216 protein-coding genes, 1 tRNA gene, 1 other RNA gene, 5 pseudogenes and 1 riboswitch (2 of these 224 cut by a window edge) are annotated in these 222,197 nt (G+C 64.4%); of the genes and pseudogenes, 86 read left to right on the top strand and 137 right to left on the bottom strand.

Translation table 11 applies throughout. From position 1 onward, the window contains the following. A protein-coding gene (locus CK222_RS06935) for a YafY family protein (RefSeq protein ID WP_059189944.1) crosses the window boundary here: on the top strand, positions 1–342 show its end. The gene continues 378 nt to the left of window position 1, outside the view; the window shows 342 of its 720 coding nt (coding positions 379–720); its start codon lies beyond the left edge, outside the window; the stop codon is at positions 340–342. A gap of 65 nt (positions 343–407) precedes the next feature. Here the strand turns inward: CK222_RS06935 and CK222_RS06930 are convergent, their stop codons facing one another. The 3 genes from CK222_RS06930 to CK222_RS06920 form a co-directional block, all read right to left on the bottom strand. Beyond that, positions 408–1,109, bottom strand: a complete 702-nt coding sequence (locus tag CK222_RS06930; RefSeq protein WP_095799823.1) for a DUF1013 domain-containing protein — start codon at positions 1,107–1,109, stop codon at positions 408–410. Positions 1,110–1,364: 255 nt separating this feature from the next. Further along, a complete protein-coding gene (locus CK222_RS06925) occupies positions 1,365–1,505 on the bottom strand; it encodes a DUF1127 domain-containing protein (protein WP_067002031.1) in 141 nt (46 codons plus the stop codon). 281 nt (positions 1,506–1,786) lie between these two features. Continuing rightward, positions 1,787–2,797, bottom strand: a complete 1,011-nt coding sequence (locus CK222_RS06920) for an NAD(P)H-quinone oxidoreductase (protein WP_095799976.1) — start codon at positions 2,795–2,797, stop codon at positions 1,787–1,789. A gap of 109 nt (positions 2,798–2,906) precedes the next feature. On the opposite strand from CK222_RS06920, the gene CK222_RS06915 reads away from it, so the two are divergent. The 3 genes from CK222_RS06915 (at position 2,907) to CK222_RS06905 (ending at position 4,758) form a co-directional block, all read left to right on the top strand. Next, positions 2,907–3,101 carry a DUF1192 domain-containing protein gene (locus CK222_RS06915; protein ID WP_067002029.1) on the top strand — a complete coding sequence of 65 codons (195 nt, stop codon included), beginning with the start codon at positions 2,907–2,909 and terminating at the stop codon, positions 3,099–3,101. Between the two features lie 102 nt (positions 3,102–3,203). Then, positions 3,204–4,451 carry an MFS transporter gene (locus CK222_RS06910; protein WP_067002026.1) on the top strand — a complete coding sequence of 416 codons (1,248 nt, stop codon included), beginning with the start codon at positions 3,204–3,206 and terminating at the stop codon, positions 4,449–4,451. A 31-nt stretch (positions 4,452–4,482) separates the two neighbouring features. Then, positions 4,483–4,758 carry a metalloregulator ArsR/SmtB family transcription factor gene (locus tag CK222_RS06905; protein WP_095799822.1) on the top strand — a complete coding sequence of 92 codons (276 nt, stop codon included), beginning with the start codon at positions 4,483–4,485 and terminating at the stop codon, positions 4,756–4,758. A gap of 23 nt (positions 4,759–4,781) precedes the next feature. Here CK222_RS06905 and CK222_RS06900 read toward each other — a convergent pair whose 3' ends face one another. The 4 genes from CK222_RS06900 to CK222_RS06885 form a co-directional block, all read right to left on the bottom strand. Continuing rightward, on the bottom strand, positions 4,782–5,246 hold the full coding sequence (locus tag CK222_RS06900) for an SRPBCC family protein (protein ID WP_095799821.1): 465 nt from the start codon (positions 5,244–5,246) through the stop codon (positions 4,782–4,784). Positions 5,247–5,257: 11 nt separating this feature from the next. Further along, a complete protein-coding gene (locus CK222_RS06895) occupies positions 5,258–5,593 on the bottom strand; it encodes a metalloregulator ArsR/SmtB family transcription factor (RefSeq protein ID WP_095799820.1) in 336 nt (111 codons plus the stop codon). Between the two features lie 6 nt (positions 5,594–5,599). Beyond that, a complete protein-coding gene (locus CK222_RS06890; protein ID WP_095799819.1) occupies positions 5,600–6,256 on the bottom strand; it encodes a glutathione S-transferase family protein in 657 nt (218 codons plus the stop codon). 91 nt (positions 6,257–6,347) lie between these two features. Continuing rightward, complete coding sequence (locus CK222_RS06885) at positions 6,348–7,172, bottom strand: alpha/beta hydrolase (protein ID WP_095799975.1); 825 nt, start codon at positions 7,170–7,172, stop codon at positions 6,348–6,350. Between the two features lie 96 nt (positions 7,173–7,268). Between CK222_RS06885 and CK222_RS06880 the strand changes: the two genes are divergently transcribed. Then, the gene (locus tag CK222_RS06880) at positions 7,269–7,787 is read left to right on the top strand and encodes a helix-turn-helix domain-containing protein (RefSeq protein ID WP_095799818.1); all 519 of its coding nucleotides are present in this window, start codon (positions 7,269–7,271) and stop codon (positions 7,785–7,787) included. Positions 7,788–7,821: 34 nt separating this feature from the next. Here the strand turns inward: CK222_RS06880 and CK222_RS06875 are convergent, their stop codons facing one another. The 3 genes from CK222_RS06875 to CK222_RS06865 form a co-directional block, all read right to left on the bottom strand. Next, entirely contained in the window at positions 7,822–8,223 is a 402-nt protein-coding gene (locus CK222_RS06875; protein ID WP_095782517.1) for a hypothetical protein, read from the bottom strand. Between the two features lie 259 nt (positions 8,224–8,482). Then, positions 8,483–8,665, bottom strand: a complete 183-nt coding sequence (gene rpmF / locus CK222_RS06870; protein WP_006203806.1) for a 50S ribosomal protein L32 — start codon at positions 8,663–8,665, stop codon at positions 8,483–8,485. A 153-nt stretch (positions 8,666–8,818) separates the two neighbouring features. Then, the gene (locus CK222_RS06865; RefSeq protein ID WP_095799974.1) at positions 8,819–9,526 is read right to left on the bottom strand and encodes a transglycosylase domain-containing protein; all 708 of its coding nucleotides are present in this window, start codon (positions 9,524–9,526) and stop codon (positions 8,819–8,821) included. A 129-nt stretch (positions 9,527–9,655) separates the two neighbouring features. Here CK222_RS06865 and CK222_RS06860 point away from each other — a divergent pair, with 129 nt between their 5' ends. After that, positions 9,656–10,573 carry a polyprenyl synthetase family protein gene (locus CK222_RS06860; RefSeq protein ID WP_095799817.1) on the top strand — a complete coding sequence of 306 codons (918 nt, stop codon included), beginning with the start codon at positions 9,656–9,658 and terminating at the stop codon, positions 10,571–10,573. Positions 10,574–10,610: 37 nt separating this feature from the next. Here the strand turns inward: CK222_RS06860 and CK222_RS06855 are convergent, their stop codons facing one another. Further along, positions 10,611–11,534, bottom strand: coding sequence for an SMP-30/gluconolactonase/LRE family protein (locus CK222_RS06855; RefSeq protein ID WP_095799816.1), 924 nt, complete (start codon positions 11,532–11,534; stop codon positions 10,611–10,613). 133 nt (positions 11,535–11,667) lie between these two features. Between CK222_RS06855 and CK222_RS06850 the strand changes: the two genes are divergently transcribed. From CK222_RS06850 to CK222_RS06840, 3 genes are read left to right on the top strand one after another with little or no spacing between them, the layout of a single operon-like run. Next, positions 11,668–13,161 carry a sugar ABC transporter ATP-binding protein gene (locus tag CK222_RS06850; RefSeq protein WP_095799815.1) on the top strand — a complete coding sequence of 498 codons (1,494 nt, stop codon included), beginning with the start codon at positions 11,668–11,670 and terminating at the stop codon, positions 13,159–13,161. A 9-nt stretch (positions 13,162–13,170) separates the two neighbouring features. Further along, positions 13,171–14,253 carry an ABC transporter permease gene (locus CK222_RS06845; RefSeq protein ID WP_095799814.1) on the top strand — a complete coding sequence of 361 codons (1,083 nt, stop codon included), beginning with the start codon at positions 13,171–13,173 and terminating at the stop codon, positions 14,251–14,253. A 13-nt stretch (positions 14,254–14,266) separates the two neighbouring features. Next, complete coding sequence (locus CK222_RS06840; protein ID WP_067319345.1) at positions 14,267–15,364, top strand: substrate-binding domain-containing protein; 1,098 nt, start codon at positions 14,267–14,269, stop codon at positions 15,362–15,364. A gap of 68 nt (positions 15,365–15,432) precedes the next feature. Here the strand turns inward: CK222_RS06840 and CK222_RS06835 are convergent, their stop codons facing one another. From CK222_RS06835 to CK222_RS06825, 3 genes are read right to left on the bottom strand one after another with little or no spacing between them, the layout of a single operon-like run. Next, positions 15,433–16,452 carry a LacI family DNA-binding transcriptional regulator gene (locus tag CK222_RS06835; RefSeq protein ID WP_176477580.1) on the bottom strand — a complete coding sequence of 340 codons (1,020 nt, stop codon included), beginning with the start codon at positions 16,450–16,452 and terminating at the stop codon, positions 15,433–15,435. Positions 16,453–16,500: 48 nt separating this feature from the next. Then, entirely contained in the window at positions 16,501–17,535 is a 1,035-nt protein-coding gene (locus CK222_RS06830; protein WP_095799813.1) for an L-idonate 5-dehydrogenase, read from the bottom strand. Positions 17,536–17,584: 49 nt separating this feature from the next. Next, complete coding sequence (locus tag CK222_RS06825; RefSeq protein ID WP_095799972.1) at positions 17,585–18,532, bottom strand: 2-hydroxyacid dehydrogenase; 948 nt, start codon at positions 18,530–18,532, stop codon at positions 17,585–17,587. 78 nt (positions 18,533–18,610) lie between these two features. On the opposite strand from CK222_RS06825, the gene CK222_RS06820 reads away from it, so the two are divergent. The 5 genes from CK222_RS06820 to CK222_RS06800 all read left to right on the top strand — a co-directional run bounded on the left by CK222_RS06820 (position 18,611) and on the right by CK222_RS06800 (position 23,549). Then, positions 18,611–19,366: an SDR family oxidoreductase gene (locus tag CK222_RS06820; protein ID WP_095799812.1), complete on the top strand. Its 756-nt coding sequence runs from the start codon at positions 18,611–18,613 to the stop codon at positions 19,364–19,366. Next, complete coding sequence (locus tag CK222_RS06815; protein ID WP_095799811.1) at positions 19,335–19,871, top strand: gluconokinase; 537 nt, start codon at positions 19,335–19,337, stop codon at positions 19,869–19,871. Before CK222_RS06820 ends, CK222_RS06815 begins: the two co-directional genes overlap by 32 nt. Then, a complete protein-coding gene (locus CK222_RS06810) occupies positions 19,868–20,755 on the top strand; it encodes an NAD(P)-dependent oxidoreductase (protein ID WP_095799810.1) in 888 nt (295 codons plus the stop codon). Before CK222_RS06815 ends, CK222_RS06810 begins: the two co-directional genes overlap by 4 nt. Then, positions 20,752–21,093 (top strand): hypothetical protein, encoded by a 342-nt coding sequence (locus tag CK222_RS06805; protein ID WP_095799809.1) that lies wholly within the window; start codon positions 20,752–20,754, stop codon positions 21,091–21,093. The genes CK222_RS06810 and CK222_RS06805 overlap by 4 nt, the downstream gene beginning before the upstream one ends. 125 nt (positions 21,094–21,218) lie before the next feature. Then, the gene (locus CK222_RS06800) at positions 21,219–23,549 is read left to right on the top strand and encodes a response regulator (RefSeq protein ID WP_095799808.1); all 2,331 of its coding nucleotides are present in this window, start codon (positions 21,219–21,221) and stop codon (positions 23,547–23,549) included. A 1-nt stretch (position 23,550) separates the two neighbouring features. On the opposite strand, the gene CK222_RS06795 is transcribed toward CK222_RS06800, so the two are convergent. The 3 genes from CK222_RS06795 to CK222_RS06785 form a co-directional block, all read right to left on the bottom strand. Beyond that, positions 23,551–24,411, bottom strand: a complete 861-nt coding sequence (locus CK222_RS06795) for a lytic transglycosylase domain-containing protein (protein WP_095799807.1) — start codon at positions 24,409–24,411, stop codon at positions 23,551–23,553. A gap of 3 nt (positions 24,412–24,414) precedes the next feature. Continuing rightward, positions 24,415–25,665 (bottom strand): flavodoxin-dependent (E)-4-hydroxy-3-methylbut-2-enyl-diphosphate synthase, encoded by a 1,251-nt coding sequence (ispG, locus tag CK222_RS06790; RefSeq protein ID WP_095799971.1) that lies wholly within the window; start codon positions 25,663–25,665, stop codon positions 24,415–24,417. Positions 25,666–25,918: 253 nt separating this feature from the next. Then, the gene (locus tag CK222_RS06785; protein WP_095799806.1) at positions 25,919–26,098 is read right to left on the bottom strand and encodes a YdcH family protein; all 180 of its coding nucleotides are present in this window, start codon (positions 26,096–26,098) and stop codon (positions 25,919–25,921) included. A 235-nt stretch (positions 26,099–26,333) separates the two neighbouring features. Here CK222_RS06785 and CK222_RS06780 point away from each other — a divergent pair, with 235 nt between their 5' ends. Further along, positions 26,334–26,537: a DUF465 domain-containing protein gene (locus CK222_RS06780; RefSeq protein ID WP_067001951.1), complete on the top strand. Its 204-nt coding sequence runs from the start codon at positions 26,334–26,336 to the stop codon at positions 26,535–26,537. A gap of 24 nt (positions 26,538–26,561) precedes the next feature. On the opposite strand, the gene CK222_RS06775 is transcribed toward CK222_RS06780, so the two are convergent. Then, positions 26,562–27,362 (bottom strand): IclR family transcriptional regulator, encoded by an 801-nt coding sequence (locus tag CK222_RS06775; protein ID WP_067319364.1) that lies wholly within the window; start codon positions 27,360–27,362, stop codon positions 26,562–26,564. Positions 27,363–27,524: 162 nt separating this feature from the next. Between CK222_RS06775 and CK222_RS06770 the strand changes: the two genes are divergently transcribed. The 8 genes from CK222_RS06770 (at position 27,525) to CK222_RS06735 (ending at position 33,977) form a co-directional block, all read left to right on the top strand. Then, positions 27,525–28,355: a transporter substrate-binding domain-containing protein gene (locus CK222_RS06770; protein WP_197504271.1), complete on the top strand. Its 831-nt coding sequence runs from the start codon at positions 27,525–27,527 to the stop codon at positions 28,353–28,355. Positions 28,356–28,478: 123 nt separating this feature from the next. After that, entirely contained in the window at positions 28,479–29,144 is a 666-nt protein-coding gene (locus CK222_RS06765) for an amino acid ABC transporter permease (protein WP_095799805.1), read from the top strand. Beyond that, positions 29,144–29,794, top strand: coding sequence for an amino acid ABC transporter permease (locus CK222_RS06760; RefSeq protein ID WP_095799804.1), 651 nt, complete (start codon positions 29,144–29,146; stop codon positions 29,792–29,794). Before CK222_RS06765 ends, CK222_RS06760 begins: the two co-directional genes overlap by 1 nt. 4 nt (positions 29,795–29,798) lie before the next feature. Beyond that, positions 29,799–30,593: an amino acid ABC transporter ATP-binding protein gene (locus tag CK222_RS06755; protein WP_095799803.1), complete on the top strand. Its 795-nt coding sequence runs from the start codon at positions 29,799–29,801 to the stop codon at positions 30,591–30,593. A 37-nt stretch (positions 30,594–30,630) separates the two neighbouring features. After that, a complete protein-coding gene (locus tag CK222_RS06750; RefSeq protein WP_067001934.1) occupies positions 30,631–31,092 on the top strand; it encodes a RidA family protein in 462 nt (153 codons plus the stop codon). A 17-nt stretch (positions 31,093–31,109) separates the two neighbouring features. Further along, complete coding sequence (locus CK222_RS06745) at positions 31,110–32,315, top strand: aminotransferase class V-fold PLP-dependent enzyme (protein ID WP_095799802.1); 1,206 nt, start codon at positions 31,110–31,112, stop codon at positions 32,313–32,315. 91 nt (positions 32,316–32,406) lie between these two features. Continuing rightward, positions 32,407–32,904 (top strand): 5-(carboxyamino)imidazole ribonucleotide mutase, encoded by a 498-nt coding sequence (gene purE, locus CK222_RS06740; protein WP_095799801.1) that lies wholly within the window; start codon positions 32,407–32,409, stop codon positions 32,902–32,904. Continuing rightward, complete coding sequence (locus tag CK222_RS06735) at positions 32,901–33,977, top strand: 5-(carboxyamino)imidazole ribonucleotide synthase (protein WP_095799800.1); 1,077 nt, start codon at positions 32,901–32,903, stop codon at positions 33,975–33,977. The genes purE and CK222_RS06735 overlap by 4 nt, the downstream gene beginning before the upstream one ends. A 6-nt stretch (positions 33,978–33,983) precedes the next feature. Here CK222_RS06735 and CK222_RS06730 read toward each other — a convergent pair whose 3' ends face one another. Then, a complete protein-coding gene (locus CK222_RS06730; RefSeq protein WP_095799799.1) occupies positions 33,984–34,400 on the bottom strand; it encodes a lysozyme inhibitor LprI family protein in 417 nt (138 codons plus the stop codon). A gap of 336 nt (positions 34,401–34,736) precedes the next feature. On the opposite strand from CK222_RS06730, the gene ykgO reads away from it, so the two are divergent. The 3 genes from ykgO (at position 34,737) to CK222_RS06715 (ending at position 36,929) form a co-directional block, all read left to right on the top strand. After that, on the top strand, positions 34,737–34,862 hold the full coding sequence (ykgO, locus tag CK222_RS06725; RefSeq protein WP_040974291.1) for a type B 50S ribosomal protein L36: 126 nt from the start codon (positions 34,737–34,739) through the stop codon (positions 34,860–34,862). Between the two features lie 111 nt (positions 34,863–34,973). Continuing rightward, positions 34,974–35,573: a hypothetical protein gene (locus tag CK222_RS06720; RefSeq protein ID WP_095799798.1), complete on the top strand. Its 600-nt coding sequence runs from the start codon at positions 34,974–34,976 to the stop codon at positions 35,571–35,573. Positions 35,574–35,870: 297 nt separating this feature from the next. Then, on the top strand, positions 35,871–36,929 hold the full coding sequence (locus tag CK222_RS06715; RefSeq protein ID WP_095799797.1) for an alpha/beta hydrolase: 1,059 nt from the start codon (positions 35,871–35,873) through the stop codon (positions 36,927–36,929). A 152-nt stretch (positions 36,930–37,081) separates the two neighbouring features. On the opposite strand, the gene pyk is transcribed toward CK222_RS06715, so the two are convergent. Continuing rightward, positions 37,082–38,509: a pyruvate kinase gene (pyk, locus tag CK222_RS06710; RefSeq protein WP_067319379.1), complete on the bottom strand. Its 1,428-nt coding sequence runs from the start codon at positions 38,507–38,509 to the stop codon at positions 37,082–37,084. Further along, positions 38,506–38,994 carry a DUF1036 domain-containing protein gene (locus CK222_RS06705; RefSeq protein ID WP_095782793.1) on the bottom strand — a complete coding sequence of 163 codons (489 nt, stop codon included), beginning with the start codon at positions 38,992–38,994 and terminating at the stop codon, positions 38,506–38,508. The genes pyk and CK222_RS06705 overlap by 4 nt, the downstream gene beginning before the upstream one ends. A 244-nt stretch (positions 38,995–39,238) precedes the next feature. On the opposite strand from CK222_RS06705, the gene CK222_RS06700 reads away from it, so the two are divergent. From CK222_RS06700 to CK222_RS06690, 3 genes are all read left to right on the top strand, one after another. Beyond that, entirely contained in the window at positions 39,239–40,036 is a 798-nt protein-coding gene (locus tag CK222_RS06700; RefSeq protein ID WP_095799796.1) for an N-formylglutamate amidohydrolase, read from the top strand. Positions 40,037–40,065: 29 nt separating this feature from the next. Continuing rightward, complete coding sequence (locus CK222_RS06695) at positions 40,066–40,374, top strand: DUF1244 domain-containing protein (RefSeq protein ID WP_095799795.1); 309 nt, start codon at positions 40,066–40,068, stop codon at positions 40,372–40,374. 229 nt (positions 40,375–40,603) lie between these two features. Then, positions 40,604–41,785, top strand: coding sequence for an MFS transporter (locus CK222_RS06690; RefSeq protein WP_095799794.1), 1,182 nt, complete (start codon positions 40,604–40,606; stop codon positions 41,783–41,785). Here CK222_RS06690 and CK222_RS06685 read toward each other — a convergent pair. Continuing rightward, positions 41,743–42,657, bottom strand: coding sequence for a LysR family transcriptional regulator (locus CK222_RS06685; RefSeq protein ID WP_095799793.1), 915 nt, complete (start codon positions 42,655–42,657; stop codon positions 41,743–41,745). The genes CK222_RS06690 and CK222_RS06685 overlap by 43 nt on opposite strands. A 94-nt stretch (positions 42,658–42,751) precedes the next feature. Between CK222_RS06685 and CK222_RS06680 the strand changes: the two genes are divergently transcribed. Next, entirely contained in the window at positions 42,752–43,708 is a 957-nt protein-coding gene (locus tag CK222_RS06680) for an SDR family oxidoreductase (RefSeq protein WP_095799792.1), read from the top strand. 64 nt (positions 43,709–43,772) lie between these two features. On the opposite strand, the gene CK222_RS06675 is transcribed toward CK222_RS06680, so the two are convergent. The 3 genes from CK222_RS06675 to CK222_RS06665 form a co-directional block, all read right to left on the bottom strand. Then, positions 43,773–43,931: a DUF3309 family protein gene (locus CK222_RS06675; RefSeq protein WP_040991775.1), complete on the bottom strand. Its 159-nt coding sequence runs from the start codon at positions 43,929–43,931 to the stop codon at positions 43,773–43,775. Between the two features lie 99 nt (positions 43,932–44,030). Further along, positions 44,031–47,207, bottom strand: a complete 3,177-nt coding sequence (locus tag CK222_RS06670) for an efflux RND transporter permease subunit (RefSeq protein ID WP_095799791.1) — start codon at positions 47,205–47,207, stop codon at positions 44,031–44,033. Positions 47,208–47,281: 74 nt separating this feature from the next. Next, a complete protein-coding gene (locus CK222_RS06665) occupies positions 47,282–48,454 on the bottom strand; it encodes an efflux RND transporter periplasmic adaptor subunit (protein WP_095799970.1) in 1,173 nt (390 codons plus the stop codon). A gap of 22 nt (positions 48,455–48,476) precedes the next feature. On the opposite strand from CK222_RS06665, the gene CK222_RS33345 reads away from it, so the two are divergent. After that, a complete protein-coding gene (locus CK222_RS33345) occupies positions 48,477–48,611 on the top strand; it encodes a hypothetical protein (protein ID WP_275955525.1) in 135 nt (44 codons plus the stop codon). 211 nt (positions 48,612–48,822) lie between these two features. Here CK222_RS33345 and CK222_RS06660 read toward each other — a convergent pair. From CK222_RS06660 to CK222_RS06650, 3 genes and pseudogenes are all read right to left on the bottom strand, one after another. Further along, positions 48,823–50,145, bottom strand: a pseudogene (locus CK222_RS06660) (coniferyl aldehyde dehydrogenase); the annotation flags it as partial. Between the two features lie 217 nt (positions 50,146–50,362). Next, positions 50,363–51,492 (bottom strand): annotated as a pseudogene (locus CK222_RS06655) (patatin-like phospholipase family protein). A gap of 201 nt (positions 51,493–51,693) precedes the next feature. Further along, complete coding sequence (locus tag CK222_RS06650) at positions 51,694–52,779, bottom strand: citrate synthase/methylcitrate synthase (RefSeq protein ID WP_095799789.1); 1,086 nt, start codon at positions 52,777–52,779, stop codon at positions 51,694–51,696. A 93-nt stretch (positions 52,780–52,872) separates the two neighbouring features. Between CK222_RS06650 and CK222_RS06645 the strand changes: the two genes are divergently transcribed. Continuing rightward, the gene (locus CK222_RS06645; RefSeq protein ID WP_095799788.1) at positions 52,873–54,024 is read left to right on the top strand and encodes a citrate/2-methylcitrate synthase; all 1,152 of its coding nucleotides are present in this window, start codon (positions 52,873–52,875) and stop codon (positions 54,022–54,024) included. 3 nt (positions 54,025–54,027) lie between these two features. On the opposite strand, the gene phaR is transcribed toward CK222_RS06645, so the two are convergent. Beyond that, entirely contained in the window at positions 54,028–54,621 is a 594-nt protein-coding gene (phaR, locus tag CK222_RS06640; RefSeq protein WP_095799787.1) for a polyhydroxyalkanoate synthesis repressor PhaR, read from the bottom strand. A gap of 300 nt (positions 54,622–54,921) precedes the next feature. Between phaR and CK222_RS06635 the strand changes: the two genes are divergently transcribed. The 6 genes from CK222_RS06635 (at position 54,922) to CK222_RS06610 (ending at position 62,956) form a co-directional block, all read left to right on the top strand. After that, on the top strand, positions 54,922–56,109 hold the full coding sequence (locus CK222_RS06635; RefSeq protein WP_095799786.1) for an acetyl-CoA C-acetyltransferase: 1,188 nt from the start codon (positions 54,922–54,924) through the stop codon (positions 56,107–56,109). 134 nt (positions 56,110–56,243) lie between these two features. After that, entirely contained in the window at positions 56,244–56,966 is a 723-nt protein-coding gene (locus tag CK222_RS06630; RefSeq protein WP_095799785.1) for a beta-ketoacyl-ACP reductase, read from the top strand. Between the two features lie 723 nt (positions 56,967–57,689). Beyond that, a complete protein-coding gene (locus CK222_RS06625) occupies positions 57,690–61,109 on the top strand; it encodes a helicase-related protein (RefSeq protein WP_095799784.1) in 3,420 nt (1,139 codons plus the stop codon). A gap of 15 nt (positions 61,110–61,124) precedes the next feature. Continuing rightward, complete coding sequence (locus tag CK222_RS06620) at positions 61,125–61,511, top strand: RNA-binding S4 domain-containing protein (protein ID WP_095799783.1); 387 nt, start codon at positions 61,125–61,127, stop codon at positions 61,509–61,511. A 149-nt stretch (positions 61,512–61,660) separates the two neighbouring features. Continuing rightward, positions 61,661–61,999 carry a ferredoxin FdxA gene (gene fdxA / locus CK222_RS06615; RefSeq protein WP_067001876.1) on the top strand — a complete coding sequence of 113 codons (339 nt, stop codon included), beginning with the start codon at positions 61,661–61,663 and terminating at the stop codon, positions 61,997–61,999. A 375-nt stretch (positions 62,000–62,374) separates the two neighbouring features. Next, positions 62,375–62,956: a CarD family transcriptional regulator gene (locus CK222_RS06610; RefSeq protein ID WP_040974338.1), complete on the top strand. Its 582-nt coding sequence runs from the start codon at positions 62,375–62,377 to the stop codon at positions 62,954–62,956. A gap of 257 nt (positions 62,957–63,213) precedes the next feature. Here CK222_RS06610 and CK222_RS06605 read toward each other — a convergent pair whose 3' ends face one another. From CK222_RS06605 to CK222_RS06595, 3 genes are all read right to left on the bottom strand, one after another. Continuing rightward, positions 63,214–64,008, bottom strand: a complete 795-nt coding sequence (locus CK222_RS06605; protein ID WP_095799782.1) for an amino acid ABC transporter ATP-binding protein — start codon at positions 64,006–64,008, stop codon at positions 63,214–63,216. Next, the gene (locus CK222_RS06600; protein ID WP_095799781.1) at positions 64,005–64,685 is read right to left on the bottom strand and encodes an ABC transporter permease subunit; all 681 of its coding nucleotides are present in this window, start codon (positions 64,683–64,685) and stop codon (positions 64,005–64,007) included. Before CK222_RS06600 ends, CK222_RS06605 begins: the two co-directional genes overlap by 4 nt. A 120-nt stretch (positions 64,686–64,805) precedes the next feature. Next, positions 64,806–65,579, bottom strand: a complete 774-nt coding sequence (locus CK222_RS06595) for an amino acid ABC transporter substrate-binding protein (protein ID WP_095778113.1) — start codon at positions 65,577–65,579, stop codon at positions 64,806–64,808. A 306-nt stretch (positions 65,580–65,885) separates the two neighbouring features. Here CK222_RS06595 and CK222_RS06590 point away from each other — a divergent pair, with 306 nt between their 5' ends. Both CK222_RS06590 and CK222_RS06585 read left to right on the top strand, forming a co-directional pair. After that, positions 65,886–66,749 carry an RNA polymerase factor sigma-32 gene (locus CK222_RS06590; RefSeq protein WP_067001865.1) on the top strand — a complete coding sequence of 288 codons (864 nt, stop codon included), beginning with the start codon at positions 65,886–65,888 and terminating at the stop codon, positions 66,747–66,749. A gap of 240 nt (positions 66,750–66,989) precedes the next feature. Further along, on the top strand, positions 66,990–68,903 hold the full coding sequence (locus CK222_RS06585) for a caspase family protein (RefSeq protein ID WP_245432966.1): 1,914 nt from the start codon (positions 66,990–66,992) through the stop codon (positions 68,901–68,903). An 83-nt stretch (positions 68,904–68,986) separates the two neighbouring features. Here the strand turns inward: CK222_RS06585 and CK222_RS06580 are convergent, their stop codons facing one another. The 4 genes from CK222_RS06580 to thiB form a co-directional block, all read right to left on the bottom strand. After that, the gene (locus CK222_RS06580; RefSeq protein WP_095799779.1) at positions 68,987–70,429 is read right to left on the bottom strand and encodes a M48 family metalloprotease; all 1,443 of its coding nucleotides are present in this window, start codon (positions 70,427–70,429) and stop codon (positions 68,987–68,989) included. A gap of 207 nt (positions 70,430–70,636) precedes the next feature. Next, entirely contained in the window at positions 70,637–71,398 is a 762-nt protein-coding gene (gene thiQ, locus CK222_RS06575) for a thiamine ABC transporter ATP-binding protein (protein ID WP_095799778.1), read from the bottom strand. Continuing rightward, positions 71,395–73,017 carry a thiamine/thiamine pyrophosphate ABC transporter permease gene (thiP, locus tag CK222_RS06570; RefSeq protein WP_067319425.1) on the bottom strand — a complete coding sequence of 541 codons (1,623 nt, stop codon included), beginning with the start codon at positions 73,015–73,017 and terminating at the stop codon, positions 71,395–71,397. Before thiP ends, thiQ begins: the two co-directional genes overlap by 4 nt. A gap of 216 nt (positions 73,018–73,233) precedes the next feature. Beyond that, positions 73,234–74,241: a thiamine ABC transporter substrate binding subunit gene (gene thiB, locus CK222_RS06560; protein WP_067319427.1), complete on the bottom strand. Its 1,008-nt coding sequence runs from the start codon at positions 74,239–74,241 to the stop codon at positions 73,234–73,236. 42 nt (positions 74,242–74,283) lie between these two features. Continuing rightward, positions 74,284–74,397: riboswitch (TPP riboswitch) on the bottom strand. A gap of 141 nt (positions 74,398–74,538) precedes the next feature. Between thiB and CK222_RS06555 the strand changes: the two genes are divergently transcribed. Then, positions 74,539–75,183 (top strand): thiamine diphosphokinase, encoded by a 645-nt coding sequence (locus tag CK222_RS06555; RefSeq protein ID WP_095799776.1) that lies wholly within the window; start codon positions 74,539–74,541, stop codon positions 75,181–75,183. Between the two features lies 1 nt (position 75,184). Further along, the gene (locus CK222_RS06550; protein ID WP_067319431.1) at positions 75,185–76,999 is read left to right on the top strand and encodes an ABC-F family ATP-binding cassette domain-containing protein; all 1,815 of its coding nucleotides are present in this window, start codon (positions 75,185–75,187) and stop codon (positions 76,997–76,999) included. 16 nt (positions 77,000–77,015) lie between these two features. Here CK222_RS06550 and CK222_RS06545 read toward each other — a convergent pair whose 3' ends face one another. Then, positions 77,016–77,954, bottom strand: coding sequence for a homocysteine S-methyltransferase family protein (locus tag CK222_RS06545; RefSeq protein ID WP_095799775.1), 939 nt, complete (start codon positions 77,952–77,954; stop codon positions 77,016–77,018). A gap of 154 nt (positions 77,955–78,108) precedes the next feature. Here CK222_RS06545 and CK222_RS06540 point away from each other — a divergent pair, with 154 nt between their 5' ends. Both CK222_RS06540 and CK222_RS06535 read left to right on the top strand, forming a co-directional pair. Continuing rightward, positions 78,109–78,351, top strand: coding sequence for a type II toxin-antitoxin system CcdA family antitoxin (locus CK222_RS06540; RefSeq protein WP_067002201.1), 243 nt, complete (start codon positions 78,109–78,111; stop codon positions 78,349–78,351). Next, positions 78,351–78,653, top strand: coding sequence for a CcdB family protein (locus CK222_RS06535; protein WP_095799774.1), 303 nt, complete (start codon positions 78,351–78,353; stop codon positions 78,651–78,653). The genes CK222_RS06540 and CK222_RS06535 overlap by 1 nt, the downstream gene beginning before the upstream one ends. 11 nt (positions 78,654–78,664) lie before the next feature. On the opposite strand, the gene CK222_RS06530 is transcribed toward CK222_RS06535, so the two are convergent. After that, positions 78,665–80,509 (bottom strand): hypothetical protein, encoded by a 1,845-nt coding sequence (locus CK222_RS06530; RefSeq protein WP_095799773.1) that lies wholly within the window; start codon positions 80,507–80,509, stop codon positions 78,665–78,667. A gap of 71 nt (positions 80,510–80,580) precedes the next feature. Continuing rightward, positions 80,581–81,879: an adenylosuccinate synthase gene (locus tag CK222_RS06525; RefSeq protein WP_095782560.1), complete on the bottom strand. Its 1,299-nt coding sequence runs from the start codon at positions 81,877–81,879 to the stop codon at positions 80,581–80,583. 217 nt (positions 81,880–82,096) lie between these two features. Between CK222_RS06525 and CK222_RS06520 the strand changes: the two genes are divergently transcribed. Next, positions 82,097–82,987 (top strand): DMT family transporter, encoded by an 891-nt coding sequence (locus tag CK222_RS06520; RefSeq protein ID WP_067319440.1) that lies wholly within the window; start codon positions 82,097–82,099, stop codon positions 82,985–82,987. 41 nt (positions 82,988–83,028) lie between these two features. Here the strand turns inward: CK222_RS06520 and serA are convergent, their stop codons facing one another. The 5 genes from serA to glmM form a co-directional block, all read right to left on the bottom strand. After that, positions 83,029–84,630, bottom strand: coding sequence for a phosphoglycerate dehydrogenase (serA, locus tag CK222_RS06515; protein WP_067001828.1), 1,602 nt, complete (start codon positions 84,628–84,630; stop codon positions 83,029–83,031). Positions 84,631–84,697: 67 nt separating this feature from the next. Further along, entirely contained in the window at positions 84,698–85,873 is a 1,176-nt protein-coding gene (locus CK222_RS06510; protein ID WP_095799772.1) for a phosphoserine transaminase, read from the bottom strand. 197 nt (positions 85,874–86,070) lie between these two features. Continuing rightward, positions 86,071–86,931, bottom strand: a complete 861-nt coding sequence (locus CK222_RS06505; RefSeq protein ID WP_067319444.1) for an outer membrane protein — start codon at positions 86,929–86,931, stop codon at positions 86,071–86,073. A 206-nt stretch (positions 86,932–87,137) separates the two neighbouring features. Next, a complete protein-coding gene (locus CK222_RS06500) occupies positions 87,138–87,953 on the bottom strand; it encodes an outer membrane protein (RefSeq protein WP_067319446.1) in 816 nt (271 codons plus the stop codon). A 217-nt stretch (positions 87,954–88,170) separates the two neighbouring features. Next, positions 88,171–89,523: a phosphoglucosamine mutase gene (glmM, locus tag CK222_RS06495; protein ID WP_067001816.1), complete on the bottom strand. Its 1,353-nt coding sequence runs from the start codon at positions 89,521–89,523 to the stop codon at positions 88,171–88,173. Positions 89,524–89,887: 364 nt separating this feature from the next. Between glmM and CK222_RS06490 the strand changes: the two genes are divergently transcribed. Then, positions 89,888–90,754 (top strand): hypothetical protein, encoded by an 867-nt coding sequence (locus CK222_RS06490; RefSeq protein ID WP_095799771.1) that lies wholly within the window; start codon positions 89,888–89,890, stop codon positions 90,752–90,754. A 384-nt stretch (positions 90,755–91,138) separates the two neighbouring features. Here the strand turns inward: CK222_RS06490 and ftsH are convergent, their stop codons facing one another. The 16 genes from ftsH to CK222_RS06410 form a co-directional block, all read right to left on the bottom strand. Beyond that, the gene (gene ftsH, locus CK222_RS06485) at positions 91,139–93,073 is read right to left on the bottom strand and encodes an ATP-dependent zinc metalloprotease FtsH (RefSeq protein ID WP_067001810.1); all 1,935 of its coding nucleotides are present in this window, start codon (positions 93,071–93,073) and stop codon (positions 91,139–91,141) included. Positions 93,074–93,179: 106 nt separating this feature from the next. Then, entirely contained in the window at positions 93,180–94,571 is a 1,392-nt protein-coding gene (tilS, locus tag CK222_RS06480; protein ID WP_095799770.1) for a tRNA lysidine(34) synthetase TilS, read from the bottom strand. Between the two features lie 51 nt (positions 94,572–94,622). Further along, a complete protein-coding gene (gene ybgF, locus CK222_RS06475; RefSeq protein WP_095799769.1) occupies positions 94,623–95,768 on the bottom strand; it encodes a tol-pal system protein YbgF in 1,146 nt (381 codons plus the stop codon). 270 nt (positions 95,769–96,038) lie between these two features. Then, positions 96,039–96,545: a peptidoglycan-associated lipoprotein Pal gene (gene pal / locus CK222_RS06470; RefSeq protein ID WP_067001802.1), complete on the bottom strand. Its 507-nt coding sequence runs from the start codon at positions 96,543–96,545 to the stop codon at positions 96,039–96,041. Between the two features lie 316 nt (positions 96,546–96,861). Further along, on the bottom strand, positions 96,862–98,142 hold the full coding sequence (tolB, locus tag CK222_RS06465; protein WP_245307372.1) for a Tol-Pal system beta propeller repeat protein TolB: 1,281 nt from the start codon (positions 98,140–98,142) through the stop codon (positions 96,862–96,864). A gap of 79 nt (positions 98,143–98,221) precedes the next feature. Next, the gene (locus CK222_RS06460) at positions 98,222–99,376 is read right to left on the bottom strand and encodes a cell envelope integrity protein TolA (RefSeq protein WP_095782569.1); all 1,155 of its coding nucleotides are present in this window, start codon (positions 99,374–99,376) and stop codon (positions 98,222–98,224) included. Positions 99,377–99,383: 7 nt separating this feature from the next. Beyond that, positions 99,384–99,845, bottom strand: coding sequence for a protein TolR (tolR, locus tag CK222_RS06455; RefSeq protein WP_067001793.1), 462 nt, complete (start codon positions 99,843–99,845; stop codon positions 99,384–99,386). A 9-nt stretch (positions 99,846–99,854) separates the two neighbouring features. Beyond that, positions 99,855–100,565: a protein TolQ gene (gene tolQ / locus CK222_RS06450; protein WP_067001789.1), complete on the bottom strand. Its 711-nt coding sequence runs from the start codon at positions 100,563–100,565 to the stop codon at positions 99,855–99,857. A 394-nt stretch (positions 100,566–100,959) separates the two neighbouring features. Then, positions 100,960–101,433, bottom strand: coding sequence for a tol-pal system-associated acyl-CoA thioesterase (ybgC, locus tag CK222_RS06445; protein ID WP_095799768.1), 474 nt, complete (start codon positions 101,431–101,433; stop codon positions 100,960–100,962). A 146-nt stretch (positions 101,434–101,579) separates the two neighbouring features. Then, a complete protein-coding gene (locus tag CK222_RS06440; RefSeq protein ID WP_095799767.1) occupies positions 101,580–102,482 on the bottom strand; it encodes a metallophosphoesterase in 903 nt (300 codons plus the stop codon). Between the two features lie 128 nt (positions 102,483–102,610). Then, on the bottom strand, positions 102,611–103,648 hold the full coding sequence (gene ruvB / locus CK222_RS06435) for a Holliday junction branch migration DNA helicase RuvB (protein WP_067002199.1): 1,038 nt from the start codon (positions 103,646–103,648) through the stop codon (positions 102,611–102,613). A gap of 43 nt (positions 103,649–103,691) precedes the next feature. Next, positions 103,692–104,312 carry a Holliday junction branch migration protein RuvA gene (ruvA, locus tag CK222_RS06430; protein ID WP_095799766.1) on the bottom strand — a complete coding sequence of 207 codons (621 nt, stop codon included), beginning with the start codon at positions 104,310–104,312 and terminating at the stop codon, positions 103,692–103,694. Positions 104,313–104,322: 10 nt separating this feature from the next. After that, on the bottom strand, positions 104,323–104,742 hold the full coding sequence (locus CK222_RS06425) for a type II toxin-antitoxin system VapC family toxin (RefSeq protein WP_082980671.1): 420 nt from the start codon (positions 104,740–104,742) through the stop codon (positions 104,323–104,325). Continuing rightward, positions 104,720–104,989: an AbrB/MazE/SpoVT family DNA-binding domain-containing protein gene (locus tag CK222_RS06420; protein WP_067319466.1), complete on the bottom strand. Its 270-nt coding sequence runs from the start codon at positions 104,987–104,989 to the stop codon at positions 104,720–104,722. Before CK222_RS06420 ends, CK222_RS06425 begins: the two co-directional genes overlap by 23 nt. Positions 104,990–105,042: 53 nt before the next feature. Beyond that, positions 105,043–105,555, bottom strand: coding sequence for a crossover junction endodeoxyribonuclease RuvC (gene ruvC / locus CK222_RS06415; protein WP_067001770.1), 513 nt, complete (start codon positions 105,553–105,555; stop codon positions 105,043–105,045). 213 nt (positions 105,556–105,768) lie between these two features. After that, a complete protein-coding gene (locus CK222_RS06410; RefSeq protein ID WP_067001767.1) occupies positions 105,769–106,299 on the bottom strand; it encodes a DUF1465 family protein in 531 nt (176 codons plus the stop codon). A 519-nt stretch (positions 106,300–106,818) separates the two neighbouring features. Here CK222_RS06410 and CK222_RS06405 point away from each other — a divergent pair. Beyond that, positions 106,819–107,370, top strand: a complete 552-nt coding sequence (locus CK222_RS06405) for a DUF2269 family protein (protein WP_095799969.1) — start codon at positions 106,819–106,821, stop codon at positions 107,368–107,370. A gap of 40 nt (positions 107,371–107,410) precedes the next feature. Here the strand turns inward: CK222_RS06405 and CK222_RS06400 are convergent, their stop codons facing one another. Beyond that, positions 107,411–108,181: a sulfite exporter TauE/SafE family protein gene (locus tag CK222_RS06400; protein WP_095799968.1), complete on the bottom strand. Its 771-nt coding sequence runs from the start codon at positions 108,179–108,181 to the stop codon at positions 107,411–107,413. A 191-nt stretch (positions 108,182–108,372) separates the two neighbouring features. Here CK222_RS06400 and CK222_RS06395 point away from each other — a divergent pair, with 191 nt between their 5' ends. After that, on the top strand, positions 108,373–108,831 hold the full coding sequence (locus CK222_RS06395; protein WP_095799765.1) for a GNAT family N-acetyltransferase: 459 nt from the start codon (positions 108,373–108,375) through the stop codon (positions 108,829–108,831). A 30-nt stretch (positions 108,832–108,861) separates the two neighbouring features. On the opposite strand, the gene CK222_RS06390 is transcribed toward CK222_RS06395, so the two are convergent. Next, on the bottom strand, positions 108,862–109,590 hold the full coding sequence (locus CK222_RS06390; RefSeq protein WP_095799764.1) for a class I SAM-dependent methyltransferase: 729 nt from the start codon (positions 109,588–109,590) through the stop codon (positions 108,862–108,864). A 225-nt stretch (positions 109,591–109,815) separates the two neighbouring features. Between CK222_RS06390 and CK222_RS06385 the strand changes: the two genes are divergently transcribed. The 8 genes from CK222_RS06385 to CK222_RS06350 all read left to right on the top strand — a co-directional run bounded on the left by CK222_RS06385 (position 109,816) and on the right by CK222_RS06350 (position 116,865). Beyond that, positions 109,816–110,463 carry a thiamine phosphate synthase gene (locus CK222_RS06385; protein ID WP_095799967.1) on the top strand — a complete coding sequence of 216 codons (648 nt, stop codon included), beginning with the start codon at positions 109,816–109,818 and terminating at the stop codon, positions 110,461–110,463. A gap of 175 nt (positions 110,464–110,638) precedes the next feature. Next, positions 110,639–111,625: a tetratricopeptide repeat protein gene (locus CK222_RS06380; RefSeq protein WP_095799966.1), complete on the top strand. Its 987-nt coding sequence runs from the start codon at positions 110,639–110,641 to the stop codon at positions 111,623–111,625. Positions 111,626–111,756: 131 nt separating this feature from the next. Then, a complete protein-coding gene (efp, locus tag CK222_RS06375) occupies positions 111,757–112,323 on the top strand; it encodes an elongation factor P (protein ID WP_067001754.1) in 567 nt (188 codons plus the stop codon). Positions 112,324–112,348: 25 nt separating this feature from the next. Beyond that, a complete protein-coding gene (locus CK222_RS06370) occupies positions 112,349–113,149 on the top strand; it encodes an inositol monophosphatase family protein (RefSeq protein ID WP_067319472.1) in 801 nt (266 codons plus the stop codon). A gap of 194 nt (positions 113,150–113,343) precedes the next feature. Further along, positions 113,344–114,036, top strand: a complete 693-nt coding sequence (locus tag CK222_RS06365) for a hemolysin III family protein (RefSeq protein WP_176477579.1) — start codon at positions 113,344–113,346, stop codon at positions 114,034–114,036. A 105-nt stretch (positions 114,037–114,141) separates the two neighbouring features. Continuing rightward, on the top strand, positions 114,142–115,161 hold the full coding sequence (locus CK222_RS06360) for a MotA/TolQ/ExbB proton channel family protein (protein ID WP_067319476.1): 1,020 nt from the start codon (positions 114,142–114,144) through the stop codon (positions 115,159–115,161). Position 115,162: 1 nt separating this feature from the next. Continuing rightward, the gene (locus CK222_RS06355) at positions 115,163–116,191 is read left to right on the top strand and encodes a peptidoglycan -binding protein (protein ID WP_067319478.1); all 1,029 of its coding nucleotides are present in this window, start codon (positions 115,163–115,165) and stop codon (positions 116,189–116,191) included. A 248-nt stretch (positions 116,192–116,439) separates the two neighbouring features. Next, on the top strand, positions 116,440–116,865 hold the full coding sequence (locus tag CK222_RS06350) for a hypothetical protein (RefSeq protein WP_067319480.1): 426 nt from the start codon (positions 116,440–116,442) through the stop codon (positions 116,863–116,865). Positions 116,866–116,953: 88 nt separating this feature from the next. On the opposite strand, the gene CK222_RS06345 is transcribed toward CK222_RS06350, so the two are convergent. Beyond that, positions 116,954–117,307, bottom strand: a complete 354-nt coding sequence (locus tag CK222_RS06345; RefSeq protein WP_095799762.1) for a DUF1304 domain-containing protein — start codon at positions 117,305–117,307, stop codon at positions 116,954–116,956. Between the two features lie 147 nt (positions 117,308–117,454). On the opposite strand from CK222_RS06345, the gene CK222_RS06340 reads away from it, so the two are divergent. After that, a complete protein-coding gene (locus CK222_RS06340) occupies positions 117,455–118,939 on the top strand; it encodes a peptidase M32 (RefSeq protein WP_067319484.1) in 1,485 nt (494 codons plus the stop codon). A gap of 19 nt (positions 118,940–118,958) precedes the next feature. On the opposite strand, the gene CK222_RS06335 is transcribed toward CK222_RS06340, so the two are convergent. Continuing rightward, positions 118,959–120,761 (bottom strand): ABC transporter transmembrane domain-containing protein, encoded by a 1,803-nt coding sequence (locus tag CK222_RS06335; protein ID WP_067319702.1) that lies wholly within the window; start codon positions 120,759–120,761, stop codon positions 118,959–118,961. Between the two features lie 205 nt (positions 120,762–120,966). On the opposite strand from CK222_RS06335, the gene rpmE reads away from it, so the two are divergent. Continuing rightward, positions 120,967–121,188, top strand: a complete 222-nt coding sequence (gene rpmE, locus CK222_RS06330; protein ID WP_040974396.1) for a 50S ribosomal protein L31 — start codon at positions 120,967–120,969, stop codon at positions 121,186–121,188. Positions 121,189–121,280: 92 nt separating this feature from the next. On the opposite strand, the gene CK222_RS06325 is transcribed toward rpmE, so the two are convergent. Then, positions 121,281–121,919 carry a TetR/AcrR family transcriptional regulator gene (locus CK222_RS06325; protein ID WP_067319486.1) on the bottom strand — a complete coding sequence of 213 codons (639 nt, stop codon included), beginning with the start codon at positions 121,917–121,919 and terminating at the stop codon, positions 121,281–121,283. Positions 121,920–122,029: 110 nt separating this feature from the next. Here CK222_RS06325 and CK222_RS06320 point away from each other — a divergent pair. Both CK222_RS06320 and CK222_RS06315 read left to right on the top strand, forming a co-directional pair. Continuing rightward, positions 122,030–122,861: pseudogene (locus CK222_RS06320) on the top strand (NAD(P)H-binding protein). A 1-nt stretch (position 122,862) separates the two neighbouring features. After that, the gene (locus CK222_RS06315; RefSeq protein ID WP_095799761.1) at positions 122,863–123,339 is read left to right on the top strand and encodes a DUF1772 domain-containing protein; all 477 of its coding nucleotides are present in this window, start codon (positions 122,863–122,865) and stop codon (positions 123,337–123,339) included. Positions 123,340–123,368: 29 nt separating this feature from the next. Here CK222_RS06315 and CK222_RS06310 read toward each other — a convergent pair whose 3' ends face one another. From CK222_RS06310 to CK222_RS06300, 3 genes are all read right to left on the bottom strand, one after another. After that, a complete protein-coding gene (locus CK222_RS06310) occupies positions 123,369–123,680 on the bottom strand; it encodes a SelT/SelW/SelH family protein (protein ID WP_095799760.1) in 312 nt (103 codons plus the stop codon). Positions 123,681–123,712: 32 nt separating this feature from the next. Beyond that, complete coding sequence (locus tag CK222_RS06305) at positions 123,713–124,462, bottom strand: YebC/PmpR family DNA-binding transcriptional regulator (protein ID WP_095799759.1); 750 nt, start codon at positions 124,460–124,462, stop codon at positions 123,713–123,715. Positions 124,463–124,679: 217 nt separating this feature from the next. After that, positions 124,680–125,003 (bottom strand): helix-turn-helix domain-containing protein, encoded by a 324-nt coding sequence (locus CK222_RS06300; protein ID WP_067001718.1) that lies wholly within the window; start codon positions 125,001–125,003, stop codon positions 124,680–124,682. 51 nt (positions 125,004–125,054) lie between these two features. Here CK222_RS06300 and CK222_RS06295 point away from each other — a divergent pair, with 51 nt between their 5' ends. Together CK222_RS06295 and CK222_RS06290 are read left to right on the top strand one after the other, a co-directional pair. Next, entirely contained in the window at positions 125,055–125,537 is a 483-nt protein-coding gene (locus CK222_RS06295; RefSeq protein ID WP_067001716.1) for an SRPBCC domain-containing protein, read from the top strand. Positions 125,538–125,563: 26 nt separating this feature from the next. Next, positions 125,564–125,953 (top strand): VOC family protein, encoded by a 390-nt coding sequence (locus CK222_RS06290; RefSeq protein ID WP_280951750.1) that lies wholly within the window; start codon positions 125,564–125,566, stop codon positions 125,951–125,953. A 1-nt stretch (position 125,954) separates the two neighbouring features. On the opposite strand, the gene CK222_RS06285 is transcribed toward CK222_RS06290, so the two are convergent. The 5 genes from CK222_RS06285 to ssrS all read right to left on the bottom strand — a co-directional run bounded on the left by CK222_RS06285 (position 125,955) and on the right by ssrS (position 129,159). After that, positions 125,955–126,722: a TerC family protein gene (locus CK222_RS06285; protein ID WP_095799758.1), complete on the bottom strand. Its 768-nt coding sequence runs from the start codon at positions 126,720–126,722 to the stop codon at positions 125,955–125,957. An 80-nt stretch (positions 126,723–126,802) separates the two neighbouring features. Then, the gene (locus CK222_RS06280) at positions 126,803–127,627 is read right to left on the bottom strand and encodes a YmdB family metallophosphoesterase (RefSeq protein ID WP_095799964.1); all 825 of its coding nucleotides are present in this window, start codon (positions 127,625–127,627) and stop codon (positions 126,803–126,805) included. 190 nt (positions 127,628–127,817) lie between these two features. Next, on the bottom strand, positions 127,818–128,243 hold the full coding sequence (locus CK222_RS06275; protein WP_095799757.1) for a DUF3592 domain-containing protein: 426 nt from the start codon (positions 128,241–128,243) through the stop codon (positions 127,818–127,820). A gap of 93 nt (positions 128,244–128,336) precedes the next feature. Next, the gene (locus CK222_RS06270) at positions 128,337–128,921 is read right to left on the bottom strand and encodes a 5-formyltetrahydrofolate cyclo-ligase (RefSeq protein ID WP_095799756.1); all 585 of its coding nucleotides are present in this window, start codon (positions 128,919–128,921) and stop codon (positions 128,337–128,339) included. Positions 128,922–129,003: 82 nt separating this feature from the next. Beyond that, positions 129,004–129,159, bottom strand: a non-coding RNA gene (gene ssrS / locus CK222_RS06265) — 6S RNA. 150 nt (positions 129,160–129,309) lie between these two features. On the opposite strand from ssrS, the gene CK222_RS06260 reads away from it, so the two are divergent. From CK222_RS06260 to msrB, 5 genes are all read left to right on the top strand, one after another. Next, a complete protein-coding gene (locus tag CK222_RS06260; protein ID WP_095799755.1) occupies positions 129,310–130,149 on the top strand; it encodes a MoxR family ATPase in 840 nt (279 codons plus the stop codon). A gap of 87 nt (positions 130,150–130,236) precedes the next feature. After that, the gene (locus tag CK222_RS06255; RefSeq protein ID WP_095799754.1) at positions 130,237–130,683 is read left to right on the top strand and encodes a GNAT family N-acetyltransferase; all 447 of its coding nucleotides are present in this window, start codon (positions 130,237–130,239) and stop codon (positions 130,681–130,683) included. 257 nt (positions 130,684–130,940) lie between these two features. Next, positions 130,941–131,345, top strand: coding sequence for a type II toxin-antitoxin system HicB family antitoxin (locus tag CK222_RS06245; RefSeq protein ID WP_095799753.1), 405 nt, complete (start codon positions 130,941–130,943; stop codon positions 131,343–131,345). A 10-nt stretch (positions 131,346–131,355) separates the two neighbouring features. After that, positions 131,356–132,546, top strand: coding sequence for a VWA domain-containing protein (locus tag CK222_RS06240; RefSeq protein WP_095799752.1), 1,191 nt, complete (start codon positions 131,356–131,358; stop codon positions 132,544–132,546). Positions 132,547–132,682: 136 nt separating this feature from the next. Beyond that, positions 132,683–133,087, top strand: a complete 405-nt coding sequence (gene msrB, locus CK222_RS06235) for a peptide-methionine (R)-S-oxide reductase MsrB (protein WP_095799751.1) — start codon at positions 132,683–132,685, stop codon at positions 133,085–133,087. Between the two features lie 51 nt (positions 133,088–133,138). Here the strand turns inward: msrB and CK222_RS06230 are convergent, their stop codons facing one another. From CK222_RS06230 to CK222_RS06170, 13 genes and pseudogenes are all read right to left on the bottom strand, one after another. Further along, the gene (locus CK222_RS06230) at positions 133,139–133,438 is read right to left on the bottom strand and encodes a hypothetical protein (protein ID WP_082953654.1); all 300 of its coding nucleotides are present in this window, start codon (positions 133,436–133,438) and stop codon (positions 133,139–133,141) included. Positions 133,439–133,445: 7 nt separating this feature from the next. After that, entirely contained in the window at positions 133,446–133,886 is a 441-nt protein-coding gene (locus CK222_RS06225) for a hypothetical protein (RefSeq protein ID WP_067001692.1), read from the bottom strand. A 121-nt stretch (positions 133,887–134,007) separates the two neighbouring features. Then, entirely contained in the window at positions 134,008–134,268 is a 261-nt protein-coding gene (locus CK222_RS06220) for a DUF2312 domain-containing protein (protein WP_067001689.1), read from the bottom strand. Between the two features lie 355 nt (positions 134,269–134,623). Further along, entirely contained in the window at positions 134,624–138,082 is a 3,459-nt protein-coding gene (gene pyc, locus CK222_RS06215; RefSeq protein WP_095799750.1) for a pyruvate carboxylase, read from the bottom strand. Positions 138,083–138,345: 263 nt separating this feature from the next. After that, positions 138,346–139,464, bottom strand: coding sequence for a branched-chain amino acid ABC transporter substrate-binding protein (locus CK222_RS06210; RefSeq protein WP_067001684.1), 1,119 nt, complete (start codon positions 139,462–139,464; stop codon positions 138,346–138,348). Between the two features lie 139 nt (positions 139,465–139,603). After that, the gene (locus CK222_RS06205) at positions 139,604–139,951 is read right to left on the bottom strand and encodes a DUF6867 family protein (RefSeq protein WP_067001681.1); all 348 of its coding nucleotides are present in this window, start codon (positions 139,949–139,951) and stop codon (positions 139,604–139,606) included. A 17-nt stretch (positions 139,952–139,968) separates the two neighbouring features. Continuing rightward, the gene (locus CK222_RS06200; RefSeq protein ID WP_095799749.1) at positions 139,969–140,697 is read right to left on the bottom strand and encodes an ABC transporter ATP-binding protein; all 729 of its coding nucleotides are present in this window, start codon (positions 140,695–140,697) and stop codon (positions 139,969–139,971) included. Between the two features lie 32 nt (positions 140,698–140,729). Then, a pseudogene (locus CK222_RS06195) lies at positions 140,730–141,803 on the bottom strand (ABC transporter ATP-binding protein); the annotation flags it as partial. Beyond that, complete coding sequence (gene livM / locus CK222_RS06190; protein ID WP_067001672.1) at positions 141,803–143,194, bottom strand: high-affinity branched-chain amino acid ABC transporter permease LivM; 1,392 nt, start codon at positions 143,192–143,194, stop codon at positions 141,803–141,805. The pseudogene CK222_RS06195 and the gene livM, both read right to left, overlap by 1 nt. A 5-nt stretch (positions 143,195–143,199) precedes the next feature. Beyond that, the gene (locus tag CK222_RS06185) at positions 143,200–144,102 is read right to left on the bottom strand and encodes a branched-chain amino acid ABC transporter permease LivH (protein ID WP_067001669.1); all 903 of its coding nucleotides are present in this window, start codon (positions 144,100–144,102) and stop codon (positions 143,200–143,202) included. Positions 144,103–144,555: 453 nt separating this feature from the next. Beyond that, positions 144,556–145,557 carry a 4-hydroxyproline epimerase gene (locus tag CK222_RS06180; RefSeq protein ID WP_095799748.1) on the bottom strand — a complete coding sequence of 334 codons (1,002 nt, stop codon included), beginning with the start codon at positions 145,555–145,557 and terminating at the stop codon, positions 144,556–144,558. A 36-nt stretch (positions 145,558–145,593) separates the two neighbouring features. Beyond that, positions 145,594–146,910 (bottom strand): FAD-dependent oxidoreductase, encoded by a 1,317-nt coding sequence (locus tag CK222_RS06175; protein ID WP_067319517.1) that lies wholly within the window; start codon positions 146,908–146,910, stop codon positions 145,594–145,596. Positions 146,911–146,972: 62 nt separating this feature from the next. Next, complete coding sequence (locus CK222_RS06170) at positions 146,973–147,866, bottom strand: dihydrodipicolinate synthase family protein (protein WP_067319518.1); 894 nt, start codon at positions 147,864–147,866, stop codon at positions 146,973–146,975. A 115-nt stretch (positions 147,867–147,981) separates the two neighbouring features. On the opposite strand from CK222_RS06170, the gene CK222_RS06165 reads away from it, so the two are divergent. Further along, a complete protein-coding gene (locus CK222_RS06165) occupies positions 147,982–148,641 on the top strand; it encodes a GntR family transcriptional regulator (RefSeq protein ID WP_095799747.1) in 660 nt (219 codons plus the stop codon). A gap of 42 nt (positions 148,642–148,683) precedes the next feature. On the opposite strand, the gene CK222_RS06160 is transcribed toward CK222_RS06165, so the two are convergent. The 3 genes from CK222_RS06160 to CK222_RS06145 form a co-directional block, all read right to left on the bottom strand. After that, the gene (locus CK222_RS06160; RefSeq protein ID WP_067319522.1) at positions 148,684–149,001 is read right to left on the bottom strand and encodes a hypothetical protein; all 318 of its coding nucleotides are present in this window, start codon (positions 148,999–149,001) and stop codon (positions 148,684–148,686) included. Between the two features lie 241 nt (positions 149,002–149,242). After that, on the bottom strand, positions 149,243–149,542 hold the full coding sequence (locus tag CK222_RS06150; protein WP_095799746.1) for a hypothetical protein: 300 nt from the start codon (positions 149,540–149,542) through the stop codon (positions 149,243–149,245). Between the two features lie 330 nt (positions 149,543–149,872). Continuing rightward, complete coding sequence (locus CK222_RS06145; RefSeq protein ID WP_095799745.1) at positions 149,873–151,369, bottom strand: CoA-acylating methylmalonate-semialdehyde dehydrogenase; 1,497 nt, start codon at positions 151,367–151,369, stop codon at positions 149,873–149,875. 366 nt (positions 151,370–151,735) lie between these two features. Here CK222_RS06145 and CK222_RS06135 point away from each other — a divergent pair, with 366 nt between their 5' ends. Beyond that, positions 151,736–152,617: a LysR family transcriptional regulator gene (locus tag CK222_RS06135; protein ID WP_095799744.1), complete on the top strand. Its 882-nt coding sequence runs from the start codon at positions 151,736–151,738 to the stop codon at positions 152,615–152,617. 37 nt (positions 152,618–152,654) lie between these two features. Here CK222_RS06135 and CK222_RS31525 read toward each other — a convergent pair whose 3' ends face one another. Next, positions 152,655–152,852, bottom strand: coding sequence for a hypothetical protein (locus CK222_RS31525; RefSeq protein WP_127247237.1), 198 nt, complete (start codon positions 152,850–152,852; stop codon positions 152,655–152,657). Between the two features lie 178 nt (positions 152,853–153,030). Between CK222_RS31525 and CK222_RS06125 the strand changes: the two genes are divergently transcribed. Together CK222_RS06125 and CK222_RS06120 are read left to right on the top strand one after the other, a co-directional pair. Continuing rightward, a complete protein-coding gene (locus tag CK222_RS06125; RefSeq protein WP_095782605.1) occupies positions 153,031–153,471 on the top strand; it encodes a hypothetical protein in 441 nt (146 codons plus the stop codon). A 68-nt stretch (positions 153,472–153,539) separates the two neighbouring features. Then, the gene (locus CK222_RS06120) at positions 153,540–155,630 is read left to right on the top strand and encodes a phosphatidylserine/phosphatidylglycerophosphate/cardiolipin synthase family protein (protein WP_095799963.1); all 2,091 of its coding nucleotides are present in this window, start codon (positions 153,540–153,542) and stop codon (positions 155,628–155,630) included. 1 nt (position 155,631) lies between these two features. On the opposite strand, the gene CK222_RS06115 is transcribed toward CK222_RS06120, so the two are convergent. The 10 genes from CK222_RS06115 to rsfS all read right to left on the bottom strand — a co-directional run bounded on the left by CK222_RS06115 (position 155,632) and on the right by rsfS (position 165,188). Then, on the bottom strand, positions 155,632–156,891 hold the full coding sequence (locus CK222_RS06115) for a D-amino acid dehydrogenase (RefSeq protein ID WP_095799742.1): 1,260 nt from the start codon (positions 156,889–156,891) through the stop codon (positions 155,632–155,634). 20 nt (positions 156,892–156,911) lie between these two features. Further along, positions 156,912–157,442, bottom strand: coding sequence for a nucleoside-diphosphate kinase (locus CK222_RS06110; RefSeq protein ID WP_095799741.1), 531 nt, complete (start codon positions 157,440–157,442; stop codon positions 156,912–156,914). Beyond that, on the bottom strand, positions 157,439–157,858 hold the full coding sequence (gene rnk / locus CK222_RS06105; protein ID WP_095799740.1) for a nucleoside diphosphate kinase regulator: 420 nt from the start codon (positions 157,856–157,858) through the stop codon (positions 157,439–157,441). Before rnk ends, CK222_RS06110 begins: the two co-directional genes overlap by 4 nt. Positions 157,859–158,129: 271 nt before the next feature. Further along, on the bottom strand, positions 158,130–159,272 hold the full coding sequence (gene alr / locus CK222_RS06100) for an alanine racemase (RefSeq protein WP_245432965.1): 1,143 nt from the start codon (positions 159,270–159,272) through the stop codon (positions 158,130–158,132). Positions 159,273–159,472: 200 nt separating this feature from the next. Then, on the bottom strand, positions 159,473–159,988 hold the full coding sequence (locus CK222_RS06095) for an RNA pyrophosphohydrolase (protein WP_067319545.1): 516 nt from the start codon (positions 159,986–159,988) through the stop codon (positions 159,473–159,475). Between the two features lie 51 nt (positions 159,989–160,039). Continuing rightward, positions 160,040–161,239 (bottom strand): divergent polysaccharide deacetylase family protein, encoded by a 1,200-nt coding sequence (locus CK222_RS06090; RefSeq protein WP_095799739.1) that lies wholly within the window; start codon positions 161,237–161,239, stop codon positions 160,040–160,042. A 212-nt stretch (positions 161,240–161,451) separates the two neighbouring features. Then, on the bottom strand, positions 161,452–162,783 hold the full coding sequence (locus CK222_RS06085) for a S41 family peptidase (protein WP_067001610.1): 1,332 nt from the start codon (positions 162,781–162,783) through the stop codon (positions 161,452–161,454). 1 nt (position 162,784) lies between these two features. Beyond that, on the bottom strand, positions 162,785–164,119 hold the full coding sequence (locus CK222_RS06080) for a murein hydrolase activator EnvC (protein WP_095799738.1): 1,335 nt from the start codon (positions 164,117–164,119) through the stop codon (positions 162,785–162,787). A 147-nt stretch (positions 164,120–164,266) separates the two neighbouring features. Further along, on the bottom strand, positions 164,267–164,749 hold the full coding sequence (rlmH, locus tag CK222_RS06075) for a 23S rRNA (pseudouridine(1915)-N(3))-methyltransferase RlmH (protein ID WP_095799737.1): 483 nt from the start codon (positions 164,747–164,749) through the stop codon (positions 164,267–164,269). 61 nt (positions 164,750–164,810) lie between these two features. Next, on the bottom strand, positions 164,811–165,188 hold the full coding sequence (rsfS, locus tag CK222_RS06070) for a ribosome silencing factor (RefSeq protein WP_059189846.1): 378 nt from the start codon (positions 165,186–165,188) through the stop codon (positions 164,811–164,813). A 241-nt stretch (positions 165,189–165,429) separates the two neighbouring features. On the opposite strand from rsfS, the gene CK222_RS06065 reads away from it, so the two are divergent. Beyond that, positions 165,430–166,281 carry a mechanosensitive ion channel domain-containing protein gene (locus tag CK222_RS06065; protein WP_095799736.1) on the top strand — a complete coding sequence of 284 codons (852 nt, stop codon included), beginning with the start codon at positions 165,430–165,432 and terminating at the stop codon, positions 166,279–166,281. A gap of 5 nt (positions 166,282–166,286) precedes the next feature. On the opposite strand, the gene CK222_RS06060 is transcribed toward CK222_RS06065, so the two are convergent. From CK222_RS06060 to CK222_RS06045, 3 genes are all read right to left on the bottom strand, one after another. Next, entirely contained in the window at positions 166,287–167,564 is a 1,278-nt protein-coding gene (locus CK222_RS06060) for an MFS transporter (protein WP_095799735.1), read from the bottom strand. Positions 167,565–167,646: 82 nt separating this feature from the next. Further along, on the bottom strand, positions 167,647–168,234 hold the full coding sequence (locus tag CK222_RS06055; RefSeq protein ID WP_095799734.1) for a nicotinate-nucleotide adenylyltransferase: 588 nt from the start codon (positions 168,232–168,234) through the stop codon (positions 167,647–167,649). Positions 168,235–168,483: 249 nt separating this feature from the next. Next, positions 168,484–169,764 (bottom strand): glutamate-5-semialdehyde dehydrogenase, encoded by a 1,281-nt coding sequence (locus tag CK222_RS06045; protein WP_095799732.1) that lies wholly within the window; start codon positions 169,762–169,764, stop codon positions 168,484–168,486. A 78-nt stretch (positions 169,765–169,842) separates the two neighbouring features. On the opposite strand from CK222_RS06045, the gene CK222_RS06040 reads away from it, so the two are divergent. Further along, positions 169,843–170,328 carry a hypothetical protein gene (locus CK222_RS06040; RefSeq protein WP_095799731.1) on the top strand — a complete coding sequence of 162 codons (486 nt, stop codon included), beginning with the start codon at positions 169,843–169,845 and terminating at the stop codon, positions 170,326–170,328. 25 nt (positions 170,329–170,353) lie between these two features. On the opposite strand, the gene proB is transcribed toward CK222_RS06040, so the two are convergent. Then, positions 170,354–171,475: a glutamate 5-kinase gene (gene proB / locus CK222_RS06035; protein WP_095799730.1), complete on the bottom strand. Its 1,122-nt coding sequence runs from the start codon at positions 171,473–171,475 to the stop codon at positions 170,354–170,356. Then, positions 171,472–172,509: a GTPase ObgE gene (obgE, locus tag CK222_RS06030; RefSeq protein ID WP_095799729.1), complete on the bottom strand. Its 1,038-nt coding sequence runs from the start codon at positions 172,507–172,509 to the stop codon at positions 171,472–171,474. Before obgE ends, proB begins: the two co-directional genes overlap by 4 nt. 148 nt (positions 172,510–172,657) lie before the next feature. Here obgE and CK222_RS06025 point away from each other — a divergent pair, with 148 nt between their 5' ends. Next, a complete protein-coding gene (locus CK222_RS06025; protein WP_067319561.1) occupies positions 172,658–173,521 on the top strand; it encodes an endonuclease/exonuclease/phosphatase family protein in 864 nt (287 codons plus the stop codon). A 163-nt stretch (positions 173,522–173,684) separates the two neighbouring features. Here the strand turns inward: CK222_RS06025 and CK222_RS06020 are convergent, their stop codons facing one another. The 3 genes from CK222_RS06020 to rplU form a co-directional block, all read right to left on the bottom strand. Further along, entirely contained in the window at positions 173,685–174,272 is a 588-nt protein-coding gene (locus tag CK222_RS06020) for a GNAT family protein (RefSeq protein ID WP_067001577.1), read from the bottom strand. Positions 174,273–174,397: 125 nt separating this feature from the next. Then, complete coding sequence (gene rpmA / locus CK222_RS06015) at positions 174,398–174,667, bottom strand: 50S ribosomal protein L27 (protein WP_040991608.1); 270 nt, start codon at positions 174,665–174,667, stop codon at positions 174,398–174,400. Between the two features lie 100 nt (positions 174,668–174,767). Further along, the gene (gene rplU / locus CK222_RS06010) at positions 174,768–175,484 is read right to left on the bottom strand and encodes a 50S ribosomal protein L21 (protein WP_067001574.1); all 717 of its coding nucleotides are present in this window, start codon (positions 175,482–175,484) and stop codon (positions 174,768–174,770) included. A 316-nt stretch (positions 175,485–175,800) separates the two neighbouring features. Between rplU and CK222_RS06005 the strand changes: the two genes are divergently transcribed. Then, positions 175,801–175,890, top strand: a tRNA-Ser gene (locus tag CK222_RS06005). Positions 175,891–176,235: 345 nt separating this feature from the next. On the opposite strand, the gene CK222_RS06000 is transcribed toward CK222_RS06005, so the two are convergent. Beyond that, positions 176,236–177,477, bottom strand: a complete 1,242-nt coding sequence (locus tag CK222_RS06000; protein ID WP_176477578.1) for a site-specific integrase — start codon at positions 177,475–177,477, stop codon at positions 176,236–176,238. A gap of 350 nt (positions 177,478–177,827) precedes the next feature. Further along, a complete protein-coding gene (locus CK222_RS05995; protein WP_176477577.1) occupies positions 177,828–178,361 on the bottom strand; it encodes a sulfotransferase in 534 nt (177 codons plus the stop codon). Positions 178,362–178,610: 249 nt separating this feature from the next. Here CK222_RS05995 and CK222_RS05990 point away from each other — a divergent pair, with 249 nt between their 5' ends. Beyond that, on the top strand, positions 178,611–178,874 hold the full coding sequence (locus tag CK222_RS05990; RefSeq protein WP_095799726.1) for a hypothetical protein: 264 nt from the start codon (positions 178,611–178,613) through the stop codon (positions 178,872–178,874). Positions 178,875–178,976: 102 nt separating this feature from the next. On the opposite strand, the gene recQ is transcribed toward CK222_RS05990, so the two are convergent. From recQ to uxaC, 7 genes are all read right to left on the bottom strand, one after another. Continuing rightward, a complete protein-coding gene (gene recQ / locus CK222_RS05985) occupies positions 178,977–180,830 on the bottom strand; it encodes a DNA helicase RecQ (RefSeq protein WP_095799961.1) in 1,854 nt (617 codons plus the stop codon). Positions 180,831–181,061: 231 nt separating this feature from the next. Then, on the bottom strand, positions 181,062–182,021 hold the full coding sequence (locus CK222_RS05980) for a hypothetical protein (RefSeq protein ID WP_067324979.1): 960 nt from the start codon (positions 182,019–182,021) through the stop codon (positions 181,062–181,064). Then, positions 182,018–182,764 carry a sulfotransferase gene (locus CK222_RS05975; RefSeq protein WP_067324977.1) on the bottom strand — a complete coding sequence of 249 codons (747 nt, stop codon included), beginning with the start codon at positions 182,762–182,764 and terminating at the stop codon, positions 182,018–182,020. Before CK222_RS05975 ends, CK222_RS05980 begins: the two co-directional genes overlap by 4 nt. Before the next feature lie 237 nt (positions 182,765–183,001). After that, a complete protein-coding gene (locus tag CK222_RS05970; RefSeq protein ID WP_095799725.1) occupies positions 183,002–183,331 on the bottom strand; it encodes a cupin domain-containing protein in 330 nt (109 codons plus the stop codon). A gap of 32 nt (positions 183,332–183,363) precedes the next feature. After that, positions 183,364–184,131: a 2-dehydro-3-deoxy-D-gluconate 5-dehydrogenase KduD gene (gene kduD / locus CK222_RS05965; protein ID WP_095799724.1), complete on the bottom strand. Its 768-nt coding sequence runs from the start codon at positions 184,129–184,131 to the stop codon at positions 183,364–183,366. A 114-nt stretch (positions 184,132–184,245) separates the two neighbouring features. Further along, positions 184,246–185,019, bottom strand: coding sequence for a FadR/GntR family transcriptional regulator (locus CK222_RS05960; RefSeq protein ID WP_095799723.1), 774 nt, complete (start codon positions 185,017–185,019; stop codon positions 184,246–184,248). Positions 185,020–185,216: 197 nt separating this feature from the next. Further along, on the bottom strand, positions 185,217–186,620 hold the full coding sequence (gene uxaC, locus CK222_RS05955) for a glucuronate isomerase (RefSeq protein ID WP_095799722.1): 1,404 nt from the start codon (positions 186,618–186,620) through the stop codon (positions 185,217–185,219). 182 nt (positions 186,621–186,802) lie between these two features. On the opposite strand from uxaC, the gene CK222_RS05950 reads away from it, so the two are divergent. Next, entirely contained in the window at positions 186,803–188,368 is a 1,566-nt protein-coding gene (locus CK222_RS05950) for a mannitol dehydrogenase family protein (protein WP_095799721.1), read from the top strand. A 35-nt stretch (positions 188,369–188,403) separates the two neighbouring features. Here the strand turns inward: CK222_RS05950 and CK222_RS32185 are convergent. The 9 genes and pseudogenes from CK222_RS32185 to CK222_RS05905 form a co-directional block, all read right to left on the bottom strand. Further along, positions 188,404–188,587: pseudogene (locus CK222_RS32185) on the bottom strand (S26 family signal peptidase); the annotation flags it as partial. Between the two features lie 175 nt (positions 188,588–188,762). Beyond that, on the bottom strand, positions 188,763–189,170 hold the full coding sequence (locus CK222_RS05940) for a F0F1 ATP synthase subunit epsilon (RefSeq protein WP_067001534.1): 408 nt from the start codon (positions 189,168–189,170) through the stop codon (positions 188,763–188,765). Between the two features lie 98 nt (positions 189,171–189,268). Then, a complete protein-coding gene (atpD, locus tag CK222_RS05935) occupies positions 189,269–190,849 on the bottom strand; it encodes a F0F1 ATP synthase subunit beta (RefSeq protein WP_067002177.1) in 1,581 nt (526 codons plus the stop codon). A 75-nt stretch (positions 190,850–190,924) separates the two neighbouring features. Beyond that, on the bottom strand, positions 190,925–191,809 hold the full coding sequence (locus CK222_RS05930; RefSeq protein ID WP_095799719.1) for a F0F1 ATP synthase subunit gamma: 885 nt from the start codon (positions 191,807–191,809) through the stop codon (positions 190,925–190,927). Positions 191,810–191,843: 34 nt separating this feature from the next. Beyond that, entirely contained in the window at positions 191,844–193,373 is a 1,530-nt protein-coding gene (atpA, locus tag CK222_RS05925; protein ID WP_095799718.1) for a F0F1 ATP synthase subunit alpha, read from the bottom strand. Next, positions 193,373–193,933 (bottom strand): F0F1 ATP synthase subunit delta, encoded by a 561-nt coding sequence (locus CK222_RS05920; RefSeq protein ID WP_095799717.1) that lies wholly within the window; start codon positions 193,931–193,933, stop codon positions 193,373–193,375. The genes atpA and CK222_RS05920 overlap by 1 nt, the downstream gene beginning before the upstream one ends. Before the next feature lie 246 nt (positions 193,934–194,179). Beyond that, positions 194,180–194,575, bottom strand: coding sequence for a DUF4345 family protein (locus CK222_RS05915; RefSeq protein WP_095799716.1), 396 nt, complete (start codon positions 194,573–194,575; stop codon positions 194,180–194,182). A gap of 126 nt (positions 194,576–194,701) precedes the next feature. Beyond that, a complete protein-coding gene (locus tag CK222_RS05910; protein ID WP_095799715.1) occupies positions 194,702–195,397 on the bottom strand; it encodes an aspartate/glutamate racemase family protein in 696 nt (231 codons plus the stop codon). Positions 195,398–195,431: 34 nt separating this feature from the next. Continuing rightward, positions 195,432–197,615 carry a primosomal protein N' gene (locus CK222_RS05905; RefSeq protein ID WP_095799714.1) on the bottom strand — a complete coding sequence of 728 codons (2,184 nt, stop codon included), beginning with the start codon at positions 197,613–197,615 and terminating at the stop codon, positions 195,432–195,434. A 90-nt stretch (positions 197,616–197,705) separates the two neighbouring features. Here CK222_RS05905 and fsa point away from each other — a divergent pair, with 90 nt between their 5' ends. Further along, positions 197,706–198,362 (top strand): fructose-6-phosphate aldolase, encoded by a 657-nt coding sequence (fsa, locus tag CK222_RS05900; protein WP_095799713.1) that lies wholly within the window; start codon positions 197,706–197,708, stop codon positions 198,360–198,362. Between the two features lie 91 nt (positions 198,363–198,453). Here fsa and lptE read toward each other — a convergent pair whose 3' ends face one another. Together lptE and leuS are read right to left on the bottom strand one after the other, a co-directional pair. Further along, positions 198,454–199,035, bottom strand: a complete 582-nt coding sequence (lptE, locus tag CK222_RS05895) for an LPS assembly lipoprotein LptE (RefSeq protein WP_067324955.1) — start codon at positions 199,033–199,035, stop codon at positions 198,454–198,456. Continuing rightward, positions 199,022–201,664: a leucine--tRNA ligase gene (gene leuS / locus CK222_RS05890; protein WP_095799712.1), complete on the bottom strand. Its 2,643-nt coding sequence runs from the start codon at positions 201,662–201,664 to the stop codon at positions 199,022–199,024. The genes lptE and leuS overlap by 14 nt, the downstream gene beginning before the upstream one ends. Positions 201,665–201,811: 147 nt before the next feature. On the opposite strand from leuS, the gene CK222_RS05885 reads away from it, so the two are divergent. Then, positions 201,812–202,474: a YggS family pyridoxal phosphate-dependent enzyme gene (locus CK222_RS05885; RefSeq protein ID WP_095799960.1), complete on the top strand. Its 663-nt coding sequence runs from the start codon at positions 201,812–201,814 to the stop codon at positions 202,472–202,474. Between the two features lie 163 nt (positions 202,475–202,637). On the opposite strand, the gene CK222_RS05880 is transcribed toward CK222_RS05885, so the two are convergent. After that, positions 202,638–202,910 carry an aspartate-semialdehyde dehydrogenase gene (locus CK222_RS05880; RefSeq protein WP_067001506.1) on the bottom strand — a complete coding sequence of 91 codons (273 nt, stop codon included), beginning with the start codon at positions 202,908–202,910 and terminating at the stop codon, positions 202,638–202,640. A gap of 304 nt (positions 202,911–203,214) precedes the next feature. Between CK222_RS05880 and acs the strand changes: the two genes are divergently transcribed. Both acs and CK222_RS05870 read left to right on the top strand, forming a co-directional pair. Continuing rightward, entirely contained in the window at positions 203,215–205,170 is a 1,956-nt protein-coding gene (gene acs, locus CK222_RS05875) for an acetate--CoA ligase (protein WP_095799711.1), read from the top strand. Beyond that, complete coding sequence (locus tag CK222_RS05870) at positions 205,170–205,916, top strand: MOSC N-terminal beta barrel domain-containing protein (RefSeq protein WP_095799710.1); 747 nt, start codon at positions 205,170–205,172, stop codon at positions 205,914–205,916. Before acs ends, CK222_RS05870 begins: the two co-directional genes overlap by 1 nt. A gap of 13 nt (positions 205,917–205,929) precedes the next feature. Here CK222_RS05870 and CK222_RS05865 read toward each other — a convergent pair whose 3' ends face one another. The 5 genes from CK222_RS05865 to CK222_RS33340 all read right to left on the bottom strand — a co-directional run bounded on the left by CK222_RS05865 (position 205,930) and on the right by CK222_RS33340 (position 210,316). Continuing rightward, positions 205,930–207,198, bottom strand: coding sequence for a cyclopropane-fatty-acyl-phospholipid synthase family protein (locus CK222_RS05865; protein WP_095799709.1), 1,269 nt, complete (start codon positions 207,196–207,198; stop codon positions 205,930–205,932). A gap of 405 nt (positions 207,199–207,603) precedes the next feature. Next, positions 207,604–208,623, bottom strand: coding sequence for a hypothetical protein (locus CK222_RS05860; RefSeq protein ID WP_348628802.1), 1,020 nt, complete (start codon positions 208,621–208,623; stop codon positions 207,604–207,606). Continuing rightward, positions 208,508–209,020, bottom strand: coding sequence for a TadE/TadG family type IV pilus assembly protein (locus CK222_RS33515; RefSeq protein WP_348628801.1), 513 nt, complete (start codon positions 209,018–209,020; stop codon positions 208,508–208,510). Before CK222_RS33515 ends, CK222_RS05860 begins: the two co-directional genes overlap by 116 nt. Positions 209,021–209,321: 301 nt before the next feature. Beyond that, entirely contained in the window at positions 209,322–210,191 is an 870-nt protein-coding gene (locus CK222_RS05855; RefSeq protein WP_095799708.1) for a transglutaminase family protein, read from the bottom strand. Beyond that, the gene (locus tag CK222_RS33340; protein ID WP_278057108.1) at positions 210,191–210,316 is read right to left on the bottom strand and encodes a hypothetical protein; all 126 of its coding nucleotides are present in this window, start codon (positions 210,314–210,316) and stop codon (positions 210,191–210,193) included. Before CK222_RS33340 ends, CK222_RS05855 begins: the two co-directional genes overlap by 1 nt. An 81-nt stretch (positions 210,317–210,397) precedes the next feature. Between CK222_RS33340 and CK222_RS05850 the strand changes: the two genes are divergently transcribed. Continuing rightward, entirely contained in the window at positions 210,398–211,063 is a 666-nt protein-coding gene (locus CK222_RS05850; protein WP_067324943.1) for an HAD-IA family hydrolase, read from the top strand. Between the two features lie 101 nt (positions 211,064–211,164). Here the strand turns inward: CK222_RS05850 and CK222_RS05845 are convergent, their stop codons facing one another. Then, a complete protein-coding gene (locus tag CK222_RS05845) occupies positions 211,165–211,374 on the bottom strand; it encodes a DUF1674 domain-containing protein (RefSeq protein ID WP_067324941.1) in 210 nt (69 codons plus the stop codon). A gap of 105 nt (positions 211,375–211,479) precedes the next feature. Between CK222_RS05845 and htpX the strand changes: the two genes are divergently transcribed. The 4 genes from htpX (at position 211,480) to purH (ending at position 217,454) form a co-directional block, all read left to right on the top strand. Further along, positions 211,480–212,493, top strand: coding sequence for a zinc metalloprotease HtpX (htpX, locus tag CK222_RS05840; protein ID WP_095799707.1), 1,014 nt, complete (start codon positions 211,480–211,482; stop codon positions 212,491–212,493). Next, positions 212,484–213,869 (top strand): RsmB/NOP family class I SAM-dependent RNA methyltransferase, encoded by a 1,386-nt coding sequence (locus CK222_RS05835; protein ID WP_245432964.1) that lies wholly within the window; start codon positions 212,484–212,486, stop codon positions 213,867–213,869. Before htpX ends, CK222_RS05835 begins: the two co-directional genes overlap by 10 nt. A gap of 147 nt (positions 213,870–214,016) precedes the next feature. Beyond that, positions 214,017–215,741: a heparinase II/III family protein gene (locus CK222_RS05830; RefSeq protein ID WP_095799705.1), complete on the top strand. Its 1,725-nt coding sequence runs from the start codon at positions 214,017–214,019 to the stop codon at positions 215,739–215,741. Between the two features lie 96 nt (positions 215,742–215,837). Then, entirely contained in the window at positions 215,838–217,454 is a 1,617-nt protein-coding gene (gene purH / locus CK222_RS05825; protein WP_095799704.1) for a bifunctional phosphoribosylaminoimidazolecarboxamide formyltransferase/IMP cyclohydrolase, read from the top strand. Positions 217,455–217,585: 131 nt separating this feature from the next. Here the strand turns inward: purH and CK222_RS05820 are convergent, their stop codons facing one another. Then, a complete protein-coding gene (locus CK222_RS05820; protein ID WP_095799959.1) occupies positions 217,586–218,962 on the bottom strand; it encodes an MFS transporter in 1,377 nt (458 codons plus the stop codon). 250 nt (positions 218,963–219,212) lie between these two features. After that, positions 219,213–222,197, bottom strand: the 3' portion of a protein-coding gene (locus CK222_RS05815; RefSeq protein WP_095799703.1) for an NAD-glutamate dehydrogenase. The gene runs 1,812 nt beyond the window's last position; the window shows 2,985 of its 4,797 coding nt (coding positions 1,813–4,797); the start codon falls outside the window, past its right edge; the stop codon is at positions 219,213–219,215.

The following is a 222,197-nucleotide window of genomic DNA, read 5'->3' as shown; positions in this document are numbered from 1 at the left end:
TGGGTGGTGAGCGATGCCGCGCGCGAGGCGATCGACCTCATCGAGCGCGCCATCGAGAAGCGCCAGGTGCTCACCATCGACTACTCGGACGAAGCCGGGCGCGGCACGGCGCGCGACATCCGGCCCCTGGGCCTCTGGTTCTGGGGCAAGGTATGGACCCTGGTCGCCTGGTGCGAGATGCGCGACGATTTTCGCGCCTTCCGCATCGACCGCATCGCCTCGGTGGTGATTGCCGGGCGTATCTACAAGCCGGAGCGCGGCAAGCAGCTCGCCGACTTCTACCGCGCCGTGGAACGCAGCGAGGATTACGGCATGGCGCCCGATCGAGCGGCGCGGACCTGACCTCCCCAGGCACGGCCGACAAAAAAGCCCGCGCGAAGCGGGCTTTTTTGTCGGGCTGGGAGACCTTACTCCTCTTCCCCGTCTTCTTTCTTGTCCTTCGACTTCAGCGCCGAAAGCTTGGCGAACACGGCATTGGCGTCGAGCTCCTGATCCTCGTCCTTCGGCTTCTCCGGAGCCGGCGTCAGCCTTTCGGTCAGCGCCGCCGGCAGCAGCGTGTCGCCGGCAGCCGGCTGTGCCTGCTCGCGGCCGCGCGAGGCGCGGTTGACTTCCATGTCGAGGTCGATCTGCGAGGTCAGGCCCAGCGTCACCGGATCCATCGGCTGCAGATTGGCCGAGTTCCAATGCCGGCGCTCCCGAATCTGCTCGATCGTCGACTTGGTCGTGCCGACCAGCCGCGCGATCTGCGCATCCTTGAGTTCGGGATGGTTGCGTACCAGCCAGAGAATGGCGTTCGGCCGGTCCTGGCGTTTCGACAGCGGCGTGTAGCGCGGGCCTTTGCGCTTCGATTCCGGCACCCGCACCTTGGGGTCCGAGAGTTTCAGCCGATGGTTCGGATCCTTCTCGCCGCGCGCGATCTCGTCGCGGGTGAGCTGGCCGGTCATGATCGGGTCCATGCCCTTGATGCCCTGCGCCGACTCGCCGTCCGCGATCGCCTTGACCTCCAGCGGATGCAGCCCGCAGAACTGCGCGATCTGCTCGAAGGAGAGCGCGGTGTTGTCGACCAGCCAGACGGCGGTGGCCTTGGGCATCAGCAGCGTATTGGCCATGTCAAAAATCCTTCTCGTTCGCCCGCGTTCCCGCGCGGGCGGTGGTTTTAGAGCCACCAAAATGGGAAATTCGCGGCCTGTATAAACGCTCCGTCACGATTTCGCAATGTTTTTGGGAGGGGAGCAGCTGGGACCCAAAAAGACAAAACCCGCCGGACGGAGTCCAGCGGGTTCGGAACCGGAGACGAGCAAGCGTCTGAGACGGCTCTGGCTTCGAGACTACGGCCCAGCCTTGCGGCCGGGTCGTGCTTCAAATCAAAGAGCCTGGCGAGCGATACGCTCGATGTCGCCGCGGTTGATGCCGAGGTCGTTCAGCTGGCGGGCGTTCAGCTTGTTCAGCTCACGCACCGTCTCATTGTAGAGGCGCCAGTTGCGGAAAGCGCGGATCGGGTTCATTTCAGTCCTCCATTCACGGGATCAGTTGTTCGATGCCGCGTAAATAGGCACCCTTGCCTACGAATTGAACGGACTCTTTTGCATGGCGGCAATGCATTTTGTGCATTGCAGCATTAGGCCTTTGTTCAGTCTCTCGTCAGGGATCCGAACGCCCAGGATGCGTCGAGGATTCAGGTTAGGCCAAGCCCAAAACGGTTGGTCCGCAAACCGGAGCGGAACGTGAGCAGCGGAAGCGCAGGACACAATTGTTTGCAGGCCGGCCTCACCTATCGGGCGACATCCTAGCCGACGTCGAGGACGATCTTGCCGATATGCTCGCCCTCCTCCATCCGCTCATGCGCCCGCCAGGCCTCCGTCAGTGGGAAGATCATGTCCATGACCGGAGCGACCTTGCGGGTGCCGAGCAGCGGCCAGACCTGAGCCTCGAGCGCCGCCGCGATGGCTGCCTTGAATTCGACAGTGCGCGGCCGAAGCGTCGAGCCGGTATGGACAAGGCGCTTGACCATGAGCTTTGCGAAGTCGGTGCTGGCGACCGCACCGGCCTGTACGGCGATCTGGACGATGCGTCCTTCGACCGCCGCGGCGTCGTAGTTGCGCGCCACATAGTCGCCGCCCACCATGTCGAGGATGACGTCGGCGCCCCGGCCGCCGGTTGCGTCCTTGACCTCGGCAACGAAGTCCTGCTGGCGATAATTGATCGCCCGGTCGGCGCCGAGCCCAAGACAGGCGTCGCACTTCTCCTTGCTGCCGGCCGTGGTGACGACATAGGCACCGAATGCCGAGGCGAGCTGTATGGCCGTCGTGCCGATGCCGGACGAGCCGCCATGGACAAGCAGCGTCTCGCCTTTCTTCAGCCCGCCGCGCTCGAACACGTTGTGCCAGACGGTGAAGTAGTTCTCCGGCACGGCCGCGGCCTCGGAATAGGTAAAGCCCGCAGGGATCGGCAGCACGCTGCCGGCATGGACCTTGACATATTCGGCATAGCCGCCGCCCGGCGTCAGCGCGCAGACCCGGTCGCCGGTGCGCCAGCGCGATATCGCGTCGCCGAGCGCCGCGATCTCACCGGCCGCCTCGAGCCCGGGCAGGTCCGAGGCGCCGGGCGGCGGCGGATAGGCGCCTTTGCGCTGCTGCACGTCAGGCCTGTTGACGCCGGCCGCGTGCACGCGGATGAGGACCTCGCCGGGGCCGGGCGTGGGCACGTCGCGCGTCTCCGGCTTCAGCACCCTGGGACCGCCAGGCTGCGAGATTGCGATCGCCGTCATCTTTGCCGGAATATGCTGTCCGCTTGCCATGAATTGTCCCGTTTCCTCATGCCGCTGGCCGGCTGTTTGCATCGGCATCCCTGCCCTATGTATGCTCATTACCAAATCAGGCAAATGGTGAAATCAGGGAGAAGCGACGATGGCGATCTTCGACGACGAACCCAGGAAGAAGCCCCGCCCACACGAGATCGGACAGGATCTGTCGCTGCTGTCTGTCGATGATTTGTCCGAGCGCATTGACCTGCTGCGCGAAGAGATCGCGAGGCTGGAAGCTGAGCGGGCCGCCAGGGGCGCCACCAAATCCGCCGCCGAGGCACTGTTTCGCCGCGGATAATCCTGGCTGCATGGCCAGCCGCCCCGGAAAAGCCTGAAAGCGACTGCCAGAGCTGCACTCTCAAACAGACCTGCGCTTCGAAATTACCAGCCGGATCAGCCTATGTTCGCAACCTACCGACCGATCCTCTCGCTGCTGCGCGGCACCGCGTTCCTGCTGGCGGCCTCCGGCCTGCATGGCCTGCTTTTGCCGCTGCGCGGCCAGCTTGAGGGGTTCTCGACCGCCTCGCTCGGCCTGATGGGCACGGCATGGGCCGGCGGCTTCGTCACTGGCTGTTTCTTCGCGCCGCGGCTGGTGCGCCGTGCCGGTCATGTCAGGGCGTTCGGCGCCTTCGCCGCCTCCGGCGCAATCATTGCGCTCCTCACCGGCCTCATCATCGACGAGTATTTCTGGATCCTGCTGCGCGCCTTCACCGGCTTCACCATGGCCGGCGCCTTCATGGTCATCGAAAGCTGGCTGAATGAGAAGGCCACCAACGAGAATCGCGGCACCGTCTTCGGCCTCTATATGATGGTCACCTATGCTTCGATCATGGGCGGCCAGATGATCGTCGCCGGCGGCGATGTGAAATCGGCCTCGCTGTTCATGATCACCGGCATCCTGTTCTGCCTGTCGCTCCTTCCGACTGCGGTATCGACCCAGTCGCATCCGAAGCCGCTGCAGGATGTCAAGCTCGACGTCAAAGGCCTCTACGCCAATTCGCCGGTGTCGGCGGTTGCCTGCCTTCTGATTGGCATAGCCAATGGCGCTTGGGGCACGCTCGGCGCCGTCTATGGCGCCCGCATCGGCATCTCTACCGCCGAGATCGCGCTGATGATGAGCCTGGTGGTCATCGCCGGCGCGGCCATGCAGCTCCCCGCGGGCCGGCTATCCGACACCACGGACCGCCGTTTCGTGCTGGCGGGCGCAGCCTTCGGCGCGGCACTGTTTGCCGTGCTGGTCTTTCTGGTCGAGCCGCGTTCCGGCGTTTTCGTCATCTTGCTGACGGCCGCCTACGGCGCCTTCGCCTACACGCTCTATTCGATCGCCGTCGCGCATGCCAACGACCACGCGCGGGCGGAGGATTTCGTCAAGGTTTCCGGCGGCCTGCTGTTGCTCTATGGCTTCGGCACCATGATCGGACCGCTGCTGGCCGCCGCTTTGATGGGCTGGCTGCGCCCCGAAGCGCTCTTCCTTGCGACCGCGCTCGCGCATCTCTGCCTTGCCGGTTACACGCTGCTCCGCATCCGCGCCCGCGCGCCGGTTCCGATCGAGAACCGCGATGCCTTCAAGACGCAGCCGGCCGACCGCGCCGTCACGCCGGAAGCCTTGCGGCTCGACCCGCGCACAAAGGTTGAAACCGATGGTTGAGATTTGGGGAACTTTGCCCCACAAATGAAGCATGATGTTTTCCGACGCTTTCGTGGCGATAGCCGATCCCAACCGGCGCTATCTCTTGGAAGAGCTCCGGCGCGGTCCCAAGACGGTGAATGAGTTGGCGGCCGGTTTGCCGGTTTCGCGCCCGGCCGTTTCCCAGCATCTGAAAGTCCTGCTCGACGCCGGTCTGGTCAAAGCCAGGGCCGAGGGCACCAGACGCGTCTACGCCGTCAGCACCGCCGGCTTCCTCAGGCTGAATGTTTGGCTGGATCAATTTTGGGAACTCTCCCCTGGAGGGTGACCGCTGGCCACCAGCCGGAGGCCTCAGTTCGCTGCCTGCAGCGCCGCGCCAAGCGCGTCGAGCAGTTCGCCCGTTCCATGCTGGCGCGTGGCCGGCGAGTCGATGCCGTCGAAGAAGGCCCCTTGCTCCGTAAGAATCAGTCGCGTTCCCTTGCCTTCCGCGATGAGCTCGATCGTCGCCAGCGAAACCGAAACTCGGGTTTCGCCGAACAGCAGCTCATAGCTGTAGACGATGCGTTTGTTCGGCACGATGTCCTGGTAGACGGCGTTGAAGAAATGCGTCTGCCCGTCGCTCGGGCAGCCGGCATTCACCTCCTTGCCGCCGATGCGAAAGTCCATTTCATGCCGGCTCGGCATCGGGTTGTCGGGATCGAAGAACCAGCGCTTCTTGGCCGCCGGATCGCTGAGCGCGAAATAGACCTTTTCGGGCGGCGCCGGATAGTGGCGTTCGATGACGAAGGTGGAATGGACGACGGATCGTTCGGTCATGACGGGCCCCTTCAGGTTTGGTCGGTGATGTCCGTGAGAAAATCGCCGAGCCGGTCGAGCCGGCGTTCCCAGGCCAGTCGCCGCTCGTTGATCCAATGCTCGGCTGCCCGCAATGCGTTTGGCTCGATCCGGCAGGTTCGCACCCGGCCAAGCTTCTCGGTGCTCACCAACCCGCTCGTCTCGAGAACGGCGAGATGCTGGACGACGGCCGACAGCGACATCGCCAGCGGCTCGGCCAGCTGACTGACCGATGCCGGTCCGCGCGACAGACGTTCCACCATCTGGCGCCGGGCGGGATCGGCAAGCGCCTGGAACATCAGGTCGAGCTGGGCGGGATCATGCAGCATCGAGGCCTAGCCATTATTGTAGGGGAAGAACTTGAAATAGGGCTGCGCCTCCTCGATCACGCGGGCGAAGCTCGGCCGTTCGAGCAGACGGTCGTGATAGCGCTTCACGGCGGGGAATTTGTCGCCGAACGGCTCGACCTTGTTGGCGTAAAACAGCGCCGGCGAGGCGGCGCAGTCGGCCAAAGTGAAATGGTCGCCGACCGCCCACGTTTTTGACTGCATCTCCCGTTCGATGATGGCGTAGGAATTGCGCAGCTGCTCGCGCGCCTGCTCGACTCCGAACGGATCGGTCTTGTTTTGCGGCCGCAGCCGGTCGCCGACGATCTTCTGCATCGGCTCCTGCACGTAGAAGTCGTAGAAGCGGTCTGCCTGGCGCACCTTGATGGCGAGGTCGACGTCGGCGGGAATGAGCTCGACCGGCCCGGGATAGTAGGCGGTGAGATATTCGATTACGATGGTCGATTCCATAACCGTGCGGCCCCGCGCGTCATCGCGCAGGGCCGGCATCTTGCCCGTCGGCGAAACCTTCAGGAAAGCCGCGCGCGACGGCGCATCGCCGAGATCGACGATCTGCGGCGCAAACGGCGTGTTGTTTTCGTAGACCGCGATCAGCGGCTTCCAGCAGAAGGAAGCGAGCGGATGGAAATACAGCGTCAGGGACATTTTTTCTCCTGTCGGCGGAGGTCGAGGCAATACTGAAGTGATCACTTAACTATTTTCGCAGACCGCTGGTGTCAATCCTAATCCCGCCGGGCTAGCCAAATGCGGCGATTGCTTCGACGATGTGCGGCCAATCGTTGCGGTGCAGTTCGTGGCCGCCGCCTTCGATCCGCACCAGCCTGCCGCCGGCAACCGCGGCGGTGAGCGCCTCGCCGTGCTCGATCGGGAAGAGCGGATCGGTAGTGCCGTGGATGACGAGCAGCGGCACGGTCAAATCCCTTATTCGCCGCTCCGGGCCGCCGCTCTTCAGCAGGAAGTGGTTGGTGGCGCTGGCGAGACCGCCGGACCGATCGTAGTCCTCCTCGATCATCGCACGTGTCCGTTCGCTGTCGAACGAATGCAGGGTGCTGGCGATTGCGCGAGCGTCCCTGACCATGAAGTCGATCACCTGTTGCCGGTTCGACCAATCGACATCGGCACCTTCGGCGGAATGCTCTCGGTAGGCCTCGCTCGTCCCCGGCAAACCGGACGTATCGACACCGAGCGGTGAGCTGGAGACCACGGTCAGCGCGCTGACCCGTTCGGGATATTTCAGCGCCACGATCTGCGCGATCATGCCGCCCATCGACATGCCGACGACCTGCGCCTTGGCGATATTGTGATCGTCGAGCACACGGACGGCATCATCGACCATGTCCTCGAACCCGTAAGGCGGCGCGCCCGGCGTGTACTTGGTCGAGAGACCAGTGTCGCGATTGTCGTAGCGGATGACGAAACGGCCGCGCTCGGCAAGCGCCCGGCAAAAGGCTTCCGGCCACCAGAGCATCGAGGCCATGGCGCCCATGATCAGAAGGATCGCCGGGTCGGCCGGATCGCCGAAGCTTTCCGAATGGATCTCAGGGCGAGGCAAGATGGTCATCCTTCTCTCCTCCATCTCCCAATCTGCTTGCATATTGCAATCAGTTGCACGATAAGCAGGCTGATATCATATTGCAACCGGTTTTTGGAGACTGGCATGAACACCGAGCACCGCTCCGGCTGCCCGATCAATCTGTCGCTGGAAGTTTTCGGCGACCGCTGGAGCCTGATCATCCTGCGCGACATTATCTTCGGCGCCAGGCGACATTTTCGGGAATTGCTCAACGGCTCGATCGAAGGCATTGCCTCCAACATCCTGGCCGATCGCCTGAAGCGGCTGATGGAGCTCGGCCTCCTGACCAAGGCGGACGATCCCAGCCACAAGCAGAAGGCGATCTACAGCCTGACCGAGATGGCAATTACCCTTGTGCCGATCATGGCGCATCTCGGCGCCTGGGGCCGCGTCTGGCTGCCGGTCAGCGAGGAGCTGTCGATCCGAGCCGAGCTGCTCGAAAAAGGCGGCCCGCCGTTGTGGGATCGGTTCATGGACGAATTGCGCCACGAACATCTTGGAGCGCCGGTGAAGACGCCGCCCGGCACGCCGACCGTGCGCCGGCAGTTGCAGACCGCCTATGAGGCGGTTGTCGCCCGCAAGCCTCAGGCCGCCGCAGGTTGACGGCTTTTTGGACCGCGGGTCGCCGGGTGCAATCCTAGTTTAAGTTGATATCCCGGCTTGCCGACCGCATCGACACGGAGAAGCCGGCCAGCACATCGAACAGCGCGATGATCATCAGCGAAAAGAAGACCGAATGCGCGGCGCCCTTCACCAGCAGGAACTCGACCAGGAAGGCGATGAAGACCAGCGTCGACAACAGATGATCCAGGATCGACGCATTGGTGGTGCGCACCGATTTCGATATCTCGACGAAGAGGAAGATCAGCCCGATTAGCACCATCAGGTCGCCGAGCGTCATCGAGAAGACGCCGCCCGACATCATCCGGAACGAGAACATTTCGATCGTCCACGGATCGTCGCCGCCGCCGAACAGGCCGAGCAGTCCGAGGTTGTAGAGGACGAAGGGCACGATCAGCAGCGGGATGGCACCGAACATCTGGGCGTCTCCAATGAGGCACCCTTTTGTAAAAGGCGCGGCGGGCACGCCGTCAAGGCTTTTCGGCGATGGCGCCGAACACGCTCTAAATCCTAATGAAATAACGATGTCAGCCGTTTTTCCGCTGCCTTTTCGGCGGCTCGTGCCCAGCCAACGCGAGGACCTTCATCCGTCGCCAGAATCAAAAAGACCGGCCAGCGGCCGGTCCTCTGAAAACGTCACAACCATGGAAGCTTCTCAGCTTTCCCGTGCAAGCTTCTCAGCTTTCCTTCGGCTCCAGCACCTGGCGGCCGCGATACATGCCGGTCTTCAGGTCGATGTGGTGCGGCCGGCGCATTTCGCCGGAATTCTTGTCCTCGACATAGGTCGGGGCCTTGAGGGCGTCGGCCGAGCGGCGCATGCCGCGCTTCGACGGAGAGGTTTTTCTTTTTGGAACGGCCATGGATATGCTCCACTACATGGTCAAAATGCCCCGGCAACCCTCGCGAAAGGGCCGCATCGAGGCCATAATCTGAGAAAGTCGGGTGCCTATACACGCCTTGCGCCGTTTTGGCCAGCACTGGCGCGAATTTTTTTGAGCCGGCGTCGGGTCACCTTAATCGAGGCAACCGACATAAGCGCCCGAGCGCCCGGCGCGCCGCTCGATCAGATTGGCGAGGCGCCTCAACCCCGGGCCTGGCCTGGCCGGATTGCGTGCGATCGGGTTGGGCAGGCTGACGGCAAGCAACGCTGCCTGCCGGCGCGACAATTGCCTGGCCGAGACGCCGAAATGATGCTGCGCGGCCGCCTCGATGCCGTATATGCCTGGCCCCCATTCCGCGATGTTAAGATAGATCTCCATGATGCGGCGCTTCGACATCACCGCATCGAAATAGACGGCCAGTGGCAACTCGACCACCTTGCGCACGCTGCCCAGCGGCCGCGACCACAAAAACAGGTTCTTCACCGTCTGCATGGTGATGGTGGAGGCGCCGCGCGTCGCCTCGCCGGCAAGCGCATCGTCGACCACGCCGCGCAATTCGCCGAGGTCGACGCCGCGATGGAAGCAGAACTGCCCGTCTTCCGACATGATCACCGAATGCATGAGCACCGGCGCCACATCGTCGATCGAAACCCAGCGCCGGTCGTAGCCGGAGAAGGTGACAAGATCCTTCAGCATCAGCGTCGAAACCGGATGCACGACGGGCGGCAGATAGAGGAAGGTGAGCGCGACCGGCATCGCGGCCAGCACGATCGCCGCGACCAGGCAGCGCCGGCCAAGGCGCTTGAGACCGGCGCGGTTCAGGCGCCGCGGCCGTGCCATGTCCAGCCCTTCGCTTTCATGTTCGACGATCGGTTCCGTCAAGTCGCCCCACCCGTGCCACCCGCTACTTCGGCATAATGGCGCGAGGCTGCTTGCGCAACGTCTGAGTGTCGGCTACCGGTCCCGGCCATGTTGAAAGACGACCAGGTGGCCTTCGAATCCGCGCTTTTTACGCGCGCCGCAGCAGTCGAGGTCCTGCTGCGGCAGGTCTTCGACGCGCCTCTGCTCTCCGGCGAGATCGCACGGCCGGAACGCCTGATGGCGGCGATGCGCCACGGCGTGCTCAACGGCGGCAAGCGGCTCCGACCTTTTCTGGTGGTGGAAAGCGCGGCGCTGTTTTCGGCAAATGACGAGGCGGCGCTGCGCGTCGCCGCCGCGCTCGAATGCGTGCATTGCTATTCGCTGATCCATGACGATCTTCCTGCCATGGACGACGACGATCTGCGCCGCGGCCAGCCGACGGTGCACAAAGCTTTCGACGAGGCAACCGCGATCCTTGCCGGCGACGCGCTCTTGACTTTGGCCTTCGACATCATCGCCGACGAGGCGACCGCGTTGCCGGCCGAGCGGCGGGCGGCGCTGGTGCTGGCGCTCGCCCGCGCCGCCGGAACCGGCGGCATGGTCGGCGGCCAGACGCTCGACCTCGAGGCCGAGCGCAAGCGGCCGGACGAGGCCGGCATCATCCGTCTGCAGGCGATGAAGACAGGCGCGCTGATCCGTTTTGCCTGCGAAGCAGGCGCCATCATCGCCGGCGCATCCGCCGTCGACCGTGAAAGGCTGGCGGAGTTCGGCTCGGCGATCGGTCTTGCCTTCCAGCTAGCCGACGACCTGCTCGATCTCACCGCCGACGCAAAGCAGATGGGCAAGGCGACCAAGAAGGACGCCGCTGCCGGCAAGGCCACACTTGCCGCGCTGCACGGCGCCGATTGGGCACGCGAGCAGCTTCACGGCCTCATCGACCAGGCTCATGCACTGCTGGAGCCCTATGGCGAGCAGGCGGATTTGCTGAAGGCGGCGGCAACGTTTGTCGCCACGCGGAGCAGCTGAGACCGCAGCCGACGTCGCGGAGCTCAGGTCGCGGCTTTCACCCCCGCCCCGCGGCGTTCGCCACCACGAAAGCCGCGTAAAGCGACTGCCGCGCCGTGATGAACAAGCGATTGCGCTTGGGACCGCCGAAAGTCAGGTTGGCCACCGTCTCCGGGATGAGGATCTTGCCGATCAGCGTGCCGTCTGGATCGAAGCAGTGGACGCCGTCGCCGGCCCCTGCCCAGACGCGGCCGGTCGTGTCCACCCTGAACCCGTCGAACAGACCGGCCGTGCAGGTGGTGAAAACGCCGAGTTCGCGCAGATTGTTGCCCTCGACAGCGAACTTGCGGATGTGCCTTGGCCCGTCCTTCTGATGCGTGACGCCTGTGTCGCCGACATAGAGGATCGTCTCGTCTGGGGAGAAGGCGAGGCCGTTGGGTTTTGCCATGGTCGAGACAACTCGCGTTACCTCACCGGTTGCAGGATCGGCACGATAGACATGACATCCCTCGATCTCTTGCTCGGCGCGGTCGCCCTCGTAGTCGGTGGCGATACCGTAGGGCGGGTCGGAAAGCCACACCGTGCCATCCGAGCGCACCACCACATCGTTGGGCGAGTTCAAGCGCCTGCCTTCGAAGCGGTCGGCGATCACCGTGATCGAGCCGTCATGCTCGGTGCGGGTGACGCGCCGCGCTTGATGCTCGCAGGTGACCAGCCGCCCCTGCGTATCGACAGTGTTGCCGTTGGCGTTGTTTGAGGGCGAGCGGAAGACCGAGACCGCGCCGTTGGTGTCGTCGTAGCGCATGATGCGGTCATTCGGGATGTCGGAGAAAAGAAGATACCGGCCGGCGGCGAACCACGCCGGGCCCTCGAGCCAGCGCCCGCCGGTCCACAGCCGCTCGACCGCAACGTGACCGACGAAACACCGCTCGAACCGCTCGTCGAGAACTTCGAACCCGGCGCCTTCAATGTCTCCGAACATGGTACTTCTCCGCGAAAACCGCCTCATCGATAGCCGGCGCGTTGACCCATTTTCAAGACTTGACCTGCACAAATGTTAGCGATAACATCCGTCGCAATTCAGTCATTTGCTTGGCTTGGGAGGAGGCCAAAAAATGCGGCCCAGGCTCATCGAATTCATCGACATCTCCAAGCGCTTCGGCGGCACCCTGGCGCTGAAGTCGGTCTCGCTCGACATCCATGAGGGCGAGATCGTCGCGCTCCTCGGCGAGAACGGCGCCGGCAAATCCACGCTGATCAAGACGCTCGCCGGCATCCACAAGCGCGACCAGGGCACGATCCGCTTTCGCGGCGAGGATTATCACCATCGCCCGCCCCGCCCCAATCAGCCGCAGAAGGTCGCCTTCATCCATCAGGACCTCGGCTTGATCGAATGGATGACCGTGGCCGAGAATGTCGGCATGGCGCAGGGTTTTTCGCGCCGCATCAGCCTTATCGACTGGCAAGACACCGAGCGCCGCGCCGAGCGCGCGCTGGCGCTGGTCGGCTGTGCCTTCGATCCGGCGACGCGAGTGCAGGACCTCTCCCGCACCGAAAAGTCTCTGGTGGCGATTGCCCGGGCTTTGGCCACCGAGGCCGACGTCTTGGTTCTCGACGAGCCGACGGCGAGCCTGCCGGCGGACGAGGTCGAGCGCCTGTTCGAGGCGCTGCGGCCGCTGCGCGAGCGCGGCGTCGGCATGATCTATGTCTCGCACCGGCTGGACGAGGTGTTCCGCATCGCCGACCGCGTCGCCGTCATGCGCGACGGCCGCATGGTCGCGGTCAAGCCGGTGGCCGAGACCACGCCGCAGGAACTGGTCGATCTCATCGTCGGCCGGCCGGCGCACCAGATGTTTGCCAAGTCGCATTGGCAGGACGGTCCGGAGCGGCTCAGGGTGGAAAACCTCACCTGCGGCAGTGTCGGTCCGGTTCGCTTCGAGGCACGGTCCGGCGAGTTGCTTGGCCTGGTCGGCCTGCGCGGCGCCGGGCAGGAAGCCGTCGGCCGCGCGCTGTTTGGGGCCGAAGCTTTCGACGGCTCGGTCTGGCTCGATGGCAAGCGCCTCGACCTGTCCTCGGTCGGCGCCGCTCTTGCCGCCGGCGTCGGACTGATTGCGCGTGACCGCACCGAGGAATCCGTGGCGCTGTCGCTCTCAGTGCGCGAGAACATGTATCTCAACCCCTCGGCCGTCGGCCGCGGGCTCTTCTCCTTTATGAAGCCGGCCCGGGAAAGCGAGCTGACGCGGGAGCTCGGCGCACGGCTAGGGCTGCGGCCCAATGACCCGCACCTGCCGATCGAGGCGCTCTCTGGCGGCAACCAGCAGAAGGTGGTCGTCGGCCGCTGGCTGGCGACGGGCCGTAAGCTTCTGATCGCCGAGGATCCGACTGCGGGCGTCGATGTCGGCGCCAAGGCCGAGATCTATCGGCTGATCGCCGCCGCGGTCGAAGCCGGGCTGGCAGTGATCGTCGTCTCCACCGATTTCGAGGAAGTCGCCCACATCTGTCACCGCGCGCTCGTCTTCTCGCACAATCGCATCGTGCGCGAGCTCGCCGGCGATGCCTTGACGACGGCGGCGCTCATCAGCGCCGCTTCCGTGTCCGAAGCCGCCTGAGGAGGATCCATGAACTCGATCAAATCGACGGCGCTGGAGCCGACCCGTTCGGAGCTCGCCGGACTGAGCTACGGCCAGAAGGCGGCGCGCTATCTGCCGGTCTACGGCCTGCCGATCCTGACGCTGCTCCTGATCCTGCTCTTCTCGCTGCTCCTGCCGCGGACGTTCCCGACGCTGCTCAATTTGCGCTCGATCGTTTCCGACAAGGCGATCATCGCGCTCTTGTCGCTGGCGGCAATGATTCCGATGGCTTCGGGCCGCATCGACCTCACCGTCGGCTACGGCATCGTGCTCTGGCACATCCTTGCCATCAGCCTGCAAACCGCATTCGGCGTGCCCTGGCCGCTCGCGGTGCTCATCGTCATCCTGCTCGGCGTGCTCACCGGCTTCATCAACGGCCTGCTGGTCGAGGTGGCGCGCATCGATTCCTTCATCGCCACACTCGGCACCGGCACGGTGCTCTACGCTTTGGCAATGTGGTACACGGGCGGCCGCCAGGTCGTCGGCGTGCTTCCCGACGGTTTCCTTTCCCTCAACGGCACCATGCTGTTCGGCCTGCCGATCACCGGCTACTACGTGGTCGTGCTGGCGCTGGTGATGTGGCTGGTGCTCGAATATATGCCGCTTGGCCGCTACCTCTACGCCATCGGCGCCAATCCGAAGGCGGCCGCGCTCAACGGCATTCCGGTGCAGAAATTCGTCATGGGGGCCTTCGTCGCCTCCGGCGCGCTCACCGCCTTGGGCGGCGTGCTGCTGGCCTCGAAGCTCAGGATCGGCCAGGCCAGTGTTGGCCTCGAATACCTGCTGCCGGCCCTGGTCGGCGCATTCCTCGGATCGACCACCATCAAGCCGGGCCGCGTCAATGTCTGGGGCACGATCGTCGGCGTCGTTATCCTCGCCGTAGGCATTTCCGGCATCCAGCAGTTCGGCGGGTCGTTCTGGGTAGAGCCGTTGTTCAACGGCGTCACCCTGCTCGTCGCGATCGGCATTGCCGGCTACGCGCAGCGGCGCCGCGGCGCGGTGGTGCCGGCATCCGCGCCCACCAGCCGACCAGCCACCAGCCAATCAACAAATACAACCGACAATGCTTAATGGGAGAAACGATATGCAGCGCAGAACAGTCCTACAGCTCGGAATTGCCTGCCTGGCGCTTGGCATCGCCTCGCCGGCGCTGGCCGACCCGATGGCCGACGCCAAAGCGGTGGTGGATAAATATGCCAGCAAGGTCGAGAAGTGGGACGGACCGACCACGGGACCGAAAGGGGCTGCCGGCAAGACCATCGTCGTGCTCGGCGCCGACATGAAGAACGGCGGCATCCTCGGCGTCACCAAGGGTGTCGAGGAAGCCGCTGCCGCCCTGGGGTGGACGGTCAAGACGCTTGACGGGGCCGGCTCCATCGGCGGCCGCACCGCTGCCTTCGGCCAGGCGCTGGCGCTCAATCCCGATGGCATCATCATCAACGGCTTCGACGCCGTCGAGCAGAAGCCGGCGATGGAGCAGGCCAAGACGGCCAAGATCCCGATGGTGGCCTGGCACGCCGCGCCGACCGTCGGCCCGATCGACGATCTCGGCATCGTCGCCAACGTCTCGACCGATCCAATGCAAGTTTCGAAGGCGGCGGCCGACTGGGCCTTTGTCGACGCCAAGGGCAAGCCCGGCGTCATCATCTTCACCGATTCCACCTACCAGATCGCTATCGCCAAGGCGGACCGGATGAAGAAGGAGATCGAGGATCTCGGCGGGAAGGTGCTCGAATATGTCGACACGCCGATCGCCGAGACCTCGCAGCGCATGCCGCAGCTCACCACCTCGCTGCTGCAGAAATACGGCGATCAATGGACCCATTCGCTGGCGATCAACGACCTCTATTTCGACTTTATGGGGCCGTCGCTCGCGGCGGCCGGCAAGTCCGGCACCGATGCGCCGATCAACGTCGCGGCGGGCGACGGTTCGGAATCGGCCTACCAGCGCATCCGCTCCGGCCAGTTCCAGAAGGTGACGGTGGCCGAGCCGCTGAACCTGCAGGGCTGGCAGCTTGTCGACGAGCTCAACCGCGCCATGGCCGGCGAGAAATGGTCGGGCTACATCTCCCCGCTGCATGTGGTGACTTCCGACAATGTCGAGTTCGACGGCGGCCCGGACAACCGTTTCGACCCGGGCAACGGCTACCGCGACCAATACAAGAAGATCTGGGGCAAATAGACGCCCTCCAGAACGATCAGCGAGCGGCCGGCGATCATCCCGCCGGCCGTTTGTTTTTTTCCGACGCTTCAGGCCGTGTGCCGCACAACAACCTTGGGCGTCATACCGACTACGACGCGATCGTCGAGCGCTCGCCGCCCGTTGAGCAGGTCGAGCACCAGCTCGGCGACGCGGATGCCGATCTCATGCGCGCCGACGTCGATCGTGGTGATCGAAGGCACCGACTGCTCGGCGAGATCATAGGCGCCGAAGCCGGCAATCGCCACGTCGTCCGGCACGCGGATGCCGCGTCGAACGCATTCCATCAGGGCGCCGAAGGCGGAGAGGTCGGACACGCACATCACCGCCTGTGTGTCCGGCCAGCGCGAGATCATCTCGACCATGGCGGTCGCGCCCTCGCGCATCGAGATCGGCGGCACGCCGGAGGCAATCACGCGCGAAGCGTCGAGGCCGCGGTCCTCCAGCGCCGCGACGAAGCCGCGTCGGCGGTCCAGACCACGGGTGTCCCGCGAGGTGTCGCCGCCGATAAAGCCCAGCCTCGAATAGCCGCGCTGAACGAAATGATCGACCATCAGCCGCCCGGCATCGGCATTGGAAAAGCCGACGACGTGGCCGATGGGGTCGGCCGGCAAATCCCAGGTCTCCACGACCGGAACGCCGGCATTGACCAGCAACTTGCGGCAGCGCGACGTGTGCCGGCCGCCGGTGACGATGATCGCCTCCGGGCGACGCTGCAGCAATTGCCCGACCAGGCGTTCCTCCTCCTCGACATTATAGTCGGTGAAGCCGAGCAGGATCTCCAGCCCGCTGTCACGCAGGCCCTCGGTCATGCCGCGCACCGTGTCGGCGAAATTGGCGTTGTTGATCGAGGGGATCGTCGCGGCGACGAAGCCGGAGCGCCGCGACGACAGATTGGCGGCGATGCTGTCGAAGACATAGCCGAGCTCTTCAGCCGCCTTGAGGATGCGGTCGCGCGTATCGGCGCTGACCGAAGCGTCGCGCTTGAAAGCGCGCGACACGGTCATCGTCGAGACGTTGGCGCGATGCGCGACATCGGCCATGGTCGGCCGTTTGGGCGAAGATTGCATGGCCGTACGTTATCGATATCACGGCGGAAAGCAACGCGCCGTTGCGGCTCACGCAAACGCGATCTGGACCTTCATCGCCTGACTGCGGTCGTTGGCGAGCTCGAAGCCGGAAAGCGCCTCGTCGACCGGCACCGAGTGGGTGATCAGCGGCTTCACGTCGATCAGCCCCTTGCGCATCAGCTCGACGCCGACGGCGAATTCGGGATGGAAGCGGAACGAGCCGTTGATCGACAGTTCCTTGGCGGTCACCGTCGACATCGGCAGTGCCATCTCGGCGCCGCCGAGGCCGAGCTGGACGATGGTGCCGCGCGGACGCAGCGCAGCGATGCCTTGCGCCAGCGCCGACGCCGCGCCCGAACATTCGTAGAGGATGTCGAACGTTCCCTTGTCGGCAAGGTAGGGCGCCAAACCTTCCGGCTCGCTTCGGGTGTTGATGGTCTTGTCGGCGCCGGCGCGCATGGCCATCGACAGCGTGAAATCGGCGATGTCGACGGCGACGATCTCGGCCGCACCCGCGCGGCGCGCGCTGATGATCGACAGCAGGCCGATCGGCCCGCAGCCTGTGACCAGCACGCGCTTGCCCAGCATCTCTCCGGCCCGCCGCGTCGCGTGCAGACAGACGGCCAGCGGTTCGGCCATCGCCGCCTCGCCGGCGGTCAAGCCGTCGGCCGGGGCGCACTGAATCGCGTCCGCCACTAGCATTTCACGAAACGCGCCCTGGATATGCGGGAACGGCATGGCGCTGCCGTAGAAGCGCATGTTGAGGCACTGGTTGTGCATGCCCTCGCGGCAATAGCGGCAGCTATAGCAAGGCCGCGACGGAGACACGGCGACAAGCTGTCCCGTCTGCAGTCCACTCACTCCCGGCCCGAGGCTCTCGATCACGCCGGAGACTTCGTGGCCGAGGATCATCGGCTCCTTCAGGCGCACCGTTCCGAAGCCGCCGTGATTGTAGTAGTGCAGGTCGCTGCCGCAGATGCCGCCGGCGGCGGGACGCAACAGCACCTGGCCCGGCCCCGGCTCCTCGACCGGACGGTCCTCGATGCGCAGGTCTTTGGCGGCGTGGATGACGATCGACTTCATGGCAGGCGAACTCCTCGGACTGTGCAGGCAGGCTTTGCGTAAAACAATGTCACAGCACCGGCGTCAGCAACGGCTGGCCAGCAAAATGGGCGGCAAGGTTGTCGCGTACCAGCTTGCCCATCGCCTTGCGTGTCTCGATGGTGCCCGACGCATGGTGCGGCTGCAAAAGGACGTTGTCGAGCGCCAGGAACCGCGGATTGAGCTTCGGCTCGCCCTCGAAAACGTCGAGCGCGGCAGACCCGAGCGCCTTCTTCTCGAGCGCATCGAGCAGCGCCTCCTCGTCGATATTGGAGGCGCGCGAAATGTTGATCAGCATGCCGTCCTCGCCAAGCGCCGCGATCACCTCGCCATTGACGATGTGGCGCGTCGCGGCCGACGCCGCGAGCGTCACGAACAGGAAATCCGAACGGCCGGCCAGGGCGACGGGATCGGCGACGAACTCCCAGTCCGCGGCGAAATCCTTGGGCGCGACGTCGCTGTAGGCGATGTCCATGCCGAAGCCGGCCAGACGCTTGGCCACCTCATAGCCGATGCGGCCGAGGCCGAGCACGCCGGCCCGCCGGCCCCAGACTCGGCGCTTCAGCGGGTAAAGGCCCTTAGAGGCCCAGCTGCCGTCGCGCACCCAGCGCTCGGCGCCGATCATGCCGCGCGACAGGCACAGCATCATGGCGATGCCGAGATCGGCGACGTCGTTGGTCAACACATCAGGCGTATTGGTGACCCGCACGCCGCGCTCTCGGCATGCCGACAGATCGACCGCGTCGAAGCCGACGCCGTAGACCGAGACGACCTCGAGTGCCGGGCACGCCTCGATCATGGCGCGGTTCGCGCCGAGTTCGCCGCGGGTGGCGATGGCGCGGACCTGCGGCCCGACCTCGGCGAGGAAGGACGGCTTGTCCTCGGCCGCGAAATAACGATGCACCACGAAGGCTTCGTTGAGCGGCACCTCGTCCCATGCGGGATAAGGTCCAACCTGAAGGATATGGGGCCGCTGCATCGGTTTTCGCTCCACTGGACTTGACAGCTGATGTTATCGATAACATAAAGCGGATAGCGACGAGAGGCAATCGAGAAAATGTCGTCCACCTTGTTCGATCTCACCGGGCGCACCGCGCTCGTCACCGGCTCCTCGCAAGGCATCGGCCTTGCATTGGCAAAGGGGCTCGCCGGCGCGGGGGCCAAAGTGGTCCTCAACGGCCGCGACGAGGCAAAACTCGCCGTTGCGGCCGCGCAAATCCCCGGCGCTGCGACGCTCGCTTTCGATGCGACCGACCATGATGCGGTACGCGCCGCCATCGATGCGTTCGAGCAGGCTCAAGGAGCGATCGACGTCCTCGTCAACAATGCCGGCATGCAGTTCCGTACGCCGCTCGAGGACTTTCCCGCCGACGCGTTCGAGCGCCTGCTGCAGACCAATGTCGCCAGCGTCTTCCATGTCGGCCAGGCTGTGGCGCGCCACATGATCCGGCGCGGCCGCGGCAAGATCATCAACATCGCCAGCGTGCAGACCGCGCTCGCCCGGCCGGGGATCGCGCCCTACACGGCGACCAAGGGCGCGGTCGGCAATCTCACCAAGGGCATGGCGACCGACTGGGCCAGGCACGGCCTGCAATGCAACGCCATCGCGCCCGGTTATTTCGACACGCCGCTCAATGCGGCCCTTGTCGCCGACCCGGCCTTCAGCGCCTGGCTTGAAAAGCGCACGCCGGCTGGCCGCTGGGGCAAGGTCGAAGAACTGGTCGGCGCCTGCGTCTTCCTGGCGTCCGACGCCTCTTCCTTTGTCAACGGACATGTCCTCTATGTCGATGGCGGCATCACAGCTTCGATCTGACCTGCCGCCGCGCATGGTCGTCATGGGCGTCACCGGTTCGGGCAAGACGACGGTGGGCGAGGCGCTGGCCCGTGCGATCCACGCGACGTATGTGGATGGCGACAAGCTGCACCCTGAAGCCAACATCGCCAAGATGAGCGCAGGCATTCCGCTTGACGACGCTGACAGGTGGCCATGGCTTGCGAAAGTCGGCGGAACGCTGAGGCTGCAGCCCGCACCGGTCATCGTCGGTTGTTCGGCGCTGAAGCGCGCCTATCGCGATTTCATCACCGAGCAGGCCCGCGCGCCGGTGCTGTTCATCTATCTCGATGGTTCGCGTGAACTGATTTCCCGGCGCATGAGCGAGCGCACCGGCCATTTCATGCCGACCAGCCTGCTCGACAGCCAGTTCGCGACGTTGGAAGTGCCAGGCAAGGACGAGAATGCCATCGCGGTGGCGATCGACGCACCGCTCGAAAAGATTGTCGCGGACATAACGTCCAGATTTGAGGAGCGACCGTCATGACCAACACAGTCGCGCTAATCGGTGCCGGTGCCATGGGCGGAGCGATCGGCGATCGCCTGCTCGCTACCGGCAACCGGCTCTTCGTGTTTGATCTCGACACGACCAAGGTGGAAACGCTGGTTGCGAAGGGCGCCAGCGCCGCGGCCAGCGCGGCCGCGGCCGCCGCAGCGGCCGACTTCGTCATCCTCAGCCTCAATTCCGCGGCAATCGTGCGCCGCGCCGTGTTCGGAGATGGCGGCGTCGCCGCCGGCGCGAAGCCCGGCACGCTGATCATCGACATGTCGTCTATCGACCCCGACGCGACGCGCCAGCTGGCGGCGGACGCCGGCGAAAGGAGTCTGCGCTGGGTCGACTCCCCGCTCTCGGGCGGCGCGCCGAAGGCATTGGTCGGCGAATTGACGCTGATGGCGGGCGGCGCGGCACAGGATGTCGCCGACGCCCATAAGCTGCTGCGCGACGTCGCCAGCAACTATACGCATATGGGCCCGGCCGGTGCGGGGCAGACGACGAAGCTGATCAACCAGGTGCTCTGCGCCCTGAACTTCATGGCTGTGGCGGAAGCGACCCGGCTGGCGCTCGATGCCGGCGTGGACGCTCTCAAGATTCCGCAGGCGCTGAAGGGCGGCCGCGCTGACAGCGCCATCCTGCAGGAATACCTGCCGCGCTTCGCCACCCGCGACTACCGCCGCACCGGCCGCATCGACAATATGGTGAAGGACCTCAACGCTGCGCAGGACCTGGCGCGGCGCACGCATACGGCAATGCCGCTGACGGCGCTGTGCGCCGAGGTACATCGCCTGCTGACGGCCGCCGGACTGGGTGGCGAGGACCAGGCTGCACTGATGGAATTTTTCCGACGCAAGGACGAGGAGGACAACAAATGATCACGCGCTACGCATTGTTCGAGGGCAAGGTGAAGGACGGTCAGACGGAGGCGTTCCGCAGGGACGTGATCGAGACCGTGCTGCCCAAATGGAAGGCGTTCCCGGGCGCGCTCGACGTCCGCGTCTCCTTCGCCGAAAAGCGCGACGACGGCGCGCCGGAACTCCCGATGATCCTGGCGATCAATTACCGCGACATGGCGGCGGTCGACGCGGCCCTCGCTAGCCCAGCCCGCGCCGAATCGCGCGCCGCGACCGAAGCGGTGCTGTCCCGATATTTCGAGGGCCGCATTCACCACCACGTCACCATCGCCAACGAGTTTTCCCTGTCGACGGATTGACGTGCTTAAATCTGGCCCTGAGCCCTAAATGCGCAGGCAAGACAGGCAGCCGCACCAACGAAATCTTAATGTAAATCAAGCGTAATCCCGACCGTTAAAATTGTGCGTTTGGGTTGGGGTTACGCATGCCGGAGTATTCCTCCTTCATCCGGTCGATCCGGGTCCGCTATATTTCGGGATTGCTCGTCTTTGCCCTGGCCTCGGCGGCCGTCATGTTCGCGCTCAACCGCGTGAACTCATACCGCCACGAAGTCGATGCCTTGAGCGCCAATTTCGTCATCTTCTCGCGCGACCTGCGCAACGCCACCAATTTCGCCGAGACGACCGGAACCGTGTGGCGGGCTGAGACCCGCGATGGGCTGACCGCAGCCGCGCGCGGCCATTCCGAACGGCTGATGGGCGAGATCGAAATCCTGAACGCGCAGCTCGCGGCGATCAGGCCGCGGCTGTCGAAGAATACGCTCAATGCGCTCGAATCTGCTTCGGTGAACGACGATCTGTTCTGGTCGGCGCGCGACATGGTGCGCAATTTCAACCTGATGTCGGTGGCCCAGACAGTCGACGAATGGAGCTACCGCGAGATCCGCAACCAGAACGATCTTTTCGCCCAGCCGATGCTGGTGCGCGTGCGCACCGCACTCGATGACGAGCGGCGCCTCGCCGATGCCGCCAGCGACCGGCTGCTCCTATGGGCGAGCGGCCTGCTGATCGCCGTCATCGCCATCGCCGCGGGTCTGATCTTCCGGCCGATGGAGAACGCGATCCGCCGCGCCTTCGCCGAAACCGCAGCATCGTTGTTCAAGGCCGAGGCGGCCGACCGGGCCAAGTCGGAATTCCTCGCCAATATGAGCCATGAGATCCGCACGCCGATGAACGGCGTGCTCGGCATGGCCGAGCTTCTCGCCAAGACCGAGCTGACGCCGCGCCAGAAGACCTTCACCGACGTCATCGTCAAATCCGGCAACGCGCTGCTCACCATCATCAACGACATTCTCGATTTCTCGAAGATCAATGCCGGCCAGCTGACGCTCGACCCCGCCCCGTTCCGCCTGGCCGAAGCGGTCGAGGACGTGGCCACCCTGGTCTCGGCCCGCGTTGCCGAAAAGAACCTCGAGCTCATCGTGCGCGTCGACCCGCGCCTGCCTGGCTTCGTCGTCGGCGACGCCGGCCGTTTCCGCCAGATCGTTACCAACCTGCTCGGCAATGCGGTGAAGTTCACCGAGAAGGGGCATGTGCTGATCGATGTCGGCGGCGATGTGGTTGATGGGACCGTCCAGCTCAAGGTCCGCGTCGAGGACACCGGCATCGGAATCCCCGCCGAAAAGCTGCAGAGCGTGTTCGAGAAATTCGCCCAGGTCGACGGCTCGTCCACCCGTCGTCACGAAGGCACCGGGCTCGGCCTTGCCATCTCCGCCCGCCTCGTCGACCTGATGGGCGGCAAGATCGGCGTTGAAAGCGAGATCGGCCGCGGCTCGGTCTTCTGGTTCGCCGTACCGCTGCCGGCACACAAACAGCAAGCGCGCGACGAGATCGTGCCGGTCGACGTCACCGGCGCCCGCGTCCTGGTCATCGACGACAACCCGGTCAATCGCGAGATCCTGCTCGAGCAGCTGCGCAGCTGGAGCTTCGACTGCGCCGCGGCCGAAAGCGGCGCCGTCGGCCTCGCCTTCCTCGACCGCGCCTGCCAGCTCGGCGCTTCGGTCGACTGCATCATCCTTGACTATCAGATGCCCGGCATGAACGGCGCCGACGTCGCCAAGGCGATTGCCGCCGACAGCCGCCTGTCTTCCATTCCGGTCGTGCTGCTCACCTCGGTCGACCAGGTCGATTTCGGCCGATTGGTGATCGATTTCGGCATCGTCGCGCATCTTACCAAGCCGGCGCGTTCGGCGGTGCTGCTCGGCACCGTGATCTCCGCCATCCAGAAGGCGCGCACGCAAGGCGGCAAGGCGCATTTCGTGCGCGAGCCGGTCGTCGTCCAGTCAGCTCCGCCGCCCTTCACCGTCATCCGCGGTCCAGCCGTTCCGGTCCTCGCGCCCGAACCGGCGGCGGCGCCGGGCGGTCCGATCGATATCCTGATCGCCGAGGACAATGACGTGAACCAATTGGTCTTCGGACAGATCCTCAACGGCCTCGGCCTCAGCTATCGCATTGCCGGCAACGGCCGCACCGCGGTCGAGATGTACCGCTCGCTGCGGCCCCGGCTGGTGCTGATGGACGTCTCCATGCCGGAGATGAACGGTTACGAGGCGACGCGCGCCATCCGCGCCATCGAAGGGCAGAACGGCAGCCATACCCCGATCATCGGCGTCACCGCGCATGCGCTGAAGGGCGACCGCGAAAAATGCATGGAGGCCGGCATGGATGACTACCTGCCGAAGCCGGTCTCCCCGGACCGCCTCGGCGCCAAGATCGGCACCTGGCTCAGCGAGACGGTGGCGGCGAAGACGGCTTGAGCTACCGGTTTCGCATAACCAGGCACGCCCCGCCGACGCTTTGCAGCTTATTGCAGATGCCGTTGGCCTCGGCGCGCGAGTCGGCACCGATCCTGACCGCATAGATGCCGCGCCGGCCGATCGGCGTGCGCACGCGGCTGACCACAGGATCATGGCTGCCAAGCAGGGAAGGGAATCGGCCGCGAACCCGCAACCACTGGCTGATTGCGGCGGAGCGGCGGAAATTGCCGGCCACCTGAACGCCCCACGGCTTGACGTTGATCGAGGCCATGGCGACGGTCCGCGACATGATCACCGGCAGCCTGCGGCAGGCGACCGCGAAGCTCATCTTCGGATCGAGCGGCCGGATAGTGCCGGCATAGGCGGTGTCCGAGAACTTGTCGACCGGCTCGCCCATGATGTCGAAGACATAGCTTTCGGTTTCCATCGGCAGGAAGCCGCCGGAGGACAGCCAGCGCGATACGCGGTTCTCGCCCGCATTGTAGGCGGCAGCCGCGAGGCCGAGATTGCCGTAGCCCGCCTTCATCTCGGCAAGATACTTGGCCGAGGCGGGGATCGCCTGCCCGATGTCGAAGGGATCGGCAAGCCCGCGCAGCTTGGCCGTGCCCGGCATGAACTGCGCGATGCCTTCGGCGCCCACGGGGCTCACCGCATTGGGATCGAAGCGGCTCTCCTTCCAGATCAGCCGGGCGAAGAAATCCTTGGGCAGGCCATTTTGCTCGGCCTGAGTTTCGATCAGATCACAGACGCGGTTGATCAGCCGTTTTGCGGCCGATCGCGACTGCGGCGGATCGGCGAATGCCTGACCGGCAGGGATCAGCGCGCAAATCAGGATCAGTGCCGTCCTGAGCAAGCGCTGCATGGCTCATTCCGCGGCGGCTTTGCCGTGTCCGTACCGCTGCTCGATATAGTCGGCGACCATCTTTTCGAAATCCTGCGCGATCGAGGGGCCACGCAGCGTCGCCGCCTTCTTGCCGTCGATGAACACCGGCGCTGTCGGCGTCTCGCCGGTTCCGGGCAAAGATATGCCGATATCGGCATGCTTGGATTCGCCGGGGCCGTTGACGATGCAGCCCATCACCGCGACCTTGAGGTTCTCAACACCCGGATATTTCTCACGCCACACCGGCATGTTCTTGCGGATGTCGGCCTGGATGCTTTGGGCCAGCTCCTGGAAGACGGTGGAGGTCGTGCGGCCGCAGCCGGGGCAGGCCGCGACGATCGGCACGAACTGCCGGAAGCCCATCGTCTGCAAAAGTTCCTGCGACACCTGCACCTCGCGCGTGCGGTCGCCGTTCGGCTCCGGCGTCAGCGAGATGCGGATCGTGTCGCCGATGCCCTGCTGCAGAAGGATGCCCATGGCAGCCGAGGAAGCGACGATGCCCTTGGTGCCCATGCCGGCCTCGGTCAGCCCGAGATGCAGCGCATGGTTGGAGCGGGTCGCAAGCTCGGTATAGACGGCGATCAGATCCTGCACGCCGCTGACCTTGGCCGACAGGATGATCTTGTCGTGGCCGAGCCCGATCTCTTCCGCCATCTCCGCCGACAGGATCGCCGACTGCACGATCGCCTCGCGGGTGACTTCCTGGGCGGTGAGCGGCGAGCCCCGGCCCTGGTTGTCATCCATCAGCCGGGTCAAGAGCTCCTGGTCGAGCGAGCCCCAGTTGACGCCGATGCGCACCGGCTTGTCGTATCTGATCGCCATCTCGACGATCGCGGCGAACTGGCGGTCCTTCTTTTCCTTGAAGCCGACATTGCCGGGGTTGATGCGGTATTTCGCCAGCGCCTCGGCGCAGGCCGGGTGATCGGCGAGCAGCTTGTGACCGATATAGTGGAAGTCGCCGACCAGCGGCACGTTGACGCCGAGCCGGGCCAGCCGATCACGGATGCGCGGCACGGCAGCGGCGCTCTCGTCGCGGTCGACAGTGATGCGCACGATCTCCGAGCCGGCGCGATGCAGCGCCGCCACCTGGGCAACGGTTTGATCGATGTCGGCGGTATCGGTGTTGGTCATCGACTGCACGACGACCGGCGCGCCGCCGCCGACCATCACGCCGCCGACATCGACGCCGACCGATGCGCGCCGCGGGAAAGGAGAAGAAAAATATCCGGTCATGCCGGCCGCCTTCATCTGGAAGTTCCGGGCATGAGGTGGCGGAGCAAAGATGGCTTGTCAATGGCCGGTGACAGCCACGGTCCGCAAATCGGCTGTGCTTGGTTGGCGGCCGGGCGGTTCAGCAGCCCACATCGGGCTGCGGTTGCATTCCAGGAAGAGTCAGGAAATTCAGCGTAAACTCGCCAGACCGGCGGCATTCTTGCCACCGGTTGGGTTGCACCCGACGGGTGCGGTTATGTTGCCTAGAGGAGTTTCAGTGTGCCGTCGGTTTCGCCTTCAGCTTTTCAATCTCGTCCTTGATTGCCAGCTTGCGCCGCTTCAGAGTGGCGATCTCGAGGTCGTCTACCGAAGGATGATTCATCGCGTCGATAAGCTCGCGCTCGATGTCGCAGTGCTTCCGCTGCAGCTCATCAAGATGGGATGCAAGAGACATGATTGGTTCTCCCTTTCATGGATTCCTCGATTGCAGCCGTCTCAGGCACGTCCACCGCAGGTCGCAACTGTGACGGCACGATGACAGTTTGCCACCAACCAATCTCGATGTCGAATGCCGCGTGGTAGCATTCCACGACAATGTGAAATGTGATATCAGCGGCGCGCCGGTCACAAACCCCACCGGCCCCGCCCAAAGGCCCATCCCTGGGCGACGCATACGCAGACGGTAGATAATGTCCGAACAGGAACAGGCTGAGATACGCCTCGAATATTCCCGGCTCAAACAGGAACACGCCGATTTCGACGCCGCCATCAATGCGATGATCGCCATGGGTTGCGACCCGCTGCAGATCCAGCGCATGAAGAAGAAGAAGCTGATGCTGAAGGACCGGCTGATGGCGCTGGAAGACCGCATCATCCCCGACATCATCGCCTGACCGGCAGCTTCCTTCGCTCGACGGCTAGGGGATCGAAAGCCGCGCGGCGCGGTCACGCAGCAGCGCGACCAGCTCGCCTGTCCGATCTTCCGACGTGTCGATCGGAACCACCAGGCACATCGTCGCCTCGATCTTCCCGGGCGCTGAAAAGACCGGCGCCGCCAAGCATTTGGTATAGGCGTCGACAAGGCCCGACGTCACGCAATAGCCGGTGACGCGGGCTTTTGCGATGTCGTCGATGAAGTCGTCGAGCTCGATCTTGCGGCCATCCGGCAGCACGAGGTCGTCCTGGGAGATCATCGCCTCGATCCGGCTGCGTTCCAGGCCGGCGAGCAGCAGCCGGCCCGACGCGGTCCAAGGCAGCGGGATCTGCAGGCCGGTGGCCGAGCTGATGCGGAACGGCCTGGTGCCCGGGCTCGAATGGACGATCGTGTAGCGGCCGCTCTGCAGCATGCACAGCTCCGAGGTCTCGCCGGTCTCGCGCGACAGCGTGTCGACCTCCTGCCGTCCGCGCCTGAGGAGGTCGTTGCCGCGCATATAGGCCATTCCGTAGAGGTAAAGCTTCTTGCCGAAATAGACGCGGTTGCCGTCGCCGGCCATCTCCAGGAGACCGGCACCGACCAGCTCGCGAACGAGCGTGTAAGTCGTCGAGCGGGGGGCGTTGAGCCCCTTGGCCAGCTCGCCGATGCCGATCGCGCGCTGCGTGGCATGCAGGAACTCCAGAATGTGCAGCGCGCGGTTGAGACCCTTCTCGCGAGAGTTCGCGGGCCTGTCCTCGTCCGAACCTGCGGCCTGCCACTCGGTCAGCGCTTCGCCATCTTGCATTGTCGATTCCCGGTGTTAGTATCTGTCTTGTACAGGATACATACGTCTCTTGTAAGAGACAATCGTATATCGATTGCTGACGCGTGTATTCATGGGGAACACACACCAAAGGAGGTCGCCGTGAACGACACATCCGGAAGACGTGATTTTCTGAAATTGGGAATGGCCGGACTTGCCACCGCCGGCGCGCTCACCGCGGTCAGCGCCGAGAAGGCCGCCGCGCAAGCCGCGTCCGATAGCGTGCTGCGGACCGCGCTCGATCGCGGCAAGCTGATCGTCGGCACCGGCAGCACCAACGCGCCGTGGCATTTCGAGAACGATGCCGGCGAACTGGTCGGCATGGACATCACCATGGGGCGCATCCTCGCCAAGGGCCTTTTCGATGACCCGACCAAGGTCGAATTCGTCATGCAGGATCCGGCGCAGCGCATTCCGAACGTGACCACCAACAAGGTCGACATCACCATCCAGTTCATGACCATGACGGCGCAGCGCTCGCAGCTGATCCACTTCTCGCGCCCCTACTATGTCGAAGGCGTCGCGCTGCTGACGCTGCCCGGCTCCGAGAACAAGACTTTCGACAAGCTGCTGGCGAACGGCTCCGCCACGCGCATCTCGATCCTGCAGAATGTCGATGCCGAAAACTCGGTGCACTTTGCCCTGCCCCAAGCGCAGGTCATGCAGATCGACACCCAGGCCAACGTGCTGCAGGCGCTGGAATCCAAGCGTGTCGACGCCGCCGCGGTCGACCTCTCCACCGTGCGCTGGCTCGCCTCGCGCAACCCGGACAAATACTTCGACGCCGGCAAGAGCTGGTATTCGATGCTTTACGGCGCGGCCATCAGGCAGGGCGACCTCGACTGGCTGACCTACGTCAACCAGACCTTCACCATCGCCATGTTCGGCCACGAGACGGCGCTCTACGACGCTGCCTTCAAGGAATATTTCGGCCAGGAGCCGCCGCCGCGCCACCCGGGCTTCCCGGTCATCTGACGAAGCCTTCTGACTTTAGCCGGCGGAGGGACGCAACACGCGCCCTTCCGCCTGTTCTCCTCGACACGGGGTTCCTGCAGTGGCGATTTCTTTATCGTCACCACAGGCCATTGAGACGGACGCATGGGCTATACGCTCAATTTCAACCTGATCTGGCGCCATTTCGACAAGCTCTGGGGCGGACTGCTGCTCAGCCTCGAGCTTGCCGTGATCTCGATCGCCATCGGCATTGTCATCGGACTGGTACTGGCCATCTGGTATGTCTCGGCCGGGCGTGTCGTGCGCGGCATTATCGCCTCTTACGTCGAATTCATCCGCAACGTGCCGCTGATCCTGCTGGTCTATCTGGTGTTCTACGGTCTGCCGACCGTCATCGACCTGGCCTACAGCGCGCAGACGTCCTTCGTCGCCACGCTTGCCGTCTACAGCGGCGCCTATCTCGTCGAAGTGTTCCGATCCGGCCTCGAAGCCGTGCCGCGCGGCCAGATCGATGCCGGCAAGGCGATCGGCCTTACGCCATGGCAGCGGCTTGTCCATGTGCGGCTGCCGACGATGATGCGCATCACCCTGCCGGCGCTTTCGAACACGTTCATCTCGCTGTTCAAGGACACGTCTGTCGCTTCCGTCATCTCCGTGCCCGAACTGACCTACGGCGCGCAGTGGATCAACTTCAACACCTTCCGCATCGTCGAGGTCTATCTGGTGGTGACGGCGATGTATCTGGTGACGGGTTACGCCCTGCTCTTCGCGCTCCGGCTGGTCGAGCGCTGGTATAGGACGGCGCGCTGATGCTTCGCCAGATCGCTTACGCCCTGCCGTTCCTCGCCGAAGGCTTCGCGCTGACGCTGTGGGTATCGCTGCTGGTCGTGGTGCTGTCGCTGATCGCCGGCGTTGTCCTCGGCGTTGGCCTCGTCTACGGGCCCGCACCCTTGCGCTGGGCGGTGCGGATCTTCAGCGACACCGTCCGCGGCATCCCGATCCTGGTGCTGATCTTCTTCGTCTATTACGGCCTGCCGGCCGTCGGCGTGCATCTCCAGTCCTTCTGGGCGGCGGTGCTGGCGTTGACCTTGTTCAAGACCGCGCAGGTCGTCGAATATCTGCGCGGTGCCGTCGCCTCGATCCCGAAAGGCCAATCGGAAGCGGCGATGGCGATTGGCCTGACCTTTCGCCAGCGCCTTACCTACGTGATTTTCCCGCAGGCCTTCCGCCGCTTCCTGCCGCCTTGGATCAACGGCGTCACCGACGCGGTCAAGGGCAGCGCGCTGGTCTCGCTGCTCGGCATCACCGATCTGATGCAGGCCATCAACCAGGTCATTGGCCGCACCTATGAGGCGATGCCGCTCTATATCCTCGGCGCCCTTCTCTATTTCGGCGTCAACTACGCGCTTTCGCTTGCCAGCCGACGGCTGGAGCAGCGCTTTGCCTTCATCCGGGAATAGCACAATGGCCACCACTTCCGATAACAGCCCTGCGCTTCTCGATATCGCCGAGGTCTCGAAATCCTTTGGCTCGGTCGAGGTACTGCGCTCGGTCAGCCTCAAGGTGGCGAAGGGCGAGGTGGTCGCCATCATCGGACCGTCCGGCAGCGGCAAGACCACGCTGCTGCGCTGCGTCAACTTCCTCGAAAGCTACGACAGCGGCTCGATCCGCATCGACGGCAAGGAGGTCGGTTTTCGCGACGGCGGCGCGCGCCAGCGCCGCAGCGAGCGCGACTTGGCCGCCATGCGCGCCGAGACCGGCATGGTGTTCCAGGGCTTCAACCTGTTCCCGCATCTGACGGCGGCCGGCAACATCATGCTCGGCCTCACCAAGGTACGCGGCAAGAGCAGCGCCGAGGCGCGCTCGATCGCCGAGCAATGGTTGGGTCGTGTCGGTCTCGCCCACAAGGCCGACAGCCTGCCCGCCGAGCTTTCCGGCGGCCAGCAGCAGCGTGTCGGCATCGCCCGCGCCGTCGCCATGGAGCCGAAGATCCTGCTGCTCGACGAGATCACCTCGGCCCTCGATCCGGAACTCGTCGGCGAGGTTCTGGCCGTGGTGAAAAGCCTCGCTGAGGACGGCATGACCATGGTGATGGTGACGCATGAGATGGCTTTCGCCCGCGACGCCTCAAGCCGCATCGTCTTCATGGCCGACGGCGGCGTCAGTGCCGTCGGGCCGCCGAAGGAGGTGCTTGCCGCGGAGACCACGAACGAGCGCCTGCGGACTTTTTTGGCGCGCTTCCGTGCCTCGCAATTCTGACATCGGATGGCAAATGCCATCCAAGGAGCATTCTTCCATGACGCCTTACACCCGGCTCGCCGAACTCGGCCTGACGCTGCCCGAGCCGCCAACGCCCATCGCCAACTTCGTCACTCATGCCGAGAGCGGCCGGCTGATCTTCCTCTCGGGCCAGGGGCCGCTGCGCGCCGATGGCACGCTTTGCACCGGCAAGGTCGGCGAGGACGTCACCGTCGAACAGGCCTATGAGCATGCCCGGCTCACCGGCCTCAACCTGCTTGCCGTCATGCACGCGGCGGCGGGCGACCTCGGGCGCATCGTGCGCGTCGTCAAGCTGCTCGGCTTCGTCAATGCGACGCCGACCTTCAGCGATCACCCGAAGGTGGTCAACGGCTGCTCCGATCTCTTCGCCGATGTCTTTGACAAGATCGGCGGCCACGCGCGTTCGGCGATCGGCGTCGGCTCGCTGCCTGGAAACATCACCGTCGAAATCGAAGCGGTCGTCGAGATCGCCGCCTGACACTGGGATCTGCTGCCATGAAAACCTATTCCGAGACCGGCTCCAACACCACGATCCACGAGCGGCTGGGACTGCGTCCGATCATCAACGTCTCGGGCACGATGACGACACTCGGCGCTTCCATCATCGTCCCGGAAGCGATCAGCGCCATGGCCGAGATCGCCTCGCAATGGGTGGAGATGGACGATTTGCAGCGCGCCGCGAGCGCAGTCGTCGCCCGTCTCACCGGCGGCGAGGCCGGCTTCATCACCGCCTGCTGCGCCTCAGGCATCACCATGGCGATCGCCGGAGCGATGACCGGCACCAACCTGCTGGCCATCGAAAGGCTGCCCGACGACACCGAAGGGCTGAAATCGGAGGTCGTCATCCAGCTCGGCCATATCGTCAATTACGGCGCGCCGATCGACCAGTCGATCCGCGTGGCCGGCGCCAAGGTCATTCCGGCGGGCACCGTTAGCGTCACGCAGGATTACCACGTGCGCGAGGCGATCAACGAGCGCACCGCGGCCGCGCTTTACGTCGTCGCCCACCACACGGTGCAATACGGCATGCTTTCTCTAGAGGAGTTCTGCGAGATCTGCCACGCCAAGAATGTGCCGGTGATCGTCGATGCCGCTTCGGAATACGATCTGCGGACCTTCCTCGCGCGCGGCGCCGACATCGTCGTCTACAGCGGCCACAAATTCCTGAGTGGCCCGACCAGCGGCATCGTCACCGGCCGCAAGGACCTGGTGCGCGCCGCCTATCTGCAGAATCGCGGCGTCGCGCGGGCCATGAAGGTCGGCAAGGAAAGCATCGCCGGCACCATGGCGGCGCTCGACGCTTGGGAAAAGCGCGACCATGCCGGCATTCGCCGGCGCGAAGAGGCGGCGCTCGATCTGTGGAAGGATGCGCTGCAAGGCATTCCGGGCATCGGCGCTGAGATCGTGCCCGACCCAACCGCCAACCCGCTCGACCGCCTGCAGGTCTTCGTCCGTCCGGAGAGCCGCTTCACCGCCGCGGGCCTAGCCTCGGCTTTGGCCGCCGGCTCACCGCCCGTCATCGTGCGCAACCATGAGGTCGAGCGCGGACACTTCTTCCTCGACCCGTGCAACCTGCATCCCGGCGAGGCCGAGATCGTCGCCGAGCGGCTGCGCGCGGTTCTGACCGCGAAGGAGCGTCCCGCGGATGCGATGAAAGCGGCGCGCAAGGATTCATCCGGGGCGCTGCGCTGGCCGGACTAGACCTCGCCACCGTCGGCCCACAGCCGCGACAATCCTTGCGGCTGCCGGCGAATTCCGCTAAGGCGCGCCTTTGCCGCCGGGAGCGAAAACCTTGACCGATCAGCGTGCCGAAGTCGCCATCATCATGGGCAGCCAGTCCGACTGGGCGACGATGCGCCAGGCGGCGGAAACGCTGGATGCGCTGGGCATCCTGCACAAAAAACTGATCGTCTCGGCACACCGCACGCCGGACCGCCTCTATGAATTCGCCAAGGGCGCCAAGGCGGCCGGCTACAAGGTGATTATCGCCGGCGCCGGCGGCGCGGCGCACCTGCCCGGCATGACGGCGGCGATGACGCCGCTGCCCGTCTTCGGCGTGCCGGTGGAATCCAAGGCGTTGTCCGGCCAGGATTCGCTGCTCTCCATCGTGCAGATGCCGGCCGGCATTCCGGTCGGCACGTTAGCGATCGGCAAGGCCGGTGCCGCCAACGCCGCCCTTCTGGCCGCGGCCGTCCTGGCCCTGAGCGATGAAAAACTCGCCGCCCGCCTCGATGCCTGGCGCACCGCACAGACCGCCAAGGTCGCCACCGAGCCGGCGGATACCCCGTGAGCCTAGCCCCGGGATCGACCATCGGCATCATCGGCGGCGGCCAGCTCGGCCGCATGCTGGCGATGGCCGCCGCCCGCCTTGGCTATCGCACCATCGTCCTGGAGCCACAGGCCGACAGCCCGGCGACGCAGGTCGCCAACCTTCAGATCGTCGCCGCCTATGACGATCCGGCGGCCCTTGCCGAACTGGCCGGCGCCAGCGCTGTCGTCACTTACGAATTCGAGAACGTCCCGGTTCAAGCGGCGCAGACACTCGCGGCGCGCGTTCCCGTCTGTCCGCCGGCCCGCGCGCTGGAAATCGCGCAGGATCGCGTAACCGAAAAAAGCTTCCTGAACGGCATCGGCGTTCCCACAGCCGAATTCTGCCCAGTGGACAATGACGAGCAGCTGACGGCCGCGCTGAAGAAATTCAGCGGCAGCGGCGTGCTGAAGACGCGCCGCATGGGCTATGACGGCAAAGGCCAGCGCGTCTTCCGCAACATGGAGACCGGCGGCTTTGCCGGCACCTGCGAGGCGATGGGCAATGTGCCGCTGATCCTCGAATCGCTGGTCGCTTTCGAGCGCGAGATTTCGGTGATTGCCGCGCGCGGGCAGGACGGCTCGGTTGCAGCCTACGATCCGGCCGAGAATATCCATCGCGAAGGCATATTGCGAACGTCGACATTGCCGGCCGCCATCGCACCGGACACCGCATCGGCGGCGAAGCAAGCGGCAGCAAAAATCCTTGCGGCGCTAGACTATGTCGGCGTCATCGGCGTCGAGTTCTTCGTGCTTGCCGACGGTTCGCTTTTGGCTAACGAGCTGGCGCCGCGTGTCCACAATTCCGGCCACTGGACGGAAGCCGCCTGCATCGTTTCGCAGTTCGAACAGCATATCCGCGCCATCGCCGGCCTGCCGCTGGGCTCGCCTGCACGGCATTCCGACTGTGTCATGGAAAATCTGATCGGCGACGACATGCTGAAGGTTCCGGCGCTGCTCGCCAAGCCCGGCCTGATGCTGCATCTCTACGGCAAGGCCGAGTCGCGGCCCGGCCGCAAGATGGGCCATTTCACGCGCATTGAGCGTCGGCGCTAACGCCGACTACTGCACGTCTTCGTCCTCGTCCGGGCTGGCGCAGCTCGGATCGCCTTCCTGGCAGTTGGGGCCGGAGGTGAGTTGCTTGGTGCGCTCGGTGGTCAGCTCCGTCAGGCATTGCGAAACCTCCATCGGGTGGATGGAACCGCCCTCGCTGTCGGCGGTCGAATAGGCGCACTCGGCGTCGCGGAAGGTGATCCAGGCGCGCTGTGCGGTCTGCAGCAACTTGTTGGCCTTCTCGTCATTGCGGCCGACAATATCCTTGTAGGCGGCGTTGAGCTTGGCAACGGCCGCCTGATAATCGGCATTGGCGCAGATATTCATCATCGACTGGCTGTCGTCGCTGCGATCGCAGTCCTCGGCCCATGCAGCCGGAACCGTCGCGATGAGGAGAAGGCATGCGGGCAGAAAGAGACGGCGCATGATAAAGACTCCGTTTCGCTGAGAGCATCTGCAACCTAGAGGAATCGCTTGCCGTCGCAGAAATGCGGCTAAACAAATAGACATAACCGGAGGGGACCTATGTCCCGCTCTGGGGTGGCCCGCAACATTCCAGCCGCCTCTGAGTCGCGCAATGCCGCGCGTTACCTATGGCGAATATTTGATCAGCGCACCATTTGCGGCATAAGAGCCGCCCGCTTGCGGTTGACACGGGCAAGGCTCCTCGTTTATGAGCCACGCAAGTTCAAGGCGCGCTTTTTTCGGGCGCGCCTTTAAAATTCGGCCCGGGACCGGGCCCCCGACCGAACAGGCAAGACCATGAAGATCAAGAACTCGCTCAAGGCGCTCAAGGCGCGTCACCGCGACAACCGGCTGGTTCGCCGCAAGGGACGCATCTACATCATCAACAAGACCGCTCCGCGCTACAAGGCGCGCCAGGGCTGAGACTTGCGCGCGGCGCTAAGCGCCGCGCCCGCTGATGTCGACTGCCGGTTCGCCGGCCCTCTCACGCTAAAATCATTTTGACGATCCGCCGTCCGGGACTAGATTCCGGACATGCGGATTCTTTTTGCGTTCTTCATTGCCCTGGTCCTTTCCGGAACGACCTTGCCCGCTTCGGCGCAGCATGAGGCCACGCCGCCCGCCGCTTCGCAGCCGCCGGTCGCCTCGACCAGGCAGGGGCGGCTCGACCAGCTCTTTGCCGATCTCAGACGCGAGCGCAACGAGAAGGCCGCCGAACGCATCGCCGGCCGCATCTGGAATGAGTGGAACCAGTCCGGCAGCGCCTCGATCGACCTGATGATGCGATGGGCGCAAAGGGCGGCGGAAGACCAGAAATTCGACGTCGCGCTCGATTTCCTCGATCAGGTGGTGACCTTGCAGCCCGATTATGCCGAAGGCTGGAACCGCCGCGCTACCGTGCATTTCCTGATGAAGAACTATGGAAAGTCGATGTCGGACATCGACCACACGCTGCGGCTCGAACCGCGCCATTTCGGCGCGCTGTCGGGTCTCGCGCAGATCATGGCCGAGACCGGCCACAAGCAGTCGGCGCTGGAAGCCTGGCAGAAGGTGCTCACCATCTATCCGATGATGCGCAGCGCCCAGGGCCAGGTCTCGACGCTGTCGGAAGACCTGGCCGGCGAGGGCATTTGAGGGGCAGCTCTTCGTCATCCTCGGGCTTGACCCAACGACCATGCCGTGACTTCCCGCGCCGCGACGGTGGTGCAGACCTCTGCTCCCCTGCAGCCGTCGCGCAAGGTGACGGCGTGGATGCCAGCGGCTTCGCGACGGAGCTTCGCTCCTGCTTCGTCCTGACGTTGACAGGCCGGCCAAGCTGAACGTTTGCGATACTCCACCGAAGCGGGCAATAATTTGGGCTGGCAGCAGGCCGCCAGCTCGCCAAACTCACCGTGCTCTTAAACTAAATCCGCTCGCCCTCGTACTTTCCGCATGTACCTCATCTGCGTCGCGCTCCTCCTCCTCGTTGCCTTCCTCATCGCCCTTGCCGGCATTACCCGCGCCTGCGTCTGGCTGATCGAGCGTCGCAATCCGCCGATCGGCGCATTCGCCGACATCGATGGTGCCCGCATCCATTATGTCCACGTCCCGGCCGCCGGCGCCGGTCTGCCGCCTGTCGTCTTCATCCATGGCGCCAGTGCCAATCTCAAGGACCAGATGCTGCCGCTGAGGCCTCTGCTCGAGGGCCGCGCCGAGCTGCTGTTCCTCGACCGACCGGGCTTCGGCTGGTCCGAGCGCGGCGACAACGAAACGCTGGCGGCGCAGGCCGACACTGTCGCCGCGCTGATGGATCGGCTCGGCATCGCAAGGGCGATCATCGTCGGCCATTCCTTCGGCGGCGCGGTCACAACCGCCTTCGCCCGCCAGCATCCGCAAAAGACGCTCGGCCTCGTCTTCCTGGCGCCCGTGAGCCATCCGTGGCCGGGCGGCGCGACCGCCTGGTATTACAAATTGACGGCTGTTCCGGTGGTCGGCTGGCTGTTTTCCGAGACCATTGCTTACGCGGCGGGCATGCTGCGGATCGGCAATGCCACGGCCTGCGTGTTTTCACCGAACAATGTGCCGAAGGGCTATATCGGCAAGGCTTCCATTCCGCTTGTTCTGAGGCCGCCTGCCTTCCGCGCCAACGCCCGCGATGTGGCCCAACTTTACGATTATGTGCGCGCTGCCTCGCCTGGCTACCGTGAGATCAAGGCGCCGACCTTGGTCATCTCCGGCGATCGCGACAAGGTGGTCTATGCCACGGTCCATTCCGTCGGCCTCGAACGCGACATTCCCGGCGCCGAGCTGGTCTGGGTCGCGAATCTCGGCCACAAGCCCGACTGGATCGCCCCGGACCTCGTCGTCGGCGCCATCGAAAGGGCGGCCGGCGCGCCGGTCGACCTGCAGTCGATGGCGAGCGTTGTGGAAAGCCGCATCGCCGGCGACGCGCAAGGCGCTGACAGGTACCCGGAACTGAAGGTGCCGGACGCCGAGCTGGCGCCGGGCTAAGCTCGGGACCGGAAGGCTGTCGAGATTCGGATTAGGCCGAGCCGAGCAGAGCGGATTCCGAGAACCGGAGCGGACCGACTTAACCACATGAGCCCCGGAAGCGCAGGGAGGCGCGCTTCACAGGCCGGTCCCACCTGAATACGGGCAATAGCTTAGTGCGTCTCTGAGCCGACATAGGCGATGCGCAGCATGTTGGTCGAGCCGGGCGTCCTCAGCGGCACGCCCGCCGTGATGATGACGCGGTCGCCCGGCTTGCCAAAGCCTTCCTCGAGGGCAATGCGGCAGGCGCGGTCGACCATATCGTCGAGGTCGATAGCATCCTCCGAGACCACGCAATGCGTACCCCACAGAAGCGAGAGCCGGCGCGCCGTGTTGACGATCGGCGACAGCGCCACGATCGGCACTTGCGGCCGTTCGCGCGCGGCGCGCAGACCAGTTGTTCCAGAGGCGGTGTAGGAAATGATCGCCGACAGTTTCAGCGTCTCCGCGATCTCGCGCGCAGCGAGCGAAATGGCGTCGGCCCCGGTCGCTTCCGGTTCCGAGCGCTGGGCGTTGATGATGCCGGCATAAGTCGGGTCGGCTTCGACCTTGGTGGCGATGCGGTTCATCATCGCGACCGCCTCGACCGGGTAGGCGCCGGCGGCGGATTCGGCCGAAAGCATGATCGCGTCCGCGCCTTCGAAGACGGCGATCGACACATCCGAGACCTCCGCGCGGGTCGGCACGGGTGCGGTGATCATCGATTCCAGCATCTGGGTCGCGATTACCACCGGCTTGCCGGCGCGGCGGGCGGCGCGCGTGATCTGCTTCTGGATGCCGGGCACGGCCTCGAGCGGCATCTCGACGCCGAGATCGCCGCGCGCGACCATCAGCGCGTCGGAGAGTTCGATGATCTCGGCCAGGCGCGCCACCGCCTGCGGCTTTTCGATCTTGGCCATGATGAGGGCCCGGCCGCGCGCGATCTTGCGCGCTTCGGCCAGATCCTCCGGCCGCTGCACGAACGACAGCGCCACCCAGTCGACGCTTGCCGCCAGCACCGCGTCGAGATCGGCGCGGTCCTTCTCGGTCAGCGCGCCGACCGGCAGATCGGTGTCGGGCAGGCTGACGCCCTTCTTGTCGGAGATGCCGGTGCCGGCGACCACCGTGCAGGCGATCGACTTGCCGTCGCTCTTGACCGCCTTGAGCTCCAGCTTGCCGTCATCGATCAAAAGACGGTGACCGGCCTCGACCGAGTTCAGGATTTCCGGATGCGGCAGGTAGACGCGCTTCGACGTGCCGGGTTCCGGACTGTCATCCAGCGTGAAGGTCTGGCCGACGGTCAGTGCTTCCTTGCCATTGGCGAACTTGCCGACCCTGAGCTTTGGCCCCTGAAGATCGGCGAGAATGCCGATCGGCCGCCCGACCGCCGCCTCGACGGCCCGGATGCGGCCGACAAGCGTGCGCATCAGCTCGTGGTCGGTATGGCTCATATTGATGCGGAAGACGTCGGCGCCTGCCTCGAAGAGCTTTCGCAGCATCTCCTCGGAGGAGGAAGCCGGACCGATGGTGGCGAGGATCTTGACCTTGCGGTTACGTCTCATTGATTGTTCGTTCCCGGAGCGGGGGCCGCTGGCGCGCCGCCCGTTGCGGGCTCGTCAGTCAGCTGGACCATCCAGCTTGCCTGCTCGCCCGTGTCATATTCCTGAAATCCGGCGCGCTGAAAGCCCCGGGCGACGCAATCATTCACGCCGGCAATCTTGAACTCTTTTTCGGCGACGCACATGTTGATCGGGCCGTCCCAACGCCCGCCGCGCTCGGCGTCTTCTGCATAAAGATAGTAAAACCTTGATGACAGCGGCCCCTCGATCAGCGTCTTGCAGGTCGACCCCTCGATGTGCCACCAGCCCTCTGTGATCCAGCCGGCCTTCGCCCGATAGCCGATGCCGACGCCGACCAGGTTCTGCGTCGCGTTGCAGACGCGGAAGTCGGCGCGCGCCGGCGAGGTCGCGGCGAGCGCGCACAGGCCCGCGCCAAAGATCAGGAGCGGCAGGCTCAGGCGCTTGCGCAGCCTGCCGGCGCAACCCAATCCAAAACCCTTGGCGAACCACATCTGCATCGTCGAAGCACCTTTTCAGCAAACTCCGGGCGCATGTCAACGCGCCGTTTTATTCAATTCCAATCGATTTAGAAGGGTCCGGTGAACGATTTGGCGTCCCATCCGGGATTCTTTGCAGAAACCGTGGCCAAACAACGGCATTGCGCCTCAGTCCTCTTCGTGGAATGACGATACCACCCCGCCCGGACGCCAGCGAACAGACCGTTTTCAGCCGATGACCCGATCCACAGCTTTCGCGCCCTTCGACATCGTCGAGGGCGACCGCAAGAAGGGCATCGTGCTTCTGGCCGATCACGCCCGTCGCGACCTGCCGGAAGAGTATGGCAGCCTCGGCCTGCCGGCTGCCGAGTTCGAGCGCCACATCGCGTATGACATCGGCGTCGAGACGGTGACGCGCGAGTTGGCGGCGGCGCTCAATGCGCCGGCCGTGCTGGCCGGCTTCTCCCGCCTTCTGATCGACCCCAACCGGGGCGAGGACGACCCGACGCTGATCCGCCAGCTCTATGACGGTACCGTCGTGCCGGGAAACTATCCCATGGCCGCCGAGGAGCGGGAGAGACGGCTCGACCGCTTCTACCGCCCCTATCACGACGCGGTCGGGGCGATGATTTCCTCGGTGGCGCAGGCCTCCGGCAAAGCGCCGTTCATCTTCTCGGTGCATTCCTTCACCCCTCGCATGCAAGGCTTCATCCGCCCCTGGCATGTCGGCATCTTGTGGGACCGCGACGACCGCGTTGCGCGGCCGCTGATCGACATGCTGGCCGAAGACAAGGCGCTGATCGTCGGCGACAACGAGCCCTATGACGGCGCGCTGCGCGGCGACACCATGTTCCGCCATGCCATTGTCAACGGCTATGCCCATGCCCTGCTCGAGATCCGTCAGGACCTGATCGCCGACCGCGCTGGCGCTGTTCAATGGGCGGAGCGATTGGCTCCGATCGTTGACGCCGTCGACCGCCGTGCCGATATACACGAGGTGAAGATGTTCGGCTCGCGCACCGGGCCGGCCTAAAAAACGGCCGAGAGGCCGGGGACCACGAAATGACCGAACTCAGCGAAGAACGGAAACGCGATTTCGAGGCCGCCGCCTTCCGCCGGCTGGTCGAGCATCTGCGCGCACGCGGCGACGTCCAGAACATCGACCTGATGAACCTGGCCGGCTTCTGCCGCAACTGCCTGTCGAACTGGTATCGCGAGGCGGCCGAGGCTGACGGCATTGCCCTGACAAAGGACGAATCGCGCGAGATCATCTACGGCATGCCCTATGCCGAATGGCAGGCGCTCAACCAGACCGAAGCCTCCGAGGCCACGAAGGCTGAGTTCGAGGCCAGGCGGCCGAAGGATCATTGAACCGTCCTATTTGGCTCGCCGCTGCTGCTTTGTCATCCCAAGGTCTGCGCGCGTCGCTTCGCTCCTGCTTCGCCCATGGATGTCAAAGGAGGCGTTTCGGCCAAATCTCCAAAGTAGGGCCATTCCTCACAGGTCCGCGCCTCTTGGTCCAACGCTTCTGCCATAGCGCTTCTTGACTACAAATTGAATCGATCTAATTTGCCGCGCAAAGCCATTCGGACTTCAAACCATGAGCGTGCAAACCACAAGGCAAGCCGCGACGCGCGGCCGCTGGGCCGTTGCCGGCATTTTCCTGGCCAATGGCTTTCTCACCGGCAGCTGGGCGCCGCAGATCCCGGTGTTTCTGACCCGGCTGGACATCTCGAAATTCACCCTCGGCCTGCTGATCCTGTTGTTTGGTGTCGGCGCGGTGATGGCGATGACCTGGTGCGGCCATCTCATTTCCAGGCACGGCTCGCGCCCCGTGCTGCGCTGGTTCGGCATCTGCGGCAGTTTCGGCCTGCTGGTCGTGGCACTTGCGCCCAACGTGCCGCTCGCGGCCCTCGCGATGCTCGTCTTCGGCGGCTCGATCGGCGGCATGGACGTCGCCATGAATTCCAACGCGGTGATCGTCGAACGACGGCTCTCCCGCGCCATCATGTCGTCCTCGCATGGCTTCTGGAGCCTCGGCGGCTTCGGCGGCGGCGCGCTTGGTGGCTATTCCATTCAGAACTACGGCTATCTCGCGCATGCGATTGCGGTGACGGCGCTCGCCTTTTTGGTCATCGCCTTTGCTGTTCGCTACCTCATCGCCGACGACAGGCCGCAGGCCGCCGGGCATCAGAAATTTACGCTGCCGCGGCACACAATTGTCTATCTGGTCGGGTTGATGGCGCTGCTCACCATGGTCTCAGAGGGCGCCGTACTTGACTGGGCCGCGCTCTACCTCCAGCAGGAGCTCGGCGCCGACCTTGCGATTGCCGGCCTCGCCTATGCTGCCTTCTCCGGCGTCATGGCGCTTATGCGCTTTCTCGGCGACGGCGTGCGCAACCGCTTCGGCGCGGTGGCGACGCTGCGCGGCTCGGCGCTTGTCGCTGCCGCCGGCATGTTGGTGGCCGGCCTCTCCCCCTCGCCTTATCTTGCCATTGCCGCTTTCGCCTTCTGCGGTTTCGGCATCGCCAATATGGTGCCGATCCTGTTTTCGGCCGGCGGCAACCAGGAAGGCTTGTCTTCCGGCACCGGCATGAGCGTCGTGACCACGATGGGGTATTCAGGAATCCTGGTGGCGCCGTCGGCGATCGGCTTCGTCGCCGAGCATTCGAGCTTCGGCCCGATCTTCGTCGCGCTTTCCGGCCTGCTGGTCATCGTGCTGTTGATGGCAAACCTGGCTCACCGCGCCGAATTCGCCGCCGAGCCTGCGCCGGCGGAGTAGCGCTTCAGCTCTTCATGCAGGAAATCCGCCACGCGGCGGATGCGCATGCTGGTGCGCACGTCACGGTGCATTGCAAGCCACACCGGCAGCACGGGCAAGGGAACCTCCGGCAACAGCTTCTCCAGTCGAGGATCGCGGCTAGCGAGCGGCTCCTGGCCGATGCCGATGCCATTGCCGGCCCGCACCGCTTCCCACAGCACGATCTGGTTGTCGGTCCTGAATCGGAAGTTGCTGCGGCTGACCGGGATGCCAAACGCGGTGAGGCCGCGAACGATCTCATCGCTGCGGTCGAATCCGACCAAAGGATGGTCGGCGAGATCGCTCGGCTTCTGCGGGCGTCCATGCCGGTCGAGATAGGGTTTCGCGGCACATATGCAGAGAGCGATATCGGTGACCTTGCGCGCCATCAGCTCATTCTGCGCCGGCCTGACCATGCGGATGGCGATGTCGGCGTCGCGTCGCAGCAGGTTCTCGACCTGGTTGGAAGCGACGATCTCGACCTCGATGCCCGGCTCTTCCTCGCCAAGGCGCGCCGTGATCTGCGGCAGCACGCAGGCCGCAACCACCTCCGAGGCAGCGATGCGCACCGTGCCCTCGATCGCCTCGACCGAGCCCAGCGCAAGCAATGAGAACGCATTGGCCTGCTCGCTGACTGCCTTTCCGCGCTCGTAGAGTGCGCTGCCTGCCTCCGTGAGTTCGTAGCCGCGCCGCCCGCGCCGGAACAGCGTGACGCCGAGCGCCTGCTCCAGCTCGGCGATGTGGCGGCCGAGCGTCGGCTGGCTTGATGCGAGCTTGCGCGCGGCGGCCGAAAGGCTGCCGGTCTCGGCCACCGCGACGAAGCTCTTGATCAGATTCCAGTCGAATTCATTCATTCGTTTTTGAATAACAGGGTGCCGACCTTAGTCAATTCCATTCGGCTTTGAAGACGTCAGATAAGCGGGCAAACGCAAGCAACGGAGACGAACAATGACCAAGGTCGCAATTCTGGGCGCCAATGGCCGGCTCGGACGCGTGGTTGTCAAGGCCTTCATCGACGCCGGTTTCGACGTCCGCGCTGTCACCCGCGCCGGCAAGGTGCCGCCCGAGTTCAAGGGCGCTATTGCCGTCGCTGGCGACGCTTTGGACCGCCAGTCGCTGATCCGGGCCACGCAAGGCGTCGACATCATCTTCAATGGCTTGAACCCGATCTATACCGACTGGGGCAAATGCCTGCCGATGGCCGAGAACGTCATGGCAGCCTGTCGGGCGAACGGCGCGCTGCATCTTTTCCCGGGCACTGTCTATAATTACGGCTCGCCGATGCCGCAGGTGATCACCGAGGAAACGACTTTCCATCCTACCACCGACAAGGGCCGCATCCGCGTCGCCATGGAGGAGCTTTTCCGTCGCGAAGCCGATGCGGGCCGCGTGCGCACCATTCTGCTTAGGGCCGGCGACTTCTTTGGCGGCACCGGCAGCGGCGGCTGGTTCGATCTCGTCGTCGCCACCAAGATGGAAAAGGGGGTCTACACCGCCGCCGGCCCGGCCAAGCTCGTGAACGAATGGGCCTATCTGCCCGACTTCGCGGTGGCCTTTGTCGCACTGGCGCGCAATCTCGATAAGCTCGGCTTTTACGAGGCCATCAATTTCCCCGGCCACGCCGTCACCGATCTCGACATCAAGGCCGCCGCCGAAAAGGCGCTCGGCCGCAAGCTGAAACTCACGTTCATGCCCTGGTGGGTGCTGCGCGCCGGCAGCCCGTTCGTAACCATGTGGCGCGAGATCGTCTCGATGTCCTACCTGCGCTTCGAGCCGCACCGGCTGGCGTCAGCGCGCCTGGAAAAGGTCATCGGCGAAATCCCGCACACCCCGCTCGACCGAGCAGTGGCGGAAGCCATGCAAGACATCGGCATAGCCGTCGCGCCCATGCGTCAGGCCGCCTGAGCAAAGAACAACCTCAAGATGAAAACGGCCGGACTTCAAGGCCCGACCGCAAATCGTCGTCGGTTCAGATCCTGCCCATCAAAAGCAGGATCAGCAACACTACCAGAATGACTCCCACAATCCCCGAAGGCCCATAGCCCCAAGACCGCGAGTGCGGCCATGCCGGCACGGCGCCGATCAGGATCAGGATCAGGATTATTACGAGAATTGTACCGATCGTCATTGAAAACCCCTCGCCGTCTGGTTGAACTTCGAGGGAACAATGCAAAAAGCCGCCCGGTAGTTCCCGAGCGGCTTTATGTACCTGAGTTGCGAAGTCGCTCTACTCGGCGGCTTTCGGGAAGGCGACCGCCGGCTCGGCATTGGCTTCCGCTACCGGCTCGCCTGTCGAGTGCTCGCCCTTGCCGCGGCGGAACAGGCGGCTGAGCCAGCCACGCCGGGCGCCGGGCTTCACCTTGGCTCGGGTGAACACCATCAGCATCGAGGGCGTCACCACCAGCGTCAGCAAGGTGGCGAAGGACAGGCCGAAGACGATCGCCGACGACAGCGAAATCCACCACTGCGTCGATGGCGCGTTGATCGTCGTCTCGTGATGGAAGATTTCGAGACCGAGGCCGAAGGCGATCGGCAGCACGCCGAGGATGGCCGACACCGCGGTCAGGACCACCGGCCGCGCGCGCTCGCGGCAGGTCTGCAGCACGGCATCCATCTTGTCCCAGCCTTCCTCGCGCAGCCGGTCATAGGTGTCGATGAGCACGATGTTGTTGTTCACCACCACGCCGGCAAGCGCAATGACGCCGATGCCCGACATCACGATGCCGAAGGCCTCGCCTGTCAGAAGCAGCCCGAGGAACACGCCGATCGTCGCCATCACAACGCAGGACAGAACAAGCCACACGCTGGTGAACTTGTTGAACTGCGCGAGCAGCACCAGGAAGATCAGGAAGATCGCCGCGCCGAAGGCTTTGCTAAGGAAGGCGCTGGCTTCCGCGCTGTCCTCGTTGGAGCCAGCGAGCTTCCAGCGTATGCCGCTGCCGAGATCCATGTCGGCCACGGCCTTAGTGACTTCCGCCTGCACCGCTGCCACTTGCGCGCCGGCGCTGACATTGGCTTGCACCACCACGGTGCGCGCGCCGTCGATGCGGTTGAGGACGCCGACTGTCGGCTCGGGCTTCCTGACCACGAAGTTCGAGATCGGCACCGAGCCCTGCGAGGTCTGCACCCTGAGCTCGTCGAGCGTCGAGAGCGTGCGCCGGTCTTCCGGCAGACGCAGGCGAATGTCGACGGCGTCGTCGGCGCCGGCCGGCCGGTATTCCGACAGCTTGAGGCCGTTCGTTACCAGCTGCACCACAGTGCCCACCGAGGTCGGGCTGATGCCGTATTGCGCCGCCTTGGCGCGATCGACCTCAAGCGCCCAGTCGACGCCGGGCGGCGGCAGGCCGTCGGAAACATCGATCACGTTGGGGACCTTGGCGATGCGCGCGGCGACGGCGCGTGCCTTGTCGTCGAGCCCGGCCGGGTCGGCGGCCGAAAGCCTGATCTGGATCGGCTTGCCGGTCGGCGGGCCAGCCTCGGGCACGCGCACTTCGACGTCGACGCCGGGAATGCCGGCCATGACGCCACGCAAATCGTCGAGGATCTGGTTGGCGGACTTGCGCTCGCGCCAATCGACGAATTCGTACTGGATCACCCCGACCACGTCTTCCGGGATGTCCTGGCCGCCGCCTTGCGTCTTGCCGACGCGCGTGTAGACCGATTTCACGCCCGGCCAGCCGAGCAGGCGGCTTTCCGCCGTCTTGGTTGCGGCGTCCATTTCGGCCAGCGAAAGGTTGCCCCGGGCGTGCACATAGAGCAGGCCGTAATCCGGCTCGACGCTGGGGAAGAACTCGACGCCGGCGCCGTATTTCGAATAGGCGAAGCCGACGCCGACCAGCAGGCCGACGGTGAGCAGGATGACGGTGATCGGGAAACGCACCGCCTGCTTGACCAGAGCCATATACCAGCCGTCGCGATCGCTGTCCTCGTGATGCGCCGGCGCCTTGGCGAAGATGGCGCCGAGCGTCGGCGCGAAGACCAGCGCATAGAGCATCGAGGCCGACAGCGTCACGATCAGCGTGATCGGCATGTACTTCATGAAGTCGCCGATGATGCCGGGCCAGAAGAGCAGCGGCGAGAAGGCGGCGATGCGCGTCATCGTCGCTGCGATGACGGGGCCGGCCATGCGCTTGGCGGCTAGCGCGAAGGCATCGGCCTTCGGCATGCCCTCGCTCATGCGCCGCTCGGCGAATTCAGTGACGATGATGGCATCGTCGACCAGCATGCCGACCGCCAGGATGAGGCTGAACAGCACGATCATGTTGATCGTGTAGCCCATCATCGCAAGCAGCAGGATGCCGATCAGGAAGGATGACGGAATGGCGAGGCCGATGAGCAGCGAGGCGCGTCCCGACAGCGCGTAGAGGATCACGATGAACACCAGGATGACGGCGATCATCACATGGTTCTGCAGGTCGCCCAAAAGCTGGTTGACGAAGACCGACTTGTCCTGCGTGTAGGTGACGTGCATGCCTTCCGGCATCGTCTTGATGAAGGTGTCCGACACCTCCCGGACATGGTTCAGCGTGTCGATCAGGTTGGCGCCGATGCGCTTCTTCACCTCGATGGCGATCGCCGGCTTGCCGTCGAGGCGGGTCACCGTCTCGGCGTCCTTGAAGGTGGAGCGGATGGTGGCGACGTCCTTGGCCTGCACCACGGCATTGGGCGTGGCGACGACCGGCAGTTTGGCGACGTCCTCGGGCGTCTCGATCAGCGACGGCACCTTGACCGCGTATTTGCCCTCGGAGCCTTCGAGATTGCCGGCCGCGACCAGGCTGTTGGAGGCGCCGACGCCCTGGATCACCTGATCGAGCTGGAGTCCGTAGGAGGAGAGCTTCACCGGATCGATGACGACTTCGACTAGATCGTCGCGCGCGCCCTGCAGCGAGCCTTCGAGCACGCCTGGCACCTCCTCGATGCGGTCGCGCAATTCGCGCGCCGCCGACGTCAGCACGCGCTCCGGCACGTCGCCGGAAAGCGTGACGACGAGAACCGGGAACTCCGAGACGTTGACTTCAGTGACGGTCGGCTCCTCCGCCGCCTGCGGCAGGTCGGCCTTGGCGTCCTGCACCTTGCTGCGGGTGTCCTGCAGCGCGGTGGCCAGGTTGGTCTGCGGTTGGAACTCGACCAGCACGTAGCCGCCGCCCTGGAAGGCGGCCGAGCGCATCTCCTTGAGCCCCTTCAGGCTCTTGAGCTTGCTTTCCATCGGCCTGAGCAGCAGCCGTTCGGAGTCCTCCGGCGATATGCCCTGGTAGATCAGGCTGACATACATCATCGGAATCGGAACGTCCGGCTCCGCTTCCTTCGGCGTCGACTGATAGGCGACCCAGCCCGCGACGAGCAGGAACATCAGCGCCGATATTGTGAGGCGGGCGTTGTGAATGGCGAGTCTGACGATGTCCATGACTTATGCCTGCTGTTTCCCTGGAAGCCGCGACATTGGCCAGCGGCGCCGGCCGAGCCGGCGCTGCGGCCGCGCTATTGCGTGCCGGCGGAGGCTTCACTGATCAGCTTGTTGATGGTTGCCTGGTCGGCCTCGACCGGCTTCACCAGATCGCCTTCCTTCACCAGTTCCTGGCCGGCGACGATGATGCGCGCGTCCTGCGGGATGCCGCCAAGCACCAAGCCCTTCGGCGTGTCGTCGACGAGGTCGATCGGGAAGAACGCCACCTTGTCGTCCTTGCCGACGGCGCGGATGCCGAGGTCGCCCTTGTCGCCCAGCGTCACCACCGAGCGCGGCAGCATGACCGCATCGGTCGGCTGGGCGCTGAGCGTGATCTCGGCCGTCATGCCGGCGGGGATGGAGCCGTCGGCATTGGGGATCGCCACCTCGACACGGAAGGTGCGGGTCTGCGAGGAGGCGTCACGGCTGATGTAGCGCACCGTGCCGGTGACTTTCTGGTCGTTGACAAGGCGCACGTTGGCCTGGTCGCCGATCTTGATGTAGCGCAGGTCGCGCTCGCTGATCTCGCCGCGCGCGATCACCGGGTCGAGCTTGAGGATGGTGGCCACCTCGCCGCCCTGCATCACCGAGCTGCCGAGCTCGACCGGCACGCGGTCGATGACGCCGTCGAAGGGAGCCTTCACTTCGTTGCGGTCGAGTTCGGCCTGCGCCGTCTCCAGCATGGACTGCGCCGCCGTCAGGTTCGAGCGGGCAGTGTCGAGCTGCAGCTTGGGCAGGTTCCCGGTCTTGGCCAGCCGCTCGGCTGCGTCGAGCTCGGCCTTGCGCTGCGCCAGCAGCTGCCTGGCATTATCGACATTCGAGAGCTTCTCCTCGGCGGCAAGCATCAGCACGAGGTCGCCGGTCTTGACGTGATCGCCCTGCTTGACCGGGAGCTTGTCGATGACACCGGCGACGCGGACAGCAAGCACAGCGCGCTTGTCGGCTTCGGTCAGGCCCGAGATCCGTATCGCCCGCGCGAAGGTTTTGCGCGGCGGCGTCACCACCGCGACGGTGCGCAATGCTGCCTTCGGCTCGGCCTCCACCGTCTTCGGCTTTTCGGCGCCGGACTGCGCGGCTTTGCCTGCTCCTCCCTCCTTCTGGTGATCGGCGGCGCTGCCCACGGACGAGAACTCGCCCGTTGCCATCCAGGCAGCGGATCCGATGAGCACAGCAATGGCTGCAAGCTTGTGAAACCTGATTTTCGGCATCGTCATTTTTTCCGTTGCAGGCTTGGGCGAGGTCGACGGTTTCGATCCCCGGGCGCGCGGCCGATATGGGGGCGCGCAGAGCCATCTTCAATTTGCCGTGATCGGCGAAGCGCGCTTCTACCGCAAAGCCGTTGCGCAAAACAGTCAGAAACTTTGATGGATTATTGCGCCGCCGAGCTCGGGGCGCTGGTTTTTTCCGCGTTTTACATGCTGGACTGCTTGGCTTTTCTCAATCGGGGCCGGTTTTTCAGCCGATCGGACACTCAATGGCAGCAGGCGTCAGTATGATGAAGAAGTTTTTTGCGAAATGACCCGTTGCATTGGCATGCGACAATCAGAGGACGCGCCCAATCCGAAAATAAATCCGATCAGGTGATCAGGTTGAGCAAGCGGAACAGCCGCTCGAACGTCCGGCCATAAGGCGGCCTGAGCAGGGCCCCGGCACTCAGCCTGGATTGGACGAAGATCGGCTTTTCCTTGCTGAAGGTGCGGAAGCCCCATCCGCCGTGATAGGCGCCCATGCCGCTCTCGCCGACGCCGCCGAATGGCTGCCGTTCCTGCACCAGATGCATCATGCTGTCGTTGATCGTCACGCCGCCGGCAACGGTTTCTCGCATGATCCTTTGGCGATTGGCGCTGTTCTTGCCGAACCAATAGAGGGCGAGCGGACGCTCGCCGCGGTTCACGTGATCGATTGCCTCATCTACCGCGCCGTATTCAACGATCGGCAGCACCGGCCCGAAGATTTCCTCGCGCATCAGCCGCAAACTCTCGCCGGCGTTCCTGACCAGGACCGGCGCCATCTTGCGGTCGCTCACGCCAAGCCTTTCATTTGCCGGATTGACCTCGGTGACATCGGCGCCGCTTTCGCGCGCCTCGGCGACCATGTCGCTCAGGCGCCGCTGGTGCCGTTCGCTGACGATGGCCGTGTAGTCGGGATTGTCGCCCAGGCGCGGATAGAGCTGCGCCATCGCGCCGGCAAGTTTTGCGGCGATCGCCGCGCCTTGCCCTTGCGGGACCATCAGATAGTCTGGTGCGATGCAGGTCTGGCCGGCATTCAAGAGCTTGCCGTAGGCGACGCTCGCAACCGCAGCGTCGAGATCGCACGACGCATCGAAGATCGCCGGCGACTTGCCGCCAAGTTCGAGCGTCACCGGCGTCAGATTGGCGGCCGCGGCTAGCGCCACCTGCCGGCCGACCGCGGTGGAGCCGGTGAACAGGAGATGATCGAAAGGCATGGACACGAATGTCTTGCCGACTTCGGCATCGCCGACCACAACGCTCATCTCGTCGGAAGAAAAATGCTCTTCGACCAACCGGGCGAGCAGGTCCGAAAAGTTCGGCGTCAGCTCGGACGGCTTGAGCAGCACCCGGTTGCCGGCGGCTAGAGCGGCAGTTGCCGGCGCGATGGCAAGCTGGAACGGATAGTTCCAGGGCGAGACGATGCCGACGACCCCGAGCGGCTGCGGCAGAAGGCGGTTGCGCCCCGGCAGGAACGGCAGGCTGGTGGCGACGCGGCGCTCGCGCATCCAGCCGCGCAGATGCCGGATGGCGTGCTTGATGCCGGCGCGAACGACGAACAGTTCCGCAAGCCGCGTTTCCTGCGCCGCCCGTCCAGTGAAATCGCTGTCGATCGCCGTGCAGATCTCGGCTTCATGCTTTTCGGTCAGCGCCAGCAGCCGCTTCAGCCGGTCCTTGCGCACTGCGAGGCCAGGAAAGGGGTCCTTCTCGAAGGCCCTGCACTGCGCCTCAAACTTGACCCCGAGAGAGTTCTGTCTGGTCTGCAGCATCGCTACCTCCCGTTTACGTCGAGGTAAACTACTCGCGCGACGGAGGTGAATCCAGCATATCGCCGGTTCCGCAAGGGAAACCTCAGCGCCTGCTGAAACGTGCGACAGGGTTGGGCGACTAGGCTCGCCGGCGCGCTGACTCTGGCTTGATGCGCGCGGCGAGGAATTCCTTGACCCGCCGGCCCGGGGCCGGGCCGCGCATCGGCTTGAAGCCGTCGTCGAGCTCGCCCGAGAGGTCGAGCGTCGCTCGGCTGCCGACCGCGTCGTAGTTTTCCTCCAGCCAGTCGCTGGCCGCACTGCGGCCAAGGTCCCGCAGATAGGCGAGGAAGGCCCATTCGGCGTTGACCTTGGACGAGGCCGACAGATCCTTGAAAGCCTCGTCGGCATCGATGCGGTGCATGCGGATGTCGCGGTATTCGCCATGCGGCAGGCGTCCGCCGCGATCAGTTCCTTGACGAAGGCGATCGAGCGGAATTCGCGCAGCAGCCCGGCATTGAAGGTGATCTCGTCGATGCGGTTCTGGATCTCGTTGGCACTCTTCGGCGTGCCTTCGCGCACCACCGGGTTGATCTGCACGAGCAGCACGTCCTCGGTCGCCGCAGTCTTGAAGAACGGATAGAGCGCCGGATTGCCGCCATAGCCCCCATCCCAATAGGGCACGCCCTTGACCTCGACGGCGCGGAACAATTGCGGCAGGCAGGCCGACGCCATCACCGTGTCGATGTCGATCTCGCCATCCGAGAAGACGCGCAACTGCCCGGTCTCGACATTGGTCGCCGAAATGAAGAGCTCCATCGACTTGCAGGCGTGCACGTTGCCGAAGTCGATCTCCTTCTCGACCACATCGCGCAGCGGGTTGAGGCCGAGCGGATTGGCGACGTAGGGCGAGAAGACCCGCGACATGGTGTCGAAGAAGAAATAGCCGGGCGTGTTCTCGATCGACCAGTTCCCCCAGACCACGTCCCACGGCATCCGTTGCACCGGGCTGAACCGCCCCTTCGAGGCCACAGCACGCCAGAAATCATCGAGCTTTGTGCGCGCGCCCTCGACGCCGCCGCGCACGAAGCCGTCGGCCAGCGCCACCGCATTCATCGCGCCGGCGCTGGTGCCGGACACGGCAGCGATCTCAAGCCGCCCGTCTTCGAGCAGACGATCGAGCACGCCCCAGGAGAAGGCGCCGTGCGAACCGCCGCCCTGAAGCGCGATGTTGATCTTCTTCTTGTCCCCCGCCTTGCCGTTCTTCGCCATGGCGTTCCTTGTCTCGATGTGCCGGCCTGCCCCTGCGTCATTGGAGCGGGACCGCTGCCGTCAGCCTATGTTGCAGCGCAGCATATAAGGACGGACCAAGGCAAGAACACGAGCACACAAGCGTGATCGGGTGAAATTTCGCTCATGAAAAAACTGTCCGCTGCCGGACGCGGAGTATTGCATTGGGGTTTGCTCGCGGCGTCAGGCGACGAGATCGGGCACCGGCCCGACATAGCGCGACTGCGGCCGGATCAGGCGTCCGGTCGCCTGCTGCTCGCGCGCATGCGCAATCCAGCCGGCGACGCGGCCGGCGGCAAAGACGTTGGAGAACGCCTCCTTCGGGAAGCCCGCGGCTTCGAGCAGGAGCGCGGTATAGAATTCGACATTGGTCTGGATCGAGCGTTGCGGCTTGGCGACCCTGAGCACGTCGAGTGCCGCCTGTTCCACCGTCTCGGCGAAGGCCAGCCGGCTGCCGGTCTCATAACGTGTGCCCAGCCGCCGCACGACGGCTTTCAGCACGTCGGCACGTGGGTCGCGCACGCGGTAGATGCGATGGCCGAAGCCCATGATGCGCTCGCCGCGCGCGATCTCGTTTCGCAGCCAGGCGGCCGCGTCGCCGCTCGCCTCGATCGCGTCGAGCATCTCGATCACCGGCCCCGGCGCGCCGCCATGCAGCGGGCCTTTGAGCGCGCCGAGCCCGGCCAGGATCGCCGAGGTCAAGCCCGCCTGCGTCGACGCCACCACCCGCGTTGCGAAGGTCGAGGCATTGAGCCCATGGTCGCAGACCGTCACCAGATACGTATCGAGCGCCTTGGCAAGCGCCGGCGAGGCCGTACCGGAGAGCATTCGCAGCATGTCGGTCGCATGATCGGCGCGTGCGTCCGGAGGAACAGGCTTCTCGCCGCGTCCGAGCCGCAGCAGGGCCGGGGTTAGCGCCGCCGGCGCCGCGATCAGCCGGAGCGCGTCGGCGAGCGAGTCGCCGTCGGGCAGCAGGGCGATGCCGGCGCGCATGCCGCTGTAGACATCGAGCGCTGGAAGTTCAGCGAGCATCGGCTGCAGCCGCTCGAAAACCTCGACACGCGCATTGCCGATCGCCTTCTCCAGCTCGCTGTCGCCGGGAAGCTCGTCGAAGGACCCGTCGAACAACAGGCGGACCACCTGGCCGTAGCGCCAGTGCCCGGCGAGTTCCGTCAACGAATGGCCTCGGATGGTGAGATGGCCGCCCGCGCCGTCGACATCGGAAAGAACCGTCTCCGCCGCCACAACATCATCGAGCCCATTTGCCATGACTGTCTCCTTGACCCTTTGTGCACTGCAGTTAATGCTCTACAATCAACGCATCAATCTTGATCAACTGAATCAATATGAGGCGGTGCGAACTTGTCCGAATGGCTGACGCGGGAGGAAGCGCTGGCGCGGCTCAAGGTCCGGCCGCAGACGCTTTACGCCTATGTCAGCCGCGGCCGCATCGGCATGCGGCCCGACGGGGCAGATCCGCGCCGCAGCCAGTATCGAGCCGACGACATAGCCGCGCTCGCCACCCGCCGGGCGCGCGGGCGCAGCCCCCGGGCGATCGCCGAAAGCGCCATCGCCTGGGGCGAGCCAGCGATCACCACCGCCATCTCGACCGTGCTGCATGGCCGCCTCGTTTATCGCGGCAAGGATGCCGTTGCGCTTGCCGCGACAGCGACGCTGGAAGATGCAGCAAGCCTGCTTTGGGCATCCGGCACCGCGATATCCTTCGCGTCGCTGACCGCTTCGATCGTTCGCGAGAGCGGCACCCCGACGGCCTTTGCAAGATTGTCGGCGCTTGCCGCGGCTGGCCGGCCTTCGCTCGGCCGCAGGCCGGGCATGCTGCAGCAGGATGGCGCCAGCGCCACCAGCGTGCTCGCGACGTCACTCGGTGCAAGCCCGGGGGCGGAGCCGGTGCATGAAAGGCTGGCGCGCGGCTGGTCGGTCGACGCTGCCGGTGCCGATCTCATCCGCAAGGCGCTGGTGCTTTTGGCCGATCACGAGCTCAACGCCTCGACCTTCGCCGCACGCGTCGCCGCTTCGACCGGCGCGCCGATCGTGGCCTGCCTGCTTGCCGGGCTCGCTGCCCTTACCGGCCCGCGTCATGGCGGCGCCGGCGCCGCGGCCATCGCGCTGGTCGAGGATGCCGAGCGGCTCGGGCCGGACGAGACGATCGCGCGCTGGCTGGCCCACGACCGGCCGCTGCCCGGCTTCGGCCATCAGCTCTATCCCGAAGGCGATCCGCGCGCCGAGGCTCTGCTGCCCGACCTTGACATCGCTGACGATCTGCTTCATCTGCGCGACGCCGTCCTTGCCGCGACCGGCATGCGCCCGAATGTCGACTTCGCGCTGGCCGCGCTGACGCGCAGCCTCAATCTCCCCGCCGACGCGCCCTTTCGCCTGTTCGCGCTCGGTCGCAGCATCGGCTGGACGGCGCATGCCATCGAGCAGGTGACGAGCAACAGGCCGATCAGGCCGCGAGCCCGCTATGACGGCCCTGCAGGAACACCTGACGGCTAGCCGTCACGACATGGTGTCGAGCTTGCGCTGCATGGCGGCGATCTGCGCCTTCAATTCCTGCAGGTCGTCGGATTTCTCGTCCTTCTTCGGCGGCTCGGCGGGCGCCGCGGAATTGGGGCCGCCCGACGGGAACGGCGTGAACATGCGCATCGCGTTCTGAAACATCTCGACGTTGCGCCGCGTCTGTTCCTCCAGCGCCTTCATCGGCGTCTTCATCATGTCGATCGGTGCCTTGCCGAAGGCGCCCTTCAGCTGCTCGCGGAAGCGCTCCTGCTCCTTGGAGAAGGCGATCATCGACTGTTCGAGGAAGCTCGGCACGATCATCTGCATCTGGTCGCCGTAGAAGGAGATCAGCTGGCGCAGAAACGGGATCGGCAGCATGTTCTGCCCGTCCTTGTTCTCCAGCTCGAAGATGATCTGGGTCAGCACCGGATGCGTGATGTCGTCGCCGGTCTTGGCGTCCTGCACGGTGAATTCTTCGCCCTTCTTGACCATCTCGGCCAGATCTTCGAGCGTCACATAGGTGCTGGTGCCGGTGTTGTAGAGCCGGCGGTTGGCGTACTTCTTGATGACGATCGGGTCGTCTTTTGCGGCCATCCGTATCCTCCCCAGGATACCGGCGCGTTCACAGTAAGCGGCCGGTAACGATTGCGCCATTTGTCGAGGATATGCGCAAAAGCGTCACAATTCCAAGCGGTTTGTGCAGTGCGGCATCAATTAATGCCGAAAGGGCGGGCCAAATTGTGCTGCAGCGCGATGGCCACGCCGTCACGATAAGCGCTCGACTTGCTTGCCGCGCATGGCGGCCATGCCGATTTCCGGTTTGACTCAGGTGCTTGAACGGGCAAGAAAGTCTCCAAGGATAGCCTAACGACACCTCGAAGCCTGGAGAAGAAAATGTCCGCTTCCAATTCAATCGTCGTCGCCAGCGCAGCCCGCACAGCAGTCGGCTCCTTCAACGGCAGTTTCGCCACCACGCCCGCGCACGAGCTCGGCGCGGTCGTCATCAAGGAATTGCTCGCGCGTGCCAAGGTCGATCCGGCGGAGGTGGACGAAGTCATCCTCGGTCAGGTGCTGACCGCCGCTCAGGGCCAGAACCCGGCCCGCCAGGCTTCCGTCAATGCCGGTCTGCCCAAGGAGACGACTGCTTGGGGCCTCAACCAGGTTTGCGGCTCGGGCTTGAGGGCCATTGCGCTCGGCATGCAGCAGATCGCCACCGGCGACGCCAAGGTGATCGTCGCCGGCGGCCAGGAATCGATGTCGCTGTCGCCGCACGCCCAGCACCTGCGCGCTGGCGTCAAGATGGGCGACTACAAGATGATCGATACCATGATCAAGGACGGCCTATGGGATGCCTTCAACGGCTACCATATGGGCAACACCGCCGAGAACGTCGCTCGTCAGTTCCAGATCACCCGCGAAGTCCAGGACGAGTTCGCGCTGGCCTCGCAAAACAAGGCCGAGGCGGCACAGAAGGCCGGTAAGTTCAAGGACGAGATCGTCGCCGTCACCATCAAGGGCAAGAAGGGCGACACCATCGTCGACCAGGACGAATACATCCGCCACGGCGCTACGCTGGATGCCATGACCAAGCTGAAGCCGGCCTTCGACAAGGACGGCACCGTCACCGCCGCCAATGCTTCGGGCATCAATGACGGAGCCGCCGGCGCGCTGCTGATGAGCGAGGCCGAGGCTGCCAGGCGCGGCATCACCCCACTGGTCCGCATCGCCTCCTGGGCGACCGCCGGCGTCGATCCGGCGATCATGGGCACCGGCCCGATCCCGGCGTCGAAGCGGGCGCTGGAGAAGGCCGGCTGGTCGGCCAAGGACCTCGATCTCGTCGAGGCCAACGAGGCCTTCGCCGCGCAGGCCTGCGCCGTCAACAAGGGCATGGGCTGGGATCCCTCGATCGTCAACGTCAATGGCGGCGCCATCGCCATCGGCCATCCGATCGGCGCCTCGGGCGCCCGCGTGTTCAACACGCTGGTCTACGAGATGCGCCGCCGCGGCGCAAAGAAGGGCCTCGCGACGCTTTGCATCGGCGGCGGCATGGGCGTTGCGATGTGTGTGGAAGCCTTGAACTGAGCGAATGGCGAACTGAGCGAATAGCGAATGGGGGGTAGCGAATAGGGGGAAATGGCGTTGCACGACGGGCTATCGGATCCCTACTCGCTGTTCGCCACTCCCTATTCGCTCTCCCGACCAAAGGGAGGAAATGCATGAGCAAGGTAGCAATCGTCACGGGCGGATCGCGCGGCATCGGTGCGGCGATATCGGTGGCCCTGAAGAATGCCGGCTATTCGGTCGCCGCGAACTATGCCGGCAATGACGAGGCGGCCCAGAAATTCAAGGCCGAGACCGGCATCCCCGTCTACAAATGGTCGGTCGCCGATTATGACGCTTGCGCCGCCGGCATCGCCCAAGTCGAGGCTGATCTCGGTCCGGTCTCGGTGCTGGTCAACAATGCCGGCATCACCCGCGACACCATGTTCCACAAGATGACCCGCGAGCAGTGGAAGGAGGTCATCGACACCAACCTTTCCGGCGTCTTCAACATGACGCATCCGCTATGGAACGGCATGCGCGATAGGAAGTTCGGCCGCGTCATCACCATCTCCTCGATCAACGGCCAGAAAGGCCAGATGGGCCAGGTCAATTATTCGGCCTCGAAAGCCGGCGACATCGGCTTCACCAAGGCGCTTGCCCAGGAAGGCGCCCGCGCCGGCATCACCGTCAACGTTGTTTGCCCCGGCTACATCGCCACCGACATGGTCATGGCCGTGCCGGAAAAAGTGCGGGAATCGATCATCGCTCAGATCCCGGTCGGCCGTCTCGGCGAGCCGGAGGACATTGCGCGCTGCGTCGTCTTCCTCGCCTCGGAAGACGCAGGCTTCATCACCGGCTCGACGATAAGCGCCAATGGCGGCCAGTATTTCGCCTGAGATCTTATTCGGCTGAACTCTTCTGACACCGATGGCGGGCGGCCCGCCGCAAACGGGCCGCCTGTTTTTGTCTGCGCTCCGGCGGCACCGGGTGGGCATGCCTCAATTTGGCACGCAATACTTAACGGCCTCCCCGCGCCCTGTGGAAACCCGGTTCACATGCTGTGAATTTTTCGGTGCACAAGCTGTGGACAACACCATATCTAGGGGTGAACAAACCGGGAATTTTTGCAGATCGCTGATTCGTCGCCGATTCGTTCCGGCTTTGGCCGAAAAGTTAACGGGCCACGCCGGAAACAGCGCGAAAAAGGTTAACGACGATTAGGAAAGATCAACCATTTCACAATGTTGGCGGCCGCGCTCGAGTCCGTCGCGGTCGCTCCTCCGCAAAGGTTAACGACGCTCCGGAACCAGCGCGAGCCAAGCACGAAACGGGCCAGTTCACAGATTCAGCATGTGGTGAGACTCATGGCCAAAAAATCCACATATAGCCGTGAACAAAACCTGAATCAGAGTGAGTCAGTGATTCGTCGCCGATTCGTTCCAGACTCGTTCCAACGGTTAATCGACCGCGGATTTTGACCTTGCCTGTCGTCGCGCCATCTGTTGATGAGAACATTCCGCTTTCGCTTCGCGTCTGAAATCCCTATGTGTGCCCTGTCACACGCGGCGGCACCGCCGCGTCCCCGACAACAAGCGGCAGAAAGCCTCATTTCCGAGCCGATGAATATCCAGCCGAAACCCTCCCAGCCGCTGATCCTTTCCGGCCGCGACGTGACGGCCGTGCTCGGCCCCACCAACACCGGCAAGACCCATCTCGCCATCGAGCGCATGGTGGCGCACGACACCGGCATCATCGGTCTGCCGCTGAGGCTCCTTGCCCGCGAGGTCTATACACGCGTCTGCGAGAAGGTCGGCGCCAGCAAGGTGGCGCTGATCACCGGCGAAGAGAAGATCGTGCCGGCGAGCGCGAGATATTCCGTCTGCACCGTGGAGGCGATGCCGCGAGAGACCGATGCCGCCTTCGTCGCCATCGACGAGGTGCAGCTCGCCGGCGACCTCGAACGCGGCCACATCTTCACCGACCGCATCTTGCATCTGCGCGGCCGCCAGGAGACGCTGCTTCTGGGCGCCGCCACCATGCACGGCATCCTGCAACGCCTGCTGAAGGGCGTCTCGGTGGTGACGCGGCCGCGGCTGTCGCATCTTGCCTATGCCGGCTCGAAGAAGCTCACCCGCCTGCCGCGGCGCACGGCGATCGTCGCCTTCTCCGCCGACGAGGTCTATGCCATCGCCGAATTGATCCGCCGCCAGCAGGGCGGTGCTGCCGTCGTTCTCGGCGCGCTCAGTCCCCGCACCCGCAATGCCCAGGTGGAGATCTTCCAGTCGGGCGACGTCGACTATCTGGTCGCCACCGATGCCATCGGCATGGGCCTGAACCTCGACCTCGAGCACGTCGCCTTCGCCCAGAACCGCAAGTTCGACGGCTACCAATACCGCAACCTGACCGCCGCCGAGCTAGGCCAGATCGCGGGGCGTGCCGGCCGACACCTGCGCGACGGCACCTTCGGCGTCACCGGCCAGGTCGATCCGTTCGACGAGGATCTGGTCAAGAAGATCGAGGGGCACGATTTCGACCCGGTGAAGGTGCTGCAGTGGCGCACCGCCGATTTCGATTTTGCCAGCCTCGATGCCCTGAAACGCTCGATCGAGACCAACGCGCCGGTCGAAGGGCTGACCCGAGCATTGCCGGCGGTCGACGCCCAGGCGCTGGAACATTTGTCGCGCGACGCCGACATCAGGACGCTAGCCACCGGCAGGGAGCGCGTGGCGCTGCTGTGGGAGGCCTGCGCGCTGCCGGACTACCGCAAGATCGCGCCCGCCCAGCATGCCGACCTCATCGCCTCGATCTATATGGACCTTGCACGCCATGGCCATGTCGATGAGAATTACATGGCCGAGCAGGTGCGGCGGGCCGACACCACGGATGGTGATATCGACACGCTGTCGCACCGGATCGCCCAGATCCGCACCTGGACCTTCGTCTCCAACCGACCGGGCTGGCTGGCCGATCAGCTACACTGGCAGGAAAAGACGCGCGAAATCGAAGACAGATTGTCGGATGCGCTGCATGAGCGGTTGACGAAACGCTTCGTAGACCGCAGGACTTCCGTCCTCATGCGGCGCCTTAGAGAAAATACCATGCCTGAAGCTGAAATCAGCCCAACCGGAACCGTGCTCGTTGAAGGCCATCACGTCGGCGAGCTGCAGGGATTCCGCTTCACCGCCGACCAGAGCGCCGGCGGCGAGGACGCCAAGGCGGTGCGCACCGCTGCCCAGAAGGCGCTCGCGGCTGAGTTCGAGGCGCGCGCCGAGCGCTTCGCCGCCTGCGCCAACGGCGATCTGGCATTGGGCTCGGACGGTGTCCTGCGCTGGATCGGCGCGCCGATCGGCACCCTGGTTGCCGGCGACGAGGCCTTGAAGCCGCGCCTTGTGCTGCTTGCCGACGAGCAGCTCACCGGCCCTGCCCGCGACAAGGTCGCGGCGCGCGCCGAGCGTTTCGTCAATTTCCAGATCGAGTCGCTCTTGAAGCCGCTGGTCGATTTGAAGAATGCCGAGCAGCTCACCGGCATCGCGCGCGGCATCGCCTTCCAGCTCATCGAGCATTTCGGTCTCATCAACCGCCGCGACATCGCCGAGGAAATGAAGTCGCTCGACCAGGAAGGCCGCGCGGCGCTGCGGCGTATTGGCGTCCGCTTCGGTGCCTACCACGTCTTCGTGCCGGCGCTGATCAAGCCGGCGCCTGCCGGGCTGGTGACGCTGCTCTGGGCGCTTAAGAGCGACGGCAAGGACAAGCCAGGCTTCGGCGACGTGGTGCATGCGCTGGCATCGGGCCGCACCTCGGTGGTGATCGATCCTGCTTTCGACAAGACGTTCTACAAGCTCGCCGGCTATCGCAATCTCGGCCGCCGCGCCGTACGCGTCGATATCCTAGAGCGGCTGGCCGATCTCATTCGCCCCGCGACCAACTGGAAGCCCGGCCTCGGCCAGCGACCCGACGGCGCCTATGACGGCCACGCCTTCATGGTGACGCCGCCCATGATGTCGATCCTCGGCGCCACCGCCGACGACATGGAAGAGATCCTCAAAGGCCTTGGCTATCGCGCCGAACCGAAGCCGGCGGCGGAGGTGAAGGCCAAGCTCGACGCGCTGGACAATGCCGCCCGCGAGGCCGCGGCTGCGAAGCTTGCGGCGGAAGAGGCTGCGCGTGCTGCACAGGCGGCAGAGGCGCACGCCGTGGCAACAGACACGGTTGCAGAGGCAACGGTCGAGGGATCCGAGCCGGCTGCCGCTGTAGTTCCTGCCGAAGCCATCGCGGAAGCCGCGACGGAGCCTGACGCGAAAGACCCGGCGGAAGCGTCGGCTGCGGTCGCGGAAGAGACTCCGCCTATGGAGGCCGCCGCAGCGGTGGACGCGGCAGCAGTGCTTGGGTCGGCTGAAAGCGCCGACGCCTCCCCCTCCGCCTCGATGGCGGAGGTCATTGCGCGAAGCGACGCGGGTGGGGGTCACGGCGCCAACGATGCAGGCGGCACCAACACCGGCGACGCCGGCGCTCCCCACGAGGGCGAAAGTGGTGAAGGCGCAGAGCCCTCCGCCGAGCCGGAAGAGCAGAAGCCGATCCTGCTGTGGCGGCAGGCGCGCTTCGACCATTCGCGCCCGCGCCACCGCCATGACAATCGCCGCGACAATCGTCCGCGCAACGGCCAGGCGGCAGGCGATGGCCAGGCGGGTGCCACGGGTGGCCAGGCCGGCGATCGGCCAGCCCGTGAGGGCCGCCGCGACCAGCGCGACGGGGCCGGCAAGCCGCGCTTCGACCGCTCGAAGTTCAAGCCGAGACCGGAACGCGAAGGCGGCGAACGGCGCGAAGGCAGGCCTCAGGGCGAGCGTGCCGATCGCCACGAGGGGGGCCGCCGCGAGGGCCGGCCGGACTGGAAAGGCAACAGGCAGGACGGCAAGGGCAATGCCGCAGGCGGCAGCAAGCCGACCTTCCAGAGCAAGCCGCGCGAGGAGCGTCCGCAGCGCTTCGATCCGGATTCACCCTTTGCCAAGCTCGCCGCCTTGCGCGACCAGCTGAAGAAATAGCCTCGGCCGGTCGCGATGGTTGGAGAAGGCCGCCAGCGCATCGACAAATGGTTGTTCTTCTCGCGTGCGGTGAAATCCCGGTCGCTGGCGGCGAAGCTCGTCATTGCCGGGCGCGTCCGCATCAATCGCGACAAAGCAGCGCAGGCCTCCGATCTGGTCAAGGCCGGCGATGTTCTGACCATCACGCTCGACCGCCGAATCCTTGTCTGGAAGGTGCTTGGGCCTGGCGCCCGGCGTGGTCCTGCCGACGAGGCGCGGCTGCTTTACGAGGATATGTCGCCGTCGCCGACGGCCAAGGGCGAGGCGGTTCCTGACGCCATTCCGGCGCTGCGCGAGGCCGGCACCGGCCGTCCGACCAAGCGGCAGCGGCGGCAGACGGACCGGCTGCTCGGCGAGGACTAGAAGATACGACGGAACCTCGTCGCGGCAGGCGCGCGGAATTCCTTTCCGCGATGCCGGCTCAGGCGGGAAGTCCTGCCCTTGCAAGCGGCGGGCAAAGGCGTTACCTCACCAAAAAAGCCCAGCAAATACGGGACGTCCCGGAGCCTGCGATGACCTATGTCGTGACCGACAATTGCATAAAATGCAAATACATGGACTGCATCGAGGTCTGTCCGGTCGACTGTTTCTACGAAGGCGAGAACATGCTCGTCATCCATCCTGACGAGTGCATCGACTGCGGCGTGTGCGAGCCGGAATGCCCGGCCGACGCGATCAAGCCGGACACCGAGTCCGGGCTCGACAAATGGTTGCAGGTCAATTCCGAATACGCGGAGAAATGGCCCAACATCACTGCCAAGAAAGAGCCGCCGGCCGACGCCAAGAACTTCGACGGCGAGGCCGGGAAGTTCGAGAAGTATTTCTCGCCGGAGCCCGGCGAAGGCGACTGAAGGCCGGGCCGGGCAAGCCGGCATGACCCGACGTAAGCGAGCCGATACAATTGCTGTCTTGACAGCCAGCGATGGCCCATGGCGTTAGCGAATGCAGCAAAACCTTGATTCTTCCGACTTTTTGTGTTATATCCGCGAAACATGCCGGTGACACAACGTCGATTTATGGCGCTAACGCCCCAAATCACTGAAAGGTGAACTTTTCAAATCCGGACCAGAGCGATCTGGGGCAGGCAATCGCATTCGTGCGGTTTGTCGGTCCCGGCTTATTCCGGTGAGTTCACTTGTTGTGCGGCTAAAGATCGGCTTCCGCCGATCGTCTGAGTTCAGCCGGCGCCGCCATGCCGGCGCTACAACTAAGGAGTTCAGGGCGTAATGGCAACGATCACCCCGCAGAAGAAGTCCACCGCGGCCCGTCACGGGTTCAAGACCGGTGAGTTTATCGTTTACCCGGCGCATGGCGTCGGCCAGATCGTGGCCATCGACGAGCAGGAAGTCGCGGGTCACAAGCTGGAGCTGTTCGTCATCGATTTCCAGAAGGACAAGATGAGGCTTAAGGTGCCGGTCGCCAAGGCGACCTCTATCGGCATGCGCAAGCTCTCGGAAGAGGATTATGTCGATCGCGCGCTGAAGGTCGTGCAGGGCCGCGCCCGCATCAAGCGCACGATGTGGTCGCGTCGCGCGCAGGAGTATGATGCCAAGATCAATTCCGGCGACCTGATCTCGATCTCGGAAGTGGTGCGCGACCTCTATCGCGCCGACAACCAGCCGGAGCAGTCCTATTCCGAGCGCCAGCTCTACGAAGCCGCGCTCGACCGCATGGCTCGCGAGATCGCCGCCGTCAACCGCATGTCGGAGACCGAGGCGGTTCGCCTCATCGAGGTCAACCTCAACAAGGGTCCGAAGCGCGGCGCCAAGGCCGACAACGAGGAAGCCGAGCAGGAAGAAGCTGCCTGAGCATTCGCCTGCCGAACAACGAAGAACCCGGCCTTGCGCCGGGTTTTTTGTTGCGCGCAATATCGGAAGGTCGGTGCTGCCCTCATCCGCCTGCCGGCACCTTCTCCCGTATAGTGAACGGGGAGAAGCGAGATGACGGCGTCGTTGGCGCCCATTCTGAAACGTTGGCGATAGGCGAACTCTCTGATGGAAGCGTCCTTTCTCCCGTCACTATACGCGGAGATATGCCCGGCAGAGCAATGAGGGGCAGCGCCAACTTATGAAGAAATCGTACCTGATCCCCCGCCCCCGCCTTCCTTCCGCGCTTCCTCCTGCCGCAGCGAGGCGATGAAGCGCTTGGTCCGCTCGCGCTCGGGATTGTCGAACACGATCGAAGCCGGGCCCTTCTCGACGATCGAGCCGGCATCGAGGAACACGACCTCCTGCGCGATCTTGGAGGCAAGTCTCAGATCATGCGTGGCCATCACCATGGTGGTGCCCTCGCGGGCCAGCTGACCCAGCACGTCGACCACTTCCTGCGCTAGCTCCGGATCGAGCGCCGAGGTCGGCTCGTCGCAAAGCAGCACGCGCGGCGACGGCGCCAGCGCCCGGGCGATCGCAACGCGCTGCTGCTGGCCGCCTGACAGAGTCACCGGCCAAGCATCGGCCTTATGCGCCATGCCGACCTTCTCGAGCAGCGCCATCGCCCGCTCGCGCGCCCGCGCCTGCGGCCATTTCAGCACCGTCACCAGCCCTTCCATGACATTCTCGATCGCGGTGCGATGCGGAAAGAGCTGAAAGCTCTGAAACACCATGCCGGTCTGCAGCCGCACGCGCTGGATGTCCGCTGCCGGTACTTTGGTGCCCGGCCGAAATTCCAGCGTCTCGTCGCCGATGCGCAAAGTGCCCGAGGTCGGAATTTCCAAGAGGTTGATGCAGCGCAAGAGCGTGCTTTTTCCGCCGCCCGAAGGCCCGACCAGCGCCGTGACGGTGCCTTCGTCGATGCTGACGGTGACACCTTTCAGGACAAGATTGTCGCCGAAGCGCTTCTCGATGTTGGTGAGGCCGATCATGCATTGGCCTCCAGGAAGCCGCCATAGCGGTTGAGCCGCACCTCCAGCCGCGCCTGCAGAGCCGACAGCACCGAGCTCATCGCCAGATAGAGCGCCGCCGCCTCGACATAGAGGATCAGCGGCTCGTAAGTGGTGGCGACGATGCGCTGCGCAGCCTGGAACATTTCGGGCACCGTTATTGCCGCCGCGAGCGAGGTGTCCTTGACCAGCGATATGAACGTATTGGAGAGCGGCGGCACCGCGACGCGGCCCGCTTGCGGAAGGATCGTGCGCCGCATCGCCTGGCTCCAGGTCATGCCGATCGAATAGGAGGCCTCCCACTGCCCTTTCGGCACCGAGCCGATGACGGCGCGGATGATCTCCGACGTGTAGGCGCCGATATTGAGCGTGAAGCCGATCAGCGCTGCGGGAAAGGCATCGAGCAGGATGCCCACCGACGGCAGGCCGTAGAAGATCAGGAAGAGCTGCACCAGGAGCGGCGTGCCGCGAAAGATCCAGACATAGAAGCGCACAAGCGCGACCAGCGCTTTCGGGCCGAACAGCCTGATCAGCGCCGTCACCAGCCCGGCCATAAGCCCCAAGGCGAAGGACAGCAGCGTCAGCGGCACGGTGAAGATCAGTGCCGCCCATAGCAGCGTCGGCAGCGACTCCAGCATCAATTGCAACCAGTGCGGCACGGAGCCCTTCTCCTTTCCGGACGCTGCGGCCCTCTGGCCGCATGCCGAGCGACTATCAGGTAAAAATCGGCGGGCCGTCAAAGACGGCCCGCCGGAACTCAAGCAAAGGGATGATTGGGCTTACTGCGAGACGTCCTGGCCGAAATATGTGTCGGCAATCTTCTTGTAGGTGCCGTCGGCCTTGATGTCGGCCAGCGCCTTGTTGATCGCCGCCACCAGTTCCGGATCGCCCTTGCGCACGATGACACCGGAATAGTCGGCATTCTCTTCCTGCGCGGCGATCTTCACATTGGCGTCGGGCTTGTGCTTCTTGAAATCGAGGAAGGACAGGCTGTCGTTGATGGTGGCGTCGGCGCGACCGGTGAGCAGCAGCTGGATCGACTGGTCGAAGCCGTCGGTGCCGACCAATTCGGCGCCGTTCTTCTCGGCGAGCTTGCCGAAATTCGAGGTCAGCGACTGCGCCGCCTTCTTGCCCTTGAGATCCGCGAATGTCTTGATGTCGCTGTTGTCGCCGCGCACGATCAGCACCGCCTTGGAGGCGATGTAGGGATCTGAGAAATCATACTTGGCCTTGCGCGCGTCGGTGATGCCGACCTCGTTGATGACGGCGTCGTAGCGGTTGGCGTCGAGCCCCGCGATCAGGCCGTCCCACTTGCCCTCGAGAAACTGCACCTTGACGCCGAGCTTCTCGGCGATCGCCTTGGCGATCTCCACGTCGAAGCCGACCAGGGCGCCGGATTCGTCATGATAGGTGAAGGGCGCGTAGGTGCCCTCCGTGCCGACCTTGATCACGCCCGCCTGCTTGATCTGGTCGAGATTGGCGCCGGCATGACCGGCTGTGACTGCCAGAACCTGCAGCGTTCCGGCGACGAGAAGCGATTTGAGCCATTTCATTTTTCTGTGATCCCGTTTTGACCGGTGCCCCGGCGCATGGTGAGAGCCGCAAACTGGCAGATGGAACCTCAAGAAATAAGGAACCAGATTTCAAAAATCGACCGTTCCCGAAATCCAGTTCTCAAAACCAGCGAAAAATCCGCCAAGCCAAGCCTCACGGATCGATAACAGAAACGTTTTCGGCAGGCATATGCATCCGCCGGCACTACGGAACCATTCGCGCTTCTGGCACGTTGCTGGCTGTTGTAGGGCGCTGCGACGTCATTTCAACCGTCATCCAGTGCAACGACCGCCAAAGGAGCCGGCATGATCGAGGATGTGGCAGGACGGACACTGGTCCGGGCGGCAATGAAGGCTCCCTATCTCGAGCGCGACGAGGAGCATCTCCTGGCCATACGCTGGAGGGAAAAAAAGGATCAGGACGCGCTGCATCTGATCACCGTCGCCCATATGCGGCTGGTGATTTCGATGGCTTCCAAATTCCGCCACTACGGTTTGCCGCTCGGCGACCTCATTCAGGAAGGCCATGTCGGCCTGCTGGAAGCGGCTGCCCGCTTCGAGCCCGCCCGCGAAGTCCGTTTCTCGACCTATGCCACCTGGTGGATCCGCGCCTCGATGCAGGATTATATCCTGCGCAACTGGTCGATCGTGCGCGGCGGCACCAGCTCCGCGCAGAAGGCGCTGTTCTTCAATCTGAGGCGGCTGCGCGCGCGGCTTGCCAACGGCGCCGAGCCGCTCTCCAATGCCTCGCTTTACCGCGAGGTTTCGGCCGCGCTCGGCGTGCCGGAAGCCGACGTGGCGATGATGGATTCGCGTCTTTCGGCCCCCGACAGCTCCCTCAACACCCCGCTTGCCGATGAGAACGGCGCCGCCGAGCGGATGGATTTCCTGGTCTCGGAGGATCCGCTTCCCGACGAGGTCGTCGGCGAAACGATAGACGTCGAGCGCCGCGCGGTCTGGCTGAAGAGCGCGCTCGGCGCGCTCAATGCGCGCGAGCTGCGCATCATCGAGGAGCGCCGCCTGAGCGACGACGGCGCCACCCTGGAATCGCTTGGCGAGGCGCTCGGCATCTCCAAGGAACGCGTCCGCCAGATCGAAGCCCGCGCCATGGAAAAGCTGCGGGCGGCGCTGGTGAAGCAGAACCCCGAATTCCTGGCGGAAGCCGCCTGAAAGCCAAGGCAGCGGCTCGAAGTCGCCAGGAGACTATCAGTCAGCCATCCCGGCGGCTTTCTGCATCCGTAGCCATGGATTGTGAATTCTTTAACAGACCCTCGCGGCGTAAACTGTCTTCCTGACTGCACCAACTTTAGCGGATGGGGGTTTGCCATGCTGCGATGCTGCGCGTTCCTTGCAGCCCTGGTTCTCGTGTGCTTCACCGCGTTCGAGGCTCACGCCGATCGGAGGGTTGCCTTGGTCATCGGCAATGCCGAATACCGAAATATTCCGGCTCTCAAAAACCCGGACAAAGATGCTCAGGACGTCGCGAACACGTTCCGGCTGGCCGGCTTCGACGTGTTCGTCGCAAAGGACTTGACCAAGCTTCAGTTCGAGGAGCGGTTCCGCAACTATCTCGCCGCGGCGGACGGTGCGGATCTGGCCGTCGTCTACTATTCCGGCCACGGTTTTCAGATCGGGGGCGAGAATTTCCTGATCCCCGTCGACGCGTCGCTGAAGGATGCCGCCGACATCGAGGTCCAGGCGATCAAGCTTGACGACGTGCTGGAGCAATTGCGCTCGAAAGCGAAGATCCAGGTGATCATCCTCGACGCCTGCCGGAACAATCCTTTCCCCCGCCAGGATTACTGGCTGAGGGACCAGCTGATCGTCGCGGGCGACGCCGGCCTTGCGCAGGTGAAGAGCTCACTGAACACGCTGATTGCCTTCGCCACCGAGCCAGGCGCGGTCGCCTATGACGGGCGCGGTGCCCTCAGCCCGTTCTCATCTGCCTTTTCGCGCCACGCGTTGGCGCCCAACCAGGAAATCCGCACGGTGATGGCGGCGGTTCGCCGCGACGTGGTCAAAGCCACCAACGGCAAGCAGGTTCCGTGGGAGAATTCCTCGCTGGTCGACGAGGTGGTGCTGATGCGCCACGATGACGCCGAGGGTCAGGAGGTCACGGCCAAGCAGGAGCAGCCGGATCCGGAGAGCGGCATCCACATCACCGGCGCCGCCGAGGCGATCGCAAATCGCGATATCAGCATCCCGGTTGGCGTCGGTCCGGTTCCGCTGAAGCTCGATTTCCCGAGCAACGACCCCGCGCTCAGCCTGAAGCTTGCAAGCTATCCGGCAACGGGAACTCTGTCGCTGCCGGACCGGACCCTGTCTCCGGATTCCAGCCTGATGGCCGGTGAAGTCGATAATTTGCGTTACGAGCCGCAGATCGGCTCGGCTGCTCCGGTCCAGATTGGCTTCCAAATCCGCGGCGGCAACGCGTCCAAGGCAGCGATGATGAAGCTGTCGCCAAGCGTCGACCCCTGCGACCAGGCGGCGGGCGCACCGCTCGACCTGCAGGGCGTCGCGCCCGGCCGTTTGCAGAACGAGATCGCCGGCGAGGCCGCTGAGGCCTGCCAGGCGGCGGTGAAGGCCTACCCCGACGTCGCTCGGTTTCGCTACGAGCTTGGGCGGGCGCTGCTGGCGTCCGGCAAGGTCGACGAGGCCAGGAAAGCTATCCAGGAAGCTGCCGACAGGGGGCACGTCCGCGCCATGTTCGAGCTCGGCCATATCGCTTCGTCCGGAATAGGACTGGCCGCGGACTCCGCGAAAGCGATCAGCTTCTATTCAGAAGCATCCGACAAGGGAGACCCCTATGCGATGGCCGCTTGGGGGCGAGCCTTGTTCAATGGTGTCGACGTCGAGCAGAATACCGGCAAGGGATTGGACCTGCTGCTCAAGGCGGCGGCCATGGGGCACGTCAACGCGATGAACGATCTCGCCGTGATCTTCAAGGATGGCCGCAACGGCGTGCCCGCCGACGAGGCCCGCGCCTTGGCTTTCCTCAAAGCCGGCATCGCGCGGCAAGAGGCATATTCGATGAGCATTCTCGGCCTTCCCGCGCGCAGCACCTTAACGGTCGCAGTGTGCAAGCCCAAGGTCGTGACGAAAATAGTCACCAAGGTAAAGGTTGTCCGCACACCCGCGCCGAAGACGCCGACGGTGACAGTCCCGACAGTGGTCAAACCACCTCAGACCGATACCGGACCGGCGCCCTGGCGCGGCAGTAGCGGCGATCATTCGGGGTCCGGCGGCGGCCAAAGTGGTGAGGGCAGCGGGGGCAGCACCGGCGGCCAGACCAGTCCTGAAGGCGGCAGCAGTGGCGGGCTCTGATTGCTGCGGCAGCCGCGCGCCCGGGTTGACTGAATAGAAGCGCGCGGCTGATTCGTTGCGGAAGCACGAAACGGGATGCCACCCTACTTGTCGGTGACGATCTTGACCTTGTCGCCGGCCGACACGCTCGCGCCCGGCGACATTGCGTTGAGCACCCGGAACAGGTCGAGCTTTCGGTCGACGCCGACCATCTGAGCGGCAAGCGTGCCCATGTTCTGGCCGGGCTGCACAGTGACCACCCGGATATGCAGCGGCTTCAGCGCCGCCTTCTCGGCCGCGCTCAACGTGCGGAAGGAGCTGCTGACGGAGCGCGCGACCGGCTCCAGCGCGGTGCTGGCCGAGGGTGCCGCAGTCAGCAGCCGGTAGACCTGTCCGCCGGCCCGGATGACCGCGATATCGAACTGCCACCCTTGCGCGCTGGCATGCGCCATCGCCGCCTCGTTGCCGTTCACCGTTTCCTGGCGCACGCTGGCATCGTCTAGTCCGGCGACCCAGCCGCTGCGGATATAGTCGGTGAGCGACACAGACTTGTCGATCGCCACGCCATCGAAGCGGATGGCGATGTCGCCCGGACCGGTCGCGGTCACCGCGGCCGCCGAATTGTCGATGACGAAACCCTCGGGCACCGAGAACGACACGCCAAGGCCGGGATGCAGGAAGGTCTGGCCGCGCACATAGCCCTCTTCCGGCGTGTCGCCGTAGAGCAGCCCGTCTATGCCGGCGAGAAAGGCATCGCGGTCGCGCGTGCCGACGCCGGGCGGTCCGAAGTTGCGGGCGAGCCGCTGCGCCAGCTCGATGCGCTGCGGCGTGTTGGGATGCGTGGCCAGGAAGTCGAGGCTGGCATCCGTGGCGCCGCTGACCGAGCGGAAATCGGTATAGGCCGACATCGACTGCAGGAAGCGGCCGGCCGCGTATGGATCATAGCCCGCCTCGCCGATCGACTTGATGCCGATCGCGTCGGCCTGCAGTTCCTGGTTGCGCGAAAACTGCGCAAGCCTCAGCTTGCCGCGGATGAGCGCGGCCTTGGCCGTCGGGCTGTCGCCGAGCACGTCGGAGACGACCTTGGTCGCCAAGCCTTCCTCGGCCTCGAGCTGCTGTCGCTGCAGGCCGTGATTGGCGGTGACGTGGCCCATCTCATGCGCGATGACGGCCGCAAGCTCGGAGGAGTCGTTGGCCAGCGCCAAAAGCCCGCGCGTGACATAGAGATAGCCGCCCGGCAGCGCGAAGGCATTTACGTTGGGCGAGTTGAGGATGGTGATGCGATAGGTCTGGGTCGGATTGGCCGAGACCACCGTCAGGTTGCCGACGACCTTGGCCACCATGCGCTCGAGCTTCGGATCGGAATATTCGCCGCCATAGGTGGCGAGAATCCGCGGATGCTGCGCTTTGGCCATTTCGGCCAGCCTGGCATTGGCGACGACATTGTCGACGGTGATCGGCTTGTCGGAGGGCTGGAAGCCGGACTCCTGCACGTCCGGCGGCGTGAACATCTGGCAGCTCGCCAGCGCCACGGCAAAGCCGGCCATCGCGAAAAATCGCGCCAGCGGCTTAGTCCATACCCTCTCGATGCCGGCTGTCAGATCGGCTTCCTTTCGTAATCTTTCGGCAAATCACGGCCCACCCGGACCAGCATGGCCGGACCTAGCCACACTCCCCCGGACAAGGCAAGCAAACGCCTGATCACCCGCAACCGGTTTGGCCGTAAATTATGTCCGCTTCCGGGCAATGTGTTCTCATCCGGCAACGCTACCGCCTCGATCGCCGATATAGCGCCGGAAGGCCTCCGGTCCAGCACCGTCGAAGAAATCGGCGGCCGACCCTGTTGCCGCGACCCTGCCCTCGTCGACGAACGCGATCCGTTGGCCGATGCGGCGCGCGTCCTGCGGCTGATGCGTGACGAAAAGCACGGTCATCTGTCGCTCGGCGTGGATGCCGGCCACGAGATCGAGCATGTCTTCGCGCAGCGCCGGGCCGAGCGAGGCGAAAGGCTCGTCGAGCAGAAGCACCGGACGGTCCCGTATGAGCACCCGCGCCAGCGCGACGCGCTGCCGCTCGCCGCCGGAAAGCTCGCTCGGCAGCCGCTTTTCCTTGCCGGCGAGGCCGACACGCCCCAGCGCGTCCGCGACCGCGCGGTGGTCGTCGGCCGTGAGCTTGAGCGATGGCGAGCGGCCAAGCCCGACATTGCCCTCGACCGAAAGATGGGCGAACAGGTTGTTTTCCTGGAACACCATCGACACCGGCCGCGCCGAGGGCGGCGCATTGTCGACATCGATCCCGCCGATCAGCACCTTGCCAGCATTTGGTGATTCGAAGCCGGCCACCAGATTGAGCAGCGTCGACTTGCCTGAACCGCTCGGCCCCATGATGGCGGTGATCCTGCCGGCGGCGAATTCGACATCGAACCGGAAGGATGCCTCGCCATAGCTGAAGGATACGCCGTCCAACGTGACGGCCAGGCCCTTCGTGGCCGCGATGCCATTATTATCCCTCGTCATGCCTTTGCCTCCCGCCCCAGCCAGTCGGCGGCGACAACCAGCAGCAGGCAGACGAGGCCGAGCAGCAAGGCCAGCCCCGCGGCGTCGGCGGTCCGGTAGCTGCCCATGCGCGCGAGTAGAAGATAGGGCAAGGTCTGGACGGAATCGCTGCCGAACAGTGCGATCACGCCGAGATCGCCGAGCGACAGCGCCATGGCGAACGCAAAGCCGGTGGCCAAGGGCCGCCGCAGCGACGGCCAGTCGACCAGCCGCAGCCGGTTCCAGCCGGAAATGCCGAGCGCCAGGCAGAGTCGCTCGTGGCGCTCGCTCGCCGCATCATAGGCAGGGCGGACGGCGCGAATGGCGAAAGGCATCGCCATCACCGCATTGACCGCGACGACCATGACGGGTGCGATGGCGAACACATCGGTGATGTTGCGCAGAGCCAGGAACCAGCCGGCGCCGATCACGATCGGCGGCACGACCAGCACGAAACCGGCGCCGGTGTCGGCGGCGTGTTCGAGCAGCGACATGGCGCCGCCCGCGCGGCGCCTCAGGGCCAGTGCGCGTCGGGCGGCGATCAGCGACAGCGACAGCATCACGCAAAACAGCGCCGAGAGAAAGGAGAGCCCGGCGCTGGTGAGCGTCGCGCGGCGCACGGCGTCCTCGCCGGCCAGCCGGCCGAGATCCGCCTCCAGCCCGGCGAGCACGGTCGCCGCCATCGGTGCGGCGACGAACAGCAGCGCAAGCACGATGAGGCCGGCGTTCAACACGGCCTCGGTGGTGCTGGTCGCAAGATAGCGGCGTGGCGCTACCGGCAGATTCGCATCGCCGACCGTGTTGGCGCCGAGTCGCGTCAGCATGGCGACCACGACGAAGGTCAGCACGATCTGCAGAAACGTTAGTGTCACGGCCCGCGCGGGATCGAAATCGAAGCGCAGCGCCTGGTAGATCGCGACCTCTAGCGTCGTCGCCGCCGGCCCGCCACCCAGCGTCAGTACGATTGTGAAGGAGGTGATGCACAGCATGAAGACCAGCCCGGCGACCCCCGGCAGCACCGTGCGCAGCGCCGGCCATTCGATCAGCCGGAAGGCCGACCGAGCGTCCATACCGAGCTGGCTCGCCAGCCGCCACTGGTCGGCCGGCACGGTGCCGAGCGCCTCGAGGAACAGCCGCGTGGCCAAGGGCAGGTTGAAGAAGACATGCGCGACCAGGATGCCGGAAAGGCCGTAAATGCCCGGCCATTCCCCACCGCCGAACGTGCCGAGGATGCCGGCAAAATAACCGGCATGGCCGTAAAGCGCCAACACGCCGAGCGCGGCGACGATAGCCGGCAGCGCCAGCGGCACCGTGAACAACTGCAGGATCAGGCGACGTCCGGGAAAGTTGGTGTGCCTGGACAGGGCGCGGCCGACGAACACTGCCGGCAAGACCGAAAGCAATGTCGACAGCAGCGCCTGCCAAAGCGTGAAGCGGGCGACGCGGAGCAGATAGCTGTCGAAGGCCGCGGCAGCGCTGGACGGACCGCTTGCGCCTTCGAGGATGAGGCCGGCGAAGGCGCCGCCGATGAGCAAAGTAATGGCGACAAGGGCGATGATGCCGGCAGTGATGCGAGGGTCAGGGCGCGGCGTGGATTGCACGCTGCACCACGTTGGCTCGAGCTAGCGAACGCCGCGTTCCGTCGCGCCCCCCCCTGTCTTGCCGGACATCTCCCACTCTAGGAGGGAGATTGGCAGCTTTGCCGCTCTTCCTACACCGTCGGCGGCTAGCGAAATCACCGATGACCGCGAATTTCCCCCTTTGCGGGGGAGATGGCCGGCCGGACAGAGGGGGGTGCTCAAGCGCCATCCTGCGTCCTACTTGCTCATCGCCGCCAGCCATTCATCCACCCAGGCCTTGCGGTTGGCCGCCACCTCGTCCGGGCTGAACAGCAGGGTTTTGGTCGGCTTCACCAGCTTTTCGAAGGCCGGGTTGAGCGGCTTGTCGGTCTTGCCGGCCGGGAACATCCAGTTGGTCTCCGGGATGATGTCCTGGAACTTGGGCCCGGTCATGAAGGCTATGAATTTTTCCGCCAGCGGGTTCTTCGCGCCGGTTTTGGTGATGCCGGCGACCTCGATCTGCAGATATTCGCCCTCCTCGAAGGACGCCGCCTGATAGCGCTCGGTGTTCTCGGCCACCATGTGGTAGGCCGGCGAGGTGGTATAGGAGAGAACCATCGGCGCCTCGCCCTTGGTGAACAGACCATAGGCCTCGCTCCAGCCCGGCGTCACGGTCAGCACCTTCGGCTTCAGCTTGGCCCAGGCTTCCGGCGCCTTGTCGCCATAGACCGACTTGACCCACAGCAGCAGCCCGAGGCCCGGCGTCGAAGTGCGCGGATCCTGGATGATGATCTTGTCGGGGCCGGCGCCCTCGACCAGTTCCTTCAAGCTCTTCGGCGGCGTCTTCAGCTTTTCGGTGTCGTAGACGACGGCGAAATAGCCGTAGTCGAAAGGCACGAAAGTGTCGTCTTTCCAGCCGCCGGGCACATTCAAATCGGCCACCGCGCCATGCCGCGCGAATAGGCCGCTCGCCTTGGCATCCGCGGTCAGGTTGGTATCGAGGCCGAGCACGACATCAGCCTTGGTGCCGGCGCCCTCCAGCTTGACGCGGTTGAGCAGTGCCACGCCGTCGGCAACCGAGACGAATTCAAGATCGCAGCCGCATTCGGCCTCGAATTCCTTCCTCACCGCGGGCCCGGGACCCCAGTCGGCGGTGAAGCTTTCGTAGGTGTAGACGGTAAGCTTGTCTTTAGCCTCGGCAGGTCCGCCTGCCAAAAGCGAAACAAGGCCGACTGCAAGAACAAGGTTGGACAATAGCGAGCGCATCGGCGCCTCCTTCGTTCGCGTTAAAGGAATTGAGGCGTCGGATGGTCCGAAACGTCTAATCCCTCCGCCGGTACAAACCGGATCAGGTTCAGCGGGTTGGCTTTGTGCCTCTCAGCCGGTTCGCAAAATCAGCGTCCGGCACCCCGTTAGAGCATTTCGAGACATAGGCCCGGCCGATGCGGCGCGCAAGCGGAAGTTTCCTGGGCATCCATCAGGGTTCACCGCGGTAGCGAAGTGCGATTCCGTTTGGACGCGCCCGCTTCCGTTTCGTTGGCCGGGCTGGTAAGGGCGACGGCCATGGGCACATTCACCATCCTGCTTGGCGGCGATCTCGTCCGCACGCCTCGGCTCGATCGCCAGATCGAAGGCTCCCGCATCATCGCCGCCGATGCCGGTATCGGCCATGCCGATATGCTTGGCCTGCTGCCGGAGCTCTGGGTCGGAGATTTCGACTCGGTGCCGGCGAGCCTGCCGGAGAATCTGGCCGCCGTGCCGCGCAAGATTTTCCCGACCGAGAAGGATATGACCGACGGCGAGCTCGCCATTGCCGAGGCGCTGGCGCGCGGCGCCACCAGCCTGGTGCTGGCCGGCGCCTTCGGCGGCAAGCGCGCCGATCATGCCTTTCTGCATTTGGCTCTAAGCGTGCGGCTGGCCGAGGCGGGCACGACCGTGCTGCTGACCAGCGGCGCCCAGGAGGGCGTGCCCATCCTGCCGGGCAAAGCCGGCTTCGACTACGCCGAGGGCACGCTGTTCTCGGTGCTCGGCTTCTCCGACCTCGCCGGCCTGACGGTCTCAGGCGCCAAATGGCCGCTGGACGGTGTCGAGGTGGCGTTCGGCTCATCGCTTACCATATCAAATGAGATCAAGGGTCGGCTCGAGATCGCGCTCGAGCGTGGCCGGGCGCTGCTGCTCGCCCACCCCTATCCTCTTCCCGAAAGCTGACATGGCCCCGCCTCTTCTCAATCTGGATGGCATAAAACTGACTTTTGGCGGCACGCCGCTGCTCGACGGCGCGGCACTGAGCGCCTCCGCCGGCGAGAAGATCGCGCTTGTAGGCCGCAACGGTTCGGGCAAGTCGACGCTGCTCAAGATCGTCGCGGGGCTGATCGAACCGCAGGACGGCGAAGTATTCCGCCAGCCCTCGGCAACGGTGCGCTACCTGCCGCAAATGCCCGATATGGATGGCTTCGCCAGCGTGCGCGCCTATGTCGAAGCCGGCCTCGGGCCGGCCGACGACCCGCATCGCGCCACTTATCTGATGGAGCATCTCGGCCTGACCGGCGAGGAGCGGCCGAACGACCTTTCCGGCGGCGAGGCGCGCCGCGCAGCACTCGCCCGCGTCATGGCGCCGGAGCCCGATATCCTGCTCCTCGACGAGCCGACCAATCATCTCGACCTGTCGGTCATCGAATGGCTGGAAGAAGAGCTTGCCCGCACCTCGTCGGCCGTGATCCTGATCTCGCACGACCGCCGCTTTCTCGAGCGCGTCTCGCGCGCCACCGTCTGGCTCGACCGCGGCCAGACGCGCCGGCTGGACAAGGGGTTCGCGCACTTTGAGGAATGGCGCGACCAGGTGCTTGAAGAGGAAGAGCGCGAACAGCACAAGCTCGGCCGCCAGATCGTGCGCGAGGAGCATTGGCTGCGCTATGGCGTGACCGCCAGGCGCAAGCGCAACATGCGCCGGCTCGGCGAGCTGCAGGCCATGCGCCAGCGTTTTCGCAGCCATCGCGGCGCCGAGGGTTCGGCGACGATGGTGGCAAGCGACGCCGCTGAATCCGGCAAGCTGGTGATCGAAGCCAAGGGCATCGAGAAGAGTTTTGGCGACCTCACCGTGGTCAAGGGCTTTTCGACCCGTATTCAGCGCGGCGACCGCGTCGGCCTTGTCGGGCCGAACGGCGTCGGCAAGACGACGCTTCTCAAGATGCTGACCGGCGAGCTGCCGCCGGATGCCGGCACCGTGCGGCTCGGCGTCAATCTGGAAATCGCAACGCTCGACCAGAAGCGCGAGGCCGTCGACCCGCAGGAGACGCTGGCGAATTACCTGACCGACGGGCGCGGCGAGAACCTTGTGGTCAATGGCGAGCAGCGCCACGTCGTCTCCTATATGAAGGATTTTCTTTTCAAGCCGGAGCAGGCGCGCACGCCGGTGCGCGAGCTTTCGGGCGGCGAGCGGGCGCGACTGCTGCTGGCCCGGGTGCTGGCGCGGCCGGCGAACCTTTTGGTGCTCGACGAGCCGACCAACGACCTCGACATGGAGACGCTGGAGCTGCTGCAGGAACTGGTCGCCGGCTTTGCCGGAACGGTCGTCCTGGTCAGCCACGATCGCGATTTCCTTGACCGCACAGTCACCAGCGTGATCGCGCCCAACGGCGCCGGACGCTGGATCGAATATGCCGGCGGCTATTCCGACATGCTGGCGCAACGCGGCGGCTCGAAGCTGGAGGAGCGCAAGGCAAGGCCGAAAGCTGAAGCGAACGAAGCGACGGCCAGGGCCGAACAGACCAGCGCTAAAAGCCCGGCCAAGAAGCTCTCCTTCAAGCAGAAATTCGCGCTGGAATCCCTGCCGAAGAAGATCGAGGCGGTGAGCGCGTCCATCTCAAGGCTGGAGAACAATATCGCGGATCCGTCCTTCTATGAGCGCGATCCGGTCTCGTTCCAGAAGACCATTGCGGCGTTGGGCAAGGAGCGCACCACGCTGGCCTCACTTGAGGAAGAGTGGCTGGAGTTGGAGATGCTGCGCGAGGAGATGGAAGGCTAACCGCTATAGGCAAGCCTCAGAGGCAGGCCTCGCAGATCGCAGCGATATGGCGTCTGTCGGTGCCGCAGCAGCCGCCGAGCACGGCTATCTGGCCGAAGCGGTCGCGCATGGCGCGGTAGCGCCGGCCGAGGTCGACAGGATCGCCTGGATCGAGTTCGGTCGCCGCATCCAGCTCGGCATGGCTTTTGGCTGAGGCGTTGGCCCGCACGCCGCGAATGCGCCTGATCCAGCGTCCGTCGCCGGCAAGGACGGCGTCGAAATGGCTCGGATGTGCGCAGTTGATCATGAAATATGCCGGAGCGCCGTCCGTTTCGTCGTCAACGGTCTCGATGGCGTCTCTCAAGCTCTCCCCCGAAGGCAGGCGTCCGTCCGTCTCGACGGTAAACGAAATCACCGACGGGAGCCCCACCGCCATCGCGGCAAAGGCTATTCCGGCAGCCTCCTGCGCATAGGTCATCGTAATGGCGCTGACCATATCGGCGCTGGCATCGCGGAATGCCTTGACCTGATCGCCGTGATAGGTCTCGGCCTCGGCGGGCGACATGACTGTGTCAACGTGGTAGCCGTCGCCACGGGGCCCGACCACCCCATTGACCAGCACGGTCATGCCACGCGCAACATAGGGCGCAGCCAGCGCCCGCGCCCATGACACTGCCTGCATGTCTATGCCCGACAATGCGACTTTCGAATAGCCGAGCTTTTCGCCCCAGTCCGGATTGGCGCGCCACGTCGGAGTATCGAGCACGAAGCCGACGCCGTGTTTGTCGGCGATGTCGAGATACTGGCGGAAATAGCGGGCCAACGTCGTCCGCCCCTCCTCCTCGCCAAGAAGCGGAAAGGCGGCGAAGGAGGGCAGATCGAGGCCTTCCAGAAAAACAAGCGAGGTCTCGAGGCCGCCATCGGTCAGGAAAACGGCTTCACCCAGCTCACGAACGTCGATCTTCGCACTGGTCATCGCCGTCTCCGGTCAGACCTGCCGCTTGCGCGACTATAGCATTTGAGGGCGAATTTGCCATGCCGGTCCGGTCGCGAAGGTCGCGCTGGTCCAAGCTATCCATTGCAGCACTCGCGTGATGCGCATATTCTATACGCATGTTGCGGAGGCTATCATGCGCAAGATTGCCGCAAATGCGGTCCGCCAGCCGGCAAATCTATCGATCGATTCACAGCTCATGAAGGAAGCCAAGGGGCTCAACGTGAATGTATCTCGTGCCGCCGAAGCCGGGATCGCAGAAGCTGTGGCAGCCGAGAAAACGCGGCTGTGGAAGCTCGAAAACCGCGCCACCATGGATGCCTGGAACGAGTATGTCGACACGTACGGCGTTCCGCTCAAGGAGCATAGGCAGTTCTGATGGCGCGCTATGACGCCTTTGCCGCCAGCGGCATCGAAGGCGCCTACCTCCTCGAGGTTCAATCCGACCTGCTCGACAATTTCAAGACGCGCGTCGTCGTTCCGCTTTTGCCCCTCGCGTCGGCGCCGCCGCCAATGCGGAAGCTGCACCCGGTCTTCGAATTCAATGGACGCAAGCTGGTCATGGCCACCCATCTGATCGCTACGGTGGCTGCGACGGAACTCGGGGAAAACCGTTTCAACCTCGCGAAGCATCACGACGAGATCGTTGCAGCGCTCGACATGCTGTTTCAGGGCTTCTGAGCCGCTCGGCCTCAACCGGACGTCTTCGTCGCCCAGGCCTTCAGCGCCTCATCAAAAACCTTCTCGCCCGGAATGCCCTTTTCCATGGTGAGCAGGGCACGGCGTCCGGTCTTGTAGACCACCGGCACGTCGATCCAGGCCTGCCCCCTGAGCAGCGTCAGGTTGGCGTCCTCGTCGGCCTTGGTGTCGTTGAGGGCGACGAGGAAGAAGCCGTCGGCGATCTTGGCCGGGATGCCGATCAGCGGGCTGCCGGCGTCCTGTTCCGAGCTCTTCATGGCGATGCGCAGGATGTTGTCGACGCCGCCGCCGTCAAACCCTTCCGGCGTCAGGAAGATCATCTCGATGATGTGGCTGGCCGGCAGCGTCTGGTCGGTATTGCGCCGGATGGTCATGCGCAGCTGGATGTCCTTGCCGGGTATCGTCGCCTCGGCGCGGATCGCCGGCTCCGGCGGCAAGTCGCCGCCCGGCGATTCCTGCACCAGCGACCAGACGATGCTGCCGGGCTCGGCGGTGCCCTGCTGCGTGCTGGTGCGCTCCTCATAGAAGATCGCTTTCTGGCCGACCGGCACGGTCGCTTGGGCCGTCGCAGGCGCAGTCCCGGACGCGGGTGGCGGAGTCGTGCCAGCGGCAGGCGGAGTGGCCGCCGCGGCCGGAGGCGTGGTTCCGGCGGCCGGCGCGGGCGGATTGGCGGCGGCACCGGCGGGCGCCGACGGCGTGGTCCCGGCAGGCGGGCTCGCGGGCGGGGTTTGCGCAGCCTGCGGAGTGTCGGCGGCGGGCGGGGTCGCGGCCGGAGTTGGCGCGGCGGGCGGCGTGCCGGCGGCGGGCGCCGGCGTCATCCCAGGCGCGGCTGGCGGCGGCGTGGTCAGCGCGGCGACGGATTCGCCCTCGCCGATGGTGCTCTGGCCGCCAGCCGGACCAGGATCTACTTCCTTGCCCTCGGGCGTCAGCCGCTGGGTGAATTTCGCTGTTTCGGCCGGCTCATTGGCTGCAGCCGCGTTATTGCCCGCAGCCGGCGGCGCGGCCGCCGTCTCGGCGGTCGGCTTTGTCGGGGCGGCAGGCTTGACCAGAGGCTCGGTCGAGACGGTCTGGCTGCTGCCGCCCTTTAAGCCGAGTATGGAGCTGAACGCATCCTTGTTCAGCCAAACGCCGTACCCGCCGCCGGCCAGCACCAGCAATGCGACAACGGCAGCAATCAACCCGCCATAGCTGCGCTTGCGCGGCGCAGGCCGCAGCCGCTGGAAAGTATCGGCCGGCTGCTCGTCATTGGCAAAGACATCGCTGTCCTCGTCCGGTTCGGCGGCGTTCATCCCGGGCAGGCCGACATCGTCCTCGCGCGGCGAGGGCATGGGCGGCGGTGCCGCGGGCACCTTGTGCCAGCCGCCGGGCTCAGTCTTCGTTGCCCCTTGCCAGCTTGGTTCCGTCTTTGCTGCGCCTTGCCAGCTCGGTTCCGCCTTCACCGGCGCCGGTGCGGGCGCCGTCTTGAAGGGCTCCGGCTTGAAGGGCTCCGGCTTGGCAGGTTCGGGCTTCGCCACCGACGGCTGCCGGACGTGGCTCGGCTGGTTCTTGTTGCGGTCGATCGAGGAAAAAATATGTTCCAGCTCCGCCAGGGGATCTTCCGCTGGAGCCGGCTTGGGCGCCGGAGCAGGCTTGGCATACTCGCGCTCGACGCTGGCGACGGCATCTTCGAGCGAACGTTTCTGCTTGCTGATGACCTCGGCCGACAACGGCGGAGAATAGTTCGCGAGTTTCTTCGCCAGCATCTCACGAGCATTCTCGTAAATCCGCTTGCGCAACTCGGGCGAGGGCTCGCTGTGCTTCGCAAGCTGTTTTTTCAGAACACCAACGAAATCTGCCATGCGTCAGTCGACCTGCAATTCTTTCCCGGGCCGGCCGCAAATCAGCCGTAGCGCCTGGAAGCGCTGTGAAACTAGTCTTGAAACGGATCGGTCACAAGTATCGTGTCGTCCCGCTCCGGGCTGGTGGAAAGCAGTGCAACCGGGGCGCCGATCAGCTCCTCGATGTGGCGGACATATTTGACGGCTTGCGCCGGCAGATCGTTCCAGCTCCTGGCGCCGGCCGTCGTTCCCTTCCAGCCTTCGAGCGTCTCATAGACCGGCTCGACGCGCGACTGGGCGCCCTGGCTGGCCGGCAGATAGTCGATCAACTCGCCATCGAGGCGATAGCCGGTGCAGACCTTGATCTCGTCCAGCCCGTCGAGCACGTCGAGCTTGGTGAGCGCGATGCCCTTGATGCCGTTGACGGCCACCGCCTGGCGCACCAGCACGGCGTCGAACCAGCCGCAGCGGCGCTTGCGGCCGGTGACGACGCCGAATTCGTGGCCGCGCGTGCCGAGGAACTCGCCGACCTCATTCTTCTGCTCGGTCGGGAACGGCCCTTCGCCGACGCGCGTCGTATAGGCCTTGGTGATGCCGAGCACATAGCCGATCGCGCCGGGGCCGGTGCCGGAGCCGGCGGCCGCTTGCCCTGCCACGGTGTTGGATGAGGTGACGAAGGGATAGGTGCCGTGGTCGATATCGAGCAGCGTGCCTTGCGCGCCCTCGAACAGGATGCGCGCACCCGCGCGGCGCTTGTCGTCGAGCACCTTCCAGACGCGGTCCATGTAAGGCAGGATCTCGCCGGCCACCGAGGTCAGCTCCTGCATGATCGCCTCCTGGGTCGCTTCCGGATGGCCGAGCCCGCGGCGCAGCGCATTATGATGCGTGAGCAGCCTGTCGACCTTCAGGGGAAGCGTTTCCAAATCCGCCAGATCCATCACCCGCACCGCACGCCGGCCCACCTTGTCCTCATATGCGGGGCCGATGCCGCGGCGGGTCGTGCCAATCTTGGTTCCGGAATTCGAGGCGGCGTCTTCGCGGAACCCGTCCAGCTCCCGGTGCAGCGACAGGATAAGCGCGGTGTTTTCGGCGATTTTCAGGCGTTCGGGCGTCACCTCCACGCCCTGCTCCTTGAGCTTCTTGACTTCCGCGACGAAGGCGTGCGGATCGAAGACCACCCCGTTGCCGATGATCGACAGCTTACCCTCTCTGACCACGCCGGACGGCAAGAGCGAAAGCTTGTAGACCTTGCCGTCGACGACCAGGGTATGACCTGCATTGTGGCCGCCCTGGAAGCGCACGACCACGTCGGCGCGCTCCGACAGCCAGTCGACGATCTTGCCCTTGCCTTCGTCGCCCCACTGCGAGCCGACGACCACCACATTGGCCATGTTCTTTTCCCTTGAGATGCCGCCTTGGCGGCTTGAAACGACAGGCCTCTATAGCCTCATGTGCAGGCCGATGCGACCCCTTCTTTGTCCCCGAAACCACCCAGGGCACAACAAACCAGGCACAACAAATTCCGGCTTTCGCATCATTTACTTGGCCTCGCCATCGCAATAGGCCGGCATCCTTCTTCCGCCGCGCCTGCCGGTCCAGGATTAAGCGATGCATCGAGCCGCATATCTGTTCCTGCTCTCCACCATGCTGCTGTGGGGCGGCAATTCCGTGGCCGGCAAGCTTGCCGTCGGCCATGTGTCGCCGATGACGTTGGTTTTCCTGCGCTGGGTGCTGGCGGTGCTGATCATGCTGCCCGTCGGCTGGCGGACGTTTCGCGAGGACTGGCCTGAACTGCGCCGGCATTGGCTGCTGGTCGCCGGCCTCGGCGCCTGCGGCTTCACGGTGTTCAACGTCATCTTCTACACGGCGCTGAACTACACGACCGCCATCAATGTCTCGATCGAGCAGGCCGCCATACCGATCGTCATCATCCTCGCCAACTTCGTGCTGTTTAGGCTGCACGTGCAGCGCCTGCAGATCGTCGGCGTCGCGCTCACCATCCTCGGCGTCGCCCTGACCGCGAGCCATGGCGACCTCGGTCAGCTGCTGAAGCTCGAGCTCAATTTCGGCGACGCCATCATGCTGGTCGCGGTCCTCTGCTACAGCCTCTATTCGGTGGGGCTGCGCCTGAAGCCGGCCGTTCGCTGGCAAAGCTTCATGCTGGCTCTGTCGCTCGCCGCGCTTTTGACCTCGGTGCCGTTCTTTGTCTGGGAAGTGGCGGCGGGCCGCGTCATCGTCCCGGACGCGCGAGGATGGGCGGTCGCGTTCTACACCGCGCTCGGCGCGTCCGTCGTCTCGCAAATCTTCTACATCAAGGGCAACGAGCTGATCGGCGCCAATCGCGCCGGACTGTTCATCAATCTGGTGCCAATCTTCGGCACCCTGCTTTCGGTGCTGATCGTCGGCGAGCAGTTCCAATTCTATCAGGGTCTTGCGCTTGCGCTCGTGCTCGGAGGCATCGCGCTGGCCGAATACAGTGGCAGCAGGGCCGTTCTGTAGGGGAAATGCCCCGCATGCCGAAGCATGCGGGGCATGATCTTTCAGGCGGCGCCGACATCGAAGTGCAGCGGTTTGGCCGAATCGATCGATTGGTGCGCCCGCAGTTGATCGAGCACCCTTTCCGGGAAGGGTGCGTCGAGATAGAGCAGCGCGATCGCATCGCCGCCCGGCCGGTTGCGGCCGAGCTGGAAGTTGGCGATGTTGACGCCGTTCTCACCGCAGACGGTGCCGAGCAGGCCGATGATGCCGGGCGCGTCGGCATTGGTCGTGTAGAGCATGTGCTGGCCGACCTCGGCATCGAGGTTGATGCCCTTGATCTGGATGAAGCGCGGCTTGCCGTCCGAGAAGCAGGTCCCGGCGATCGAGCGCGTCATATGCTCGGTCTTGACGGTGAGCTTGATGTAGCCGTCGAAGACGCCAGATTTGTCGCGCTTGACCTCGGCGACGATAATGCCGCGCTCCTTCACCATGATCGGCGCCGACACCATGTTGACGTCGGAGACCTGCGGCCGGATCAGGCCGGCAAGAGTGGCGCTGACCAGCGCGCGCGTGTTCATCGTCGCGGTCGAGCCGTCGAACAGGATCTCCACCTCCTTGATCGGATCTTCGGTGACCTGGCCGACAAAGGCGCCGAGCACCTCGGCCAGCTTGACGAAGGGTTTCAGTCGCGGCGCTTCCTCGGCGGTGATCGAGGGCATGTTGATGGCGTTGGAAACGGCGCCCTTGATCAGGTAATCGGCCATCTGCTCGGCCACTTGCAGCGCAACGTTCTCCTGCGCCTCGGTGGTCGAGGCGCCGAGATGCGGGGTTGCCACGACATTCTGCATGCCGAACAGCGGATTGTTCTCCGCCGGCTCGGCCTCGAAAACATCGACGCCGGCGCCGGCCACCTTGCCGCTCTTCAGTGCCGCGACCAGGTCGGCCTCGACGACCAGCCCGCCGCGCGCGCAATTGATGATGCGCACGCCGTCCTTCATCTTGGCGATCGCGGCCGCATCGATGATGTTGCGCGTCTTGTCGGTCAGCGGCGTGTGCAAGGTTATGAAGTCGGCGCGCGCGAAAAGCTCGTCGAGCTCGACCTTCTCGACGCCGAGCTCTTCAGCGCGGCTGTCCGACAGGAACGGATCGAAAGCCACGACATGCATCTTCAGGCCGACGCCGCGCGTCGCGACGATCGAGCCGATATTGCCGCAGCCGATCACGCCCAGCGTCTTGCCGGTGATCTCGACGCCCATGAAGCGGTTCTTCTCCCATTTTCCCGCATGGGTCGAGGCGTTGGCCTCCGGGATTTGGCGCGCCAGCGCGAAGATCATCGCAACGGCATGCTCGGCCGTGGTGATCGAGTTGCCGAAGGGCGTGTTCATCACGATGATGCCCTTGCGGCTCGCCGCCGGAATGTCGACATTGTCGACGCCGATGCCGGCGCGGCCGACGACCTTGAGCCTGGTGGCGGCATTGATCAGCTTCTCGGTGACCTTGGTCGCCGAGCGGATGGCGAGGCCGTCATACTGGCCGATCACTTCGAGAAGCTTTTCCTTGTCCTTGCCGAGATCGGGCAGGTAGTCGACCTCGATGCCGCGGTCCTTGAAGATCTGCACGGCGGTGGTTGAAAGTTTATCCGAGACGAGAACGCGGGGCGCCATGGCGGCCTCCTTGAAGAATGGGATTGATCCGTTTGGGATCGGCGGCCCGAAGGCCGCCGCGAATGACTCAGGCGGCCGCTTTCAGCGACGCCTTCTGCATGGCGAAGGCCCAGTCGAGCCAGGGCAGCAGTGCTTCGAGATCGGAGGTCTCGACGGTCGCGCCGCACCAGATGCGAAGGCCGGGCGGCGCATCGCGGTAGGAGCCGATGTCGTAGGCGACACCTTCCCTGTCGAGCGCCGAGACGATACCCTTGGCGAAAGCCGCCTGACCCTCGGCATCGAGCGCCGCCACGTCCGGATCGGTGAAGGACAGGCACACGGAAGTGTTCGAGCGCGTCGCCGGATCGACGGCCAGATGGCCGAGCCACGACGACCTGGCCACGAACCGGTCCAGCACCGCGGCGTTGGCCTCGGCGCGGGCGATCAGCGCTTCCAGGCCGCCGATCGACTTCGCCCATTGAAGCGCATCGAGATAGTCCTCGACGCACAGCATCGACGGCGTGTTGATGGTCTCGCCCTTAAAGATGCCCTCGATCAGCTTGCCGCCGGAAGTCAGGCGGAAGATCTTCGGAAGCGGCCAGGCCGGCTTGTAGGTTTCCAGCCGCTCGACGGCGCGCGGGCTGAGGATCAGCATGCCGTGCGCGCCCTCGCCGCCCAGCACCTTCTGCCAGGAGAAGGTGACGACGTCGAGTTTATCGAAGTCGAGCCGCTGCGCGAACGCCGCCGAGGTGGCGTCGCAGATGGTGAGACCCTTGCGGTCGGTCGGAATGAAATCGCCGTCCGGCACGCGCACGCCGGAGGTCGTGCCGTTCCAGGTGAAGACCACGTCGCGATCGAAATCGATCTGCGTCAGATCCGGCAACACGCCGTAGCCGGCCTCGAACTTGCGCACATCGGCGAGCTTGAGCTGCTTGACGACATCGGTCACCCAGCCGGAACCGAAACTTTCCCAGGCGACCATGTCGACGCCGCGCTCGCCAAGCAGCGACCACAGTGCCATCTCGACCGCGCCGGTATCGGATGCCGGCACGATGCCGATCCGGTAGCCGGCCGGGACCTTGAGGATTTCGCGCGTCAGCTCGATCGCCTGTTCGAGCTTGCCCTTGCCGATCTTGGCGCGGTGGGAGCGTCCGAGCGCAGCAGCTTCCAGCGCCTCGACCGACCAGCCGGGGCGTTTTGCACAGGGACCTGAGGAGAAATTGGGGTTTGCCGGACGGAGTCCGGGCTTGGTAAACGTCGTCATCGTGGTCTATCCTTCCAGATAGTGGCCCCTCGTTGGGGAGGGGTGGCCCACGGACGGCGATATGCTTTCAGGCTTTCGGCGTCAAGAGCAAAGTTTTTGTCGCTGTCGGGATATTTGTCTCACGGCACCACGCGCCGGAAACGAAAAAGAACGGCGGATCGCTCGATCCGCCGGCGGCAATTTCCGAGTTCCCTCGCTCACCAAAGATCGTAGCGCAGCCCGAGCTTGACCGTCTGATAGTCAATGCCCTTGCGGATATTGAAAGCGCCACCATCATAGGCGACGTATTTCGCCGCTGGGACGGAAAAGTATTCGTAGCCGAGATCGACCGAAACGTTCTTCGTGACCTGGTAAGAGAGCCCTGCGCCGATGGAATAGGCCAGATTGAACTTTGCCGCAGTATCGGTCTGCCCTTCATAGCCGGCCGGATCGTCGCAGAAAAATCCGCCGGTGCCGGCGCTGTTCGTAGGAACCTCCACGCAGTCGCGCGCGCCGATGCTTCTGTAGTATTTGTTGTAGGCGAGCCCGATCCCGCCGCCGATATAGGGCGTAAGCCCGACATAGGTGCCCAGGTCTACATAGCCATTGGCCATGATGCTGTAGCCCTTGTTGGAAGCGTTGTCGGAAAGGTCGCAGGCCTGGCTGGTCGCAACGGAATTGATCGTTCCGAAACCGTCGTCCACAAGCGTGTGCCCGTCGCAGGTGGCTCCCAGTCTGTCATGGGCGGCGAATTTGTCGGTCGGCAGGATTCCACCGTTCAACTCGACCCGCAGGTAGTCGTTGACGTGATAGCCCATGCCGATGCTGCCGCTGAACAAGCTGGACTCATCGCTGAAGCTGTTGAGCGGTCCCGACGAGGTTTCCTCATGCTTGAACGGGTGGCTGAAAGCGTAGCCGACGTCGCCGCGGAGGTACCACCCGGAGCCTACCTCGACCGGCTGATAGTCCGGCGCCTGGTCGACATAGATCGGCGGATCGTAGTCGGCCGACACCGCCTGTGTCGCCGGCATCAGCACGATTGCGGCGAGCGCCAGTGCGATACGCGATTTTGATGTCATGGTCCCCGGCTCCTGAGATTGGCACCAGTCGCGAACGCGAGCACAGCTGCCGTTTCAGGAGCATTGTTAACCATAGTGGTTAAGTGCCGGTTAAGGATAACAGGGAGTTACCGAATTGATTTCGATGCTGTTTTACCGGCCACCCACAAAAGAAAATCGCCCGGCTGGCGCCGGGCGATCGGCAGAATTTCAGGATCTCGAAGCGGCTACTTGGTGTAGATCGGCTCCGGCTCAGGCTGGTAGGCCACCGGTGTAGCGCACCCATTGTTGCCGCCAAACTGGTAGCGCAGACCGCCGCGCACCTCATGCGTGTTGATGCCGTGGTCGAACCCCGGCCCGGAACTCGTCGAATCGAACTCGAACATGCGCCCGCCCTGGATGTGAGTGAAGCGGTAGCCAGCGTCGAGGATCACCCTGTCGGTCAGGCAGTAGGAAGCGCCGGCCATGAGCGCATAGGCGAAGCGCCAGTTGGACGAACCCGGGTTGGTTTCTGTGGTGTTCGGGTCGTGGACCGTGTCCCACTTGACGTGCGCGCCGCCGATGCCGGCGCCGACGTAAGGCGTGATGCCGTGATAGGTGCCGATATCGACATAGGCATTGGCCAACAGCAGCAACGCGCTCATCCTTGACACCTCGGTTGATGTCGTGACGAGGTCCGAGGTCTGGCCGTTGAAGTCCGACTTGAACCAATAGTCGGCCGTTAGATCGGTCCGGAAGTAATCGTTGATCTTGTAGCCGACGCCGCCGCCGAGCGAGAAGCCGCCCTTCAGCTTGCCGAAATCGAAATCGTTGGTGCCGGGCGGTGGCCCGTATGTAATGTAGTCGATGCCGCGCAAGGTCGACTTGTGGTAGTCGATGTCGCCGCGAATATACCAGCCGCCGACGTCGATCGGTTGAGCCTCGACCAGCGGCGGCGGAGCTTCCTCCACCGGTGGTGGTTCCCCGAGGTCGGCGGCGAGGGCCGGCCCGGCCACTCCCGCCAACAGCGCGGCAAACAGTGCCATTCTTGCGGTATCGAACATGCTGTCACCCCTAAGAAGCCTCGGGACGACATCGCCCGAAGATGAACCTCGGCGTGGATAATGAATTGCAAAGGTTAAAAGCCGTTTAACCGTACCGATTAACCACGAATGCCTACAATTTTAGAGGGTATTCCGTTGTCCGGGGGTGTTGCGCGCGCGCGAAAAAGCCCGCCTGGCGGCGGGCTTGCAGGTGCGATCGTCCGGTTTGCGGCGGCGATCAGGCGGCGCTGCGGGTATCCGAAATGATACCGACGATCTCGTTGACGACGGCCTCGACCAGCTGCGGATCGTCGCCTTCGGCCATGACGCGGATGAGCGGCTCGGTGCCGGACGGCCGGATAACGAGGCGGCCGGCCTTGCCCAGGCGGTTGCGCCCTTCCTCGATGGCTGCCTTGACCGGCGCCTCCTCCAGCGGCTTGCCGCCGGAGATGCGGACGTTCTTCAGAAGCTGAGGCACCGGCTCGAACTTTTTCGACAGCTCGCTGACAGGCCGGTTCTGCCGCTTGATGCAGGCCAGCACCTGCAGCGCCGAAACCAGGCCGTCGCCGGTGGTCGAGAAATCGGACAGCACGATATGGCCGGACTGCTCCCCACCGACATTGAGGCCATGCGCGCGCATGTGCTCGACGACATAGCGGTCGCCGACCTTGGTGCGGTGCAGCTGCAGCTTCATGTCGCCAAGGAAACGCTCGAGACCGAGATTGGACATCACCGTCGAGACGACGCCGCCGCCGGCCAGCCGCCCGCTCTGGTGCCAGGACTCGGCGATCAGCGCCATGATCTGGTCGCCGTCGACGATGGCGCCGTTCTCGTCGACGATGACCACACGGTCGGCGTCGCCGTCGAGCGCGATGCCGATATCGGCGCGCACCTCGTGCACCTTCTTCTGCAGGCCGGCCGGATGGGTCGAGCCGCACTCCTTGTTGATGTTGAAGCCGTTCGGCTCGACATTGATGGCGACTACCTCGGCGCCGAGCTCCCACAGCGCCTCCGGCGCCACCTTGTAGGAGGCGCCGTTCGCGCAGTCGACGACGATCCGAAGCCCGGAAAGCGACATCGAGCGCGGTAGCGTGCGCTTGGCGAATTCGATATAGCGGTCGTGGACGCCGTCGACGCGCTTGGCGCGCCCCAGCCCGTCGGAATCGGCAAGCGACAACTCGATGTCCTTGTCGAGCATGCCTTCGATGCGCTCCTCGATCTCGTCGGAGAGCTTATAGCCGTCGGGGCCGAACAGCTTGATGCCGTTGTCGTAATAAGGGTTATGCGAGGCCGAGATCATCACCCCGATGTCGGCGCGCAGCGAGCGCACCAGCATGGCGACCGCCGGTGTCGGAATCGGCCCGAGCAGGAACACGTCCATGCCGGCGGCGCACAGGCCCGACACCATCGCGTTCTCGATCATGTAGCCGGAAAGCCGCGTGTCCTTCCCGAGCACGACGCGGTGCCGATGGTTGCCCCGCTGGAAAGAAAGGCCGGCGGCCATACCCACCCGCATGGCCACCTCGGCCGTCATGGGAAACTTGTTGGCGCGTCCGCGAATGCCGTCGGTGCCGAAATACTGCCCTGCCATACCTGCCAAAGTCCCCGTCGGTTTCAGCCGTCCGTATTGCCACAATTGGGCCGCATCCGATCATCACGTTTCGTGATTATATATTACCATTCCTTAGAAAATCATTGTCGCAGACGGGTCAAGTGATTCGGCAGCCTGCCACGACCTCTCGTTGTAACGGGAATATAAAAGCCCGGACAGCTTTTCCGCCCGACACGGTTGGAAAAACCTTATTTGCTCGAACCGAGCGCCAGCAATTTAGCACCCTGTCGGCAGGAACACAGTTTGTGAGGGCATCCGCGCGGGAAGCATCTGGCGCAGCCCGAAGTTGAGAGCTATTGATTTGGTATAGAGACCATTTGGCGCAGCAAGGGAGAATAACGCCATGCTTATTCATAGACTTGCAACATTGACGGGCATCGCCCTCGCAACCCTGTTCCTGGCGGCGCCGGCCAACGCCCTGACCATGGCCGAGTGCAGCACCAAGTACAACGCAGCCAAGGACGCCGGAACGCTCAACGGCCAGACCTGGAACCAGTTTCGCAAGGCCCAGTGCGGCAGCGACGCTTCCGCCGCGACCGACACCAAGGCGGCGACCGACACCAAGGCGGCGACCGAGACCAAGTCTGCGACCGAGACCAAGGCTTCTGACACCAAGAAGGCAAAGTCGGCAGCTGCCTCGGACGACACAGCCAAGGGCCTGACCGCAAAGGAATGCAGCACCAAGTATCAGGCCGCGAAGGCGGCCGGCACGCTGAACGGCATGAAGTGGAACGATTTCCGCAAGGCTGAATGCGGCCCCGGCGCCACTGCCGCGGCGGCCGCCAATCCTGCCGCCAGCAAGACTTCCACCGCTGCCGCTGACGGTGGTTCGGCCAAGGGTCTGACCATGGCCGAATGCAGCAGCAAGTACCAGGCTGCCAAGACCGCCAACAAGCTCAACGGCATGAAGTGGAACGACTTCCGCAAGGCCGAATGCGGCGCCGGCGACGACGACGACACCGTGCCGGCTCCGACCGAGGCGACTTTCACCAAGGAACCGGCAAAACCCAGCGTCGCTGCGCCGAAGGGCGTGACCTTCCCGACCGCCATCTCGCCGAAATTCGCCAACGAGACGCCGGCCAAGGCCCGCATGCACACCTGCCTCGAGCAGTACTATGCCAACAAGGACGCCGACACGCTGAACGGCCTGCGGTGGATCCAGAAGGGCGGCGGCTTCTACAGCCTCTGCAACGCCAAGCTGAAGAGCTGATCGCTCAGCGCTTACCTCCAAGACAAAGGCCCGCGCATCGCGAGATGCGCGGGCCTTTTCGTTGGACGCGCTTAAAGAGGCATATCGGCGCCGCAAAAGAACCCCCGCCGGCGAAGCTACCAATCTCCCCCTATATGGGCTGAGGACATCGCGAACGGGTGTGCGAAGACATCGCGAACAGTTTCGTGCGTTTGCGCGGGAGGTTCGGGGTGCCATGCGAGGCCAGAAGCGTGATCAGCCAGAAGGAAGATTGGCGCTTGCGCCGGACGCCGATCTTGCTGGTGCGGTCCGCGAGCGACTCGCCAATCGTCTGTGACCTCCCAAACAAAAACGCCGCGGTCTGAGCCGCGGCGTCGTTTTTTATGTTTCGTTTTCGATCGAGCCTTAGCCCTGCGGCTGCGGCTCCATGCCGCCTTCGGGCTCGGGGCCCTTCTTGCGACGGCCGCCGGTGCCGGCTTTCGGCACGGCCGAGCCGCGGCTGGGCGGCGTGTCGTCGCCAAGGTCTCGGGCGGGCTTGTGGCCGGCGATCAGCTGCTTGATCTCCTCGCCGGTCAGGGTCTCGTATTCGAGCAGCCCTTCGGCCAGCGCGATCCAGTCCTTCTTCTTCTTGGTCAGCACGGTCTTGGCGGTGGAATAGGCATCGTCGATCAGCCGGCGCACCTCGGCGTCGATGATCTGCGCGGTCTCTTCCGAGATGTTCTGCTGGCGCGCCACCGAATGGCCGAGGAAGACCTCTTCCTGGTTGTCGCCATAGGCGACATGGCCGAGCTTGTCGGAGAAGCCCCAGCGCGTGACCATGGCGCGCGCCAGCTTGGTCGCCTGCTCGATGTCGGAGGAGGCGCCGGAGGTGATGTTCTCCTTGCCGAACTTGAACTCCTCGGCGACGCGGCCGCCCATCATGATCGCCAGCCTCGAGATCATGTATTTGTAGCTCATCGAATAGCGGTCGCCTTCCGGCAGCTGCATGACCATGCCGAGCGCGCGGCCGCGCGGGATGATGGTCGCCTTGTGCAGCGGATCGGCCGTCGGCACGTTGAGCGCCAGGATGGCGTGGCCTGCCTCGTGATAGGCGGTCAGCTCCTTCTCGGCCTGCGTCATCGCCGACGAGCGGCGCTCGGCGCCCATCATGATCTTGTCCTTGGCGTCCTCGAACTCGGCCATGGTGACAAGCCGCTTGTTGCGACGCGCCGCCATCAGCGCGGATTCGTTGACCAGGTTCATCAGGTCGGCGCCGGAGAAGCCGGGCGTGCCGCGCGCGATGACCTTGAGGTCGACATTGGGCGCCAGCGGCACGTTGCGCACATGCACCTTGAGGATCTTCTCGCGGCCGACGATGTCGGGGTTGGGCACGACCACCTGGCGGTCGAAGCGGCCCGGCCTGAGCAGCGCCGGGTCGAGCACGTCGGGCCGGTTGGTGGCGGCGATCAGGATGATGCTTTCGTTGGACTCGAAGCCGTCCATCTCGACCAGCAGCTGGTTCAGCGTCTGCTCGCGCTCGTCATTGCCGCCGCCGAGGCCGGCGCCGCGATGGCGGCCGACGGCGTCGATTTCGTCGATGAAGATGATGCAGGGGGCGTTCTTCTTGGCCTGGTCGAACATGTCGCGCACCCGGCTTGCGCCGACGCCGACGAACATCTCGACGAAATCCGAGCCGGAGATGGTGAAGAACGGCACGTTGGCCTCGCCTGCGACGGAGCGGGCGAGCAGCGTCTTGCCGGTTCCGGGAGGGCCGACCAGCAGCACGCCGCGCGGGATCTTGCCGCCGAGCCGCTGGAACTTCTGCGGATCGCGCAGGAACTCGACGATCTCCTCCAGGTCCTCCTTGGCTTCGTCGACGCCGGCGACGTCCTGGAAGGTGACGCGGCCATGCGCCTCGGTGAGCAACTTCGCCTTCGACTTGCCGAAGCCCATGGCGCGGCCGGAGCCGGACTGCATCTGGCGCATGAAGAATATCCACACGCCGAGGATCAGGATCATCGGCAGCCACGAGATCAGATAGCCGAACAGCGAGTTCGAACCGTCGCTTTCAGGCCGCGCATTGATGGTGACGTTCTTGTCCTGCAGCCTGGAGACCAGCGACGGATCGCCCGGCGAATAGGTCTGGAAGCCGTTGGCGTTGTCCGTATAGTTGCCCGAGATACGGGCGCCGGCGATCGTCACGCTCTTGACCCGGCCGGAAGAGACATCCTGCAGGAACTGCGAATAGGCAATCTCGCTCGAAGCGCCGCGCGTCTGCGGCGTCTGGAAAAGATTGAACAGGGCGATGAGCAGGACCGCTATGATCGCCCAGAGCGCGAGGTTGCGATAATTCGGATTCATCTATTGTCCTGTTGGCGTCCGCGCGCGGACCCACGATGGTGATTGGAGGCTTGGGCCTAACATAGGGAGAGCGTCTCCCCTTGCCAAGCAGAACAGCATGCCTCGGTTAAGCTTTCGCCCATGCTCCGCCGGGATCATGGCCGCGAAAAGGCGAGGGCGGCAGCGGCGGCGCGCCGATCAGCGCGGCGACGGCGGCAGCGGGCCGGAGATCGAAGGACGGCAGGAAGCGGGTGAAGGGCGACACCGCAGGAACGATCGCCGTCGCCGCCGGCGCGGCATCACCGCCAGCCAAATCAAGGCGTTCGCCGCCGCGCCACAGCGCGGGCTCGGCGGCCAGCGCCTTGCGCAGCAAGCTCGCCGGAACGTCGCCTTCCGGGGTAAATCGCTTGGCGGCGCCGGGACCTGCTGGCGCGATCACCAACCCGCTCGGCCTGTCGCTCAATGTGATCCTCCGCCGACCGTCCCATAGGGCCTGATCCGCAGCCGGGACCGCGGGCAGATTGCGGGCCTCGCGGTGAAGGAAGATGCCGGTGCGGCGCGCGTCGACCACCGTCCGCGACAATGTGGCGCAAACCATCCCCGACCGCAGATGCTCGAACAGCGCCCGGCAACGCGCCTCGTCGACAAGGAACGAGACGCCACCGACCGTGGCGAGCAGGATGCGAAATGCATAGACGGCAGCTTCGCTGTCCTCACCACTTGCGAAATCGCGATCGAGGCGGATGAGCCCCGGAGCCGGCTGGCTAGCGAAGGCGCCGATCAGCGCCGCCGCACGCTGGCCGAGGTTCTCGCGCTCGGCGGCTGCCTGTCCGGCCTTCGCGATTGCTTCCTTGAAACGCGCCTCGCCGTCTCTGCCTGCAAGCGAGATGCGCAGGCGCGGCCGCTCGAAGCGCCGGTCGACATTGGTCGGATCCTCGGTCCAGCCGATGCCGCGACGCTTCAGCATCTCCCGCAATGCCGCGCGGCGCGTGGCGAGCAGCGGGCGGGCGATCCAGACTCGCCAATCGTAGAGCGTGGCGGGCGCCATGCCGGCGAGCCCGCGGCCGTCGCGTGGATCCTCGTCGCGGGCCTCCTCTTCACGAACTTGCCGCATCAGCACGGTCTCGGCCTGGTCGTCGGCGGTATGTCCGGTCACCGCCGTGCGGATGCCTTCCCCTTCGGCTGCCTCGGCCAGCAGCCGGTAGCGCGCCTCGCGCGCGGCGGCCGGCAAGCCGGTCGATGGCTTGCGGCCGGACCAGACGAGCGTGCGATGCGCGATGCCGTGCTCGGCGCAAAGCCGGGCGACAGCTTGCGCTTCGGCTGCCGAGCTTGGTCTGAGATCATGATCGATCGTCACCGCAAGCAGCCTTGCCGCGGGCAGGGTACGGTCGAGGTGGTGCTTGAGCAGATGGAGAAGGGCGGTCGAGTCGCTGCCGCCGGACACGGCCGCAACGGCGCCGTGGGAGAAGTCGAAGTCTTGGAAAAGGCGATCCGAAAGGTCAGTCTCGGTACCGAACATCACTGCGCGTCGTCCACAAGCGGTCCCGATTCTGGGACAACGACACGCAAGCTAGCACGAGGCCAGCGCCTTTTCCTGCTTGATGCGTTCCTTCAGCGTGCCGGAAACATCCGGGTAGCGCTTGCCGATCTCGTTGAAAGTGGCGCAGGCCACGTCGTTCTGCTTGAGGCCGACCAGCGATACGCCGAGCTTGAGCAGCATGTCGGGCGCCTTCTTGGCCTTCGGATAATCCTTGCTGGCGGCCAGGAAAACCTCCGCCGCGTCGCGATATTTTTGCTGGCCAAGCAGGGATTCGCCCAGCCAGTAATGCGCGTCCGCTGCCTTGGCGTCCTTGGGGAAGCGCGAGATATGGTCGCGGAACCCCTGCTCGGCGGTGGGATAGTCGCCCGACAGGATGAACTGGTAGGAGTTGCGGTAGAGTTCGTCCGGATTGTTGGTCGAGGGCAGCGAGGCCATGACCGTGCCGCCGGACTTGCCTTTGCCAGCCTTGCTGCCGGTCTCCGCGGCAGGCGCGTTTGCCGTAGCCGCGGGAGCTTCCGTCTGCGAGCCCGCCTGCGGGGCGGGGTCGGCATTGACGACATTGCCGTTCTTGTCGACGGTAATGGTGCCGAAGGTCTTCGGCGGCGCGCCGGTGATCAACTTGCCCGGGTCGCCGGTCTGAGACTCGACGATGACGTCGCCGACGCTCTTGCCGCCGCCGTCCTGCGGAGCCGAGCCGGCCGGAGCTTGCGTCGCCGGAGCCGTTGCGACGTTGGTGTCGGTGCCGCTGTCGCCGGCGCCAGCATCGCCCATATTCGTGTTGCCGCTGCTGCCGTCCTGCGGCGCGGCCTCCGACTTCTTCTGGCCGGTTGGCTTCGCGCCCTGCGAGCCGCCTTCGAGCTGCTGGAAGCGGAACTCGTTGTCCTCCTGCTGCTTGCGCATCTGCTCCTGCATTTGCAGGATCTGGAAATTGAGTTCCTCAAGCTTGCCGTTCATCTGGCGGATCTGATCCTCCAGACCGGTCATGCCGGCGCCGTCCTGCTGGGCGACTTGCGCCTGCTCGGTCTTCTTCTTGTCGCCGAAAATGCCCAGCGTCGGCAGATGGAAAGTGAAGCCGCTGTTCGAGGCTTGCCCGCTGTCCGCCGGGGCTGCGACGCCTGCGATGCTTGATAGGAGCAGCAGCGCAAGCGTGCCGCTCATGACCGTTCTGAAATGCATTATGTCTCTCGCCGTGAAAATCTGTTGGCCCGATGCGCCTTTCCAAATCGGAGGGGGATAAAGCGCCCTCGCGCTCTTAGCAGGACGCGAGACTTCGGCCAAATTTTGTTTCAAGCTGTCGCATATGAAAAAGGCGGCTCGGAGGCCGCCTTTCGTTCAGCGATGTTGTATTTTTGCCGCCCACAGCGCCGCGCGTCGTCAGACGCGCCAAGGACGCTGTGGCGCTTATGAGCGTTTCCGAAAATCGATATCGATTTCCGGCGCGGCGCGTCAGGAACCGGCGCCCGAGAGCGTGGTGACGGCGCGGCGGTTCTGCGACCAGCACGAGATGTCGTCGCAGACGGCGACCGGGCGTTCCTTGCCGTAGGAGATCGTCTTCAGACGGTTGGCCGCGACGCCCTTCGAAACCAGGAAGTCGCGGGTGGCAGCGGCGCGGCGGGCGCCCAGCGCCAGATTGTACTCGCGCGTGCCGCGCTCGTCGGCATGGCCTTCGATGACGATGGCATACTGCCTGTACTGGTTGAGCCACTGCGCCTGGCGCGACAGCGTCGTCTGCGCGTCGGCGCGGATCGACGAGGAGTCGGTGTCGAAGAAGATGCGGTCGCCGATGTTGACGGTGAAGTCCTGCGCCGAGCCGGGCGTGGCAGAGCCGGCGCCGTTGAGGCCGAGATCGGCGGCGCTGTTCGGCGTCTTCTTCGAGGCGCAGCCGGTGATGGCCAGAGCCGCCACCAGCGCGATCATCGCCGGATTTCTGGTAAGTGCTGCGATACGGCCCATGCCGCCTCTCCTTCGCATTCGAGTGATTTCGTTGATCACCCAGTAACCACGTTTGGGTTAACCGGCATTCAAGAAACACGGTTAATTTTTCGTTTCGAGCCGCCGTCCTCGGCCGATTTAGCTAGGCTCACAATGCGCGGCGACCGTAGGCGGAAATGCGGCCAAAACATGAAAAAAGGGGAATTGAGGAACTGAAGAACTGAGGAATTGAAGGAAGAAATTAAGCCAGCTTCTCTCTGAGATTTACAAGCGCCCCCGGTCCTCCATTTTCCTCAGTTCGTCAGTTCGCCGTTCCTAAATTCTTCCGTTCCTCTGCCTACTCCAGCAACGGCGACCAGGCCGGATCCGAGGCGAAGTTCGAGGTCGGGATCTGCTGCTCGTTGCGGCCGGTAAGATCGACCGTGACCAGCTTCGGCCCGCCGGCGGAGTCGCGGAAGAACATCAGCACGCGACCGTTCGGCGCCCAGGTCGGCCCCTCCTGCTGGAAGCCGGAGGACAGGATGCGCTCGCCCGAACCATCGGTCTTCATGACGCCGATCTGGAACTCGCCGCCCGACTGCTTGGTAAAGGCGATGAGGTCGCCGCGCGGCGACCACACCGGCGTGGAATAGACGCCGTCGCCGAACGAGATGCGGTGCGGGTTGGAGCCGTCCGCGCCCATGACGTAGATCTGCGAGCGGCCGCTGCCGCCGCCGCGGTCGGAGGTGAAGACGATCTGCGAGCCGTCGGGCGAATAGGAGGGCGAGGTGTCGATGGCGGTCGAGTCGGTGAGCCGCGTGGTCGAACGGCTTCTCAGATCCATGGCGAAGATGTTGGAGTTGCCGTCATCGCGCAGCAGGCTCATGATCACCTTCTGGCCATCGGGCGAAAAGCGCGGCGCGAACGTCATGCCGGGGAAATTGCCGACCAGCTCGCGCTGTCCGGTCTCGATCTGCAGCAGATACACCTTCGGCTGTCCGCTCTCATAGGACATGTAGGTGATTTCCTGCCGGTTCGGCGAGAAGCGCGGCGTCAGCACGATCGAACGGCCGTCCGACAGGTAGCGCACGTTGGCGCCGTCCTGGTCCATGATGGCAAGACGCTTCTTGCGCGCGTTCTTGGCGCCGGATTCGTCGACGAAGACGACGCGCGTGTCGAAATACCCCTTCTCTCCGGTCAGCCGCTCGTAGATCGCATCGGCGATGATATGGGCGACGCGCCTGGTATTGGCGTCATTGGCGAAGAACTGCTCCCCGGCCATCTGCTGGCCGGCAAAGGTGTCCCATAGCCGGTACTGGGCGCGGATGCGGCCGTCGGCTTCCTTGCCGACGCTGCCGGTGACCAGCGCCTGCGCATTGATCACCTTCCAGTCGTCGAACCGCGGCGTGGCGTCCGGGCCGGAGATCTTCTCGATGAAAGCGCTCTTGTCGATCGGCGCGAACAGGCCGGAGCGCTTGAGGTCGGCCGTGACGATCTCCGTGATCTGGGCGCCAAGCTCACCATTGGACTGGAAGTCAGTGATGGCGATCGGCAGCGGCTCGACATTGCCCTTGTTGACGTTGAGCTCGACGAGCGACCAGGCCGGCAAAGTGGCGGCGGTCGTCATGCCCAGCGCCATGGCTGCAATCGTCAGGAGCGGCTTGAGGAAAGATCTCATGTCTTCTCGCTTCTCTTCTTTGGTGGTTCGGACGCAAGGCCTACAGGCCAAGCATCTCCCTTGGGTCGAAGGTGACCCGGATGTCGTTCCAAATATCCTGCTTGCCGGCGGGAACCTGCAGGCCGGCCACGTCGCATTTTTGAACCGCGCGCACTGCGCTTTCGTCGAACTGCCGGTTGCCGCTCGACTGCTCGACCGACGGGCGGCCGTCGAGCTTGCCGTTGGTATCGAGATTGAACCGGACCACGACGACGAAGTTCTCCGAACCTTCCAGTCCAACGGGCAAGGTCCAGCAGCCGCCGAGCTGAGCTTCGAGCGCGCCTTGCTCGGATTTGGACAGCTTCTGGCCCTGATCCTTCTCGCCGCCGAGCGACGACTGCTGGGTGGAGCGCTTGGCGCCGCCACCGGACGGCTTCTGCTTGTCCAGAAGTGCTGAAATCTCGTCGGCGTTGAACTGCTTTTCATCCGACTTCGGCTTCGAGGAAGCTTCCTTCACCGGCTTTTCCGCGTCCTTGCGTTCCGGCGCCTTGGCGCTTTCGGCGGGAGCGGGCTGCGGCTTCGGCCGCGCTGCAGGGGCGGGTGCCGAGTCCGGAAGCTTAGCCTCCTCGGTCGGCTGCTCCTTGGCGATCGCCTCGGCGACGGCGTCCGGCTTGACCTCTTCCTTCTGGATGGCGGCGGTCGTGTCCTTCGGCGGTGCTGGCGTCGGCTCCTTGGCGGGTGTCGGCTTCGGCTCCGTCTGCTTGACCGGCTCGGGCTTGACCTCTTCCTTAGGTGTCGGCGTCGGCGCGACTTCGGTCGCCGGGGTCGGCTTCGGCTTTTCCTGCGGCTTCGGCACGTCCTCGACCGCCGGCTTCTCGGTCGGCGTCGGCGCCGGGGGCGGCGCGGATGTCTTCTCGACCGGCTTCGGCTTGGCCTCGTCGGTTACCGGCTTGTCGGTGTCGACGCTGTTCTCGCCGACCTTCTGCGCGTCGGGGACGATATCCGGGCGCTTGGTCGGCAGCGGCGCCGGCTTGTCATGCATGACCGCTTTCTTGTCGCCCTGCAGCGTCTGCGCGATCGCTTCCATCGGCACGATGTCGACCGCGACGGACTCCACGTCGGAAGCCGGCATGGCGGGCGGCGAGGACAGCGTGAACAGCCCGAAGGCCAGCGCCACCGCATGCAAGATCACCGAGGAGGTGAGGCCGGTCCGCATTTGCCGTCTACTGGTCCTGTTCCTGCAGCGAGATCAGGCCGATGTTCTTGTAGCCGGCGTTCTGGATGAGGCCCATCACCTTCAGCGCGGTGCCGTAACTGGTCGCTTTGTCGCCGCGGATGTAGATGCGCTCGTCATAGCCGGTCTTGGAAATCGCCTGCAGCTTGGCGACCAGCTCTTCCTGAGGGATTTCGGTTTCCTGCAGGTGAATCTCGCCGGAAGGGCCGATCGAGATTTGGATCGGCTGCGTGTCGGCGTTCATCGCCTTGGCTTTCGTCTCCGGCAGGTCGATCGGCACACCGACGGTGAGCAGCGGCGCCGCGACCATGAAGATGATCAGCAGCACCAGCATCACGTCGACCATCGGCGTGACGTTGATTTCCGACATCAGGGCATGATGACGACCGCGCCGCCGGTGGCCGCGTCCGCCTCGCCCTATGCCACCTGCGCTAGCAGCAGACATACCCATGATCGTACCTCAGGCCTTCTGCGCGACTTTTTCATCGATTTGGCGCGAGAGTATGGCGGAGAACTCATCCGCAAACCCTTCCATGCGCACGGCGAGCTTGTTCGCATCCGATGACAGCTTGTTGTAGGCGATGACGGCCGGAATGGCCGCGAGCAGGCCGATGGCCGTCGCCAGCAGCGCTTCCGCGATGCCGGGCGCCACGACCGACAGGCTGGTGTTCTTCGAGGCGGCGATCGCCTGGAAGGAGGTCATGATTCCGATGACGGTGCCGAACAAGCCGATGAATGGCGCGGCCGAACCCGTGGTGGCGAGGAAGCCGAGCCGACCCTCCAGCCTTTCCATCTCGCGGGTCAGCGCGAGATCCATCGCCTTGTCGATGCGAGTCTGCAATGCCAGCGCCGATTTGGCGCCCTTCTCGAAGCTCTTCTTCCATTCGCGCATGGCGGCCACGAAGATCGCGCCCATGCCGGTGGTCTTGCGGTCGGCGAGCGTGCGGTAGAGCTCCTCGAGCGACTGTCCCGACCAGAACACCTGCTCGAAGCGGTTGAGCGCCATCCGCATACGGCTATAGGCGACAAGCTTGTCGATGATGATTGCCCAGGTCCAGATCGAGGCGCACAGCAACCCGATCATGACCAATTTGACCACCCAGCCGGCCTGCATGAACAAGGCCCATATCGACAAATGCGCGCCCGGGTCGGCGAGTGCGATGTTTTCCATGACTACGTCCTTAAGATTTTTCCGGGCATCGCTGACGGCTGGCCCATGGCATCCCTTTGGTCCGATCGCGCGAAGCCTGAAGCTCGCGGGACAAGCCCCGAATGCACCGTTTCGCGGCGTTTTCGGGGCAAATCTTGGTGAAAGGAAGGCACACGAATTGCGCCAATCTTCACCAATTCCTTCATGAACCGTTATGGTTAAGGATGGGTTAGGATATGAAGCGTGGCGCATTGCCGCGCCCACCCGGCCGGCGCCATGCTGGACGCGGCCGATCAGTGCACATCGCGCTGAAGCGGGTCCGGGCGACGCGCTTTAGATGTTTTGGTGCATGTCGTTGTCCCAGAACGGGCAACTCCTGCGTGACAGGGATTCGGCCGAAGCCGGTTCGCGGTGATCAGTCGCTCGCCCTCGGCATAAAGGCCGCGACCCATTCCTTCGGAAATCTGCGCGGGCGGCCGTTCTCGCCGATGATCGCCGCCTCGACCTTCGCTTCGACCAGCACCTCGCCGCCACGCCTCAACTGCTGCGCCATGAAGATGCGGGCGCCCGAAATGTCCTCGGTGCGCGTGTCGATGGTGAGGATGTCGTCCATGCGGGCCGGCGAACGGAAGTCGATCTCCATGCGCCGCACCACCCAGACGATGCGCTCGCCATGCTTGCCATCGGCAAGCTCGGTGTGATGGACGCCGGCGAGCCTGAGATAGTCCGAGCGCCCACGTTCGAAGAATTCGAGATAGCGCGCATGGTAGACGACGCCGGAGAAATCGGTGTCGGCATAGTAGACGCGGGCCATCAGGCGATGGCCGGATTGCGTCAGCGCCCCCGAGAGCCCGGCGCTGAGCGCTGCGGATTCACCATGATCGTCCATCGCGCTTTCCTTATTCAGGCCCGAACAGGCAGGTGTTTGGCGCGAGAACCGGATGGCACTGTTGGGCGGGATGATCAAGCCTTGATGGCGGGGCAGCTGGCGCTAGGCGCCTGCGCGGTTTTCCGTCCGCGTGAAAAATACTGGAGCTACCCGAGATCGATCTGCAGGATCTCCGGCGGCATGCCGAACCGCACCGGCATGATGCTGAAGCCGAGCCCGCCGGAAACGATCAGGTTGCGATCGTTCTCGACGACATGGCCATAAGCGTAGCGGTTGCCGAAGTCGGACGGCACGACCGGCGAATAGCCGAACAGCCGCACCTGCCCGCCATGGGTGTGGCCCGAAAGCGTCAGCGAAACCCGCCAGGGCACTTTCGGAAAGATGTCCGGCTCATGCGCGAGCAGGATGATCGGCTCGTCGCCTTGCACCTTGGCAAGCGTCCCGCCGAGGTCGTCCAGGCCCTTGAAGCCGTGGCGGCCCAGGGCTTTGCTCGGCCGGATTGCCAGTTGGTCCGCGAGTCCAGCGATCCAGAAGCCCTGCCCGTCCTTCTCCAGCCGCATCACGTCGTTTTCCAGCACCGGGATGCCGACGCTCTCCAGTGCCTTGCGCGCGGCCGTTGGCCCGGCCATGGCCAGTTGCGCCGCATGATCGTGCCACCAGTCGTGATTGCCGAGGATCGAGAGCACGCCGAGCGGCGCCTTCAGCCCTGACAAAGCGGCGGCCCACTCCGGTGCAGACACTTCGGCCGTGACCAGCCGCATTCCATCGACATAGTCGCCGAGCAGCACGATCAGGTCTGGCTGCAGGGCATTCGTCCTTTCGACGAGCGAGGCGATCCGCTCCGAGGTCATCCAGGGATGACAGGCATGAATGTCGGCCAGTGCTGCGACGCGCAGCTTGAGGCCTGCGGGCCAGTGCGGCGGCGTCAGCGAATAGCGTTTCACATGGGCGAGCAGCATCGGCTCAATGCCGACCGCATAGGCGCTCAACGACACCATGGACAGGAACGATCCGCCGATGAGGCGCAGAAAGCCACGTCTGGTGATCATCGGTCAGCCCCGACCCTCGGAAATGCGTCAAGCTGCCTTAGAGGCTGCAATTGTGCCTTCAGCTTGGCGGAGCTGGGGAGATTTCGCGCAGGAAGCCCTTCAAGGCGCGTCCGACGAACAAATGTCCGTTACTCTTCCTGGAACAGGCTGATCTGCTGCTGCGCGAGGTCTTTCGGTGCTTCAAGGCCGAGATGCCGCCAGGCATTGGCGGTCAGCACGCGGCCGCGCGGCGTGCGCTGGATGAACCCCTGCTGGATCAGATAGGGCTCGATGATGTCCTCGATGGCGTCGCGCGGTTCCGACAGCCCAGCCGCGATCGTCTCGATGCCGACCGGTCCGCCGCCGAAGTTGCGGGCGATCATCGAGAGATACCGGCGGTCGAGCGCGTCGAGGCCGAGCCCGTCGACTTCCAGCCTGGTCAGCGCCTCGTCGGCAATGCGTTTATCGACATGGCCGTTTCCGGCGACGGAGGCGAAGTCTCGCACCCGGCGCAACAGACGTCCGGCAATGCGCGGCGTGCCGCGAGCGCGGCGCGCGATCTCCAGCGCGCCGTCGTCACCGAGCGGCATCGAGAGGATGCGGGCGCCGCGGCGCACGATCTGCTCCAGCTCCTCGACCGTGTAGAAATTGAGCCTGACCGGGATGCCGAAACGGTCGCGCAGAGGATTCGTCAAAAGTCCGAGCCGGGTTGTCGCCGCAACCAGCGTGAAGCGGGCAAGATCGATCTTGACCGAGCGCGCCGCCGGCCCCTCGCCGATGATGAGGTCAAGCTGGAAATCCTCCATCGCCGGGTAGAGGATTTCTTCCACCGCCGGATTGAGCCGGTGGATCTCGTCGATGAAGAGCACGTCGCGCTCCTCGAGATTGGTGAGCAGCGCCGCAAGGTCGCCGGCCTTGGCGATGACCGGCCCCGACGTCGAGCGGAAATTGACGCCGAGCTCACGCGCCATGATCTGCGCCAGCGTCGTCTTGCCGAGCCCCGGCGGGCCGACGAACAGCACATGGTCGAGCGCCTCGCCGCGGCTCTTGGCGGCATCGACGAAGACCTTGAGATTGGCACGCGCCGCAGCCTGGCCGACGAACTCGTCAAGCGACTGCGGCCGCAAGCTCTGGTCGGCATCCTCGCCGCGCTTGTCGGGGGCAATGAGACGGGGCGAAAGGCTCATGCGGTCTTCCTTGCATACGGCAAGGACCGGGACAAGCGCCGCCTCACCGCGCCAGTTCCTTCAGGCCGAAGCGGATCAGCTTCGAGGCGTCCGCCCCTTCGCCGGCCGACTTTAGGGCCGTGGCCACCGCATTGGCGGCGATGTCGCGCGAATAGCCGAGATTGACCAGCGCCGAGACCGCGTCGGTGATGGGTGCTGCCGCCACGCCTTCGCCAAGCTCCTGCTTGAGGCCGATCGTGCCGGTGGCGGCGCCCGCATAGGCCGGCGCCTTGGTGCGCAATTCGGTGACGATGCGCTCGGCCACCTTCTTGCCGACGCCCGGTGCGCGCGACACCATGGCGATGTCGCGCAACGCGATCGCATTGGCGAGGTCGGGCGGCGCCAGCGTCGACAGCACGGCCAGCGCCACCTTGGCGCCGACGCCCTGCACATTGTTCATCAAAAGGCGGAACCACTCGCGCTCGAGCGGGGTCTGAAAGCCGTATAGCCGGATCATGTCCTCGCGCACATAGGTCTCGATGAACAGCACCACCGCCTCGCCGGGGGACGGCAGCGCGGCAAGCGTGCGAGCCGAGCAATGGACGACATAGCCGACGCCGTGCACGTCCACGACGCAGGAATCCTCGTCGATCTCATCCAGCGTGCCCTTCAGCTTGCCGATCATGTCCTGGCCTTCATGGATGCGTTTCCGGAGAGACGATTTCGAGGTCGGGAAAATAGCTGCGATAGCGAGGAGCGTCGCGCGTCAATAGGCGGTGACCAGCAACGGCCGCATGAGCACCAATGAAAAAATCCGGCAAGGTCCGCTCTCGAACACCGCCGGCCCGCCGATAACGGGAATGTGCCACCCCAGCCAAGAATGCGGCTTCCCAGGGCAAAAACTCGCGATCCATTTCAAGCCTCTCGGCTGCTTTCCTCAGCATTGCTTCGGAAGCAACAAGGGGAGCAAGCTCGGACCAGACGATGCTGTTGATGACCAACGCGCCATCGCGTCGGCAGGAGATAATCGCGGACGAAGACCATTCCGTCAGCGGCCCAGCCGGACCCCAGACGTCAATGAGCACGTTTGTGTCAATCAACGTCGAGATTTTCACGTGGTCCCCTCAACCACTCCATGTACTCGTCCGTCGTCATGCCGCCCAAATCCAGCGTCCCCTCCATCTTGCCGAGGACCTCTTTGAATTTGCGGGCAGCTTCCTCCTCCGAAATGTTTTCGTTGACGGCGACAAGCCGGGCGCCCTCGTCCGTAGCCACGAACTGGACCTCCGAACCCGGGCCTATGCCCAAGTGGTCCCTTATTTGTTTGGGGATCGTGACTTGCCCTTTGGTGGTCACACGCATGGTAATACTCCGAAGGTATTACTTACTGCGCAAATGAGAACAAGTCAAGAACACTACCCGGCCAGCGCCGCCATTCGGTAGGCGACGCTTTGACGGTGATGCGCATGACATATGGCGATGGCCAGGGCATCGGCGGCATCGTCGGTCTCGAACACCGCTTTCGGCATCAGCACTTTCACCATCATATGGATCTGCTTCTTCTCGCCGTGACCGACGCCGATCACCGCCTTCTTGACCGCGTTGGGCGCGTATTCCGCTACCGCCAGCCCGGCGCGCGCCGGCACCAGCATGGCGATGCCGCGCGCCTGGCCGAGCTTCAGCGTTGCTGTGGCATCCTTGTTGACGAAGGTCTGCTCGATCGCCGCCTCGTGCGGCATGGCCTGGTGCAGCACTTCGGCGAGCCCATCATGCAATTGGCAGAGCCTCGTTGCGAGAGGCGCCTTGTCGTCGGAACGCACGGTGCCGGAGGCGACGAAGCGCAGCGAATTGCCGAGGCTCTCGACGATGCCCCAGCCGGTGCGCCTCAGGCCCGGATCGATGCCGATGATGCGAATCGCTTCCCCCATGCGCCAAGTCTAACCTCGGCGCATGGCGATGCCAGTGAATTGTGAACAAACCAGAAACAGCCTGTGCCGGGGATGGGCTGCTTCAGAATTCGATCCGATGAGTCCTAAGGCGGCGTTCTCGAAAACCGGTGCGGAGCGTGCTTTGGTATGCGAGCACCGGACGCGCAAGAAACGGCGCCAGATGGCCATCAGAGCGAATTTTGGAGCAGCCTGTTAGCCGCGGGCGAAGGCCGTGTTCAGCAGGCTGATCTGATCGGAGACCGGGTTGGCGCGGCGGCCGGCGGCCGGCGTGTCGTGCATGGCGCCGCCGTAGATCTCCTCGTCCATGCGCTTCACCAGCGCCTGCAGGCGCAGCGACCGGCTCACCAGGTCCAGGAAGTCCTTTGGCAATTCGCTCCAGCCCAGCGCCTCGTCATGCGCGGAGGCGGTATCGAGCCGCACCTTGGATTTTTCCGAGGCGACCTGGTCGCGGGTCATCTCGCCGGAATTGGCCGCGCGCTGCAAAAGCAGCCAGGAGGCGACCTGCATCAGCCTCGTGGTAAGACGCATCGATTCGGCCGCATAGAGCGTCGCCGCCGTGCGCGACAGCTTCTTGGCTTCGAGCCTGCCTTTGCCGTCAAGATATTCGGCCGCCTGTTCGACCAGGCCCATGCCCTCCTGGTAAAGCGGCTTGAAGGATTGGGAGAAAACCCGGCGCTCCGCGAGCTTTATGGTTTTCGCGCTGCCCTTCGAAGGCTCGTTCATCGATACGCCCCTGCACTGCCGCAAGCCGATTCGGCATCCTTGCCGATACGGCCTGCACCCTTAAACGACTGAGGCTTGAAAATGCGCTTCGATGCCCATGAAGGCAAGCGCATGTTTAACAAACGGTTAACGCCGAGGCGCGCTGCCCGCCGGCGGCCAACGGGCAAAAAAAGAGCCGCGGATAAGGCGGCTCTCAGGAGTTTAACAGGGAGGCGTCAAACAAAGTGGCTCCAACCACTCGGTAAGAATCCAGACAAACTGGATGGTCCTAGTAAACGCCTGTAAAGCTTAATGAAGCCTTAACGCCGCGCGGAATTTTCAAGCGAACGGACTTTTCCTGTGCCGGAACGGGACGGCCCGACTCCTCCCGCGCCATCAAGCCCTGGATGCATATGGTGGCGCCGAAACATCGGCCCCGCCGCCGCGACATCGTTTCGAAACACGCTCCGCGCTAAACGCCCGCTCCTCTGGGCTGGCGCAGTCGACGCCGTCACCGATCAAGAAATGCAGGAGCACACCATGGACTGGTATTCGATCGTCAAATTCCTTCACGTCGTCTCGGCCATCCTGTGGGTCGGCGGCGGCTTCGTCCTGTTCCTGCTCGGCGTGCTCGCCGAGCGCGCCGGCAACATCCAGGACAAGCTGCAAGCGATGCGGGCGAGCGGCGAGCTCGGCGGCCGCTTCTTCGCGCCGATGTCGATGCTCACCCTGATTTTCGGCCTGATCATGTGCGGCTTCTGGGTTGGCTTTTCCGACCTGTGGATCATCATCGGCCTTGTCGGCTACGCCACGACCTTCTCGATCGGCATGCTCGTTTTCAAGCCGACCGGCGAGCGGATGGGGGCCATGGTCGCCAAGGAAGGCGTGACGCCGGCGGTTCTCGCCATCGGCCAGCGCATGATGCGCTGGGCGCGTTTCGACTACGCGGTGATGCTGGTGATCATCGCCGACATGGTGCTGAAGCCTACGCTTCACGACATCGGCATCCTCGCCGGCATGGTGCTGGTGATCGCGTCCGGCGCAGCGCTTGCGCTTGGCGGCGGCCGCCAGCTGGTGCCGAGCGCCGCTTGATCCTTCTGTAGCGGGCGGCGCCGGTGCGCCGCCCTGCCCATCACATCAGGCCCGCAATACCATCCCAGAGCAGCTTGAGCGCCACCACCGCCACCGTCGCGTATGTGAACGGATAAAACACCTCCGGCCGCATGCGGCGCACCAGCCAGGCGCCGGCGATGGTGGAAAGCGGCGCCAGCGGCATCAGCGCAAACGATGCGGTGAGATTGGCGCTGTCGAACTGGCCAAGCGCGAAATAGGGAATGAGCTTCAGCGCGTTGGTAGCGGCGAAGAAGATCGCCGCCGTCCCTGACAGCACCTTCGGGTCGAGCCGGATCGGCAGCGCGTAGACCTGGAAGGGCGGGCCGCCGACATGGGCGACGAAGCTGGTGAAGCCCGCAACGATGCCCCAGAACGCCGCAGCGATGCGGTTCGGCTCCACCTCGTGGTCGGCGCCGTGGCGAAACTGCAGATAGATCCAGCGCAGGACGAAGACCAGCGCGACCGCGCCGACGATCAGCCGCACCATTTCCTCCGTCACCAGGGCCGCCGTCAGCCAGCCGAGGCCGATGCCGATGACGGCGCCGGGCATCATGTCGACCAGCATCTTGCGATCATAGACGCCCCACCATGTCCACACCGAAACGATGTCCATCAGGCAAAGGATCGGCAGCAGGATGGCCGCCGCCTGCACCGGCGGGATGGCCAGCGCCATCAGCGGCACGCCGACGAAGCCTACGGCGCCGCCGAAGCCGCCCTTCGACAGGCCGACGAGGATGACCGCCGGAATGGCGGCGGCATAGAACCAGGGATCGCTGAGCAGGCCTGACATGGGAGATACGGCGACAAGAAACGGCTGGAGGATGGCGGGAGACTTGCAATAGACCAGAAAGCGAAAGACCGCGATAGCCGAAGCGCTCCGCCAGCCGGTCGGCGCGATCAACTGTCCGTAATCCAGCCTGCCGAGTTTGCGGCTGGCGGCGGGCCATGCATAAGGTCACCCGCCCAGCATGAGGTTTGACGATGAGCGAAGTCCTGATCCGCCGCGCGGACAAAGCCGATCTTGCGGCGATCGTCGCGATGCTTGCCGATGACGCGCTTGGCCGCGCCCGCGAGAATGCAAGCGTGCCTTTGGCGCAAGCCTATCAGGACGCCTTCGCGACCATAGACGGCAACCCGAACCATTTCCTGGCGGTGATGACGGACGGCGCCGAAGTCATCGGCACCTTGCAGATCAGTTTTATCCCAGGCCTGTCGTTGCAGGGCGCTTGGCGCGGCCAGATCGAGGCGGTGCGCGTCGCGGCGAGCCGGCGCGGAGAGGGGCTCGGGCATAGCCTGCTGGAATGGGCGATCGAAAGATGCCGCGAGCGCGGCTGCAGGGTGGTGCAACTGACGACCAACAAGAGCCGGCTCGACGCGCACCGCTTCTACGAACGGGTCGGCTTCAAGCCGAGCCACATCGGCTACAAGCTGGATCTTTGACGCACCCGCGCCGGCGATGCCGGCGACCTCTCATCGCCGCGCCTGAACCAGAAGAAACATCGGCCGCTCGACCTCTTTGGCCAGTTCAGGCCTGGCGGCGATCTGCCCTTCAGTTGGACAGAATTCCTCCACGCGGCCGATGGTGAACCCGGCCTGGATCAGGTTGTTGAGCGTGGTGCCGAGTGTGCGGTGGTGCTTCACCACGCCCTCGGAGAACCAGTCGGTCGTGCGCGGCCCTTCCACCAGATACTGATCGACGGGCCAGACGTTCCTTCCTGCGGCGTCCACGGACCAGCCCGGATTGCTTGGAGCCATGAAGATCGGATGCTCCGTCGAGAAGACGAAGAACCCGCCAGGGACCAGGGCCTGGTAAACCGTCGCGAACAGCCGCGCGGCATCGCTGACATAATGCAGGGCAAGCGAGCTATAGGCGAGGTCGAAGCGCGCCTTCGGCAGGCTCAGCTCGTCGAGGTCGACGCGCTCATAGGCTATGGCTTCGTCGGAGCCGGCGGCGCGTGCTCGGGCGAGCATCCTTTCCGACAGGTCGAGGCCCAGAACCTGCTTGGCTCCCTGCGCCCGCGCCCAGCGGCAGAACCAGCCGAAGCCGCAACCGAGATCGACGATGCTTAGACCACCCACCTTCGGCAGCATGGCGCGCAGAACCGGCCACTCGGGCGCGCCGTCCAACCCTTCCACCGAACGATGCAGACGGCTGTAGCCTTCGAAGAAATCGGCCTTGTCGTAGATATTTTGCGCCATGCTCTTCCCGTGCTTTCGCTTGCTAACCTAGCGGTCGTTTCGTTAGCGTCCATCAGCAGCTTCAACAGGCCGTCTGTCAGTCCTTGAAGATTGCGCAAGCCGCTGCTGCCGCGACGCTTTTCAGCGGCGATCTTCGCCCGCCTCCTGTTCAAGCCGGACGCTTTGCTCTATGCCGCAATGCCACCATGTTCGCCCGGCATAGGCGAAAACCGGGATCGAAGACCGATGAATGAAGCAACCCCGCCCAATCGCTGCCGAATCGTGCTGATCGCGCCGCCGCTTGTGACTCCCGAGCACATCTGCACCGCCTTCGACGGCGGCGACGTCGCCTCGCTGATCCTGCCCGAAAACGGCATGGATGACGCCGCCTTCCAGGCCTTCGCCGAGAAGATCGTGCCGATCGCGCAGGCCGCCGGCGTCGCCGTCATCATCGCCGGCGACAGCCGCATCGCCGGCCGCGTCCATGCCGATGGCATCCATGTCGAGGCAAACCGCCAGGAACTGGCCGAAACGATTAAGCGCTTGGCCGACAGGATGATGGTCGGCGCGGGCGGCGCCAAGACCCGCGACGAGGCGCTGGAGCTCGGCGAGGAGCGGCCCGACTACATGTTCTTCGGCCGCTTCGGCTATGACAACAAGCCCGAGCCGCACCACCGCAATCTCGCTCTCGGTGAATGGTGGGCGCAGATGATCCAGATTCCTTGCATCGTCATGGCCGGCTCCGAGCTTGCGTCGGTGGAAACGGTAGCAGCCACCGGCGCCGAGTTCGTGGCGCTCTCCAGCGCCGTCTTCGCCGACGGACTCGATCCGCGCGCGGCGGTCGCCGCGGCCAACGCGCTGCTCGACCAAATCGCGCCGCGCTTCGAGGACTGACGTGCGCTGGCCCCGGCTTTCCTTCGCGGCGTTGGCCGCTGCCTTGACGATCCAGGCGGCCGCTGCGCTGGCCGCCGAGACCCCGCCGGTGCCGCAGCCCAGACCGGACACGACCACACCCGACACGGGCGCGCCGGATACAAGCGCCCCTGCTAGCGGCGCCTCGAATACAAGCATTCCGAATTTAAGCGCCCCAAATACCGGCGCCCCGAATGCTGCCGCCCCGAATACTGGCGCGGCCCATGCCGATAAGCCGATCGAAACACCGCTGCCACAGCCGGCAACGCTTCAACCGCCATCGGCCGATACCATCAATCCCGATCGCTTCGGCGCCAAGCTCCCCGACGCCGCCTACGGCGCCTTCCAGCGCGGCCTCTATAAGACCGCCTACAACCTTGCCATGGTGCGGGCCAAGAACGGCGACCCCGCGGCGCAGACACTGGTCGCCGAGATCCTGTCGCGTGGGCTGGGCGTGCCACTCAACGCGGCAGAGGCCGCGAAATGGTATGGGCTCGCCGCCGAGCAGGGCGTGCCGGAGGCGCAGTTCCAATATGCGCTGATGCTGCTCGACGGACGCTATGTGAAGAAGGACGCCAAGGAAGCCTATGCGCTGATGCAGGCCGCCGCCGAGGCGGGCAACCGCCTGGCCCAGTTCAACTTCGCCCAATTGCTCGTCCAGCAGGATCCGGGCGATGCCGGCATCGCCAAGGCGGCTGTGTATTATGAGCGCGCCGCCAGTACCGGCCTTGCCGACGCCGAATATGCGATGGCGCAAATCTACGCCAACGGCGCCGGCGGCAAACCGCGCGACGACGCCAAGGCACGCACCCTGCTGGCGCAGGCCGCCCGGCAGAACTACGACACCGCGCAACTTGACCTCGCCGCATGGATGATCGAGGGGCGCGGCGGCGATCGCGACCTGAAATCGGGCTTTGCCTGGATGAGGCGCGCGGCCGAAGGCGGCAATGTCGCCGCCCAGAACCGCCTCGCCAAACTCTATATGGGCGGCATCGGTACCGACCCCGATCTGATCCTGGCCGGAGCCTGGTATATCGTCGCCCGGCGCGCCGGGTTGATCGACCCGCAGATGGACGATTTCCTGCAGGGCCTCGACGACGGTCAGACCAAGCAGGCGCTGCAGAGGGCGAACCGGCTGCCCTGAAAAGACGGCTCACGGCAGCGGCCATCTCCATGAGCGTTCGCGACGCCTCCCTTGCCACTCAATGCGATTTGTGGTCTTGGAGGCGCCAAAGCGCGCTCCGCGCCAAAAATCTCATTCCGGATCAGTTCAACATGGCCAAGATCAGTGGCAGCGAAATCCGTCCCGGCTATGTCATCGAGCATGACGGCGGCCTCTGGGTCGCGGTCAAGACCAACACCGTGAAGCCCGGCAAGGGCGGCGCCTACAACCAGGTCGAGCTGAAGAACCTGATCAACGGCACCAAGCTCAACGAGCGCTTCCGCTCGGCCGAGACCGTCGAGCAGATCCGGCTGGAGATGAAGGATTTCTCCTTCCTCTACGAGCAGGGCGACGCGCTGGTTTTCATGGACACCGAAAGCTACGAGCAGCTCGAACTGAACAAGGATTTCGTCGGCGAGCGCGCCGCCTTCCTGCAGGACGGCATGATGGTCACGGTCCAGCTCTACGAGGAGCGGCCGATCGGCATCTCGCTGCCCGACCAGGTGACGCTGACCATCACCGAGGCCGACCCCGTGGTGAAGGGCCAGACGGCGGCGTCCTCTTACAAGCCTGCAGTGCTGGAAAACGGTGTCCGCGTCCTGGTGCCGCCCTTCATCTCGGCCGGCGAGCGCATCATCGTCGACACCAACGAGATCACTTACGTGCGTCGCGCAGAATAAAACGGCCAACACAGGAAGAAGAAGAATGGCGCGTTCCGCTCTCCTCAATGTCATGGTCCAGGCCGCGATGAAGGCCGGCCGGTCGCTGTCGCGCGATTTCGGCGAGGTGCAGAACCTGCAGGTCTCGATGAAGGGGCCTGGCGACTATGTCAGCCAGGCCGACCGCAAGGCCGAAGAGATCGTCTTTACCGAACTGTCGAAGGCGCGGCCGGGCTACGCCTTCCTGATGGAGGAGCGCGGCGCCGTCGACGGCGAGGACGGCCAGCATCGCTGGATCGTCGACCCGCTCGACGGCACTACCAACTTCCTCCACGGCATCCCGCTCTTCGCGGTCTCGATCGCGCTCGAGCGCCAGGGCCAGATCGTCGCCGGTGTCGTCTACAATCCGGCCATGGATGAGCTCTATACCACCGAGCGCGGCGGCGGCGCCTTCATGAACGACCGCCGGCTGCGCGTCGCCGGACGCGCCAAGCTCACCGATGCCGTGATCGGCTGCGGCGTGCCGCATCTTGGGCGCGGCCAGCACGGCAATTTCCTGATCGAGTTGCGCAATGTCATGGCCGAGGTCTCCGGCGTCCGCCGCCTTGGCTCAGCCTCGCTCGATCTCGCCTATGTCGCGGCCGGCCGCATGGACGGGTTTTGGGAAACCGGCCTTTCGGCCTGGGACATCGCCGCCGGCGCCCTGCTCATCCGTGAAGCGGGCGGCTTCGTTTCGGATATGGATGGCGGGCAGGACATGCTGGAGGCCGGCTCCATCGTCGCCGGCAACGAGCTTATCCAACGCGCCCTCTTGAAGACGGTAAAGAAGCCGCTGGCTGCGCGCTGAAGCGCCCCTATCGCATCACCCCGAAATCGGGAATCGATTTCGCTGACCTCCGGTTCGGAACGGATAAGCGCAAATCAAAGGGCTGCAGCCTCCTTTGCGCGTCGAAAGGACGCGCAGCGCGCTCGTCGCAAAACCGCAACCGAAGCTTGAAATACTGATCCGCGACTGCCCAGATTATGGTTGCAGGATCATTCATGAACGACGCTCGCGCAAATACAACGATCGAAATCCCCTTTGTCGGCCGCTGGCACTATTCGCGCGCCGAGATGATCGCCGATGGCATCGTCCATGCTGTGGGCATCGTGCTGGCGATCGCCGCCGGCTCTGCCTTCCTGGCTTTAGCCGCCTTCCATTCCGGCCCGGGTGAGTATGTCGCCGCCGTCTTCTACGTTGTGTCGCTGCTCACCGTGCTGTCGGTATCGCTGGCCTATAATTTGTGGCCGATTTCGTGGCCGGCGAAGTGGATCCTGCGCCGCTTCGACCATGCCGCGATCTATCTGCTGATCGCCGCCACCTACACGCCTTTCCTGGCCCAGCTCCACACGTCCGCGCTTGCCCTGCCGATGATCGTTATCGTGTGGAGCGCGGCGGCAATGGGCATCGCCATCAAGATGTTCCTGCCCGGGCGCTACGACCGGCTGGCGATCCTCTTCTATCTCGCCATCGGCTGGAGCGGCGTCGTGCTCGCCGGACCGCTGGCCGCGACGCTGCCGCCTGCCTCCGTCATGCTGCTGGTCGCGGGCGGCATCGTCTATTCATTGGGCGTCATCTTCTTTGCCTGGAAAGGCCTGCGCTTCCACAATGCCGTCTGGCATGGCTTCGTCGTCACCGGCGCCGGGCTGCACCTGGCCGCCATGGTCGACTGTCTGGTCATCAGCCGTTTTTGAAACGACCCGCGCGGGGCGATATTGTCAAGCACCATTCAATTTGGTCACAATTCCGTTTAGAGTCGCGGCAATTCTGCGGCGGGTGGCATCGGAAACGGGGCACGGATGGCTTTTCTCAGATCCTTCGGCAGGCGCTCGGATGTCCTGGTCTACGATCCACACAAACTGTCGAGCCCGCAGGTCTTCCTGCTCACGATGGTGATCTTCCTGGTCATCGTCGCCTTCATCGCCGCCATCCTCACCCGCCAGATCTCCTCCGCCTTCTCCAGCAATCCCGGCCTCAACGGGCTGATCATCGGCGTGCTCGCCGTCGGCATCCTGCTCGCCTTCGCCCAGGTCGGCCGGCTGTTCAGAGAGGTGCGCTGGGTCAACTCCTTCCGCGCCGGCTCCGAGACCACCGAGCCGGTGCTCCTGGCGCCGATGAAGGCGATGATCGGCCGCTCGTCGACGATCGCCTTCTCGACCTCTTCGATGCGCACCATGCTCGATTCCATCGCCACGCGCCTCGATGAAAGCCGCGACACCTCGCGCTATCTTGTCGGACTGCTGGTGTTTCTCGGCCTGCTCGGCACCTTCTGGGGCCTGCTCAACACCATCGCCTCAATCCGCGAGACGATCGAGGCGCTCGACCCCGGCAGCGGCGATGCCGCCGCCGTACTCGACGCGCTCAAGCAGGGCCTCTCGGCGCCGCTCGCCGGCATGGGCACGGCCTTCTCGTCCTCGCTGTTCGGCCTCTCCGGCTCGCTGGTGCTCGGCTTCCTCGACCTGCAGGCGGGCCGCGCCCAGACCCGCTTCTACACCGAGCTCGAGAACTGGCTGTCCTCGGTCACCGATCTCTCGTCCGATATCGTCGTGTCGGAATCGGCGCGCGCCGAGCCGTCGGAGGAGATCCGCCTGCTGTCGGAACGGCTGCGCAGCCTGCAGGAAAACGGCGGCGGCTCCAACCCGCGCGTCGCCACCGCCATGGCCAACCTGGCGGACGGCATTTCCGGACTGGTCAAGAACATGCGCTCCGAACAGCAGATCATGCGCGACTGGGTCGAGGCGCAGTCGGACGAACAGAAGGCGATGCGCAACACGCTGGAAAAGATCGCTGACGCCCTGAAGAAGACCGGAGTGCACTGACGTGGCGCTGGCAAGGCGGCGCGCCGATCGCCGCATCGACTACTGGCCCGGCTTCGTCGACGCGCTGTCGACGCTTCTGCTCGCCATCATGTTCCTGCTGACGGTCTTCGTGTTGGCGCAATTCCTGCTCAGCCGCGAAATCTCCGGCAAGGACACGGTGCTCAGCCGCCTCAACTCGCAGATCAACGAGCTGACGCAGTTGCTGGCGCTGGAGCGCTCGAACAGCCAGGACAAGGAAGATACGCTCGCCAATCTGCAGGCCTCGCTGTCGGCGGCGGAGGCGGAAAAGAGCCGTCTTCAGCAATTGCTGGAGCAGGGTGCCGGCGCCGGCGACGCGGCCAACAAGCGGGCAGACGCGCTGTCCGGCGAACTCAGCAACCAGCGCCAGATCAGCCAGCAAGCGCTGAGCCAGGTCGAGATCCTCAACCAGCAGATCGCCGCACTGCGCAAGCAGATCGCGGCGCTCGAGGACGCGCTCAACGTGTCCGAGCAGCGCGACCGCGAGTCCAACACCAAGATTGCCGATCTCGGCCGCCGCCTGAACGTGGCGCTGGCGCAGCGCGTCCAGGAGCTCAACCGCTACCGTTCCGATTTCTTCGGCCGACTGCGCGAGATCCTCGCCGACCGCGAGAACATCCGCATCGTCGGCGACCGCTTCGTCTTCCAGTCGGAAGTGCTGTTCCCGACCGGCTCCGACGAGATCAACGATGCCGGCAAGGTCGAGATGAAGAAGCTCGCCGATGCCGTCATCGAGCTGCAGAGGGAAATCCCGCCCGAGATCAGCTGGGTGCTGCGCGTCGATGGCCACACCGACAACAAGCCCTTGTCCGGCACCGGCCGCTATCGCGACAACTGGGAGCTGTCGACCGCCCGTGCGACCTCGGTGGTGAAGTTCCTGATCGAGAACGGCGTGCCGGCGAACCGGCTGGTAGCCGCCGGCTTCGGCGAATTCCAGCCGCTCGATCCGGCCGACACGGATGAGGCGCGCAGCAAGAATCGCCGAATTGAACTGAAGCTCACCGAACGTTGATCCGGCATCACGCGAACTCACGCGAATTTGTTCGCAGGCTCAACTCTAGCGCGCAGAAGCTCGCCGGCAAGGCCTGAAAACATTATCTTTTTTTAATTACACTCGGCGACTTGGAGGCCCTAATTTGCTGCGCAGGGCCGGGAACCGCCGGCGATGCCTCCCATCGCGACGCGACGGAACCGGACGGCCCACTAGCTCGGAAGCAGAGCGGGATGGCCGCTCCTTCCCCAGCAGGAGGACGCGCCGTCATGCGCGCTTTGACATCTCTCAAGACTGCAACTCTCGCCGCGATTCTGATTGCCGCTCCGCTCGCCGGCGCCTACGCCGCCGGACATCACAAGGGCGCTCTCGACGCAACCGATCCAACCGACTTCACCGGACCGCGGGTGACCAGCCTGATCGAGCAGGTCCAGGGTGTGGATCAGGGCATCGCCGACGCGCGGCAAGCAAACGACATCTCGGCCTCGGAAGCGCAGCAACTGCATATGCGCGCCGCGCACATCAGCCAGGTGGCCGAGCACGTAGCCGCTTCGGATCACGGCAGGATTCCGGCTGCGCAATATCACGATCTGCTGCGCCGTCTCGACAATGTCGACCAGAAGCTGAGAACCGATACCGGCAGCGGCTTCCTGATGGGCGACGGCGCCGACGGCGGTCACTATCCGAACGGCTGAGCGGTTTCGGGCCGCGACTGCCGTTTCGAGACCAGGAAGGGACGATCTGGCGCCCGAGGGACCTGGCCCGAGGGCGTCCTTTTTTCAGTCACCGGCCGAGCCAAAGCGCGATAATGGCAAGCACCGCAGGCAGCGTCTGGACGAACAGGACCTTGCGGCCGACGGTCGCCCCGCCATAGAGGCCGGCGACGGCAACGCAAAGCAGGAAGAACATCTTGATCTGGAACCTACCGGTGCCGAGATAGAGCCCCCAGATCAGGCCTGTAGCAAGAAAGCCGTTATAGAGCCCCTGGTTGGCGGCGAGCACTTTCGAGGCGCTGGCGAAGTCCGGCTTGAGGTTGAACGCCTTGTGGCCGCGCGGCGTGTCCCACAGCACCATCTCCAGATAGACGATGTAGCAGTGGATCAGCGCCACCAGCCCGGTCAGGATATTGCCGATCATTGTCCCCTCCGCTCGTTGGCCCCAACCTTGATCACGCAGCGCTGTTGCAAGGCAAGATGGGCTGATCCGGAACGGGCGGATCAGGGTTGCCAAGCTGCGCGCCTTGGTATCTTTTCGCGCCAACCCCTTTGCAGCCGGAAACCCTCCATGTCCTTCCAAAAACTCGATCAGCTCGGCCATAGGCTCGAAGCGCTGGAACATGCGCTGGCCATTCTCGGCGCCGATGAGGCGACCCACATGGCGGTTGGCGGCGGCGAGAAGCGCGCCGAGGCGATGTCGGCCTTGGCCGGCATGCTGCACGCCCAGGCTACCGCACCGGAGATCGGCGACTGGATCGCCGCCGCCGAAGCCGAACCGCTGAACGACGAGCAGCAGGCTGCGGTGAGGGAACTGCGCCGCCAATATACCAACCTCACCTGCCTGCCGGTCGAATTTGTCGAGCGCCAGACGACGGCGCGCATGCGCTCCGAGCAGCTCTGGCGCGACCTGCGCGCCAAGAATGACTGGGCGGGCTTCCTGCCGGCACTGGAAGGCGTCGTGACGCTGGTGCGGGAAGAAGCGGCGCTGCGCGCCGAGGCGCTCGGCCTCGCCCCCTATGACGCGCTGATGGAGCAGTACGATCCCGGCAACCGCGCCGCCGACATCACGCCGGTGTTTGTCGAGCTGAAGGCTTTCCTCAAGGATTTCCTGCCGCATGCGCTGGCGATGCAGGATGCGCGGCTGGCGAAGCACGCACTCAAGCCGCTCTCCGGCAGCTACGCCGTCGAGAAGCAGCGCGAGCTTGGTCTTGCCATGATGGCGGCGGTCGGCTTCGACCTCACCCATGGCTCGCTGGCGGTATCGCACCATCCCTTCTGCGGCGGCGTGCCGACCGATGTGCGCATCACCACCCGCTACAAGACTTCCGATTTCCTGTCGGCGCTGATGGGAGTGCTGCACGAGACCGGCCACGCGCTTTACGAACAGAATCTGCCGAAAGCCTGGTCGCACTGGCCGCTCGGCAAGGCGCGCGGCATGGCCGTGCATGAGAGCCAGAGCCTGTTCGTGGAGAAGCAGATCGGCCGCAACCCCGCCTTCTGGCGCTGGGCGCTGCCGGTTGTCGAGAAGCATCTCGGCGAAGCCTGGTCGATCGACGACATCCTGCCGCATGTCCATCATGTGGAACGCGGCTTCATCCGCGTCGACGCCGACGAGGTCACCTATCCGCTGCATGTCATCCTGCGTTACGAGCTCGAGCAGGAGCTCGTCTCAGGACGGCTGGAGGCCGCCGACCTGCCCGAGGCCTGGGATGCCAAGATGCGCGACTATCTCGGCCTGTCGACCATCGACAACCCGGCCGACGGGCCGATGCAGGACGTGCACTGGCCGGGCGCCGCCTTCGGCTATTTCCCGTCCTACACCCTGGGCGCCATGATGGCGGCACAGCAGTGGGCCGCCTTGACCAGGGAGCATCCGTCAGCCGACGGAGATCTCGCCAAGGGCGACTTCAGCGCCATCAATGAGTGGCGACGCGACAAGATCTGGTCGCAGGGCTCGCGCTGGTCGACGCCGGACCTGCTCGAGCGCGCCACCGGCGAGAAGCTCAACGCCGTTTACTTCACCGAGCACCTGCGCAAGCGGTACGGCGACTGATAACGCCTGCCGGCGGGCGCTACTCCGCCGCGCCCTTGAAGGCGCTCGCTCCGGTCTCGAACTGCAGCTTGGCGAGCCGCGCATAGGTGCCGCCCTTGGCGACAAGGCTTTGGTGGGTGCCTTCCTCGACGATGCGCCCGCCTTCCATGACCAGGATGCGGTCGGCCTTGAGTACCGTCGCCAGCCGGTGGGCGATCACGATGGTGGTGCGGCCGCGCATCAGCCGCTCCAGCGCCGTCTGCACCAGCGTTTCGCTTTCGGCGTCGAGCGCCGAGGTCGCCTCGTCGAGCAGCAGGATCGGTGCGTCGCGCAGAATGGCGCGGGCGATCGCCACGCGCTGGCGCTGGCCGCCCGAAAGCGTCACACCGCGCTCGCCGACCTGGCTGTCATAGCCCTTTTCAAGCTTGCCGATGAATTCGTCGGCAAGCGCCGCCTTTGCCGCCGCCTCGATCTCGGCATCGCTGGCGCCCGGCCGGCCGAAGCCAATATTGTCGGCAGCACTGGCCGCGAAGATGGTGACGTCCTGCGCCACGATGGCGATGCGCTGGCGGATTGCGGCCGGATCGGCCTGGCGCAGATCGACGCCGTCGATGACGACACGGCCGCTCTCCGGATCGTAGAAGCGCAGGATAAGCGAGAAGACGGTGCTTTTTCCCGCGCCCGAAGGACCGACGATCGCCACCGTCTCGCCGGGCTTCACCTGGAAGCTCAGCCCATGCACGGCGGCCCGGTCCGGCCGCGCGGGATAGGAGAAGGAGACATCGTCAAAGCTGATCGCGCCCTTGGCCTTGGCCGGCAGCGGCTGCGGATCGGCGGGCGCCTGAATGGCGGGCTTCTCGGCCAGGATCTCGGTCAGACGCTCGGCGGCGCCCGCCGCCTGCGACAGCTCGCTCCACACTTCCGACAACGCGCCGAGTGCGCCGGCGGCGAACACCGAATAGAGCAGGAACTGGCCGAGCGTGCCGGCCGACATCGTGCCGGCAAGCACGTCGCGCGAGCCGAACCAGAGCACCGCCACCACCGATGAAAAGATCATGAAGATGGCGAAGAAGGTGAGAAAGGAGCGGGCGAAGACCGACGTGCGCGCCGCCTCGAAGGCGGCCTCGACGGCGGCCGAGAAGCGCCCCGTCACCAGCTTCTCGTTGGTGAAGGCCTGCAGCGTGCGCACGGCGCCGATCTGCTCGCTGGCATAGGCAGTGGCTTCCGCCAGCGTATCCTGCGCCAGCCGCGACTTGCGCCGCACCGAACGGCCGAAGGCGACGAGCGGCAGCACGATCAGCGGGATGGCGGCCAGTACCAGGCCGGACAGTTTTGGGCTGGTGAAGACCATCATCGCCACGGCACCGACGCCGAGGATGAGATTGCGCAGCGCGACCGATGCCGTGGCGCCGACCGCCGACTTCACCTGCGTGGTATCCGCGGCAAGCCGCGACACGATCTCGCCCGACTGCGAGCGATCGAAAAAGGCCGGCGAGAGCGTCGTGACATGGGAGAAGACATCGCGGCGGATGTCGGCGACGACCCGCTCGCCGAGCGTGATGACGAAGTAGTAGCGGCTGGCGGACGCCGCCGCCAGCACGGCCGCCATCAGCACCAGCGCGGCGAAATACTCGGCAATGAAGGTAGTGCCCGCCGCCTGGAAGCCGTGATCGATCATGCGCCGCACGGCCATCGGCAGGGCCAGCGTCGTCCCTGCCGCAACGATCAGCGATATGATCGCGCCGACCGCCAGTTTGCGGTACTGCATGACGTACGGAAAAAGGTTCCTGAGCGGCCGGACCGAGCGCCTGCGCTCGTCACCACTGACACCAATATCCGCCATGAGCGTTTCCTCTGGCCGCGTGTTCGTCATGCGCTTCAATATGCGCCTGCCGCGGCCTTGTGATTCAATTCCGGCTGATGTATAGGCTCGCCGACCGTTTTAGAAGCCGTGGCTTTTCATTAGCTGCGGCTTCGAGTTTTAAAAAGGGGCGCATCGACGCAGGCCATCGGCCCGTCACCAGCGCCGGCAAGCCAGGAACACGACAATGAAGGCCGATATCCATCCCGACTACCACACCATCAAGGTCGTCATGACCGACGGCACCGAATACCTGACCCGCTCGACCTGGGGCAAGGAAGGCGACACGATGAACCTCGACATCGACCCGACCACGCACCCGGCCTGGACCGGCGGCCAGCAGACCCTGCTCGACCGCGGCGGCCGCCTGTCGAAGTTCAAGAAGCGTTTCGAAGGTTTCGGCCTCTAAGCCTTTCTAAACGTGTCGCAGATCAAAAACCCGCCTCCGAGGCGGGTTTTTTGTTGGCCACAGACGCTGCGGGAAACCCGACCAGGTTGTACCTACCCTTCCACCAGCTCCCGCAGCGCCATGCGCTTATAGGCCGCGACCAGCCTGTCGCCCTCCTCCCGGTCGACGGAGATCGCCAGCCGCATGACCGCCTCGCCCATCTGCCAGACTAGCAGCGCCGCCGTCTCCATCGCCACGGTATCTGCGCCGGGACGCAACCGCTTCAGCACCGCGACGAGGAATCGGGCATTGGCCCGGCTGTCGGCCAGTTCGAGTTCGCGCAAGGCCTTGTCGGCCTGCGTGCCCGACCAGATGTCGCGCATCACCGGTTCGGCCAGGAACATCCCGTAATAGATGTCGACCAGCTCCGAAAACGCCCGCTTCAGCCCCTCGGCGTCGCTGACGTCCTTCAGCGCCGCCGAGATGCAGGCCTGGCTTTCGGCGGTGTAGCGCTCGGCCAGCGCCCAGACGATCGCCCGCTTGTCGGGAAAGAACTGGTAGAGCGAGCCGATCGACACCCCTGCTCTTTCCGCCACCTCGCCCATGCGCATGGCATCGCTGCCTTGCTCGGCGATCAGCGCCGCGGCGGCGGCAAGCATCCGCTCGACCCGCTCGCGGCTGCGCTGCTGCGTCGGCGCTCGCCGGGGCATTGCGATTTCCTGGTCGAGCTTCGCGGCTACCCTGCCTTGCATGAGCTTCCTCCGAAAGATCCTCGAGAAACTGGCTTGACTCACAAAATACGAGGGTTTATCACGTTTTGCAAACATGAGGATTACTCATATTCAGAAACGAGGAGATCGAGATGACCGACACGTCACAGAAACCGATTTTGATCCTGGGCGGCACCGGCAAGACCGGCCGGCGGCTGGCCGAACGGTTGATCGCCCGCAGGATCCCGGTGCGGATCGGCTCCCGCGCAGGCACGCCTCCCTTCGACTGGTCGGACAAGAACACCTGGGGCGCGGCCCTCGACGGCGTCGGCGCCGTCTACATCAGCTACTATCCTGACATCGCGGTGCCGGGCGCCGCCGAAACTGTCGAGGCGTTGGCCAAACTTGCCGTCGAGCGCGGCAACAAGCGGCTGGTGCTGCTCTCCGGCCGCGGCGAGACGGAGGCTCAGCGCGCCGAGGAAATGGTCAAGGTTTCCGGTGCCGATTGGACGATCCTGCGCTGCTCATGGTTCTCGCAGAATTTCAGCGAAGGCTTCCTCATCGAATCCATACTCGAAGGCGAAGTCACCCTGCCGGTCGGCGCTGTCGGCGAACCGTTCGTCGATGTCGACGATATCGCCGATGTCGCCGAAGCCGTGCTGACGGAGCCGGGCCATGCCGGCCAGCTTTACGAACTCACCGGCCCGCGTCTGCTGAGCTTTGCTCAGGCCGTCGCCGAAATCGGCAAAGCCACTGGCCGCGACATCCGCTATCGGCGGATCTCGCATGCCCAATTCACCGAAACGGTGGCTGCGCACAACCTGCCGCCGGAATTCGCCTGGCTGCTCAACGAGCTTCAGCGAGGTGCTCGACGGCCGCAACGAAACGTTGACCGACGGCGTGCAGCGCGCGCTCGGCCGCCGGCCGAAAGACTTCTTCGCCTATGCAACCGAAACCGCAGCCAGCGGCGTCTGGAGTAACTGAGATGATGAAAATTCTTCCCGCCCTCACCTTCATTGCCGCGATCGGCTCTGGCGTGGTCGGCGGCGTCTTCTTCGCCTTTTCCAATTTCGTCATGGCAGCACTTGCCAGGCTGCCCGTCCCAGCCGGCATCGCAGCGATGAATTCGATCAACATCACCGTAATTACGCCCGCCTTCATGACGGCGCTTTTCGGCACCGGCCTCATCTGCCTGGTGCTGATTGCCGCTGTCATCATGGGCTGGAGCCAATCGGGCTCGTACTGGCTGCTTGCCGGCGCCGTAATCTATCTCGTCGGCAACCCGATCGTGACCATGGTGTTCAACGTACCGCTCAACGACGCCCTGGCCGCCGTCGACCCGGCCAGCAGCAACGGCGCCGCCGTGTGGGCGAACCATCTGCGCCAATGGGTAATGTGGAACCACGTCCGCACCATCACCGCGATCGTGGCGATGGCCTGCTTCATCCTGGCGCTGATTTGAAGAGAGCGGCCAGCGGATAAAACACCGCCTCAGGCGGGGTCCGTCTTCTTGTGCGTCTTGCGGTCGGCGTGTCCCAGATCGCGCTCCGGGTCGATGACATCGCGGACCAGCTGCTTGAGCTTCGCCGCCTCCGGAAAACCGCCGTCGCGCTTGCGCTCCCAGATAAGCTGGTCGTTGCAGGAGATCGTGAAGATGCCGCCGGTGCCCGGCACCAGCGTCACCTCGCCGAGATCGGTACCGAAGGTCGAGAGCAGCTCCTGTGCCATCCAGCCGGCTCTGAGCAGCCACTGGCATTGCGTGCAGTAGGTGATGCGGATGGCGGGCCGCGGCTTCTCGCTCATGTCGGATCGAGTTCCGCTCATGGATCAGCCGATCAGGCCGCGCTGAGCTTGGCCATCGTTTCGTCATCGACCTCGAAATTGGCGTAGACGCTCTGCACGTCGTCGTCGTCCTCAAGGGTGGCGACCAGCTTCATCAGCGACTGCGCCCGTTCTTCATCGACCGGCACGTTGTTCTGTGGCTGCCAGATCGGCTTGACCGACTCCGCTTCGCCGAGCGCGGCTTCGAGCGACTTAGATACCTCGCCGAGATTTTCGAAGCTGCAATAGACGGTGTGGCCTTCCTCGTCCGAGTCGACGTCGTCAGCACCGGCCTCGATCGCGGCTTCCATCACCGTGTCCGCGCTGCCGGCCGAAGCCGGGTAATAGATCTCGCCGACGCGGTTCCACATGAACGACACCGAGCCGGTTTCGCCGAGCGCCCCGCCGGCCTTGGTGAAGGCGGCGCGCACATTGGACGCCGAGCGGTTGCGGTTGTCGGTCAGCACCTCGACGATCAGCGCCACGCCGCCGGGGCCATAGCCCTCATAGCGCACGGCCTCGTAGTTCTCGGCATCTCCGGCGGAGGCCTTGTTGATGGCGCGCTGGATGTTGTCCTTCGGCATCGACACCGCCTTGGCGTTCTGCACCGCAAGGCGCAGCCGCGGGTTCATCGCCGGGTCCGGCGTGCCGGTCTTGGCGGCGACGGTGATTTCGCGTGCCAGCTTGGAAAACATTTTCGACCGCACCGCATCCTGGCGGCCTTTCCGGTGCATGATGTTCTTGAACTGCGAATGGCCAGCCATGGCACCCCTGTCGTGTTCGGCTAGAGCATTTCTCGGCCGGGCGCGATCACCCGGCAAATGCTCGAATTCAAAATTTCAGAACGCTGCAAGCGTGCCTGCGAAGGCCCGCGGGGCTCTCTGTCGGAATGGCCGGCTTATAGATAAATCGGCTCAATTCGTCCAGCCGGACCGTCGACCCTGACGGCGGACAGACCGAGATTGCCCTTGCAGCGCGGCATCATCCCTCCAGATCCGACTTCAGCCGGTCGAGGATGCTGATCGCATGGCCCGCATATTGGCCGATCCAGCGGTCGTGGATCTGCCTGATCGGCAGCGCGTTGAGATGGTTCCAGCGCTCGCGCCCCTCGCGCCTCGCCACGACCAGATCGGCCTCTTCCAGCACCTTCAGATGCATCATGACCGTGCAGCGATCCATGTCCGGGAAAGCCTCGCAGAGCGCCCCGGTGGTCTGCGGCTGATCCTTGAGCCGGTCGAGCAACTCGCGCCGGCGCGAGTGCGCCAAGGCCTTGAAAACACGATCGTCCGAGGTTGGGCTTGACATGTTATGTTTTTATAACATATTGTTTCACGAGGCAAGGAAGGAGCTGTGGATATGTCTCTTGGATTCAGGATTTCCGGACGCATCGGCAAGCCGGTCGCCGAAGTCTTCGACGCCGTGGTCAACCCGACGAAGCTCAGCGGCTATTTCACCACCATTGGCGGCGCCTCTGCTCCGCTGGTCGCCGGCACCACCGTCACCTGGTGGAAGACGGTGCCGGTCGAGGTCGACGAGGTGATCAAGGATAGGCGTATCGTGCTGCGCTGGGACGCGGCCGACACTGACGGCAAGCCGGCCTACAAGACACGCATCGAGATGAACTTCGAGCCGTTGGACGACGGCGGCACCTTCGTTACCATCGCCGAGGCCGGCTGGCACGAAGGCGAGGTCGGACTGAAGAAATCCTACCTCAATTGCGAGGGCTGGTCGCAGATGCTCGCCTGCATGAAGGCGTATCTCGAATACGGCATCAATTTGCGCGACGGCTATTATCGCGCCGAGATGAAAGGCGAGCCGGCCAACGAGACCAATATTTGACTCCCTTTGAGCGAGGAGGCCCGGCCGTGAAGGTAACGCCGTTCCTGATGTTCGAAGGTCAGGCCGAGGAGGCCATGACCCTCTATTGCGACACCGTTCCAGAAAGACGCGTTGTCGACGTCACACGCTATGGCGCCGGTGAGGACGGGCCCGAACGTGCGCTCAAGCTGGCCCGTGTCGTGATCGGCGGCACTGAGGTCATGGTCTTCAACAGCCCCGTGCATCACGCCTTCTCCTTCACGCCGTCGTTCTCGCTCTTCGTCGACTGTACCTCCGAGGAGGAGCTCGATCGCATTGTCGGGGTGCTGGCCAAGGACGGCGCGTTTCTGATGCCGACCGACGATTACGGCTTCAGCCGCCGTTTCGCTTGGCTCAACGACCGCTTCGGCGTTTCCTGGCAGATCAACCTGCCCTAGTTTAATGCCCGCCGCCGGACCGCTGCTTCTTTCGACGCCGCGCCAGCATGTTGAGGCCCTCGACCAGCGCGGAAAAACCCATGGCGGCGTAGATGTAGCCCTTGGGCACGTGATAGCCCATGCCGTCGGCAATCAGCGTCATGCCGATCATCAGCAGGAAGCCGAGCGCCAGCATCACGATTGTGGGGTTCTTGGCGATAAAGTTGGCGAGCGGCGTCGCCGCCAGCATCATCACGCTCACCGCCACGATGACAGCGATGTACATGATGGCGATCTCGTCGGTCATCCCGACGGCGGTGATGATGGAATCGATCGAGAAGACGAGGTCAAGCAGCAGGATCTGGAAGATCGCGCCGGCCAGGCTCATCTGCAGTGTGCCGCCCATCATCGAGTCCTGATGATCCTGCGGATCGACCGTGTGGTGGATTTCCTTGGTCGCCTTCCAGACAAGGAACAGGCCGCCGGCGATCAGGATCAGGTCGCGCCAGGAAAAGCCATGCCCGAACGCCGCGAACACCGGCGTCGTCAATTGCACGATGATCGAGATCGTGGCGAGCAGCACCAGCCGCATGCCCAGTGCCGCCGAGATGCCGAGTTTGCGGGCGCGGGCGCGCTGCGCTTCCGGCAGCTTGTTGGTCAGGATCGAGATGAAGATCAGGTTGTCGATGCCGAGCACCACCTCCAGCACCACCAGCGTCAGCAGCGCGATCCAGGCTGTGGGATCGGAGACAAAGGCAAAGTGCGGCGCCAGGAACTCGACAAGCTGCATGGAGGTCGTCCCCTCTACGATCTAGAGCAGTTTTCGCGGGTTTCGTCGCCAGTTAGGTACGACCGGTGCTCATATCAATATCATGACCAGAAGGACGGCGCGGTTTCCTCGAGTCTCGGCCCGCGGCGAAACGGCGCGATCTTCTCGGCGAGCCCGGTGCGGTCGGAGATTTCCACGCCGACGCCGCACAGCGTCGCCGGTCCATTCGCGGCCTCGAAACGACCTTTCGGCACTTTCGACAGGAAGCGGTTGAGCGGCTCTTCCTTGTCCATGCCGAGCGAGGAATCATAGTCGCCGCACATGCCGGCGTCCGAAATATAGGCGGTGCCGCCGTTGAGTATCTGATGATCGGCGGTCGGCTGGTGCGTGTGGGTGCCGACCACAAGGCTGGCTCGGCCGTCGACGAAATGCGCGAAGCACATCTTTTCCGAAGTCGCCTCGGCATGGAAATCAATCACTGCTGCGTCGGCCTGTTCGCCAAGCGGACAGGCCGCAAGCTCGCGCTCGCCGGCCTGGAACGGATCGTCGAGCTCGGGATGCATGAAGACGCGCCCCATGATGTTGGCGACCAGCACCCGCGCGCCGTTCCTGGCGATATAGACGCCGGAACCACGCCCCGGCGTGCCCTTGGGAAAATTGGAAGGGCGCAGGAAGCGCTCCTCGCGCGGCGCGAAGACCAGCGCGTCGCGCTGGTCCCAGACATGGTTGCCGGTGGTGACGACATCCGCGCCCGCCGCGAGCGTCTCGCGAAATATCTCCTCGGTGATGCCGAAGCCGCCCGCGGCGTTCTCGCCATTGACGATGACGAAGTCGAGCTTGAAGTCGGATATCAAGCCCGGCAGCTGTTCCCACACCGCCGTGCGCCCAGTTTTTCCGACCATGTCGCCGAGGAAGAGAAGTCTCATACGATCCCGCGTCGAAAGTCCGCCAAGCAAAAGCTGCATGACTTTCCGCAAAAGATCATGCGTTTCTCAACCGCTGTTCTACAATTGCGGCGTGAACCGGCGCAACCCGCTCCCGGTGAGTATTTCCGCGATGATCACATGATGGTCTTATACGGCACCACCGCCCCGTCCTAGCAGCCGAAGGCGACGTCTAACGCGCGCTCCGTCCGCGCAGCCAGAAGAACCAAACGTAGAAGACGGTGAAGCCGCCGGTACCTGCAAGGATCAACAGTATGCCGCGCCAGCCCTTCATTCCGGCGGTATCGAGGGTCGCTGGATCGCCAGGGTCGTAGTAGAATTTCACCTTGTCGCCGATCGACGCCTCGTGGAGACCGACAAGGTTTCCCTTTCCGGACCAGGTCATCGGCACGTCGTCAACCACATAGGCGAGGGCGACATTGATGCGCTCTATGGCGAGGCCATTTTTGTGCATTTCAGTGAAAGGACTGACATCCGTCACGGTAGCGACCGTCTGCCCCCAAGCCGCTTGGTGGTACAGGGTGGTTCCGGTGATATGCAATCCCATCGCAAACAGTGCTGCCGCGATCAGAGCAAACGGCATCAGGATGAATCGCATGAAGACAAAATCCCTTGCTAGCCTCAACTTGGATTGGATAGCAGGAATACTGTTGGATAGGGATTGGAATCGCGCGAAGCGGGTCGGAATATTCTAAGAGGCGGTAAACCGGCGTAACCCGCTCTCGGTGAGTATTTCCGGGATGATCACGTCATGGTTCTCATCCGGCACTTGCGACACCTCCTGGCAGTCGAACGCAATGCCGATCAGCCGCGGCGCCAGCCCTTTGTCGGCCAGCCTGGCGATCGCCCGGTCGTAATAGCCGGCGCCGTAGCCGATGCGGTGGCCGCGCGCGTCGAATGCTGCGAGCGGAACAAACATGAGCGAGGGGTCGAGCTCTTCGGCCTCCTCGTGCGGTCCGACCGTGCCGAAACCCATCTCGACCATTGGCGCGCCGCGCACCAGCTCGCGGAAGACGATGGTTGTCTTGTCGAGGATCGCCGGCAGGCAAAGCCTGGCGCCTTTCTCGCGCAGCGCGAACATCAGCGGCCGCACATCGACCTCGGAGCGCATCGGCCAGAAGCCGGAGACGATCTGGCCCGGTTCGACGGCGATCTGGTCACGCGCCGTCTCAGCCATTTCGAGCGCGATCTCGACCCGCCAGAATTCGTCCAGCGCATCCCGCCGCGCCAGAGCTTCCTTGCGAAGCTGTTTTTTCAGGTCTTTTGATGAGGTCATGCGCAGACGTTAGAAAAGGTCGTATCCGGACGAAGTTGCAGGAGCGACGCTTTCTACCGCATCAAATTCAAAAACGGGAGAGTGGCGATCCACACAACCGGTGGAGAGGTCGATCCCGGGTGCCTACAAAGTAGGTGGGCGCCGTGTGAGAAAACCCACGGGTCTTCCCAGGGACAGCTCCCTAAGGATCGATAAGGCCCCGGGGATAAGTTTCTCCTGCCGGGAAGCGCAGACCGCCAAAACCAATATAGGCCCATGGTTGACCGAGCGCCAGAAGGACACCGCTCCAAGCGGCCGCAAATCTGCGTCATGGGCCTTGCGGCCTTGTCATGCCTTGCACAGCCTGGCCAGCGTCCTTAGGGTCGCGGCCCAACGATCAGGAGAAGAAATGCGTTTCGAAGGCACCGCGGCTTACGTCGCCGACAAGGATTTGATGGTGGCGGTCAACGCCGCGATCGCTCTGGAGCGACCGTTGCTGGTCAAGGGCGAGCCGGGCACCGGCAAGACCGAACTCGCCCGTCAAGTGGCGGCGGCGCTCGACCTCGATTTCATCGAATGGAATGTCAAATCGACCACCAAGGCGCAGCAGGGCCTCTACGAGTATGACGCCGTCTCGCGGCTGCGCGACAGCCAGCTCGGTGACGACCGGTTCAGCGACATCAAGAACTACATCAAACGCGGCAAGCTGTGGGACGCCTTCGCGGCATCGAAAAAGGTCGTTCTCCTGATCGACGAGATCGACAAGGCCGACATCGAATTCCCCAACGATCTTCTGCAGGAACTCGACCGGATGGAGTTCTTCGTCTACGAGACCGGCGAGACCATCCGCGCCGAATTTCGGCCGATCGTCATCATCACCTCCAACAACGAGAAGGAGTTGCCGGACGCCTTTCTGCGCCGCTGCTTTTTCCACTACATCCGCTTCCCCGATATCGAGACGCTGCACCGGATCGTCGACGTGCATTATCCCGGCATCAAGCAGAATCTCGTGCGGGCCGCGCTTACCCAGTTCTACGAGATCCGTGACGTGCCCGGGCTGAAGAAGAAACCATCTACCTCCGAAGCGCTCGACTGGATCCGACTGCTGGTCGCCGACGACATCGCGCCGGAGGATCTGCGCGCCGATCCGAAGAATATGTTGCCGAAGTTGCATGGCGCGCTGCTCAAGAACGAGCAGGACGTGCACCTCTTCGAACGCTTGGCCTTCATGGCCAGGCGCCAGCAATAGGCTTGGCAGCAATAGCGCTTTGTCCTCTGTGGACCGTTGCCGACAGGCGGCGGTTGCCGCAGCTTCCGACCAAACGTTGGAGAAAACATGTCCGAGATCACCGTCCGCCCGCTTGCCCAGTCCGACCGCTCCGACTGGCGCCGACTATGGACCGCCTACCTCACCTTCTACGAGACCAAGCTGCCGGAAGAGGTCTACGACGTCACCTGGAAGCGCCTGTTCACGCCTGGCGAGTTCGAGCCGAAAGGCTTTATCGCCACGCTTGAGGGCAAGGCCGTCGGCCTGACCCACTATCTCTACCACCGCTCCTGCTGGTCCGAGGTCAACACCTGCTATCTGCAGGATCTGTTCGCCGACCCCGAAGTGCGCGGCAAGGGCATCGGCGCGGCGTTGATCAAAGCGGTGCAGGACGAGGCCGGCAAGATCGGCGTGAAGAACGTCTACTGGATGACGCACGAGACCAACGCCACCGCGCGCCGGCTGTACGACCATGTGGCGCGGCGCACAGGCTTCATCGAGTACGATCTGTTGTGAAACGGTTGAAACCGGTCCAGCTGCGCAATATATTGCGCATTGGAAAGCCGCCGTGCCGCTGATTGAGACTAACACGCGCAAGATCATAGCGCGGCTTTTGCGCGACGGCTGGTCGAGCGTCGGAGGCGGCAAGCACGACAAATACGAGCATCCGGGAAACCGGATGTGACCATCATCGTGCCGCGGCACCGCGAGCAATCTCCGGGCGTTGCACGCTCGATCGCCAAGCTCGCCGGATGGATTTGAGGCCTGATCGCATGACGCATTATATCGGAGTTCTGGACGGCGCAGATAATGTCTGGGGAATCCGGGTCCCCGATCTCCCGGGCTGCCATGGCGGCGGCGCCAGCCCCGAGGAGGCGATTGCCGATGCAGCATCGGCGATACGCGAATGGGCCGAAACTCGGTTGGCAAAGCACGTCTCGTTACCCGAAGCACGAACGGTGGCGGACTTGTTACGATCAGGTGAGATCGATAGCGCCGCAGGCGAGTCTGCCGTCATGATCCCGCTGCTGATCGACTCCGGTCGGTCAGTCCGGGCAAACCTGTCGTTGGACGCTGGTCTGCTTGCGGCGATCGATACTGAAGCCAGCCGCCGGGGCCTGACGCGCTCTGCCTTCATTGCGAGTGCCGCGCGTGAAAAGATCGAGGGGCAGAGATAGCCGTCTGGCGATGTTCATCCCGTTCTTCTTTGAACTGAAAGCCGCGCGGGTTCCCGTTTCGCTCCGGGAGTATCTGTCGCTGCTCGAAGGCCTGGAAGCTGGGCTGGTCGACTACGACGTCGAGGGTTTTTACTACCTCGCGCGCTCGGCCCTGGTGAAGGACGAGCGCCATATCGACCGTTTCGATCAGGTGTTCGCGCATGTCTTCAAGGGCGTCGAAGCGCTCGCCGGTCCGGACGCTGTCGACGTCGCCAACATCCCCGAGGAATGGCTGCGCCGGCTCGCCGAAAAGCACCTGAGCGACGAGGAGAAGAAGCTGGTCGAGGCGCTGGGCGGCTTCGACAAGCTGATGGAGACGCTAAAGCAGCGCCTGGAGGAGCAGAAGGGCCGGCACCAGGGCGGCTCGAAATGGATCGGCACCGGCGGCACCTCGCCCTTCGGCGCCTATGGCTACAATCCGGAAGGCGTGCGCATCGGCCAGCACGAAAGCCGCCACCGTCGCGCAGTGAAAGTCTGGGACAAGCGCGAGTTCAAGAACTTCGACGACGCGATCGAGCTCGGCACCCGCAACATCAAGGTGGCGCTGAAGCGGCTGCGGCGCTGGGTGCGCGAGGGCGCCGAGGAAGAGTTCGACCTGCCCGGCACCATCCACGCCACCGCCGAGCACGGCTATCTGGACGTGAGAACCCGGCCGGAGCGGCGCAACGCGGTGAAGCTCCTGATGTTCTTCGACGTCGGCGGCTCGATGGATAGTCACGTCAAAACCGTCGAGGAGCTGTTCTCCGCCGCGCGCGCCGAATTCCGCCAGCTCGAGTATTACTACTTCCACAACTGTCTTTACGAGCGCGTCTGGAACGACAATCGCCGCCGCCTGGACGAGACGATCCCCACCTTCGACCTCATCCACAAATATGGGCCGGACTATAAGGTGATCGTGGTCGGCGACGCCTCGATGAGCCCTTACGAAATTGCGCCTCCCGGCGGCTCGGTCGAGCACTGGAACCCGGAGGCCGGCGGCGTCTGGCTCGGTCGGCTGCTGCAGCAGTGGCCGAACGCGGTCTGGTTGAACCCTGAGGCTGAGAAGAACTGGCGCTACACCCATTCCATTGCGATGATCAGCGACATCTTCGGCGGCCGCATGTTCCCGCTGACGCTTGCCGGGCTCGAAGCGGCAACGAAGCAGCTATCGAGGAAGCATTGAGCGTGACAGTAATTCGCGGAAACCAGCGGCGATTGCGTTGTCAATCCCAGCGCTGGTCAGTGGTGTAACAAACACCTATCTTCGTGCGAACATGACATGCCAACCAACAACGAGCCGCCAAGGCCGAGGAGATTTCATGGACACCCACGCCTATCCCGTCACCCGCACCGATGCCGAGTGGCGCGCCCGGCTGACGCCGGAGCAGTATGCCGTCATGCGCAACCACGGCACCGAGCGCCCCGGCAGCTGCGCCCTGCTTTATGAGAAACGCGCCGGCACTTTCTTCTGCGTCGGCTGCGACCAGCCGCTGTTCGAATCCAAGCTGAAGTTCGAGAGCGGAACCGGCTGGCCGAGTTTCAACGATCCGATCCCGGGTTCGATCGAGACCACCGTCGACCGCAGCTACGGCATGGTCCGCACCGAGTGCCACTGCTCGCGTTGCGGCAGCCATCTCGGCCATGTCTTCGAGGACGGTCCGCCGCCGACCGGCCTGCGCTATTGCATCAACGGTGTGGCGCTGCGCTTCGAGCCGGCGGCCTGACAGGCAGTTCGTCATAGTTTCGTAAGGGCGGCTTCGGCCGCCCTTTTCGATTCAGACAACGACCGTCGCAATCAGCCAGAGCGCCGAGCCCAGCATCATCAGCTGCGCCTTGAACCCGCCGGCCGTTTCTGCCGTCCGCCAGACGGCAAGGGCGAGAAAGATGTTGTAGGGGGCGGGAAGGAAATGCACCGTGAGCACCAGCCAGAGCGGCAGCTTCAGCCCAAGCAGGACAAGCGCCAGCCCGGACGAAGCGATGTTGATCGCCGTGCCGGCGAGCAGCATGTCGCGCCAGAACAGCCGGTCGAGCGGCACATTGCCTTGCCAGCGCGAGCGCAAGAAGCCGGCAACCATCTGTGCTCTACTCCTGCCTCAGCACTTGGGTGACGGCTTGCTCGAAGCGCGAGCATTCCGTCGCCAGCCAGTCGGCCATGGCCGGCCAATTGTCCTCGGCAAAGCAGTTGACCCGCCACTGCGAATTGATGCCGAGATTCTGCGCGCTCTGCTCCGGCCTGAGCTTCAGCCGCGCCTCGATCGCCGGTTGGAACGGCATCAGCCGCGTCCAGACCTCCGTCGCGCCGAGCTTCTCGTTGCGGCCGAAGAAGACGCCGACCACGTTCTCGCTGGGCGCGACATACATGGACAGCACCAGGGCGAACTCCGGCATTCCGCGCTGCCAGAACCATGGCCCGCGTCGCGCCAGCCGCGCCCTTTCTTCCGGGTGCCGTTCGGCGAACAGCGCCCAGAACCCGCGATGCCGGAACTCCGAAGCGCGATGGCCGCCGAAGTCGAACTCACTCATGGCCGTCCCTAGAGGGCAATTCCAGGAAAGTGTAACGGTTTCCGTCGGAATTGCGCAAAAGCAAATGGTTGGAGCAGTTCAGCGATTCCATCAAAACGCTGAACTGATCTAGCCGCGCGCCTTAGACCATGCCGAGCGCGGCCTTATACAGATCGAGGATCGACTCCTCCTCCTGGCGCTCGGCCTGATCCTTCTTGCGCAGCCGGACGATGGTGCGGATCGCCTTGGTGTCAAAGCCGGTGCCCTTGGCCTCGCCATAGACGTCCTTGATGTCGTCGGAAATCGTCTTCTTTTCTTCCTCGAGCCGCTCGATGCGCTCGATGATGGCGCGCAGCTGGCCGGCGGCTACAGTCTGGCTGGTCTCGGTGATCTCGTCGGCCATTTTTTCTCTCCGCGTTTTTTTGCGCCACGGCGATTCCCGCCCGGCAAAATTGGAGCGGGTTCGATGCCCGAGCAGGCGCGGCGGGTCAAGACATTATCGATGCGGCATGAAGGGTTGGAGCACCCCAGGCTGTGCTGAGATTCTGGTCAGGCCGAGCCAGAGTCGAAGACGGGCGCGAAGCGGCGAGAACGGTTGTTCCGAGAACCGGAGCCGAGCATGCTTGGAGTACGTGGGCACGGGCCTAAGCTGGCCGTAGCCTTAACTGCGACGTGCCTGGTGAGTGCTTCGGCGGCGAAGGCCGGAACCCCAGGAAGCCGGCGTTTTGCAGGCCGGCCTCTCCTGAAGATCAGCACATTCAGCCAAAGGCGATGAGCAAATCCTTCGCATCGATCTGGTCGCCGGCCTTGACCAGCACCTCTGCCACCACGCCGTCGCGCTCGGCGTGCAACGCGGTCTCCATCTTCATCGCCTCGATCGAGAGCAGCACGTCGCCCGCCTTGACCGCCTGGCCTGGCGCCACGGCAAGAGCCGACACCACGCCCGGCATCGGCGCCCCGACATGCGCCTCGTTGCCCGGCTCGGCCTTGCGCCGCGCCTTGGCGGCCGAAGCGCCATGCGCGCGGTCCGGCACCTTCACGCGACGCGGCTGGCCGTTGAGCTCGAAGAAGACGGTGACCATGCCTTTTTCGTCAACGTCGCCGAACGCCTGGCAGCGTATCACCAGGGTCTTGCCCTTCTCGATGTCGACGAAGATCTCGTCTTCCGACTTCATGCCGTAGAAATAGGTCGGCGTCGGCAGCACGCTGACCGGGCCATAGGTCTCCTGAGCGGCGGCGAAGTCGGTGAAGACTTTCGGATACATCAGCCAGGAGGCGAATTCGAACTCGGTGAGCTTGCGCTCGAGCTTCTCCTCGATCTCCTTGCGGCTGGCCTTGAGGTTCGCTGGCTTGAGCAGCGAGCCCGGCCGGACGGTGATCGGCTTTTCGCCCTTCAGCGCCTTCTTCTGCAGCGCTTGCGGCCAACCGCCCGGCGACTGGCCGAGATCGCCGCGCAGCATCGAGACAACCGAGTCCGGGAAGGCGATGTCCTTCGCCGGGTTCTCGACATCGGTGACAGTGAGATCCTGGCTCACCATCATCAGCGCCATGTCGCCGACCACTTTCGACGACGGCGTCACCTTGACGATGTCGCCGAACATCAGGTTGACGTCGTGATAGGCCTGCGCCACCTCGTGCCAGCGCGTTTCGAGCCCAAGCGAGCGCGCCTGTTCCTTGAGATTGGTGAACTGGCCGCCCGGCATCTCGTGCAGATAGACTTCCGAGGCCGGTCCCTTGAGGTCGCTTTCAAAGGCGGCGTATTGGTTGCGAACCGCTTCCCAGTAGAACGAGATGTGGCGGATCCACTGGGGGTCGAGGCCGGGGTCGCGCTCGGTACCCTTGAGCGCCTCGACGATCGAGCCGAGACAAGGCTGCGAGGTGTTGCCGGAGAACGAATCCATCGCCGCGTCGATGGCGTCGACGCCGGTCTCGACCGCCGCCAGAACCGTCGCCGCCGACAGGCCGGAGGTGTCGTGCGTGTGGAAATGGATCGGGAGGTCGGTCTCTTCGCGCAGCGCCTTGAACAGCACGCGCGCCGCCGAGGGCTTCAACAGGCCCGCCATGTCCTTGACGGCGATGATATGCGCGCCGGCCGCTTCCAGTTCCTTCGCCAGCCCGACATAATATTTCAGGTCGTATTTGGCGCGCTCCGGATCGAGTATGTCGCCGGTGTAGCACATCGCCGCTTCGATCAGCTTGCCCTCGGCGCCCACCGCGTCCATGGCGACGCGCATGTTCTCGACCCAGTTCAAGCAGTCGAAGACGCGGAACAGGTCGACGCCGCCGGCGGCTGCCTGTCTGACGAAATGCTGCACGACATTGTCGGGATAGTTGGTGTAGCCGACGCCGTTAGCACCGCGCAGAAGCATCTGCAGCAGAAGATTGGGGGCTGCCTCGCGCACTCTGCTCAGACGCTCCCATGGATCCTCGGTGAGGAAGCGCATGGCGACGTCGAAGGTGGCGCCGCCCCAGCATTCCAGTGAGAGCAGTTGCGGCAGCGCTCGCGCATAGGTGCCGGCGATGCCGGCGATGTCGTAGGTGCGCATGCGGGTGGCGAGCAGCGACTGGTGTCCGTCGCGCATCGTCGTGTCGGTAACGAGCACCTGGGCTTGCTCGCGCATCCATGCCGCGAACTTCTGAGGCCCGAGCGCGTCGAGCCGCTGCTTGCTGCCGTCCGGCACCTTGCCGTTGAGATAGGGCACGACAGGCGCCGCCGCATCCGCCTTCGGCACCGGCCGTCCGCGCGTCTCGGGATGGCCGTTGACGCTGACGTCGGCGAGATAATTGAGCAGCTTGGTGGCGCGGTCCTGCCGCTTGACCTGCTCGAACAGCTCCGGCGTCGTGTCGATGAACTTGGTGGTGTAGGAATTGTCGGCGAAGCTCGGGTGGTTGATGATCGCTTCGAGGAAGGTGAGGTTGGTGGCGACGCCGCGGATGCGGAACTCGCGCAATGCCCGGTTCATGCGCGCGATCGTCTCGGCCGGCGTCGGCGCCCAGGCCGTCACCTTTTCGAGCAGCGGATCGTAGAACCGGGTGATGACCGCGCCCGAATAGGCGGTGCCGCCGTCGAGGCGGATGCCGAAGCCGGTGGCGCCGCGATATGCGGTGATGCGCCCGTAATCGGGGATGAAATTGTGTTCCGGGTCCTCGGTGGTGATGCGGCACTGCAGGGCGTGGCCGTTGAGCTTAATGTCCTTCTGCGCCGGCACGCCGGACTCCGGCGTGCCGATGGCGAAGCCGTCGAGGATGTGGATTTGCGCCTTCACGATATCGATGCCGGTCACCATCTCGGTGACGGTATGCTCGACCTGGATGCGCGGGTTGACCTCGATGAAATAGAACTTGCCGGTGTCGGCGTCCTGCAGGAACTCGACGGTGCCGGCTCCGATGTAGCTGGTCTCGCGCGCGATCTTCAGCGCGTAGGCGCAGAGTTCCTCGCGCAGTTTCTCGCTGAGGTAGGGAGCCGGGGCACGTTCGACGACCTTCTGGTTACGGCGCTGGATCGAGCAGTCGCGCTCGAACAGGTGCACGGCATTGCCCTGCGTGTCGCCCAGCACCTGCACCTCGACATGGCGGGCGCGCTCGATCAGCTTTTCGAGATAGACCTCGTCCTTGCCGAAAGCGGCTTTCGCCTCGCGCTTGCCTTCCATGACTTCGCGCGCGAGGTCGGCTTCAGCGCGGATGGCGCGCATGCCGCGGCCGCCGCCACCCCACGAGGCCTTGAGCATCACCGGATAGCCTATTTCCGCAGCGAGCTTTTTCACCTCGTCCATATCGTCGGGCAGCGGATCGGTGGCGGGCACGACCGGCACGCCGACCGCGATCGCCAGGTTGCGCGCCGCCACCTTGTTGCCGAGCCGGCGCATCGTCTCGGGCTTCGGCCCAATGAAGGTGATGCCGGCGGCAGCGCAGGCCTCGGCGAATTCGGGGCTTTCCGACAACAGGCCGTAGCCGGGGTGGATCGCATCCGCACCCGAGAGGCGCGCGACGCGGATCACCTCGTCGATCGACAGATAGCTTTCGATCGGACCCATGTCCTTGGTGAGATGCGGGCCGCGCCCGACCTGGTAGCTTTCGTCGGCCTTGAAGCGGTGCAGCGAATATTTGTCCTCTTCCGCCCAGATCGCCACGGTTTTGAGGCCTAGTTCGTTGGCCGCGCGAAAGACGCGGATGGCGATTTCGGACCGGTTGGCGACGAGGATCTTCGTGATTGCCAAGGACTGGGCTCCAGTAGCGGAAGGTGAGGTGAACCGGCGCAATGATTAGCGTGAAAATGCTGCAGCGCAAACAAAATAGCGCGACACTTCAATCGATTTAAATCGTTTGTTTGCGCCAAACCTTCGCGACGGCCTCCGAGCGCCTGGACGACAACGCCGACGAACTCGGCGAGGGACACGAAGGCAGGCTGGATGCGCGGCCAACAAAAAATGCCCGGCGCTCAGCGCCGGGCATCTCGGAAAGTCGGCTCTTCTTTGCCGGCTTATTGCTCGAAGTAGGAGTACTTGCCGTCTTCACCCTTCTTCCAGGTGTACATGACATAGTCCGGGCGGGTGATGTCGCCCTTGGAGTCATACCCAATGTCGCCGATGGCGGTCTTCCAGGGGCCGCCCGACTTGATCGTCTCGGCGACTTTCTGCGCATCGTCGGCGGAGCCGGTCTTCGTGATGGCCGCAGCGATGATCTGGATCGCGGCGTAGGAGTAGAGCGTGTAGGCCTCCGGTTCGAAACCGGCAGCGCGGAACTTCTCCACGAGCTCCTTGGCGTTCGGGTTCTTGCGCGGATCCGGCGCGAACGTCATCAGCGTGCCTTGGACGGCGTCGCCGGCGATCGAGGCGAGCTCGTTCGACACGATGCCGTCGCCCGACATGAACTGGGCCTTGAGGCCCTGGTCGGCGAGCTGGCGGATGATGAGGCCGGCTTCCGTATGCAGGCCGCCATAGTAGACGACGGAGATACCGGCTTCCTTCATCTTGGCGATGAGCGCCGAGAAGTCCTTGTCGCCGACATTGATGCCTTCATACATGGCTTCGTTGACGCCATTGGCGTTGAGCGCCTTCTTGGTTTCATCGGCAAGGCCCTGGCCATAAGGGGTCTTGTCATGGATGAGCGCGATCTTGGCGTCCTTGAAGTTCTTGGCGACATAGTCGCCGGCAACCTTGCCCTGTTGGTCGTCGCGTCCGCAGGTGCGGAACGTATTCCACATGCCGCGTTCGGTGAACTTGGGATTGGTCGCGGCCGGCGTGATTTCGAGGATGCCATTCTCGGCATAGACTTCCGACGCAGGAATTGAGACGCCCGAATTGAAGTGGCCATCGACGAACTTGATGCCGTCGGCGACAAACTTGTTGGCGACCGAGATGCCCTGCTTCGGATCCGACACGTCGTCACCCACGCTCAGCTTAAGCTGCTGGCCGAGGACTCCGCCGGCCGCGTTGATGTCAGCGACCGCCTGTTCGGCGCCCTTCTGCAGCTGCGCGCCGAAGGCCGCGTTCGGACCGGTGATCGGACCGGCGACGCCGATCAGAATGTCGGCCCACGCGCTGCCGCTGAACGCGATGAACGCGGTCAGCGCCACGGCGGACAAGAGTGATTTTTTCATTGAAACGCTCCCATTTACGGAGTGGGCGTGGATGATACTTTCATGCGATGCCCACCCTTATCGCAGAAAGCATAGAATGCCGATTTTCAGGCACTTGTCACGCCAAATTCATTCCCCGGAACGGCGTTGATCATGAACGTCAACCCTTTGGTTTCCAGCTCAATAAGGAGGCTCTTTCGTAGAGCCAATTATACTGAGTGACCATCTGGTTCGTGCGCGTGTATTGATAACCAAGGAAGCCCAGTATCATTAGCACGATGGTGTCGACGATATAGTAGTGCAGCGAAAACATCGTGCCGTCGAACAGCGCGTGGTGGATGAACCTTATGCCGATGCCGAGTCCGAGCATATAGAGGAACAGCTGAAAGAAGCTGCGCCAAGTCTGCGCGCTCGCCTTGCCGGTCATCCACGCCGCCCATCCGCCGAGCAGGCAGGTGACGAACAGGAACTGCCAGATCGAGGCTTCCTCGTAGAGAATGCCCTGCATGATGAAGTCTCCTGAACTCAGTGGTGGCCGCCTTCGAGATAGGCGGCGCGCACTTCCGGATTGGCGAGCAGCTCCTTGCCGGTGCCGCTCATCGTCACATTGCCGTTGACCATGACGTAGCCGCGATTGGCGAGCTTCAGCGCGCCGAAGGCATTCTGCTCGACCAGGAACACGGTCAGCCCCTGCGTCCGGTTCAATTCGCGGATGGCATCGAAGATCTGCTTGACGATCAGCGGCGCCAATCCCAGCGACGGCTCGTCGAGCAGAAGCAGCTTCGGCCGGGCCATCAGCGCACGCCCGATCGACAGCATCTGCTGCTCGCCGCCCGAGAGCGTGCCGCCACGCTGGCCGATGCGCTCCTTCAGCCGCGGGAACAGCGCAAACACCTTGTCGGCATCCTCGTCAAAATGTTTGAGGTTGTCGAGGCTGGCGCCCATCTGCAGGTTTTCCATCACTGTCATGCGCGGAAAGATGCGGCGTCCCTCCGGCGACTGGGCGATGCGCATCCGCGCGATCTCGTGCGTCGGCAACTGCGTGATGTCGTTGCCGGCAAAGGTGATGGTGCCGCTGCGCGCACGCGGCGCGCCGAAGATTGTCATCATCAACGTCGACTTGCCGGCGCCATTGGCGCCGATCAGCGCCACGATCTCACCTTGATTGACAGTGACGTCGACACCGTTCAGCGCGCGGATGTTGCCGTAATAGGTCTGCACGCCCTTGATATCGAGCAGCGTTGTGCCGGCCATTACTTACGCCCTCCGCGCGGCTTGGCTGTCGAGGATTTCGCGGCCGGCTTGCCCGTGGCCCGCTCGGACGACTTTCTTGGCGTTTTGGCTTTGGCATCGACCTGAGCCGCTTTCGAGGCGCCTCTCGATACCATGACCCGTTCGCCCTCGTCCGCGTGTTCGACAGTGTCGGAAACCGGCCCCGCCATCATCGAGGCGGAACTGCCCGGCCCGTGCGCCGCATCAGGCCCGGTATCCAGCTGCTCGATGACATCCTCGTCGCCGACTTCGGTCAGCACCTCTTCCACTTCCTCGTCGTCGACGCCGAGATACGCGGCAATCACGCGCGGATCGGTCCGGACCGACTGCGGGCTGCCGTCGGAGATCTTGCGGCCGTACTCCAGCACCACGACGTGGTCGGAGATCTGCATGACCACCGACATGTCGTGCTCGATGAGCAGGATCGACGTGCCGGTGTTGTCCTTGATGTCCATCAACAGTTCATTGAGCGAGGCCGATTCCTTCGGATTGAGACCGGCGGCCGGCTCGTCGAGGCACAAAAGCTCAGGTCCGGTGCACATGGCGCGCGCGATCTCCAGCCGCCGTTGCGCGCCATAGGGCAGGTCGCCGGCCGGATCGTCGGCGCGGTCGACGAGATTGGCCTTTTCCAACCAGTGCTTGGCGAGATCGATCGATTCAGCCGAGGCCTGCCGGTAGCTGGAGAAGCCGAACAGGCCGAGGAAGGTATAGCCCGAGGCCTTCATCAGCTTGTTGTGCTGGGCGACCAGGAGGTTCTCCAGCAGCGTCATGCCCGAGAACAGGCGGATGTTCTGGAAGGTGCGCGCTACCTTGGCGCGCGCGGGGATCTCGTGATTGGGCAGGCGCTCGAGCAAATAGTTCGAGCCGTCGCGCCGGCTGAGCGTGATCATGCCTTCCGAAGGTTTGTAGAAGCCGGTGATGCAATTGAACACGGTCGTCTTGCCGGCGCCGTTCGGTCCGATCAGCGCGGTGATCTCGCCGCGCTTGGCCTGGAACGACAGGTCGCCGATGGCGATCAGGCCGCCGAACTTCATCGACAGATGCTCGACCTGCAGGATGAAGTCGTTCATGGAAACTTGCGCGTTCATCAGCCGTGGCCCTCCTTGGTGAAGGAGCCTGACACCGCTTTTCGCTCCTTGAGGAAGGCTGTTGGTTCTCGACTGCCCACGAAGCCGCGCGGCTTCCACAGCATGACGATCACCATCGCAACGCCGAACAATAGCATGCGGTAGAGCTCCGGCGTGAAGTCCGGACCGAACACCACCTTGAGAAAGCCCAGCTCGCGCAGGATCTCGGTGCCGCCGATCATCACCAGCGCCGCCACCGCGATACCGCCCAACGAGCCCATGCCGCCGAGCACGACGATGGCCAGGATGATCGCCGATTCAAGGAAGACGAAGGATTCCGGGCTGACGAAGCCCTGGCGCGCGGCGAAGAACGAGCCGGCGAAGCCGCCGAACATGGCGCCGGTGGCGAACGCCGTCAGCTTGGTGGTGGTGGTATTGATGCCGAGCGAGCGGCAGGCGATCTCGTCCTCGCGCAGCGCTTCCCAGGCGCGGCCCACCGGCAGGCGGCGCAGCCTGATGGTGACGAAGGCGGTGAGGAAGCAGAGCGCCAGAATGAGATAATAGAGGAAGATCTTGTAGTAGGCGCCCGACTGAGCGATCCCCAGCACCTTGGCGATGTAGTTCGGGTCCGAGACGTTGAACGACATGAGCCCGAAGAAGGAGACCTTCGGGATGCCGGAAATGCCGGCCGAGCCATTGGTCACCTCACGCCAGTTGATCAGCACCAGACGGATGATCTCGCCGAAGGCGAGCGTGACGATAGCCAGATAGTCGCCGCGCAGCCGCAGCACCGGGAAGCCGAGCATGACGCCCCAGAAGGCGGCCATGGCGCCGGCGGCAGGCAGCAGGATCCAGAACGACAGGCCAAAATGCGTGCCGAGCAGCGCATAGGCATAGGCGCCAACGGCGTAAAAGGCGACATAGCCGAGGTCGAGCAGGCCGGCTAGCCCGATGACGATGTTGAGGCCCCAGGCCAGCATCACATAAATCAGGATCTGGATGCCGAAATTGTCGACCCATTTCAGCGAGCCCTGGAAGCCGAACAGAAGCACCATCGCCACTGGATAGAGGATCAGCACCGTGGCGCCGATCTTGTTGAAGTTTCGCCGCACGAAGCCGGGCTCCACGGCGATCGCAGGCGCCTTGGCCCTTTCAGCCCTTGATCGTTCGAGCGCCGGAACCGCATAGGCGACATAGAGGAAGCGCCCGACGACAACGGCGAGGACCACCAGGGCGAGCAGGCCCCAGCGCTGCACCAGGATCAGCTCGTTGTTGATGTTCTGATCGGTCCTGAGACCGATGAACAGCACGAACAGGCCGAGCGCGATGGCGCCGGCGTAGAGCGCTTCGCGGAACGCGCGCTGGATGGGAGTAGCGACGACGTCGCGCTCCGGAGAAACGGTAACGGCCATGAGGATCAGACCTTTTCGACTTCAGGCCGGCCCAGGATGCCGGAGGGCAGGAAGATGAGCACGATCGCCAGGATCGAGAAGGCCGCGACGTCCTTGTAGTCGATCGAGAAATAGGCCGACCACATGCTCTCGATGAAGCCGATCAAAAGCCCGCCGAGCACTGCGCCCGGCAGCGAGCCGATGCCGCCAAGCACCGCCGCCGTGAAGGCCTTCACGCCCGGCACGAAACCATCTGAGAAGACCACCACGCCATAATACATCAAGAAAAGCGTCCCGGCGACCGCGGCAAGCGCTGCGCCCATGATGAAGGTGATGGAGATTGTGCGGTCGACGTCGACGCCAAGCAGCGCCGCCATCTTGCGGTCCTGCTCGCAGGCGCGCTGCGCCCGCCCCAATGCCGTCCTGTTGACGAGATACCAGAAGATCGCCAGCAGCACGGCAGTGACGAGCACGATGATGATCTGCTTCAGCGAGACGCTGATGCCGTCGATCGTATAGACCTGGCTGACCAGCGGCGGGATCGGCTTGTTGCGCGGCCCTTGCGTGACCTGCACGAAGTTGGACAGGGCGATCGACATGCCGATGGCGGTGATCAGCGGCGCGAGCCGGAACGATCCGCGCAGCGGCCTGTAGGCCACCTTCTCGATCGTCCAGTTGTAAAGACTGGTGAGCAGCATGCCCACGATCATCATGATCAGGAGCGCCACCACCACCGGCACCGAATAGAACATCGCGCCGAGGATCAGGAAGACGATGAGGGCCGTGAAGGCGCCCACCATGAAGATATCGCCATGGGCGAAATTGATCATGCCGATGATGCCGTAGACCATCGTGTAGCCGATCGCGATCAGCCCGTAGATAGATCCCAGCGTCAGCCCGTTGATAAGCTGCTGGACGAAATACTGCATATTTAAGCGGCTCCCCTGGAATGTCGCCTTCGAGGACGCATTCCTTTTCGTATTGCCCCTAGTCGTAAAGTTTCAAGCCCGGATTGCAACGTGATTTTTCAATCGCCGCGCGTGGTTTGGAAGCACGCTGCCCGATTGCCCGCTTTCTCGCACCCGGCCCCTGGACTATCGCGGACCCTATCATTGGCACAACGCAATGTCTTTGACGATTAAGCCGTATCATGCGCGTCGTTTCGAAGAAATCGCCGTCAAAATAAATTGATGAGAAGATTCCTTGCGTCAGCAGCAGCGCTCGATTTTGCCGTCCCGCGCATTCCGCCAAGTCAGGATTCTGCTCGGTATGACGGTCATGTGACGGCGAGGCGAACGGCGGCCGAAATCACCTTTGCCGATTGGTTCGGTAGTCAGGTTTCGACGAACGACGAGGCGGCCTGACGCGCCGAACGGGAGCGATCAGGTGACGATGAACCCGTGCGCGAACGGATCGCGGTCGTCGATGAAGATGGTGTTCAGTCCGGTCATGCGCGCCCAACCGCCGATCGAGGGGATGATGGCTGGTTTGCCGGCAACGCTGACCTCCTTTTCGACCCTGCCCTTGAACAGCGAGCCGATGATCGACTCATGGACAAAACTGTCGCCAACCTTGAGCCTACCCTTGGCGTGGAGCTGCGCCATGCGCGCCGAGGTGCCGGTGCCGCAAGGCGAGCGGTCTATCGCCTTGTCGCCATAGAATACGGCATTGCGGGCATCGGCCTCGGCATCTCTCGGCTTGCCGGTCCACAGCATGTGCGACAGCCGGTTGATGCCCGGATTTTCCGGGTGAACGAACGAGTATTTCTCGTTCAGGCGCTGGCGCACAAGCGGGCTCCAGGCGATGAGGTCGGCGGCCGAATGGTCGGCCATGTCGCGGTAGTTCTCCTGCGGCTCGACGATGGCATAGAAATTGCCGCCATAAGCGACGTCGACGCTGATCTCGCCAAGCACCGGGCACTCCACCGACAGCCCTTCGGCGTAAAGGAAGGACGGCACGTTGGTGATGCGCACCTCCTCGACATATTCGCCGACCTGTTTGTATTCGGCGACGACTAGGCCGGCCGGCGTGTCGAGCCTGAGCACGCCCGGCGTCTTCGGCCTCACCAGCCCATGCTCGATCGCCATCGTCACGGTGCCGATGGTGCCGTGGCCGCACATCGGCAGGCAGCCCGAGGTTTCGATGAAGAGGATCGCGATATCGCAGTCCTCGCGCGTCGGCGGATAGAGGATCGAGCCGGACATCACGTCATGACCGCGCGGCTCGAACATCAGCCCGGTCCGGATCCAGTCATATTCGGCGAGGAAATGCGCCCGCCGTTCCATCATCGTCGCGCCTTCTAGCAGTGGGCCGCCGCCGGCAACCAGCCTCACCGGATTGCCGCAGGTGTGGCCGTCGATGCAGAAGAAGGATGTCTTGGCCATGATGGCTCCCTGAAATATCAGAATTCTGGCGAATTGTCAGAACCGTTGCGGGCGGAAAGGAGTGAGATCGATCGGCGGCTCCTGCCCGAGAAGGAGATCTCGGATCGAGCGGCCGGTCGCTGCCGCCTGGGTCAGGCCGAGATGGCCGTGGCCGAAAGCGTAGACGATGTTCGGCGCCCGCGCCCTGCCGATGACCGGCAGCGAATCCGGCAGCGATGGCCTGAAGCCCATCCACTCGCGGCCGCCCGACGGATCGAGCCCGGGCAGGAAACGCTTGGCTTTTTCCAGCATCGCCTTCGAGCGCGCGAAATTCGGCGCTCGTTCGATGCCTCCGAGCTCGACGGCGCCGCCGACGCGCAAGCCGGTTTCCAGCGGCGTGATGACGAAGCCGTGCCCGGAAAAGATCAGCTGCCGCTTCACGTCGAAGGCCGACACCGGCAGCGTGGTGTTGTAACCGCGCTCGGTCTCCAGCGGGATGCGGTCGCCGATATCTTTGGCCAGCAGATGCGACCAGGCGCCGGCGGCGATCACGAGCTGCTTCGCTTTTCGGGCCGTGCCGTCCGCAAGCATAAGCGTGACGCCGTTTGTTCCGGTCCCGATACGCTCGACGCGCGCGTGCTCGAAGCGCGCGCCGAGCCGCTCCGCATAGGCCCAGATCGCCTTGCCGAGCAGTTTCGGATCGGCGACTGTCTTCCACCCCGGCACGAAGGTGCCCTTGACGAAGCGCGGCGAAAGACCCGGCTGCAGCGCCGCCATCCCCTCACCCTCGACATGGCGGAAGCCTATGCCGAAACGTTCGCGCGCCCTCCAGCCGGACAGCGAGGCGCGGAACTCGGCCTCGCTTTCGTAGAGTTCGAGCGAGCCGTCCTCATGCAGCATCGGCCGCGTGCCAGAGCGGTCGAGCAAACCCATCCATTCGGCTTCGGCGAGCTTCATCATGCCGGCCTGCGCCGCAAGGCTCGCCTCGAAGTGCCTGGCGGCGCCCGCGCGCCAGAAGCGGAACAGCCAGGGAAGAAGTTTAGGCAGATAGGCCGGCGGGATGGCAAGAGGCCCCAGCGGATCGGCAAGCCATTTCGGCAACTGCCTGATCATCCCCTTATGCGCCAGCGGCAGCACGTCGGAGAAGGCGAAGGCGGCAGCGTTGCCGGAGCTCGTCTCCTCGCAAATGCCCGTCCGATCGAAAATGGTGACGCTGCGTCCCGCCTCCGCGAGCAAGGTGGCGGCGCAAATGCCGATGATGCCGCCGCCGATGATGGCGATATCTTCCCCTTCTCCCCGGTCACGGGGAGAAGGCGCCCGACGGGCGGATGAAGGGCGGCGCCCCTCTTCGGTCGGCTTGGCATTTCCTTGCACGCTGGCGCTGTCCCTCGTCTGTCTGCCGCCATCTGCTCCGCGTGAACGGGAGCAGAAGGCTATCAGAACGCCGGCAGTTCCGGCCGCGCGGCCAGCGCATCCCTGACGATCTTTTCCACCGCCTTCCGGCGCTCGCCCGACAGCGGCTGGCGCGGCATGCGAACGCGGTCATTGGTACCGATCGCCAGCACTTCGGCAAGCTTGATGTTTTGGACCAGGTAGGTCGAGACATCGAGGTCGAGCAGTGGCCTGAACCAGCGGTAAATCTTCAGCGCTTCTTCGCGGCGACCTTTTCTCATCAACTGGTAGATGGCGACGGTCTCACGCGGGAAGGCCGTGACAAGGCCCGCCACCCAGCCGATGGCGCCGACCGACAGCGCCTCGAAGGCGAGGTTGTCGACGCCGGTGAAGAGGTCGTAGCGGTCGCCGAGGCGATTGATGATCTCGGTCGAGCGGCGGATGTCGTCCGACGATTCCTTGATTGCGACGAAGCGCTTGTCGGACGCCAGCTCCTCCATCAGGTCGACAGTGACGTCGACGCGATAGGCGAGCCGGTTGGAGTAGATCATGACAGGCAGGTCGCCGGCCTCCGCGACGGCGCGAAGTGCGGCGACCGTCTCTTCGGCATTGGTGTGGTAGATCGGGCTCGGCACCACCATCAGGCCGTTGGCGCCTTCCTTGGCTGCGCGGCGTGCGATGCTTGCCGCCTCGCGGGTGCCGGGTTCGTTGACGGTCAGAAGCACCGGCTTTGTCCCGGCGACCTTCTGCGCCGTCTTCAGCACTTCGATCTTCTCGTCATGCGACAGCATTGGCCCTTCGCCGAGCGAACCGCAGACGATGATGCCGTCGCAGCCGGCCTCCATCTGCAAGGAGAAACAACGCTCCATTTCGGCATGATCGAGGCGGTCGTCGGGGGTGAATTTGGTCGTGACTGCGGGGAAAACTCCGGCCCACATGGCTATCTCTCCGTCTGATATATCAGCGGTATATTTATTAAGACGCGGGCTGTCAATGCTGAATCCGCTATGATATATGAAAAATATATCAGGAGCTGGCCCATTGATATCCGCATTGATATCCAACGACACGAGCGCAACCTTCGAGCCGGTTGCGACCAGGGCCTATCGTGTGCTGGAGCACATGATCGTCACTCTTGAACTGGCGCCTTCAAGCTTCGTCACCGAAGGTGCACTGATCGAGCGGCTCGGCTTCGGCCGTACCCCGGTGCGCGAAGCGATCCAAAGGCTGGCCTGGGAGGGCTTGCTCGACGTCAGACCACGCGCCGGCATCGCGGTGGCGCCGCTCCACCCCGGCGACTGGCTGCGCGTCATCGATGCCAGGCGCGGCATCGAGGTGGTGCTTGCCCGCTCGGCCGCCCGCTACGTCACCCGCGAGGCGGCCGACCTGTTTCACGAGGCAGCCCTCGCCATGCAGAAGGCAGTGATCTCCGGCAACGTGCTTTCCTTCATTCAGGCCGACAAGCTACTTGACGAGGCGCTGGCGATCGCCGCCGACAATTCATTCGCGGCGCGCGTGGCGGCGCCCTTGCAGACGCACAGCCGGCGCTTCTGGTTCCGCTACAAGGCGGATACCGGGCTCGCCGAATCGGCCGAGCACCACGTCGCGCTGATCCGCTCTATCCTCGACGGCGACGAGGAAGCCGCCGCCAAGGACGCCAAGAAATTGATGGCGCTGCTACGCCACCACGCCGAGGCGGCCGCGACGCGCTGACCGGAGCGGTTCCGCCTTAGCTGAACTGTCCGGTTACGCAGTTCACCCGCCCGGGTGCCGGACCGCGGTGGCCAGCGTGTGCTCCCATCCCTCGCCGGCCGCCAGGATGCAACTCTGGCCCTTAACGTCGGTCATCAGGATGGTCCAGGTTCCGCTCGCCGACACAAACACCTCGAAGATGGCGACGTCTCCACCCAGGCCATAGCCCAGCCGCTTCTCTTCGAACGTCTCTGCCAGCCCCGCGACCAGATCGTCATGGCCCCCGCAGAGGACTTGCGCCTGCACTGGGACTGCCGGCAAAGCCATGACGGCGCCGGCGACTGCCGCCTTCACCACTCGGAACGAAAATCTGCGTGCCATGGGCACCTCCTTCGCCGTGGCATTCCGGCAAAAGAGGCACATTCGGCCGCCTCAGTGTGCCGGAACGCTCCAGGCCGGACTCGACGTCGCCATCACGTCACTCCTTCTGGTTTCCGGTCTGTCGCAGGGAGATTTATCACTCCCTGCATTCGATATGGTGAAGCTGCGCCCGGTAGACAAGCGGGCGTTGATGCGGGCGCCGGCGCGGCTTTCACTGAACGAGCCGTGGCGCCAGTGAGTGTTAGGCTCCCGGCACGGCTGCCGTGATCGTCGGGCTGTCCCAGCCTTCGCCAACGGACAGGATGCAGCTCTGCCCCTTGGTATCAGAGGCAAGAACGGTCCAACTGCCTTGGTCGGAGACAAAGATCTCGAGCACGACGTTCGGATTGATCAGCCCGCGCCCTGCCTCGCTTTCGTGGAACTTGTCGCCGAGCGCCTTGATGATGTCGGCGCGTGGTGCGCATTGTGCTGCCGCATTGGCCTGGCCGGCCGACAGCGCTGCCGCCGCAAGGCACGTCGTCGCCATAAGAAATCGTGTCATCCGACACCTCCTCGCGCCAGACGAGAACCCCGCCTGCCACCGGCGCTGTTTGATTGGCCTGCACGCATGGCAGGAATACAGCCTAAGGCGAATGGCGGCCTGTTGGTTCCATCACACGGCGATGGAATCATTAGGAGGTGCGGATGCAGCCTCGACGTGTCTCGTCGCAAATCATGCATCTGAAGTTGCAAGCGACGACCGGGCGAGACGACAAGCTACGCCAAATATCGATGAGGTGAAGGACAACCAGCCTCCTCTGCAAGGCCCCAAACAGAAAGCGCGGGTGCAAACCGCGCTTTCTCACGAGGCTCTCGAAAAAAAACCGTCCGGTCAGTTCATCGTCGGGATGACGAACTCGGCGCCGTCCTTGATGCCGGACGGCCAGCGCGAGGTGACCGTCTTGGTCTTGGTGTAGAAGCGGAACGCGTCCGGGCCGTGCTGGTTGAGGTCGCCGAAGGACGACGCCTTCCAGCCGCCGAAGGTGTAGTAGGCGATCGGCACCGGGATCGGCACGTTGACGCCGACCATGCCGACCTGGACCCTGGAAGCAAAGTCACGCGCGGCGTCGCCGTCGCGGGTGAAGATGGCGACGCCGTTGCCCATCTCGTGGTCGTTGGCGAGGTTGATGGCGTTCTCATAGGTCGGCGCGCGCACCACCGAAAGCACCGGCCCGAAGATCTCTTCCTTGTAGATGCGCATCTCCGGCGTCACGTTGTCGAACAGGCAGCCGCCCATGTAGTAGCCGTTCTCGTAGCCCTGCATCTTGAAGCCGCGGCCATCGACAACCAGCTTGGCGCCTTCCTTGACACCGATATCGACATAGCCCTTGACGCGTTCCAGGGCTTGGCGTGTCACCAGCGGGCCGAAATCGGCCGAGGAGTCGGTCGACGGACCGACCTTCAGGCTTTCGACGCGCGGTACCAGCTTTTCCATCAGCCGGTTCGCGGTGTCGTTGCCGACCGGCACGGCCACCGAGATCGCCATGCAGCGCTCGCCGGCCGAGCCGTAGCCGGCGCCGACCAGCGCGTCGACCGTCTGGTCCATGTCGGCGTCGGGCATGATGATCATGTGGTTCTTGGCGCCGCCGAAGCACTGCACGCGTTTTCCCGCCGCGCAGCCGCGCGCATAGATGTACTGCGCAATCGGCGTTGACCCGACGAAGCCGACGGCTTTGATGTCCGGATCGTCGAGGATGGCGTCGACCACTTCCTTGTCGCCGTTGACCACGTTCAGCACGCCTTCCGGCAGGCCGGCCTCGATGAACAGCTCGGCGATGCGGATCGGCACGCCCGGGTCGCGCTCCGAAGGCTTCAGGATGAAGGCGTTGCCGCAGGCGATCGCCGGCGCGATCTTCCACAGCGGGATCATCGCCGGGAAGTTGAACGGCGTGATGCCGGCGACGACGCCGAGCGGCTGGCGCATCGAATAGGTGTCGATGCCCGGACCGGCGCCGTCGGTGAACTCGCCCTTCATCATATGCGGCGCGCCGATGCAGACCTCGACCACTTCGAGGCCACGCTGGATGTCGCCGCGCGCGTCGGCAATGGTCTTGCCATGCTCGCGCGCCAGGATGTCGGCCAGCTCGTCATAGTCGCGCTGGACCAGTTCGAGAAACTTCATCAGCACGCGCACGCGGCGCTGCGGGTTGGTGGCGCCCCACTTGATCTGCGCGGCCTTGGCGTTCTCGACCGCGGCGCGCAGCTCCTGCGCCGAGCCCAGCGCCACCGTAGCGCGCACCGAGCCGTCCATCGGCTGCATGACGTCCTGCTTGCGGCCGCTGGTGCCGGCGACACGCTTGCCGCCAATGAAATGACCGTACTCGATCATGGGTTCTCTCCCTGTTTTGATGATGAGGCATTGTCCGCCTTTGCGTCCGCAATGGCAACGCGAGCTAGAACGCAACCGTTGTGCGCGAAATAGACAGCGGCAGTCGGACGTGCATTAATTGCCGCAAAAGGTTCGGTCATTGAAAGGATCGAAGATTGAGTTCCTTCACACCCCCCTCTGTCCTGCCGGACATCTCCCGCGCATGGGGGGAGATTGGCAGTTTCATCGCCGGGGCTCTTCCTGCACCGTTGGCGATTGGCGAAAGCGAACGCGACATCCGATCTCCCGCCTTGCGGGGGAGATGTCCGGCAGGACAGAGGGGGGTGGGCGGGAACGCAGCGCTGGCGACTAACCTGGACCATCCCCATGAACTGGGATGATGTCCGCATCTTCCTCGCCGTGGCGCGCGCCGGCCAGATCCTCGGCGCGGCAAAACGTCTGGAGCTCAACCACGCCACCGTCTCGCGACGGCTCGCGGCGCTCGAGGAAGCGCTGCGGACGAAACTCTTCCGCCGCCTGACCACCGGCAGCGAGCTGACGCCGGCCGGCGAGCGCTTCCTCGACATCGCCGAGCGCATGGAGAGCGACATGATCGCCGCGCGCTCGACCATCGCCGGCGAGGGCGACGACGTCTCCGGCACGGTGCGCATCGGCGCTCCCGACGGTTTCGGTGTCGCCTTCCTCGCCAAGCGTTTGGGCGAGCTGACGGCGCTCCACCGCGAGCTCACCATCCAGCTGGTGCCGGTGCCGCGCTCCTTCTCCCTGTCGCGGCGCGAGGCCGACATCGCGATTGCCGTAGAGCGGCCGACCGAGGGCCGATTGGTGGCGGGAAAGCTCGTCGACTATACGCTCGGCCTGTTCGCCTCCCGCACCTATGCGGAAGCCAACGGCCTACCGAAGTCAGCAGCCGAGCTCGATCGGCACACGCTGATCGGCTATGTGCCCGACCTCATCGTCAGCCCTTCGCTCGACTATGCCGCGGAGTTCAGCCCGGACTGGCGCACCAGCTTCGCCATCTCGTCAGCGCTTGGCCAGGCGGAGGCGGTGCGCTCGGGCGCCGGCATCGGCATCCTGCATACCTTCGTCGCCCGCTCGATGCCGGAGCTGGTGCCGGTAGACATCGTCGCGCCCATCCGCCGCGCGTACTGGCTGGTCTATCACGAATCAGTGAGGCCGCTGCGCCGGGTCCAGCTCGTCGCCAATTTCATCACCAGGGCGGTGGAGCGGGAAAAGGGGTTGTTCGTCTGATGCCGCCAAAAAAAGCCGACCCGCTTTGGAACCGCCTTCAAGGCGCATCGAGGACGAAAGAATTCACAACCTCGTCGGCCTCAGCGGCGAACGGCGCCCACATCCGGCCGGCTTCCTCGGCGCTGTTGCCCATGAGCCCGCAGGTGACTAAGCCGTAGTGGCGGTCGCGTATCGAAATCGCGATCCTGGCGTGGCCGTAGAAGCTGACATCGCCGTCGCCGAGGTGGAAATCCATGTCAGCCATCCGCACGGGATAGCCGTCCGGGAGTCGCGCCAGCCTGTCGTTGCTGAAACTGGCCGAACCGAAGGCGGAGCCGACCTGCCTTGCGCTTGCCACAAAATCGGCCAGTGTGGCACCAGTACTTCGCCATGCCATGGCAGGCGAGGGGGAATCTGGGAAAGCCGGCGCAGACATGCGAGCCATTCTTGCCATCCTGCCGCTGCTTTGCCTCTCCGGCTGCGCCAATCCGTGGGCCAGGGTTCCCGAAGCGGAACTGCCGAAGTCGATCCGCTATGCGATGGCCCGCCCCTCGCCTTTCGTCTTCGGCAATTATTGCGGTCCCGGAACCCGTACCGGCGATCTCTCGGCCACCCCGGTCGACCGGCTCGATGCCGCCTGCCGGATCCACGATGCCTGCTATATCGCCCGCCACAATCATTGCGATTGCGACGGCGCGCTGATCGCTTCGGCAAGGACGATCCGCGGCGACAAGACGGCGCCAAGGAAGATGCGCGGCGAGGCCGAGCTCTTGATAGCCACCTTCGCGCTTCCGGTCTGCAAGGTCTTTCCGCAGGGCTTCATGCCGCCGCGCGACCCCGCCCAGCTCAAGGTCATGAACGGGGCGACCGGGTGAGACCGGGAGCCGTCGTGACAAGGCTGCTGCTTGGCCTGGCGCTGACCGCGCTCGCCGGATGCGCCGGCATGCCGGGCCGTTCCGCCTGCGCCTTCTTTCCGGGAGACGAAGCCTGCGCGCGTGCGCCCATCTCGGCGGATCGAAGCGGCGCCGAGATCGCCAGCGCCGGTTACTTCGCGGACAATGGCAGTGCCGCCTATGAAAAGCGATTCGAGGCGTTGCTGGCCCAAAGCCGAATCGATGCGCTCGACCGCACCAATGGTACCGGCCGCTTCGGCCGTGACTGGCGCGACGTCCACAATGATCGTTTCCAGGCAACTTATCCGGCGCTGCAACGGCTGGCGAAGCCGCTCGACAGCACGGAGCAGCCGCTGGCACCAGGCAAACCGGGCGAAGGCCATTTCACCGGTCGCTGGCGCATGTCGCGCCAGACGCTCTATCTCGACGCTGCCGCCAGGCCGTCCGCACCCAAGAGCTTCAGCTTCTCCGGCCTGCAGGCGCGCTCGGTCGAGATCGTGCTCCGCCAGGTCGGCCGGCAAACGGTCGTGATCGGCGGCAGCTGCGACGGATCGCTGGCGATGCGCATCTCGGGCCGGTCGCGGACAATTGCCAAAGGTGCCGCGTTCCATCTCAGCCTGCCGGCGACCGAGACATCTGCCAGCCTGTTTCCAAGCGAAGCGCTCACCCGTTGCGATCTCACCGTCAGCTCCAGCCTCGCGCCGTCCGGCGCGAAGCTGACCATCCTGCGCGAGGAGGCCGCCGACCCATGGATCACGGCACTCGACAGCCGCTATGATCGTTGTCCGGTGCCAGATCCGGCCGGGCTCGAAGCGCTCGACCGCGCCTTTTATGCCGGTCGCTGGCTGTCGCAGACCTGCGCGCTGCCGCTCAGGTCGCCGACCTTGCTGCGCAAATCGCGCGACGGCTTCAATGCCAAGGTCGAGGCGCTGCTCGGCAAGACGCTGCCCGACAGCGCCTTCGACAAGGCCGATCCCGAACTGCCGCTCGATTTCTCCAACGCGCCGAGACTCAAGCTGATCTATCTGTCGTCGCTGGAGTTCAAGGCGGACTTTTCCGGCCGCATCATGGAGCGGCTGATCCGCCACCACGCGGCGCTCGGCACCAAGGTACGCATCCTGGTCACCGACGTGCTGGAGCGCGACAAGGACGACGCCCTGCTGCATCGGCTGGCGGCGGAGTTTCCCAATGTCCAATTGCAGGAATATCGCTGGCAGGCCGATCACGGCGCGCCGATCGACGAGCAGCTCTCACAGCTGCACAAGACCCATCACATCAAGATGCTGGCGACCCTGGCCGAGGAACCCGGCCGCTCGCGCGTCATCATCGGCGGCCGCAACATCCATGACGGGTTCCTGTTTCATAAGCCGATCGACCTGTCGCGCTACCCTCAGCTGCAGCAATACGGCAAGACCGACGGCTTCTCGCTCAACTACTATTCCAACTGGAGCGACTTCGACATCGAGATCGCCGACCCGGCGACGGTCGAAACGCTGGCCGCGCATTTCTCGACCGTCTGGCTGCGCGATGCCGACACCAATCTGTCACGGCCGTTTTCCATTCCGGTTCGTTCCGGTGGCCATCCGCAAGGCGTGGTGCGGCACTTCATTTCCGTGCCTTACGCGGACGGGCATGCACTGGAAAACTACTTCGTCGAACTGATCGACACCGCCGAGCATCGCATCGAGATCGTCAATCCCTATCTCAACCTCACGCCCAGTATCGCGAGAGCGTTCGATCGGGCGCTGGCCCGCGGCGTCAAGATCGACGTCGTCGGGCGCATCGATCTCAAGGGCGACATAGGCGGCCGCTTCCTCACCGCGCTCAACAAGCTATTCGTGGAGAAATATGGCGACCGCATCAACATCCGCGAATTCAAGGCGCCCGACGTGGTGCTGCATTCCAAGATCATGATGATCGATCAGCGGCTGGTGACGATCTCCTCGGTCAACCTCAACAATCGCAGCTTCGTCCACGACTCGGAAAACGGCATGATGGTGCTCGATCCTGCCTTCTACCGCCGCATGAAGTCGGTCTATGACGACTATCTCGCCCATTCGCAGCCGGTCGCCACCAATGTCACGATCGGCTGGGCTTACCGGCTGCTGTTCAGCAATGGGTGGGTGAAACAGGCCTTTTAAATCAAGCCTTGATGTAGCGGTCCGGGCTGAGGTCGAGCGCGTTGATCTCCGGCACCCGGTTGGAAATGATATCGGCAAGCACTTTCGCCGAGCCGCAGGCCATGGTCCAGCCCAGTGTGCCGTGGCCGGTGTTGAGATAGAGGTTGGACAATTCGCTGCGCCCGACCAGCGGCGGCCCGTCGGGCGTCATCGGCCGCAAGCCACACCAGAAACTCGCCGCCTTGAGATCGCCGCCGCCCGGAAACAGGTCGCCGACGGAGTGCTCGAGCGTGCGGCGGCGCGATTCATGCAGACGAAGGTCGAAGCCCGAAATCTCCGCGGTGCCGCCGACGCGGATGCGGTCGCCGAGCCTGGTGATCGCCACCTTGTAAGTCTCGTCCATGATGGTCGACACCGGCGCCGCCGCCGCGTCCGTTATCGGCACCGTGATGGAATAGCCTTTGACCGGATAGACGGGGATCGGCCGTTTCATCCTGCGCATGAAGGGAGCCGAATAGCTGCCAAGCGCCATCACATAAGCCTCCGCCGTTCGCCAGCCCTTGTCGGTGCCGACCTGGACGACGCGGTTTCGGTTCCTGACGACGCGCCGGATGCTCGTGCCATATTCGAAGGCGACACCGCGCGCCACGCAAAGCTCGGCCAGCTTGTCGGTGAACATCTTGCAGTCGCCGGTCTCGTCGCCGGGCAGCCTCAGCCCACCGACGAATTTTTCCCGCACACCGGCCAGCGCCGGCTCGGCCGCGATGCAGCCGTCCCGGTCGAGGAGCTCGTAGGGAACGCCATATTTTTTCAGCACCTCGACATCGCCGCCGGTGCCGTCGAGCTGCTTCTGCTTGCGGAAGAGCTGCAGCGTGCCCTTGGCTCGCTCGTCATAGCTGATGCCGATCGTAGTGCGTAGCGCCTTCAGCGTGTCGCGGCTGTACTCGGCCAAGGGCACCATGCGCGACTTGTTCAGCGCATAGCGCTGGGCCGTGCAGTTGCGCAGCATCTTCAAGAGCCATGTCCACATATGCGGATCGAAGGCCGGCCGCACCACCAGCGGTCCGTATTTCATCAACAGCCATTTGACGGCTTTCACGGGAATGCCGGGCCCGGCCCATGGCGAGGCATAGCCCGGCGACACTTCGCCGGCATTGGCGAAGCTGGTCTCCAGCGCCGGTCCCTGCTGCCGGTCGATCACCGTGACTTCATGGCCAGCCTCGGCAAGGAAGTGGGCGGTGGTGATCCCGATCACACCGCCGCCCAGCACCAGGACTTTCATTCTATTGCTCCTCAAACCGATCATGCCGCCGAAGGGCCGGGATCGTCGCCTTCTGTCTGCCGGATTTTGCCGCCCCCGCCAAGGGGCCAACGATCGCCTGCGGCGCTGTACACCAGCCTCGGGCCAAGGGGTCGCTGTGCGGCAGTCCGAGCCGCCTGATGCTCGGCCTCCGGCTGGTAGGCCACATCCTCGAGAAGGATGCGCTCGCGGCTGCCGTCGGGGCGCTCGGCCACTACCGACTGGCCCGCCCTCATGCCGAGCAGGCAGAGGCCGCGCCAGGTGCCGAGCGGCAGGCCGAATCCGACAGGAGCGGAGGCGTCGCCCAGCATCAACGTCCTCGTCTCCGGGGCTCCGTCGTTGATCCGGAAGACTACCCGGCTGTTCAGCGTGGCGATGTCGGGCTCGACCATGCCGGCCGGGATGATGTCGCTCTCGGCGAGCTTGCGTTCGAGCATCGGCACGATCGCGTCGGCAAAGGCGCGCCGGCGCATCAGCATCGCTTCGAGAACCGCGAGATCCTTCGGCGTGAGGCGATAGATGGTCCTGGTCATGGCGCTCTCCGCGACGCGGATTGCTCGACCGCGTGGATGGTCGCCGAAAGCACCCGGCCGTCGCGGCTTCGCCAGGACACTGTGCGGCCGGCACGCGCGCCGATCAGCGCGGTTCCGAGCGGCGTCAGCACCGAGATGCGTTTTTCGGCGATGTCGGCCTCGGCGGGATAGACCAGCGTGACGCGCTGAACGCTTCCTTCCCCGTCGTGAAGCGTCACCGTCGTGCCCATCCGCACGACATCGGCTGGCATCGCCGCTTCGGCGGCGATCCGCGCGCGGTCCATCTCGGCGAGCAGGTCCTCGGCCATCTCGGGCGTCCGCTCGAGAAAGGCTCTGGCAAGGCCGCTGAGCCGGTCGTGGTCCGCGTCGCTGACGACGATCGTGTTTCGGGAACGCGATTGGGTTGTGGCATTCATGGCAAACCTCCTGGATTTGCACGTCGACGAACCGACGCGCGCTGCAGCCCGCTCAAAGGCGGCGACGAAGAGCCGACAGCCGCGAAAGGCTGGCTGGCTCGATGACGATGTCAGGAATTCAAATGCCCCGGCTCGGCGGTCGCCAACACGACCGCGCCGGGGCTACGCTCCCGCGATGGGGCAAACCCTGAAAAAGGTTCTGCTATGGGCGAGGTTGCTCATGCCTCGACCCTTGCCGAGATGCATCGGCTTGTCAAGCAAGCCGCCCCTTTCACCCGCCGATGTAGCGGCGGTGAAAGCGCGCACCCAAGCTGGCCAGCACCTCGTAGCCGATGGTTCCGGCATGCGCGGCCGCGTCGTCGAGGCTTTGCGACGGCCCGATGAGCTCGACGAGGTCGCCCTCGCCCAGTTGATCGACCGGAAGCGCTGAAATGTCGAGGACAATGGAATCCATCGATACCCGCCCGACGAAAGGCAGCCGCACGCCCTCGAACCAGGCGGCCGAGGCGGCGCGCCGGTGCCAGCCATCGGCATAGCCGAGCGAGATTGTCGCCAGCCTGAGCGGTCCGCGCGCCTGATGGGTATGGCCGTAGCCGATGCCGGCGCCGTCATCGACGTTGCGCGTCTGAGCCACCTTCGCCTGCAGCCGCACCACCGGCATCATCGGGTTCGCCTCGCCCGGCGTCGGGTTGATGCCGTAGAGCGCCGCGCCCGGCCGCGCGAGGTCGTGGTGGTAGGCCGATCCGAGAAAGATGCCGGACGAATTGGCAAGCGAGGCCGGCGCCTTGGGCAGCATCCCGCGCAGCCGCTCAAACGCGAGCCGCTGCGCTTCGTTGGCAGGATTGCGCGGCTCGTCGGCGCAGGCGAGATGGCTCATCACCAGGCGGATGTCGATGCCGCCGAAAGCATCCGCCGCGAGCGCCTCGACGTCAGCCGGCGGCATGCCGAGCCGTGACATGCCGCTGTCGACCTGAACAGCGGCCGGCAGCTTTCGGCCGGCGGCAAGCGCCGCTTCACGCCACGCCCTCAACTGAGCGGTGCTGTTGATGACAGGATGAAGCCCAGTCGCGATCGCTTCCGGCTCGGAGCCCGGCGGCAGGCCGTTGAGCACAAAGATCTCATGTCCGGGTCCAAGCGCCTTGCGCAGCGCGATGCCCTCGCCGAGCAGCGCGACGAAGAAGATCTCGCAGCCTTCCTTCATCAGCGCCGATGCCACGCGCGCTGCGCCGAGGCCATAGCCGTCGGCCTTGAGCACGCCGGCGCAGCGCACGCCCGCCAGCCGCGCCTTCAGCCGCCGGTAGTTCTCGCGGATGGCGCCAAGATCGATGGTCAGGATCGCGCCGGCTGCGGTTTCGCTGGGCATAAAGCCGCTGGTGGCGGTCGTTTGCGGCAAAGACGTTTTGGTGCCGGTCATCGGGGCAATTGCGTCAGACAAAGACGGGTCACACTTGTTGCGGAGCTGCTTGCTTCTCGACGCCGGCGAAGTGCGCTTGTCGCGCGTCGTTCATGTTTGCCTCTTTGCCTGCGGCGCATCTGCATCAACAAAGCATGATCTCGACTACGGTGCCAACCTCTTCGCTAACCGAACTTAGTTGGAAGCGCGCCTGCCATCGCCTAGCGAGCAAGATGCTGGAACGCGGCCACCACCTGCTCGTAGACCTTGCGCTTGAACGGCACGATCAGGTCGGGCAGCTCCCGCATCGGCCGCCATGCCCATTGGTCGAATTCGGCCTTGTGGCCGCCCGGCGGCGGATTGATCTCAATCTCGCTCTCGTCGCCCTCGAAGCGGTAGGCGAACCATTTCTGCGTTTGGCCGCGATAGCGGCCCTTGAAGGCGACGCCGACCAGATGCGGCGGCAGGTCGTAATTGATCCAGTGCGGCGCTTCGGCAAGCAGCGACACGCTGCGCATACCGGTCTCCTCGTAAAGCTCCCGCTCCGCCGCCGGGAGCGGCTCCTCGCCCTCGTCGATGCCGCCCTGCGGCATCTGCCAGAGTTTCGTGGTGCCGGAGAATTCGCTGTCCGGCTCGGCGATGCGATGCCCGACCCAGACCAGCCCGGCCGGGTTGAGGATCATCAGCCCGACGCAAGGGCGATAGGGCAGCGTTTCGGGATCGATCTTCTTGGCCATCGTTCAGATTTCCAGCCGTTTTGGAGATGCATTCAGGCGAAAGGGTCGGCGTCAGCCTTTTTGCGGATCGATCGCCACCGCCGAAATCGGCACGATCTCGATGCCGCGCTTCTTTGCTTCTGCCACCCAGGACGCAACCGTGTCGACGGTGATATCGAAGGCCGAGCCGATGCCGACGGCGCTGCCCTTGGCGCGTGCCGTCGCCTCGAGGCTGTCCAGCTTCTTGAGGATTTCGCCGCGGTCCTGCACCGCGTCGATCGCCATGTCGCCGGCGACGAACGGGACGCCATCCTTCAGCGCGAGGTCGGGCGCCAGGCTCCGCGCGGAGGAGCCGTCGTCGACATAGGCGAGCCCGCGCTTGCCGAGCTCAGCCATGAACGGGCCCATCGCGTTTGCATCAGCCGAGAAACGCGCGCCCATATAGTTCATGACCCCGGTATAGTTGGTCGTCCTCGACAGCGCCCAGTGCAGGCTCTTCAGGTTCTCGTCCGGACTCGCATCGACCGTCAGCGTGTTGCGTCCCGGATTGACGCTGGGATAGTCGAACGGCTCGAGCGGTATCTGCATGACGATCTCATGTCCGCTCTGGCGCGCCGCCTTCATCCAGCGGTCGATGCTGTTGCCCTGCGGCGCGAAAGCCAGCGTCACCTCGGCGGGCAATTTGGCGATCGCGGCCTGCGTGCCGGTCTGGGAGACGGCGAGCCCGCCGATGACGATCGCCACGCGCGCGCCGCGCGCTCCGGACCAGGGCCGCGCATAGACGTCGAACGGTCGCCGGCCATCGGCGGAGCGCACCGGCAGCGGGCCGCCGTCGCTCGCCTCGATCAGCGCCCTGTCGGGAATATGCGCGACCTTGAGATTCTGGCTGAGTGTGGAAGGATCGCGGATGACGATACCGGCCTTCGGCGGACCATCGCCCTCTTCAGACTGGACATGGATGATTTGCGGGCCATCGCTCTTCATCGGCGTGCTCGCATTGGGCTTCGCCGCCGCCACCTCGGCCGGTGCCGGCGTCGGCGCCGGTGCCGGCGCGGGAGCCGGTGCCACGATTACCTTCGGCGTCGAAACGGCCGTCTCTTGCGGTTTGCGGAAAGGTTTTTCACGCAACGCGATCGCACCGGAAATGCCGACCACAGCGAGGATGGCGACCGCCGCGCCAAGCGTGTCGGCGCCGAAGGTGCGCGAGGCAGGGCGCTCTGGCCGGAGCGTCTGTCCGAGCGGGCGTTCGATGTCCTTGCCGATGTCAGCCAAGCCGCATCCCCAGACCCGTGACGCGGCTGATCGGATCAGCGCAGCTGATCGAATCGTCAGCGCTCACGCGCAAATTCAAAACCTTAGGCGACGCAGCGCCCGTTGCCGAACCAACCTGTCCCCGAATCAAACTGCCGGAACCTCGCGGTCCCGGCAGCATTGCATCGCTTCGGTCGGCCGGCCAGAGCGATTTGGCCCGGCCATCCCCGTCTTTACTGGTTCAGCACAGCCTTGTCCGGGTTCGGCGGGAAGGCCGGGTCGGTCTTTTGGCCGCGCAGCAGCTGTTCGGCATAGATCAGCTGCAGGTCGTCCTTCGGCTCCGGCGGCACATAGGCGGCCGAGCCCGAGCCGGTCGAGCTCTCGTCGGCCCCCTTGATGTGGCCCTTGAGGTCCGATTCGCCGCGGGTCAGGTCCCTGCCCTGCAGGTCCGGCGGCAGCGGCTGCTCGACCTTGATGTCGGGCGTGATGCCCTTGCCCTGGATCGACTTGCCCGACGGCGTGTAATAGAGCGCGGTGGTGAGCCTGAGCGCGCCATTCTCGCCGAGCGGGATGATGGTCTGCACCGAACCCTTGCCGAACGACTGCGTGCCGACGACGGTGGCGCGGCGCAGATCCTGCAGCGCGCCGGCGACGATCTCGGACGCGCTTGCCGAGCCGCCATTGACCAGCACGATCAGCGGCTTGCCGCCGATGTCGTCGTTCTGCTTCGGCTTGGCGTCGAAGCGGGTAACGTCCTTCGGATCGCGGCCGCGGGTCGAGACGATCTCGCCGCGCTTCAGGAAGGCGTCCGACACGCTCACCGCCTGGTCGAGCAGGCCGCCCGGATTGAGGCGCAGGTCGAGCACATAGCCCTTCAGCTTGTCGTTGGGCACCTGCTTCTTGATGTTCTCGATGGCGTTCTCAAGATCGTCATAGGTCTTCTCGGTGAAAGAGGTGATCTTCATGTAGCCGATGTCATTCTCGACCCGGTACTTCACCGCCTTGACCTTGATGATGTCGCGCACGACCGTCAACTCGATCGGCTTGTCGGCGCCCTGGCGCAGGATGGTGAGCTTGATCGGCGTATTGACCGGGCCGCGCATCTTCTCGACCGCGTCGTTGAGGGTGAGGCCGCGCACCTCCTCGCCGTCGATCTTGGCGATATAGTCGCCGGCAAGCACGCCCGCCTTTGCGGCCGGCGTGTCGTCGATCGGCGTGATCACCTTGACCAGGTCGTTCTCCATCGTGACCTCGATGCCGAGGCCGCCGAACTCGCCCTTGGTCTGCACGCGCATATCCTGCGCCTGCTCGGCATTCATGTAGGACGAATGCGGGTCGAGCGAAGCGAGCATGCCGTTGATGGCGTTCTCAACCAGCGACTTGTCGTCCGGGGGCGTCACATATTGCGCGCGCACGCGCTCGAAGATGTCGCCGAAGATCGCCAGCTGCTTGTAGGTCTCGGAACCCGCAGCATTCGCCGCCGAGCCAGGTGCGCCGTAGACCAGGCTCATTGCCGATGCGCCCATCAGCGCGCCGGCAAACAGAAGCGACAATTTCCGCATCATTTCACGTCCTTCCAGAAAATCGGTCCGCCCACCAGGGGTTCGGATCGACGGGTTTTCCATCCTTGCGGAACTCAACATAGAGTTCCGGCGTCGCATTTCCATTCTGCGAGGCCGAGGTGCTTGCCACCCGGGCCTCTCCCATCGCGCCGATCGGCTCTCCTGCGAGCACCGACTGTCCGGTCGCGACGCTGATTCTGCTCATCCCCGCCAGGACGACATGATACCCATCGCCCGCATTGAGGATCAATAGTTGACCATAGGAGCGAAACGGCCCCGCATAAAGAACGTTTCCATCCGCCGGCGCGGTGACGATGGCCCCCGATTGTGTCGCAACCATGTCTCCCTGCATCATTGCGCCATTGCCGTCGTCGGTGCCGAAGCGCCGTTTGATCTTGCCGATGACCGGCAGCGCGATCTGGCCCTGGAGCGCCGCGAACGGGGCGGAAGCGGTTAAACGATTGCCCTCCGGCACCGGCGGCGCGGCGGGTTCCGCCGTCGATGCGGTCGTGTCGGCGTCCGCCGATTTCCGATCGGCCGCCTTGGCCTGGTCGGCCGCCTTGCGCGCCTTGTCGGCCTCGAGCGAGGCGATGAGGTCCTTGAGGCTGCTGGCCTTGTCCGCCAGCTGCTGCGAGCGCTGCCGCTCTGCTGCCAGGGCCGCTTCGGTATCGGCCTGCAGCTTCTGCTTGGCCGCGAGCAGCATGGTCAGTCGTTTCTTTTCCGCCGTCTGCTCGGTGACGGCAGCGGTAAGCCGCCCGCGTTCGGCCTCGATCGAGGCCGTCACCCGGGTCTGTTCCTTGAGATCGGCGAGCAGCCTGTCGGTCTGCTGGCGCAATTCCGGCACCACGGCGCCGAGCAGGATGGCACTGCGCACCGACGACAACGCGTCCTCCGGCTTGACCAGGATCGCCGGTGGCGGATTGAGCCCCATGCGCTGCAGCGCGCCGAGCACCTCGGCAAGTACGTCGCGCCGCGCCACCAGCGAAGCGTGCAGCTTCTCTTGCTCGGCCTTCAGTCCTTCCAATTTGGCGCCGATGTCCTCGATGTCCTGGCCGAGCTTCTGCTCGGTCATCGCCGACTGGATCAGCGCCGCACTGATCGAGGCATGGTCCTTCTTCACCGTCGCGACGTCGGCGGCAAGCTTGGCCAGCCGCTCGGAGGACAAGGAGATTTCCTTGGAGACCTGCTCGTATTCGACCCGGCTCTTGTCGGGGTCCGGTGCGACATCGAGCGAATTTTCCGCGGCCATAGCCGGCCCGAGCGCGATCAGCGCGGCGACTAGTGTCAAGCCGCAGCGGCTGCGCCAAGCGCGCGTTCTCGAATTCCAGCCTTCAGACATCAGGCCTCGACTCTATCCGCCGCTTCGTTAACGAACCATCAACCATGTTGGAGCACCCGCAACAACCGTGATGTCGGTTCATTGAGGCGGAAATCGGTGCAAGCGGACGTGATCCCCAGCTTTCGGGGTCACAGCGCGAACGATGACTCACGAGCGGTGATAGGGATGCCCGGCAAGGATGGTGGCGATGCGATAGAGCTGTTCGCCGAGCATGACGCGCACCAGCTGATGCGGCCAGGTCAGCGCTCCGAACGACAACACCAGATCGGCCTCTTCGCGCAAGGATTTGTGATGGCCGTCCGCGCCGCCGATCGCGATGACCAGCGCCTTGCGGCCGCTGTCGCGCAACTGGCCGATGCGGGCCGCCAGATCCTCCGAGGACAGCGCCTTGCCGCGTTCGTCGAGCAGGAACAGCACGTTGCCTTGCTGCAGCTGACCCTGCAGCTTCTGGCCCTCCTCGCGGCGACGTTCGTCGGCGCTCTGGCCGCGGCTCTCGGATGTCTCGACAACGCCGGCAAATTCCAGCCCGACCGCGGGCCCACTCTTGGCGAAGCGCTCGAAATAGCGGTCGGCGAGCTCTCTCTCGGGGCCGGTCTTCATCCGGCCCACGGCATGAACGGTGATCTTCATCCTCGCCTCGGCGAGCTCTCGATCGGCGCCGGACCGGAACGGTCACGGCCCGCGATACGGCTCAGTGCAAGGTCTCTTCCTCGAGATCCGGCGCCTGCCACATCTTTTCGAGATTGTAGAATTCGCGGACTTCGGGACGGAAGACATGGACGATGATGTCGCCGGAATCGATCAGGACCCAGTCGGCGCTGGCCAGCCCTTCGACGCGCGCCATGCCGAGACCGGCATCCTTGAGCGCCTTGAGGAGATGGTCGGCGACCGCCGAGACATGGCGGTGCGATCGGCCCGATGCGACGACCATATAGTCGCCGAGGCTCGATTTACCCTGGATGTCGATTGAGACGATGTTTTCGGCCTTGGAGTCTTCCAGACTGGCAAGGACTGTCTTGATGGCGAGGGAGGCAGCATCGCTTCCGCTGATCCCGGCCGGCGAAGGCACGATATCGGCCTTCTTCCGCAGTGCTGTTCTCAGTGTGTTTCCTTTCCCAATAAGAACAACCAAATCACCCGGCAAATCAGGTGACCCTGCTTAGATAGGCAGAGTTCCATTGCAGTTTCAAGACGGGCGCGCTCTCAGGGCGGCCTCGGCAGGCCGGACAGGCCCTCGGAAGGCTGAAAAGAGCGGAACCCCTGCGCGCCGCATGGGTTATCGGCACACCGGACAAAGGGGATTCCCAACCATGCCAATCGACCCGCAGAGCGCCCTCATCACGATTCAGGCCGGGCTTGCGCAGCTCAGCTCGCTGATAGTCTCCTATTCCTTCTCGGCAATCGGTGCTGTGATCCTTCTGGTTGTCGGCTACCTCGTTGCCGGCCTTGCCGAGCGATCGATCTATGCCGGGCTCGGTCATATTCACGGCTTTGACGAGACGCTGCGCCACTTCTTCTCCCAGGTCGTCCGCTACGGCATCCTGATCCTTGTCGTTATCATGGTGCTCGGCCAGTTTGGCGTGCAGACGGCTTCGATCATCGCCGCGATCGGCGCTGCCGGTCTGGCGATCGGCCTTGCACTGCAAGGTACGCTGCAGAACATCGCCGCCGGCATCATGCTGCTTGCGCTGAGGCCCTTCCGCATCGGCGAATATGTGGAGGTCGGTGCGATCGCCGGCTCGATCGAGGAGATCGGCCTGTTCGCGACCAAGCTGCGCACTGTCGAAGGCATCTACATTCTGGCGCCCAACCAGACGCTGTGGAACCAGCCGGTACGGAATTTCACCCGCAACGGCGTCAGGCGCACCGATATCAGCTTGAGCATCGGTTCATGGAACGACATCGACCGCGGGCAGAAGACGCTGCTTGCCATCGCCAATGCCGAGAAGCGCATCCGGCGCGAGCCGGCGCCGATCGCCTTCATCGCAGGGCTTGGCGAGAGCACGGTTTCACTGACCCTGCGCTACTGGACTTCCGCGGCCGACTATTTCGCCACCCAGATCGACTTGACCAAACGCGCCAAGCTGGCCTTCGACAACGAGGGCATTTCGATCCCCCTGCCGCCGCCCGAGATACCGTCCCCGGAAGTCCGCAAGCAATAATCTCGTCAGGCCTTGGCCGGCTTTGTCGGCTCCTCCGACGCGAAGGCGAGCTCCACCGGCAGGGGCGTCTGCGCCGACATCGGCGCGAAGCTGCCGGTTGCGGCAGCGGGCATCGGTCGCGCCGCAAACACCCGCCACAGCACGAACAGGCAAAACGCGGAAGCGATGGCGATGCCGACATAGATGAAGGTCCCGGTGCCGAAGACGGCGGAAAGCGCCGTCACGATGCCGGGTACGATGAAGCCGGACAGCGACCAGGCAAAGAGTAGCGAACTCGACAGCGCCAGCAGCTCTTCCTTCCTGGCGCGGTCGGCGGCGTGGGCGCTGGACAGCGAATAGATCGATTCCGATGCACCGTCCCAGATCAGGTAGATCGCCACCAGGGCCATCAGCGCGCCGCCATCGAAGGCGATGGCGAGCAGGCTCGCCGCCACCGCCAGCGCCGCCGTGCCCGCCAGCACATAGCGGCGGTCGGTACGGTCCGAGAGCCAGCCGAGCGGTATCTGCAGGATCAGCGTGCCGACCGGCATCGCCGACAAGAGCAGCGCCACCTCTGCCTGGCTGTAACCCTTGGCGGTGGCGTGGATCGGCGCAAAACCGGAAATGATCATCGACAGGCCGCCCACCGCCAGCATGCCGACGACGCCGACTGGCGAGATCCTCCACGCTTGGCCGAGCGCCACCGAAGCGGCCTGCGGCGCGGGCGGCTGGGCAAGCCGCGTCATGCCCACCGGCAGGATGGACAACGCGGTGAAGGCGATGCCGATCAGCGGCGCCGCCGCCGTCTGGATGTCGATCGCGGCGAGCGTCGCATAACCGACGCCCAATCCGGCGATATAGGCGACGTAGAACACCGCCATCACCCGGCCGCGTATGGCGTTCGGCAAGGCGTCGTTGAGCCAGCTCTGCGCGACGATGAAAAGGCCGCATATGGCGAAGCCGTAGAGCGCCCGCGCCGCGATCCACAGCAGCGGCATCGGTCCGGCGCCGATCGCCACGTTGGAGAGCGCGATCAGCGCCGAAAGCACCATGAACGCGCGGGCATGGCCGACCCGGCGCACCAAGGGTCCGGTCAGGATGCAGCCGGCGAGCCCGCCGGCCGAAAGGCCGGTGACGATCAGTCCGGCCCAGGTCGGATCGAAACCGTCGGCGCCGAGCCGCACCGGAATGAAGGCGAACATCAGCCCGTTGCCGATCGCGATCAGCGCCATCGACACGATGACGCTGGCAATGGCAATCAGCGGCGCCGATTGTCCGGGATCGGTTTGGGTCTGCGTCAGCATGCCCTCGCAGCTTGGCTGATCGGAACGCGAAAGGCCGCCGTAAAAGCGACATCGCTCGGCCCCTTGTGGAAGAAGGGTGGCCTCAGCCCTTCGCCGCCTTGCGGATCGCGGTGGAGGAAAGGGACGAGCGCGGGCCGTGGATGAAGGTCCAGGCCGGCGCCCGCATGCGGGCAAGCAGCGGCGCGTCGCCTTCGTCGACGCGGGCATAGTCGAAGGTCTTGGCGACGACCGAGGACAGGAAGGAGAGCGTGGCGCCCGGTCGGTCGATGACCGCGATCGGGAAGGTCAGCACGATCTCGCGCCAGCGCTGCCAACGATGGAAGTCGCGTAAGGAATCCGCACCCATGATCCAGACGAAGTCGACGCCTGGATTGCGCGCCTTAACCAGCGCCAGCGTGTCCGCGGTGTAGCGGACATGCTGCGCCGCCTCGAAGGCAGTGACCTTGATCTTCGGATTCCTGGCGATCCTTTCGGACAGCGCGACGCGCTCGGCGAGAGGCGCCAGCTCGCGCGCGCTTTTCAGCGGATTGCCGGGCGTCACGATCCACCAGAGCTGGTCGAGGGCCAGCCTTCTCAGCGCAACCTCGGCGACCAGCGCGTGGCCCGCATGCGGCGGGTTGAACGAGCCGCCGAACAGGCCGACGGCCAGCCCTTTGCCGGCATGCGGCATGTGGAGATAGGGCGCGGGGACGGGCTGCTCGGGCTGGGAAAGCATGACGCTAGGCACCCCCCTCTGCCCTGCCGGCCATCTCCCCCGCAAGGGCGGATATTGGCAGCTCCTTCGCAGCCGCAAATCTTGCAGTGTTGGCGACTGGCGAAACCGGGAAAATCAGCTGATCTCCCCCCTTGCGGGGGAGATGCCCGGCAGGCCAGAGGGGGGTGCCTAGGCGCAAGCTTCAGCCTCTTAGAGCAAGCGACATCAAGGCCTCACTTGCCCCGACCCGCGCACGCAGTACTTGAACGAGGTCAGCTGCTCGACGCCGACCGGTCCGCGCGCATGCATCTTGCCGGTGGCGATGCCGATCTCGGCGCCCATGCCGAACTCGCCGCCGTCGGCGAACTGTGTCGAGGCATTGTGCAACAAAATCGCCGAGTCGATCTCGCTGAAGAATGTTTCGACCGCTTGCGCATCCTCGGCGACGATCGCCTCGGTGTGATGCGAGGAGAAGGTCTCGATATGCTCGATCGCGCCCGCCACGCCGTCGACCAGCTTCACCGCGATGATCGCGTCGAGATATTCCGTCACCCAGTCGGCGTCGGTCGCCGGGCTGGCGTCGGCAAAGGCTTTCATCACCTCGGCGTCGGCATGGACCTCACAGCCGACCGCGCGCAGGGCCTTCAGGATCGGCACCAGATGGGTGGACGCGACCGCGCGGTCGACGAGCAGCGTCTCGGCGGCGCCGCACACGCCGGTGCGCCGCATCTTGGCGTTGACGGCGATCTGGACCGCCATGTCGAGCTTCGCCGAACGATCGACATAGAGATGGCAGATGCCTTCGAGATGGGCAAAGACCGGCACGCGCGCCTCGGTCTGCACGCGCCCGACTAGGCTCTTGCCGCCGCGGGGGATGATGACGTCGAGATTGCCGGCTAGGCCCTTGAGCATCTCGCCGACCGCGGCGCGGTCGGTGGTCGGCACCAATTGGATGGCGTCTTGCGGCAGGCCGGCTGCCTTCAACCCTTCGACCATGCAGGCATGGATAGCCGACGACGAATTGATCGAATCCGAGCCGCCGCGCAGGATCACGGGATTGCCGGCTTTCAGGCAGAGCGCGCCGGCATCCGCCGTCACGTTCGGGCGGCTTTCATAGATGACGCCGATGACGCCGAGCGGCGTGCGCACGCGCTCGATATGGAGGCCGTTCGGCCGGTCCCATTCGGCAATCACCTCGCCGACCGGATCCTTGAACGCCGCGATCTCGCGAATGCCGTCGGCCATCGCCTTGATGCGTGAGGGGTTAAGTTTCAGCCGGTCCATGAAGGAACCGGACAGCCCGGCTTCCTCGCCATTCGACATATCGATGGCGTTAGCCTCTAGGATCGCCTGCTCGTTGCGCAGGATGGCGTCGGCCATGGCGGCCAAGGCGTCGTTCTTGGCCTTGGTCGATGCGACGGCCAACGGTCCGGCAGCAGCGCGCGCCTTGCCGCCTATCTGTGCCATCAAACTGGCTACATCTTGGCCTTGGTGTTTGTCCAACATTTGACCGCTCCGGTGAAGCTGGTGGATTTACACGCGGTTGGGCCTCGCGGCAATGGCTGCAAAGTTGGGGGAGGCAGCATGAAGGGCGCCATAATCCTCGTTGTTCTGGGCGCGATGTTCGTGCCGACCGGGCTGCGCGCGGCCGATTACTGCGACGACAAGATCGAACCCGGCGAAAGCCCCGATGGCAAGGCTATGACCATGATGAGTTCCATATTCTCCATCGGACTCGCCGAGCGCTATTGCGGCGCACCACCGATGCCGCTTTCCCAAATCTTTGTCGTTGTTGAGGAGGCCCACGGGTGCGGTCCGCGCGCACGACTCGAGGCGAAATTCAAGAAAACGCTGGACGAAGGCGGGTCGAAGATAACGACAACCGCCGAACTCGTCCGCGAGATGCTATCAGAAGGCGGGAGCGATCTCCCTCAGGCCGAAGTAGATCGACAAGCCAAGGCCGCCATTGAAACCGAGATGGGCGGTTGCAGTGAGCTTGTGAAAATGCAGCGAGAATTTCAGGAGAGATACCGCAATCCACCCCAATGGCCACCGAAGCCCGAGAAGTAGCGACCATAAATCAATGGACCGCGTCTCAGTTGGCGGCGCCGCTTACCACAAGGTCGTCGCGATGGATCATCGCCGAGCGAGCCTCGTAGCCGAGCACATTTTCGATCTCGGCCGTCTTCAAACCCGCGATCCTTACGGCATCGGCGGCATCATAGGCAACCAGCCCGCGCGCGATCTCGCGGCCCTCGGGCGACAGGATCGCCACCGTGTCGCCGCGCGAGAAATTGCCGCTGACGAGCTTGACGCCGGCCGGCAGCAGCGACTTGCCCGATTTCAGCGCGCCGACAGCGCCGGCATCGACGGTGAGCCGCCCGGCCGGCTCCAACTGTCCCGCGATCCAGGTCTTGTAGCCCTTCACCGGGTTGGCGCTGGGGTTGAAGAAAGTGGCGCGCTCGCCGCGCTCGATCGCCATCAGCGGCGACAGGCGCGTGCCGGCGGTGATGATCATCGCGGTGCCGGCGGCGTTGGCGATCTTGCCCGCGTCGAGCTTGGTCCGCATGCCGCCGCGCGAGAGTTCCGAAGCGGCGGCGCCCGCCATCGCCTCGATGTCCGGCGTGATGCGGTCGACCACCGGAATGAACTTGGCTTGCGGGTCCTTGGCCGGCGGCGCCGTATAGAGTCCGTCGATGTCGGAAAGCAGCACCAGAAGATCGGCGCCCATCATCGTCGCCACCCGCGCCGCCAGCCGGTCGTTGTCGCCATAACGGATTTCGGAGGTCGCGACCGTGTCGTTCTCGTTGATGACCGGCACCGCCTTCATCTTGAGCAAGGTCGAGATCGTTGCGCGGGCGTTGAGGTAGCGGCGGCGCTCCTCGGTATCGCCGAGGGTCAACAGAATCTGCCCGGATTTGAGCCCGTCCCTGCCCAGCGCATCCGACCAGGCGCCCGCAAGCGCGATCTGGCCGACGGCCGCCGCCGCCTGGCTTTCCTCGAGCTTCAGCGCGCGTTTGCCGAGCCCGAGAATGGTGCGGCCGAGCGCAATGGCGCCCGAGGAGACGACGAGCACCTCCGCGCCGGCATTGGCGAGCACCGCGATGTCCTCGGCTAAAGAGGTCAGCCAATCGCGCTTCAAGCCGGTCGCGCGGTCGACGAGCAGCGCCGAGCCGATCTTCACGGTTATGCGCCGGTATGATTTCAGCGATTTCATGGGTTTTGCCGCCAGCGCGTATCGACTGGAGCGGGAACGGCATCGCGTGCCTCGGTGACCACCGCCATCAGCGCGCGCTGCACAGCCTCGACGCCTTCGCCGGTGACGGCTGACAACAGCATCGGCGCGCGGCCGACGGCGCGTTTCAGCGAGGCAGCCTTCTTCTTGCGGGCGTCCGCGTCGAGTATGTCGACCTGGCTGAGGGCGACGATCTCAGGTTTGTCGGCCAGCCCATGGCCATAGGCTGCGAGCTCGGCGCGCACGGTCTTGTAGGCCTTGCCGGGATTTTCCTCCTGCGCCGAGACGAGATGCAGCAGGACGCGCGTGCGCTCGACATGGCCGAGGAAGCGGTCGCCGATGCCGACGCCCTCATGCGCGCCCTCGATCAGGCCGGGGATGTCAGCCAGCACGAACTCGCGGCCGTCGATGCGGGCGACGCCGAGGCCCGGATAGAGCGTGGTGAAGGGATAGTCGGCGATCTTCGGCTTGGCGGCGGTGACGGCCGCAAGGAAGGTCGACTTGCCGGCGTTGGGCAGGCCGACGAGGCCGGCATCGGCGATCAGCTTGAGCCGCAGCCAGATGCTCAACTCCTCGCCCGGCTGGCCGGGATTGGCGCGGCGCGGCGCCTGGTTGGTCGAGGTCTTGAAATGCTGGTTGCCGAAGCCGCCATTGCCGCCCTTGGCGAGCAGAAAGCGTTGGCCGACCTCGGTTAAATCGCAGATCAGCGTCTCATTGTCCTCGGCGAATACCTGGGTGCCGGCCGGCACTTTCAGCGTCGCGTCGGCGCCCTTGGCGCCCGTCATGTTGCGGCCCATGCCGTGCATGCCGGTCTTGGCCTTGAAATGCTGCTGGTAACGGTAGTCGATCAGTGTGTTCAAGCCATCGACGGCTTCGATCCAGACATCGCCGCCTCGGCCACCGTCGCCGCCGTCCGGACCGCCGAACTCGATGAATTTCTCGCGGCGGAACGACATCGATCCGGCACCACCGTCGCCGGACCGGATGTAAACTCGGGCTTGGTCGAGGAATTTCATCGGATTTTCAGGTTTCTGCTATTGCGCTTGCGGGATTGCTCTAAACCAAGGTGGAGCCAAGGGCGAGGCCCGTTTGCAACTAAAGCGCCGGATGCACTTTAGCCAGGGGCGCGGTAGCACTGTTCGCGGGCGAGACCGGGAGGCGCGAATGAAGCTTGTCACTTACAACATCCAGTATGGCATCGGCCTCGACGGCAAATACGATGTCGGCCGCATCGCCGACGCGGTGCGCGGCGCCGATGTCATCGCCCTGCAGGAAGTCACCCGCAACAACCCGCGCAACGGCGACCGCGACATGGTGGCCGAGATCGGCGAAGCGCTGCCGGACTATTTTGTCGCCTATGCCAGCAATTTCGAGGTCAATATCGGCTCGCGCCTGGATGCCGGCCGCGCCGTCACCCGCACCTTCCAGCTCGGCAATATGGTGCTGTCGAAGACGCCCATTCATCTGTCGCGTAATCTCCTTCTGCCGCGCAGCCGCAGCCTGGAGCGGATGAACTTCCAGCGCGGCGCGCTGGAGGCGCTGATCGAGACGCCGCTCGGCTTCATCCGCTTCTATTCCACCCATCTCGACCACCGCAGCCCCGTCGAGCGTCAGAGCCAGATCCGTTTCCTGCGCCAGCGCCTGCTCAACTACGCGCTGGAAGGCGGCGGCCTTTCCGGCATTCCCGAAATCGGCCTGCCGGACCTGCCCTATCCGGAAGCCTTCATCGTCATGGGCGACTTCAACATGCTGCCCGGATCGCCCGAATATGTCGAACTCGCCGGACGCCCGGACCATGAATTCGGCATGCCGCTCACCGCCGATCTCGCCGTCGATGTCGCCCAGCGCTTGGACGTTTCCGGCCTCTTCACCTGGATCGACCCCAATCGTCCCAACGATGCGGGCCGCCACAAATGCATCGACTACGTCTTCACCAGCGCTTCGCTCGCCGGCTCGCTGAAGCGCCTGTGGGCCGACCGGCAGGCGCGTGGATCGGACCACCTGCCGGTCTGGGTCGAATTGGGTTGAGTCGTCTTTGAGCGCCGACGCCTAGGCGTGTTGCTATTCAGGTCAGGCTGAGCCGAAAATGACGGCTTCCGAGAACCGGAGCGGAGCGTACTGAAAGTACGCGAGCACCGGAAGCGCAGGAAACCGTCATTTGCAGGCCGGCTTCACCTGAATTTCAACATGCCTAGAAGTGCACCCAGTTGCGCAGGCTCGTCCAGGTCTTGCGGTCCAGCCGGTAGCGCTCGACCGGCACCTGGCCGGCGACGATCGAGTTCAGCATGCCCTGGCCGGCATACTGAAAGCCGCACTTGTGGATGACGCGGCGCGATGCCGGATTGATGACCCTGGTCGAGGCATGCAGCACCTGGATCGAGGTCTTCTGGAAAGCAAGGTCGACCAGCGCGTGCGCCGCCTCGGTCGCATAGCCGCGCTTCCAGTAAGGCTCGCCGATCCAGTAGCCCAGCTCCAGCCCGCGATCGGTGGTATTCAACCCCGCGCAGCCGACGAAAGTGCCGGTGCCGGCGAGCGTCAGCGCATAGGCGATGCCGGCGCGGCGCGACGAGGCCATGGCGAGGAAGGCGCGGGCCTCGGCTTCGCCGTAAGGATGCGGCATGCGGGCCAGCATTTCGGCGACGTGACGGTTGTCGGCCAGAGCGACGAGTTGCGCGAGATCGCTCTCGCGCGGAGCGCGCATGACCAGGCGCTCGGTGGCGAGCACCGGGCAATCGATCGCGTAACTTTCGTCTTCGGTGTCTTCCGCTTCGGCAACCATTTTAGTCCTCCAGGGCAAAGAAAAATGAAAAAGGAGAGATGGAAGCCCATCTCTCCTGATCCTTTTCCTGGCCTGGCCAGACACCGGTTCCCGAGATGGGCGCCGGTGTTATGGTGCGGAACCGGCTACTCCGCTGCTTTGGTGATCGGGTTTACCGAGACGTAGGTTCGGCCGTTGGCTTTTTTGTTGAAGGTGACTGCGCCGGCTTCGAGCGCAAAAAGGGTGTGGTCCGTGCCCATGCCAACGTTGGTGCCCGGATGCCATTGCGTGCCGCGCTGACGAATGATGATGTTGCCGGCGACGACGGCTTCGCCACCGAACTTTTTCACGCCGAGACGCTTGGAGTGCGAATCGCGACCGTTGCGCGACGAACCGCCAGCTTTCTTGTGTGCCATCTAACTAACTCCGATGCGCCCTGAGGCGCTTGAATGGTCTTATGAACGCGTTCGCGTTCCGTTTCAAGTGCGTACCGGCGACGATTATCGCCGACCGTCCTTACTTCTTTTTCGCCAGCTCCTTGGCCTGCTCGCGCCAATCCTTGATCTGGTCGGCGCTGAACGGCATGTGCTCGTCGATCTTGGCGACATCCTTCTCGGTCAGCTTGGCCAGCTGCGCAAAGGTGACGATGCCCTGCTCGGCGAGATCCTTCGCCGCGACGGGACCGATGCCCTTGATCACGGTCAAATCGTCCGGCTCGCCCTTCGGTGCCTTGAACAGCGGCGCGGCCTTGGCCTCTTCGCTGGCGGGAGCTTCCTTGGGGGCGGCCTCTGCCTTGGCTTCCTTCTTGGCCTTGGCCTCCTTCGGAGCGGCTTCGGCCTTCGCCTCGGCGGCGACGTCTGCCTTGGCTTCGGGCGCCTTGGCCTCAGCCTTGGCGGTGGCCTTCTTCGACGGCTTGGCGCCGCCCAGCAGGATCTCGGAGATCCGGACGGTGGTCAGAAGCTGGCGGTGGCCGATCTTGCGGCGCGAATTCTGGCGGCGGCGCTTCTTGAAAGCGATGACGGTGCGGTTCTTGCCCTGCTCGACGACTTCCGCCGTGACCAGAGCGCCATCGACGAACGGCGCGCCGAAGGTGACATTCTCACCCTCGCCATGCGCGAGAACAGTGCCGATCTCGACGATCTCGCCGACCTTGGCTTCGACTTTCTCGATCTTGAGCAGATCGTTGGCGGCGACGCGATACTGCTTGCCGCCCGTTTTGATGACTGCGAACATTTTTTGCCTTTCGCTGTTCGGTCGGCCTCGATGAACCGCTTTAGGCGGTTCGGCCGTCTTTTTGTCAGTCTGCGGGTTCAAAAAACAAGCGGCGCGGAGAAGCCCCACGCCGGATGCGGGCTGTCCCTAACCGAAGGTCGCAAGGAAGTCAAGGCGAGCGGCCCTTGCTCCTGAGCATGCCGCGGGCCGCGCGCCGGTCCGTCGCCTCGCCGACGCTTTTTCAAGAAGCGGGAAATCGGTCGACTAGGGCCTTGTAACTGCGGCGGTCAGCCGTTATCTAGTGCGCCGCGCCGGCAACGGCCGACCATGACCTCGCGGAGAGGTGGCAGAGTGGTCGAATGCACCGCACTCGAAATGCGGCATACTCGCAAGGGTATCGGGGGTTCGAATCCCTCCCTCTCCGCCAGTCAAGACCCAAAAAGCCCAGATTTCTGCGGTTCTTACTTCTGCGGCACATCCTTTCCCACCAGTTTTCCCACCAGCGCTTCAATAGGGAGTGTCGCGTACCTCATTCCTTGCTAGGTGAAGCGCGTCAGCCACGCTCTCCAATTCGGACATTTTGATCGCTAGTTTGCCAGTCGCCGTTCGGCAAACGACATGTGGTTCGTCGCCGCTACGCGGGTCCGCCTTTGCACCGCATAGCCCGTGCGCAAGGCAATTCCTGATATTAACCAGCGCCTCAAGCAATAATCCGCCCAGGCTGACATAAGCATTGCGCGCTTCTTGATGGCGGTGTTGCGACGGTAGGCAGCTACCGTTTGTCACGGATGACATGGGCCAAGGACGCTTCAATCGTCTCGTGTGCGAACTCCGTCTCGTCGCCGGCCCAATCGCGGAACGTAGAGCGGAAACCGTGCGCCGTGATGTCCGCACGCTTCATCCGGCGCAGCACAACCGTCAGCGTCATGTCAGAAAGCGGCCTGCTCACGCCCCTGGCTCCGGGCTTGCCCGGAAACACGAGCCCGAGCCTTTGGGTGGGGTCCGGCTGCATGCCCCGCAAGAGTTCGACCGCTTGCTTGGACAGCGGCACGATGTGCTCGCGGGCGGATTTGGTACGTTCGGCAGGCATCGTCCAAGTCGGGATCGCTGCATCAAGATCGAATTCCGACCAGACAGCGCCGCGAACCTCGCCCGACCGCGCGGCCGTCAGGATAAGGAGTTCAAGCGCCCTGGCAGCGTTTCCCTCGCGGGTGCGCAGTGCGGTCATGAACGCGGGCAGCTTGTCATGGTCGAGGCGTGCAAAATGGCCCTTGCTGGGTTTGACGCTATCGTTAAGTCGATCCAGCCGGACAGACAGGTCTTTGGTCAGCGCAGCCGGGTTCTCACCAGTCCGATAACCATCCGCCTTTGCGTGGGCGAGGATATCCTCCAGCCTCCCACGCAGCCGGCGCGCGGTTTCCGGCACGGCAGCCCACAAGACACGACTGCCGCCGCGCTTCGCTTCCGACTTCGGCACCTGCTTGAAAACACCCAAGATGTCATCCTGCATGATGTCCGCGAGCGGGATGTCATTCAGAGGCTTGGCATAGTCGCGCAGGGTCATTTCCCATTGCTTCTGGTGCTTGGTGTTCTTGAATTGGCGCTTGATGTCCGCCAACACCTTGTCAGCGTAAGCGCCGAACGTCATCGAGGCTTTGGCTTGTTTCTTCTGCTGGACCTGTTCCGCCTCGGCTGCCGCCTTCTCGGCTTCGATGGGGTCAATGCCAGCGCGGACCAGCCGCATGATTTCAGCGGCCCGCTCGCGCGCGTCCAGAAGGCTCAAACTGCCGGCCTTTCCCACGTCCGCGCTCCCAAGACCAGTTACGCGCCGCTTTTTTGTTGCTGGCGAAGTAAACCGAACGATCCAGCTACGGGCTCCTTTGGAATTGCCCTTGGAGGGGTTGCTGACTGTTAGATAGAGGCCGTTGCGATTGTCACTGTGCACGCCCCTTCCCAGTGTTTCGACTTCCCTTGCAGTCAGCGGACGGCGGTTTTTTGATTGAGTGGTATTCATGGTGCGCTCTTTCGTTGCGAGTTGACTGCGCCATCCTCTCCCTTGCCCTTCCACCAGTTTTCCCACCACCATCGATGGGATCGCGAAGAACCACTAGGTCCAACAGCTAACCAGTAGGAACAGGCAACGCTGAATTCTAACTCGCCCAACTAGCTGATTTCAAAAGCTAAATTTGGTAGATTTGGGCTTATTAGAAACCACAGGGAACGGTGGCGAACGCAACGAGTGCTAGCGCCTCCCTCTCCGCCATCCTGCTTCGAGCTGCGCGCTTTCGCAGGACAAGCCTCAAATCCCTTAAGAGCGAGCGAGATAGCCTCCGAAGCCTTGGCGAAGGAGCGCGACAGTCGCCCTCAGCGATATCCGAAATAGGTCATCAGCTCCTGGGCCTCACCTGCCTCGAAACGCGAGGCGAATTCCGCAGGCAGCTTCGATCGCCAGCCGCCCCTGTAGTCGGTGATCGGTTGGTTGACCTGCGTCGAACGGCGAGCCGAATGCGCCGTGCGAACTCTTCTTGCCCTTCCCCAGACGACCGGATGCCGGTGATAGTCCAGGATGGCAGCATCGAAGGCCACATCCATGAAGCGGCATAGCCGTTCGATGGAGAGCGCAGGCGACTCGATAAAGTCCTCGTAGCGCCACAACATGGCCCCGCCCCTCTCGATGCAGAGCATCGAGGCCCTGCTGTCGGCGACCCACCTTTGGAAAGCTCTGTCGAAATCGCCCTCGTAGCGCTGCCCGAGCGATGCCACGACATCACGGCCATCGCGCGTCACCACAATGAAACGGGCGTCCGGGATCGTCTCGCGTATCTGACGGGTGTAATGAATATGCCCGGGGGTTTTCTCGACCCAGACGCTCCGGCGCGAAATCGCCGCCTCAAGCAAAAGCAAGCTTAGCTTAGTCCATCTGGCGCCTTTGTCCGAGACGAAAGCGCTTGTCTCCCGCGGAACATTGAAGACATCCGGATGCGCTGCCAATATCCGGGCGAGCAAGGTCGACCCGGTATGACCGCAATCACAGATGAATATTGAGGCCCTCGGCTTTGGAATAAGCCGTACCACACCCTTGTTCACAATTCTTGTTCCCCCGGAAAGACTTTATTCGAGCTGTTTGCCTCGAAGATTGCAACAGGAATGTTTCCACAGGAACGGCGCGGAACCACCGATCGGCGCCGTTCACATTTCAGCGTGCGGCGTATCGGGTGTATCGATGAAGCGCACGCGCTTGCCGCCACGGCCTGCCAGGACGTGCTCGGCCAAGGCCTCGACGGCAGCCAGCGCGCGATGCTTCAGCCGGCGCTGAGCTTCTTCACCTGGCGCACGCTGGTGCGCGAGGCCGGCTTGCAGCCCTCGAAAGCTGTAAGCATCATGGTCGGGGCCATCCAGGGCGCAACTTGAGGGCGGGCGTTGCGCGCCGGCTGCGGGCGATTGCCGTTTGAATGCGAATGATCCGTTTTGTAGGTTGTGCGGGACGAGCGTGATGCGCCGGCCGATTGTGCCTCAACCTGATCCGCCGGATTGATGCTCCGCAATCGCGCTCAGGAAGACCTCGCCGAATTCCTTGAGCTTGGCTTCGCCGACGCCGTTCACCGCGGCGAAGGCAGCGAGGTCGCGCGGGCAGCGCTCGGCCATGTCGATCAGCGTGCGGTCGGAGAAAACGACATAGGCCGGGACTTGGCGTTCCTTCGCCAGGCGCAGCCGCAGCGCCTTGAGCGTGGCGAGCAGCGCGGCGTCCAGGTCTTCGGCGTCCGCCGCGGCCTGGGCCGAACGCGCCTTGTCGCGCAGGGAACGGTGCCGCGTCTCGACGCGATGCTCGAAGGCGATCTCGCCGCGCCCGAGCGCGCGGCCGCTCTCGGAAATGGCAAGGCCGCCATAGCCGTCCGGGTCCGGCACCAGGAACCCGCCCGCCACAAGCTGGCGGATCAGCGACAGCCACGCGGGGCGCTTGTGTGCCGCGCCGGTGCCGAAGCTGGCAAGCCTTTGATGACCTCGGGCCAGCACCTTTTCGGTCTCGTGGCCAAGCAGGATGTCGACGATGTGGGAGGCCCCGAACCGCTCGCCGGTTTGCGCCACGGCCGAAAGGATGATGCGCGCCTCGGTGCTGCCGTCCGCGCGCGGCGCCTGGCTGAGGCAGTTGTCGCAATTGCCGCAAGGCGAGGCGCCTTCGCCGAAATAGCCAAGCAGGACCTGGCGCCGGCATTGCGCCGTCTCGCAATAGCCGATCAGCGTATCCAGCCGGCCATGCGAGCGCCGCTTATGCTCCGGCGACGCATCCTCGTCGTCGATGAACAGGCGGCGCGTGCGGATGTCGCCGAGGCCGTAGAGCATATGCGCCTCGGCCGGCCGCCCGTCGCGGCCGGCACGGCCGATCTCCTGGTAATAGGCCTCGAGGCTCGCCGGCAGGTCGGTGTGGAAGACATAGGCGACGTCCGGCTTGTCGATGCCCATGCCGAAGGCGATGGTCGCCACCATGACCACGCCGGACAGCGTCATGAAAGCGTTTTGGTTCGCGTCCCGCGCCTCCTTGCTCATGCCGGCATGGTAAGCGAGCGCGGTGACGCCGTTCTTTTCGAGGAAGGCCGCCATCTCCTCTGTCTTCCTGCGCGACAGGCAATAAACGATGCCGCTCTGTCCCGCATGGCGTTCGACGAAACGCAGCAGCTGGCGCTTGCTGTCCTCCTTCGGCTCGATGGCAAGCTTGATGTTCGGCCGGTCGAAGCCCAGCACCAGCGTGTCGACACGCTCGGCAAACAGCCGCGCCGAAATGTCGGTGCGCGTCGTTTCGTCCGCAGTCGCGGTCAGCGCGATGATCGGCACTTTCGGAAAGAGGTCGCGCAGCCGCGCAAGGTCCTCATATTCGCGCCGAAAGGCTGGCCCCCATTGCGAGATGCAATGCGCCTCGTCGACGGCGATCAGCCGGATGTCGAGCCTGGCCAGCGCGTCCAGCATCCGCTCGGTTATCAGCCGCTCCGGCGCCAGATAGAGCAGACGCGTCTGGCCCGAGGCGACGCGGCGCCACGCCGCGACATTGGCATCGCGATCGAGCGAGGAGTTGATCGTATCGGCGGCGACGCCGGCGAGCCGCAGCGCCGCGACCTGGTCCTGCATCAGCGCCACCAGCGGCGAGACGACGATGGTGAGCCCGCCAAGGACCAGCGCCGGAACCTGGTAGCAGAGCGACTTGCCGGCGCCGGTCGGCATGACCGCCAGCACGTGGCGGCCGCACAGCAGCGCCTCTATCACCTCGGCCTGACCGGGTCGAAAATCGTCGAAGCCGAACACGTCCTTCAGCACGCGCCGCTTCGAATCGCGCCCCTCCGCCGCAATGCCCGCCACCGATGCCCGCCCCGCCATCGCGTTTTGCATTTGAGAGTGATTCCCGGTTTCGGCTGAGGTCACGTTCTTAAGGCGCGGATCGCCCGAACGCCATCGCAACCCGTGCTGTCCGCCGTTTTTGCCTGCCGGCGCCGCCGTCTCTGCCGGAGGTGTCGGCTCCTCCCTGCGCCGCAACCCGGCGATACCGAGATGGCAGGGCAAGGCGGTCGGCAGTGTCCACTGAGCCGAAGTTAGCAAAGGCAGGGCGCGTTAGACTCCAAGCCGGCTCCATAGATCCGCAATCAATTTTCGCAGCCCGGCAGCCCGGGGTTCCCCCGGTCGGATTTCGGCCAGCGCGATGCCGCTCTCGCCCGCAATGGCATAGAGCAGCCAGGTCCGGCCATCCTCCTCGAAAATGGCCGGATCGCGCAGCCCGTTCTCCTTGCTTCTTGCCACGCCCGCCTTGCTGCGGCGAACCGGCAGGCCGGCGCCCTCGTAGTCGGTGCCGGGTCTCAGCAATTCGGTCCTGCCGCGCACGACCCAGCGCCGCCAGTCCTTGGAAAGGTCGATGCTGCCGTAAATCACGCGCTCCGGCGCGTCGCCCTTGCGCGTATAATAGACAATCAGCGAATCCCCGTTCTTCTGCACCGCCACATGCCGCGGCCGAACCCGGCTCGAGCCCGGCAGCACGACCGGCCCTTCCTCGAAACCGGAAAGACCATCGATAGATCGGCGAAGCCTGATACTGCCGGTGCCGAAAAGCCCATACCACCAGCCGTCATGCCGAAAGATCCGCGCATAGAACGGCCCTAGCGCCTGGGGACTGGGGTTGAAGCAAAGGCCGTCGACCGATGTCGCCGCAAAGGTCGTCTGCTCGCGGCCATGTCGCTCGGGGCCGTGAAAATACATGACGATGCGTCGGGTCTGCTCGTCGACATGCACGTCGGGAGAGGCGATGTGATCCCTCAGAAAAGGACATTCGCCAAGCGAAAGCACGCCGCCCGGGTGAACGCTCCAAGGACCCTGCAGCGTATCTGAATAGGCTAGGCGGATGTAGGTGCCGTTGTGATGCGCGAAATAGAGGTGATACGTTGCGAGCCGGCCGGTCGCCCACGCCGGCATCCTCACCAGCGATGGGCCGTTTATGCTGGCTCCCTCATCGCCCGGCAGCATATCGGGCGTAATCAACGGTCCTCGCCGTTCGGCTGAAAGGCCGAGCATCGACGTCATGCGTTTGCCCACTCCGGCATGTCATAGCCGAACTCGTCACAGAACCCTCTCAGCCGGGCGAGGAAGGCGGCGGGCAGGGCTTTGAGATAGGCAAGGTATTCCTCGTTCCGTTCCCACTTCTTGAGCGATGTTGCCCGTATCGGGTTGCCGGCATCCTCGCTGAAGCGGATACGCGGCCTGAGGTCGAATGCTCGCGCGATCCTCTCCTGGACCTCGTCCGGCCGAGCGATCATGTCCTCGTAACGGACATAGACGATCGCGCGCTCCGGCTGCGCCTTTCTCAGCCGCAGCAAGGCCTCGTACTCGGCCAGCCAGCGTTCGGAGGTGACATGGAACCGGCGCTCCGCCCTGCTTTCCGGATGCGAGCTGGTGAGCACGTCGAAAGGATGGCGAACGCAATAGATCAGGCCAATGGCGGCGGGCAATTTCGCCAGATGCATATGACCCCGATCCGTGCGCTTGACGACAAGGTTGGATTCGGAGCGGTCCAACATATCCAGCTGGGTGTATTTCGCTTCGGCTCGATGGACGAAGGTGTCCTCGAAACACCCCATCAGGCGCTGGGTCAGCGTCGTGCCGCTGCGCGCGCAACCGGCAATGAATATCTTCTTGTAAGGCGCCGAGCGTCCAGCAAACCAAAGCCGCCACAGCCGCTTCACATCCAGCGCCAAGCGCCGAACCTCTCTGATCGGCCGCCTGATGGCCTTGCGCAAAAAGGCTTCTGATTTTCGTGCGACGTCCATTTCCGACTTCCGCTCCCGCCGGCTTAGTTCATACGGTGCCAAAGCTGCGGCGCGCCGTCTCTTTGGCCGATATGCCGGCAGAGTGCCAGTCCTCTTCGTTAAAGCTATCTTCACCATGTTGCGGCACCGTTGTCGCCCTGCGGCAATGTTTGAGTACCGCGGCGGCGGCGCCACGAGCGCCCAGGCAACAAACCCGCGCCTCACGGCGCGGGTTTTTCTTTGGCAACAGGAACATCGTTATAGGAAGTCGGCCCGATAAGGCGCAAAACTGTCGACCAGCCGCCCCGCCTCCAGCGCCCTGACGCCGTGCACCGGGTTGGACGGCACGATGAAGCTGCTTCCCGCTGCCAGGATCTCTGACTTGTCGTCGATGGTGACTTCGAAGCGGCCTTCGGCGACATAGCTTGCCTGGACGTGCGGATGCGAGTGCAGCGCGCCGAGGCCGCCCTTGTCGAAGGCGAATTCGACCATCATCAGTTCGGCCGTGTGCACCAGCACGCGCCGTCTGTTGCCGTCGGGCGTCGGCTCCCAGGCTTTTTCGCCGGCATGTGAAAAGAGAGGCGTCATCGCTTAGCTTCCGTTCGAAATTGGCAGAATGGTCACCGCGCCAGCCAGCCGCCGTCCACCGGCATCACCGCGCCATGCATGTAGTCCGACGCGGGCGCGAGCAGGAAAACGGCCGCGTCGCCGATGTCGCCCGGCCGGCCCCAGCGCCCCGCGGGAATGCGTCCGAGGATGGCGGCGCTGCGGTCGGGGTCGGCGCGCAAGGCTTCGGTGTTGTTGGTTTGGATATAGCCCGGTGCGATGCCGTTGACGTTTATGCCTTTCGCCGCCCATTCGCAGGCGAGCAGCCTCGTGAGGCCAAGCACACCATGTTTCGAAGCGGTGTAGGAGGCGACGCGGATGCCGCCCTGGAAGCTCAGCACCGAGCCTATATTGACGATCTTGCCGCGCCGCCCGGGCTCGGCCAGCACGCGTCTGGCAAAACTCTGGCAAAGCCGGAAGACCGTCTTCAAATTGATGTCCATCACCTCGTCCCAGTCGGCTTCGGTCAGATCGACCGCGTCGGCGCGCCGTATGATGCCGGCATTGTTGACCAAGCCGTCGAGCGGTCCCTTCTCGTCCCATATCCGGTCGAGCATGACGGCAGCCGCGGCAGGATCGCCGAGATCGGCGGCCACGGTTTCGAACTGGCCACCAATGGCCGCGATCTTCTCCGCGGTTTCATCCATCGCCGAGCGCCCGATGCCGATGACGGCGCCGCCGGCGCGCGCGACCGACACGGCAATGCCTTGGCCGATGCCGGTGTTGGCGCCGGTGACGAGGATGCGTTTTCCCGCAAGGCTGAAGGCGAAAAGATCGCTCACTTGAGCTGGTCCATCGCCACCTGGTCGACGTCGATATGGTCGACATTGTCGCCGGCCGTGGCCCAGTTGAAAGCGCCGGTGTGTGTCTGGTCCATCTCTACCTTGCTCGAATGATTATCCGGTCGACGCAGCCGCCACGGACTTTGCGTAATAGGCCTGCCGCGCCTGCAGGCGCTCGCGGTAGCGCTGCTGGCTCGAGGTGAGATGTGCCCGCATCGCCTCGCGCGCGGCTTCGGCGTCGCCCGCCGAAATCGCATTGAGGATCACCAGATGCTCGCGTTGCAGGCCACGCTGGTACTCGTCGGACTGGACGAGCTCGGCCGACCAGGGCGAGGTTACGTCGCAGGGGATGGCGCGGCGGCCGAGCACGTCGAGCATCTCGACATAGAACGGGTTATTGGTGGCGCTGGCGATCGCCCTATGGAAGGCGAGATCCGCCGGACCGGTCGGCTGGCTGGCGAGCAGGAGCCGCTCGAACTCGAAGAAAGCCTCCTGGATTGCCGCCTCTTGCGCCGCGTTGCGGCGGATGGCGGCAAGGCCGGCCGATTCGATCTCGATCGCCAGCCGCACCTCGAGCACGTTGAGCGCGATCGAATCCTTGGCGCCCATATCGGCGGCTAAAACGCCGAGCGTGGTGGAGATGTGTTCGGTTACGAAGACGCCGGCGCCCTGCCGCGCCTCGACGAGACCGTCGGCGGCAAGCTTTGCCAGCGCCTCGCGAATGACGGTGCGGCTGACGCCGAAGGTTTCCGTGAGCTGCCCCTCGGTCGGCAGCTTGTGCCCGGGCGGGATCTCGCCCGCCAACAGCTGCTTGCGGATCGCCGCGACCACCGTTTCCGACAGCTTCGGCTTCCGTTCGACCCTGAGATCCGTCGTGGGCCCGGCCACGTCGCACTCCCCTATCTGAACGCCCTATTTGAGGACGCCTACTTGAAGACACTTGGCAACCACAGCGAGATCGCGGGAATATACGTCACCAGCGCCAGAACCACGATACCCGCGCCTTAGAACGGCCAGTTCGAGCGTATCGCTTCCCAGACCGTGATCTTGCCGAACTTCATGCCCTTCAAATCCTGGCGCCCGGCTCAGAGCCGGTACGCCTTCTTGGCAAGCGTGTAGGCAAGCTCGCGCGCCAGCTCATGCGCTTCCTCCTCGCGCAGCCGATGTTCGGCGACGAGCCGCGCCAGGAAGGCGCAGTCGACACGCCGCGCGACGTCGTGGCGCGCCGGGATCGATGGAAAGGCGCGCGTGTCGTCGTTGAAGCCGACCGTATTGTAGAAGCCCGCCGTCTCGGTGGTCATTTCGCGGAAGCGGCGCATGCCTTCCGGGCTGTCGTGGAACCACCAGGCCGGCCCAAGCTTCAGCGCCGGATAGACGCCGGCGAGCGGCGCCAGCTCGCGCGCATAGCTCGTCTCGTCGAGCGTGAACAGGATGATCGTCAGGTCACGCTCCAGCCCGACGCAGTCGAGCAGCGGCTTCAGCGCCGTCACATAGTCGGTCCGGGTCGGGATATCGAAGCCCTTGTCGCGGCCGAATTTCTGGAAAACAGCCGGCGAATGATTGCGCCACGACCCGGGATGGATCTGCATTACCAGCCCGTCGTCGCGGCTCATCTTGGCCATCTCGGTCAGCATCTGGGCGCGGAACAGTTTTCGCTCGCGCTCGTCTTCCGAGCCGCGGCGGATGCTGTCGAACAGTTCCTGCGCCGCCGTGTCGGAAAGATTGGCGGTGTCGGCGGTCGGATGGCCGTGATCGGACGAGGTGGCGCCGAATTCCTTGAAATAGGCGCGGCGTTTTCGGTGCGCCTCGAGATAGCCGGCCCATGTGCCGGTGTCGCATCCGGTGATTTCGCCCAGGCGATCGAGATTGGCTAGAAACCCTTCGAAATCGGGATCGACCACGGCGTCCGGCCGGTAGGCGGTAACGACGCGGCCCTGCCAACCGCTGTCACGGATCATCCGATGCCATTTGAGATCGTCGAGCGCCCCTTCGGTGGTGGCGATCACCTCGATGTTGAAGCGCTCGAACAGCGCCCGCGGCCGATAGTCGGCGCGCTGAAGAAGCGCGGCGATCGTGTCGTAGCACCGATCAGCGGTGCTGGCGTTGAGCGGTTCGTCGATGCCGAACAGGTGCTCGAACACATGGTCGAGCCAGAGCCGGGTCGGCGTGCCGCGGAAGAGATAGTAATGCTCGGCAAAGCGCCGCCAGATCGTTCTGCCGTCGGTCTCGACCGGCGCTCCGTCGAGCGTCGGCACGCCGAGCTTTTCCAGCGGCACGCCCTGGCTGAACAGCATGCGGAAAATGTAGTGGTCCGGGACGATCAGGAGCTGCGCGGGGTCGGGAAAGGGCTCGTTGAGCGCATACCAGCGCGGGTCCGTGTGGCCATGCGGGCTGACGATCGGCAGGTCCTTGACCCCTGCATGAACGGCGCGAGCCAGCGTTCGCGTTTCCGGCGCGAACAACAGGTCCGGATCAGTCAATGCAGCCACTTCGCTCCTCCCAGGCTGCCCCATTGGTGGATTAGCAAACAACATTGTCAACATACAAAAACCAGCCAGTTGTATGATGACTTTTGCATAAGGCCCGGCCATTGTACCGGGCAGCGGCGGGTGCTACGCCGCTGCCGCCATTCCTGCCAGGCTCGACGCGCCGATCGGAGACTTCAAACCCAATGAACAGCCGTCTGTCGAACGCCTCGATCGCGCAGCTGCCGGGCGCAATCGCCGCACCCCGCTACGATCGCGGCGCCGTGACGCCCGGCATCGTCCATCTCGGCGTCGGCGCCTTCCATCGCGCTCATCAGGCGGCCTATGTCGACGCCTGCCTGGCGGATGGCGATACGGGTTGGGGCATCATTGGCGTCTCGCTGCGCAGTCCCGATACACGCGATGCGCTGTCGCCGCAGGACGGGCTTTACACACTGGCGGTGAGGGAAAGCGCCGGCGAGCAGTTGCAGATCATCGGCTCGATCCTGTCGTTGCTGGTGGCGCCCGAAGATCCGGACGCTGTGCTTACCGCGCTCACCGATCCGCGCACCCGCATCGTCACGCTGACCATCACCGAAAAGGCCTATCTAAGGGCCGCCGACGGCAGGCTCGACGAAACTCATCCCGACATCGTCCACGATCTGGGAAACCCTGGATCGCCGAAGACGGCGCATGGTTTCCTGGCCGAGGCGCTTGCGCGCCGCCGCGCCGCCGGCACGCCGCCCTTCACGGTGCTGTGCTGCGACAACCTTCCGGCCAACGGCGCCACGCTGCACCGCCTGCTGATCGAGTTCGCGAAACTGCGCGACTTACGGCTCGCTCGACAGGGCGATGCCGGGCTCGCTCGACAGGGCGATGCCGGGCTCGCTCGACAGGGCGATGCCGAACTCGCCAGCCATGTCGCCAACGAAGTGGCCTTCCCGTCTTCCATGGTCGACCGCATCGTGCCTGCGACCACCGACGCCGACCGGGCGCGCATCGCCGGCGAGCTTGGTCTCGAGGATGCCTGGCCGGTGATGACCGAGCCGTTCCGGCAATGGGTGATTGAGGATCGTTTCCCCACCGGGCGGCCGGCCTGGGAGAAATTCGGCGTCACCATGGTCGAGGATGTCGGTCCCTTCGAGGACATGAAGCTGAGACTGCTCAACGGCGCGCATTCCGGCATCGCCTATCTCGGGCTGCTCAGCGGCCACGCGACCGTCGACCGCGCCCTCGCCGACCCGTCGATCCGACGGTTTGTCGACGCATTGTGGGCCGAAGCCGTGCCGACGCTGCCCCAGGATGCAGGCCTTGATACCGCCGCCTACACCGCCGAGCTCGCCCAGCGCTTCTCCAACACCGCGCTTGCTCATCGCACCGCGCAAATCGCTAATGATGGCAGCCAGAAGCTGCCGCAGCGCATCGTCGCTTCCGCGCTTGCCCGGCTGGAGGCGGGCCTGCTGCCGGAACATCTGTCGCTGGTTGTCGCCGCCTGGATCGCCGCATGCTCCGCGCGCGGTGGCAGCTTGCCCGAGGGTCATTTCACCGACCCGCTCGACGACGCCCTCAGCAACCTGTTCGGCCGCAATCTGCCGGCGGCAACAATGGCCGAGGCCGTGTTCGACCTCGCCGGCTTTGCCAAAGATCATCCGGAGCGACAGAAATTGATCGAGTTTGTCGCCACGCATTTCGTCCATTTCAAGCAGGGCGGTCCGAAGCTGGCTCTCGCGGCGCTCGGCATCGGCAAGGAACCGCCCCGGCTGGCCGAGTAGCGCGTCTCTGAACCGAGACTACTCGCCCGACTCGTTCACGACCTGCCGTGCGGCAGAGTAGGCCCCGTCCAGAACAGGCGCACTGCCTTGCCAACGAGATTGCCGTACGGCACCGTGCCCGGTGAAGCGGCTGTCGGCCAAATTGTCGCGATTGTCGCCGAGCATGAAATATTCATCAGGCGGCACGACGATTTCCGGCGTGTCGTCGCCTGCCGAACTCGTGTCGGGGTCGATCACCCAAACAAGAAGATAGAGCGGCTCGCCGTTTGCATGAAACCGCAAGACACCCTGACAAGCAGGGCGAACTGTCTCCCAAACGAGAAAACGGGCAAACGAGGCAAACAAAAAAGCGGGGCAAGCCCGCTCTCTTTCAGTCCATCCTAAGATGCCGCCGTCAGGCCGGCAGCAGCGCGCCTTCCAACGTGGTGAGCTGGCTGAGAAACTGCTCTGCCTTGCTGCGGGCTTCGTCGTCCTTGGCGTCGGCGGCGTCTTCCCTGGCTTCCTGGATGCGGCGGGCGAGATCAGCGCGGTCGATGTCGCCGACGGCAACCGCCGATTCGGCCAGCAGCGTGCAGCCGGAAGGCAAGATGTCGGCGAAGCCGCCGAACACGACGTAGCGCTCTTCCTTGCCTGCCGCTGTTTTCACCGTGACGACGCCGGGCTTGATCGTGGTCATGACCGGAGCGTGCTGCGCCATCACGGTCATTTCGCCTTCGGCGCCCGGGATGACGACGGACTCGACCTGCTCGGAAACGAGCAGCCGCTCCGGCGAGACCAGTTCGAACTTGAAAGCTTCAGCCATGCCAATCTAACGAGTAGGGAATAGCGAGTAGCGAGTAGTGAAAAACTCGGCCGGCCCACTGATCCCTATTCGCTACTCCCTATTCGCTATTCGCTTCTTTACGCCGCTTCAGCCGCCAGGCGCTGCGCCTTCTCGACCGCTTCCTCGATGCCGCCAACCATGTAGAAGGCCGCTTCCGGCAGGTGGTCGTAGTCGCCGGCGCAAAGGCCCTTGAAGCCCTTGATGGTGTCGGCGAGGTCGACCAGCTTGCCGGGCGAGCCGGTGAACACTTCGGCGACGAAGAACGGCTGCGACAGGAAGCGCTCGATCTTGCGGGCGCGGGCAACGGTCTGCTTGTCCTCTTCCGACAGCTCGTCCATGCCAAGGATGGCGATGATGTCCTGCAGCGACTTGTAGCGCTGCAGGATCGACTGCACCTGGCGGGCGACCTGGTAGTGCTCCTCGCCGACGACCATCGGGTCGAGCATGCGCGAGGTCGAGTCGAGCGGATCAACGGCCGGGTAGATGCCCTTTTCCGAGATCGCGCGGTTGAGCACGGTCGTGGCGTCGAGGTGGGCGAAGGAGGTGGCCGGCGCCGGGTCGGTCAAGTCGTCGGCCGGAACGTAGATGGCCTGCACCGAGGTGATCGAACCCTTGGTCGTGGTCGTGATGCGTTCCTGCAGCGCGCCCATGTCGGTGGCAAGCGTCGGCTGATAGCCCACGGCCGAGGGGATGCGGCCGAGCAGCGCGGACACTTCCGAGCCCGCCTGGGTGAAGCGGAAGATGTTGTCGACGAAGAACAGCACGTCCTGGCCCTGGTCGCGGAAATACTCGGCGACGGTGAGGCCGGTCAGGCCGACGCGGGCGCGCGCGCCCGGCGGCTCGTTCATCTGGCCGTACACCAGCGCGGCCTTGGAACCCTGGCCGCCGCCCTTCTTGTTGACGCCCGATTCGATAAACTCGTGATAGAGGTCGTTGCCTTCGCGGGTGCGTTCGCCGACGCCGGCGAACACCGAGAAACCACCGTGAGCCTTGGCGACGTTGTTGATCAGTTCCTGGATCAGAACGGTCTTGCCGACGCCGGCGCCGCCGAACAGGCCGATCTTGCCGCCTCGGGCGTAAGGCGCCAGCAGGTCGAGGACCTTGATGCCGGTGACCAGGATCTGCGCTTCCGTCGACTGGTCGACATAGGCCGGGGCCGGCTGGTGGATGGCGCGCATTTCGACGGCGTCGACCGGGCCGGCCTCGTCGACCGGTTCGCCGATGACGTTGATGATGCGGCCGAGCATGCCCGGGCCGACCGGCACCGAAATCGGTCCGCCGGTGTCATAGACATCCTGGCCGCGCACGAGACCTTCGGTCGAGTCCATGGCGATGCAGCGCACGGTGTTCTCGCCGAGATGCTGGGCGACTTCGAGGACGAGGCGGTTGCCGACATTGTCGGTTTCCAGCGCATTCAGAATGGCCGGGAGATGATCTTCGAACTGGACGTCGACGACGGCGCCGATGACCTGGCGCACCTTGCCGGCGGCGCCGACCCGCTTCGCCGCAACGCTGGCCGCCTTCGCCGGAGCCGCTGCCTTGGCCGGAGCGGCCGCCTTCTTGGCCGGAGCGGCATTCGCGGCTGCTGCCGGAGCCTTTGCCGCCTTGGGGGCCGGTGCCGCCTTGGCGGCGGTCTTCGGGGTAGCTGCTTTCGCCATCGTCTTTGCCCTTTTCGTCTGTCTGTTGCTCACGCCTTCTGCCGCGAGGTCGATTGCCTCGGCGGCGGGGCGCGCCTAGAGCGCCTCGGCGCCCGAAATGATTTCGATGAGTTCCTTGGTGATCTGCGCCTGCCGCTGGCGATTGTAGGTGATCGACAGCCTGTTGATCATGTCGCCGGCGTTGCGCGTCGCATTGTCCATCGCGCTCATCTTGGCGCCCATCTCGCCAGCCGCGTTTTCCAGCAGCGCGCGGAAGATCTGCACCGCGATGTTGCGCGGGATGAGGTCGGAGAGGATCTCGCCCGGCTCCGGCTCGTATTCGTAGACGGCCGTGGCGCCGTTGCTCGTCTCGGCAGCGGCGGAAGCCGGGGCCGCCGGGATGATCTGCTGCGCCGTCGGAATCTGGCTGATCACCGACTTGAATTGCGAGTAGAACAAGGTGCAGACGTCGAAGCCGCCCTGATTGAACAGGTTGATCACCTTGCGCGCAATCGCATCGGCATTGACGAAGCCGAGCGTCTTGACCTCGCGCAGGTCGACGCGCTCGAGGATCAGCGAGCCGTACTCGCGGCGCAGGATGTCAAAACCCTTCTTGCCGACGCAGATGATCTTGACCTGCTTGCCGTCGGCGAGAAGCTTACGAATATGCTCGCGGGCCAGGCGCGCGATCTGGGAATTGAAGCCGCCGCACAGTCCGCGCTCGGCGGTGCAGACGACGAGCAGATGCACGTCGTCCCTGCCGGTGCCCGTCATCAGCGCCGGGGCATCGCCGCCGCCGCCGATCGCCTGGGTGATGTTGGCCAGCACAGCCCCCATCCGCTCGGAATAGGGACGCGCCGCTTCCGCCGCTTCCTGCGCGCGACGCAGCTTCGCCGCGGCGACCATCTGCATCGCCTTGGTGATCTTCTGCGTCGCCTTGACCGAGGCGATACGGTTACGAAGGTCTTTTAATGAAGGCATGCTTCAAACCTGATCCCGTGCGTCCGGCTGTTCGTTAAGCGAAGGTCTTGGCGAAGGCGTCGATCTCGGCCTTGAGCTTGCCGCGCAAGTAGTCCGACAGCGCCTTCTCCTTGCGGATGCCGTCGAGCACGTCCTTGCCGGCCGAGCGCATGTGGCTGAGCAGGCCATGCTCGAACTTGCCGACCTGGTTCAGCGCCAGTTTGTCGAGATAGCCATTGACGCCGGCGAAGATCACCGCGACCTGCTCTTCGGTCTTGAGCGGCGAGAACTGCGGCTGCTTCAGGAGCTCCGTCAGGCGCGAACCGCGATTGAGCAGACGCTGGGTGGCGGCGTCGAGGTCGGAGCCGAACTGCGCGAAGGCCGCCATTTCGCGGTACTGCGCGAGCTCGCCCTTGATCGAGCCGGCGACCTGCTTCATCGCCTTGACCTGCGCCGAGGAGCCGACGCGCGACACCGACAGACCGACGTTCACCGCCGGGCGGATGCCCTGGAAGAAGAGGTTGGTCTCGAGGAAGATCTGGCCGTCGGTGATCGAGATCACGTTGGTCGGGATGTATGCCGACACGTCGTTGGCCTGCGTCTCGATGATCGGCAGCGCGGTCAGCGAGCCGTTGCCATTATCGTCGTTGAGCTTCGCGGCGCGCTCCAGCAGGCGCGAATGCAGGTAGAACACGTCGCCCGGATAGGCTTCGCGACCCGGCGGGCGGCGCAGCAGCAGCGACATCTGGCGGTAGGCGACGGCCTGCTTCGACAGGTCGTCATAGCTGATGAGGGCATGCATGCCATTGTCGCGGAAATATTCGCCCATGGTGCAGCCGGCGAACGGCGCCAGGAACTGCATCGGCGCCGGATCCGACGCGGTGGCGGCGATGATGATGGAGTAGTCGAGCGCGCCGCGCTCCTCGAGCACCTTGACGAACTGCGCGACGGTCGAGCGCTTCTGGCCGACAGCGACGTAGACGCAGTAGAGCTTCTCCTTCTCCGGGCCGTTGTCGTGCACCGACTTCTGGTTCAGCATCGTGTCGAGGATGATGGCGGTCTTGCCGGTCTGACGGTCGCCGATGACCAGCTCGCGCTGGCCGCGGCCGACCGGGATAAGCGCGTCGATGGCCTTGAGGCCGGTCGACATCGGCTCATGCACCGACTTGCGCGGAATGATGCCGGGTGCCTTGACGTCGACGCGGCGGCGTTCGGTCGCCTGGATCGGGCCCTTGCCGTCGATCGGATTGCCGAGCGCGTCGACCACGCGGCCGAGCAGGCCGGGACCGACCGGAACGTCGACGATGGCGCCGGTGCGCTTGACGGTGTCGCCTTCCTTGATGTCACGGTCGTTGCCGAAGATGACGACGCCGACATTGTCGGCTTCGAGGTTCAGCGCCATGCCGCGGATGCCGCCCGGGAATTCGACCATCTCGCCGGCCTGGACGTTATCGAGCCCGTAGACGCGGGCAATGCCGTCACCGACGGACAGAACCTGACCGACTTCGGAGACCTCGGCCTCCTTGCCGAAATTCTTGATCTGGTCTTTCAGAATTGCGGAAATTTCCGCGGCGCGGATGTCCATCAGCCGACCTCTTTCAGTGCAAGCTTGAGCGAATTGAGTTTGGTTTTGAGCGACGTATCGATCTGGCGCGAGCCCATCTTGACGATCAGGCCGCCGAGCAGCGACGGGTCGACGGTCATGGCGATGGCCACGTCCTTGCCGGCGATTCCCGTCAGCGTCGCCTTGAGTTCGGCCTGCTGCGCATCCGTCAGCGCATGCGCGGAGGTGACTTCGGCGGACGCCTCGCCACGGTGGTCGGCGGCAATCTTGCGGAACGCCTTGATCATGCCGGGCACGGCGAACAGGCGGCGGTTGCGGGCGACGACGCGCAGGAAATTGCCGACGAGGCCGGTGATGTTGGCTCTGGAGATGATCGCGCCGATCGCCTTGGCCTGATCGTCGCTGGAGAACACCGGGCTGTTGATGAGCCGGGCAAGGTCGGCGCTGCCATTGAGCATCGCCTCGAAATCGTTGAGGTCAGCCTCGACCTGGGCGACCGAATTTTCCTGCAGCGCGAGCTCGAACAGCGAGCTTGCATAGCGCTCTGCGACAGCTGAGATTGGCGATGACGATTGGGCCACGGACCGTCTTTTCTCTTGTCTGACAGGCCGCAGATTGTTGGCGCGAGCGAAAACTCTGGCTAAATCTTTGACCTTACTGCGATTTTTCCAAGCACGGAGGGATGGCTTCCGCTATCCCCGGCCGAAAGTCGATTGCCGTCTAGCACAGGCCTTTTGAGACCGCAATGCATCGTCCGGCATGGTTTCAGGCACTTTTGTCGCATCAGACGGCGAAGGCCGAGCCTGAGCGGCGGATTAGCCACGAATTCACGGTACGAAGCCGAAGGCGAAGGCAAGCGGCAGCGCCGCCAGGGCCAATTCAACCACGATGGAAGCCCAGTTGAAAGGTGTATTGGCGCCGTCCGACATCATCGACAAAAGCCGACCGAAAGCGGTGAACAGCCATGAGAAGCCGAGCGCCATATAGAGCAGCGGCTGTGCGAGCAGGATGCAGCACAGGCTGACGCCGAGATAGAAGCCCGACATGCGGCCGCGCCCTTCGGCGATCGCCGCCGCTTTCTCCGGCTTTGCCTGCAGGCGCAGGATGCGGAAGGCGAGATTCGGCGCCAGGAAGAGGCCGAGGCCGATGAGCAGCGTCACGACGGCGCTCGACCATGCCAGCCACTCGCCCTGGCTCGCCGGCCACGGAAACGCGAACTCCATCTGATCCCCCTCGTAAAGTCTTGTTCTGAAATTGCCGGCATTCTAGCCGAGGAAAATCCGCGCGCCAGATGTCGGCCGGCACATTTGAAAAGACCGCAAGAGAAGAAGCGACAGAACAGCGCCCGATCAGGACAATGCGAAGTCGATCGCTGCCTCGGCCTGGATGCGCGTGGTGTCGAACACCGGCATGTCGAAATCGCCCTGGCCGATCAGTATGGTGATCTCGGTGCAGCCCATGATGAGGCCGTCGATCTTTTCGTCGCGCCGCAGACGGCCGACTTCCTCGACGTAGGCGGACTTCGAGTCGGCTTTGACGACGCCTTGGCAGAGCTCATCATAGATAATCCGGTGCACCATGTCGCGGCCGGCCTGGGCGGGCACGACCGGCTGCAGGCCGTATTTGTCGGCGAGCCGCCCTTTATAGAAATCCTGTTCCATGGTGAAGCGTGTCGCCAGCAGCGCCGGGCGCTTCACGCCTGCGGCGACAACAGCGTGTCCAGTTGCGTCGGCGATATGGATAATGGGAATCGAGATGGCCGCTTGCACCGTGTCGGCGAGTTTGTGCATCGTGTTGGTGCAAATCATCAAGCCCTCGGCGCCGCCGGCCTCCAGCTTGCGCGCTGCTTTTACCAGAAGGACACCGGCGCCGTCCCAGTCGCCGGCATGCTGGCGTTCGGCGATCTCGGCGAAGTCGAACGACCAGAGCAACAGCTCGGCCGAATGCAGCCCGCCCAGCCGCTCGCGCACGATCTCGTTGAGCAGTCGGTAGTAGATCGCCGTCGATTCCCAGCTCATGCCGCCGATAAGGCCGAGGGTTTTCATAAAGCGAGCACTCCGTTGGGACTGTCTTTCTCGCTTATAGGAAGGTCTGCGGGTCGATGTCGACCTGCACCCTGACGGAGCCGCGCAGCTTCGGCCCCTCCGCCAGCATGGCTCGAATAAACCCTTGCATGTCCGCGCGCCGCCCGCCCTGGACAAGCAAGCGGAAGCGGTGGCGGCCGCCGATCAGCGACAGCGGCGCCTCGGCCGGTCCGAGCACGAAGAGATCGGAGGCTGTAGGTGCCGCGCGCCGCAAGCCCCGCGCATGGGTTTCGGCCTCGGCGCGTGTCGCGGCACTGACGATGATGCCGGCGAGCCGGCCGAACGGTGGCAGCGCGGCGCGCTCCCGCTCCGCGATTTCGCGCTCGTAGAAGGCTTCCGAATCGCCGGAGACGATCGCCCGCATCACCGGATGGTCGGGCTGGTAGGTCTGCAGCAGGCCGAGGCTCTTCTTGCCGGTGCGGCCCGCGCGCCCGGTCACCTGGCTGAGCAGCTGGAAGGTGCGCTCGGCGGCGCGCGGATCGCCATTGGCGAGGCCGAGATCGGCGTCGACCACGCCGACCAGCGTCATGCCGGGGAAGTTGTGACCCTTGGCGACGAGCTGCGTGCCGATGACGATATCGGCCTCGCCATTGGCGACGGCCTCGAGCTCGAGCCGCAGCCGGCGCACGCCGCCCAAGAGATCGGACGACAATACGATCGTGCGGGCTTCCGGGAAATGCGCCACCACTTCCTCGGCGATGCGCTCGACGCCCGGCCCGCAGGCGACCAGATGATCGAGCGTGCCGCATTCCGGGCAAGCCTCCGGCCGCCGCTCATTGTGGCCGCAATGATGGCAAACGAGCTGGCCGCGAAAGCGATGCTCGACCAGCCAGGCCGAGCAGACCGGGCAGCCGAAGCGATGGCCGCAGACGCGGCAGAGCGTCAGCGGCGCATAGCCGCGCCGGTTGAGGAAGAGCAGCGACTGCTCTTGTCTCTCCAGCGTGCGCTCCATCTGCTCCAGAAGGAGAGGCGACAGAAAACCGCCGCGCGCCGGCGGCGCGCGCCGCATGTCGATCGTTTTCAGGTCGGGGAGCGCCGCCTCGGCAAAACGCGCCGACAGCACCGCGCGCTGGTAGCGGCCCTGGCTGGCGTTGACGCGGCTCTCGACCGACGGCGTCGCCGAGGCGAGCACGACCGGGAAAGCGCCGATATGGCCGCGCACCACCGCCATGTCGCGCGCATTATAGAAGACGCGGTCTTCCTGTTTGTAGGCCGGGTCATGCTCCTCGTCGACGACGATCAGGCCTAGCTCCTTGAACGGCAAGAACAGCGCCGAGCGCGCCCCGGCGACGACGCGCACGCCACCCTCCGCCACCTGTCGCCAGACGCGTTCGCGCATCCGGGGCGGCAGGTCCGAATGCCACTCCGCCGGTTTGGCTCCGAAGCGGTCCTGGAAGCGCTCGAGGAAAGCGTGCGTCAGCGCGATCTCCGGCAGCAGGATCAGCACCTGCTTGCCCTTGTCGAGCGCCGCCGCCACCGCCTCGAAATAGACTTCCGTCTTGCCCGATCCGGTGATGCCGTCGAGCAGGGTGACGTTGAAGGCGCCGGCGGCGGTCGCCGCGCGCAGCTTCTCGGCCGCCGCCTTCTGGTCCGGCATCAATGCCGGCACAGCATGGCCGGGATCGGGTGCGGCGACCACCGGCCTTGGCGGGATCATCACCGTCTCGAACACGCCTTGTGCCCTCAAGCCATCGATGACGGTCGAGGAGACACCCGCCGCATGGGCGAGACCGGAGCGCGTCCAGGCAAGCCCGCCTTCGGCCGTCTCCAGCACGCGGCGTCGCGCGTCGGTCAATCGGTCGGGCTCGGCAAGCGTGCGCTGCAGGCCTTCGATCCACGGCTCCGGGTCGAAAGCTTCCGGCGCCCTCAACAACATCCGCGCCACCATGCCGGGCGCCGACAGCGTGTATTGGGCGATCCAGTCGACGAAACGGCGCATCGCCTTGTCGATCGGCGGGCAGTCGAAGACCTCCTCGATCGGCCGCAGCTTTTTCGGATCGACGGATTCGACGACGGCGTCCCAGACGATGCCGGCGACCTGCCGCGGCCCCAGCGGCACGCGCACGATCGAGCCCGGCACCACGCGCATGCCTGGCGGCACGGCATATGTGTAGGGCCGTTCGGCCGGCATCGGCACCAGCACCGGCGCGGCCGCGACAAAGGGCGAATCTTCGATCATCGGGCGTGACCTTGCCCCGACTTTGCTCTAGATCAAAGGGGACCCCCGCATCTGCCTGGCCGGCGTCAGGCAATCCCCAAGGAGACAGCCATGAAGTTTTTTGTCGATACCGCTGACATCAAGGAAATTAAGGAGCTGCACGATCTGGGGCTGCTCGATGGCGTCACCACCAACCCGTCGCTAATCCTGAAATCGGGCGGCAAGATCGCCGAGGTCACCAAGCAGATCTGCGACATTGTCGAAGGCCCGGTCTCGGCCGAGGTCGTGGCGACCGAGTACAAGGAGATGATGGCCGAGGCCGAGGTGCTGGCCAAGATCGCACCGAATGTGGCCATCAAGGTGCCGCTGACGCTGGATGGTCTGAAGGCCTGCAAGACGATCCGCACCGAGATGAACCGCATGGTCAACGTCACGCTCTGCTTCTCGGCCAACCAGGCGCTGCTTGCCGCCAAGGCCGGCGCCTCCTTCATCTCGCCCTTCGTCGGCCGCATCGACGACACCGGCTCGGACGGCATGGAGCTGATCTCGGAAATCCGCACCATCTACGACAATTACGATTTCAAGACCGAGATTCTGACCGCTTCCGTGCGTACGGTGAACCACGTCAAGCAGGCGGCTTTGATCGGCGCCGATATCGTGACCGCGCCGCCGGCGACGTTGAAGGCGCTGGTCAACCATCCGCTCACGGACAAGGGCCTCGCCGCCTTCCTCGCCGACTGGGCCAAGACCGGCCAGAAGATTGGCTGAGGCCCGAGATCAGACAACAAAAAGGCCGGGATAACCTGGCCTTTTTGTTGCATCGAATAGGGAAATAGCGCGGCGGCGCTCAGAGACCAGCTCAGGCCTTCTTGCCATTCTTGGCCAGGTCCTGGGCGATCGCCAGCCTGAGCAGATCGGCGAGCTCGCGGGCGGCGCGGTTCTCGGCGTCGATCTGCGCCCGGTAGGCCGCAAACTCCTGGCGCGGCCGGTCGAAGGAGGAAGGAATCGAGCGCTTGCCGAGCGCGACCACAGTGCCGGTCGCGGCGTCTCTGAGCACATAATTGGCGGTGAGGGTCACGGTGCCCGCCGTCGGCTCGTCCTCTTCGGTTTGCACCTGAACGATGGCCGCCGACTCGACAAGCTCGGTGACGCCGAGGTCGAGCGTATAGGCAGGCGATGCCGGCTCGCCCGAGCCCTGGCCGAAAGCGAAGATCAGGTTGTTGCGCACCTGCTGCGCAGGGCGCGTGCTGACCGGCTTGATCGATATCGACGCCAGCTCGGCGGCGGCCCCGACCTGCGACCCGGCGGTGAGCGGCGCGCTGGAATAGAGCGGCCGCACCGTGCAGGCGGAGACCAGTGCCAGCGAGGCGATCAGGCCGCTGAGAGCAGCGCGACGCAGCAAACGCGCCGCCTGTGACTTTTCCGGATCAGGCAACGACATTGACGATCCTCTGCGGGATGATGATCACCTTGCGCGGGGCTTTACCATCGAGCGCTTTCTGCACGAAGTCGAGAGCCAGCACCGCTTTTTCGACGGCACCTTGATCCGCGTCGCGGGCAATTGTCAAATCCCCGCGCTTCTTGCCGTTGACCTGCACCGGCAGCATGATCTCGTTGTCGACGACTAGGGCCGGATCGTAGGCAGGCCACGGCCGTTCGGCGACCATCTCGGTGCCGCCCAACGCCTCCCAGCATTCCTCGGCCAGATGCGGCATCACCGGCGCGATCACATGCACCAGGATCTCGACGGCCTCGCGGCAGGCGCCCTTCAGCGCCGCGTCAGCCTTGCCTTCGGCGACGTCGTTGAGCGGCACGGCCAGCGCATTGGCAAGCTCGTAGATGCGGGCGATAGCTCGGTTGAAGCCGAGCTTCTCGATGTCCTCGCCGATCGCCTTAAGAATCTTGTGCGCGGCCTTGGAAACGGCACCTGCCTCGCCTTCGCTCGCCGCGGCCGGCTTCACGTCGCCAAGCTGTTCGGCCGCGATCTGCACCAGGCGCCAGACGCGCTGCACGAAGCGATGCGCGCCGGCGGCACCTTCGTCGGTCCATTCGACGTCGCGCTCGGGCGGCGAATCCGACAGCATGAACCAGCGCGCGGTATCGGCTCCGTAGCCGTCGGTGATCTCCTCCGGACTCACCGTGTTCTTCTTCGATTTCGACATCTTCTCGAGCGCGCCGATCGACGCTTCCTCGCCGGTCGCGATCTCGATGGCGCGGCGCTTGCCGCCGGCATCCTCGATCCTGACCTCGCTCGGCGACAGCCAGCGCCCATTTGTCGACGGACCGCCGACGCGGTAGGTCTCGTGCACCACCATGCCTTGCGTGAACAGGCCCTTGAACGGCTCGGCGAGGTTCAAATGGCCGGTCTCGCGCATGGCACGCGTGAAGAAGCGCGAATAGAGCAGATGCAGGATCGCGTGCTCGATGCCGCCGATATACTGGTCCACCGCCAGCCACTCGTCCGCCGCCTTCGGCTCGGTCGGCTCGTTCGCCCAGGGGGCGGTGAAGCGCGCGAAATACCACGACGAATCGACGAATGTATCCATCGTGTCGGTCTCGCGCCGCGCGTCGCGCCCGCATTGCGGGCATTTCACGTGACGCCATGTCGGATGCCGATCGAGCGGATTGCCCGGACGGTCGAACTCGATGTCGTCAGGCAGTTTCACCGGCAGATCGGCCTTCGGCACCGGCACCACGCCGCAGGCCTCGCAGTGGATCATCGGGATCGGGCAGCCCCAGTAGCGCTGGCGCGAGATGCCCCAATCGCGCAGGCGGAAATTCACCTTGCGCTCCGCCATCGGCCGGCCGCCGATCGTCTTCTGTTCGAGCAGCTTCGCCACCTCGTCGAACGCGCGCTGCGGCTTCATGCCGTCGAGGAAGCGCGAATTGATCATCACGCCGTCGTCGACATAGGCCTCCTCGGTGATCTGGAAGCTTTTTGCGTCGCCGTCTTCCGGCATCACTACCGGGACTACCGGCAGGCCGTATTTGTTGGCGAAGTCGAGGTCGCGCTGATCGCCCGACGGGCAGCCGAAGATGGCGCCCGTGCCATACTCCATCAGCACGAAATTCGCGACGTAGACAGGCAGCGTCCAGCCGTCGTCGAAAGGATGGACGACGCGGATGCCGGTATCGAAACCCTTCTTTTCGGCCGTCTCAAGCGCCGCCACCGAGGTGCCCATATGGCGGACCTCGTCGATGAACTTGGCCAGCGCCGGATTGTTCTCGGCGGCTTGTTTGGCCAGCGGATGATCCGCCGCGACCGCCATGAAGGAGGCGCCGAAGATGGTGTCCGGCCTGGTCGTGTAGACTTCCAGCTCGTGCATGTCGCCGCCGATCTTGGCAGAGCTTGCAGCCGCCAGCGGCCAGCGGATCAGCAGCCCTTCCGAGCGGCCGATCCAGTTATGCTGCATCAGCTTGACCTTCTCCGGCCATTCGTCGAGACGGCCGAGCGAATCCAGCAGGTCCTGCGCGAAATCGGTGATCTTGAAGAACCACTGCGTCAACTCGCGCTGCTCGACCAGCGCGCCCGAGCGCCAGCCGCGGCCGTCGATGACCTGCTCGTTGGCGAGCACCGTCATGTCTGCCGGGTCCCAGTTGACCTTGGAGGATTTGCGCGTCACCAGCCCCTTCTCGACGAAGTCGAGGAACAGCATCTGCTGGCGGTGATAGTAGTCGACGTCGCATGTGGCGAACTCCCGCGCCCAGTCGAGCGACAGGCCCATCATCTTGAGCTGCTCGCGCATGACGGCGATGTTTTCGTAGGTCCAGTCCTTGGGATGGACCTTGTTCTGCATCGCGGCATTCTCGGCCGGCATGCCGAAGGCGTCCCAACCCATCGGGTGCAGCACGTTGAAGCCCTTGGCCCGCTTGTAGCGCGCGACGACGTCGCCCATCGTATAGTTGCGGGTGTGGCCGATATGGATCTTCCCCGAGGGATAAGGGAACATCTCGAGCACGTAGTATTTCGGCTTCGGGTCCTCGTTCCTGGCCTCGAACAGCTTCTTTTCGGCCCAGGCCTTCTGCCATTTGGGCTCTGACGTGCGCGGATTGTATCGTTCGGTTGCCATCGGATGTTTTTCACTTAAAAGCGGGTGCGCGGCGCTGGGCAAGGCCGGCAGCCGAGACAATGTCGTCGCGGTGTTCACCATGGATTGCCAGACCCGTCAACTGTGGCGATCCGGCGTTGGTGCTAAAACTATGGGCAGGATATGGACATGACGAGCCCCGTCGAACAGCTTCGCGCGGTCAAGGCGAAGATCGCAAGCGCCGAACGCGAGGCAAAGCGTGAGCCCGGCGCCGTCATGCTGGTTGCGGTCTCGAAGACCTTCGCGGCCGAAGATATCCGCCCGGTCATCGAGGCGGGCCAGCGTGTTTTCGGCGAGAACCGCGTGCAGGAAGCTCAAGGTAAATGGCCGGCGCTGAAAGCGGCGTTTCCCGACATCGAGCTGCACTTGATCGGGCCGCTGCAGTCCAACAAGACGAAGGAAGCGGTGGCGCTTTTCGATGTCATCGAGACCGTCGATCGCGAGAAGATCGCCGCCGAGCTTGCCAAGGAGACCGCCAGGCAAGGCCGGGCGCCGAAACTCTATGTCCAGGTCAACACCGGTTCCGAGCCGCAGAAGGCCGGCATCGAGCCGCGCGACGCCGTCGCTTTCGTCAAACGCTGCCGCGAGGTGCACGGCCTCGCCATTGAGGGCCTCATGTGCATCCCGCCGGCGGACGAGAATCCCGGCCCGCATTTCGCGCTTTTGGAAAAGATCGCTGGCGAGGCCGGCGTCGCAATGCTCTCGATGGGCATGTCCGGCGATTACGAGACCGCGATCGCCTTCGGCGCGACCAGCGTCAGGCTGGGCTCGGCGATTTTCGGCAGTCGCTAAGCGCCTCGAGACGCTGGTAGCGATCTTGTTACCGACCCGACAATCGATCGATAACGCTTCCGCCAGCGCTTGAAACGAACCGGGCCGTTCCTACCAAGCCCGCGGATGACGAGTGATGGGCGTTTCCGCCAAACATTCGACGTACAGAGAACCTCTGCGCCGCTCAGTGCAGCACGAACTCCCCGTCCACTTTCCGCCACTCGTTCGGCGCGATCAGCTTCTGGTGCGTGTACGTCACCGAATGCAGCGGGCCGTCGAGCTTGGTCTTCCAGAATTCGATGAAGCGGATCAGCACCGGAAACTCCGGCGCGATGTCGTAATCCTGCCAGATATAGCTTTGCAGCAGATGTGGATGGTCTGGGAAGTGATAAAGGATCTTGGCCGTGGTCAGCCCATAGCCGCTGAGCATCAAGTCCATTTCGAGATGATGGCGCATTGCCGTCCTCAGTTGATTCTCCTTTCCTCCCAACGCGAAACTCTGCGCCTCGTTGCTTAACCGTCTATTGATTTTCGCACATCAGACCCAAGTTTTCCATCGGAAAAACAGACGGTTAGCAGCCCTAGGGCGAGAGTGCTGACAGGCGTTTGCACTTGCCCCTGCGTCATCCCGCCGCGCGAATCCAACGTCTAATATTGCCGTCACGGCGGAACTGTTAATAATGCCGCGAATTCACGGCTGCTTCGCCGTGATGCCGTCGGCACATCAAGCCGGCGGAACGGTTTCGGAGGAAAGCTAAAAAATGTCCGATGTCCATGTCCACCGCGTCCAGCCGGCGTGGAAGAAAAACGCGCTGATCGACAACGACACCTATCTCAAATGGTATGCCGACAGCGTGAAGAACGCGGACAAGTTTTGGGGCAAGCACGGCAAGCGCATCGACTGGTTCAAGCCCTTCACCAAGGTCAAGAACACTTCCTTCGACGGCAAGGTCTCGATCAAGTGGTTCGAGGACGGCCAGACCAATGTTTCCTACAACTGCATCGACCGGCATCTGAAGAAGCGCGGCAACCAGACCGCCATCATCTGGGAAGGCGACAACCCTTACGATGACAGGAAGATTACCTACAACGAGCTCTATGCGCATGTCTGCCGCTTCGCCAATGTCCTGAAGAAGCACGGCGTCAAGAAGGGCGACCGCGTTACCATCTACATGCCGATGATCCCCGAAACGGCTTACGCGATGCTTGCCTGCACGCGTATCGGCGCCATCCATTCGGTCGTCTTCGGCGGCTTCTCGCCCGATGCGCTGGCCGGCCGCATCGACGACTGCAAGTCGACCATCGTCATCACCGCCGACGAGGGCCTGCGCGGCGGCAAGCCGATTGCGCTGAAGGACAACACCGACAAGGCCATCGACATCGCCGCCAAGGCCGGCACCAAGGTGGAAAAAGTGGTGGTGGTGCGACGCACCGGCGGCAAGACCGGCTGGGTGCCGGGCCGCGACGTCTGGTACCACGATGAGGCCGCGACCGTTAAGGCCGACTGCAAACCCGAGAAGATGAAGGCGGAGGACCCGTTGTTTATCCTCTACACATCGGGCTCAACCGGCAAGCCGAAGGGCGTGCTGCACACCACCGCCGGCTATCTCGTCTATGTTTCGATGACGCACCAGTATGTCTTCGATTACCATGACGGCGACATCTACTGGTGCACCGCCGATGTCGGCTGGGTCACCGGCCACAGCTACATCGTCTATGGCCCTTTGGCCAACGGCGCCACGACGCTGATGTTCGAGGGCGTGCCGAACTACCCGTCGCAGTCGCGCTTCTGGGAAGTCGTCGACAAGCACCAGGTCAACATCTTCTACACCGCGCCGACGGCGCTGCGCGCCCTGATGGGCGCCGGCGATTCCCATGTGAAGAAGACCTCGCGCAAGTCGCTGCGCGTGCTGGGCACGGTCGGCGAGCCGATCAATCCGGAAGCCTGGGAGTGGTATTTCAACGTCGTCGGCAACGCCAAGGTGCCGATCGTCGACACATGGTGGCAGACCGAGACCGGCGGCATCCTGATCACGCCGCTGCCGGGCGCCACCGACCTTAAGGCCGGCTCGGCGACACGGCCCTTCTTCGGCGTCAAGCCGCAGCTGGTCGATGGCGAAGGCAAGGTGCTGGAAGGCGCGGCCGACGGCAATCTCTGCATCACCGATTCCTGGCCCGGCCAGATGCGCACCGTCTATGGCGATCACGACCGTTTCGTGCAGACCTATTTCTCGACTTACAAGGGCAAATACTTCACCGGCGACGGCTGCCGCCGTGACGCCGACGGCTACTACTGGATCACCGGCCGCGTCGACGACGTCATCAACGTTTCAGGCCACCGCATGGGCACGGCGGAAGTTGAATCGGCGCTGGTCAGCCACGACAAGGTCTCGGAAGCCGCCGTCGTCGGCTATCCGCACGATATCAAGGGTCAGGGAATCTACTGCTACGTCACGCTGATGTCCGGCACGACGTCGAGCGAGGATCTGCGCAAGGAGCTTGTCGCCCATGTCCGCAAGGAGATCGGCGCCATCGCAACGCCCGACAAGATCCAGTTCGCGCCGGGCCTGCCCAAGACCCGTTCAGGCAAGATCATGCGGCGCATCCTGCGCAAGATCGCCGAGGACGATTACGGCGCGCTCGGCGACACCTCGACGCTCGCCGATCCGGCCGTGGTCGACGATCTCGTTGCCAACCGGCAGAATAAAAGGGCCTGATGAACGCGCAGTCCGCACTCGGCACCGTCAGCCAGCTATGGCGCTATCCGGCGAGCTCGCTCGCCGGCGAGCGGCTGGACACCATCTCCGTCGGCACGTCGACTGTCGACGGCGACCGGCTGTTCGGCCTGGTCGATGCCTCGGATGGCGAGATCGCCAGGCCGGACCGCGGACCGAAATGGCACAAGGTGCCGCTGATCCGCACCCGGCTGACCGAAGACCGCCGGCTCGAAGTGGCTGTGCCCGGCGGCGACTGGCTGCCGGCGCCCGACCCGGAAAGCGACCGGGTTCTTTCCGGATTTCTTGGCTTCGACGCCTCGATCCGGCCTTACTTCCGCGAGCACGCGCCGGGCTATGCCGGCTCGCTGACGGCCGAGCGATACAGCAGGACGCCGATCCATCTGCTCACCACCGCCTCGCTGGCGCGGCTGAAGGCGCTGCATCCGCAAGGCGTGCCAGATTCGCGCCGCTTTCGCCCCAACATCGTCGTCGACATGGAGCCGGTGGAAGGCTCCTTCCCGGAGACGGAATGGCTCGGCCGCAAGCTCGCGATCGGCGATCTGCTGCTCACGATCTCCGAGCCCTGCCGCCGCTGCGGCTTCACCATCATCGCCCAGGACGGCTTCGACAACGACCCCGGCATCCTGCGCAACCTGGTCCGCTACAACGCCCACAATATCGGCGTTTATTGCACCGTCGACCGGCCGGCACGCGTCGAGATCGGCGCGGAGGTGCGGTTCGCCTGACCCGCCTTTGTCCCTACCGATACAAATCCTCACGCGTCGGCGGCAGGCCGCTTGGTCCGCGCGCGCGCTTGGTGGCGACCGTCTGGAAAATCTGCGCCGAGGCGCGTTCGAAGGCGATCGAGCAGCCGGTGAGATAGAGCAGCCATAGCCGAGCTTTCGCCTCGCCGACCTCGGCGATCGCCTCGTCGAAGCGCGCATGGAGACGCTCGGCCCACAGCCGGCAGGTGCGCTGATAATGCTCGCGAAGGTTCTCGACATCATGGACGAGGAAGCCACGCGCCTCGAGATTGCCGAGCGTCATGCCGATCGTGTCGAGCTCTCCACCTGGGAAGATGTATTTGATCAGCGCCTTGTATTCCGGACCCTTGCGCAACGTCTTGCGGATGTCGCCCTTGCTGCGCCTGGTGATGGCGTGGTGCAGATAGACGCCGCCGGGCTTGAGCAGACGATGGACGGCCGAAAAGTAGGCGTCGTGATTGGCGATACCCAGATGCTCGAACATGCCGATGGACGATATCTTGTCGAACGTGCCGGAGAGCTCGGCGTAGGATTTGATCTCGATGGTGATACGGTCCTCGAGACCCTCGGCGCGGATGCGCTCGCGGGCAAGCTCCGTCTGGGCCCGCGACAGCGAGACGCCATGGCCGACGACGCCGTAATGCTTCGCCGCATGGATCAGCATCGCGCCCCAGCCGCAGCCGATGTCGAGCAGCCTTTCGCCGGGCTTCAGCCTGAGTTTGCGGCAGATATGGTCGAGCTTGTCGACTTGCGTCTGGTCGATGCCGTTGGCGAAATCCTTGAAATAGCCGCAGCTATAGACCATGCGCTCGTCAAGGAAGAGCCGGTAGAAGGCATTCGAGATGTCGTAGTGATGCTGGATCGCTTCCTTGTTCGACCCGCTGACATAAGGGTTGCGGCCGGAGAGATCGCTGCGCGCCGTCATCTGTTTTCGCGAGAACAGCACCACCGGCAGGTCGCGCAGGATCTCCAGCTTGGGCAATGATCTGAGCTTCGTCTTGAGCTTGCCCTGCGAGGGCACGGCGTAGAAGTCGAACAGCGTGCCCTCTTCGATGTCGACGGTCTTGGAAATCCACATCTCGACAAGCGTCGAGAAGGCGGGACGCCGCACCAGTTGCCAGACGATGTCCTGATCGTTGATGGCAAGCACCGGACCGCCGGCGGGCCCGATCCGCTCGCCGGTCCAAAGCCTGACCGCAAAACCCGGCTTCAACGTCTCGACGACCCTGCGTACGATCCGCGCGGCTCTGTCGGCGGCGTCCATTCCCACCTCCCATACGGCCAACCCGACCCTCGAGCGCCACTGTCGTCCACCGGCCCGTCGACCGCAATCCCGATCTGTTGCGCAAAAGCATCGCGCGAGGATGATCCTCGTCCGGAGCACGGCCATTCCGTCGCGTCATCTTGTGTTTTGCCGCGACGCACCCCATCATTTGGCTGTGTTCAACAAACCGAAAGGAGGTGATCCGATGTCGAGTGATTTCGTTTTCCATAACGTGAGCTCAGCGGATTGCACTTCCGGGAAGCAGTCTTCCCGTTAAGGCGCGAGACGCGCGGCAGGTGACCCGAAGGGGTCGCCGCCAGGAGCCGCGTCATGGACGGAAACACGGAAGGCCGCCTGCTTCGTCAAGAAGCGGCGGCCTTTTCCTTCTGCGGGCTGACCTGTGGATCAGCGATTGATGGTGAGCTTCTCGATGTTGCGGGTGATCTGATCGAAGGCATCTGACAGTTCGGCGCCTGTGGCGGCCTCGTAAAAATGCTTCAGCGACGACGTGTCGTCGGTCGCACAGTCCTTCAATACGGATCTCGCTTGATCCCTCTCGATCGTCGTCATCGACGGATCGTTGAGATCGAAGCCGATGGTGAAGACCTCTATGCCGTCGTGCTTCATATTCTCGCAAATGGCTTCGGCATTGGCGCGCGACCTCCGGCCCTCGTCGTCGGACGCGGACGTGCCGCGCCCGCGGGCAAAGGCGGTGTTGAACTGGCCATCCGTCATCAGGATGGCGATCTTTGCCACTTTCTTCGGATCGAAATTCGCCGGACCGGCGCCCAGGCGGGCATCGGCGATGGCCGAACGCCAGGACGGCGAAAGCATGTAATAGCCCCATTGCGCGGCAATGCCACCTGCCGTCACGCCCGCAGCTTGGAAATGACCGATGGCCGTGAGCAGCTTGTCCTGATCGGCCGTCAGCGGAACCAGCGCCGCGGATGGACACACTTTCATGCGGTAGTCGCGGTTGACCTTGGCCTGATAGGTCCTGCCATTGTTGTCCTGCCACAGCGTATACGGGCCGTCGGACGAATAATCGGCATAGCCGTCCTTGTCCTTGCGCTCGGTGGCCCATTTGTCAGGCGCGGTCGTCACGGAAACGGCAAGGGGCGCATCGATCGGCGGCGGCAGCTTCGGTCCGGTCGAGGTCTCGACGAAGACGGTGTCGGCGAGGCCGCCAGTGTTGACGGCCTCGGCATAGGGGACGATCGCCACCCGGACCCGAGGCTCGCTGGGATCCCGGTTCTGTCCCAGGAGATCCTTGACCGTCTGCGACGCGGCCGCCTGCAGGTCGCCGATCTTATTGGTCTTGGCGCGCTTGTTGGCCGCCATGGAACCGGTGATGTCGAGCATCAGCGCCACCTCGATCTTCTTGTCCGAATAGAGCGCGGTGGTCGAGGCGGCGACACGCTGCATATCGCCAACGCTGAACAGCGGAATAGAGGCCGACATCGGCATGCGCATTCACCTGCACGGTCTTCGATGTCCTGTCGATGGTGAGCTTGTCGAGCACGATCTGGCCGGCCTGCAAGATGCCGGCCGCGCTGTTGGCGTCGAGAAACGCCTGTACCGATGCGTTGGCATCGGCTTCCTTGATGATGCCTAGGGTGAGATCGCGTGCCGTCGAAGTCACAGCGGCATCGACGACGCTCTGCAGACTCGATCTCGCATTGTAGACCTGCGCGATATTGACTGCGAATCCCACCCCCAGCGCCAGCACCGATGCGGCAGCCCCAAACAGAACCGCGAAATTGCCTCCGCGATCCCGCGCAAAGCCGTCCACCCCACGAGCGAGACCTTTCAACTGCCGCATCGTCACCCTCGCCTGCTGCGGCTTCGGTGCCGCTCAACGGAAGCGCTGCAGGATTTCGGCCAGACACGGCCACCCTTCTGTTCGAAAGCGCGGAGCGACAGCTAACTCATTGTTTCTGCTGGAACACGGCAGACAGGAAGGTGAATGGCGGGTAAATGGAAACACAATAGGGAAATGCCGTTCATAAAGCGCTTACCATGAGTGGCGGAGCCATTGCGGCCCTTCCCGCTTCGGCACAGTGCGCCCTGTGCCAAAGCGGGTCAGCGCTGGTGCTGGCGCCGCAGTGAAACAGCCGCCTGGCTTACGCGAGCATCTGGGCGCTCGCGGTCCTGTCGATGCCGTGATGCGGCGGCTTGAACAGATTGCCTTGCTGCTCATAGGTCCACACCTTGAACAGGGTAAGCCGATGCGGGCCGAAGCTGTGCAGCAGCGGCACGTCGGTGGCGTCGCGGCCGCGCGCGATCACGACGCGGCCGATCCTTGGACGATTGTGGCGCGGATCGAACGCGTACCATTTCCCGTCAAGGAACACTTCCATCCAGGCTGAGAAATCCATCGGCGCCGGATCGGCCGGCACGCCGATGTCGCCGAGATAGCCGTTCACATAGCGCGCTGGAATGTTCATCGCGCGGCAGAGCGCTATCGCGAGATGCGCGAAATCGCGGCAAACGCCGACGCGCTCCTCATGCGCCTGCGCCGCCGTGCGGGTGGCGCGGGCATAGCCGTAGCCGAACGAAAGCCGGCTATGGACATAGTCGACGATCGCCTGCGCGCGCGCCCAGCCGGGCGGCAGGTGGCCGAACAGCTCCCAGGCGAGGTTGCTGAGGTGATCGGTTTCGCAATAGCGGCTGCCGAGCAGGTAGACGAGCACCTCGTCCGGGAGGTCCGCCACCGGCATTTCGCGCGCCAGCGTGTTGATCTCGTCGGCCTCGCCGGTGTCCTCGACCACCCCATCAAAGAGGATGCGGAAACCGCCGGCCGGCGCCGTGAAGCGGCGGCAGATATTGCCATGGCTGTCGCGATAGGTGGTCGTCGGCACCGAAGGCGAGGTGAGAAAGCGAGTCTGCCGCTTGATGTCGGCATGGCGATCCGGGTGGATGTCGAGAAGCGCGATGATCGGCGTCGCGGCATCGCATTCGATGGCGATTTCGTAGCCGAGCCTGATCAGCATCACTTCCCCTTGTTGGTGGTCTTGCCCTTGTTGGTGGTCTTGCCCTTGTTGGTGGTCTTGCAAGACTGGTTGGAGAACGCCGCAATGAGGAGCGTTGTTCCGGCGGCGAGTCGAAATGCCGGCATGCGCCTTTGCAGGCTCCGCTTCGGAGGTTAGGATAGCGGTGCGTTTCGCGCTCCCCGAAAACGATTCCCCCAGGATATCCGATGTTCCCAGGCAGAAAGTTCGCCGCTTTCCTTTTCGACATGGACGGCACGGTCCTCAATTCGATCGCCGCGGCGGAACGCGTGTGGACCAAGTGGGCTCGCCGTCACGGCCTCGACGTCGCGAGCTTCCTGCCGACTATCCACGGCAAGCGCGCGATCGAGACCATCGCCGCGCTGAAGCTTCCCGGCGTCGATCCCGTCGTGGAAGCCGATGCGCTGCTCGAGGCCGAGGCGGCCGACCTCGAGGGCATCGTTCCGATTCCGGGTGCTGTGGCGTTTCTCAAGTCGCTGCCGCCGGAGCGCTGGGCGGTCGTCACCTCGGCGCCGCGGGAACTCGCGCTGCTGCGTATGGCGGCGGCCGGCATTCCGGTGCCCGCCATCATGGTCTCGGCCGAGGACGTCACCCGCGGCAAGCCGGCGCCCGACTGTTTTCTTTTGGCGGCAAAGCGTCTCGGCGTCGAGGCGCGCGATTGCCTCGTCTTCGAGGATGCCCCGGCCGGCATCGCCGCGGGCGAAGCCTCCGGCGCCTCGGTGATGGTGATCAGCGCCACGCATGTCCATCCGGTCGTGACGCAGCACGCCAGCATCGCCACCTACGATGCGCTCGGCGTCGCCACTGACGACGATGGCTGGATGATCATCGAGCCGCAGCGCGACGCGGCCTGATGCATGTCGCGGTGTGCAGCGGTTTTGCGAAGACGACAGCACGAACAATGACTTAAGCGCGTCGCCTGAATCCGCTTCAGCGCGACGCGCCTTGAGTGTCATTAAAAATCAGTGGCCAGACCCTTCACCTCCCAGTCGCCGTAGCGCCCGGGTTCCTTGCCGCCGCGTCCGCCGAACTCTTTCGGCAGGCGGGCTTCCGCCTCGCGGTATGCCTTCCGCCTGGCTTCCGCTTCCGCCAATGCGCGTTGCGCCTCAGGCGACAGCGTCCTTTGCGGCTTGGCGCCTTCGGTTTTGTTGGGTTGATCGGTCATGCGATGCTTCCTGCCGATTGAAACGGGGACCCGCCTTTCCCATCATATAGCCATGACAATGGCAGGATCGACCCCTATTCGCCACCACGCCAGACGGAAGAGACGATGAATACGCTTCGCACCGCCATGCTCCTTGCTGCGATGACCGCGCTGTTCATGGGCGTCGGCTTTCTGATCGGCGGCACCGGCGGCATGGTGATCGCCTTGCTGTTGGCCGCCGGCATGAACCTGTTCAGCTACTGGAATGCCGACAAGATGGTGCTGTCGATGAACCGCGCCATCGAGGTCGACGAGAGGAACGCTCCCGAATATTATGCGATCGTTGAGGCGCTGGCCAAGCAGGCCGGCCTGCCGATGCCGAAGACCTATCTGATCGACAGTCCGCAGCCGAACGCCTTCGCCACTGGCCGCAATCCCGAAAACGCCGCTGTAGCCGCATCGACCGGCCTGCTGGAGCGGCTCAGCCACGAAGAGGTCGCGGCGGTGATGGCGCATGAACTCGCCCATGTGCAGCATCGCGACACGCTTACCATGACGATTGTCGCGACGCTTGCCGGCGCGATCTCGATGCTCGGCAATTTCGCCTTCTTCTTCGGCGGCAGCCGCGAAAACAACAATCCGCTGGGCTTCGTCGGCGTGCTTGTCGCCATGCTCGTTGCGCCCTTTGCCGCCATGATCGTGCAAATGGCGGTGAGCCGCACCCGCGAATACGAGGCCGACCGGCGCGGCGCCGAAATTTGCGGAAATCCGTTGTGGCTCGCCTCGGCGCTCGACAAGATCGCGCGCGGCGCCGAGCGCATTCCCAATCCGGATGCCGAGCGAAATCCGGCGATGGCACATCTGTTCATCATCAATCCGTTGCACGGTGAGCGCATGGACAATCTGTTCTCGACCCACCCGAGCACAGAGAACCGCATCGCCGCCCTGCAGCAGATGGCGCGCGAGATGAGCGGTGCCGCCCAAGCCGCGCGGCGCGAAGCCCCTGCGCCAGGCCAGCCGGACGAGCCGCAGGCAGGACCATGGAGCCAGCCGGCCGAGCCGGAGCGGCCGAAGCGCAATCCCTGGGGTCGCAACCCGACCGGCCCCCGCGGCACAGGATCCAAAGATCCGTGGTCGTGAGCGGAGCGAAGCGCCGACCGCAAACCCAAGGCAGAGGTGACGCAAGTGCGAGCGAAACGGTCGCCGGCCTCGCGGCGCGCAAGGCGGCCGCCCGCCTGCTTGCCGCCGTCATCGATGCCCATACCCCGCTCGACGGCCTGACCGACAACGAGCACGGCCACCCGCAATACAAGGCGCTCGACCAGCGCGACCGCGCATTGGTGCGCGCCATTCTGGTCACGGCGCTGCGCCACCGCATGACCATTGCCGGACTGCTTGCAAGGCGTCTGGAAAGGCCGTTGCCGGCCAACGCCACCGTGCTCTCGCACATCCTGCACGTGGCCGCCGCGCAGATCCTGTTTCTCGACATCCCCGACAGCGCCGCCGTCGACCTCGCCGTCACCCACGCCAAGTCCGACCCACGCACGCTGCGTTTCTCCGGTCTCGTCAACGGCGTGCTGCGCTCGCTGGCGCGTGCCAAGGGCGCCGAGCTGGCGCCGACGCTCGCCGCGACGACCGAGGCGCCCCAGTGGTTCGCAGACCGACTGGCCACAGCCTATGGCGCCGCCAGGGCGGAGGCCATTCTTGCTGCCCATCGCCATGAGGCTCCAGTCGATTTCACCGTTAAAACCGACCCTTCGCTCTGGGCGGAGAAGCTGGGCGGCATCGTGCTGCCGACCGGCACGGTGCGCGTCGAGAAGCTGCAGACCGGCGTCACCGATCTGCCCGGCTTCGCCGACGGCGCCTGGTGGGTGCAGGATGCGGCGGCAGCCCTGCCCGCGCGCCTTTTCGGCGCCATCGAGGGACAACGCATCGCCGATCTTTGCGCCGCGCCCGGCGGCAAGACGGCCCAGCTGATCCTCGCCGGCGCGAACGTCACCGCCGTCGACAGTTCAAAGAACCGGCTGGCCAGGCTGGGTGAGAACCTAAAACGCCTCGGCCTTTCGGCCGAACTGGCGCACACCGACCTGCTCGACTACCGGCCGGCGGAGCCGTTCGACGCCGTGCTGCTCGACGCGCCCTGCTCCTCGACCGGCACCGTGCGCCGGCATCCCGACGTGCCGTGGACCAAAACCATGGCCGATGTCGAGAAGCTCGCCACGCTGCAGCGGCGCCTGCTCGCTCACGCCGCCACTCTCGTCAAACCGGGCGGACGGCTCGTCTTTTCCAATTGCTCGCTCGACCCGATCGAGGGCGAGGAGCTTTATCGCGTCTTCCTTGCCGGAACTCGCGGCGTGATCGCCGATCCGATCCAAGCGGGTGAATTCGCCGGCCTCGATCCCTTCCTCACGCCCGATGGCACGCTGCGCACCACCCCCGCCGATTTGGTGCTGAATTCACCGGGGGTTTCGGGGCTCGACGGCTTCTTTGCCGCCCGGATGAGAAGGACGATTTAGGACGTTATTGCATAAATCTTGCCGACTTTTTTAGCGATGCCCAGGTCATGGCCGCGTGAAGGGGTTCACTTCGTGGAATCCGCCTTCGCATAAGTTCTTGAATCATATAAGCTTGTGCTTAGGGGCTGACGACTATCAGGAGGGGTTTTGGCACTTGCTGCCGGCAGCACGACGCGTCTTTGGACGCTTGTCGCGAGGGAGTTCTGGCGCAAAACGCGCCGGCGCCTTCGTGCCGGCCCTATCTATCGCTGGCGTTATTCCGGCCGCACGCCCGAGCGCGTCCTCATCGCGCCGCCGGATCTGAGGCTCGCCGACCCGCAGATCGCGCTCGAAATCTACTATGGCCGCTATCCGCTGTCCGGCCACATGGTCGAGACCGGCGGCAAATCGCCTTTCCAGATCAATGTGCCCAATCGCGGCTGGCAAAAGTCGCTGCACGGCTTCCGCTGGCTGCGCCATATGCGCGCTGCCGGCACCGAGCTCGCCGCCGCCAATGCTCGCGCCCTGGTCTCGGACTGGATCGTCATGCACGGCAACCAGATATCGGGCGTCGCCTGGGAGCCTGGCACGACAGCCAAGCGGGTGATTGCCTGGCTGCAGCATTCCTCGGTCGTGCTGCAAGGCGCCGAATTCCCGTTCTACCGCGCCTTCCTCAAATCGCTCGCCATGCAGATCCGTTATCTCAGATCGATGGCGCGCGAGATGCCGGACGGCAAGGACAGGCTGCGCGCTCGCATCGCGCTCGCCTTCTCCACCCTGTCGCTACCCGCGCCGGCCTCGGCGCTGCGCGCCGCCACGCGCAACCTGGCCGAGGAGCTCGACCACCAGATCCTGCCGGACGGCGGTCACATCTCGCGCAACCCGATGACGGTGCTGGAATTGCTCGCCGACCTTCTGCCGTTGCGCCAGACCTATGCCAACCAGGCGGAGGCGCCGCCGCCGGCGCTGATCAACGCCATCGACCGCATGCTGCCGGCGCTGCGCTTCTTCCGCCACCAGGACGGCAGCCTTGCCCGCTTCAACGGCATGGGCGCCACCATCCACGATCGCATCGCCACCATCCTGCGTCATGACGACACGGTCGGCGCGCCGCTGCTGCACGCGCCCCATTCCGGCTATGAGCGCCTGTCGATGGGCGGCGTCACGGTGATTGCCGACACCGGCCTGCCGCCGCCTGTCGACATCTCCAACGCGGCGCATGCCGGCTGCCTCGCCTTCGAGCTTTCCTCCGGGCGCCAGCATTTCATCGTCAACGCAGGCATCGATACCTATGGCGCCGCCGAATTCCGGCCGCTCGCCCGCGCCACCGCCGCGCATTCGACAGCCACCGTCAACGACACGTCCTCGGCGCGCTTCAGTCACTCGTTGCGGGTCAGCGACCTGCTCGGCTCGCCGCTGATCGGCGGCCCGCAGCATGTGCCCTGCAAGCGCATCGACCAGAAGGGTGTGCAGGGCTTTGTCGCGCGCCACGACGGCTATGCCGCGCGCTTCGGCTTGCTGCACGAGCGGGAGGTGAAGCTGGCGGAGAACGGCAATGTGCTGACCGGCCGCGACCGCTTCCTTCGCCCCGGAGGTGCGGCGATCCGCAACAATGGCCGCGACTTCGTCACCGTGCGCTTCCATATCCATCCCGACATCGGCCTGCTGCACGACGAGCAGGACCGCCTGACCCTGGCGGCCGCCCAGGGCGACACCTGGGTGTTCACTTGTGCCGAAGTGGCGCCCGAGATCGAGGAATCGATCTATTTCGCCGGGCTCGGCGGACCGCGCCGCAGCCGGCAGATCGTGCTTGCCTTCAAGGCCTCGGAGATCGCCGAGGTGCACTGGCAGCTGACGCGCGCCGCCGTCGCCGGCTATCCCGAGAACAATTGATTCGCGGCCAAGGAACCCGAGTTGCGCGCTTGATTTCCGAGCCTCATATGCTACGGCCCGCGAACGTTCCCAACCAGCCTTGAAAGGCCGCCAGCCATGGCCGTCCCCGCCAAGAACATTCCGGCGCCCGACCTCGTTCCGATTCGCCGCGCGCTGCTTTCCGTTTTCGACAAGACCGGTTTGATCGACTTTGCCAAAGCCCTTGCCGCCGCCGGCGTCGAGCTGGTCTCCACCGGCGGCACCGCGAAGGAGATCGCCGCGGCCGGCCTGGCCGTACGCGATGTTTCGGAGCTGACCGGCTTTCCCGAGATCATGGACGGTCGCGTCAAGACCTTGCATCCCTCGGTGCATGGCGCCCTGCTCGGCGTGCGCGACGACGCCGAGCACGCGAAAGCGATGCACGACCACCACATCCAGCCGATCGACCTCGTCGTGTCCAACCTCTACCCGTTCGAGGAGGTCCGCCGCTCCGGCGCGGGCTACGCCTCGATCGTGGAAAACATCGACATCGGCGGCCCGGCGATGATCCGCGCCTCGGCCAAGAACCACGCCTATGTCGCCATCGTCACCGACCCTGCCGACTACGCCTCGGTGCTCAACGCGCTCGAGATGAATCTCGGCTCGCTGTCGCTCGATTTCCGCAAGAAGCTGGCGGCGAAGGCCTTTGCTCGCACCGCGACCTACGATGCGGCGATCTCCGGCTGGTTTGCCGACACGCTCGAAATCGAGCATCCGACCTGGCGGGCCTTCGGCGGCCGTCTCGACCAGGTGATGCGCTATGGCGAGAACCCGCATCAGGGCGCCGGCTTCTATCTCTCCGGCGACAAGCGCCCGGGCGTCGCGACCGCCAGGCAGCTGCAGGGCAAGCAGCTTTCCTACAACAACATCAACGATACCGACGCCGCCTTCGAGCTGGTCGGTGAATTCGATCCGACCCGGTCAGCGGCGATAGCCATCATCAAGCACGCCAACCCGTGTGGCGTCGCCGAGGGCGCGACGCTGAAGGCGGCTTACGCAAAGGCGCTGGCCTGCGATCCGGTCTCGGCCTATGGCGGCATCGTCGCCATGAACCGCATCCTCGACGCCGAGGCAGCGGAAGAGATCGTGAAGACCTTCACCGAGGTCATCATCGCGCCCGATGCCACCGATGAGGCCGCGGCGATCATAGCGGCGAAGAAGAACTTGCGCCTTCTGGTCACCGGCGGTCTGCCCGACCCGCGCGCCGCCGGCACGGTCGCCAAATCGGTCGCCGGCGGGCTGTTGGTGCAAAGCCGGGACAATGCGGTGGTCGACGACCTCGAGCTCAAGGTGGTGACGAAACGCGCGCCGACTCCGGCCGAGATGGCCGACCTTAAATTTGCCTTCCGCGTCGCCAAGCACGTCAAGTCGAACGCCATCGTCTACGTCAAGGACGGCTCGACCGTCGGCATCGGCGCCGGCCAGATGAGCCGCGTCGATTCCTCGCGCATCGCCGCCCGCAAGGCGCTCGACGCTGCCGAGGCGGCTGGCCTGGCCGAGCCGCTGACCAGGGGTTCGGTCGTCGCTTCCGACGCCTTCTTCCCCTTCGCCGACGGCCTGCTGTCGGCCATCGAGGCCGGCGCCACGGCCGTGATCCAGCCCGGCGGCTCGATGCGCGACGAGGACGTGATCGCCGCCGCCGACGAGCACGGCATCGCCATGGTGTTCACCGGCGTGCGGCACTTCAGGCATTGAGTGCCACTACCCTCCCCTCGATGGGGAGGGTCGGTGCGCTCGCCTGCGAGCGCACCGGGGCGGGGTGATGGCGCCGACCCCCAGCCCGCTCCGCTTCGCGGATCGACCCTCCCCACAAGGGGGAGGGTAAATCACTCCACCGGCTTGTCTGCCGGATATGGCGTCCTGACCAGGATTGCCATGCCGAGGCCGAGGAACAGCGCGATCACCGCCATGCCGAGCCGTGCCGAGCCGCTGGCCAGCGTGATCGTCGACACCAGGAACGGCGCCAGGAAGCTCGTTGCCCTGCCGGCCAGCGCGTAGATGCCGAAATAGCGGCCGGACTCGGCGGCCGTGACGCTGCGCGCCATGTAGGAGCGCGAGGAGGCCTGGACCGGCCCGAAGGCGAGTCCGATCAGCAGGCCGTAGAGGATGTAGGCCTTTTCGGCCGCGGTGCCGAAGAGGCCGCCGGAATCGGTGGTGGGCAGCTGTATTAGGCCGAGCAGCGTGAAGCCTGGCCCGGTCGACACGACGCCGATCGTAGCCAGCAAAAGGAGCATCAGCGCAATCATCACCACGGCCTTCGATCCGAGCGCGGTGTCGAGGCGCGCGGCGATCCAGCAGCCGAAGATCGCGACGACGTTGAGGATGATGCCGAACATGCCGATCTCGGTGATCGACCAGTTGAACATGCCGGCGGCAAAGGTGCCGCCGAGCGCCAGGAGCGCGTTGACGCCGTCCTGATAGATCATGCGGGCGACGAGGAAGCGGAAGATGCCGACGCGCTTGCGCACCTCGAAGAGCGTGGACTTCAATTCCGACAGGCCCTCCCGCACCGCCGGGCCCATTGAAAGCCCCTTGATGGCGTCCGGCGTGAAGATGAACATCGGCAGGATGAACAGGAAGTACCATCCGGCCGACATCGGCCCGGTGAAGCGCGCGTCCTCGCCGAGCTTAGGATCGAGCCCGAACAGCGGGTCGAGGCCGATGATCGTCTTGCCGGTTTCCAGATTGCCGGCCAGGAACAGCACCACGAAGATCAAGGCCACCATGCCGCCGAGATAGCCGAGCCCCCAGGCGATGTTGGAGATCTTGCCGATGTCCTCCTTGGGCACTAGGCGCGGCATCATGGAATCGTTGAAGACGGTGGAGAATTCCGCGGCCACAGAGGCGAGCGAGAAGAGCAGCACGATCAGGAACAGGCTGGAGCCGGGCGCGGCGAACCAAAGCAGCGTAAGGCTGATGATCTTGACCGCCGCGAAGGAGGCGATCCATGGCTTGCGCGGCCCGGTCTGGTCGGCAATCGAGCCGAGCACCGGCGAAAGCACCGCGATGACGAGACCCGCGGCAGCGATGCCGTAGCCCCAGGCAGCCTGCCCGGTTGTGGGGTCGCTCGCCATGCGCGAGACGAAGTATGGCCCGAAGATGAAGGTGGTGACGACGGTGAAGAAGGGTTGCGCTGCCCAGTCGAAGAACATCCAGCCCCAGATGCCGCGCCCCGTTGCCCGCTGCACTGCTACTTCGGCCATGTCCCCTCCGGCATCGTCCGCTTGCCCCGCGCCCCGCGCATGTCTGCATGTTTTCCGGCGGCGATGCAAATGAACAAGCACGGCGCCGCCGCTCATTGGCTTGCGCGTTTCCACTCCGCGTCAGCGGGAACAAGAGCGCCGGCCGCGACCTCTTCCTTATGGGGAGATCGGACCTCAGGTCCGGATGGGGGTGGCGCCGAGCCCCGCCCCGCTGCTTCGCAGCGACCTCCCCGCAAGGGGCAGGGTAAACCTACATCCCCGTCAGGTCGCTCATCAGGCCGGACGCCACCGACAGCCGAGACACGGTGATGTCGCCGCCTTCGGTCAGCGCCTGCAGCCTCTCGCGGATTCGCCCGACCTGCTCGCCGCCTGCTTCCAGCCAGGCCGCCACCGGATCCACCGCCTGGCCGTGGGCGGTGAGCGCCGCGACCGCGATGCCGCGCCTTGCGGCGCCGATCGTGTCGGTCGCGCGCGACAGCGCCAGCTGGTCGTAATAGTCCGGCGGCATGATCGAGCGCGCGGCCTCCTCGACGCGAGGGATGCGAAAAGCATCGCTGACGGCGAAGAAGGCCCTGGCGGCGCTGACGATGTCGGCATTGGCCGTGCGTGCGGTGAGCGCGATGTCCGGGATCAGGTCGCTCACCTCGGCCAGCGCCAGCTTTTCGGCAAGTTTGTCGGGCGCGCCGCCCTCAGTCAGGTCGTGCCGCCGCGCCTCGATCCGCTCGCGCGAGAAGGCCGGCAGCAGCGAGATGAGCTTCGGCTCCAAAGCCTTGCGCGCTTCCTGCAAGTCGGCGATGCGCTGGCCCAGCGGCGCGGAGGATAGGTCGTTCTTCAGGTACCAGCCGCTGGTCATGAAGATGAGCCGGCTGACTGCCTGGTAGAGATCGAGCTGCGTCTGGCCGTCGATCTGGTTGTCGAGGGCATCGATCTCCTTGTAGAGCGAAGGCAGCGCGAAACCGTCGCGCACCAGGGCGAAAGTGCGCACGACGGCGCCCGCTGTGCGGCCCGTCGCTTCCTGCAGCCGGTTGACGAAAGACGGCCCGCCGCGATTGACGAGATCGTTGGCGACGACGCGCGCGATGATCTCGCGCCGCAGCCGGTGGGCACGGATCTCGCCGGCGAATTTCTTCGCCATCCGCTCCGGGAAATAGCCCATCAGATCGCGGTCGAAATGCGGATCGTCCGGCACGTCGCTGGCGACGATGTCGGAGAAGAGCACGATCTTGGCATAGGCAAGCAGCACGCCGAGCTCGGCCCTGGTCAGCGGCTCGCCGCGAGCCTCGCGCTCGGCAAGCGCCGCCGGCGAAGGCAGCGTCTCGACGGCGCGGTCGAGCAGGCCGCGCGCTTCGAGCGCCGTCATGAAGCGCGCCTGGTGCGCGATGTCGGCCAGCCCGCGCTTGCGCGCCAGCGACAGCGCCAGCGTCTGCTGGTAGTTGTTGGAAAGCACCAGCGTGCTCACCTCGTCGGTCATCTCGGCAAGCAGCTTGTTGCGCGCCGGCCGCGCCAGCGAGCCTTTGCGCATGGCCGACGCCAGCGCGATCTTGATGTTGACCTCGACGTCCGAGCAGTTGACGCCGCCCGAATTGTCGATGGCGTCGGAATTGCAGCGGCCGCCCTTCATACCGAACTCGATGCGCGCCCGCTGCGTGACGCCAAGATTGGCGCCCTCGCCGATGACCTTGGCGCGCACGTCGAGCGCGGTGACGCGGATGGCGTCGTTGGCGCGGTCGCCGACATCGGCATTGGTCTCGCCGGAGCCCCGGACATAGGTGCCGATGCCGCCGAACCACAAAAGATCGACGGGCGCCTTGAGGATGGCGTTCATGATCTCGACCGGCGTTGCCGTGGTCTTGGCGAGGCCGATCGCGGCGGCCGCCGCCTGCGGCAGCGTTATCGACTTCAGGCTGCGCGAGACGATGACGCCGCCTTCCGACAGCTTTGACTTGTCATAGTCCTGCCACGACGAGCGCGGCAGTCCGAACATGCGCTGGCGCTCGGCCAGCGAGGCCGCCATGTCCGGGTCGGGGTCGATGAAGATGTCGCGGTGGTCGAAGGCGGCGATCAGCTTGGTTGCCGGTGACAGGAGCATGCCGTTGCCAAACACGTCGCCCGACATGTCGCCGACGCCGACGACCGTGAAGGGCTCGGTCTGGATGTCGCGGTTCATCTCGCGGAAATGCCGCTTCACCGCTTCCCAGGCGCCCTTGGCGGTGATGCCCATCTTCTTGTGGTCGTAGCCGGCCGAGCCGCCGCTGGCGAAGGCGTCGTCCAGCCAGAAATTGTGCGTCTCCGAAATGGCGTTGGCCGTATCGGAGAAGGTCGCCGTGCCCTTGTCGGCGGCAACGACGAAATAGGGATCATCCTGGTCGCGCCGCACCACGCCGGCCGGCGGGATGATGCCGTCGACACCGATATTGTCGGTGATCGAAAGCAGGCTGGAGACGAAATTCTTGTAGGCCGAAGTGCCGGCCTCGAAGATCGCGTCGCGGCCGGCGCTCATCGGCAGTTTCTTCGGATAGAAGCCGCCCTTCGCGCCGACCGGCACGATGACCGCGTTCTTGACCTGCTGCGCCTTGACCAGACCCAGCACCTCGGTGCGGTAGTCCTGGGCGCGGTCAGACCAGCGCAGGCCGCCGCGCGCCACCGGGCCGAAGCGCAGATGAACGCCCTCGACCTCCGAGCCGTAGACGAAGATCTCGCGCCAGGGGCGGGGCGCCGGCAGCCCGTCGACCGCCTGCGAATCCAGCTTGATCGCCAGCGACTGTCCTTTGTCTTTCGTATCGGCAACGAAATGATTGGTGCGCAGCGAGGCTTCGATCAGGTTGAGATAACGACGGATGATGGTGTCGTCATCAATGTTGGGCACCTCTTCCAGCGCGTCCTTGATCTTGGCCTTGAGGTGCTTGGCGGCGACCACGCCCTCGGTCTCGGCCGTCGGGCCAAGGCGGGCAACGAACAGCTGATGCAGGCCGCGCGCGATCTCCGGATAGCGGTTGAGCGCGGCGGCGATGAAATCCTGGCTCTGCGGGATACCGGCCTGCTGCAAATAGCGGCCGTAGGCGCGCAGGATCGTGATTTCGCCCGACCAGAGACCCGCGGTCTGGGCAAGGCCGTTATAGCCGTCATTGTCGACGTCGCCGCGCCAGACCGACAGGAAGGCATCCTCGAACAGCGCACCGTCGCCGAGGTCGATCGGCTTGCCGTAGCTGTTCTCCAGCTCCATGTCGTTGATGAA

The organism is Mesorhizobium sp. WSM3866 (assembly GCF_002294795.1).
Classification (GTDB): domain Bacteria; phylum Pseudomonadota; class Alphaproteobacteria; order Rhizobiales; family Rhizobiaceae; genus Mesorhizobium.
This window is presented reverse-complemented; position numbering and strand designations above follow the sequence as displayed.

Excerpts from the sequence above, each read along its gene's own strand:
- CK222_RS06930 (WP_095799823.1), bottom strand. The coding sequence starts at position 1,109 with ATGGCCAATACGCTGCTGATGCCCAAGGCCACCGCCGTCTGGCTGGTC.
- CK222_RS06925 (WP_067002031.1), bottom strand. The coding sequence starts at position 1,505 with ATGAACCCGATCCGCGCTTTCCGCAACTGGCGCCTCTACAATGAGACG.
- CK222_RS06920 (WP_095799976.1), bottom strand. The coding sequence starts at position 2,797 with ATGGCAAGCGGACAGCATATTCCGGCAAAGATGACGGCGATCGCAATC.
- CK222_RS06915 (WP_067002029.1), top strand. The coding sequence starts at position 2,907 with ATGGCGATCTTCGACGACGAACCCAGGAAGAAGCCCCGCCCACACGAG.
- CK222_RS06910 (WP_067002026.1), top strand. The coding sequence starts at position 3,204 with ATGTTCGCAACCTACCGACCGATCCTCTCGCTGCTGCGCGGCACCGCG.
- CK222_RS06905 (WP_095799822.1), top strand. The coding sequence starts at position 4,483 with ATGATGTTTTCCGACGCTTTCGTGGCGATAGCCGATCCCAACCGGCGC.
- CK222_RS06900 (WP_095799821.1), bottom strand. The coding sequence starts at position 5,246 with ATGACCGAACGATCCGTCGTCCATTCCACCTTCGTCATCGAACGCCAC.
- CK222_RS06895 (WP_095799820.1), bottom strand. The coding sequence starts at position 5,593 with ATGCTGCATGATCCCGCCCAGCTCGACCTGATGTTCCAGGCGCTTGCC.
- CK222_RS06890 (WP_095799819.1), bottom strand. The coding sequence starts at position 6,256 with ATGTCCCTGACGCTGTATTTCCATCCGCTCGCTTCCTTCTGCTGGAAG.
- CK222_RS06885 (WP_095799975.1), bottom strand. The coding sequence starts at position 7,172 with ATGACCATCTTGCCTCGCCCTGAGATCCATTCGGAAAGCTTCGGCGAT.
- CK222_RS06880 (WP_095799818.1), top strand. The coding sequence starts at position 7,269 with ATGAACACCGAGCACCGCTCCGGCTGCCCGATCAATCTGTCGCTGGAA.
- CK222_RS06875 (WP_095782517.1), bottom strand. The coding sequence starts at position 8,223 with ATGTTCGGTGCCATCCCGCTGCTGATCGTGCCCTTCGTCCTCTACAAC.
- rpmF (WP_006203806.1), bottom strand. The coding sequence starts at position 8,665 with ATGGCCGTTCCAAAAAGAAAAACCTCTCCGTCGAAGCGCGGCATGCGC.
- CK222_RS06865 (WP_095799974.1), bottom strand. The coding sequence starts at position 9,526 with ATGGCACGGCCGCGGCGCCTGAACCGCGCCGGTCTCAAGCGCCTTGGC.
- CK222_RS06860 (WP_095799817.1), top strand. The coding sequence starts at position 9,656 with ATGTTGAAAGACGACCAGGTGGCCTTCGAATCCGCGCTTTTTACGCGC.
- CK222_RS06855 (WP_095799816.1), bottom strand. The coding sequence starts at position 11,534 with ATGTTCGGAGACATTGAAGGCGCCGGGTTCGAAGTTCTCGACGAGCGG.
- CK222_RS06850 (WP_095799815.1), top strand. The coding sequence starts at position 11,668 with ATGCGGCCCAGGCTCATCGAATTCATCGACATCTCCAAGCGCTTCGGC.
- CK222_RS06845 (WP_095799814.1), top strand. The coding sequence starts at position 13,171 with ATGAACTCGATCAAATCGACGGCGCTGGAGCCGACCCGTTCGGAGCTC.
- CK222_RS06840 (WP_067319345.1), top strand. The coding sequence starts at position 14,267 with ATGCAGCGCAGAACAGTCCTACAGCTCGGAATTGCCTGCCTGGCGCTT.
- CK222_RS06835 (WP_176477580.1), bottom strand. The coding sequence starts at position 16,452 with ATGCAATCTTCGCCCAAACGGCCGACCATGGCCGATGTCGCGCATCGC.
- CK222_RS06830 (WP_095799813.1), bottom strand. The coding sequence starts at position 17,535 with ATGAAGTCGATCGTCATCCACGCCGCCAAAGACCTGCGCATCGAGGAC.
- CK222_RS06825 (WP_095799972.1), bottom strand. The coding sequence starts at position 18,532 with ATGCAGCGGCCCCATATCCTTCAGGTTGGACCTTATCCCGCATGGGAC.
- CK222_RS06820 (WP_095799812.1), top strand. The coding sequence starts at position 18,611 with ATGTCGTCCACCTTGTTCGATCTCACCGGGCGCACCGCGCTCGTCACC.
- CK222_RS06815 (WP_095799811.1), top strand. The coding sequence starts at position 19,335 with ATGTCGATGGCGGCATCACAGCTTCGATCTGACCTGCCGCCGCGCATG.
- CK222_RS06810 (WP_095799810.1), top strand. The coding sequence starts at position 19,868 with ATGACCAACACAGTCGCGCTAATCGGTGCCGGTGCCATGGGCGGAGCG.
- CK222_RS06805 (WP_095799809.1), top strand. The coding sequence starts at position 20,752 with ATGATCACGCGCTACGCATTGTTCGAGGGCAAGGTGAAGGACGGTCAG.
- CK222_RS06800 (WP_095799808.1), top strand. The coding sequence starts at position 21,219 with ATGCCGGAGTATTCCTCCTTCATCCGGTCGATCCGGGTCCGCTATATT.
- CK222_RS06795 (WP_095799807.1), bottom strand. The coding sequence starts at position 24,411 with ATGCAGCGCTTGCTCAGGACGGCACTGATCCTGATTTGCGCGCTGATC.
- ispG (WP_095799971.1), bottom strand. The coding sequence starts at position 25,665 with ATGACCGGATATTTTTCTTCTCCTTTCCCGCGGCGCGCATCGGTCGGC.
- CK222_RS06785 (WP_095799806.1), bottom strand. The coding sequence starts at position 26,098 with ATGTCTCTTGCATCCCATCTTGATGAGCTGCAGCGGAAGCACTGCGAC.
- CK222_RS06780 (WP_067001951.1), top strand. The coding sequence starts at position 26,334 with ATGTCCGAACAGGAACAGGCTGAGATACGCCTCGAATATTCCCGGCTC.
- CK222_RS06775 (WP_067319364.1), bottom strand. The coding sequence starts at position 27,362 with ATGCAAGATGGCGAAGCGCTGACCGAGTGGCAGGCCGCAGGTTCGGAC.
- CK222_RS06770 (WP_197504271.1), top strand. The coding sequence starts at position 27,525 with ATGGCCGGACTTGCCACCGCCGGCGCGCTCACCGCGGTCAGCGCCGAG.
- CK222_RS06765 (WP_095799805.1), top strand. The coding sequence starts at position 28,479 with ATGGGCTATACGCTCAATTTCAACCTGATCTGGCGCCATTTCGACAAG.
- CK222_RS06760 (WP_095799804.1), top strand. The coding sequence starts at position 29,144 with ATGCTTCGCCAGATCGCTTACGCCCTGCCGTTCCTCGCCGAAGGCTTC.
- CK222_RS06755 (WP_095799803.1), top strand. The coding sequence starts at position 29,799 with ATGGCCACCACTTCCGATAACAGCCCTGCGCTTCTCGATATCGCCGAG.
- CK222_RS06750 (WP_067001934.1), top strand. The coding sequence starts at position 30,631 with ATGACGCCTTACACCCGGCTCGCCGAACTCGGCCTGACGCTGCCCGAG.
- CK222_RS06745 (WP_095799802.1), top strand. The coding sequence starts at position 31,110 with ATGAAAACCTATTCCGAGACCGGCTCCAACACCACGATCCACGAGCGG.
- CK222_RS06730 (WP_095799799.1), bottom strand. The coding sequence starts at position 34,400 with ATGCGCCGTCTCTTTCTGCCCGCATGCCTTCTCCTCATCGCGACGGTT.
- ykgO (WP_040974291.1), top strand. The coding sequence starts at position 34,737 with ATGAAGATCAAGAACTCGCTCAAGGCGCTCAAGGCGCGTCACCGCGAC.
- CK222_RS06720 (WP_095799798.1), top strand. The coding sequence starts at position 34,974 with ATGCGGATTCTTTTTGCGTTCTTCATTGCCCTGGTCCTTTCCGGAACG.
- CK222_RS06715 (WP_095799797.1), top strand. The coding sequence starts at position 35,871 with ATGTACCTCATCTGCGTCGCGCTCCTCCTCCTCGTTGCCTTCCTCATC.
- pyk (WP_067319379.1), bottom strand. The coding sequence starts at position 38,509 with ATGAGACGTAACCGCAAGGTCAAGATCCTCGCCACCATCGGTCCGGCT.
- CK222_RS06700 (WP_095799796.1), top strand. The coding sequence starts at position 39,239 with ATGACCCGATCCACAGCTTTCGCGCCCTTCGACATCGTCGAGGGCGAC.
- CK222_RS06695 (WP_095799795.1), top strand. The coding sequence starts at position 40,066 with ATGACCGAACTCAGCGAAGAACGGAAACGCGATTTCGAGGCCGCCGCC.
- CK222_RS06690 (WP_095799794.1), top strand. The coding sequence starts at position 40,604 with ATGAGCGTGCAAACCACAAGGCAAGCCGCGACGCGCGGCCGCTGGGCC.
- CK222_RS06685 (WP_095799793.1), bottom strand. The coding sequence starts at position 42,657 with ATGAATGAATTCGACTGGAATCTGATCAAGAGCTTCGTCGCGGTGGCC.
- CK222_RS06680 (WP_095799792.1), top strand. The coding sequence starts at position 42,752 with ATGACCAAGGTCGCAATTCTGGGCGCCAATGGCCGGCTCGGACGCGTG.
- CK222_RS06675 (WP_040991775.1), bottom strand. The coding sequence starts at position 43,931 with ATGACGATCGGTACAATTCTCGTAATAATCCTGATCCTGATCCTGATC.
- CK222_RS06670 (WP_095799791.1), bottom strand. The coding sequence starts at position 47,207 with ATGGACATCGTCAGACTCGCCATTCACAACGCCCGCCTCACAATATCG.
- CK222_RS06665 (WP_095799970.1), bottom strand. The coding sequence starts at position 48,454 with ATGCCGAAAATCAGGTTTCACAAGCTTGCAGCCATTGCTGTGCTCATC.
- CK222_RS06650 (WP_095799789.1), bottom strand. The coding sequence starts at position 52,779 with ATGGCAAATGGGCTCGATGATGTTGTGGCGGCGGAGACGGTTCTTTCC.
- phaR (WP_095799787.1), bottom strand. The coding sequence starts at position 54,621 with ATGGCCGCAAAAGACGACCCGATCGTCATCAAGAAGTACGCCAACCGC.
- CK222_RS06635 (WP_095799786.1), top strand. The coding sequence starts at position 54,922 with ATGTCCGCTTCCAATTCAATCGTCGTCGCCAGCGCAGCCCGCACAGCA.
- CK222_RS06630 (WP_095799785.1), top strand. The coding sequence starts at position 56,244 with ATGAGCAAGGTAGCAATCGTCACGGGCGGATCGCGCGGCATCGGTGCG.
- CK222_RS06625 (WP_095799784.1), top strand. The coding sequence starts at position 57,690 with ATGAATATCCAGCCGAAACCCTCCCAGCCGCTGATCCTTTCCGGCCGC.
- CK222_RS06620 (WP_095799783.1), top strand. The coding sequence starts at position 61,125 with ATGGTTGGAGAAGGCCGCCAGCGCATCGACAAATGGTTGTTCTTCTCG.
- fdxA (WP_067001876.1), top strand. The coding sequence starts at position 61,661 with ATGACCTATGTCGTGACCGACAATTGCATAAAATGCAAATACATGGAC.
- CK222_RS06610 (WP_040974338.1), top strand. The coding sequence starts at position 62,375 with ATGGCAACGATCACCCCGCAGAAGAAGTCCACCGCGGCCCGTCACGGG.
- CK222_RS06605 (WP_095799782.1), bottom strand. The coding sequence starts at position 64,008 with ATGATCGGCCTCACCAACATCGAGAAGCGCTTCGGCGACAATCTTGTC.
- CK222_RS06595 (WP_095778113.1), bottom strand. The coding sequence starts at position 65,579 with ATGAAATGGCTCAAATCGCTTCTCGTCGCCGGAACGCTGCAGGTTCTG.
- CK222_RS06590 (WP_067001865.1), top strand. The coding sequence starts at position 65,886 with ATGATCGAGGATGTGGCAGGACGGACACTGGTCCGGGCGGCAATGAAG.
- CK222_RS06580 (WP_095799779.1), bottom strand. The coding sequence starts at position 70,429 with ATGGCCGGCTTTGCCGTGGCGCTGGCGAGCTGCCAGATGTTCACGCCG.
- thiQ (WP_095799778.1), bottom strand. The coding sequence starts at position 71,398 with ATGACGAGGGATAATAATGGCATCGCGGCCACGAAGGGCCTGGCCGTC.
- thiB (WP_067319427.1), bottom strand. The coding sequence starts at position 74,241 with ATGCGCTCGCTATTGTCCAACCTTGTTCTTGCAGTCGGCCTTGTTTCG.
- CK222_RS06555 (WP_095799776.1), top strand. The coding sequence starts at position 74,539 with ATGGGCACATTCACCATCCTGCTTGGCGGCGATCTCGTCCGCACGCCT.
- CK222_RS06550 (WP_067319431.1), top strand. The coding sequence starts at position 75,185 with ATGGCCCCGCCTCTTCTCAATCTGGATGGCATAAAACTGACTTTTGGC.
- CK222_RS06545 (WP_095799775.1), bottom strand. The coding sequence starts at position 77,954 with ATGACCAGTGCGAAGATCGACGTTCGTGAGCTGGGTGAAGCCGTTTTC.
- CK222_RS06540 (WP_067002201.1), top strand. The coding sequence starts at position 78,109 with ATGCGCAAGATTGCCGCAAATGCGGTCCGCCAGCCGGCAAATCTATCG.
- CK222_RS06535 (WP_095799774.1), top strand. The coding sequence starts at position 78,351 with ATGGCGCGCTATGACGCCTTTGCCGCCAGCGGCATCGAAGGCGCCTAC.
- CK222_RS06530 (WP_095799773.1), bottom strand. The coding sequence starts at position 80,509 with ATGGCAGATTTCGTTGGTGTTCTGAAAAAACAGCTTGCGAAGCACAGC.
- CK222_RS06525 (WP_095782560.1), bottom strand. The coding sequence starts at position 81,879 with ATGGCCAATGTGGTGGTCGTCGGCTCGCAGTGGGGCGACGAAGGCAAG.
- CK222_RS06520 (WP_067319440.1), top strand. The coding sequence starts at position 82,097 with ATGCATCGAGCCGCATATCTGTTCCTGCTCTCCACCATGCTGCTGTGG.
- serA (WP_067001828.1), bottom strand. The coding sequence starts at position 84,630 with ATGGCGCCCCGCGTTCTCGTCTCGGATAAACTTTCAACCACCGCCGTG.
- CK222_RS06510 (WP_095799772.1), bottom strand. The coding sequence starts at position 85,873 with ATGACGACGTTTACCAAGCCCGGACTCCGTCCGGCAAACCCCAATTTC.
- CK222_RS06505 (WP_067319444.1), bottom strand. The coding sequence starts at position 86,931 with ATGACATCAAAATCGCGTATCGCACTGGCGCTCGCCGCAATCGTGCTG.
- CK222_RS06500 (WP_067319446.1), bottom strand. The coding sequence starts at position 87,953 with ATGTTCGATACCGCAAGAATGGCACTGTTTGCCGCGCTGTTGGCGGGA.
- glmM (WP_067001816.1), bottom strand. The coding sequence starts at position 89,523 with ATGGCAGGGCAGTATTTCGGCACCGACGGCATTCGCGGACGCGCCAAC.
- CK222_RS06490 (WP_095799771.1), top strand. The coding sequence starts at position 89,888 with ATGCTTATTCATAGACTTGCAACATTGACGGGCATCGCCCTCGCAACC.
- ftsH (WP_067001810.1), bottom strand. The coding sequence starts at position 93,073 with ATGAATCCGAATTATCGCAACCTCGCGCTCTGGGCGATCATAGCGGTC.
- tilS (WP_095799770.1), bottom strand. The coding sequence starts at position 94,571 with ATGTTCGGTACCGAGACTGACCTTTCGGATCGCCTTTTCCAAGACTTC.
- ybgF (WP_095799769.1), bottom strand. The coding sequence starts at position 95,768 with ATGCATTTCAGAACGGTCATGAGCGGCACGCTTGCGCTGCTGCTCCTA.
- pal (WP_067001802.1), bottom strand. The coding sequence starts at position 96,545 with ATGGGCCGTATCGCAGCACTTACCAGAAATCCGGCGATGATCGCGCTG.
- tolB (WP_245307372.1), bottom strand. The coding sequence starts at position 98,142 with ATGGCGCTGGGCATGACGACCGCCGCCACTTTGCCGGCCTGGTCGCTC.
- CK222_RS06460 (WP_095782569.1), bottom strand. The coding sequence starts at position 99,376 with ATGCGGACCGGCCTCACCTCCTCGGTGATCTTGCATGCGGTGGCGCTG.
- tolR (WP_067001793.1), bottom strand. The coding sequence starts at position 99,845 with ATGGGTATGTCTGCTGCTAGCGCAGGTGGCATAGGGCGAGGCGGACGC.
- tolQ (WP_067001789.1), bottom strand. The coding sequence starts at position 100,565 with ATGGAAAACATCGCACTCGCCGACCCGGGCGCGCATTTGTCGATATGG.
- ybgC (WP_095799768.1), bottom strand. The coding sequence starts at position 101,433 with ATGGACGATCATGGTGAATCCGCAGCGCTCAGCGCCGGGCTCTCGGGG.
- CK222_RS06440 (WP_095799767.1), bottom strand. The coding sequence starts at position 102,482 with ATGATCACCAGACGTGGCTTTCTGCGCCTCATCGGCGGATCGTTCCTG.
- ruvB (WP_067002199.1), bottom strand. The coding sequence starts at position 103,648 with ATGAGCCTTTCGCCCCGTCTCATTGCCCCCGACAAGCGCGGCGAGGAT.
- ruvA (WP_095799766.1), bottom strand. The coding sequence starts at position 104,312 with ATGATCGGCAAGCTGAAGGGCACGCTGGATGAGATCGACGAGGATTCC.
- CK222_RS06420 (WP_067319466.1), bottom strand. The coding sequence starts at position 104,989 with ATGCGTGTGACCACCAAAGGGCAAGTCACGATCCCCAAACAAATAAGG.
- ruvC (WP_067001770.1), bottom strand. The coding sequence starts at position 105,555 with ATGGGGGAAGCGATTCGCATCATCGGCATCGATCCGGGCCTGAGGCGC.
- CK222_RS06410 (WP_067001767.1), bottom strand. The coding sequence starts at position 106,299 with ATGAACGAGCCTTCGAAGGGCAGCGCGAAAACCATAAAGCTCGCGGAG.
- CK222_RS06405 (WP_095799969.1), top strand. The coding sequence starts at position 106,819 with ATGGACTGGTATTCGATCGTCAAATTCCTTCACGTCGTCTCGGCCATC.
- CK222_RS06400 (WP_095799968.1), bottom strand. The coding sequence starts at position 108,181 with ATGTCAGGCCTGCTCAGCGATCCCTGGTTCTATGCCGCCGCCATTCCG.
- CK222_RS06395 (WP_095799765.1), top strand. The coding sequence starts at position 108,373 with ATGAGCGAAGTCCTGATCCGCCGCGCGGACAAAGCCGATCTTGCGGCG.
- CK222_RS06390 (WP_095799764.1), bottom strand. The coding sequence starts at position 109,590 with ATGGCGCAAAATATCTACGACAAGGCCGATTTCTTCGAAGGCTACAGC.
- CK222_RS06385 (WP_095799967.1), top strand. The coding sequence starts at position 109,816 with ATGAATGAAGCAACCCCGCCCAATCGCTGCCGAATCGTGCTGATCGCG.
- efp (WP_067001754.1), top strand. The coding sequence starts at position 111,757 with ATGGCCAAGATCAGTGGCAGCGAAATCCGTCCCGGCTATGTCATCGAG.
- CK222_RS06370 (WP_067319472.1), top strand. The coding sequence starts at position 112,349 with ATGGCGCGTTCCGCTCTCCTCAATGTCATGGTCCAGGCCGCGATGAAG.
- CK222_RS06365 (WP_176477579.1), top strand. The coding sequence starts at position 113,344 with ATGAACGACGCTCGCGCAAATACAACGATCGAAATCCCCTTTGTCGGC.
- CK222_RS06360 (WP_067319476.1), top strand. The coding sequence starts at position 114,142 with ATGGCTTTTCTCAGATCCTTCGGCAGGCGCTCGGATGTCCTGGTCTAC.
- CK222_RS06350 (WP_067319480.1), top strand. The coding sequence starts at position 116,440 with ATGCGCGCTTTGACATCTCTCAAGACTGCAACTCTCGCCGCGATTCTG.
- CK222_RS06345 (WP_095799762.1), bottom strand. The coding sequence starts at position 117,307 with ATGATCGGCAATATCCTGACCGGGCTGGTGGCGCTGATCCACTGCTAC.
- CK222_RS06340 (WP_067319484.1), top strand. The coding sequence starts at position 117,455 with ATGTCCTTCCAAAAACTCGATCAGCTCGGCCATAGGCTCGAAGCGCTG.
- CK222_RS06335 (WP_067319702.1), bottom strand. The coding sequence starts at position 120,761 with ATGGCGGATATTGGTGTCAGTGGTGACGAGCGCAGGCGCTCGGTCCGG.
- rpmE (WP_040974396.1), top strand. The coding sequence starts at position 120,967 with ATGAAGGCCGATATCCATCCCGACTACCACACCATCAAGGTCGTCATG.
- CK222_RS06325 (WP_067319486.1), bottom strand. The coding sequence starts at position 121,919 with ATGCAAGGCAGGGTAGCCGCGAAGCTCGACCAGGAAATCGCAATGCCC.
- CK222_RS06315 (WP_095799761.1), top strand. The coding sequence starts at position 122,863 with ATGATGAAAATTCTTCCCGCCCTCACCTTCATTGCCGCGATCGGCTCT.
- CK222_RS06310 (WP_095799760.1), bottom strand. The coding sequence starts at position 123,680 with ATGAGCGAGAAGCCGCGGCCCGCCATCCGCATCACCTACTGCACGCAA.
- CK222_RS06305 (WP_095799759.1), bottom strand. The coding sequence starts at position 124,462 with ATGGCTGGCCATTCGCAGTTCAAGAACATCATGCACCGGAAAGGCCGC.
- CK222_RS06300 (WP_067001718.1), bottom strand. The coding sequence starts at position 125,003 with ATGTCAAGCCCAACCTCGGACGATCGTGTTTTCAAGGCCTTGGCGCAC.
- CK222_RS06295 (WP_067001716.1), top strand. The coding sequence starts at position 125,055 with ATGTCTCTTGGATTCAGGATTTCCGGACGCATCGGCAAGCCGGTCGCC.
- CK222_RS06285 (WP_095799758.1), bottom strand. The coding sequence starts at position 126,722 with ATGCAGCTTGTCGAGTTCCTGGCGCCGCACTTTGCCTTTGTCTCCGAT.
- CK222_RS06280 (WP_095799964.1), bottom strand. The coding sequence starts at position 127,627 with ATGAGACTTCTCTTCCTCGGCGACATGGTCGGAAAAACTGGGCGCACG.
- CK222_RS06275 (WP_095799757.1), bottom strand. The coding sequence starts at position 128,243 with ATGCGATTCATCCTGATGCCGTTTGCTCTGATCGCGGCAGCACTGTTT.
- CK222_RS06270 (WP_095799756.1), bottom strand. The coding sequence starts at position 128,921 with ATGACCTCATCAAAAGACCTGAAAAAACAGCTTCGCAAGGAAGCTCTG.
- CK222_RS06260 (WP_095799755.1), top strand. The coding sequence starts at position 129,310 with ATGCGTTTCGAAGGCACCGCGGCTTACGTCGCCGACAAGGATTTGATG.
- CK222_RS06255 (WP_095799754.1), top strand. The coding sequence starts at position 130,237 with ATGTCCGAGATCACCGTCCGCCCGCTTGCCCAGTCCGACCGCTCCGAC.
- CK222_RS06245 (WP_095799753.1), top strand. The coding sequence starts at position 130,941 with ATGACGCATTATATCGGAGTTCTGGACGGCGCAGATAATGTCTGGGGA.
- CK222_RS06240 (WP_095799752.1), top strand. The coding sequence starts at position 131,356 with ATGTTCATCCCGTTCTTCTTTGAACTGAAAGCCGCGCGGGTTCCCGTT.
- msrB (WP_095799751.1), top strand. The coding sequence starts at position 132,683 with ATGGACACCCACGCCTATCCCGTCACCCGCACCGATGCCGAGTGGCGC.
- CK222_RS06230 (WP_082953654.1), bottom strand. The coding sequence starts at position 133,438 with ATGGTTGCCGGCTTCTTGCGCTCGCGCTGGCAAGGCAATGTGCCGCTC.
- CK222_RS06225 (WP_067001692.1), bottom strand. The coding sequence starts at position 133,886 with ATGAGTGAGTTCGACTTCGGCGGCCATCGCGCTTCGGAGTTCCGGCAT.
- CK222_RS06220 (WP_067001689.1), bottom strand. The coding sequence starts at position 134,268 with ATGGCCGACGAGATCACCGAGACCAGCCAGACTGTAGCCGCCGGCCAG.
- CK222_RS06210 (WP_067001684.1), bottom strand. The coding sequence starts at position 139,464 with ATGAAAAAATCACTCTTGTCCGCCGTGGCGCTGACCGCGTTCATCGCG.
- CK222_RS06205 (WP_067001681.1), bottom strand. The coding sequence starts at position 139,951 with ATGCAGGGCATTCTCTACGAGGAAGCCTCGATCTGGCAGTTCCTGTTC.
- CK222_RS06200 (WP_095799749.1), bottom strand. The coding sequence starts at position 140,697 with ATGGCCGGCACAACGCTGCTCGATATCAAGGGCGTGCAGACCTATTAC.
- livM (WP_067001672.1), bottom strand. The coding sequence starts at position 143,194 with ATGGCCGTTACCGTTTCTCCGGAGCGCGACGTCGTCGCTACTCCCATC.
- CK222_RS06185 (WP_067001669.1), bottom strand. The coding sequence starts at position 144,102 with ATGCAGTATTTCGTCCAGCAGCTTATCAACGGGCTGACGCTGGGATCT.
- CK222_RS06180 (WP_095799748.1), bottom strand. The coding sequence starts at position 145,557 with ATGGCCAAGACATCCTTCTTCTGCATCGACGGCCACACCTGCGGCAAT.
- CK222_RS06170 (WP_067319518.1), bottom strand. The coding sequence starts at position 147,866 with ATGTGGGCCGGAGTTTTCCCCGCAGTCACGACCAAATTCACCCCCGAC.
- CK222_RS06160 (WP_067319522.1), bottom strand. The coding sequence starts at position 149,001 with ATGGCACGCAGATTTTCGTTCCGAGTGGTGAAGGCGGCAGTCGCCGGC.
- CK222_RS06150 (WP_095799746.1), bottom strand. The coding sequence starts at position 149,542 with ATGACACGATTTCTTATGGCGACGACGTGCCTTGCGGCGGCAGCGCTG.
- CK222_RS06145 (WP_095799745.1), bottom strand. The coding sequence starts at position 151,369 with ATGATCGAGTACGGTCATTTCATTGGCGGCAAGCGTGTCGCCGGCACC.
- CK222_RS06135 (WP_095799744.1), top strand. The coding sequence starts at position 151,736 with ATGAACTGGGATGATGTCCGCATCTTCCTCGCCGTGGCGCGCGCCGGC.
- CK222_RS31525 (WP_127247237.1), bottom strand. The coding sequence starts at position 152,852 with ATGGATTTCCACCTCGGCGACGGCGATGTCAGCTTCTACGGCCACGCC.
- CK222_RS06125 (WP_095782605.1), top strand. The coding sequence starts at position 153,031 with ATGCGAGCCATTCTTGCCATCCTGCCGCTGCTTTGCCTCTCCGGCTGC.
- CK222_RS06120 (WP_095799963.1), top strand. The coding sequence starts at position 153,540 with ATGCCGGGCCGTTCCGCCTGCGCCTTCTTTCCGGGAGACGAAGCCTGC.
- CK222_RS06115 (WP_095799742.1), bottom strand. The coding sequence starts at position 156,891 with ATGAAAGTCCTGGTGCTGGGCGGCGGTGTGATCGGGATCACCACCGCC.
- CK222_RS06110 (WP_095799741.1), bottom strand. The coding sequence starts at position 157,442 with ATGACCAGGACCATCTATCGCCTCACGCCGAAGGATCTCGCGGTTCTC.
- rnk (WP_095799740.1), bottom strand. The coding sequence starts at position 157,858 with ATGAATGCCACAACCCAATCGCGTTCCCGAAACACGATCGTCGTCAGC.
- alr (WP_245432965.1), bottom strand. The coding sequence starts at position 159,272 with ATGACCGGCACCAAAACGTCTTTGCCGCAAACGACCGCCACCAGCGGC.
- CK222_RS06095 (WP_067319545.1), bottom strand. The coding sequence starts at position 159,988 with ATGGCCAAGAAGATCGATCCCGAAACGCTGCCCTATCGCCCTTGCGTC.
- CK222_RS06085 (WP_067001610.1), bottom strand. The coding sequence starts at position 162,783 with ATGATGCGGAAATTGTCGCTTCTGTTTGCCGGCGCGCTGATGGGCGCA.
- CK222_RS06080 (WP_095799738.1), bottom strand. The coding sequence starts at position 164,119 with ATGTCTGAAGGCTGGAATTCGAGAACGCGCGCTTGGCGCAGCCGCTGC.
- rlmH (WP_095799737.1), bottom strand. The coding sequence starts at position 164,749 with ATGAAGATCACCGTTCATGCCGTGGGCCGGATGAAGACCGGCCCCGAG.
- CK222_RS06065 (WP_095799736.1), top strand. The coding sequence starts at position 165,430 with ATGCCAATCGACCCGCAGAGCGCCCTCATCACGATTCAGGCCGGGCTT.
- CK222_RS06060 (WP_095799735.1), bottom strand. The coding sequence starts at position 167,564 with ATGCTGACGCAGACCCAAACCGATCCCGGACAATCGGCGCCGCTGATT.
- CK222_RS06055 (WP_095799734.1), bottom strand. The coding sequence starts at position 168,234 with ATGCCGCATGCCGGCAAAGGGCTGGCCGTCGGCCTGTTCGGCGGCTCG.
- CK222_RS06045 (WP_095799732.1), bottom strand. The coding sequence starts at position 169,764 with ATGTTGGACAAACACCAAGGCCAAGATGTAGCCAGTTTGATGGCACAG.
- CK222_RS06040 (WP_095799731.1), top strand. The coding sequence starts at position 169,843 with ATGAAGGGCGCCATAATCCTCGTTGTTCTGGGCGCGATGTTCGTGCCG.
- proB (WP_095799730.1), bottom strand. The coding sequence starts at position 171,475 with ATGAAATCGCTGAAATCATACCGGCGCATAACCGTGAAGATCGGCTCG.
- obgE (WP_095799729.1), bottom strand. The coding sequence starts at position 172,509 with ATGAAATTCCTCGACCAAGCCCGAGTTTACATCCGGTCCGGCGACGGT.
- CK222_RS06025 (WP_067319561.1), top strand. The coding sequence starts at position 172,658 with ATGAAGCTTGTCACTTACAACATCCAGTATGGCATCGGCCTCGACGGC.
- CK222_RS06020 (WP_067001577.1), bottom strand. The coding sequence starts at position 174,272 with ATGGTTGCCGAAGCGGAAGACACCGAAGACGAAAGTTACGCGATCGAT.
- rpmA (WP_040991608.1), bottom strand. The coding sequence starts at position 174,667 with ATGGCACACAAGAAAGCTGGCGGTTCGTCGCGCAACGGTCGCGATTCG.
- rplU (WP_067001574.1), bottom strand. The coding sequence starts at position 175,484 with ATGTTCGCAGTCATCAAAACGGGCGGCAAGCAGTATCGCGTCGCCGCC.
- CK222_RS06000 (WP_176477578.1), bottom strand. The coding sequence starts at position 177,477 with ATGAATACCACTCAATCAAAAAACCGCCGTCCGCTGACTGCAAGGGAA.
- CK222_RS05990 (WP_095799726.1), top strand. The coding sequence starts at position 178,611 with ATGTTTCCACAGGAACGGCGCGGAACCACCGATCGGCGCCGTTCACAT.
- recQ (WP_095799961.1), bottom strand. The coding sequence starts at position 180,830 with ATGGCGGGGCGGGCATCGGTGGCGGGCATTGCGGCGGAGGGGCGCGAT.
- CK222_RS05980 (WP_067324979.1), bottom strand. The coding sequence starts at position 182,021 with ATGACGTCGATGCTCGGCCTTTCAGCCGAACGGCGAGGACCGTTGATT.
- CK222_RS05975 (WP_067324977.1), bottom strand. The coding sequence starts at position 182,764 with ATGGACGTCGCACGAAAATCAGAAGCCTTTTTGCGCAAGGCCATCAGG.
- CK222_RS05970 (WP_095799725.1), bottom strand. The coding sequence starts at position 183,331 with ATGACGCCTCTCTTTTCACATGCCGGCGAAAAAGCCTGGGAGCCGACG.
- CK222_RS05950 (WP_095799721.1), top strand. The coding sequence starts at position 186,803 with ATGAACAGCCGTCTGTCGAACGCCTCGATCGCGCAGCTGCCGGGCGCA.
- CK222_RS05940 (WP_067001534.1), bottom strand. The coding sequence starts at position 189,170 with ATGGCTGAAGCTTTCAAGTTCGAACTGGTCTCGCCGGAGCGGCTGCTC.
- atpD (WP_067002177.1), bottom strand. The coding sequence starts at position 190,849 with ATGGCGAAAGCAGCTACCCCGAAGACCGCCGCCAAGGCGGCACCGGCC.
- CK222_RS05930 (WP_095799719.1), bottom strand. The coding sequence starts at position 191,809 with ATGCCTTCATTAAAAGACCTTCGTAACCGTATCGCCTCGGTCAAGGCG.
- atpA (WP_095799718.1), bottom strand. The coding sequence starts at position 193,373 with ATGGACATCCGCGCCGCGGAAATTTCCGCAATTCTGAAAGACCAGATC.
- CK222_RS05915 (WP_095799716.1), bottom strand. The coding sequence starts at position 194,575 with ATGGAGTTCGCGTTTCCGTGGCCGGCGAGCCAGGGCGAGTGGCTGGCA.
- CK222_RS05910 (WP_095799715.1), bottom strand. The coding sequence starts at position 195,397 with ATGAAAACCCTCGGCCTTATCGGCGGCATGAGCTGGGAATCGACGGCG.
- CK222_RS05905 (WP_095799714.1), bottom strand. The coding sequence starts at position 197,615 with ATGATCGAAGATTCGCCCTTTGTCGCGGCCGCGCCGGTGCTGGTGCCG.
- fsa (WP_095799713.1), top strand. The coding sequence starts at position 197,706 with ATGAAGTTTTTTGTCGATACCGCTGACATCAAGGAAATTAAGGAGCTG.
- lptE (WP_067324955.1), bottom strand. The coding sequence starts at position 199,035 with ATGTCGTTGCCTGATCCGGAAAAGTCACAGGCGGCGCGTTTGCTGCGT.
- leuS (WP_095799712.1), bottom strand. The coding sequence starts at position 201,664 with ATGGCAACCGAACGATACAATCCGCGCACGTCAGAGCCCAAATGGCAG.
- CK222_RS05885 (WP_095799960.1), top strand. The coding sequence starts at position 201,812 with ATGACGAGCCCCGTCGAACAGCTTCGCGCGGTCAAGGCGAAGATCGCA.
- CK222_RS05880 (WP_067001506.1), bottom strand. The coding sequence starts at position 202,910 with ATGCGCCATCATCTCGAAATGGACTTGATGCTCAGCGGCTATGGGCTG.
- acs (WP_095799711.1), top strand. The coding sequence starts at position 203,215 with ATGTCCGATGTCCATGTCCACCGCGTCCAGCCGGCGTGGAAGAAAAAC.
- CK222_RS05870 (WP_095799710.1), top strand. The coding sequence starts at position 205,170 with ATGAACGCGCAGTCCGCACTCGGCACCGTCAGCCAGCTATGGCGCTAT.
- CK222_RS05865 (WP_095799709.1), bottom strand. The coding sequence starts at position 207,198 with ATGGACGCCGCCGACAGAGCCGCGCGGATCGTACGCAGGGTCGTCGAG.
- CK222_RS05860 (WP_348628802.1), bottom strand. The coding sequence starts at position 208,623 with ATGCAGCGTGTCGCCGCCTCGACCACCGCGCTCTATTCGGACAAGAAG.
- CK222_RS33515 (WP_348628801.1), bottom strand. The coding sequence starts at position 209,020 with ATGCGGCAGTTGAAAGGTCTCGCTCGTGGGGTGGACGGCTTTGCGCGG.
- CK222_RS05855 (WP_095799708.1), bottom strand. The coding sequence starts at position 210,191 with ATGCTGATCAGGCTCGGCTACGAAATCGCCATCGAATGCGATGCCGCG.
- CK222_RS33340 (WP_278057108.1), bottom strand. The coding sequence starts at position 210,316 with ATGCCGGCATTTCGACTCGCCGCCGGAACAACGCTCCTCATTGCGGCG.
- CK222_RS05850 (WP_067324943.1), top strand. The coding sequence starts at position 210,398 with ATGTTCCCAGGCAGAAAGTTCGCCGCTTTCCTTTTCGACATGGACGGC.
- CK222_RS05845 (WP_067324941.1), bottom strand. The coding sequence starts at position 211,374 with ATGACCGATCAACCCAACAAAACCGAAGGCGCCAAGCCGCAAAGGACG.
- htpX (WP_095799707.1), top strand. The coding sequence starts at position 211,480 with ATGAATACGCTTCGCACCGCCATGCTCCTTGCTGCGATGACCGCGCTG.
- purH (WP_095799704.1), top strand. The coding sequence starts at position 215,838 with ATGGCCGTCCCCGCCAAGAACATTCCGGCGCCCGACCTCGTTCCGATT.
- CK222_RS05820 (WP_095799959.1), bottom strand. The coding sequence starts at position 218,962 with ATGGCCGAAGTAGCAGTGCAGCGGGCAACGGGGCGCGGCATCTGGGGC.